The 202220-nt window shown below is 62.0% G+C and carries 169 protein-coding genes, 3 tRNA genes, 3 pseudogenes and 1 riboswitch (1 of these 176 only partly in view); of the genes and pseudogenes, 110 read left to right on the top strand and 65 right to left on the bottom strand.

Translation table 11 applies throughout. The features are described from left to right. The first annotated feature begins 174 nt into the window (after positions 1–174). Both LB554_RS13170 and LB554_RS13165 read left to right on the top strand, forming a co-directional pair. Positions 175–1305: a phosphotransferase enzyme family protein gene (locus tag LB554_RS13170; protein WP_224584942.1), complete on the top strand. Its 1131-nt coding sequence runs from the start codon at positions 175–177 to the stop codon at positions 1303–1305. A gap of 87 nt (positions 1306–1392) precedes the next feature. Beyond that, the gene (locus LB554_RS13165; protein ID WP_224584941.1) at positions 1393–2721 is read left to right on the top strand and encodes an aspartate aminotransferase family protein; all 1329 of its coding nucleotides are present in this window, start codon (positions 1393–1395) and stop codon (positions 2719–2721) included. A gap of 235 nt (positions 2722–2956) precedes the next feature. On the opposite strand, the gene LB554_RS13160 is transcribed toward LB554_RS13165, so the two are convergent. Then, positions 2957–3433 (bottom strand): Lrp/AsnC family transcriptional regulator, encoded by a 477-nt coding sequence (locus tag LB554_RS13160; protein ID WP_140876909.1) that lies wholly within the window; start codon positions 3431–3433, stop codon positions 2957–2959. A 939-nt stretch (positions 3434–4372) separates the two neighbouring features. Here LB554_RS13160 and LB554_RS13155 point away from each other — a divergent pair. The 11 genes and pseudogenes from LB554_RS13155 to LB554_RS13105 form a co-directional block, all read left to right on the top strand. Beyond that, positions 4373–5773: an aspartate aminotransferase family protein gene (locus tag LB554_RS13155; protein ID WP_224584938.1), complete on the top strand. Its 1401-nt coding sequence runs from the start codon at positions 4373–4375 to the stop codon at positions 5771–5773. 1 nt (position 5774) lies between these two features. Continuing rightward, complete coding sequence (locus LB554_RS13150) at positions 5775–6575, top strand: amino acid ABC transporter ATP-binding protein (RefSeq protein ID WP_224584936.1); 801 nt, start codon at positions 5775–5777, stop codon at positions 6573–6575. 42 nt (positions 6576–6617) lie between these two features. Further along, positions 6618–7436, top strand: coding sequence for a transporter substrate-binding domain-containing protein (locus LB554_RS13145; RefSeq protein WP_224584935.1), 819 nt, complete (start codon positions 6618–6620; stop codon positions 7434–7436). Between the two features lie 59 nt (positions 7437–7495). Then, a complete protein-coding gene (locus LB554_RS13140) occupies positions 7496–8206 on the top strand; it encodes an ABC transporter permease (protein ID WP_224584932.1) in 711 nt (236 codons plus the stop codon). Between the two features lies 1 nt (position 8207). Further along, positions 8208–8900 (top strand): ABC transporter permease, encoded by a 693-nt coding sequence (locus tag LB554_RS13135; RefSeq protein WP_224584931.1) that lies wholly within the window; start codon positions 8208–8210, stop codon positions 8898–8900. A gap of 11 nt (positions 8901–8911) precedes the next feature. After that, on the top strand, positions 8912–9265 hold the full coding sequence (locus LB554_RS13130; RefSeq protein ID WP_224584929.1) for a cupin domain-containing protein: 354 nt from the start codon (positions 8912–8914) through the stop codon (positions 9263–9265). Positions 9266–9310: 45 nt separating this feature from the next. Then, positions 9311–10630: an NAD(P)/FAD-dependent oxidoreductase gene (locus tag LB554_RS13125; RefSeq protein WP_224584926.1), complete on the top strand. Its 1320-nt coding sequence runs from the start codon at positions 9311–9313 to the stop codon at positions 10628–10630. Between the two features lie 193 nt (positions 10631–10823). Beyond that, positions 10824–12296 (top strand): NAD-dependent succinate-semialdehyde dehydrogenase, encoded by a 1473-nt coding sequence (locus tag LB554_RS13120; RefSeq protein WP_224584925.1) that lies wholly within the window; start codon positions 10824–10826, stop codon positions 12294–12296. 143 nt (positions 12297–12439) lie between these two features. Beyond that, entirely contained in the window at positions 12440–13414 is a 975-nt protein-coding gene (eutB, locus tag LB554_RS13115; RefSeq protein WP_224584923.1) for a hydroxyectoine utilization dehydratase EutB, read from the top strand. Beyond that, a complete protein-coding gene (gene eutC, locus LB554_RS13110; protein ID WP_224584921.1) occupies positions 13411–14409 on the top strand; it encodes an ectoine utilization protein EutC in 999 nt (332 codons plus the stop codon). Before eutB ends, eutC begins: the two co-directional genes overlap by 4 nt. A 211-nt stretch (positions 14410–14620) precedes the next feature. Continuing rightward, positions 14621–14796: pseudogene (locus LB554_RS13105) on the top strand (SOS response-associated peptidase); the annotation flags it as partial. A gap of 285 nt (positions 14797–15081) precedes the next feature. Here the strand turns inward: LB554_RS13105 and LB554_RS13100 are convergent. The 3 genes from LB554_RS13100 to map form a co-directional block, all read right to left on the bottom strand. Then, entirely contained in the window at positions 15082–16323 is a 1242-nt protein-coding gene (locus tag LB554_RS13100; protein ID WP_224584919.1) for a tyrosine-type recombinase/integrase, read from the bottom strand. Positions 16324–16456: 133 nt separating this feature from the next. Continuing rightward, the gene (locus LB554_RS13095) at positions 16457–17116 is read right to left on the bottom strand and encodes a RadC family protein (RefSeq protein ID WP_224584917.1); all 660 of its coding nucleotides are present in this window, start codon (positions 17114–17116) and stop codon (positions 16457–16459) included. A 594-nt stretch (positions 17117–17710) separates the two neighbouring features. Further along, positions 17711–18538: a type I methionyl aminopeptidase gene (gene map, locus LB554_RS13090; RefSeq protein WP_015317558.1), complete on the bottom strand. Its 828-nt coding sequence runs from the start codon at positions 18536–18538 to the stop codon at positions 17711–17713. A gap of 325 nt (positions 18539–18863) precedes the next feature. Between map and LB554_RS13085 the strand changes: the two genes are divergently transcribed. The 6 genes from LB554_RS13085 to LB554_RS13060 all read left to right on the top strand — a co-directional run bounded on the left by LB554_RS13085 (position 18864) and on the right by LB554_RS13060 (position 22003). Next, on the top strand, positions 18864–19160 hold the full coding sequence (locus tag LB554_RS13085; RefSeq protein ID WP_015317559.1) for a DUF982 domain-containing protein: 297 nt from the start codon (positions 18864–18866) through the stop codon (positions 19158–19160). 157 nt (positions 19161–19317) lie between these two features. Next, a complete protein-coding gene (locus LB554_RS13080) occupies positions 19318–19581 on the top strand; it encodes a DUF6074 family protein (protein ID WP_140661130.1) in 264 nt (87 codons plus the stop codon). Between the two features lie 113 nt (positions 19582–19694). Next, positions 19695–20936: a pilus assembly protein TadG-related protein gene (locus LB554_RS13075; protein WP_181166292.1), complete on the top strand. Its 1242-nt coding sequence runs from the start codon at positions 19695–19697 to the stop codon at positions 20934–20936. Between the two features lie 6 nt (positions 20937–20942). Further along, positions 20943–21383 carry a TadE/TadG family type IV pilus assembly protein gene (locus tag LB554_RS13070; RefSeq protein ID WP_041163437.1) on the top strand — a complete coding sequence of 147 codons (441 nt, stop codon included), beginning with the start codon at positions 20943–20945 and terminating at the stop codon, positions 21381–21383. Then, on the top strand, positions 21373–21777 hold the full coding sequence (locus tag LB554_RS13065) for a TadE/TadG family type IV pilus assembly protein (protein ID WP_140661131.1): 405 nt from the start codon (positions 21373–21375) through the stop codon (positions 21775–21777). Before LB554_RS13070 ends, LB554_RS13065 begins: the two co-directional genes overlap by 11 nt. Positions 21778–21927: 150 nt before the next feature. Beyond that, positions 21928–22003 (top strand) — tRNA-Cys (locus LB554_RS13060). A 100-nt stretch (positions 22004–22103) separates the two neighbouring features. On the opposite strand, the gene LB554_RS13055 is transcribed toward LB554_RS13060, so the two are convergent. Together LB554_RS13055 and LB554_RS13050 are read right to left on the bottom strand one after the other, a co-directional pair. Next, on the bottom strand, positions 22104–23243 hold the full coding sequence (locus LB554_RS13055) for a hypothetical protein (RefSeq protein WP_140616111.1): 1140 nt from the start codon (positions 23241–23243) through the stop codon (positions 22104–22106). 202 nt (positions 23244–23445) lie between these two features. Beyond that, positions 23446–23532 (bottom strand) — tRNA-Glu (locus LB554_RS13050). Positions 23533–23662: 130 nt separating this feature from the next. Between LB554_RS13050 and LB554_RS13045 the strand changes: the two genes are divergently transcribed. The 5 genes from LB554_RS13045 to LB554_RS13025 all read left to right on the top strand — a co-directional run bounded on the left by LB554_RS13045 (position 23663) and on the right by LB554_RS13025 (position 27876). Beyond that, a complete protein-coding gene (locus tag LB554_RS13045; protein WP_224584915.1) occupies positions 23663–25015 on the top strand; it encodes a site-specific integrase in 1353 nt (450 codons plus the stop codon). Positions 25016–25276: 261 nt separating this feature from the next. Further along, positions 25277–25537 (top strand): helix-turn-helix domain-containing protein, encoded by a 261-nt coding sequence (locus LB554_RS13040; RefSeq protein ID WP_224584913.1) that lies wholly within the window; start codon positions 25277–25279, stop codon positions 25535–25537. 70 nt (positions 25538–25607) lie between these two features. Next, positions 25608–26174 (top strand): hypothetical protein, encoded by a 567-nt coding sequence (locus LB554_RS13035; protein ID WP_224584910.1) that lies wholly within the window; start codon positions 25608–25610, stop codon positions 26172–26174. Then, on the top strand, positions 26164–26904 hold the full coding sequence (locus tag LB554_RS13030) for a helix-turn-helix domain-containing protein (protein ID WP_224584909.1): 741 nt from the start codon (positions 26164–26166) through the stop codon (positions 26902–26904). The genes LB554_RS13035 and LB554_RS13030 overlap by 11 nt, the downstream gene beginning before the upstream one ends. Positions 26905–27444: 540 nt before the next feature. Next, positions 27445–27876, top strand: coding sequence for a terminase small subunit (locus tag LB554_RS13025; RefSeq protein WP_224584907.1), 432 nt, complete (start codon positions 27445–27447; stop codon positions 27874–27876). 20 nt (positions 27877–27896) lie between these two features. On the opposite strand, the gene LB554_RS13020 is transcribed toward LB554_RS13025, so the two are convergent. Beyond that, entirely contained in the window at positions 27897–28223 is a 327-nt protein-coding gene (locus LB554_RS13020) for an HNH endonuclease (protein ID WP_224584906.1), read from the bottom strand. Between the two features lie 11 nt (positions 28224–28234). Further along, complete coding sequence (locus LB554_RS13015; RefSeq protein WP_224584904.1) at positions 28235–28705, bottom strand: hypothetical protein; 471 nt, start codon at positions 28703–28705, stop codon at positions 28235–28237. Positions 28706–28859: 154 nt separating this feature from the next. Between LB554_RS13015 and LB554_RS13010 the strand changes: the two genes are divergently transcribed. The 3 genes from LB554_RS13010 to LB554_RS13000 all read left to right on the top strand — a co-directional run bounded on the left by LB554_RS13010 (position 28860) and on the right by LB554_RS13000 (position 33064). After that, positions 28860–29669, top strand: a complete 810-nt coding sequence (locus LB554_RS13010; protein WP_224584903.1) for a recombinase family protein — start codon at positions 28860–28862, stop codon at positions 29667–29669. 11 nt (positions 29670–29680) lie between these two features. Next, a complete protein-coding gene (locus LB554_RS13005; protein WP_224584901.1) occupies positions 29681–30040 on the top strand; it encodes a hypothetical protein in 360 nt (119 codons plus the stop codon). Positions 30041–30838: 798 nt separating this feature from the next. Further along, entirely contained in the window at positions 30839–33064 is a 2226-nt protein-coding gene (locus LB554_RS13000; RefSeq protein ID WP_224584899.1) for a ComEC/Rec2 family competence protein, read from the top strand. Between the two features lie 409 nt (positions 33065–33473). Here the strand turns inward: LB554_RS13000 and LB554_RS12995 are convergent, their stop codons facing one another. Next, complete coding sequence (locus tag LB554_RS12995; RefSeq protein WP_224584897.1) at positions 33474–37616, bottom strand: hypothetical protein; 4143 nt, start codon at positions 37614–37616, stop codon at positions 33474–33476. 562 nt (positions 37617–38178) lie between these two features. Between LB554_RS12995 and LB554_RS12990 the strand changes: the two genes are divergently transcribed. The 10 genes from LB554_RS12990 (at position 38179) to LB554_RS12945 (ending at position 55979) form a co-directional block, all read left to right on the top strand. After that, positions 38179–38469: a hypothetical protein gene (locus LB554_RS12990; RefSeq protein ID WP_224584895.1), complete on the top strand. Its 291-nt coding sequence runs from the start codon at positions 38179–38181 to the stop codon at positions 38467–38469. Continuing rightward, positions 38460–39716: a DGQHR domain-containing protein gene (locus tag LB554_RS12985; protein ID WP_224584893.1), complete on the top strand. Its 1257-nt coding sequence runs from the start codon at positions 38460–38462 to the stop codon at positions 39714–39716. The genes LB554_RS12990 and LB554_RS12985 overlap by 10 nt, the downstream gene beginning before the upstream one ends. Positions 39717–39847: 131 nt before the next feature. Continuing rightward, the gene (locus tag LB554_RS12980; protein WP_224584891.1) at positions 39848–40945 is read left to right on the top strand and encodes an HNH endonuclease domain-containing protein; all 1098 of its coding nucleotides are present in this window, start codon (positions 39848–39850) and stop codon (positions 40943–40945) included. 2 nt (positions 40946–40947) lie between these two features. Then, complete coding sequence (locus LB554_RS12975; protein ID WP_224584889.1) at positions 40948–41898, top strand: DUF4007 family protein; 951 nt, start codon at positions 40948–40950, stop codon at positions 41896–41898. Continuing rightward, a complete protein-coding gene (locus LB554_RS12970) occupies positions 41891–45355 on the top strand; it encodes a hypothetical protein (protein WP_224584886.1) in 3465 nt (1154 codons plus the stop codon). Before LB554_RS12975 ends, LB554_RS12970 begins: the two co-directional genes overlap by 8 nt. Next, the gene (locus LB554_RS12965) at positions 45352–46170 is read left to right on the top strand and encodes a phosphoadenosine phosphosulfate reductase family protein (RefSeq protein ID WP_224584884.1); all 819 of its coding nucleotides are present in this window, start codon (positions 45352–45354) and stop codon (positions 46168–46170) included. Before LB554_RS12970 ends, LB554_RS12965 begins: the two co-directional genes overlap by 4 nt. Positions 46171–46256: 86 nt before the next feature. Continuing rightward, positions 46257–48026 carry a hypothetical protein gene (locus LB554_RS12960; protein ID WP_224584882.1) on the top strand — a complete coding sequence of 590 codons (1770 nt, stop codon included), beginning with the start codon at positions 46257–46259 and terminating at the stop codon, positions 48024–48026. After that, positions 48023–49591, top strand: coding sequence for a hypothetical protein (locus tag LB554_RS12955; protein ID WP_224584880.1), 1569 nt, complete (start codon positions 48023–48025; stop codon positions 49589–49591). Before LB554_RS12960 ends, LB554_RS12955 begins: the two co-directional genes overlap by 4 nt. 1 nt (position 49592) lies before the next feature. Next, positions 49593–54836 (top strand): FtsK/SpoIIIE domain-containing protein, encoded by a 5244-nt coding sequence (locus LB554_RS29530; protein WP_224584878.1) that lies wholly within the window; start codon positions 49593–49595, stop codon positions 54834–54836. A 3-nt stretch (positions 54837–54839) separates the two neighbouring features. Beyond that, positions 54840–55979 carry a cysteine desulfurase family protein gene (locus LB554_RS12945; RefSeq protein ID WP_224584876.1) on the top strand — a complete coding sequence of 380 codons (1140 nt, stop codon included), beginning with the start codon at positions 54840–54842 and terminating at the stop codon, positions 55977–55979. A gap of 108 nt (positions 55980–56087) precedes the next feature. Here the strand turns inward: LB554_RS12945 and LB554_RS12940 are convergent, their stop codons facing one another. From LB554_RS12940 to phaC, 6 genes are all read right to left on the bottom strand, one after another. After that, a complete protein-coding gene (locus LB554_RS12940; RefSeq protein WP_224584875.1) occupies positions 56088–56798 on the bottom strand; it encodes a hypothetical protein in 711 nt (236 codons plus the stop codon). Continuing rightward, positions 56795–58216, bottom strand: coding sequence for a dGTP triphosphohydrolase (gene dgt, locus LB554_RS12935; RefSeq protein WP_224584873.1), 1422 nt, complete (start codon positions 58214–58216; stop codon positions 56795–56797). Before dgt ends, LB554_RS12940 begins: the two co-directional genes overlap by 4 nt. A 323-nt stretch (positions 58217–58539) precedes the next feature. Beyond that, on the bottom strand, positions 58540–58896 hold the full coding sequence (locus LB554_RS12930; protein ID WP_224584872.1) for a hypothetical protein: 357 nt from the start codon (positions 58894–58896) through the stop codon (positions 58540–58542). 323 nt (positions 58897–59219) lie between these two features. Further along, positions 59220–59294 (bottom strand) — tRNA-Glu (locus LB554_RS12925). 246 nt (positions 59295–59540) lie between these two features. After that, positions 59541–60788, bottom strand: a complete 1248-nt coding sequence (locus LB554_RS12920) for a YcbK family protein (RefSeq protein WP_224584870.1) — start codon at positions 60786–60788, stop codon at positions 59541–59543. A gap of 215 nt (positions 60789–61003) precedes the next feature. After that, entirely contained in the window at positions 61004–62839 is a 1836-nt protein-coding gene (gene phaC / locus LB554_RS12915) for a class I poly(R)-hydroxyalkanoic acid synthase (RefSeq protein ID WP_015317566.1), read from the bottom strand. A 221-nt stretch (positions 62840–63060) separates the two neighbouring features. Between phaC and LB554_RS12910 the strand changes: the two genes are divergently transcribed. The 7 genes from LB554_RS12910 to recJ all read left to right on the top strand — a co-directional run bounded on the left by LB554_RS12910 (position 63061) and on the right by recJ (position 69852). Then, complete coding sequence (locus LB554_RS12910; RefSeq protein WP_224584868.1) at positions 63061–63330, top strand: hypothetical protein; 270 nt, start codon at positions 63061–63063, stop codon at positions 63328–63330. 44 nt (positions 63331–63374) lie between these two features. Further along, positions 63375–64592: an LL-diaminopimelate aminotransferase gene (locus LB554_RS12905; protein ID WP_224584866.1), complete on the top strand. Its 1218-nt coding sequence runs from the start codon at positions 63375–63377 to the stop codon at positions 64590–64592. A 37-nt stretch (positions 64593–64629) separates the two neighbouring features. Then, on the top strand, positions 64630–65943 hold the full coding sequence (locus tag LB554_RS12900; RefSeq protein WP_015317569.1) for a homoserine dehydrogenase: 1314 nt from the start codon (positions 64630–64632) through the stop codon (positions 65941–65943). Between the two features lie 129 nt (positions 65944–66072). After that, complete coding sequence (locus LB554_RS12895; RefSeq protein WP_224584864.1) at positions 66073–66429, top strand: hypothetical protein; 357 nt, start codon at positions 66073–66075, stop codon at positions 66427–66429. Between the two features lie 69 nt (positions 66430–66498). Beyond that, positions 66499–66666: a Thivi_2564 family membrane protein gene (locus tag LB554_RS12890; RefSeq protein ID WP_015317571.1), complete on the top strand. Its 168-nt coding sequence runs from the start codon at positions 66499–66501 to the stop codon at positions 66664–66666. A gap of 201 nt (positions 66667–66867) precedes the next feature. Further along, positions 66868–67851, top strand: coding sequence for a class II fructose-bisphosphatase (glpX, locus tag LB554_RS12885; protein ID WP_015317572.1), 984 nt, complete (start codon positions 66868–66870; stop codon positions 67849–67851). A gap of 219 nt (positions 67852–68070) precedes the next feature. Then, positions 68071–69852: a single-stranded-DNA-specific exonuclease RecJ gene (gene recJ, locus LB554_RS12880; RefSeq protein WP_015317573.1), complete on the top strand. Its 1782-nt coding sequence runs from the start codon at positions 68071–68073 to the stop codon at positions 69850–69852. 23 nt (positions 69853–69875) lie between these two features. On the opposite strand, the gene LB554_RS12875 is transcribed toward recJ, so the two are convergent. The 4 genes and pseudogenes from LB554_RS12875 to folE form a co-directional block, all read right to left on the bottom strand. Continuing rightward, positions 69876–70433 (bottom strand): dihydrofolate reductase family protein, encoded by a 558-nt coding sequence (locus tag LB554_RS12875; protein WP_140873667.1) that lies wholly within the window; start codon positions 70431–70433, stop codon positions 69876–69878. A 91-nt stretch (positions 70434–70524) separates the two neighbouring features. Continuing rightward, positions 70525–71494, bottom strand: a pseudogene (locus LB554_RS12870) (patatin family protein). A gap of 83 nt (positions 71495–71577) precedes the next feature. Further along, positions 71578–72039 carry a phosphoribosyl-AMP cyclohydrolase gene (gene hisI, locus LB554_RS12865; protein ID WP_015317576.1) on the bottom strand — a complete coding sequence of 154 codons (462 nt, stop codon included), beginning with the start codon at positions 72037–72039 and terminating at the stop codon, positions 71578–71580. A 42-nt stretch (positions 72040–72081) separates the two neighbouring features. Continuing rightward, a complete protein-coding gene (gene folE, locus LB554_RS12860) occupies positions 72082–72717 on the bottom strand; it encodes a GTP cyclohydrolase I FolE (RefSeq protein WP_015317577.1) in 636 nt (211 codons plus the stop codon). Positions 72718–72957: 240 nt separating this feature from the next. Here folE and LB554_RS12855 point away from each other — a divergent pair, with 240 nt between their 5' ends. Next, positions 72958–73404, top strand: a complete 447-nt coding sequence (locus LB554_RS12855) for an iron-sulfur cluster assembly scaffold protein (protein WP_224584862.1) — start codon at positions 72958–72960, stop codon at positions 73402–73404. A 20-nt stretch (positions 73405–73424) separates the two neighbouring features. After that, on the top strand, positions 73425–73892 hold the full coding sequence (locus LB554_RS12850) for a cell envelope integrity protein TolA (RefSeq protein WP_157163658.1): 468 nt from the start codon (positions 73425–73427) through the stop codon (positions 73890–73892). Between the two features lie 22 nt (positions 73893–73914). Here LB554_RS12850 and LB554_RS12845 read toward each other — a convergent pair whose 3' ends face one another. Beyond that, positions 73915–74832, bottom strand: coding sequence for a LysR substrate-binding domain-containing protein (locus LB554_RS12845; RefSeq protein WP_015317579.1), 918 nt, complete (start codon positions 74830–74832; stop codon positions 73915–73917). 322 nt (positions 74833–75154) lie between these two features. On the opposite strand from LB554_RS12845, the gene yidD reads away from it, so the two are divergent. From yidD to LB554_RS12825, 4 genes are all read left to right on the top strand, one after another. After that, positions 75155–75529 carry a membrane protein insertion efficiency factor YidD gene (gene yidD / locus LB554_RS12840; RefSeq protein WP_224584954.1) on the top strand — a complete coding sequence of 125 codons (375 nt, stop codon included), beginning with the start codon at positions 75155–75157 and terminating at the stop codon, positions 75527–75529. 138 nt (positions 75530–75667) lie between these two features. Further along, positions 75668–76486, top strand: a complete 819-nt coding sequence (gene blaOXA, locus LB554_RS12835; RefSeq protein WP_224584860.1) for a class D beta-lactamase — start codon at positions 75668–75670, stop codon at positions 76484–76486. A 144-nt stretch (positions 76487–76630) separates the two neighbouring features. Further along, positions 76631–78607: a threonine--tRNA ligase gene (gene thrS / locus LB554_RS12830; protein ID WP_224584858.1), complete on the top strand. Its 1977-nt coding sequence runs from the start codon at positions 76631–76633 to the stop codon at positions 78605–78607. Between the two features lie 86 nt (positions 78608–78693). Next, positions 78694–79632, top strand: coding sequence for a lysophospholipid acyltransferase family protein (locus LB554_RS12825; RefSeq protein ID WP_224584856.1), 939 nt, complete (start codon positions 78694–78696; stop codon positions 79630–79632). A gap of 3 nt (positions 79633–79635) precedes the next feature. Here LB554_RS12825 and LB554_RS12820 read toward each other — a convergent pair whose 3' ends face one another. Next, entirely contained in the window at positions 79636–80598 is a 963-nt protein-coding gene (locus LB554_RS12820) for a hypothetical protein (RefSeq protein WP_140616135.1), read from the bottom strand. Positions 80599–80753: 155 nt separating this feature from the next. Here LB554_RS12820 and LB554_RS12815 point away from each other — a divergent pair, with 155 nt between their 5' ends. Continuing rightward, positions 80754–81338, top strand: coding sequence for a nitroreductase (locus LB554_RS12815; RefSeq protein ID WP_140821885.1), 585 nt, complete (start codon positions 80754–80756; stop codon positions 81336–81338). Beyond that, positions 81339–81947: a flavin reductase family protein gene (locus LB554_RS12810; protein ID WP_140821883.1), complete on the top strand. Its 609-nt coding sequence runs from the start codon at positions 81339–81341 to the stop codon at positions 81945–81947. Between the two features lie 3 nt (positions 81948–81950). Here LB554_RS12810 and LB554_RS12805 read toward each other — a convergent pair whose 3' ends face one another. Then, on the bottom strand, positions 81951–82832 hold the full coding sequence (locus tag LB554_RS12805) for an HpcH/HpaI aldolase/citrate lyase family protein (RefSeq protein WP_140821881.1): 882 nt from the start codon (positions 82830–82832) through the stop codon (positions 81951–81953). Beyond that, a complete protein-coding gene (locus tag LB554_RS12800; protein WP_140791008.1) occupies positions 82832–83284 on the bottom strand; it encodes a MaoC family dehydratase in 453 nt (150 codons plus the stop codon). The genes LB554_RS12805 and LB554_RS12800 overlap by 1 nt, the downstream gene beginning before the upstream one ends. A 152-nt stretch (positions 83285–83436) precedes the next feature. On the opposite strand from LB554_RS12800, the gene LB554_RS12795 reads away from it, so the two are divergent. Further along, the gene (locus LB554_RS12795) at positions 83437–84561 is read left to right on the top strand and encodes a DUF2336 domain-containing protein (protein WP_140616143.1); all 1125 of its coding nucleotides are present in this window, start codon (positions 83437–83439) and stop codon (positions 84559–84561) included. Here the strand turns inward: LB554_RS12795 and LB554_RS12790 are convergent. Together LB554_RS12790 and parE are read right to left on the bottom strand one after the other, a co-directional pair. Continuing rightward, positions 84558–86627 (bottom strand): FUSC family protein, encoded by a 2070-nt coding sequence (locus tag LB554_RS12790; RefSeq protein WP_224584855.1) that lies wholly within the window; start codon positions 86625–86627, stop codon positions 84558–84560. The two genes, LB554_RS12795 and LB554_RS12790, sit on opposite strands and share 4 nt — an antisense overlap. A gap of 44 nt (positions 86628–86671) precedes the next feature. Continuing rightward, positions 86672–88729 (bottom strand): DNA topoisomerase IV subunit B, encoded by a 2058-nt coding sequence (parE, locus tag LB554_RS12785; protein WP_140616147.1) that lies wholly within the window; start codon positions 88727–88729, stop codon positions 86672–86674. A gap of 238 nt (positions 88730–88967) precedes the next feature. On the opposite strand from parE, the gene cpaB reads away from it, so the two are divergent. The 9 genes from cpaB (at position 88968) to LB554_RS12740 (ending at position 98209) form a co-directional block, all read left to right on the top strand. After that, entirely contained in the window at positions 88968–89894 is a 927-nt protein-coding gene (gene cpaB / locus LB554_RS12780) for a Flp pilus assembly protein CpaB (RefSeq protein WP_318013204.1), read from the top strand. Positions 89895–89924: 30 nt separating this feature from the next. After that, positions 89925–91370, top strand: coding sequence for a type II and III secretion system protein family protein (locus LB554_RS12775; RefSeq protein WP_140723620.1), 1446 nt, complete (start codon positions 89925–89927; stop codon positions 91368–91370). Positions 91371–91373: 3 nt separating this feature from the next. Beyond that, positions 91374–91643, top strand: a complete 270-nt coding sequence (locus LB554_RS12770) for a hypothetical protein (protein ID WP_015317594.1) — start codon at positions 91374–91376, stop codon at positions 91641–91643. Positions 91644–91676: 33 nt separating this feature from the next. Further along, on the top strand, positions 91677–92885 hold the full coding sequence (locus tag LB554_RS12765; protein WP_224584853.1) for a CpaE family protein: 1209 nt from the start codon (positions 91677–91679) through the stop codon (positions 92883–92885). Beyond that, positions 92882–94300: a CpaF family protein gene (locus tag LB554_RS12760; protein ID WP_140661161.1), complete on the top strand. Its 1419-nt coding sequence runs from the start codon at positions 92882–92884 to the stop codon at positions 94298–94300. The genes LB554_RS12765 and LB554_RS12760 overlap by 4 nt, the downstream gene beginning before the upstream one ends. A 5-nt stretch (positions 94301–94305) precedes the next feature. Further along, on the top strand, positions 94306–95271 hold the full coding sequence (locus LB554_RS12755; protein WP_140616157.1) for a type II secretion system F family protein: 966 nt from the start codon (positions 94306–94308) through the stop codon (positions 95269–95271). Position 95272: 1 nt separating this feature from the next. Further along, on the top strand, positions 95273–96235 hold the full coding sequence (locus LB554_RS12750) for a type II secretion system F family protein (RefSeq protein WP_140616159.1): 963 nt from the start codon (positions 95273–95275) through the stop codon (positions 96233–96235). Between the two features lie 151 nt (positions 96236–96386). After that, positions 96387–96860, top strand: coding sequence for a tetratricopeptide repeat protein (locus LB554_RS12745; protein ID WP_140821871.1), 474 nt, complete (start codon positions 96387–96389; stop codon positions 96858–96860). Positions 96861–97033: 173 nt separating this feature from the next. Then, a complete protein-coding gene (locus tag LB554_RS12740; protein WP_140723611.1) occupies positions 97034–98209 on the top strand; it encodes a GGDEF domain-containing protein in 1176 nt (391 codons plus the stop codon). Here LB554_RS12740 and gcvP read toward each other — a convergent pair whose 3' ends face one another. The 3 genes from gcvP to gcvT are packed head-to-tail and all read right to left on the bottom strand — an operon-like array spanning position 98210 to position 102513. Beyond that, positions 98210–101020 carry an aminomethyl-transferring glycine dehydrogenase gene (gene gcvP, locus LB554_RS12735; protein WP_224584851.1) on the bottom strand — a complete coding sequence of 937 codons (2811 nt, stop codon included), beginning with the start codon at positions 101018–101020 and terminating at the stop codon, positions 98210–98212. An 18-nt stretch (positions 101021–101038) separates the two neighbouring features. Further along, positions 101039–101407 carry a glycine cleavage system protein GcvH gene (gcvH, locus tag LB554_RS12730; protein ID WP_015317602.1) on the bottom strand — a complete coding sequence of 123 codons (369 nt, stop codon included), beginning with the start codon at positions 101405–101407 and terminating at the stop codon, positions 101039–101041. A gap of 5 nt (positions 101408–101412) precedes the next feature. Beyond that, positions 101413–102513, bottom strand: coding sequence for a glycine cleavage system aminomethyltransferase GcvT (gene gcvT, locus LB554_RS12725; protein WP_224584850.1), 1101 nt, complete (start codon positions 102511–102513; stop codon positions 101413–101415). 149 nt (positions 102514–102662) lie between these two features. Then, a riboswitch (glycine riboswitch) is annotated at positions 102663–102749 on the bottom strand. 174 nt (positions 102750–102923) lie between these two features. On the opposite strand from gcvT, the gene LB554_RS12720 reads away from it, so the two are divergent. Further along, positions 102924–103925 (top strand): hypothetical protein, encoded by a 1002-nt coding sequence (locus LB554_RS12720; protein ID WP_140661167.1) that lies wholly within the window; start codon positions 102924–102926, stop codon positions 103923–103925. Here the strand turns inward: LB554_RS12720 and LB554_RS12715 are convergent. From LB554_RS12715 to LB554_RS12685, 7 genes are all read right to left on the bottom strand, one after another. Then, a complete protein-coding gene (locus LB554_RS12715) occupies positions 103922–104320 on the bottom strand; it encodes a GNAT family N-acetyltransferase (protein ID WP_015317605.1) in 399 nt (132 codons plus the stop codon). The genes LB554_RS12720 and LB554_RS12715 overlap by 4 nt on opposite strands. Positions 104321–104358: 38 nt before the next feature. After that, positions 104359–105150 carry a molybdopterin-binding protein gene (locus LB554_RS12710; RefSeq protein WP_224584847.1) on the bottom strand — a complete coding sequence of 264 codons (792 nt, stop codon included), beginning with the start codon at positions 105148–105150 and terminating at the stop codon, positions 104359–104361. A gap of 1 nt (position 105151) precedes the next feature. Next, positions 105152–106033 carry a cytochrome b/b6 domain-containing protein gene (locus LB554_RS12705; RefSeq protein ID WP_224584838.1) on the bottom strand — a complete coding sequence of 294 codons (882 nt, stop codon included), beginning with the start codon at positions 106031–106033 and terminating at the stop codon, positions 105152–105154. Between the two features lie 97 nt (positions 106034–106130). Continuing rightward, the gene (locus LB554_RS12700) at positions 106131–106808 is read right to left on the bottom strand and encodes a DUF1345 domain-containing protein (RefSeq protein WP_015317608.1); all 678 of its coding nucleotides are present in this window, start codon (positions 106806–106808) and stop codon (positions 106131–106133) included. Positions 106809–106838: 30 nt separating this feature from the next. After that, positions 106839–107306, bottom strand: a complete 468-nt coding sequence (locus LB554_RS12695; RefSeq protein WP_015317609.1) for a YaiI/YqxD family protein — start codon at positions 107304–107306, stop codon at positions 106839–106841. 64 nt (positions 107307–107370) lie between these two features. Then, positions 107371–107940 (bottom strand): S-(hydroxymethyl)glutathione synthase, encoded by a 570-nt coding sequence (gene gfa / locus LB554_RS12690; protein WP_140616175.1) that lies wholly within the window; start codon positions 107938–107940, stop codon positions 107371–107373. A 68-nt stretch (positions 107941–108008) separates the two neighbouring features. Beyond that, positions 108009–109136, bottom strand: coding sequence for an S-(hydroxymethyl)glutathione dehydrogenase/class III alcohol dehydrogenase (locus LB554_RS12685; protein WP_224584837.1), 1128 nt, complete (start codon positions 109134–109136; stop codon positions 108009–108011). A 249-nt stretch (positions 109137–109385) separates the two neighbouring features. On the opposite strand from LB554_RS12685, the gene LB554_RS12680 reads away from it, so the two are divergent. The 3 genes from LB554_RS12680 to LB554_RS12670 all read left to right on the top strand — a co-directional run bounded on the left by LB554_RS12680 (position 109386) and on the right by LB554_RS12670 (position 115892). Then, on the top strand, positions 109386–111398 hold the full coding sequence (locus tag LB554_RS12680) for an acetyl/propionyl/methylcrotonyl-CoA carboxylase subunit alpha (protein ID WP_224584836.1): 2013 nt from the start codon (positions 109386–109388) through the stop codon (positions 111396–111398). A 107-nt stretch (positions 111399–111505) separates the two neighbouring features. Next, positions 111506–115033 carry a DNA polymerase III subunit alpha gene (gene dnaE, locus LB554_RS12675; protein WP_224584835.1) on the top strand — a complete coding sequence of 1176 codons (3528 nt, stop codon included), beginning with the start codon at positions 111506–111508 and terminating at the stop codon, positions 115031–115033. A 55-nt stretch (positions 115034–115088) separates the two neighbouring features. Beyond that, on the top strand, positions 115089–115892 hold the full coding sequence (locus tag LB554_RS12670; RefSeq protein WP_224584834.1) for a potassium channel family protein: 804 nt from the start codon (positions 115089–115091) through the stop codon (positions 115890–115892). Between the two features lie 9 nt (positions 115893–115901). Here the strand turns inward: LB554_RS12670 and LB554_RS12665 are convergent, their stop codons facing one another. Then, complete coding sequence (locus tag LB554_RS12665) at positions 115902–116783, bottom strand: DMT family transporter (protein WP_224584833.1); 882 nt, start codon at positions 116781–116783, stop codon at positions 115902–115904. Between the two features lie 191 nt (positions 116784–116974). Here LB554_RS12665 and LB554_RS12660 point away from each other — a divergent pair, with 191 nt between their 5' ends. After that, positions 116975–117481 (top strand): hypothetical protein, encoded by a 507-nt coding sequence (locus LB554_RS12660; RefSeq protein WP_224584832.1) that lies wholly within the window; start codon positions 116975–116977, stop codon positions 117479–117481. Between the two features lie 6 nt (positions 117482–117487). On the opposite strand, the gene LB554_RS12655 is transcribed toward LB554_RS12660, so the two are convergent. Further along, positions 117488–118816 (bottom strand): DNA polymerase IV, encoded by a 1329-nt coding sequence (locus LB554_RS12655; RefSeq protein ID WP_224584831.1) that lies wholly within the window; start codon positions 118814–118816, stop codon positions 117488–117490. Positions 118817–118881: 65 nt separating this feature from the next. Here LB554_RS12655 and LB554_RS12650 point away from each other — a divergent pair, with 65 nt between their 5' ends. Then, complete coding sequence (locus LB554_RS12650) at positions 118882–119469, top strand: GNAT family N-acetyltransferase (RefSeq protein WP_015317617.1); 588 nt, start codon at positions 118882–118884, stop codon at positions 119467–119469. A 93-nt stretch (positions 119470–119562) separates the two neighbouring features. Beyond that, entirely contained in the window at positions 119563–121122 is a 1560-nt protein-coding gene (locus LB554_RS12645) for a hypothetical protein (RefSeq protein WP_224584950.1), read from the top strand. 65 nt (positions 121123–121187) lie between these two features. On the opposite strand, the gene LB554_RS12640 is transcribed toward LB554_RS12645, so the two are convergent. Both LB554_RS12640 and LB554_RS12635 read right to left on the bottom strand, forming a co-directional pair. After that, the gene (locus LB554_RS12640; RefSeq protein ID WP_140616187.1) at positions 121188–121841 is read right to left on the bottom strand and encodes a hypothetical protein; all 654 of its coding nucleotides are present in this window, start codon (positions 121839–121841) and stop codon (positions 121188–121190) included. Next, complete coding sequence (locus LB554_RS12635) at positions 121838–122137, bottom strand: DUF3572 domain-containing protein (protein ID WP_140793364.1); 300 nt, start codon at positions 122135–122137, stop codon at positions 121838–121840. Before LB554_RS12635 ends, LB554_RS12640 begins: the two co-directional genes overlap by 4 nt. 262 nt (positions 122138–122399) lie before the next feature. Between LB554_RS12635 and LB554_RS12630 the strand changes: the two genes are divergently transcribed. From LB554_RS12630 to LB554_RS12590, 9 genes are all read left to right on the top strand, one after another. Beyond that, the gene (locus LB554_RS12630) at positions 122400–122756 is read left to right on the top strand and encodes a response regulator (protein WP_280110242.1); all 357 of its coding nucleotides are present in this window, start codon (positions 122400–122402) and stop codon (positions 122754–122756) included. A 33-nt stretch (positions 122757–122789) separates the two neighbouring features. Then, complete coding sequence (locus LB554_RS12625) at positions 122790–124163, top strand: PleD family two-component system response regulator (RefSeq protein ID WP_015317622.1); 1374 nt, start codon at positions 122790–122792, stop codon at positions 124161–124163. A 550-nt stretch (positions 124164–124713) separates the two neighbouring features. Continuing rightward, positions 124714–126267: an FAD-dependent monooxygenase gene (locus LB554_RS12620; protein ID WP_224584830.1), complete on the top strand. Its 1554-nt coding sequence runs from the start codon at positions 124714–124716 to the stop codon at positions 126265–126267. Between the two features lie 67 nt (positions 126268–126334). Beyond that, complete coding sequence (locus LB554_RS12615) at positions 126335–127069, top strand: FadR/GntR family transcriptional regulator (protein ID WP_140661178.1); 735 nt, start codon at positions 126335–126337, stop codon at positions 127067–127069. Continuing rightward, positions 127066–128253, top strand: a complete 1188-nt coding sequence (locus LB554_RS12610) for a PLP-dependent transferase (RefSeq protein ID WP_140716774.1) — start codon at positions 127066–127068, stop codon at positions 128251–128253. Before LB554_RS12615 ends, LB554_RS12610 begins: the two co-directional genes overlap by 4 nt. Before the next feature lie 29 nt (positions 128254–128282). Beyond that, positions 128283–129560: an ABC transporter substrate-binding protein gene (locus tag LB554_RS12605; protein ID WP_015317626.1), complete on the top strand. Its 1278-nt coding sequence runs from the start codon at positions 128283–128285 to the stop codon at positions 129558–129560. 183 nt (positions 129561–129743) lie between these two features. Further along, the gene (locus LB554_RS12600) at positions 129744–130667 is read left to right on the top strand and encodes a carbohydrate ABC transporter permease (protein ID WP_224584828.1); all 924 of its coding nucleotides are present in this window, start codon (positions 129744–129746) and stop codon (positions 130665–130667) included. Continuing rightward, on the top strand, positions 130667–131515 hold the full coding sequence (locus LB554_RS12595) for a carbohydrate ABC transporter permease (protein ID WP_224584826.1): 849 nt from the start codon (positions 130667–130669) through the stop codon (positions 131513–131515). Before LB554_RS12600 ends, LB554_RS12595 begins: the two co-directional genes overlap by 1 nt. Positions 131516–131519: 4 nt before the next feature. Then, entirely contained in the window at positions 131520–132587 is a 1068-nt protein-coding gene (locus LB554_RS12590; RefSeq protein WP_224584825.1) for an ABC transporter ATP-binding protein, read from the top strand. A 207-nt stretch (positions 132588–132794) separates the two neighbouring features. On the opposite strand, the gene rpmG is transcribed toward LB554_RS12590, so the two are convergent. From rpmG to LB554_RS12550, 8 genes are all read right to left on the bottom strand, one after another. Further along, positions 132795–132962: a 50S ribosomal protein L33 gene (gene rpmG, locus LB554_RS12585; RefSeq protein WP_006201775.1), complete on the bottom strand. Its 168-nt coding sequence runs from the start codon at positions 132960–132962 to the stop codon at positions 132795–132797. A 154-nt stretch (positions 132963–133116) separates the two neighbouring features. Further along, positions 133117–133575, bottom strand: coding sequence for a hypothetical protein (locus tag LB554_RS12580; protein WP_140723513.1), 459 nt, complete (start codon positions 133573–133575; stop codon positions 133117–133119). Between the two features lie 113 nt (positions 133576–133688). Continuing rightward, positions 133689–134867, bottom strand: a complete 1179-nt coding sequence (locus LB554_RS12575) for an MFS transporter (protein ID WP_140616205.1) — start codon at positions 134865–134867, stop codon at positions 133689–133691. A gap of 77 nt (positions 134868–134944) precedes the next feature. Beyond that, entirely contained in the window at positions 134945–135685 is a 741-nt protein-coding gene (locus LB554_RS12570) for an NUDIX hydrolase (protein ID WP_140616207.1), read from the bottom strand. Positions 135686–135758: 73 nt separating this feature from the next. Further along, complete coding sequence (locus LB554_RS12565; protein ID WP_015317634.1) at positions 135759–136193, bottom strand: DUF983 domain-containing protein; 435 nt, start codon at positions 136191–136193, stop codon at positions 135759–135761. Beyond that, the gene (gene rnr, locus LB554_RS12560) at positions 136193–138499 is read right to left on the bottom strand and encodes a ribonuclease R (protein ID WP_224584824.1); all 2307 of its coding nucleotides are present in this window, start codon (positions 138497–138499) and stop codon (positions 136193–136195) included. The genes LB554_RS12565 and rnr overlap by 1 nt, the downstream gene beginning before the upstream one ends. 6 nt (positions 138500–138505) lie before the next feature. Next, positions 138506–141127 carry a type I DNA topoisomerase gene (gene topA / locus LB554_RS12555; RefSeq protein ID WP_224584823.1) on the bottom strand — a complete coding sequence of 874 codons (2622 nt, stop codon included), beginning with the start codon at positions 141125–141127 and terminating at the stop codon, positions 138506–138508. Positions 141128–141471: 344 nt separating this feature from the next. Beyond that, the gene (locus tag LB554_RS12550; protein ID WP_224584822.1) at positions 141472–141849 is read right to left on the bottom strand and encodes a hypothetical protein; all 378 of its coding nucleotides are present in this window, start codon (positions 141847–141849) and stop codon (positions 141472–141474) included. 167 nt (positions 141850–142016) lie between these two features. On the opposite strand from LB554_RS12550, the gene LB554_RS12545 reads away from it, so the two are divergent. Next, the gene (locus tag LB554_RS12545) at positions 142017–142763 is read left to right on the top strand and encodes a cytochrome c biogenesis CcdA family protein (protein WP_015317638.1); all 747 of its coding nucleotides are present in this window, start codon (positions 142017–142019) and stop codon (positions 142761–142763) included. A gap of 74 nt (positions 142764–142837) precedes the next feature. On the opposite strand, the gene LB554_RS12540 is transcribed toward LB554_RS12545, so the two are convergent. After that, positions 142838–144172, bottom strand: coding sequence for an ATP-dependent nuclease (locus LB554_RS12540; protein WP_224584821.1), 1335 nt, complete (start codon positions 144170–144172; stop codon positions 142838–142840). A 206-nt stretch (positions 144173–144378) separates the two neighbouring features. Between LB554_RS12540 and glmU the strand changes: the two genes are divergently transcribed. The 3 genes from glmU (at position 144379) to LB554_RS12525 (ending at position 148624) form a co-directional block, all read left to right on the top strand. After that, entirely contained in the window at positions 144379–145755 is a 1377-nt protein-coding gene (glmU, locus tag LB554_RS12535; RefSeq protein WP_224584820.1) for a bifunctional UDP-N-acetylglucosamine diphosphorylase/glucosamine-1-phosphate N-acetyltransferase GlmU, read from the top strand. A 200-nt stretch (positions 145756–145955) separates the two neighbouring features. Then, on the top strand, positions 145956–147779 hold the full coding sequence (gene glmS, locus LB554_RS12530; RefSeq protein ID WP_140664309.1) for a glutamine--fructose-6-phosphate transaminase (isomerizing): 1824 nt from the start codon (positions 145956–145958) through the stop codon (positions 147777–147779). Between the two features lie 92 nt (positions 147780–147871). Next, a complete protein-coding gene (locus LB554_RS12525) occupies positions 147872–148624 on the top strand; it encodes a DUF502 domain-containing protein (RefSeq protein ID WP_031240956.1) in 753 nt (250 codons plus the stop codon). Here the strand turns inward: LB554_RS12525 and recG are convergent. After that, entirely contained in the window at positions 148576–150684 is a 2109-nt protein-coding gene (gene recG / locus LB554_RS12520) for an ATP-dependent DNA helicase RecG (RefSeq protein WP_224584819.1), read from the bottom strand. The genes LB554_RS12525 and recG overlap by 49 nt on opposite strands. 92 nt (positions 150685–150776) lie before the next feature. On the opposite strand from recG, the gene LB554_RS12515 reads away from it, so the two are divergent. The 4 genes from LB554_RS12515 (at position 150777) to LB554_RS12500 (ending at position 156692) form a co-directional block, all read left to right on the top strand. Beyond that, a complete protein-coding gene (locus tag LB554_RS12515; RefSeq protein WP_224584817.1) occupies positions 150777–151064 on the top strand; it encodes a succinate dehydrogenase assembly factor 2 in 288 nt (95 codons plus the stop codon). Between the two features lie 71 nt (positions 151065–151135). Continuing rightward, positions 151136–154633, top strand: a complete 3498-nt coding sequence (gene mfd, locus LB554_RS12510; RefSeq protein WP_224584815.1) for a transcription-repair coupling factor — start codon at positions 151136–151138, stop codon at positions 154631–154633. Positions 154634–154791: 158 nt separating this feature from the next. Further along, entirely contained in the window at positions 154792–156165 is a 1374-nt protein-coding gene (locus LB554_RS12505; protein ID WP_140616228.1) for a class II 3-deoxy-7-phosphoheptulonate synthase, read from the top strand. A gap of 50 nt (positions 156166–156215) precedes the next feature. Then, on the top strand, positions 156216–156692 hold the full coding sequence (locus LB554_RS12500) for a hypothetical protein (protein WP_224584813.1): 477 nt from the start codon (positions 156216–156218) through the stop codon (positions 156690–156692). 66 nt (positions 156693–156758) lie between these two features. Here the strand turns inward: LB554_RS12500 and LB554_RS12495 are convergent, their stop codons facing one another. Then, positions 156759–157829: a GGDEF domain-containing protein gene (locus LB554_RS12495; protein WP_224584811.1), complete on the bottom strand. Its 1071-nt coding sequence runs from the start codon at positions 157827–157829 to the stop codon at positions 156759–156761. A gap of 387 nt (positions 157830–158216) precedes the next feature. Between LB554_RS12495 and LB554_RS12490 the strand changes: the two genes are divergently transcribed. From LB554_RS12490 to LB554_RS12480, 3 genes are all read left to right on the top strand, one after another. After that, positions 158217–158633, top strand: a complete 417-nt coding sequence (locus LB554_RS12490; protein ID WP_015317647.1) for a GFA family protein — start codon at positions 158217–158219, stop codon at positions 158631–158633. Positions 158634–158711: 78 nt separating this feature from the next. Beyond that, positions 158712–159071 carry a diacylglycerol kinase gene (locus LB554_RS12485; RefSeq protein WP_015317648.1) on the top strand — a complete coding sequence of 120 codons (360 nt, stop codon included), beginning with the start codon at positions 158712–158714 and terminating at the stop codon, positions 159069–159071. A 40-nt stretch (positions 159072–159111) separates the two neighbouring features. Further along, complete coding sequence (locus LB554_RS12480) at positions 159112–159699, top strand: hemerythrin domain-containing protein (protein WP_224584804.1); 588 nt, start codon at positions 159112–159114, stop codon at positions 159697–159699. Between the two features lie 3 nt (positions 159700–159702). On the opposite strand, the gene LB554_RS12475 is transcribed toward LB554_RS12480, so the two are convergent. Both LB554_RS12475 and LB554_RS12470 read right to left on the bottom strand, forming a co-directional pair. Next, positions 159703–160290 (bottom strand): DedA family protein, encoded by a 588-nt coding sequence (locus tag LB554_RS12475; protein ID WP_224584803.1) that lies wholly within the window; start codon positions 160288–160290, stop codon positions 159703–159705. Continuing rightward, positions 160287–160847 carry a DUF1003 domain-containing protein gene (locus LB554_RS12470; protein WP_015317651.1) on the bottom strand — a complete coding sequence of 187 codons (561 nt, stop codon included), beginning with the start codon at positions 160845–160847 and terminating at the stop codon, positions 160287–160289. Before LB554_RS12470 ends, LB554_RS12475 begins: the two co-directional genes overlap by 4 nt. A gap of 192 nt (positions 160848–161039) precedes the next feature. On the opposite strand from LB554_RS12470, the gene LB554_RS12465 reads away from it, so the two are divergent. The 6 genes from LB554_RS12465 (at position 161040) to LB554_RS12440 (ending at position 169074) form a co-directional block, all read left to right on the top strand. Beyond that, positions 161040–161756: a DNA-3-methyladenine glycosylase I gene (locus LB554_RS12465; RefSeq protein ID WP_140664293.1), complete on the top strand. Its 717-nt coding sequence runs from the start codon at positions 161040–161042 to the stop codon at positions 161754–161756. A 63-nt stretch (positions 161757–161819) separates the two neighbouring features. Next, positions 161820–163496: an NAD+ synthase gene (locus LB554_RS12460; RefSeq protein ID WP_015317653.1), complete on the top strand. Its 1677-nt coding sequence runs from the start codon at positions 161820–161822 to the stop codon at positions 163494–163496. 56 nt (positions 163497–163552) lie between these two features. After that, the gene (locus LB554_RS12455; protein WP_224584802.1) at positions 163553–163969 is read left to right on the top strand and encodes a GNAT family N-acetyltransferase; all 417 of its coding nucleotides are present in this window, start codon (positions 163553–163555) and stop codon (positions 163967–163969) included. 382 nt (positions 163970–164351) lie between these two features. Next, entirely contained in the window at positions 164352–166157 is a 1806-nt protein-coding gene (locus LB554_RS12450) for an ABC transporter ATP-binding protein (RefSeq protein ID WP_224584801.1), read from the top strand. Positions 166158–166217: 60 nt separating this feature from the next. After that, positions 166218–167531, top strand: a complete 1314-nt coding sequence (locus LB554_RS12445) for a hypothetical protein (protein ID WP_224584800.1) — start codon at positions 166218–166220, stop codon at positions 167529–167531. Positions 167532–167700: 169 nt separating this feature from the next. Continuing rightward, positions 167701–169074, top strand: coding sequence for a glutamate--tRNA ligase (locus LB554_RS12440; RefSeq protein ID WP_015317657.1), 1374 nt, complete (start codon positions 167701–167703; stop codon positions 169072–169074). On the opposite strand, the gene LB554_RS12435 is transcribed toward LB554_RS12440, so the two are convergent. The 4 genes from LB554_RS12435 to LB554_RS12420 form a co-directional block, all read right to left on the bottom strand. Beyond that, the gene (locus LB554_RS12435; RefSeq protein ID WP_224584799.1) at positions 168992–170143 is read right to left on the bottom strand and encodes a DUF2865 domain-containing protein; all 1152 of its coding nucleotides are present in this window, start codon (positions 170141–170143) and stop codon (positions 168992–168994) included. The two genes, LB554_RS12440 and LB554_RS12435, sit on opposite strands and share 83 nt — an antisense overlap. A 143-nt stretch (positions 170144–170286) precedes the next feature. Then, positions 170287–170964, bottom strand: coding sequence for an outer membrane protein (locus tag LB554_RS12430; RefSeq protein ID WP_015317659.1), 678 nt, complete (start codon positions 170962–170964; stop codon positions 170287–170289). Between the two features lie 193 nt (positions 170965–171157). Further along, the gene (locus tag LB554_RS12425) at positions 171158–173482 is read right to left on the bottom strand and encodes an NADP-dependent malic enzyme (protein WP_224584798.1); all 2325 of its coding nucleotides are present in this window, start codon (positions 173480–173482) and stop codon (positions 171158–171160) included. A gap of 175 nt (positions 173483–173657) precedes the next feature. Then, the gene (locus LB554_RS12420) at positions 173658–174437 is read right to left on the bottom strand and encodes an SDR family oxidoreductase (protein ID WP_224584797.1); all 780 of its coding nucleotides are present in this window, start codon (positions 174435–174437) and stop codon (positions 173658–173660) included. 153 nt (positions 174438–174590) lie between these two features. Here LB554_RS12420 and LB554_RS12415 point away from each other — a divergent pair, with 153 nt between their 5' ends. Together LB554_RS12415 and LB554_RS12410 are read left to right on the top strand one after the other, a co-directional pair. Further along, positions 174591–175373 carry a UDP-2,3-diacylglucosamine diphosphatase gene (locus LB554_RS12415; protein ID WP_181171109.1) on the top strand — a complete coding sequence of 261 codons (783 nt, stop codon included), beginning with the start codon at positions 174591–174593 and terminating at the stop codon, positions 175371–175373. 130 nt (positions 175374–175503) lie between these two features. Continuing rightward, positions 175504–176718, top strand: coding sequence for an MFS transporter (locus LB554_RS12410; RefSeq protein ID WP_224584796.1), 1215 nt, complete (start codon positions 175504–175506; stop codon positions 176716–176718). Here LB554_RS12410 and dgcA read toward each other — a convergent pair. Next, positions 176689–177672 carry an N-acetyl-D-Glu racemase DgcA gene (dgcA, locus tag LB554_RS12405; RefSeq protein ID WP_224584794.1) on the bottom strand — a complete coding sequence of 328 codons (984 nt, stop codon included), beginning with the start codon at positions 177670–177672 and terminating at the stop codon, positions 176689–176691. The two genes, LB554_RS12410 and dgcA, sit on opposite strands and share 30 nt — an antisense overlap. A 77-nt stretch (positions 177673–177749) precedes the next feature. On the opposite strand from dgcA, the gene LB554_RS12400 reads away from it, so the two are divergent. The 4 genes from LB554_RS12400 (at position 177750) to LB554_RS12385 (ending at position 181827) form a co-directional block, all read left to right on the top strand. Further along, the gene (locus LB554_RS12400; RefSeq protein ID WP_140664278.1) at positions 177750–178937 is read left to right on the top strand and encodes an ABC transporter permease; all 1188 of its coding nucleotides are present in this window, start codon (positions 177750–177752) and stop codon (positions 178935–178937) included. 4 nt (positions 178938–178941) lie between these two features. Next, positions 178942–179751 (top strand): ABC transporter ATP-binding protein, encoded by an 810-nt coding sequence (locus LB554_RS12395; protein ID WP_224584792.1) that lies wholly within the window; start codon positions 178942–178944, stop codon positions 179749–179751. A gap of 14 nt (positions 179752–179765) precedes the next feature. Continuing rightward, entirely contained in the window at positions 179766–181139 is a 1374-nt protein-coding gene (locus tag LB554_RS12390; RefSeq protein WP_140664276.1) for an MCE family protein, read from the top strand. 79 nt (positions 181140–181218) lie between these two features. Beyond that, entirely contained in the window at positions 181219–181827 is a 609-nt protein-coding gene (locus tag LB554_RS12385; RefSeq protein ID WP_140616262.1) for an ABC-type transport auxiliary lipoprotein family protein, read from the top strand. Between the two features lie 37 nt (positions 181828–181864). Here LB554_RS12385 and LB554_RS12380 read toward each other — a convergent pair. Both LB554_RS12380 and LB554_RS12375 read right to left on the bottom strand, forming a co-directional pair. Then, a pseudogene (locus LB554_RS12380) lies at positions 181865–182469 on the bottom strand (exonuclease). Between the two features lie 124 nt (positions 182470–182593). After that, positions 182594–188947, bottom strand: coding sequence for a kinesin (locus LB554_RS12375; protein WP_224584790.1), 6354 nt, complete (start codon positions 188945–188947; stop codon positions 182594–182596). A gap of 274 nt (positions 188948–189221) precedes the next feature. Here LB554_RS12375 and LB554_RS12370 point away from each other — a divergent pair, with 274 nt between their 5' ends. From LB554_RS12370 to LB554_RS12360, 3 genes are all read left to right on the top strand, one after another. Next, complete coding sequence (locus tag LB554_RS12370; RefSeq protein ID WP_015317671.1) at positions 189222–189590, top strand: Hpt domain-containing protein; 369 nt, start codon at positions 189222–189224, stop codon at positions 189588–189590. Between the two features lie 143 nt (positions 189591–189733). Beyond that, entirely contained in the window at positions 189734–190054 is a 321-nt protein-coding gene (locus tag LB554_RS12365) for a 2Fe-2S iron-sulfur cluster-binding protein (RefSeq protein ID WP_015317672.1), read from the top strand. A gap of 88 nt (positions 190055–190142) precedes the next feature. Then, a complete protein-coding gene (locus tag LB554_RS12360; RefSeq protein ID WP_140616266.1) occupies positions 190143–191174 on the top strand; it encodes an NAD(P)/FAD-dependent oxidoreductase in 1032 nt (343 codons plus the stop codon). On the opposite strand, the gene LB554_RS12355 is transcribed toward LB554_RS12360, so the two are convergent. After that, a complete protein-coding gene (locus LB554_RS12355) occupies positions 191175–192656 on the bottom strand; it encodes an MDR family MFS transporter (protein WP_224584788.1) in 1482 nt (493 codons plus the stop codon). It abuts the gene before it with no gap. Positions 192657–192886: 230 nt separating this feature from the next. Continuing rightward, the gene (locus tag LB554_RS12350; RefSeq protein ID WP_224584786.1) at positions 192887–193507 is read right to left on the bottom strand and encodes a DUF922 domain-containing Zn-dependent protease; all 621 of its coding nucleotides are present in this window, start codon (positions 193505–193507) and stop codon (positions 192887–192889) included. Positions 193508–193621: 114 nt separating this feature from the next. Here LB554_RS12350 and folP point away from each other — a divergent pair, with 114 nt between their 5' ends. The 3 genes from folP to folK are packed head-to-tail and all read left to right on the top strand — an operon-like array spanning position 193622 to position 195329. Next, the gene (gene folP / locus LB554_RS12345; RefSeq protein ID WP_224584784.1) at positions 193622–194470 is read left to right on the top strand and encodes a dihydropteroate synthase; all 849 of its coding nucleotides are present in this window, start codon (positions 193622–193624) and stop codon (positions 194468–194470) included. Positions 194471–194473: 3 nt separating this feature from the next. Then, the gene (gene folB / locus LB554_RS12340; RefSeq protein ID WP_224584782.1) at positions 194474–194833 is read left to right on the top strand and encodes a dihydroneopterin aldolase; all 360 of its coding nucleotides are present in this window, start codon (positions 194474–194476) and stop codon (positions 194831–194833) included. Beyond that, positions 194817–195329 carry a 2-amino-4-hydroxy-6-hydroxymethyldihydropteridine diphosphokinase gene (gene folK, locus LB554_RS12335; protein WP_140664264.1) on the top strand — a complete coding sequence of 171 codons (513 nt, stop codon included), beginning with the start codon at positions 194817–194819 and terminating at the stop codon, positions 195327–195329. Before folB ends, folK begins: the two co-directional genes overlap by 17 nt. Positions 195330–195337: 8 nt before the next feature. Here folK and LB554_RS12330 read toward each other — a convergent pair whose 3' ends face one another. Continuing rightward, complete coding sequence (locus tag LB554_RS12330; protein WP_140664262.1) at positions 195338–195883, bottom strand: DUF924 family protein; 546 nt, start codon at positions 195881–195883, stop codon at positions 195338–195340. 11 nt (positions 195884–195894) lie between these two features. Further along, the gene (locus LB554_RS12325; protein ID WP_015317680.1) at positions 195895–197730 is read right to left on the bottom strand and encodes a monovalent cation:proton antiporter-2 (CPA2) family protein; all 1836 of its coding nucleotides are present in this window, start codon (positions 197728–197730) and stop codon (positions 195895–195897) included. Positions 197731–197889: 159 nt separating this feature from the next. On the opposite strand from LB554_RS12325, the gene LB554_RS12320 reads away from it, so the two are divergent. The 3 genes from LB554_RS12320 (at position 197890) to LB554_RS12310 (ending at position 200594) form a co-directional block, all read left to right on the top strand. Continuing rightward, a complete protein-coding gene (locus LB554_RS12320; protein WP_224584780.1) occupies positions 197890–198879 on the top strand; it encodes an AraC family transcriptional regulator in 990 nt (329 codons plus the stop codon). A 59-nt stretch (positions 198880–198938) separates the two neighbouring features. Continuing rightward, positions 198939–200147, top strand: coding sequence for an MFS transporter (locus tag LB554_RS12315; protein WP_224584770.1), 1209 nt, complete (start codon positions 198939–198941; stop codon positions 200145–200147). Positions 200148–200327: 180 nt separating this feature from the next. Beyond that, complete coding sequence (locus LB554_RS12310) at positions 200328–200594, top strand: hypothetical protein (protein WP_015317683.1); 267 nt, start codon at positions 200328–200330, stop codon at positions 200592–200594. 135 nt (positions 200595–200729) lie between these two features. On the opposite strand, the gene LB554_RS12305 is transcribed toward LB554_RS12310, so the two are convergent. Both LB554_RS12305 and LB554_RS12300 read right to left on the bottom strand, forming a co-directional pair. Further along, complete coding sequence (locus tag LB554_RS12305) at positions 200730–201281, bottom strand: hypothetical protein (protein WP_015317684.1); 552 nt, start codon at positions 201279–201281, stop codon at positions 200730–200732. 123 nt (positions 201282–201404) lie between these two features. After that, on the bottom strand, positions 201405–202220 hold the 3' portion of the coding sequence (locus LB554_RS12300; RefSeq protein ID WP_224584768.1) for a YcjF family protein. It continues 270 nt past the right edge of the window; 816 of the gene's 1086 nt are visible here — the last part of the coding sequence; the start codon falls outside the window, past its right edge — the gene reads right to left on this strand; the stop codon is at positions 201405–201407.

Genomic DNA, 202220 nt, shown 5'->3' with positions numbered 1-202220 from the left:
TTTGCGGGGGGGTTTGGGGGGGGGGTTCGCATGGCGCCGCCCCCTCGCCGGAATTGCCAGCAGAGCTATCTGAACACGGCGACTACAAAAACTTCCTTGCAGGTCCTCATTGCAGGAGCGCTCCATGTCTCAAGCATGAGGAACAACCATTCCCCACGGACGAGGATATTTCAATTGGGTGCTTGTAGTGATGTGGTCCCCAATGAAGCAGTAGGTCAACGCAATGGCTCTATAGCTGCCGGACGCGACCGTCCACCTCACGCGGCAGCTTTCACCGAAGCCTATTTTCGCGCTGCCGGTGCAATTTTGGCTGTGCGGCCGGGCTCTTCCGAACCGGACATGTCGGCGGCACTTCTGAAGCGCCATTATGGATTGACGGGATCGATCGCGACATTGTCCTCCGAGGTCGAGCGCACGGCAGAGGTCAACCTGTCGGACGGCCGCCAATTGATCCTGAAGATGGCTACAAGACCGGAGGCGGTCGACAGCTTTCGTTTCCAATCCGCCGCCATAGCCGGATTGGAAGGGGCAAGAGGCTTCGTTGCACCCCAAGTGATCCGAACGATCAACGGCGCATTGATGTTTGAGCAAGAGGGGGTATGCGGCTATCTGCAAACCCGAATTGAAGGCATGCCACTGCACCAGGCGATGCCAACCTACGACCTGCTTTTTCGAACCGGCAGGGCTCTGGCCCAACTGGACCTAGCTCTTGATCGGGTCAGCGTGCCCGCGGCCCACCGTCCCGTTCTATGGCATGTCGGTTGCTGGTCGAGGTTGAAGGAACTGGAGCGGTATTTGCCATCCGGGACCGTCGCCGGCAGCGTTCGCGTCGCGATGGGTGAGTATGTCGAGTTTGTTGAGCCGGAAATCTCGGACGTGGCGTGGCAGGTAACTCATAATGATCCCAGCCCGTTCAATGTGATGGTGACCAACCAGGGAATGGGTTTTATCGATTTCGGCGATGGCTGCTGGGGCCCCAGGATCCAGGATCTGGCGATCGCGGCAAGCCATGTTGTAGCTGATGCGACCCTTCCTTTGGGTGGGGCCGAACATCTCATTGCCGGCTATGCCTCTGTCACAACCCTTTCGGCGCTGGAAGCAAGACTGCTCGTCGGACTAATGCGGGCGCGACAAAGTGCACTGATCTTGATCAACTACTGGCGATCTCATCTCTTTCCGGCCGATGCCCAGTACATCAAAAAGAATGTCGCGCGCGCCGAGCACGGCCTTTCTATTCTAAGACCTCTTGATCTTGCCTCTGGCGAGGCGGCGGTCCTGGCGGCAATGTCATCCTTCCAAGCGTAACGCCATTTCGGTTCGCTCGACTGGCGCGGTCGCCAAAAAGAAGAACCGCAAAGTGATCAAGCTACTCTTTCAAGCAGGCAGAAGCACATGTCCACAGATCTGATGCCAAATCGCTACAGAGCCGGCGAATCCGACCTTCCCAGGCGGGAGTCCGAGCTGATTGCCCGCCGTGATCAGGTTCTTGGGGCCTCCTATCGGCTCCAGTACCGCCGCCCCGTGCACTTCGTTCGCGGCGAAGGCATGTGGCTCTACGATCCTGACGGCCGGCCCTATCTCGATTTCTACAACAACGTGCCGTCTCTGGGTCATTGTCATCCAGAAGTAAACGCCGCAATGGCTGAGCAAGCGGGACGGATAAGCGCCAACACGCGCTATCTTGAGCCAAAACTCGTCGACTATGCCGAGCGTCTGGTCGATACCTTCCCGGACGTGCTCGACCGCGTGGTTTTTACGTGTACGGGAAGTGAATCCAACGATTTGGCCTTGCGCATCACGCGATTTGCGAGCGGCAACGAGGGCGTGATCGTCTCAACCTATGCGTATCACGGCACGAGTGCCGCCACTGCCGCGGTTTCCCCGAACCTGGGCGACGCGGTCAAGCTCAGCCCGTTTGTGCGCATGGTATCCCTACCCGGGCCAGCGGGTGTGCCGGAATCGCAGGCAGCGGACTTTTTCGAGGCGCAGATCCGTTCGGCCATTGTGGATCTGAACCGTCGCGGCATTGGCGTTGCGGCCCTGCTCATCGACAGTATTTTTTCCAGTGATGGCGTTTGGGTGGATCCTCCTGGCTTCATTGCCAGTGGCGTTGCGGCGGTGCGCGAGGCAGGTGGTCTCGTCATCGCCGACGAGGTTCAACCGGGCTTCGGACGAACCGGAGCTCATATGTGGGGCTTCGAGCGGCATGACATCGTTCCGGATCTGGTTACCCTTGGCAAGCCGATGGGCAATGGATTTCCAATTGGCGCTGTCGTTGGTCGAAGAGCACCGATGGAGCAATTTGGTGGCACATCGCGCTACTCGAACACTTTCGCCGGAAATACAGTTGGCATAGCGACGGCGGACGCCGTGCTGACAATCCTGCAGCGTGATCAGATCCCCCAGAAAGCGCATGCCATGGGTCAGCGCCTTCGAGCCGGGCTGGAGAAAGTCGCGCAGCAGCCTTGCGGGGTTCGCGGAATCCGAAACGCTGGGCTTTTTTTTGGCGTCGACATTGGGCTTGAGGGCGCGCCCTCGGCAGACCGGCGTGCAATGGCTTTGGATGTCGTAAACGCACTGCGCGACGACGGGGTGCTTGTCAGCACGACAGGCGCCAACGAGGATTCACTCAAAGTGCGGCCTCCGCTCGTCTGCGAAGCCGAGCATGTTGACCTTTTCCTTGCATCCATGAAACGCGCGCTGCTTAAGGTCACAGGCTAGAGGCGGGCGAGCCGTTAGGCATTCCCTGTTGTGCCCGCCGTTCAGAAACCGGCCAGCGTGTGCTCGTACACCGTGACGACGGAGCTGCCGAAAACGGGGCAGCTAGCGGGTGTCGATCAGCTTACGCGAGCCAGCCTTGAATACACTAATGAGCGAAGCGTCCCAGGCCGGTTCGGCGTCGTAAGCAAAATCCAGCACAAATTTCCTCAAGCCAAACAGCGCCCTTCATCCAAGATCATGAGAAATCATCGGGGTCGATCGGAACGGAAAAGCCGACTTTGACACGGTCCATGATCACCATTGTTTTAAACCCCTTAATATCTGGGTTCTCATAAAAAAACTTGCGGGTAAAACTCTCATAGTCTTCCATGCTTTTGGCCGTGACGATCAGCACGAAATCCGCATCGCCGGTTATATAATAGCCATTCATGACCTCCGGCGTGTGCCGAATGGACTGCTTAAAACGGTCGACTATATCCACACGCTCACGTTCGAGAGACACCAAAACCAGCATTGCGATCGGACGGCCGACGGCCTTGGGTTTTACGACGGAGATGTCGGCCTCGATCACTCCCTCATCCCGCAAGCGCTTGACGCGCCTTTGCACCGCAGTGGCGGAAAGGCCCACCATATCGCCGAGTTCCTCGCTCGTGTGGCGATTGTGTGTCTGCACCATTCTCAGCAGGCGTGCGTCAAGTTGGTCAAGCCGCATAAACATTCCCGCACATTTGATTTGTTGATCGCAATCACATGACCCCGAGAAAGCTGCAGATTGGTCGCCCCCAGAATGCGAATCGCGTTGCCTTGGATGCGGGGTCGCTCCAGAACGAGGTCGAATAGATCCTTGGCAGTTACCGCCATTTGGAAATCGACAAGCGCGCCGTAGCACTCAAAGTCAGCGAGCTCGGCCTACGCGATCGATGTCCTTCGTTCCTATCAAACTGCCTTGTTGATCAAGGATAGGCCCAACAGCATGGCAGAATGTGCCGCAATGCGTGCTCATTCCGCAGGACCTCGATCTGCCGGTCGCAAAAACCAGCACGAACTGCCGTCTCATTCGCCTCTTGAGCGAACCGGCCGAAGGTCGCTGTCCCTCTGTCTAGCTACAAAACGCCGTCGACATGGGATCTGTTGACGCTGCCAGTTCGAGTGCTCTTTCACGTTCGGGTAAACTCCCAAGCCATGAGATATGTCGCTTGTGATTGGGCCCGTCGACGAAACCCAGCCTGCCCGAAGTCGGCGATTCATGGAGCTCTCCCAGAGACCCCGCAACCATGACAGCGGGCGGACCGCAGACGGTCTTTGACTTGTGAGGGTGATGTCCGCCGCGCTCGCCCCTGGATCCCACGAGTGCTTGAGGCGCCTTAGCACGGCAGTGCCGGAAAGGCGTATCATCTGGCCGAGGCTTCGGTTGTGTGATGGTTGGGCGTCTGCGGGCGCCCATCAAACGGTCAATCCGCGTGACTGTCCTGCTGCGTGATTTCTGCGTCCTGCGCAAAACAAGGCAGGAATCCTGCGTCATTGCTCCGGTTTCATCGCAAATTCAGCGCACTCGTTCCATTAGCCTTCACTCAGCGACACAGTCGGGGTCGATATGTCGGAAGACGTGCGGCACGGCAGGCGCGGCGTGGCTGCGTAGGGACAATGGCGAATGGTAAACGTTGCTGAAATCGCGGAGATGGATCGTAGGACGGTGCTTCATCCCTTCACCTATCTGAAGGACTATGCATCCGGCAACGTCGATCCGACGATCGTCGAGACGGGAAAGGGCGTCAGGATCCGGGACGCCACCGGCCGGGAATATATCGACGGCTTTGCCGGCCTTTACTGCGTCAACATCGGCTATGGCCGTACCGAGGTCGCCGAGGCGATCGCGCGACAAGCCTACAAGCTCGCCTACTATCATTCTTATGCTGCGCACACGACCGAAGAACTCGCGCGTCTTTCGGACCGGCTGGTCCGGATGGCGCCGGGCAGGATGTCAAAAGTCTTCTATGGCCTGTCAGGGTCGGACGCCAATGAGACCCAAGCGAAGATCGTTTGGTATTACAATAACCTGCGGGGAAAAACGAAGAAGAAGAAGATCATCGCGCGGGAACGCGGATATCATGGATGTTCCGTCGTCTCCGGCTCGATGACGGGAATGAGTTTCTATCACGACCACATGGATCTGCCGGTTTCTGGCATTCTCCGCACTGGCGTCCCGCATTTCTATCGCGGTGCGCATCCGGGAGAAACCGAGGAGGACTTTTCGGCTCGGCGCGCCGATGAGCTGGAGGCGCTTATCCTGAGTGAAGGTCCGGATACCGTGGGCGCGTTTATCGCCGAACCGGTGCTGGGCACCGGCGGCATCACGCCGCCGCCGATCGGGTACTGGCCGAAGATCCAGGCTGTGCTTCGCAAATACGATGTCCTGTTGATCGCCGACGAGGTGATCTGCGGCTTCGGGCGCACCGGCGCCATGTTCGGATCGGACCTCTACGGCATCGAGCCAGATCTGGTAACTGTCGCCAAGGGCCTGACATCGGGTTACGCGCCTCTTTCGGCGTCTATCGTGTCACAGAAAGTCTATGAGGTCATGGAGGAGGCAACGCCGCGCGTCGGCGCCTTCTCCCATGGCTATACCTATTCCGGACATCCCATCAGCGCTGCTGCGGCGAACGCCGTCCTCGACATCGTTGAACGCGAGGATCTTGCCGGTCAGTCGGCTCGGAAAGGCGCTTATCTTCTTGCCCGGTTGAAGGCGGAGTTCGCACAGAATCCTATCGTCGGCGAGGTTCGGGGCATTGGCATGCTGGCAGCCTTGGAGTTCGTCGCCGACCGCGGAACAAAAGCCACTTTCGATCCGGGGCTGAAGGTTGGCGCACGCATCTCGCAGGCAGCCCGCGACCGAGGCCTCATTGCTCGCGCCATGCCGCATGGAGACATCCTAGGCTTTGCGCCGCCGCTGGTCATGACGGAGGCGGAGATCGATGAGATGGTCAGTATTGCCAAGGCGGCTGTGGACAGCGTGCTCATAGACATGGATGCGCAAGGCGCGGTGGCCGGTTAACATGCTGCACCGCAAGATCTCATGTGCGGCCGAAGTCCTCAAGGTCAAAGATCTCGCTAAGGTATTCGGCGCCACGAAGGTGCTGGACGGAGTTAGCTTCACCGTAAGGCAGGGCGAGGTCGTCTCGCTGATCGGGTCGTCGGGGTGTGGAAAAAGCACCGCGCTTCGCTGCACCAATTTTTTGGAGACGCCGACTTCCGGGCAGATCGAATTCCTGGGAGAGGCCATCTCTGTGACCACCGACGCGCGCGGAGAGCCGAAGATTGTCAACGCGGCTGCGGTCAGAGGGCTTCGACGCCACGTGGGAATGGTATTCCAGAACTTCAATCTCTGGCCGCACCGCACCGTTCTCGGCAACGTGACCGAGGCGCTCGTATGCGTACTCAGGCTGTCGCGGAAGGAAGCAGAAGAGATTGCGCTGTGGGCGCTGTCGAAGGTCGGCATGGAAACCTTCCGCGACCGCTACCCCCAGCAGCTTTCGGGTGGCCAGCAGCAACGTGTCGCTTTCGCGCGCGTCCTGGCGATGCGGCCGAAATTGATGTTGTGCGATGAACCGACCTCCGCGCTCGATCCGGAACTGGTCGGAGAGGTCCTGAAGATCATACGCAAGCTCGCGGAGGAGGGGGCAACAATCCTCCTCGTGACGCACGAAATGCGGTTCGCAAGGGAGCTGTCGAACCGAATGTTATTCCTGCAAAGGGGCCGCCTCGAGCAGGATGACACGCCGGAAGAACTGTTTCGAAACCCCGCGAGCGAAGCGGTAAAGCGGTTTCTTTCGAGCGTGATGCCGGCCAATGCCTGAAGGCAGGCACTGGACAATCAAGAACCAACAAGGGGAACTGAGATGAACATCAGCAAACTAATCAAGTCCGCATTCGCATCCGGCCTGCTGGTCGCCGGGGCGGCGACCATGGCCTCGGCCGAGGAAGGTGTTTTGCGAATCGGCACCGAAGGCGACGCGCCAAAGTTCAGCATGGCCGACCCAAGCGGCAACGTCACCGGCTTCGACGCTGACATCGCCAATGGGATCTGCGCCGAAATGAAGGTCCAGTGTAAGTTCGTCGTCCAGACGTTCAGTTCGCTTGTGCCCTCAATGGACAGCGACCGATTTGACGTCATCATCTCAGGTCTTGGCATTACGGCCGAGCGAGAAAAAAAGATCGACTATTCGATCCCTTACGCAACGACACCTCTTTACTTCGTCGTTGCGAAGGATTCGCCGCTGGCCGGCCTGAAAAGCCTTGATGAAATCAAGAAGGCGATCGTCGGCAAAAGTGTCGGTGTCCCCACAGGCACTACTTACGCCAGGTTCATAGAAAAGCGGATGACGGGCGTCGATCTGAAAACGTACGACGCCGTCACCCAGTTGACGGCCGACCTCGCTAGCGGTCGCATCGACGTAGCTTTCGGAGATTCACCGACCTGGGTCGACTTCCTGGCAACACCGGACGGCGCGAACTTCGCGAAAGTCGACGTCAAGATAATTTCCACAGATGATCCGGAAGTCCTCGGTCGAGGCATGGGCGTCGGGATGCGCAAAGGCAACACCGATCTCAAGGCGAAGATCGACGTGGCCCTGTGCAAGATGATCAACGACGGCGCGGTCAAAAAAGCTTCCATGCAGTGGTTCCAGGACGACTACACCATTCCCTGCAAGCAGTGATCCTTCGATAGTAGCGGCCTGCCTTGGCGTCGCCCAAGGCAGGCGGATGGGAGGCGTCTATGCAGGATTTCTGGGTTCTGATGGTGGAGCATGGCTGGGCGCTGGCTCTCCTGCGCGGCAGCGCAGTGACAATTGCGATCGGGTTGCTCGGCATGCTGCTCGGTTTCGTGGTGGCGACGCCGCTGGCCATCCTGCGCTGGCAGAAGGTGGTGGTCGTCTCACAGATGGTGGATGCCTACAGCATCCTGATCCGCGGAATTCCGGGACTGCTGGTGATCTACCTGTTGTTCTACGGCTCCTTGGACTGGGTAAGAACCGTCGCTGGCACGTTCGGCTACGAGCAGGCCGCCGAGAATGCCTATCCGATGATCGTCGGCGTCATAGCGATTGCCGCGATATCCTGTGCCTACTCGATCGAGGTGATCCGCGGCGCTGTCCAAGCCGTGCCCCCCGGCATGCTCGAAGCCGCCCGCTCCTTGGCACTCCCGAGAATGGTGACATTCTTTCGCATTACCTTTCCGCTCGCCTTGCGGCTGGCACTCGGCGGCATCAACAATGTGTGGCAGATGACGATCAAGGATACGTCGCTGATCTCCGTCGTTGGCCTGCAGGAACTGATGCGGACCGCGGCGATCGCCGCCGGCATTACGAGGTCGCCGCTGTTTTTCTACTGCATTGCCGCAGCCTTGTTCTTCGCTATGACGCTCGCCAGCCAAACCGCATTCTCGAGGATCGAACGGGTCCTCAATCGCGGCTTCGGAGGGATGTGACATGGATTTGGGCATCATGGCGTATGCGCTCCCGTTTCTACTTGAGGGCGTCAAGATCACGATTCTCATCGCAGTCTTCGGCATTGTTCTTGGTCTGCCGCTGGGAGTCCTGGTCGGCCTTGCGCGCGGATCGAAAAACCGGGTGCTTCGCGGTTTTTGCGACGCATATTGCGCGATATTTCGCGGCACGCCAATGCTGGTGCAGATCTTCGTGATCTACTACGGCTTGGCCCAGGTAAGTTTCATCCGGCACAACCCGGTTCTGTGGTGGATGATTGGCGACGGGCTCCATGCAGCCATCCTGGCCGTCGTCCTGAATTCGGGCGCTTACACCGCCGAGACCTTCCGCTCAGCCTTCAACTCGCTTCCCAAGGGGCTGATCGAAGCCGCCCAAGCTTGCGGTATGAAACCATGGCACATTTTCATCCGTATCAAGTTCCCGCTGGCGCTACGACAGGCACTTCCCACCTACAGCACCGAGGTGGCCATCATCGTCAAGGAATCGAGCCTAGCTTCCGCGATCACGGTCCTGGAGATCACCGGCTACGCCAAGCGCCTGATGAGCGAAACGTTCGCAGTGATGGATATCTTCGTCATAACCGCCGCCTTCTACCTCGTGATCAGCGTCGTGGCGCTGACGGCGATGAAACTTCTTGAACGCCGTTTAGCCATCCCCGGCCTGAACCAGTCCTGAAAGGAACAACCATGTCCAACCTGACTTTCATCGATCAGAATAATCTGCCCAAACCCCGCGAAGGCAAGCCTGCTCCCGACAGGCTGATCGAAGGCGATCCGCGCTTCCTGAGCTGGGACATCGCACAGACCGCCGACGGCGTGGTTCAGTCCGGCGTGTGGGAGGCGACGCCTGGAGCCTATCGCTCGATAAAGGGCAAGACTTTCGAGGTCTGCGTTATCCTGTCAGGCGTATCCGAACTGACAGAGGACGGGAAGGAGCCGCGTCGCATCATGGCCGGCGACGCCTTTGTCATGCATCCGGGTTTCACCGGCGTCTGGAAGGTCATCGAAACCACACGCAAGCTCTGGGTTAGTCGCGACTAGTCGGCTCCCGAGCTTTCCTTTGCAACCCAGCAGTAGTACCGGTTGATGACACAGACGCTTTCCACAACGATCAAATCGACGCCATACTGGTGGGACGATTGTGCCTTTCCGCCTTTGCCTAGGCGCGAACTCGATCGGATCTGCGACGTGGCGATCGTCGGCGGCGGCTATACGGGTCTCTCCGCCGCAATCGAGTTGGCGCGGGCAGGCAAGCACGTCCAGCTTTTCGATCGCCAGTCGCTCGGCCAGGCGGCTTCCAGCCGTAACGGTGGCATGGCAAGCGGTAGCATCAGGCCTAGCCGCAAGGAACTGATCCGTCGCTTCGGTTTGGATAGGGCGAACGGCATCCTCCTGGAAGGCCCGACCGCGCGGCAGGACCTTTGGCGGTTTCTCACCGCGGAGAGTATTGAGGCCAACTTCAAGCTGTCCGGCTTGTTCGAAGGGGCGATGACCGCCGAAGAGACAGAAGAGCTCCGCCGTCATGCAGGCTTTCTCCACGACAGCCTTGGCATTGAGACCTTCGCCGTCAAAGAATCTGACGTGCGGCAGTATATCGGAACCGACCTCTATGTTGGTGGCATGGTCCGTATGGACATCGGCGGCCTTCAGCCCGCGAAGTTGCTCGCCGGCATGATCCGGGTCGCGCTCGAGACCGATGCCGTTCTTCACGAGAGCACCGCGGTCCTGAGTTCCACCGGCGATGCCGCCGGCGTGCGGGTCACGACCGAGCGCGGCGAAGTCCTAGCGAAGAAACTCCTTGTATGCACCGACGGATACACCGACGGGTTCGATCCATGGCTACGCCGCCGCTTGGTGCCGGTTCGCAGCCGAATCATAGCCACCGAACCGCTAGACAAGCAGGTCATCGACCGGCTGATGCCCGCGCGCATGATGTACAGCGACATGCGCAAGCTGAGCTACTACTACCGGCCGTCGCCCGACGGGTCTCGTATCCTGTTTGGCGGACGCGACGGCACGACCGCAGGCGATCCGCTCACGCCGACTGTCAATCTGCGGACGGAACTCGCCAGACTTTTCCCGGAACTGGACGCTATCGGCATCACGCACAGCTGGTTTGGGAATGTCGCCATGCACCGGGATATGATCCCGCGTATCTTTTCACGCGGCAACACCATTTACGCGACTGGCTATTGCGGTTCCGGCATCGTCTGGGCACGGTGGCTCGGCAAGAAGGCTGCACTCAAGATTCTCGAAGACACGGAGCAGCCGCGCTCGGCTTTCGATTTCGATCAGGCTCCCAAGGCCGTACCGTTTTACCGCGGCCGTCCATGGTTCATTCCGCTTGTGTACTGGATGTATGAGCGCCATGACCGGAAGACGCTGCGCCGTCGCAAGGACGCTTGAGGCGGCATGGCATTCCTGTTGCTCTGTGATGCAGGCCTCGGGGCGGCAAGTACGCAGGCGGAAAGCGCGGCGTTACAACCTGTGCAGAACGTAAAGCGTCTTCGCGTCTGCGCGGATCCAACGGGACTGGTGGATCTCCCGAAACCTTCCGGATCCATTTTTCCCGATCAAAGATAATGAAAGGCTGGCAAACATGAACGTTGCTGCAAAACTATCTACGCCTCTGGACGTCGCTTCGCTGCCCACCGGCCTGTTCATTGACGGACAATGGAGAGCCGGCACGGAGGGGAAGAACATAGACGTCATTGATCCATCGAGCGGAGACGTCATCGTGTCCGTTGCGGACGCGACTGTCGATGACGCGATGGAGGCGGTTGCCGCCGCCGACAGAGCTGCAAAGGGCTGGGCGGCCACCGCTCCCCGCAAGCGTTCAGAGATCTTGCGCCGCTGCTTCGAGCTGATGATCGAAAACAAGGACATGTTGGCCGAGCTCATCAGTCGGGAAAACGGCAAGACCTTGAACGACGCGCAAGGGGAGGTGGTCTACGCTGCGGAGTTCTTTCGTTGGTTCGCGGAGGAGGCCGTTCGTCTCAATGGCGAGATCTCGACGGCGCCGGGCGGGGCAAACAAGATCATCGTTCAGCACCAGCCAATCGGGGTCGCTGTTCTCGTCACTCCTTGGAATTTCCCTGCTGCCATGGCTACCCGCAAGATCGGGCCGGCGCTGGCGGCGGGCTGCACATGCGTCTTGAAGCCTGCAACGGAGACGCCGCTGACCGCGCTCGTACTGGCCAACCTTTACAAGCAAGCCGGAGTGCCTGACGGCGTGGTCAATGTCGTAACCACCTCGCAGTCCGGACCCGTCGTCAGCGCAATGCTGAACGATCCACGCGTGCGCAAGCTCTCCTTTACCGGTTCCACCGAGGTCGGCAGGACACTCCTGCGCGAGGCAGCGGGAACTGTCGTGTCGTGCTCTATGGAACTCGGTGGAAACGCCCCCTTCATCATCTTCGACGATGCCGACCTGGCTGCGGCCATCGAGGGCGCAATGGTGGCGAAGATGCGCAACGGCGGGGAAGCCTGTACGGCGGCGAACCGCTTCTACGTCCAGTCCGGGATCGCCGAAGCATTTTCCGCCGGGCTTGTCGAGCGGATGAACTCGATGAAGGTCGGGGCCGGATACGATCCGAAATCGCAATGCGGTCCGTTGATCAACAGGAAGGCCGTCGAGCGGCTGACCGCCTTGGTAACTGACGCCACGACGAGAGGCGCCAAGGTGCTTGCCGGCGGCGGACCGCTCGACGGTGAAGGATACTTCTTCGCTCCAACGGTGCTGTCCGGCGTCTCGCCGGATTCGAGGATTTCGGCGGAGGAGATTTTCGGTCCGATTGCCGCACTCACAACTTTCGATACCGAGGACGAGGTTATCAAGCTGGCCAATGCCACGGAGTACGGTCTCATATCGTATGTCTATACCCGAGATCTGGCGCGCGGCATGCGCGTCTCGGAACAGATGGACAGCGGGATGGTCGGGCTGAATCGCGGTCTCGTGTCTGATCCCGCAGCGCCATTCGGCGGAGCGAAGCAGAGCGGGCTCGGCCGCGAGGGCGCCCACGTTGGGATTCTCGAGTTCTGCGAGACCAAGTACATCGCGGTTACTTGGTAGGGGGTCGATCTGCGGGTCGGCGCTGGGGCGGCCAGGTAACGCCCCCAGGCAGCCTCAAAAAAATGATCGAGGAGCTTTGGGCTATGGGTCTCTCAAATAGCGCAGGCGACTTCGCTGCATTGATGTCGATCGAGGTACGTTGAATGGTTGATTTAGAAGACATCGAAAAGGCCCGCGATCGGATCAGCGGCAGCATTCGTCCGACCCCGCTCGTATCATCGCCTTCGCTATCGGAATTCTGCGGTGTGCCCGTACGCCTCAAGTTGGAACATCATCAGGCCACGGGAAGCTTCAAACTGCGAGGCGCCTTCAACGCGCTTCTTCAATTGACCGACGACGAGCGCGCGCGAGGCGTGGTTGCTGCTTCTACAGGTAATCATGGAAGAGCGTTGTCATTCGCAGCGCAGGCGCGTGGCGTGAAGGCGACGATATGTATGTCGAGCCTGGTGCCGGACAACAAGGTCGTCGAGATTCGCCGCCTTGGCGCCGATGTCCACATTGTAGGACGGTCACAGGACGAAGCGCAGGAAGAGGCCGAACGGCTGGTCTTGAGCCGGGGATTGTATCCGATTCCGCCCTTCGATCATCCAGCGATCATCGCCGGCCAAGGAACGTTGGGGTTGGAAATCATTGATGCCCTGCCGGATGTCGCGACCCTACTCATTCAGCTTTCCGGTGGTGGCCTCGCCTCGGGTGTCGCACGCGCGATCAAATCCAAGCGGCCCAAAGCGCGCGTTATTGGGGTCACGATGGAGCGTGGCGCGGCGATGAAAGGCAGCCTGGATGCTGGTCACCCGATCCAAGTGGAAGAATTCGAGAGCCTCGCGGATTCCCTGGGTGGCGGCATTGGTCTTCACAACAGGCTGACCTTTGCCATGTGCGGAGATCTCCTGGACGATGTCATTCTTTTGAGCGAGGCCGAGATCGCCGCCGGTATCCGACACGCCTACCTTCAAGAGCGCGAGATTGTCGAAGGCGCTGGTGCCGTTGGGATAGCAGCTTTGTTGGCGAACAAGGTCAGCAGCCTCCGAGGTCCCACCGTGACCGTTCTGTCAGGCCGCAATATAGATATGCAACTGCATCGCCGTATCATAACAGACGAAACGAGCCCCAAATGAATTTCGCAAAACCGAAGATCTTGACCGAGCCTCAACTGAAGGGCTTAGTGAAGTTAGATCTCGACATCGTCCGCTGCGTGGAGGAGGCATTTCGCACCTTGGCCACTGGAAAGGTTGTCATGCCGCCCATCCTGCGGCTCGATATTCCCGAGCATCGCGGGGAAGTCGACGTCAAGACGGCCTATGTGCCAGGCCTGGACGGCTTCGCCATCAAGATCAGTCCGGGTTTCTTCGGCAATCCCGACATCGGCTTGGCGAGCACAAATGGCTTGATGATATTGCTCTCTAGCACGACGGGTTTGGTGCAGGCGCTGCTGCTGGACAACGGTTATCTGACCGATCTGCGCACGGCCGCTGCCGGCGCGGTCGCCGCCAAGTACCTCGCCCGCGAAGACGCTTCGACTGCCGCCATCTTGGGCGCGGGGCAGCAGGCCCGTCTTCAGTTGCAAGCGCTCATGTTGGTCCGTCGAATCCGTTCGGCCCGCATATGGGCACGCGTGGGCGCCAAGGCTCGCCTCGTCGCACGAGAACTGTCCGATGAACTAGGAATCGAAGTTGCCGCTTGCCCGACCCAGGAAGAGGCTGTTGCAGGGGCGCATGTCATTGTCACGACGACGCCATCTGACCGCCCCATTATTTTGTCGCGGTGGCTTGCACCCGGACAGCACATCACAGCAATGGGCTCAGATGCCGAGCACAAGAATGAGATTGAGCCTCAGGTGATCGCCATTGCCGACATTTATGTGGCCGACAGCTTGGCACAAACGAGACGCCTCGGCGAACTGCATCACGCCATCGAAACGGGTGCAGTTGACGAGAACGCGCGCTTCGCCGAGCTCGGGCAGATCATTGCCGGTGAGGTGGCGGGTCGGACAAGTGCCGACCAGATCACGATCGCGGATCTCACCGGAACAGGTATTCAAGACACCGCTATCGCTAACTTCGCATTCGCACGGTCCCGTCAACTGACAGAAGGAACGACCAACGAGCCCTGATAGCCATCGTTGATTGACATGTTACTACTCGTGGAGACCCTAGCCGACGGCCCGCTGCCCATTCGGGAGCTAAGAACACCCATCGGAAAGTAGCAGAGCATGACGCGTTGTCGCAGCGGCAGCCTTCCTGCCTGGCGAGACCGGTTCTCTTCGCCGGTATGCGGATCGGCGCCGGGACCTGCACCGACAACACGGGTTGGCGCCGGTGCAGTTGCTGACGACCGATCCCGGGCCGGACGTCGCGCCATATCACAATCGGCAGGTTGTGGTCCTTCAGCCGGAGAACTGGGCGGCGTGCATCAATTTGACAAGCCTGAGGCCGGTCTTTTGCGGCCGCTGCCGGCTGGATCACTCTCAGTGAAGACAGTTCGCCCTGAGAGCTCCTAACTTAACTTCGCAAAATCTCCGGCACGCTGAGAGGCCCGAGATCGAGGACCGGCGTGTACTCACCGGTGCGGCGCCAGACGCCCCGCACCTTTCCATTCTCCCGATCACGGGGATCGAACGTCAGTCCTCGAAGTGATCCAGAAAGGCCTCTGCAGATGCGGCGTCGCTGAAGCGAGGGAGTGAGCATTTCGAGCCTGAACAAGCCACCCCTTCGCCAATGGCCTTCTAGCGCCTGAACGGTTCATCATCGGTCGACTGTGTGCAATGGACTGCTGCACAATCGGGTCAGGCGGCTTTGCGGTTCTGCCCCTTGCTAAGCAACGCGGTGATGAACTTGTCCCACTTCTTCATGCCGGCGCGCTTTTCCGGCATGTAGTTCCACCTGTCGTAATTCTTCGAGCTGACATCATGCAGGGCGTGGTTCTGGATGCGGTCGCGGATTTCCTTCGTCACACCGGCTTTGCCAGCGAGTGTCTTCCAGGTGCGCCGCAGATCCCGATTGGTGACAACCGGGATGACGCCACGCTCGCGCTGCCTCCAGATGAAGCTGTATAGGGTGTTGTGGCTAACCGGTACGGACGGGTCGTTCGCTGATGGAAAGAACCATCCATATTTGTTCGGCTTGAGGGAATTGATCAACTCGGCGGCCAGCGCGGGAACGGGTATCGCGTGCGGCCGGCTGTTCTTCGTCTTTGACCAGTCGATGATTTCTTCGGCGGCATCCCACTGATCGACGTGAAGTCGGGCAATCTCCTCGACGCGTTGTCCAGTCAGCATGAGGATGCGGATGGCGCGGGGGTACGGCGGATGCACGGGAGTGTCGGGGCATTCGAGCCAGCGATAGAGCCGCACATATTCGTCCTCATCCAGCCAGCGGGTGCCGACATTCTTTGGCTCGGTTGGGATGCCCGCTGCCGGATTGTAGGCAAGCCGGAAGCGGTGAGGGGAACTGTTCCGATAATCATGCTCGGACTTCATTCCCCAGCTATAGGCGGAACGGACATAGCTTCGGACATGATCCGCCATGACCCGGGCGCCGCGCTCGTAGATGGGGCGGATGACGTTGGCGACTTCATCGGGTTCGATCTCGCGCGCAAGCCGATTGCGCCCGAGGGTGTCGGCAACCTTGTTTAGTCCCTTCTCGGCTTCCTTCCAGGAGGACTTGCCGTTCTCCCTCAGGTTCTCGACATAGGCCTCGAAGAGATCGCCGACGGTCCCGGGCCGGGTATCCGTGGCGATTTTGATGCTGCGGCCCTTCTGGATCAGGTTGGCGAAGTCGCGCTGAAAGAGTTCTCGCGCTCCAGCCAGTGAGATCGATGGATAGGAGCCGATTTTCTTTTTCGTCCGTTTGCCATCGCGCCATTGCTGCGCCATCCACTCGGCTGTCACCCGCGTGGGCATCGCCTTCAGCACCAGCACCAACCGCCCCGTGCCGCGACCTTCGCCATCGGCGAGATCCGCCTGCTTGCCTGACTTCTCGACCTGTTTGATTGCTCGCCGAATGGCTCCGTCAGTGAGGCTGGGCATGGCTGGGACTCGTGCAGATTTGGGGGCGGTATGGGCTCGTTAATTGGTGACGGTAAGGCGATCACTCGCCGAAAATCGCCTCCAATATGCCAAATTCCGCCCCCTGTACGCAAGGCCAAAAAAGATCAATGATTCAATAGGATTGAGCGTGATTGTTCGTGATGTTTGGAGGACAAAATGGGTGATTGTGGACCAGGATGATCGCGGTGGCCGACAGTTCGAGCGCGCGCTTGACCACTTCCCTGGGATAGACGGGCGTGTGGTCGACCGTGCCTGTCTGCTGCACCTCGTCTGATATCAGCGCGTTCTTCTTGTCGAGGAAAAGGATGCGGAACTGCTCGCGCGCCTCGAACGCCATGGCCGAGCGGCAATAGTCGAGGAGCTGCTGCCATGACGAGAGGATTTCGCGGCCCTGAACCTCGCCGCGCGCCATGCGCTGGGCGGTCGCCGCGATGACCTTCAGCTCAAGCGCCACGGTCGGGCCGATGCCCGTGACCTCCTGCAACAGGCCGACGGGCGCGCCGAGCACTTCGGCCAACGTGCCGAAGCGGGCCAGCAGCGCCTTCGCGACCGGCTTGGTGTCGGCGCGCGGGATCAGGCGGAAAAGCAGGAGTTCCAGCAGTTCATAGTCGGGCAAGGCATCCGGGCCGGCCGAGGCAAAGCGCTCGCGCAGACGATCACGGTGGCCGAGATAGTGAGGCTTTTCGGCGGGAGCCTGTCTGGCCTTCGTGGCTTGCCGCACCGGCACCTCGGAGAAGAAACTCCGCTCGTCGTCATCGCCCTGTGTCGCCATGTGCCGCCCATCCAGCCCGAGCAATGATCGCTGATCCCCGCGAAACACTAGGACGGCGGGCGGGGGCGGTCGAGGTCTTTTCGGCGGCAAGGAATAAGTAAGCCACCGACCTCAACGCAATGTCGCGGCAATGGGGGTCGCGCAAGCTCACGGCATCGCCATTGATGGCCCCGCATTGGAGAACCAAGATGCCCAGCCTCGTTCGTATCCTGCTGTCCGTCGGGCTGTTTCTGAGCTTCAGCCCTGCAATGGCTGCCCTGGTGATCGATGCCGTACCCGCCGGTAGCCGCTCTGATCAGAACCTCCCGATCCATTTCATCCAATACGATGATCCTTGCACGGACGGCCGTTACAGCGACGGTAAGCCGCATAACTGCCGGGAGCTCCTGCGCATGCTGGACCGCCGGGAGCGTTATCGGGAACGGCACGACAATTACCGGCGCGAACGCTACGATCCCTGCATCAATGGCAGGGTTAGCGATGGCCGTCCGCGCAGTTGCCGGGAAATAATGCGCTGGCTAAGAGATCAGGACGAGACTGGCGGCCGCGCAAACACTGGAAATAGGCCGCTATTCAAGACCTCGCCACGGTGTCCTAAACCGGCAGGCCGGGGCGGTCGAGCTTTTTGGGCGACAGCGTGAAAATCTCGCAGCCGGTGTCGGTCACGCCGATCGTGTGCTCATACTGCGCCGACAGCGAGCGATCGCGCGTCACCGCCGTCCAGCCGTCCGACAGGACTTTCACATGCGGCCGGCCAAGATTGATCATCGGTTCGATGGTGAAGATCATGCCGGCGCGCATTTCCACGCCTTCATTGGCGCTGCCATAATGCAGGATGTTTGGGGCATCATGGAACAGCTGGCCGACGCCGTGGCCGCAGAAATCGCGCACCACGGAGCAGCGCTCCGCTTCGGCGTAGGTCTGGATGGCGGCGCCGATGGCGCCGGTGCGCGCGCCCGGCCTGACCGCGGCGATGCCGCGCATCAGGCACTCATGGGTGACCTCGAGCAGGCGTTCGGCGGCGCGCTTGATCGTGCCGACCGGATACATGCGCGAGGAATCGCCGTGCCAGCCATCGAGGATGTAGGTCACGTCGATGTTAACGATATCGCCATCCTTCAGCGGCTTGTTGTCGGGAATGCCGTGACAGACGACATGGTTGATCGAGGTGCAGGACGATTTCGTGTAACCGCGATAGTTGAGTGTGGCCGGCAGCGCGCCGTTGTCCATGCCGAACTCGAAGACGAAACGGTCGATCGTGTCCGTGGTGACGCCGGGACCGACCATTGGCACCAGCTCGTCCAGGCAGCGCGCGGTGAGGTCGCATGCTTTGCGCATGCCGGCAAAGCCTTCCTCGCCATAGAGGCGGATCTGGCCGGTGTTTCTGAGCGGTGCAGTGGCGGCGTCGAGATAGGTGACCATTTTGTCCATATAGAAGGTGGCGCGCGGCAGGAGTGAGGCGCGTAAGTGGCACCAGATTTGGCACTTGGGAGCGAAAGGTTCAAGGAAGAACTGCCTGATGCGGTCCCAGCCGCCGGATATTCGCTTGCCGAGGCAATGCTTTCCCGTTTTTCGCGGCGTTGCTTTCACTGCCGGGCCGCCTGGTGCCGGCAGGCTTTGCCTTTGCCCGCTGCAGCAAAGCGGCGGGTTTCCGCAGTGACGACACATTTCCGTGGCACAAAACGAACGAAGCAACTTTTGACGACGAACGGCGTTGCTTGGGCGATGCCGGTTCGGGAGATGTCGAATGGACAGATTGCAATTCGAGGTGCCGGTGCGCATCGCACCAGGCCCCGGCTTGCCCGTCGAGGAAATCTACAGCGTCGAGCAGGCGCTCGATTTTCTGCAGGATTGGCCGGCACGCCGGCAGGGGCCGGTGTATCAGAAAGCCTTCAATGCCTGTTTCGGTGCCACGGTGGATGTGGTCGAGACCGAAGACGCCTGCCGGGCGTTCATGGCGTTCTGCCGTGTCACCGGACTGATGGCCGGCGACATGATGGTGCCGCGCAAGCGCGGCGGCGAGGCGAGAGCACTGCCGGCCTGAGGGCCGCCGGGTGAACCAGTTCGGGTTCGAAAGTACATGACAATTCGCGTGCGCGACGCATCGCCGGTCACCGTTAAGCTTCCGTTTCCACCTTCGCTGTTAGCCATTGCTTGTTCGGCAATGGTTGATTCGTTGCGTCAGTTTCATGGTTCGGAAGATGTACCCAGAAAAAGTCCGTGCGTTCCCGATCGATCGTCAGCTATTCTTGGTCAGGGAAGTTGCCGCCAAGCTCGGCAATCTGCATGGCGAGACCGCCACCTCGTTCTGGAAGGCAAAAGCGACGGAGTTGCTCGATCTCGTTGTCGGGACGGGCAGGGACAGAACGGCAGCCAGCGACGAAGTGCGCAGGTTCTTCCTGGCCGTGCAAAGAGAATTGTTGGCTGAGTCGAACAGTGAGTCCGTGCCAGTTCTTTCCGCCTGAAGCGGCGGACGCCGATCAGACGATGGCACCTCCGATCAAACAATGGCACCCCTGATCGAAAATGAGCCTAAGTTTTAGCCTTTCGTTCATATATGCGTGCTTTCTAATTGACCATGGTGTTCAACTGCTTCACCCGGATACGGCTGACGGCGGCCGGCATAGGCCGCAGCAGAGCCGCGAACGTCGCCACCATCTTTGCCCTCACCCTGCCGATCGTTGTCGGTGCGGCGGGTTTTGGCGTGGAAACCTCCTATTGGTACTATAACAGCTTGAGACTGCAGGCCACGGCGGATGCCGCGGCCTATGCCGGCGCGCTGGAGCAGATCTCGGGTTCCGATACGCCGACGATCGTCGCGGCGGCGACCCAGTCGGCCGCGACGAATGGGCTTGGCGCAGGCACGATCGTCGTCAATACGCCGCCCGCGTCCGGACCGAACACGGCCAAGAAAGCGGTTGAAGTGATCGTCGGCCAAAAGCTCGATCGGATGTTCACCCTGATCTTCACTCAGACCCAGGTTCCAGAACAGGCGAGGGCCGTGGCCCTCATCACCAATGCTTCGAAGGCCTGCATACTCGCGCTCGATCCGACCGCCTCGCAGGCTGCCCTGTTTTCTGGCAACACCAGCGTGAAGTTCACCGGCTGCTCGGTGATGGCCAATTCGATCGCCTCGGATGCCATCAAGCTTCAGGGATCGGCGGGTCTCCAGGTCGATTGCCTGATAACGGCGGGCGGCGTCTCTCTTAGCAATCCCGTCACCACCGTTTGCGCGGCCCCGATCACCCAGGCGCTGCCTGCCGCGGATCCATTTGCCGGCCTTCCGGCCCCGGCGGCCTCGAACCCCTGCAAGAATATCAATGGCAACAAGACGACGCAAACGATCCAGCCGGGGACCTACTGCAGTGGACTCAGCCTCAGCGGCGATGTCACCCTTTCGCCTGGGGTCTACGTCGTCCAGGGGGGCGATTTCAAAGTGAATGCGAACGCCAACGTCTTCGGTGACGGCGTCACCATCTACCTCGCCGGCGCCTCGCGTGTGTCGATGAACGGCAACGCCACGGTCAATCTGAGCGCGCCGACGTCCGGCAGTTACTCGGGCGTGCTGATGTATGGCGACAGAACGGCCACCGGCGGACAGAGTACCTTTAACGGCACGGCAACCTCGTTGCTGACCGGCGCGCTCTACTTCCCCAGGCAGCAGGTAAACTATCTCGGGAATTTCTCCGGCAAAAGCGGGTGCACGCAGGTTGTCGCCGACATGATCCAATGGTCCGGCAACGCGACCATCAATCAGGATTGCACGAGCCTTGGAATGGGCGATATTTTCGCCGCGCAGTCCGTGATGCTGGTCGAGTAACCTTCCGTGGATCGCCGATCGTACTCAATTCTTAAAGATGAGGTAGGCGCTGCGGCCGTTGAGTTCGCGATGGTGCTGCCCTTCCTGTGCCTGGCGCTGCTCGGCATCGTCGACGGCTGGTCATACGTCACGAACTCACTGTCGATGCGCGCCGGCGTCAAGACAGCGGCAAACCTGGTGCTGGCTGGGTCGACTGACGATGCGGCAACGCAGGCCGTTGCCCTTTCGAGCTGGGAGAAGCGGCCGGACGACGGACAGGTCACGCTGAGCCGGATCCACAAATGCGGGACGACGGTGGTCGACGCCTCGACGCTGTGCAGCGGACCGAAGTTGTCGGCGGTCTTTGTTCAGATCCAGGCATCGGCCACCTGGACCCCGCCCTTCACCTTCGGCGTCTTTTCCGCCCCCAGCACGATCGGCCACCAGGAGTTGATCCGTGTTCGGTAATGCGAGGGGCTTCAGGGCCGATCGATCGGGCGGAGCCGCGCTCGAATTCGCGCTGATCGCACCGTTCCTCATCATGCTGCTATTCGGAATCTTCGCCTTCGGCTGGTCGATGAATTCGGCCTCAAGCGTTCGGTACACGCTGGAGGCGTCCGCACGGTCCCTGCAGCTTAACAACACGCTGACTCAGGCCGACATCCAGGCGATCGCGACGCAGAAACTGCTTGCGCTGGGTCTGAAGGATGTCAACGTCACGATCGCCATCGATCCCGTGAGCGGCGGCTTTCGCATGGCGCACCTGACCGCTGCCTATGCGTTCGTCATAGACTTCCCGTACTTCAGTGCCTTTCCGATCAATTATGCGACGACCGTTACCGTGCCGCTGGTCGGCAGCTAGACGTGGGCTGTCCCTGCCATGTCGGCGAAGGACGTTTGGAACGGTTCCATTCCGTCCAGTAACAGGCTCTTTTGCCAGCGCGGGATTGTCGAAATTTTTATCCAAGACATCAAGAATCTTTAAACGTGTGCCCTTTACGAAAGCACGTATGGCCTCGTGGCGGAGCGGCTACGCTAGAGACTGCAAATCTCGGAAGCCTCGGTTCGATTCCGAGGCGAGGCCTCCAAAATCCCGATGCGGCTGGATCGTCGGTCCGGGACGGGATTGGAGCCGTCCCTGGTCCATTACGCATTACGCCGAGCGGTTCCGCTTGGGCGCAAAAAGCTCTAACGGAACAGATATCTCGACACCTCGGGGTTGCCGCGGCGCCACATCACGTTGTCGAGGAAATAGTGGTGTACGTTGATGAAAATCAACACGATGAAGAAGAACAGCGACGACCCAAGGACCTCCCGGTCATAGGGGACAATGGCGGTCAGCGCGGTCGGAATCAGCCAGAAACCCAGACCGCCAAGGAGGAGGCCAGCACTAATGAACTCCAGGAGCCGCACTCTGTAGGCCGGACCAAGAATCGACAGGATTCTGGATTGCGGAATTTTTTCTGCATCGCGCGCATCACGCTCGACATTGCTCTGATAGCGCCAGACCACCGCCAGGTACTGCAAGGAATGGAGCGCCGGCACTACGAGCAGCCAGAGCGGGTTTGTCCTTACGATCAGAATCCAAAGATATAGCGACGCGCTGTAGGCGATGATGCCGTTATATGGCAGGCTGCCGCCATTCCTGGTCCAGCGATTGATCAGCATCACAACCGTGGCAGCCGTGGAGGCGGCCGCGGCCGAGAGTGCAATCGCATTGAGCCATGCAGGGGTGGCAAACGTGTAATATTCCAGCCCCAGGTATTTTCCCTGGCTGACCGCCGTGTTCGTCTGAAGCCACGCGAACAGCCAAACGGCATAGCTGTTGACCAGCAGGATTTTCTTGTCCGGATCGGTGAAGAACCGGCGCTTCAGGACGGCATCCACCATCAACATGCCGTAGCCTTGCTTGACGTAGTGCCAACCCACGAAAAAGAACATCGCGTTGGTTGCATTCCCCAAGAGCCGGGCGTTAGCCGTTATCGAGCCATAAGCGAAAAATGCGCCCATGAGCAGGGGAACGACGATGCCGGCGAAGATGTAGCGGATCTGCAGGTTCCTGTCGTATCCGTCGCCACGCAGCTTCCGCCCAAAATTGCGGTAGAAGAGTTGGTAGGAGTGGGCGAAGTGCGGATAGTTGATCAGATAAGCCAGGAAAAGCATCGTCGCCGCAACGAGCCCTTCGTATCTCAGCGGCACGAAATACAGCACGGGCAAAATCAGGAATGCGCTGCCGCCAAGCATCAGAAAGTCCGCGAGCGGACCAAAGAGATATTTTGGAGGCGTTGCCGCAGGAGCGCGTGTATCCGCCGAAAGGTGAACTGCCATGTGAGCGCTCCCTTACGGTCCATTTAACCACCGGCCCGTTTGCTCGACAAGGTCGAGAATCCGAGCGGTCACCGCAACAGGCTTGAGCATCGGCCGCAACGGACGCCGTGATCCTCAAATTGTCGATGCGGTGCCGCCCTGCCAAATCTGCCGGGCACTCGCTGTGTAGAATCGGGAAGGAGAGACCGAGGCCTGAAAAATCTGGTACGCCCAAGGGGAATCGAACCCCTGTTACCGCCGTGAAAGGGCGGACTTTTCGACTTATGCAGAGTTCTAGTTGTCTACTCGTGTCTATCGGCGTTTAACGTAAGTCGTTGGATTAATTAACGGGTTCATTGCGCTTATCTAGGGTTGTCTTCGCGCGTCCGCGGGTGTATTTCGGGACCGATTTCGGGTCCATTTTAGGAGCAGGCGGGCAGATGGCGCGAACCAGAACAGATGCGGCAATAACGACGCGCAACGCCCGCAAGCAGCTCAGGCCGCGAAAGAAGCCGTACTGCCGGTCGCTCGGGCCAACCGTTGCCGTCGGCTACCAAAGAAGATCGCGGGGAGGGGTGTGGCAGGCAATAGAATCGCTCGGTGACAAACGTTACCGAGTTGAGCAAATTGGCGTCGCGGATGATTTTTTGGACGCGAACGGTGTCAACGTTTTCGACTATGAGCAGGCCAAGGGTATTGCTTTGGCCAAGATTTCCTCGTGGCATGCAAAGGAAATAGCATCCGCACAGGGCCCAGCGCCGACGGTACGTTCGGCCGTGGAGAACTACATTGAGTTGCAGGCGGCGCGGGAACGTGCGGTGGCAGGCAAAGGCAGGTTGCGGGGGGATGCACGGCTGCGGCTTTCCCGACACGTATTATCCGATCCCGTGTCTGATGTTGCGCTTCACGATTTGAAAGAGGCACATTTTGACCAATGGAGGATCCGTCGATCGCCCGATCTTTCGGTGTCGACTGTTCGCCGGGTGGTCAATGATCTCAAGGCAGCCCTCAACGCCGCAGCAGCCAAAAATCGTTCGCGCCTCCCGGCTGATGTGGCAATCATCATCAAGAATGGATTGTCAGCAGGCGAGGCGGCGCCGCCGATTGCTCGCGACCAGGCCGCACTGCCCGACGCTGATGTCCGCCGGATTATCGAAGCGGCGAGGGAAGTTGATATTGACGAGGGCTGGGATGGTGACCTTCTGCGCATGGTATTGGTGTTGTCCGCAACCGGGGCCCGCTTTTCGCAGGTAGCTCGCATGACTGTGGGCGACGTCCAGATGCCACAAAGCCGATTGATGGTGCCGACGAGTCGCAAGGGGAGAGGCACGAAGAACACGACGCACATTGGAATTAGAGTTGGCACGGACGTCATTGATCAGTTGCGCCCCGCGATTGCAGGAAAGCAGCGAGGTGAAGCTTTGCTCCAACGGTGGCGCCATGTTCAAACGAAGGCCACCGGGATCCGGCCACCCCAGTGGGTTCGCCATGCTCGTGGTCCGTGGATTGCAGCGAGCGAACTCGCCCGGTCTTGGCTCGACATCATCACTCGTGCCGGCCTTTCGCGCGAAGTCGTGCCTTACTCTTTGAGGCATTCCTCCATTGTTCGCCAGCTTCGAGCGGGTCTTCCTGTTCGGCTCGTGGCCGCCCTGCATGACACCAGCACCACGATGATTGAACGCCACTATGCGTCGGCCATTGTCGACCTGCTCGACGATCTGGCTGCAAGCGCCGTCATTCCGCTGATGGCTGACCAACCTGGGACAAACGTGGTGCCGCTTCGCGCTGGGTAGGTGTAAGCCAAAGATTAACTGCGTCGAACGACGTGAGGTAACGTGGACGCCTGTGGATATCGGGGAAAGTTTCCTGAAACAAATGGCCCTATTGATATACGCAATTGAACGCAAATGAACGAGCCGAGGATTCGTGGAAGGCGTAAAAGGTGGCTTTTCACCCGGCCTGGGCAGAGAATTATCCAGAATTTTGTCTTGTTTACACCCGTCTAAGCGTGCGCATAAGTGGCTGTTGGCTCAATTTTCATATGAGGCAACGTCATGTCGTTCCAGAACTTCACGAACAACGATTCTGCCATCCGAGCACCAACCCGCCCCCAACTCGCGACCGACGTCAAGGGCGCGGTGATCTACACCGGGCTGTGCCGTGCGCAACTCTACAAGGACATGCGCGCCGGCCTGCTCGTTGCTCGTAAAAAGGGTGCCCGCACGATCCTGCTGTACGAGGATTTGGATCGCTACCTCAAAGCCATGCCCGAGGCGAAGTTCAAGCCCCTGGGCAAGGACTCCTTGAACTCATAGTTCCCCACCCTCAACAAACAATCTTGACCAAGGTCGTGCTGCAGAGCCCGACCTCTGGAAGGACTTTGCCATGGGACGCCGCTCCGACTTCCCGCGCATCGCCAAAGATCTCTACAGCACGCCCGCGATGGCCCTTCCGCCGCTGCTGTTCCATCTTCCTCGCGCTGTTCGCTACCTTGAACCCACAGCTGGCAACGGCGCTCTAATCCGCGGCCTAGCCGAGCATGGTCATACCTGCCAATTGGCAATCGATATCGACCCGGCGGACTCGAGTATCGTTTGCCGTGATGCCCTCTCACTCACCGCGGCCGACGTTGCGTGCGTTGATATGATCATCGCCAACCTTCCGTGGACCTGGTCTTCATTTGAGCCGCTTCTAAAGCATCTGTTGACGCTCGGCCGTCCGATCTGGATCCTGCGGGACACCCAATGGCTATTCAATCTGCGTTCAATGGCGCTGGTTGCTCGCTGCGGCATGGTGCAACCCACGCGCCGATTGCGCTGGATTCCAGGCACCAAAAACACCGCGAAGGACGATAGCGCTTGGCATTTCTTTCCGCCCGGCTTCATCGGCGCTCCGTTTCTCCTACCGCGCATCGATCTCCACGAACCTCGCGGAGAGGGCCGTGAGCAATAAAGGCGGCCTTTCCGGCAAGCACCTGGCATACAAGGTCTTGGCGCATGTTCGCGGGATTAGGGAGAGCCAGCGCGCTATTGCCGCTCAACTGATAGAGCACATGAACTCTAAAACTGGAGCATGCTTTCCCAGCATGCGACTCTTGGCCGACGAGTTGCGCTATTCGCTCCCCACAATACAGATTGGAATTGCAGCTCTCACCGACCCAAATGATCCGGACCGTCTCTTCGACAACCTCAATCCGGGGCAGGGCAACCTGCCGGACTATGAGCCTCGATGGTCGCGTTTTGAGGAACTGAACGCCGAAATCGAGGCGCGCTACCTACTCAGCACTGTTAAACTCAGGGCTAACAGTTCCCACCGGCGAACTGTTAAATCGGCAGTGAACAGTAACTGTATGGCAAGAGCCGCTGTAACTGTTCAACACTCAGCTAACAAAACCAATTTAAGAACCAAAGGCGCGCGGCCGGCCGCCCCTCAGGCGGCTGGGCCGGTCCGCGCGCCTTCGAAGGAAACGGCAGAAAAGAGCGCGCTGCCAATGGGCCCGCCAGTTCCGCTGCCACCAGCTTCTGAAGAGGCTGGGGCTCTTGAGCTTCCGCCGACGGCAACGGTGAGACGCGGGCCCACTGAGGCTTCCAGAGCCCATGTATCAGCCATGCACGAGAAGTTCCTGCGCGAGCACCAGCCAGTAGGCCCGACATGGCCTCGGGGTGGGTCTAAACGCCCTTGAAGGCGGAGCTGCAGCACTGAGAAGCAAACACCTAACCGACGCCCGGCGGATCCGGGCAAACACGGAGGCAGCAATGACGTTAGATAACAGGATTTCTAGAATGCGGAGCTTTATGCGCCAAATGCGAGCCATGCCGCCAGTATGGAGCGAGTCAGCGCATAGCAAGGCCCCAGATGTTCTGCCAAACCTGCCGCAGGAGATTGAGCCATTGCTCCGCGCAATTGACAAATATCGCGCCACAATACAGGTGCTCGGCCAAGAAGAATTGGACGAGCTATGCTCACACTTAGTCGGCCAAACGCTGAACTGGCGCTATGGCGAAGACTGGAGATGCACCGCGATGGCGTTGTACCATTTGGTGAATGCGGAGTCGCTTCGCCGGCTAGATGAAGAAGGCTTTTGCGCGCGGCACGCTGATCATGACACCGGACAGTAAATTCGTGAGCGCTGCCGATCTTGAACGCGTCGAGCCCCTTCATTTGACGGCTAGGTAAAATCGTCTGGTGCAAACTCACACGCGTACGGTATAAGAATACCGCTATGTCAAAGGCCAAACTGAACATGAGGCAGGAGCGTTTCTGCCTTGCCTTATCCGAGGGCCTCCCCCAGTCCCGGGCATACATCGAGGCTGGTTATACGTCGCGCGGCAATGCGGCTGAGGTCGCAGCCGCGCGCCTGTTCAGAAACGTTCAGGTGCAATCACGGATTGCCGAGCTGCAAGCTGGGGCTGCAAGGCGTTCAGAGATAACGGTCGACGACTTGGTTGCTGAACTCGAAAGCATGCGCAAGCTCGCCATGGCATGCAAGAACCCGGCTGCCGGCGTAGCGGCTGTCATGGGCAAAGCGAAGCTACTTGGGCTGATCGTTGACAGAGCCGAAGTCACCACGACGCTGCGCAAGCCTGCACGCCAGGCGACAGACGAAACGCACATGACGCTGGAAGAATGGCAGCGGAGGTTCGCGACCAACTGAACTGGCAGAGTGGAAATTATTCAGCTCAAAGGTTCGATGTCCCCCATTTTCGCTAGAAGTTGACCATTGTAAGTTGGTCCGTCCGCTCCAGCATGAACCCGCCTGTGACAGTTTGGGCAGAGAGAAATCACAAAATGCGGGTCGTCCGGACCGCCGTCGCTCGCTCTCCGAATATGGTGTGGTTCAAGATATGCGCTGCCATCCACCCGCTGAAATGGGGCCGGCAATGTGCAACCCTCGCAAGCACCGCCTGCACGAGCGAGAACGTATGAGCGGACATCGGCAGATCGAGAGTAGATCGTCCTTTCGGACCGTCCACTGGCCGTCGATGGGGCAGCTGCCTGCATCGCACGCTGCCTCAGCACGGCCAAATCGTCGATTGGAGCAGCCGATTGTTCCGCAGTTTCAACAACTCTGTCGAGCGGGTGGAGTTCGAAGATAATCGCCCGTCGGCTGGTCCTTTGCTGTCCTGTGACGTCCCCCAGCGCCAACCGGCACAAACATACTCACCTCGGAAGGTTATCGAACGCTCGGGGTATTCCTTTTCAAACCATAGCAGATCCTTCCCATTGGCAAGGTGGTCCGCAATTGCGCGGTTTCCTCGCACGATGTCCATATCGCCGACCTGGCCCTCGCCGAAATAGTCGATCCTCCCGTCGTCATAGAAGACGTCGTCGTAACCATATTCTTGGCCACGTTTGCCGGTTATGAGGAAAATGACGTTGTGATTTGCAGGTGTGATAATCCCGCCTTGCTGTTGCCCTCCGTATCGCGCGTGGATGTCGCGGCGGCGGTTGTACTTCTCGCCTCGAATGAAGCCCCTGCTCATGTCCCCTCCAAGCTGTTGTGCACGTCAAAAAACCGAGTGTGTCACCTGGAGGGCCGTCGCGATATGGGCGTCAGGAGCAGATAACCGGTTGACGTTCTGGCTGCACGGTTTTATCAAATGCTGAAGCAATTGATAAATAAAATGGTCGTAGGTCATGAGCGGCAAGGCTTTCAAGAAAGTTGTGGCATATCTCCGCACCTCGTCTGCGGCGAATGTCGGTGCTGACAAAGACAGCGAGACGCGGCAGCGCGAGGCAATAGAGGTCTACGCCCGGTCTGCTGGGCTGGAGATTGTCGAAACATACTATGATGCCGCCATCAGCGGTGCAGACCCGATCACCGCTCGACCAGGATTTTCGGCAATGTTAGAGCGTCTGCTGTCGAACGGCGTGCGCGCCATTCTAGTTGAAACGGCCTCGCGGTTTGCACGAGACCTCATCGTTCAAGAGACGGGATACGAGATGCTCAAGGCGCGCGGCATCGATCTGATCGCCGTCGACAGCCCCGAGAGCTTCGTGGCTGATACGCCGACTGCGAACTTGATCAGGCAGGTGCTGGGCGCTGTTGCCGAATTTGAGAAGGCGATGCTCGTGGAGAAGCTGCGAGGGGCTCGCGAACGTAAGCGGAAGGCGACCGGCAGGAAGGTTGGCGGCCGCAAAAACTATGCCGAAATCGACGGTGGACCGGAAATGATCGCGCTCGCAAAAAAGCTGCACCGCTACCCGGTCAATGGGAGGCGGCGGACCCTGGGTGAAATCGCGGAAGCCCTAGAAAACGAAGGCTTAGTGTCGAGCACCGGAACGCGGTACACACCGACCGCAATCTCAAGAATGCTTGCCGCCAAAGGCAGCAAGCTGACGGCTGGACATGGAGTTGATCACGAACCTTCGCCAGCCCACTCTCTGGCCCGTCCAGATACGCCCGACTTGCCTGCAATGCGAACTCCGCTTGGTTCGCGATGGTAACGGGGTAGAAATTGTCTTTCAGCGGGGGTGGCGATTGGCTGGAGGCGTTCAACAAGGATGCGGTAATCGTGGCGGACATCGTCGGCCTGGTCGTGACGCGCACACCAGAGGACGACGCCAATATGGTTGCCGTATCCATCCATGCCCGAGCTGAGAGCTTCGCCGCTCTGTATGCCGCCGGCCCCAAGCCGCACCTGATCGCGCAGCACGAGGAGCTCGACGAGGTCTGGCGACGCACCCACGCGGACTTTAAGGGTGCCGTAGACGGCAGACGGACGTTGATAGTGTTTCGTTGCGACGGGTCGACGCTCGCTCCGCTCGATGATCTCGCGCCCGCCGAGATCGCGCGGCTGTATCCGAGGAAGGAGTAATAAGGCGCCAGGTTCCCGGCACGCCAGGGTTTGCCGATGCGGGGGCCTTGTGGGACCATACAGACCATCCTGCGTTCGATGATGCGGGGCTGAGGATCTCGCAGTGGTCATGGCGCCGAACGGCCCGACCTTCGCGCATAGCCGGAAATCTCGGCAAGGGCCTGCTGCCGGCTGCGGGTCTGTTCCTGACCAGAGGGCTGATAGCCTTCGCAAAGAAAGTTGGACCGTGGTCAATGGCCGCGGCGGACCCTGGCTGATGTAGCGAAAGCGTTTGCGGACGCGAGCCATCTGGCGAGCTCAGGAACGCTATACACACCGACCGCAGTCTCGAGAATGCTGAGGCGACGTAGGTCAACGCCAATTTATCGCCTTCGCGCTTGAGCCATCCCCTGCAGAGTTGCAAAAAAAGGTCACCAAGCCTGCCGAGCGAACGCCGCTAGGCTCGCGCTGGTAAGACCCGGCAACCCGCCCCCGTGGTTGTCGGCGGGCGGGGGCGGGGGGCTAGTTGTGGGGCCCCTATCAGGTGCGCCCGGCCCCCTCGTCACGGATCCGGATCACCATGTCCGCCGACCGCTATCGCCACAAAACCCAAGCCGCGCTGAAAGACCGAGTTGAACCTAATCTTGGCCATCCAATTGGAGTGTTTTAGAAGCTCAGACCACCGTCTGATCGTGACATGCTTTATGGATTCGCTTTTGCCGGTGACACTCGCCAATCGATGACACACAATTGGAACTTTCCTTCCTCAGCAATACGCCGCGAGTTTCTTGAATGACAAAGGCGCCTAACGCGAAGCTTATGGTTGAACTTATCAACGTCGGTCACGGCGACTCGCTGCTGCTACATTGGATACCGGAAGAGGGAAACCCATCGACCATCCTTATCGATGGCGGGCCCCTGGCAGGTGAAGGGCGCATTAGAGAGACGCTCAATCGTGTTGGGGCAACTGGGATCGACTTAGCGGTGCTCAGCCACTGCGATGCCGACCACGTGGACGGGTTGCTCGCCTATGCCAAGCTTGCGGATCGGCTACCAATCCATCGCTATTGGGGCCCATGCCTCCCCGCGTTCCGTCGCCACGGCTGGCTTTTCCCTGCGCGGATCGAGCGCGGCCTCGACCAGACTAAAGTGCTGCAAGAGGCGATTGGCGCAGACTGCGCGATATCTTGGCCAGTCGAAGGTGCAGGTTGGACAAGTCCTGACGGTGGCCTCTCCATTAAGGTCCTGTCACCTGCAGCCCGCCTTATCGAGCGTCTCCTGCTCGGCGAGGATTCGCTGAGCCTTTTCCTCGAGCACCCCACGCCACTCGGATGGCTGCTAGCCGGGGACTCCGAGGATTCTCTTATCGAAGACCCCTTTGCAGAGCTTCGCTTCGCAATATCGACTGGCGAGATCGGGCCTGATCAAATGCCGGCGGACCTTCCGCCGACCCCGCGGCCCTCCACCCCCGAAGAGTTCGCCAGGCAGGCGGCAGAAAAGGGGGTGGAGCCCGAGTTTTTTGGAAACTCAGTACTTAATGACACCTCGATAGTGCTCCTCGTCGAGGTTCGCCTTGGCGTCGTCCGCCGACGCCTCTTGTTCACTGGAGACCTCGAAAACTTCACCTATCTCATGGCGCGCCATCCGGTGGGACTAGGCTGCGAAGTCGTGAAGGCGCCGCATCATGGGTCCTATTCCTTTGTCGATCGAGACAGCGCTTATGATGCGGTCTGGCAATGGTTGCGACCGCGCGCGGTGCTAGTGAGCGCGAATGGAAAACATGGATTGCCCCGCAGCGACTTCCGTGACGCGGCGTTACGCTATGGTGCAACCCTGTTCTGCACTTCGCGGCGCAGCCGCGAGATCGTTAGCGGACCGACCCTCGAACCTTGCTGCAACGTCCAATATGCGTGCAGAAACAACGCTCAGGCACCGGTCTCTCTTTCAATTACGAGCGCCGGCATCGTCAGTGACGGAATTGCGTGCTCGCGGGGCAATCTATCCAGCGCCATGCCGGTGATCGAGATTCGACAGCATGTCGTCGAACCAAGCCCGATCCTCACAACCCTTGCTGAGAATGAAATGCGGAAGCACATCGAATGGGCGGTCAAGTGGCTGCGCATGACACTAGGTGATCGCCGCGCCCGACCAACTCGATCCGACTTCGCCCCGATCCCCCTCGACGTCATGCGACAGGCAGCAGTCGCAGCAAATCGGCTGGCGGCCGCAAGTGAGATGGAAGGGATACTCGAACGCGCTTCTCGTGAGGGAAAGGTCTGGCTTTCCCGAAGTAGCCGTTTCCGGCATGATGATCGTCAGACTTGGATTATGCCCGATTCCAACGATCGAACTGACCTCAGGGCCTGGATCGACGAGTACCTCGTCGTCCAGCTTGCTGTGGAAGATGCAAGTTCTGGTTCAGCCGTCGAGGAATTGCTCTACGCAGCGAATACGAGTTGGCTGGCTGACCGCCTGGCGAAAAGCCTCCTTTTTCCTCGGGCAATGTTCAAAGACATTCTCTGGCCGATGATAGTTGACCATCTTATGCGTACCCGCACGATAGCCGTCCGAACGTTCGCAGATGCAGATACTGAGAACACATACGGCGCCACGACGATTCTGGCCCTGTTCCATGGCGACAGCCTCGACGAGATGACGGGGACGTTAGCCAAGAGCATTGAAGCCCTTGGCAATAACGAAAAATTGCATTCCTATTTGGAGTGGTCAGCGCGAGCGCTTCGTGTGTACCACCATAAACCATCTCTCGAATGGCCTGAGGTACTTAATAGACTTGTGACGCCTCTGTGGCTTGGAAAAGTATTGCCGCCAAGTGGCCTGATGATGAGGAGGGGGCATTCCACAGAGCTGCACGTTGACGATTTGAAGGAACTCGAACGTGCAGCCATCGAAGAGTGGATAAGCGATGTTGGTTCATCCTGGACCCACAAAGAACTTCCTATAGAGCTAGCGCCGGCGGCACTCGCTGCAACGGTGTTAGGAGGCGGGCTTGACATCATCAGAAAAGCGAGAACACGCCGTTTGTGATGTTAGCTATCTGAACCTTGGTGATTCGTCGCGCAAGGTGCCCTGTTTTGGCGGCTAAACCGAACGGCAACGTTCGGCCTATCTCGGTCATCGGGGGCAGCCAGCTGATAGAGCTTTGATCTACAGAGTGCCTGAGTGCCTGAGTGTGCGTTCCTCGTCGTCCGGACGCCCGGTCTCCGGCATGCCCCGGGGCGCTTGTGGGCCCCATCTCAACGCGCGCAAGGGACGCCGAGAGGGCTGTTGCAAGGCACGCAAGTCGCCACCGCAGGACTGAGTAACCTAAATCACGTTGCCACGAGCTGTTCGCCTCGGTGAGGCACTGCAAGACACAATACACCGGTCTTTTTTTCGGTGGGCAAAGGACTTCGCAGCTCTCTAAACTAGATCGTCGCCCAGCCGCAGGATCGAACTACTTCGATGGCAGCCAAGCCTTGCGATGATCGTCTGTGAAAAACAGGTGGACTTCAAATGGCGCCACGTCCAGCTTCAGTGTTGCGACGAGACCGGCCAGCCGATAGGGTTCAGCAGTATCGTTGGGAAAAGTCCGAACAGCTCCTTTTGCACCGCGGAGAGCGTCAGTGACGGCCTGGCGCGAGAGCTGATCTCCAAGTAAGTCGTGGTGAAAGCTACACAGCGCGAGTAGGTTCGCGGCGCCTGGGGCGCCCTCATTCTGTAAGTGTTGGACATGGTGTGCCTCGATCAGGCTCCGTCGGTATTTGGGTAGCGAGACGTAGGTGTCGGGCGGTGTAGCCTGGTTAACTTCACGGTCGCCGAGGCAGGCCTGGCAATGCCAGGCATAATGATCCTCTTTCAGCCGTAGGATTTGCTCCAATTCCTCAACTGAACCGCGGAGATGATCGGTTGATGCCGGAGCACGAGGTTGTGAGTTCCGGTGCTGGGAGAAGGACCTCTTTGGTGTGTTCGTGGCCTGTGAAAGCGGCCGGAATGACGCCGGATGAGGCACAGCGGCGCGCTTGTCTGCTTCACCGATTCCATGTCCTCGTTCGGCGCGGCCGATGGTCTCGTTAGACGATGGTTCAGACAAGTCGCTTGGCGGCGCATCGGCCTCAACGTCGCCGGCATCATCTGGGGCACGCGCCGCCGCCTCGAAAGGCATCTCCACAGCCAGCATCAATGCGTACGAAGAAAGTGGGTCTGCATCATCGCCCAACAGATAATTCCCGAGAGCTTCATAGATTTGGACACCGACCGGTCGACTGCCGTCGAGCCAAACCAGTCCGGTTCTAGGGTCGACGCCGGCCGCGAACGCGACGGTATAGGATCGCCCGCTGAGCTCAAATGTCGCGCGAAGATCTTGCGCGATCCGGATGCCCGTCAGGTGGCGCAGTAGTGATCGCCAACTGCCGCGGAGGTGTTCCTGGGCAACGCCGTGCCGCTCGAGCCGCTTAGGCAGCTCCAGTATCATCCGTTCCGACTGCAATCGGTGAAGCACAGACTGGAGAGCGGGTCCGCCAGAAGAAGCATCGCCTGCTGCGGTGAAGGTAGTAGGACGACCGAGGGCACGACGCAGGGAGCGGACGCCTGCGCTTCTGAGTGCGCTGAATAGCGTTCCGCTGACGCCCTCTACGTCGGTTATGGCAAGGCGCTTCGAGCGGTCACTTGCCAGCAGGACGTCGTGCAGTGGGGGGAAGTCCGGAAGATAGATTGAACTGCGGACGCTCGTAGCGCGCGCATGGCTCACGAACTCTATCTGACCATCGGGTCCGCGCACTGGCAGGCAAGGCAGGGACGAACGACCCTCCCACCATTTGAGAGGGCCGTGTTGACGGTCGCGTAAATGGCGAACTGCTTGGGCAAGGTGGCGGGCCTGCGTCTTGTTATTCTGACGAGACAACCAAGTGAAAAAGCCAAGCGACAGAACCTCGGTTAGGAAACGTGCGAAACCACAGTCGACCAGGAGACTGACTCGCTCCGGAGAAAGGCCCGGAGGAAACCATGCCCGCTTCCACTCGCCCCACAGATCGAGATTCTGAGGATGGGATAGGTAAAGATTAGTCGGACACAGCATTTGGCCGCCCAACGGAACAATTGCTCTGCCTGCCAGTAAATTTGGGTTCGTGTGCGATGAAAAGGCATTTAGCCGACGGAACAAAGTTTCTCCAGGCGCGGGTCGTCGTTCAAGCGCTTCAAGGATAGCGTCGGGGTCTGGCGAGATTTTCACTCCGAGTTTCATATAGAGATTGCGAAAGGCACCCCCCGTGAGGCGCCGCGGGTCAAGGTCACACACACGCACTGCCAACGCGTCGCGATCATGCAGACTTCGGACGTCGGCAAGGCCCCCGCTGCCATCGACCGTACGATGGGCCTCTGCGATAATCGCAACGAAACTACTCAGCTGAGCTTCGCCGAGGAGATACTGCAAGTCGAGTTCCAGTTGTTTAATAGCGGCCGCCATGTGGAGGCGCGCACTAGGGTCGGCTCGATTCAGCTTTTCGATTGCCTTCGCTTGCTGGTTGTACCAATTCTGCAGCTCGCCCTCACAGGGCCATACGCGCAGATAGAGCACACCTCGTTTGCTACGCCTCATACCCGGAAAGGTCCGGAGGTCGCCCCGGGGGCTCGGCACAACCGTCTTGAGAAGGGCGGCCAGCCGGAGAGATTTCGGCGCCAGAAGTTCCTCCAGCGCAAAGAATTCACCACTTTCGGAAGGCCAGATCGCCTGTTTCGCGAGGCGCGTCAGTGTCTGCGGTAGTAACGCCGAATGATTCTTCGCTAGCCAAACGAAGAAGCGTTCCTTCGACGATGCTGGTAGATCCGCCACGCGCGCGTGTTCCAGATAGGTATCGATCTTGAACCGTTGCAGTTTTGTCGGGCCTTCGCGAAGGAGCGGCAGTGACGCCAATCCAGGATGGATTGTGGGCGGTGTGAGGAGACCCGGAATGGTTGGCGCTGGTTGCCGCGTGAAGTAGGCCTGGGGCCACGGCATCCAACCGTGTGAGGCCGTTGGGAGGAGCGCATTTGTCCGAAGTGTTTCGACTAAGTTGTCGGGCAGGGTGCCACGATCTAGCGCGCGTTGCGCGATCGCCAGGCGCTTTCCAGTGGAACGGACGTGAGCAGACGACACGCCTCCTGCTTGGAGTGTTTCGCGGGCGGCAACACTTGGCGGTATGAGTTCACGAACTGCATCAAGGTCAGTCCACACTGAAATGCCGCCGCCCGCGAGTTGCCGCAGAGTCTCGACGACATGGGTTGGCGTTCCCGCCGCCAGCAGCTGGCTACCCACAGGCGCAAGACCAAAGAGCTGTGGGACGATCTCATTTGGCTGGTCGGCGTAGAATGCGGCCACCAAAGGGTCACGGCCGCGCGGAAAGCGCTGCCTACCGATCTCGCCGCGGTCCGAGTTCGGGCGCACGAGAAGTGCCTTGACTGTCAGGATGGTCCTGCAGAGCGCGGCTTCTGCGGCAGGATCGGGCCTGCTGGTCTGCCGAACCAGCCCGAGAACAGCGGGTCCGTATCTTGGAATTAGTTGCCCTTTGAACAAATGCGCCGCAGCGTTTCGGGCGGCAGTGAGAAGACGGTCGTTGCGCTGGTTTGATGAGGCGAGGCCATGACGAGTTGTGTCGGAAATGAACGGGGCCGAGATATGAAAACCATGGCCTGAATACGCGTCTGAAGCCCCAGTTGGATAGCTGATAGGATAGCGAAGCTTGCCATCGCAGCCGTATGGGCGCCCGGTTGGGTCGATCGCTAACGAGATCTCGCCGACGATGCCCTCGGCGCGACGGAAAAAGCGGGGGACTTTTGCGCGATCGTCGCGAGCAAGCCTAATTGGGAACTCTGCAACGGCTTCACGGATCAAAAATTCCCCGTTGCCTTCCATGTCGATGTGTTCACACGTTCGGCGGAGCAGGCCGGGCCATCCGCGGAGTTTGGCCGGCTTGCATTCAAAGACAAACCGGTGGGCCTCCGACCCTTGCCAAACCAACTCGAGTTCGTATCGGCTCCCCGCTAAAACTGTCGCAATAAGACGAGACGGAACATCACGGACAGCTTCGTCGAACATTGTGCGCAGCAGTTCAGGGCTCGGTGGTGCTAAGTCGAATTCTTCGCCACTTGGCACATGTATGCTCCGGGTCCGGTAGGGGATGGTGATCCGGGTTCCCTTCGACGGGCTGGATAGGTCGGGAATACGCGGCCAGACCCCTGGATCCAACTCTCGTGATTTAGGAAATTGGAAGAGCACAAGATCCACACGCTCCCCACTCGAGCGGACCTGAATCTCGTCCCCCAGCCGGAAGCCGGTCCTGAGGCCGTGGTTCTTAGCACCTATACCATCATGCTTAGCGCGAGTCTTACCGCCGGCACCGAGAACGAGCTCTAGTCGCTCCCAACCCTCACCGTCGATGCTGGCTCCATCACCCTCACAGATGAGCGCGGTATCGGAGAAGCTAATGATCGTCTTGGATGAGGCAGCGTCAACTTCGTTCTGCACGAGTTCGACAATTAGATCTTCAAGCTTAGCATTGCCCAGAAACTGACCGAGGATTCCGGGGAGATCGACCTTTTGTTGAAATGTTCTCGCTTGATTCATGTGATGGTCTTAATGGATCCGCTTCAAATATAGGCTTGCATCGACGAGGGGGCGTTCGATCTTTTCCAGCTCGAGTTGCACATAAACTTCATCTTTCGTCGGGCTGAGGCCGTCAGGCGGGTCTCACAGGTCGCTATCGTGCCTCAGAACCGGCCCATCAGCTTCCGCCCTTAGAAACTCGGTATCGTACGAAGCTGCCGCTACTTAAATGTTCTCGCAAGGTCTGAAACGATCTTTGCACAAGTTGCCACCTGAGCGATACTTGCGTTTGTGTAGAAACTTCTATCACCACTCATTGGCAAGGGACGTCTCATGTGTAATGCCAGATGCGGCTATGAGAATCACCCGAGACGTGTTGCCAGGGAGTGAATAGTTGGAAGCATTCTTGGAGAGAGTCGCAGCCGATGAAATGCGGATCATCCGATGCGCTCCTTATCCAAGCCGATGGGAGCAGTTCTCGCAGGACCATAGACTTAGCTGGCAGGTAGTCCCATTCCGCAGAGGTGGTGCCACAGCGGTTCCGGAAAAGTCAGGGTTGTACTGTTTCATCGTGGGGCACAGTTTGAGCGGTCTGCCGCAAGTCCAGTTTCCGCTCTACGCTGGAGAGACGGAAAACCTGCGAAGCCGCTACAGGCAATATTTGATTGAGATGAAGAATGAACGAGGCCGCAAGCAGATCCGAAAATTTTTGAATGTTTTCTGGGGCGAGGCCGAGTTCTGCTTCGCGCAATATGACGCAGACAAGGCGCGGTTGCGGGAGATCGAACGCGCGCTAAACGACAGTCTGATGCCTCCCTATTCGGTCCGCGATTTCAGCGCTGAAGTGAGAGCAAGCCGAAATGCATGGCAATGAATAAAAGTCTCTACTTGCCAGCCATTCAGGGTCATTTCGGCAGTTGGGTCTATTATGCCGCGCTGACGAAGCTGGCTGACCTCCAGGAGCGGGTGCGTTATGCTCGCGAAATTCACGAAAATCCCAAGCTAAGTGAAATGATCCAGCGCAGTCTAGACGATAAGACGCGCGCCCAGGACATTTCGGATTATCTGATCAAGACTCAGGATCGCTTCTTCAATTCACTTGTGGTGGGCGTCCACGGCGGCCATCCCCAATGGCACCCCTTCGATGTGGCTGTGCGCAACAACGCTCACAGCCTATCGGATATCGACGACGCAGATCGCGATGCGCTCGGCTATCTCGAGTTCAACGGTAGCGAGCACTTGTTCGCGCTCGATGGCCAACATCGGCTGGCAGGTATACGACGCGCACTCGAGAAGAACCCCGAGATCGGCGATGATCGCGTCTCGGTCTTGTTCGTAGCGCACAGGACAGACGCCAAGGGACTGCGACGATCCCGCAGCCTCTTTGTTGCCATCAACAAAAAAGCTGTCCCGGTAGCGAAGCGAGACATAATAGCGCTTGATGAGGTGGACTTGGCCGCGATCCTCACGCGGCGTTTCGTGGATGAGCAGTCACTATTTAATCGCGGGCAAATAGATATCGATCGCTTCACCCCGAGCATTCCCGCCCAGGCTCCCGCGCTGAGCTCGATCGGCCATTTCTACGATCTCATCAAACTTGTGCTGAACGATATCGGTGCAAGACAAGGGGGAGACGAATTGAAACGGGCCGCGCGCGTCCGTCTCCCCGACCGCATTATCAACCGTTATGCCAGCGACGTACTGGAGTATCTCGAGCGGCTCATTGCACTCGACACTGAGCTCGACACGGCCGTTCGCAGCAAGACATTCGGTGAATTGATACCGATTGGCCGCGCGGCACCAAAACATCGGCTGCTGTTCCGTCCCGTTGGACTGACAATAATGATGCGGCTGATCGCCTCGATGCACAAGGAGCATACGCTCGCCGCCGCCTTCAGGCTTGTCAAGAAAGTCCCGCTGGAACTGACTAAGCCACCATTTAAGGGGGTAATCTGGGACGATCGGCGCAACCGGATGATTACCGCCAATGCCACTCTCACCGTTGCCCTTCTGCAATACATGCTTGGTGAGCGAAAGGCCGATGCGAAGCTGCGCGAGCGGCTGGCCGTAGCGCAAGGTGTGACAATTGACAGCGTTCGCCTTCCTTCACGGTTCAGTTGATGCCGGAGACGAGCCCGCGCCCTGCAATCATGACAATCTCTCCACCCAGTCAGCGCCCAATACCTATTTTGCGGACCACAGAACTCGGGATCGTATTTCGCGACACAACGTCTTCCTACAAATACTTCTGGTTGCTGGCGATCATCCACGTATTGCCGGAATTTGAAGCGCCGTTGCCAACGGAAAGGCTGGTGCGAGAGATGATTGTTCGCGCTTGGGCGGCCGTGGCGCTTTTCCGACTGTCGCTTGGTAAGGTGGATCGGCTCCAGGATTGTGTCCGCTCTCTTCAGGAAAGCTCAGGTCTGCCACCGCGATCTTCGGCGCGGCGATTAAGGAGTGCGCTGGATGCATGGGCAGCGTTCCCGAAGTGGGCCGACGAACTCGCGCGTTTCGTACCAGGCCGCTTCCTGGCAAGCTGGTTTCCCCAGGCTGGTCGCGAAACTCCGTATGATCGTCGAGGCTCGCGCGACCTCATGGCGGTGTCGGATCGAGCCTTTGGCAAAGCCGACAGCGGTCCTTATCGGCTAATCGAAATGCGTGACCGTCTGTTGGTGGAGCTGGCGCCTGGCTGGCGCGATTGGCTCACGGCAAACCAAGCGCTCGTGCTCGGCTTTGCGGAGCAACAGCTGGCCCGATACCTGCAAGCCCGCAACCCAAATGTTCCTGGCGTCGTCAAGAAGCTTGAGCTGCCGCGCCGCCGCTCGCTTGCCCTGGCTCGCATCCGATGGGCACAAATTATCGACAGGGCTGGCGCTGAGGGATTGGTGGACATCTTCAGCGATGAGGCGCTCCAAGAGCGCTTCGAAGTTGACCATTTCCTGCCGTGGTCATTTGTGGTCCATGACGAATTCTGGAACCTGGCCCCCGTCAATCCAGCAACAAATCGCAGCAAGTCCGATCATCTGCCGGCACTCGACCTGTACCTCCCGCGGCTTGCCGGCCTGCACGCCGGGGTTCTTCGCCAGCCGCGTCTGCCATCTGGCTTGGCCGAAGCCTATGCCGGCTTTTTCGGCGTGAGCCCTTCGCAGCTCAGCGGCCTTACCCGAAAGTGGATTGAAGAGCGCTACAGCCAACTCGTTCGGCCTATGGCGCAGATCGCAGCAAATCAAGGGTTTCCGGCGCATTGGCACAATGTTGCAGATACGGGTGATGCACAGGATTTTGCCCGCGAGGGTGGTGGCGAGGCGAACGGCCTGATAGCGTCACGGCATTACAAGGATTATGGATAAACGTGACCAATATTGCAGCTGATTCGTTGACTTACCGGTTTGGTGGGCACCAAAGCTTCGCGCTCAGGACCGCTTGGCTGCCCAAGGCCGCGCAAGCCATTCAGGACGATGACGACGTCTTCAGTGATCCGCTTCGCGGAGTGGTGCGGCTTGGCCTCGGCAAGAACATGGTCGAATCACTGCGTGCCTGGGTAGAGGCCTACGGCATAGCCACCCGGCAGTACGGCAAATGGAGGCTCACGCCGCTGGGCGAAGCGCTGCTGGGGGCTGGCGGCTACGACCGGTTCCTTGAGGATGAGCAAACGCTTTGGCTGCTTCACTGGAACATCGCTACGCTACGCCAAAGTCCCTTCTTTGCCTGGGAATTGCTGATCAACCGTTGGAGCGAGCGGTTCTTCACCGCTTCTGAGGTCATGACCGCCTTCGGGCGTGAAGCAGAGCGCGCTCTGCGCCCGCTTTCCAGTGTCAGTGCCCGACAGCATTTCGATGTCTGGCTTCACACCTATCTGCGCGGGCGCAATGGCCGAGGCGAGGAGGGTATTGATAGTCCCTTGTCGTCGCTCGCACTGGTGGCGCGAGCTGGCGATCGCGAGACGCTGCAGGGTCGCCGCGAACCAGTCTTCGCATTCGATCTCGATCCCAAACCAACGATCAGTGACGCATTGTTTTCTTACTGTCTCCACGATTGGTGGAACAAATCCTTCGAGTTCGAGGAGACCGTTTCGCTTTCCTCGATCGCTTTTGGCCACAACGCGCCGGGTCGTGTTTTCCGCATGCCTGAAGATGAGGTGTTGGCGCGCGTGATGCGACTTGCCTCTAGCCGCGGCGCCAGGGTCGAGCTCATCGAGAGCTTCAATCAGTTCATGTTGCACCGCCCTGCATCCCCGCCTGCAACCGAGCTGCTTCGCGATCTGTTTCGCCAACAGCCTGCTGTGGAGTTGATCGATGCTTGATGCCGAGACACACACGCGGGATCATCGCTTCGCAGCCATGCTCCAGGTGCGCCCACACCATTTGCGTTCGGTGCAGATAGAGCGCGACTTCGCCGATCCCCACGCCAGCCTTTACTATGTGGTGACACCATTCATTCGCGACATCGCCAAACGAGTGGCCGATGGTTTTCGCAGCGGATCAACTGCGCGTGCCTGGCGCTTGACCGGCGACTATGGCTCAGGCAAGTCAAGCTTCGCACTGGCGCTTGCCCGGCTCGGGCTCGCGGACGAGAAGCTCTTGCCGCAAGAGCTGCGGGGATTTTGTGCGCCCCAGCGCCTCGAACCCGTGCTGGTTGTGGGCGAGCGTGAGCCGGTGGGCGAGAGCGTCTTGCGCGCGCTGCGCGCTTGTGCCGAAAGATGCTTTGCTCGCCTGCCTCGCGCGCTCGGCAGTGCGCTCAATGTAGCACCCGAGCCGCAACGCGTGGTCATGGCGCTGGACGCGTTGCGTTCGGCGCTCATAGCGCACGGCAAGGCCGCCGGTATCCTCGTGATCCTCGATGAACTCGGCAAGAATCTCGAATTTGCGGCCGCTCAGAATGAAGCCGACGACATCTATCTGCTGCAGCATCTGGCAGAGTACGCCGCGCGCAGCGGCGATCAGCCGGTGATGCTGATGGCCATCGTCCACCAGGCGATCGCCGGCTATGCCAGCAGACTGACGAGCGCGCATCGACGCGAATGGGAGAAAGTGGCCGGCCGCTACGAGGAGGTGGTGTTTTCGCCGCCCCTTGAGCAGGCCGCGACGCTGATAGCCGCTGCGCTCGACGTGGATATCAACGCCTGTCCCGGTCCGTTGGTGCGCGCAGCCGAGCGTGTGATGGCCAACGCGCTCGAGCAGAATTGGTATGGCAATGCCGTCAGCCGCTCAGCGATGGTTGAACTCGCGCCGGCGTTGCTTCCTTTGGATGCTACGGTGCTTCCTGTAATCAGTCGTGCAATGCGCCGCTTCGGACAGAACGAGCGGTCGCTGTTCAGTTTCCTATCTTCCACTGAACCCTGCGGGTTGATGGCGCATGCCCAGCATGCGATCGAAGGATTCAAGCCCTACCGGCTACAGGATTTCTTCGACTATCTGGTTGCAAATTTTGCCAGTCTGCTCGGCTCGGGCGCGCATGCCACGCGCTGGAACCAGATACGAGAGATTTTGCGGTCAGCCGACACCCGTGGAGCTGACGAGGAAGCCGTTCTCAAGACGGTGGCACTCCTCAACTTTATCGACGATCCTTCACTCCCTTCAACGCGCGAGGCCGTGCTGCTTGCCGTGGCAGGGGTGGATAAGCGCGCCAACGAGCGGGCAAAGGCGGCGATCAGCCGGCTCTCGCATGAAGCACGCATACTCTATGATCGCGGCGCTGTCGGGGCGTTGTGTCTGTGGCCGCATACCAGCGTCGATCTCGACGTGGCCTTTGCTGCAGCGCAGCGTGCGATCGGTCCGATCAACAAAACGTTCGACCATTTGAAGAGGTTGATACGCACGGACCCGATCGTGGCGCGACGCCACTATGTCGAACGCGGCGCTCTTCGGCATTTTGAACTCATCTGCGTCGACAGCGCAGTATTCGAGGCGGAGGTGCAGGCCAAGATCGAAGCTAACCCGCATGCTCCGGACGGTCGAGTGGTGTTGCTTCTTTCCTCGTCCGAGCAAGAACGTGACGATGCCTGGAGCCGTCTCGCGCATTGTAAGCTTCCCAGGACAACCCTTGTAGGTCTGCCAGGCCACACTTCGGGTCTCGACCCTCTGCTTCGTGATGTGCTTGCCTGGCGCTGGGTGCGGGATCACACGCCCGCCTTGGCTGGCGACCGTATCGCTCGCACCGAGGTTTCGCGGCAGCTGGCGCTCGCCGAGGAGCGTCTCGCCCGCACTCTTGGTGGCTTGCTCGATGTGCGTGGCAATGCCGCGTCTGCCATGCGCTGGCGCGACCACAACGGTGAGCGGCAATTCGCGTCGTCCCGCAGCTTCGTCTCGCATCTGTCCGACCTGTGCGATGCTGCCTTTGCCAAATGCCCTTGGGTCGGAAACGAGCTGATCAACAGACGGACCTTGAGCACGGCAGCTGCGCGCGCGCGCTCGCTTCTTATAGAGGCGCTCGCCACCAATGCCGATCAGCCGGGCCTCGGCCTTCCATCTGAGAACACGCCGCCCGAGCGAGCAATCTATCTGTCCGTGCTGCAAAAGGGTGGCATCCACGTCCAGCATAAGGGCCGATGGGAAATCCGGATCCCTGATGGGCATGATGATCCCCTGAATTTCGGGCCGGCGCTCAATGAAATCGCCAAAACCCTCAAGGCCGTCGACAAGCCTGTTGGGTACGAGGTTTTGGCAAATGTCCTGCGCGGCGAAGATTTCGGTATGCGCGATGGGCTCATCCCTCTGGTGATCGCGATCTATCTACGTGCGCGCTGGCATGAGACTGCGGTCTACGAAGATGGGACCTATCTTGAGCAGGTGGGCGGTCCCGAATTTACGCGCATTACCAAGGAGCCGGAGCATTTCGAATTCCAACATTGTGCAGTCGAAGGAGTACGGGCCGAGCTTTATGTTCAGCTCGGCGCAGCGCTTGAGGCTCGACTGAGCGAACGCCCGGCGCTGCTTGACATCGTTCGGCCCCTGATGACGTTTGTGGGCAAGCAGCTCCCTGACTACTCGCGCCGAACCCGCCGCCTGGCTCCTGCGACGCTTTCTGCGCGTTCAGCGCTTCTGAGCGGTCGCGACCCCAGTGCGCTTCTTTTCACCGACCTGCCCAAGGCCTTCGATCTGGAGACGATCGGTCCGCAAACGCTCCCCGGCAGCGAAACAGTGGTCCGCTACGTCAAGTCAATGGCAGGGGCGATACGCGAACTGCGCGATGCATATCCGCGTCTGCTCAATCGTCTCGCCGCGGCCCTCGGAGCAGCACTTGAGACCGACGAGGACCTTGAAAAGCTGCGCGCGCCAGTCCTTCTGCGCGGCCGCGCCCTCGTTCGCGCGCTGGTAGAGCCTGAATTGCGGGCATTTGTGCTGCGCCTCGCCGACGAGAAGCTGGACGACACTGCATGGCTTGAATCGATAGCCAGCTTCGTGGCGCGCAAACCGGCCGAACGCTGGACCGACAGTGATGAAGAGGAGTTTCACCAGCGGCTGGCCATCTTCACCCGGCGATTCCGTCAAGTGGAGACGATCCATTTCCCGGGTCAGGGCGATGACGACAGTGCCTATCGGATCGCGGTGACCTGCGCTGACGGGCGCCTTGTGGAGCGGGTATTTCGCACCACTGCCGAGCAGGAAGCGGCCATCAAGCTCGCCGAGGCCGAATTGGCGCCTCTGCTTGAGCGGACCGGGCGAATTGGGCGTATCGCAGCCGCGCGGTTGCTGCTTGCCGCAACCAGCGACGAAGATGCCGACAACGAGACTTCACAACAAGCAGGACAGACAACGTGATTGACTGGGAAGGCCCCTCAGTTCGCCATATTTTGAGCCTGTCGGGCGGTAAGGACAGCACCGCACTGGCAATCCATCTGCGAGACCGCGTCCCGAACATGGAATACATTTTCCATGATACGGACAAGGAATTGCCGGACACCGTAGCCTATATCGAGCGCCTTGAATCCTATCTCGGGCAGCGCGTCATACGCACCACGACGCGTCAGGGGTTCGATGACATCTTGCGGACAAAGGGCGGCGTGCTGCCTTCGGCGCGCCGGCGCTGGTGTACCGACTACCTGAAGCTCAAGCCTTTCGAGGCCTACATAGGTGACGAGCCTTGCATCAACTATGTTGGCATTCGTGCCGATGAGGATCGCGTGGGCTATATCAGCCACAAGCCTAATATTCGTGCTGTTTTTCCATTCCGGGACGACGGCATCGACTATGCCGGCGTAGTGCGCATCCTGACCGAATCCGGTCTGGGAATGCCGCCTTACACCGAGTGGGGCCGGACCCGCTCGGGCTGCTTCTTCTGCTTTTATCAGCAAAAGATTGAGTGGGTGCGCCTCAAGCAGCATTATCCGCAGCTGTTTGAAGAAGCCAAGGCATACGAAAAGCCCAACCGCGTCAATGGCCAAGTCTTTTATTGGACCGACGAGCCGCTGGACCAACTCGAGCGGCCCGAGCGCATGGCCGCAATAGAAGAAAACTGGCAACGTAGTCAGGAGCGCAAGCGTGCGCGACGCGGCCAGCGACCGCTCGTGGACGTGCTTGGCGGCCTGGAGACGGAACCCACTCCGCGCGAAGGCTGTATGATTTGCCAACTGTGAGCAGTATCCCACAGGGCCATGCCTCATTGGGTGAGTGTTGGATTTCGTTCCTGCGCAGCTATGGACCGGCCAACAAGACTGAGGGCATGTACGCCGAAACTGTGTCACAGCAGGCACTGGCCTACGGCGTGGCACCCCTTGCCTTCGAACATCCCGAGGCGGAGGCGCTCGCCGAGGCGATCGCGCCGGAACAAGGCGCACTCACCAACGTGGTCCTGACCGGCACTGCGGGCGATGGCAAAACGAGCCTATGCAGCGAGTTGTGGTATCGGTTGACGGGCGACAAAAGCCGAAAGGCAGGAAAGGATCGCTCCAACTACGGCAAGGTGGTGGTTGCGACCCCGCAAGGTGATCGCACGCTCCACTTCATCTTTGAGTTCAGCGGTTTCACGCCCGAACAGCACCAGCCTTGGAAGGCCGAACAGATTGATTTGCTGAACCGCTTCGCACGGTCCGTTTTCGATCCAGAACCGAGCGAGTATTTCGTGGTGGCCGGAAATGACGGCAAACTCGTCCAGGCCTTTGATTCGCTGCCGGATGGTGCCGACACACGAATGAAGCCGCTTATCGAAACATTGCTTACCCGCGACCAACGCAGCCAGGCCGGCGCGGCTTTGCTGTTCCTCAACTTAAGCCGCATGTCGACCAGGCAACTTTTGGAACGCGCGCTCGATTGCCTGCTCGCGCGCCAGGAATGGGCGTGTTTCGAGGCTGAAGCGAACGATCCGGCCTTTAGCCCTTCTTCGCCTCTCACCAGAAACTTTCGATTGCTTCATGAGCCGCGCATTCGCGAAAGGCTGCAGGCGCTTGGAGAGTTGTGTGACAGCAATGGCTTCCATGTCTCGATCCGCGAAATCCTGCTGCTCCTCGTTAATGCGTTGCTTGGCTACAAAGGAGGCGATGGGTTGGCACGCGCCGACGCGCTTCGAGAACTGGTGCGCGACGGCCGGCATCATGATGCGTGCCTCTACGACAATCTGCTCGGCGCCAATCTGACCGAGGCGCGGCGCGAACGATACGCGGTTTTTCGGTTCCTCACCGGGTTTCGTATCGGGCTTGAGACCAGCAATGCGCTGGATGCGCTTCTGGTGTTTGGCCAGAATGACACAGATCTCCAGGCCCATTACCAGCGATTGCTGGGTGACGACCTGCAATATGGGGTCAACCCCGGCTTCGAGCGACTGCGGGAAGCCTATCTTGAGGCCGAGGAGGATCGCGGCGCTGCGGATGAATTCCATGCAGGGTTGCTTGCAGAGCGCCGGCGGCTGTTTTTTCGCCTGACCGAGGCGGATCCAAGATTCGACCCTTGGCAGTTGAGTGTCTTCATGTCAGCTGGGGGGTATCGCAGCCAAATGCTCGCTCCTTTGCGCGCCGGTGGCGCGGTCGATCCGGCGCTGCTTGCGCGTCTCGTTCAAGGGCTGAACCGTGTCTGGACGGGTATGCTGGCTGGCTCGCTGGACAAGCTCTATCTGACCACCGGGCTTGATTTCACCACCGCGCGGGTCAGCGATCTCTATCTTAATGCAGTCCCTCTCGAGCCCGACTTCAACGGCTCGGGGCTAAGCTTCAGTTTCGATCGCGATCGCCATGTTCCCGTGCTGCACGTCCATCTGCGCCAAGATCACGACGCGGCACTTCCACTCACGCTTATGCGCTTCGAATTTCTAATGCGCGTAGCACAGGGCGCGCTGCCCTCAAGTTTCTCGAAAGAATGCTATGAGGACATTATCTCCTTCAAGACTCGCGTGCTTTCCGACTTTTACCGGATCAATGAGGGGCGTTCTGTACCGCTGTCGATTCTCAGTGCAAGCACAGACGGAGCTCTTGTCACACGGCAGCTTGGGATTCGGCTATGAATTTCTTGGCGCAAGGCAATAGAGCCGATGTATCGAACGCGTCAGGCGCGCCAGGACAAAGCACAGTCTGGGTGGAGGAAGCGCTATTTGGCCATCGTTTGTGGCCCCGCCAGACGCCATGGCTGCTGTTTCTGGAGTTTCTGAACGTTGCAGAAGCGTTTCATCGCATGGACGCACAAACGGCCTTTACGCCGCGCGCCCCCGATAGGCTACACCCTTACAAGATGCGCTTCCGCTTGGCTTTGCGAGCCATACTCTTCAGCAATGATGACATGGAACGGATTGCAGCAGCGTCCGATGACAGCGAAAGCCAGTGGGCCGAATGGCTCGCAACAATGCAGGGTTTGAGCGCGGGCACCGACTTCGAATACCTGCGCGACCGCTTCAGCAGCTTTCGGGACTTCGCCGAGCTCGTGGGTCTGGTGCGGCAGACCAAGCTTGAGAACGAACACAACCGCCGCAGTACCTCGCGCTTTATCTTCCCTTTTGGGGTTGACGCGCTCTTTAGCGACGCCATTCACAACGACAAAACAGGCGCGATTACTGCCGACTTCAACAATTTTGGGCGCACCGGCGAAATCCTTTACATGATGGCAAGTCGAGCCAAGCGAGGCTCCGAATTGCGCGCGTCGTTCGCGACCCTGTTCGATCCCAACCAACCCAAGAACCGGTTGATCGCGCGGCTTTCGGCGCCCAGCGATGATGAGACGAACCGTGACCAGAAAGGTGAGACTTATCTCCCCTATCTGCAACACCCCGCGTTTGACCGGCTGGCGGAGGACTGGATAGCGATCTTCGCGATAGGTCTTCCAGCGCAAGACGCTTTCGCGCATCTGGTACCGATCGGCACCCTCCATGTCGTCCTCTATCAGCTTGAAACTGCGGCGGCCCTCGCCGGTCGTCCGGTGCGCCCCGCCCTCGTATGCGAGCTTATTGCGCCAAAGCGCGAGTTCGTGCGCCAGCGTTCGATCATATCCTACCAGGACAATGACAGCCTGACCCTGCGCGCGCTCGATGCTGCAATCAACAGATTCGAAGAGGAATTGGAGTGGTTGGCGTTGCTCAGCGAGGAAGTCTCCGATCAAGAACGGGCGGATCGCGCTGCCGATTTGATCGAGGCGCGCTTTCATTATCGCGAAACGGCCGGCCGCAGCACTGCGCCACACGACCTTGTCGCCAACCTGCGCCGCGAAGTGGAAGAAAAACACGAAGTGGGCGCTGGCCGGGTCCACAGCAGCTACACCAGACAGATCGGCCTTTCTTCCTCGCGCGGAACCAATCGCATGCGCTACGCGCCCAACGACGCGTTGCTTAAGACGCTCGTTGTAACGCGCGTCGCTCAGCGCGTTGAATTCAAGCGCTTTCTCTCGGACCTCTATCAGCACTACGGTCTCGTCTTTGGTGAGGCCGAGGCACGCGCCGCGCTCGACCCGGCGGAGTTCGACGCTGCTGCTTTTGAGCGCAACCGTGCGCGGTTGGAGGCCAGGCTGGCCAGCATGGGGTTGCTACAGCGTCTCTCGGATGGCTGTGCTTATGTCGTAAACCCCTTCTCAGTGGAGCAGTGAAGTGTCCGATGGTCTGACGCTGATCGGCCGCGTGGGGCGCGACATCATCCGTTCAGGAATTAATCGCGCGCATCAGGATTTCGGCACGGCGCGCTACGTTCTGTATGGCCTTGAGCTAGCTGAAATGGCTGCCATCGTCCTTGCGATACAAGAGGACAAAGGGTTGTGCCAGCGCCTCGACATCTGCCTTCCGGCCTACGGGTTTGCCGACATCGAAGGCATAGCGCCCGAGCATCTAACGGTGATCAACACCACCGATCTGCGTCATGCAGAATGCGGCAAGGAAGCGCGGCTCCTGGCCCTACTCGACGAATCGCAGGCGCAGTCTCTTGCCCAGGTGGAACCAATTGATGCTGCGGCCCTGCTATCATCGGATCATCTCGACCTTTGGTTTGGCCATAGTGGCGCTGCTGCAGAGATTCCGGACAGCGATCGCGCGATTCAATGGCGTGCGGCAATCAGAGCATTGACGGAGCTCGACCGCGTGTCGATGCGCCAGTTTGCCGACTATCTCGTGGCGGTAGCGGCCAACCTTCGCGGCGGCAGCCCCTTGCCAGCCGCCTTGGGCGCCGCGCTGCCAAAATTGCATCTTCCTCGCTTTGACCAACTCTTCGACGATATTTCGCCGGCGCGCCGTGGCCATTATTCACAGTGGCGGACGCGGTTCCTCGCGCACTGGAAGCGCGATTGCTACATCTACAAGCGCGACCAAAGCCAGACGCCTTTTTCGACGACGAGGCTGCGCGAGAAACTCGACAGCATGTCTTCGATCTTGCCGGGCGACGTTTATGCCGTGCTCGCGGCATACGTGGATGCTCCGCCCGGGATCGGTCCTGCATCCTTTGCTCCATTCGAGCTTGACTGGCCTGACATACGACAGTTCTTCGAGGAAGCGCAGCGTGCAGATTCCAAGTCGATCGGAACCGAAACCCGCATCTTCTACAAGCTCTCGCGCGATGACCGGCTGACTCAAGCCGAGTGGCGCTATCTTGATGATCTGGCCGACGAACGCGGTCGCAATCCCAGCAAGGATGAGCGCGACGAGGAGTTTTACAGCGACCACATTGTTGAGATTCGCCAGGAACCAAGGCTTGCCGCTTTGTGGGACCGCTTCATCTTCGGCCCTGAAGTTCCATGTACGAGTCTTGTTGAGGGGCTGCTTCAATGCGTTCGCCGGCTCTACCGTCCCGGCGCCTCGGGACGACAGACCCTGATTGTCGAAGCAGTAGAGGATGAGAAGCGCGCCTTTCTTTCGCTCAATGAGGATATCTGCGCGATGTTCGCCGCGCGCTACCGCGGGCTAGAGGCAGCGCTCGAAGGTTTGGTAAGCTTCAAACGCGTCCTCGCATTTCGCCATGACAGTTTTGTCGAAGAAATTGCCAGCCGCCGACGCGGCGCACAGAGCACTGCGCGCAAGGCCAGGCAGCTTCGCTTCAAGGTACGTGTCGAGCAAGAGGGGACCAGCGGCGCATCCGTCAGATTGGTATGGGAGGGATCGCTCGACGCGGTAGGGATTGGTCTTGCGAACGATCTCGAGCGCCTGCGTGACAACAAGGCGCGCACCACGCTTGTGCGCTGTTCCGCAGGCTTTCGCCCGCGTTCCCGCGCCGCTCAGGCCGGTATCAATTTGCGCGACCTGTCCGAACTTGACCCGGCGGCGCAACGCAATCGTGGTTCGTTCGTGCCGGCGAGCTCGCGCTGTGAATCGCTTGCGTTGGATTGGGGCCGCGCGCTTGCCGACGCCCGCAAGGCCGGAGTGCTGGCGTTGGACATCGGTGACCGCCTTGCCGATGCTTTTGACACTTTTGAACGGTCCTATGAAGGCGCACTAGCGGACTGGGCTTCACTGGGTCTGCGGTCGCAATCGCTTGCGGATCAAGCACAGGCTTATGGTGCGCTGATCGATGCCGTGTGCACCCCTCTTTCCAACCATCCGATGGTGGTGGAAGCCCTTCTTCGTCCTTTGTTCGAGATAGGTGTGGCGCCGATCGAGGGCGCCACCAGCGCTCGCGCGTCAGTCATCGTCTGTCCGTGGCATCCGCTACGGCTTGAGGCGCTTAACGCTCAGCTGGCGAAATTTCGGCGCGCGCTCGAGGCACTGCTTGCCCCGCAAGCTCCAGAATTCGCTGACGGCGGTACGATGTTTTTCGAGGAGCTCTCGCGCAATCTTCGCAATCCTGCGCGCCCTGATGTCACAATGACATGGCCGAGCGCGCAGGCGATCCTCATCAGCGAGGTCGATTCGCTGCACGGCTACTCGTTGCTTGAACGACCCGTCACTCGAGCTGGTGCGGATGCGCCGAGCAACGAGAATGTGCTACCCACGGCCAGGCAGATTGCCGATCTCGCGCAGGTCTATCTCCATCTGCAGCCGCACGAACGCGACAACTTATCGATCGTGCTTTTCAACTGCGATGCTGCGGCTTTGCCTCAAGCGGTGGTGGATGCGGTCCGCAAAGACGCGGAGCGAGAAGGCGAGGAGGCGATGTGCCAGGTCATTTTGCGGCACACCGACGGCAAGCAGCTCCGCGCGCTCTACCAGCAACTCGTCCATCGCGAACTCCAACAGGACGGGCTCCATGCGAGTGAAGCGGCGCGCGATTTCATGTCGCGGCTGCGGATCTCGATCCTGGTCAACGAGCAACGGCCGTCACAGAGCAGCGATGGGCCACCGTTCGATATCGTCTTTTGCCACGATGTGATCTCGCGCCAGGCCGAGCTTGGCTGGTCTGATTTACCGCGCATTGAACGCGCTGCCGTCGACATCGACCCGGCACAGTGGTCTCGGCGCAAGGCGATCGGGCGTTTCGACCGAGACGCGATATTGCATCTCACCTGTCCCGCCCAAACCGCGGCCGGCTGGAGCTATCTTGATGCCGTAGCGGTGCTCGCCGATGCGGGGCTGGCGATCGCCGCCCGCGATCGCGGCCTTTGCCGCGTGCCCGATCGGCGCACTGTGCTGCAGTCCGATGAAACGCGCCAGGTGCTCGACGAGACCCATCGACTCGGCGCGTGGGTGGTGAATTTCGACGACCTTCTCGACCGGCGCCAGCTTCTCAACAGCGGTATCTCCGTCATTCGCTACAAGCATGCCGCGGGAAGCAATCGCTCGCTCATCATCTCTTCGAAGGCATCCGACACGCTGCTGCGCGCCACGTTGTGCAGCCGCCTGCGCGGGGTCGATGCGAATTATGATCCAGATGCTGCCGCCGCACTTGCCGGCCGGCTCATCAATGACGCGAATTCGGTATCTGGCGATATCGTCCTGCGCGCGGCGCGGCGCGGGACCAGTGCAGGTGAGTTAATCGGCGTCGTTCTCAGCAAATACCTCGTGGACAAGGAACTTGGTGATCGTGCGCGAGCATGGCTGTTCTTGGACGATTACGCGAGCTGGCTCGGACAGGTAGAGGGCCGAATGGCCGATTTGCTCTGTCTCGCCCCATTGGTGGATGCTGACGGCAACCGGTTCCTGGATGTCATCGTGACCGAGGCAAAGTTTGTCTCCACCACCAACTTGCGCGACAAGGCCGATCATAGCCAAATCCAACTGAAGGCCAGCCTACGGCGGTTCGAAAAAGCGTTGTCAGCCGAAGGCGAACCGGCCGACGCCACCATCTGGCGCGCTCGGCTGGCCGAGATGTTGCAAGATGCGCAACGCGACGGCTCCAGCCTTGATCCCAACTGGCGCACGGCCATCCGCGACGGCAAATGCACAATCCGGGTGGCAGGTTACAGCCACGTCTTCAGCCACGGGTTCGGCGACTCCGAAATCGGTTCGGCCGACCACATGGTGGGGGTGGAGGGCACGCAATCCGGCTACCAGGAGCGATTTGCGCCGGCGACGGTCCGCGAGATCGTGCGGACCTATGCCGACAACCGCGACCCCACGCCGCTTCGGCTGGAGCTTGGAGCAACCCTGCTTGCCCAGACATTGGAGCATCAGCCGCGGCGCACGCAGCCTTCATCCGACGCTCAAGTGGCTGCCCCGCAGAGTTCCACCGAACCGATGGCAAAAGTCGAAGATGGACGCACCGTGGGGGCATCCGTGGATATCCCCGTTTCAGATCCCGATCCGCGACCGGACGCAAGCGAAGGGTCCCATACTTTGCTTGGCTTCAGGGCATTGCTCGAGCATTGGGCGCAGGAGCGGCCTTCGCAAGAAACCGACACGCTATGGCTCGACGACACGGCCCAGCGATGCCGTGCGGCGCTGCTGCGTTATGGCATGTCGGCACGTCTGGAACAACAGGTTCTGACCCCCAATGCCGCACTTTTAAGGTTCCGAGGCTCGGACGATCTCACTGTTGCCAAGGTAGAGAACAAGCGCGAGGAACTCGAATCGACGCACGGCCTCGAATTGATCGGCGTGCGCGCCGAACCGGGCTTCGTGGTGGTCTCGATCAAGCGGCCGCATCGGATGACGCTTGGTGTGCCGGAGGTCTGGGCTGGTTGGAAGACCAATACGGACACCGCAAATGCAAAGCTTTTGATCGCCGTGAAGGAAGACGACGGCCTCCCGTTGTTCCTCGAGCCGGAGCCTGCGCCACACACCCTCGTGGCCGGAAGCACCGGCAGCGGCAAATCCATTCTGATCCAGAACATCATTCTGGGTATCGCTGCTACCAACCGTCCCGATCAATCGCGCATCATCCTGATCGATCCGAAGGGTGGCGTTGATTACTTCGCCTTTGAATCACTTCCCCACCTCGACGGGCCAATCATCGACCAGGAAGACGGAGCACTCACCCGCCTTGAGGCGTTGGTGATGGAGATGCAACGTCGCTATGCTCTGTTCAAGGAGGCTCGCGTCTCCAACATATCCGCCTACAACAAGACGGCGAGCGAACCCCTTCCGCTGCTGTGGCTCATTCACGACGAGTTTGCGGACTGGATGCAGCTGGACAGCTACCGCGCCGGCGTTGAAGCGGTGGTCAATCGGTTGGGCATCAAGGCACGTGCCGCGGGCATCTACTTGATCTTTGCCGCCCAGCGTCCGGACGCTAGCGTCTTCCCGATGCAGCTGCGCAGCAATCTGGGCAACCGCCTCATTTTGCGAGTGGACAGCGCCGGCACCTCGGATCTTTCCCTGGGTGTCAAGGGTGGTGGCGCCGAGCGGTTGCTGGGCAAGGGCCACATGGCTGCGATCATCGGTGGCGGGACTACCCCGATCTATGCCCAAGTACCCTTCATCGATACTGATCGTCTCGAGCAGTTGGTGGCCGCGCTGGTGCGCGGGCTAGGCTAGCGCATGGAGATCACCGCCTATCTCGACAACAATGCGACCACGCGTCCCCACCCTGAGGTGATGGAGGCACTTCGCTACTACCAGGAAACTCTTTTCTTGAATGCCTCCTCCACGGCAGGTGAGCTTCTGGGTGCGGCGCGGCCTCTCAAGGATGCCCGGATCGCGGTGCTCGACCTGCTTGGTGGCTCGGAAGATGCCGATAAAATCGTTCTCACCTCAGGTGCCAGCGAGGCAAACAGCTGGGTCATGTTCGGGGCGCTTACGCCTGGATCGCATGCGGTTGTCTCGGCGACGGAACACTCTTCCATTTTGAGTGCTGCGCGATCGGCACAAGGGCGCGGACATCATGTCGATGTATTGCAGGTCAATCAGCAGGGACTGGTCGAAAGCCAGAGCCTTGCCGCTGCCCTTCGTCCCGATACGCGGCTCGTTTCGATACATCTTGCCAATAATGAAACCGGTGTGATCCAGCCGCTTGCTACCCTTGCCGCGCTGGTTCGCAGATTGTCGCCGGCTGCGTTGCTCCACACCGACGCCACCCAAGCCGTGGGGCGCGTCCCAATCGATCTTTCCGGTGCCCTTGCCGAGGTGGATCTGTTGTCGTTTTCGGCGCACAAATTTCACGGCCCCAAGGGAATTGGCGGGCTCTTCATCCGCGGCGGTGTGTCGATGAATGCTCTGATTTCGGGAGAGCAGGAGAACGGCCTTCGTGGTGGGACCTCGAACGTGCCCGGCGCCGCGGGTCTGGCGGCCTCGGCGCGACTGGCAATTGCGGGTTTGGATCAGATGGCAGCGGTGGCCCAGTTGCGCGATGAACTGGAAGCGCGGCTTGTTGCTCTACGACCCGATGCGACGGTCCATTCCCGCAAGACGCCGCGCCTGCCTAACACGACTTCCATTTCCTTCCCTCGGCTTCTTGCTGAAGACGTTATCGAACAGCTTGCCTTGCACGGCATTTGCATCGCTACCGGATCGGCGTGCTCCGCTGGTGCTACCGCGCCCTCTCACGTTCTGACAGCCATGGGTGTCTCGCCGGACGATGCTCGCGCGACGCTTCGTTTTAGTCTGTCTGTCAAAACCACCCAGGACGAGATCGATCGCACGATAGTGGCGCTTGAGCCGTTGCTGACCTCGCCGGCATAGGACTGCCGCTTCGCCCACCCCGAGTCCGTTACAGGTTGCCGCCTGCTGCAGTTCGTTTACGAAGGTCCTACGAGCCGGGGGCGCGAGCTTATGGCGAGCCAATTTCGGCTAAGAGCCTTGGCCCGCCAGAAAACGAAGCGCGCAATCAAATCCGGTTTCCGATGCCGAAGCACGGTTGTTGCGCGTGGCATAGTCCAGGATTTGGGTGCGGCTGCGTGCAACGCCTCTTGCCAAATAGCTGGAAAGCCTTGGCGTCAGCTGCAGCTTCTTGTCGAAACGCATGCGCAATATGCGCACGAGCGTGCCAATACGATTGGGGTTGGGTTCTAGATTGATATCCACGATGCCTTGTCCGATGCTCGTCCAAAACCGATCCGATCGACTGATCGCCAGGGTGTGGCAATCGAACAGAACCGCATCGCAATCAAAGAATGTCGTCTCGGTGAGATCCGGTAGTGACCGGAGTTTGACATGACCCGCTCTGGCCGCCCAGGTCATTTGAAGGGGCCAAACGTCGAAGTCGAAGCGTCCATGCTTCAGGCGGTATCCGCCAAACTGGTTGCGTCGGCCCTGCATGTTAGAAAGCAGCAAGTCCAACGCTTTTGGGTCGCCGTGTACCACAACGTCGACATCCGATTTGAAGGCATCGCGGCCGTCGAGTGCAAAGTCCCGGGCAAGACCGCCGAAGATTGCGCAATTCCCCACCGTGCTGAGGCGGTCGATCATGTCACCGATCTCGTCCCCCTCGGGCCCTCGAATAAAATCGGCTATGTCCGCGCTCAGTCGACGGCTCAGCACCTGCTCCGAGCCGATCATCATGCGCCTCGCGTCCGCAGCTCTTCAAGCATCGAAATCGCGAAGTTATCTGTCATCCCCGATACCATATCGGTTATCAGCTGCAGTTCGCGGTAGCGGATTGGCATTCGGTTGTTCGGATGCTCAGCCACGCGGCGGTAGTTTTCCGAAATCCGGGAATACACGTAGCTGTACAGCGGCGATGTACGCTTCGAAGAGAGGACCGCCGGATCCTTGCGGTTGATGATGGCGGCCCAGAACACATCCATCAGCCCGTGAATGGTTTGATGGCCTTTCAATTCCACCTCGAGGACCTCGCGACGCGGGTAGATGTGCGTCTTGGCAAAATCCTTAAGCAGGCGCCACAGATGCGCGGATTTGGATGCCGCCATCAATTCGTCACCGAACGTCCCGGCCGTGATGGCGCTCAGATTAGCGACGAAAGCGTCCGTTGCCTCGACGATCATGACGCCGATCGCATTGACCCGAAGCATCTGCATGGTGATGTCATCCAGTTCGGCGGCCGACAAGGATTGCCCGCGGAACTCGTCATGCTGATCCTTGGCCTTTGCGATGATCTTCAGCACGATCTCGTCCCCTTTGGCCTCGTGCTGCAGGTGGCCGATCAGACTATCGAAATTGATAAGCCCCTTTTTTGCGGCATCTTCCACGTCCACAACGGAATAGGCGATGTCGTCACAGGCTTCCATGATGAAGGTAAGCGGGTGGCGGACGCCTTCTGAAAGCCCCGTTTCCTGCCAAACCTCCCTGACGATCTCGGCTTCCGATTGGAAGAAATTGAACTTCTTGCGCGCCAGGACAGCCTTGTTCACCTTGTCCGAAGGGCTAGGGTACTTCAAGAGAGCGCCGAGGAACGCGTAGGTCATGTTCAGACCGAAATCGTCGTTGAGGATCTGCAAGCGGGTCAGCAATCGGAACGCCTGGGCGTTGCCTTCAAATTGAAGGAAATCCTCGCGCAACGCCGCTTGCTCAAGCCCCTCAAATAACTCCGGGCCCTTGGATTTTATCCAGGACTGGATCGCATCCTCACCCTGGTGACCGAACGGTGGGTTGCCAAGATCGTGGGCCAGGCCGATAGCTTCAAGCAGGGCAGGGATGTTCCGCTCGGCGTTGAGCTCTTTAGGCAAGCTAAATTGCTCTGGATATGCGTGGACAAGCGCCGTGCCGAAGCTGCGGCACATGTTGGCCACTTCATGGCTATGTGTAAGGCGCGTTCGCACGCTGTCATTCGGGTCGAGCGGGAAGACCTGCGTCTTGTCCTGCATGCGCCGCACAGGTGTAGAAAACAGGATGCGATCATGATCGCGCTCTAGCTGAGTCCGGTGCTCAACTGTTTTGGCCGAGCGCTCCTCGGTATGACCCTTGGCCTTATCCTTCCGGCGTTGGGTGTTAAGCAATTTTTCCCAATCCAGGTAAGGCAATGTCTATCGTCCCCGTCTTCGCTCAGCATCAGCTCGGTGTCATGATTCGTCAATTGCAGGAACGATCAATGAAACCTAACGACAAGCTTGCTCCGCGTATATAACCGCCACACCGTATGTTCGCTCTTTGTTCTATAGCGGAATCTCCGCGAGGTCAACATTGTCGGCTGCATTTAAGTCCGCTAACAGCAATGCGTAGGCCTAGCATTGCTTCCAGCGATTGAACTAGGTCGCTCCTGATCGAGCAAGCAGGGCGCCTCAGCGTGGTGACAGAGGTTGCCCATCGGTCGCCTATTCTTCTGCGGGGTCGGTTGTTTGCAAGGTTACGCTCTGAACCCAGCGCTTTCGGCCCCTCTTGTGTTCATGGATCGCCAGGAACAGTGATCGTCGTCGCTCAGCAGCGCGAGCGCGTTGGTCGCGAAGCGGGGAGAGACGCGAAGCCACACCGTCCAGCGTGGCTCGCCTCGGATCTTGTCGATAAGTCCCATGCCGTGGGGCGGGGTGTAAATCGGGATCTGCCTACCGTGGTATTGACGATATTTGCGCGAGCCGTGCTCATCGCGTTCCTGCACGCCTTTGAGCGTCGCATGAATGTCGCCAGAGCCCAAGTTATTGCCATAGAGTGTGACCTCATAGGTATCTCCCGCCCGTTCCTCCGGGTAGATCGATATCCCCACCAACGGTCAGTCGCGTAGTGAATCGATAGAGCGGGTCATCATCATCTGAATTCCAAGCTGATTGCGTCGCAGCGCTCCAGTCTGATGGCGAGATGCGTGTGTTCTTCCTCGGCCGTCTTCCGGCCCTTTGCTCTGCGGGACATTGGATCATCCGCCTGGCTGATCGGTTCATTTCATCGGCATAACGGCCGCTCAAGGCAAGAATCCAGTCGAACGACCCCATGCGGCCAATAAAACGTCGGTTGATTCGGACAACGGTGGCAGCTGCTTTTCGGGTCCGTTATCGGGACCAGAGTTTGGTGAAAAGGCTAACTGGTTGAAATTACTGGTACGCCCAAGGGGAATCGAACCCCTGTTACCGCCGTGAAAGGGCGGTGTCCTAACCGCTAGACGATGGGCGCGCTCAGACGAAGCGGCTTATACTGGCGTTGCGCGCAACCGGCAACCCGTTAGGTGCCGCCTTGGACAACTTTTTTCCGACCTGCCAAATCAGCGTTTTCGCGGGGGCGGAAGAGCTTGCAATTTGCGGTGACGTCAGGCGCCCCGGCATCCTCGGGTGTTCGCGACGGAGCTTCGCTCCTGCTCTGCCCGTGGATGACGAAGTCGCGGCCTTCGCCGCTGACAGGCTCCGGCCCGACAAATCGCCGCTAGCCGTCGTCACCGCCGCTGCGCCGGCGGCAGCGCCAGTTCCAGTCGCGCTCGGGGCCGACGTCGACATGAACCGATTCGGTGTGGCAGTAGGTGCCGACGCCACCGCGGCCGGGCATGGTCCTGATGTAATTCGCAAGCTCCCACTTGGAGACGCCGGGCACCTGGATGTCGGCGGCGGCGCAATACATGTGCAGCGAATTCTTGGCGCCGTTGGCGCGACGGTTGCGGGCCGGATCGCGATAGCCCGAGGTCACCATCATCTTGCGGCCGTAATGGCCTTCGATCGTCTTCAGCACGCGCACAAGGGACGGCTTCAGGCAAGCCACGTCGACGCTCTCATTCTGCTTCAAGAGACCGTTGGGCGCGAGGCGAGCCATGCCGGCGGCGGAGGCGACCTGATAGGAGCCGCCCGAGCCTTCGTCCTCGTTGAGGTCGACGTCGCTTTCATCGTCGAGGCCGGATTTGCGCTTGATCTCGAACAGGGCCGTCTGGCGCACGCCGGGCAAGGCGTCACTGCCGGTGATGTGACCGGCATCGCCGCCGAGTGAAGCCAGTTGCATTGGCTTCTGCGTGGAATCAGCAGAGGCAAATGTGATGATCGGTTTTGGCGCGGCCGGGGCAGGCTTGGGCTGCACGGCAGGCTGTTCGCCCGATCGGGTGTTGACCAGCGGAGCAGGCGTCGCCGAAGCCGGGGTGGCGCCAAACATCGAGGCCAAGAAGCCTTTTTTCTTCGGCGCGTCGGCTTGCGGCGCCTCGCCGGCGGTCACGTACACCGGATTGTTCATCACCGGTGCCGCGGCTGGCATCGGCGCCGTCGCGGCGGCATCGGCGGCGGCGATCTTCTGGGCGACCGCGTCTGTCTGCTGCGCCGTCTGTACCGGCTGCTGCAAGGACTGCGGTGTCTGTCCCGCGATCGTTTCCGCGCCGGCCGGTATGGTGAGCGGGAAAGTGGCCCCAGGTTTGGCAATCGGTACGTAAGCAACCTTTTCGGGGAGTGCCGTGTCGCTTTCGCTCATCACGGTCGTCTGCTCTGTCGCCACTTGCGACGACGAATCAGCGGCGAGAGGCTTGCCCGCAGAGGCGGCGTGGAGGTCCGATGCGGAAGCATTATAGCCGGGCATTCCAACCGACATTGTCGGATCGCCAGCCGATGTGCAGGAGGCCAGAAGCATGGAGCAGAGCGCTGCCACAATGGCGCGGCGTTCTCCCTTTGCGAGGCTCCATCCTGCTGATTTCAAAGTCAAATTCCCCCTCGGTGTCCGATCGGTATATACCTGGCGCCGACTGGTATGTCCGCGTCAGGTGGACCTTTGTCTCCGATCCGGAAACGAGACCTGTGTCAAATCAGCAAGCCTGTAAGTATTTTTGCAGCGATTGCCGAATTGCGGCCGCTTGATGGTTGACGACACCATTTCGCCCGCTTTTGCGGGGGCGTCAACTCACCAGACATTACAGTCCGTTACACACGCACCTTGACATAGGTCCCGGGAGCATCGCCCAAGGTTTTCATATGCTTGCCGGGTTTGCGGGCAGGCACACGGGTGTTGTCCTTGGCCTCTATCCAGCCTTGCCAGTGCGGCCACCAGGATCCCGGATGGCCGGTGGCGGAGGCTATCCACTGGTCGAAGTCGCCCTTCGGCGGACCGCCGGTCCAGTACTGATATTTGTTGGATGCGGGCGGATTGACGACGCCAGCTATATGGCCCGATCCCGCCATCACGTACTCGACCGGGCCGCCGAAATATTTCGAGCCGAGGAAGACGGACAGAGCCGGCGCGATGTGATCTTCCCGGGAGGCGAGATTGTAGACCGGAATGGTGACATCGCCGAGCGAGATCGTGTGGCCCGCCAGTTGCATCGTGCCGCGCGAGAGGTTGTTCTCGAGATAGCAGTTGCGCAGGTAGAAGGAGTGGTTGGCCGCCGCCATGCGGGTCGAATCGGCGTTCCAGTAGAGCAGGTCGAAGGGCAGGGGGTCCTTGCCGCGCATGTAGTTGTTGACGACATAGGGCCAGATCAGGTCACCCGAGCGCAGCATGTTGAAGGCGGTCGCCATCTTGGTGCCGTCGAGATAGCCCTTTTCGTTCATCGACTTTTCCACCGCCGCGACCTGTTCCTCGTCGACGAACACTTTCAGATCGCCGGCATGGGTGAAGTCGACCTGTGTGGTGAAGAAGGTCGCCGACTTGATGCGGTCGTCGCCTTCCCCAGCCATCAGCGCCAAGGCCGCCGCCAGCAACGTGCCACCGACGCAGTAGCCTATAGCATTGACGTCGCGCTCGCCGGTCGCTTTCTCGATCGTGTCGAGGCCGTATTGCAGGCCTTCCCTGATATAGGCTTCCCAGTTCTTGGCGCCGTGGCGTTCATCCGGATTGATCCAGGAGATGACGAAAACGGTGTGGCCTTGCTCGATCGCCCAGCGGATGAAGGATTTCTGCGGGTTGAGGTCGAGTATGTAGAACTTGTTGATCCAAGGCGGGCAGATCAGCAGCGGGCGCTTCAGCACCGTCTCGGTCGCCGCATCATACTGGATGATCTCGGCGACATCGCTGCGGCCGACCACCTTGCCGGGCGTGGTGGCGATGTTCCTGCCGATCTCGAAGGGTGAATAGTCGGCCTGACGCAGTTTGAGGTCGCCTTTGCCGGCGGCGATGTCCTCAGCCAGCATCTTCATGCCGCGCACCAGGTTTTCGCCGTTGGAGGCGACGGTTTCGCGAAACAGTTCGGGATTGGTCAGGATGAAATTGGACGGCGAGATGGCGTTGGATACTTGCTTGACGTAGAAGCTCGCCTTGTGGCGGGTATGCTCGTCCAGGCCTTCGGCATGGTCGACCAGTTCGGACGCCCAGCGCGAGGTGACCAGATAGGCCTGTTTCAAGAAGTCGAAGAAGGCGTTGCGGCCCCATTCCGGGTCCTGGAACCGCTTGTCGCCGCGCTCCGGCTTGACGGCATCGTCGGCGCCCTCGGCATTGGGGCTGACGCGCTGGATGGCGTTCGCCCAAACCGTCATGTAGCCAGCGAACAGCCGCGTCTGCGCTTCGAGCGCCCGCTGCGGATCGGCGAGCCAGTATTCGCTGAGCTTGGAGAAGGTCTTGACCATGTCGACCACCGGCTCGGCGACCTGGTCGCGCACCTCACCTTTTTCGCGCGGTTCGGCCCACGCGGAAGCCGCCTTGCCAGCCTGCTCGATCATCCGCGCCATGTTCAGCGCGAAGCGTTCCGGGTCCTTCACCAGATATTGCTCGACCGTCGAAGGTCCGCCATCTTCCGCTTTGCCCGAATCGGGTGTTTTGGACATGGTTCGCGGGGTTCCTCCGGAAGCGTTTTCTTGACATATTAACATGGGACATCCGACAGGGTCCAATCTCGCTCTACCCCGGCTGCCAAGGAAACAATATGACGATTAAGTTTGGCGAGACTGTTTTTTTCGGTGCCGGCCACTTTTGTCGCATCAGCGCGGCCCTCATGCTCCTGGCCGCTGCCGGATGCTCGAGCACGAATACCGGCGGTCCGGTGCCGATGGCCACCGACGCGGGCCCGAAGGACACCGGCACCTTTCCGAACCTCAACATCCCGCCGCAGGTGGCGGCGAAACAATTCACCGAGGCCGAGAAGAAAGCCAAGCTCGCCCAGTTGAAGGCCGACGAGAACGGGCAGGGCGCCAAGGGCGGCGGCGCGGCCGTCACCAACCAGGCGGCGCTGACCGATCTCGCCAAGAAACATGGTCCGCAGACCCTGAAGCAGATCGAAGGCAAATGCGACCCCGCCCTCGACCCTACCTGCAAATGAGTATATAGCGCGCGCCCAACGCTCCCTTGCTGTCTGGAACTGCCATGGAAGAATTTCACAAGGTCCGCCGGCTTCCGCCTTACGTGTTCGAGCAGGTCAACCGGCTCAAGGCGAGCGCCCGTTCGCGGGGCGCCGACATCGTCGACCTCGGCATGGGCAACCCGGACCTGCCGACGCCCAAGGCCATCGTCGACAAATTGTGCGAGGTCGTGCGCGATCCGCGCACGCACCGCTATTCCTCGTCGCGCGGGATTCCCGGTTTGCGCCGCGCCCAGGCAAACTACTATGACCGCCGCTTCGGCGTGAAGCTCAACCCCGACACCCAGGTGGTGGCCACGCTCGGTTCGAAGGAAGGCTTCGCCAACATGGCGCAGGCGATCACCGCGCCCGGCGACGTGATTCTGTGCCCCAACCCGACCTATCCGATCCATGCCTTCGGCTTCATCATGTCGGGCGGGGTCATCCGCTCGCTGCAAGTCGAGCCCGATGACGGCTTCATTCCGGCGCTCGAGCGCGGCGTCCGCCATTCGATCCCGAAGCCGCTGGCGCTGATCCTCAACTATCCATCGAATCCGACGGCACTGGTCGCCTCGCTCGATTTCTACAAGGACGTGGTGGCCTTCGCCAAGAAGAACGACATCATCATCCTGTCCGACCTCGCCTATTCGGAAATCTACTTCGACGGCAATCCGCCGCCTTCCGTGCTGCAGGTGCCGGGCGCCATCGACGTGTGCGTCGAGTTCACCTCGATGTCGAAGACCTTCTCCATGCCCGGCTGGCGCATGGGCTTCGCCGTCGGAAACGAACGGCTGATCTCGGCGCTGACCCGGGTCAAATCCTATCTCGACTACGGTGCCTTCACGCCGATCCAGGTGGCGGCGGCGCACGCGCTCAATGGCGACGGCGCCGATATCGCCGAGGTGCGCGACATCTATCACAAACGCCGCGACGTGATGGTCGATGCGTTCGGCCGCGCGGGATGGACCATTCCGGCCCCCGCGGCCTCGATGTTTGCCTGGGCGCCGATCCCTGAGCCGTTCCGTCATCTGGGCTCGCTCGAATTCTCCAAGCTGCTCATCGAGCACGCCGATGTGGCGGTGGCGCCCGGTGTCGGCTTCGGCGAACATGGCGACGATTTCGTGCGCGTAGCACTGGTCGAGAACGAACACCGGATTCGCCAGGCGGCACGCAACATCAAGCGCTTCCTGTCGGCCAGCGCCAAGCAGCCCAACAATGTGGTGCCGCTGTCCGCCCACCGGTAAATACAAATTCGATCTTATTTGAGGGGCGTCGCCTTCCATGGCTGAAGCACTGCGTGTTGGAATTGCTGGACTTGGCACGGTCGGTGCATCGGTGGCGCGCGTGTTGCGCGACAAGGCGGCGGAACTGACCCGCCAATGCGGGCGCGACATCATCGTGTCGGCGATTTCCGCACGCGACCGGAAACGCGAGCGTGGCATCGATCTGAGCTCCGCGAATTGGTTCGACGATCCGGTCAAGATGGCGCAGACCGCCGAGATCGACGTGTTCGTCGAGCTGATCGGCGGCGATGAGGGGTCGGCGCGCGCCTCTGTGAAGGCCGCGCTCGAAGCCGGCCGCCATGTCGTCACCGCCAACAAGGCGCTGCTTGCCAAGCATGGCGTGGCGCTTGCCGAAATCGCTGAAAAGAAGGGCGTGCTGCTCAATTACGAGGCCGCGGTGGCAGGCGGCATCCCGGTCATCAAGACGATGCGCGAGGCGATGGCCGGCAATTCCGTCACTCGTGTCTTCGGCATCCTCAACGGCACCTGCAACTATATCCTGACCCGCATGGAGGCCGAGGGCGTCTCCTTCGACGTCGTGCTGAAGGACGCGCAGCGGCTGGGTTATGCCGAAGCCGACCCGACCTTCGACATCGAGGGCCATGACACCGCGCACAAGCTGTCGATCCTGACCAGCCTTGCCTTCGGCACCAAAATCGCCGCCAACGACATCTACATGGAAGGCATTTCTAACATTACCCAGGCCGACATCCGTGCCGCCGGCGATCTCGGCTACCGGATCAAGCTGCTCGGTGTCGCCCAGCGCACCGAAAGCGGCATCGAGCAGCGTGTGCACCCAACCATGGTGCCGACTGCTTCGGTCATCGCGCAGGTGCATGGTGTCACCAACGCGGTGGCGATCGAGACCGATATCCTGGGCGAGTTGCTGCTCTCGGGCCCTGGCGCCGGCGGCAATGCCACCGCCTCGGCGGTCATCGGCGACATCGCCGACATCGCCAAGAGCCGGCCCGGCTTCCAGCATGGTCCCGTCTTCGGCCGGCCGGCGAAGGAGCTGAGACCGTATAAGAAGGCGCAGATGCGCAGCCATGCCGGCGGCTACTTCATCCGGCTGACCGTGCACGACCGCATCGGCGTGTTCGCGGCGATCGCCAAGCGCATGGCCGACAACGATATTTCGCTGGAATCGATTGTCCAGCATGCGGTCAGCGGCGAGGCGGCGGCGCAGAAGACGGTGATCCTCGTTACCCACGAGACCACCGAGGCCGCCGTGCGCAAGGCTGTCGACGGCATCACCAAGGACGGCCATCTGACCGACAAGCCACAGGTCATCCGCATCGAGCGGGCAGGGTAGCAGGCAGCCTCGTTGCCGTGGGCATAACCATCGGCGGTGTATCTCGGTTCGGTGAGGACATCCCGCTGCCGCCCGGAACGAATTGGCGTCGGTACCGTTCTCTTGGTCAGCAACCAAGGGAGCCGCTTCATGGCCGATACCAACAAATCCGACGCCCCTGACATTGGCGACATCCAGAAGACGCTGGAAAAGCAGATCGCCGACCTGCGCAAGGAGATCACCAAGATCAACAAGAGCATTTCGCAGCGCAGCGCGGAAATGCTCGATGATGCCAGTGAGCAAGCATCGGATTTCTACGATACTGCCGCTTCCCGCGCCTCGCGGACAGCGCAGCAGTTGCGCGGCCAGGCCCAGTCCGTTTCGGAAGTCGCGCGTGAAAATCCGGGCACGACGACCGCCGTGGTTGGCGTGATCGGCCTGCTCGGCTTTCTGGCCGGGATTGCCGTCGGCCAGTCGATGAACGACACGTCGCGCCGCTGGTATTGACCGCGCCGATATTGAGCCGGCAATGCCGGCTCATTTCTCCGTTTCAGCAAGTCATTTAAGGAGGGCATTATGGCTTCGTCCGTGTTAATCGGCATCCTGATTACATTTCTGGTCATCATTCTCGTTCTCTACCTGGTGCAGCGGCTGCCGCTCGACGCCAGGATGAGGCAGATCGTCCAGGTCATCGTCATCATCATCGGCATTATTTCGCTGCTCAAATACCTCGCGGTTTTCTAGGACCACGAAGACGGCAATTTCTGTTTCGTGCCGGCCCGGTTGATCCCAAACCGGGCCGGCATTGTTTTCAAAAATTCGGTTCAATCGATTGATATTGCTATCCTTTCGATAAACCATCCGGCAGGTCTTGCCGTTGTCATGGTCGTTTGACAAAACAAGCACGCCTCTGGCGGGAGGCGGCATCAAACGAGGATTTGCCGAATGAATGTGGCCCAGAACATCGTCGCCGGCCTTGACCGGATACTCACCATGGAACTGGTGCGCGTCACCGAACGGGCCGCGGTCGCGGCCGCCAGGCTGCGCGGCCGCGGCGACGAAAAGGCTGCCGACCAGGTCGCCGTCGATGCCATGCGTGAGGAGCTCAACCGCCTCGCGATCAAGGGCACGGTGGTGATCGGCGAGGGCGAGCGGGACGAGGCGCCGATGCTCTATATCGGCGAGGAGGTCGGGACCGGCAAAGGGCCCGCGGTCGATATCGCGCTTGATCCGCTCGAAGGCACGACGATCTGCGCCAAGAACCTGCCGAACGCGCTCGCCGTGATCGCGATCGCCGAGAAGGGCAGCCTGCTGTTCGCGCCCGACGTCTACATGGACAAGATCGCGGTCGGTCCCGGTTACGCCGACGGAGTCATCGATATCGACGCCTCGCCGGCCGAAAACGTCGCCAGCCTTGCGCGAGCGAAGGGCGTTGCTGTGTCCGACATCACGGCCTGCATTCTCGACCGTCCGCGCCACGCCAAGCTGATCGATGCCGTGCGCGCCACGGGCGCCGCGATCCGGCTGATCGGCGACGGCGACGTCGCCGGCGTCATCCACACCACGGACGCGGAAGAAACCGGCATCGATATCTATCTCGGCACCGGGGGCGCGCCGGAAGGCGTGCTGGCCGCTGCGGCGTTGCGCTGCACCGGCGGCCAGATGCAAGGCAGGCTGATCCTTGATACGCCGGAAAAGGTCGCACGTGCCGCAAAGATGGGCATTTCCAATCCGAAGCGGATCTATCAAGCGGAAGACATGGCGCGCGGCGACGTGCTGTTTGCGGCCACCGGTGTCACCGATGGCAACATGCTGGCTGGCGTCAAGTTCGGCCGCACATACATCACCACCCACACGATCGTGCTGCGATCGTCATCGCGGACCGTGCGCGAGATCAAGGCCAGGCACCAGGATATGGATAAGTTCTAGACCCGCTTGCGAAGCCGGGCCGCAGTTGTTAGCCATCTGGCTGCCTCCGATGGCGGCAAGGGTTTAACGATGACACCGCCCGATCGGCATGCGGCCTCTGATGTCTCGGGCGGCCAGCGAACGGTGGGTGCACGGCTGAAAGGCGGAAAGCGTAGTTTTTCTTGAAGTCTCCCGCGGCCTTTGGCTTATCCTGCCGCCAACCATGAGTTGGCAAAGCGCATGATGGGCGAAAGGCGCCTCTTCCTCGATGTCAGGCAGTCGGCAACCGGTCTCTCCTGGGAGCACCGGCTGACCGAACGGCAGGACATGATCGCGCTCGCCATCGCACAGGGTCATGGCGTGCCCGACATCGTCGCGCGCGTTCTTGCCGGACGCGGCGTGGCCGCCGATGAGACCGAGCGGTTTCTGGACCCGACGATCCGCGACCTGTTGCCGAACCCGGCCTCGCTGACCGATATGGACAAGGCCGCTATCCGCATCGCCGCCGCCGTCATGGCGCGGGAGAAAATTGCGATCTTCGGCGATTACGACGTAGATGGCGCGGCCTCGTCGGCCTTGCTGAAGCGGTTTCTCACGCATTTCTCGGTGCCGTCCGAAATCTATATCCCGGATCGTATTTTCGAGGGCTACGGTCCCAATCCCGATGCCATGCGCGAACTGGTATCGCGCGGCGCGACGCTGATCGTCACAGTCGATTGCGGCACCAACAGCGCCGTTTCGATCGACGCGGCCAATGCCGCCGGCGCCGATGTCGTGGTGCTCGACCACCACCAGGTCGGCGGCGTCTTGCCTGCGGCAATTGCCGTCGTCAATCCAAACCGCGACGACGACCTTTCCGGACAGGGCCATCTCTGTGCCGCCGGTGTCGTGTTCCTCGCCTTGGTCCAGACCGCAAAGGTGCTGCGTGGCCTGAGCGATGTCACGCCGCCCGACCTGCTTTCCCTGCTCGATCTCGTGGCGCTTGCCACCGTCTGCGACGTGGTGCCGCTCACGGGCGTCAATCGCGCCTTCGTCGTCAAGGGTTTGCAAGTGGCGCGACAGCAGAAGAATGAAGGCATGGCCGCGCTGGCACGAGTGTCGCGCGTTGGCGAGCCGATCAGCACCTTCCATCTAGCCTATCTGATCGGTCCGCGCATCAATGCGGGCGGGCGCATTGGCGATGCGGCACTCGGCAGCCGGCTGCTTGCAACGGACGATCCCGTCGAGGCGCAGACCATCGCAGAGACGCTAGACCGGCTGAACCAGGAGCGGCAGCTGATGGAGCAGGAGATGCTCGCCGCCGCGCGCGCCGAAGCCGATGCCGAGCTCGCGGGCGGCAGCGGCCCGGCGATCGTCGTCACCGCCAGCAACAGCTGGCACCCCGGCATCGTAGGCCTGCTTGCCTCACGACTGAAGGATCACGCACGGCGGCCGGCCTTTGCCATCGCCTTCAACGCCAACGGCACCGGCACGGGCTCGGGCCGTTCGGTGTCGGGTTTCGACCTTGGCCGGCTGGTGCGCGAAGCCGCCAATGCCGGGCTCATCGTCAAGGGCGGCGGCCATGGCATGGCTGCCGGCATCACCGTCGAGCGGGCAAGACTGGGTGAGCTCAGGGCCTTCTTCGAGGAGCGGGCAGCCGCCGACGTTTTCAGGTTGCAGGATGAGGAAAGCCTGGCGATAGACGGCGCGCTTGCCGCCGAAGGCGCGACGCTCGGCCTGCTCGATGCGTTGGAAAAGGCGGGGCCCTTCGGTGCCGGGCATGTCGCGCCTGTTTTCGTGCTGCCGCGCCATCGGCTGGCCGACATCAGGCCGGTCGGCACCAACCATATTCGCGCCGATTTACAGTCGGAGAGCGGCGGCCGCATCCAGGCGATCGCCTTTCGCGCCGTCGATACGGTGCTTGGCGAGTTCCTGTCCAAGAACCGCGGCAAGACGGTGCATGTCGCCGGCTCGCTGTCGGGCAATTACTGGAACGGCAACCGTACGGTGCAGTTTCGCATCATCGACGCCGCGCGGGCGTAGGGCGCGCCGGAAACCCGCGCAATTCAGCCGGCCGGCGCATAACGCAGCAACGTCACGCCCTGGGGGAGACTTTGCGTGCCGAGCGGGGTCAACGCCAGCGACAGGCCGGATTCAAAATATGGCTTGCCGCCACCCAGCACCACGGGATGCATATAGAGCCGGTATTCGTCGATGAGGCCGGCTCGTGCCAGAGAGGCGGCAAGGTCGGCGCCGCCAAGGATGACGAGGCCATCGGCCTGCGCCTTGAGAGATCGTACCGCATCCTCCGCATCGCCATCCACCAGCCGGGCATTGAGCCCGACTTGCCGAAGCGTGGTCGAGAAGACGATCTTCGGCGTTTCGCGCCATGCATGGGCAAAATCCCGCTCGACCTCGGTGGCGCCGGTTTCGCGTTCAGGGCTGTCCCAGAAGCGCATGGTTTCGTACATGCGCCGTCCGGCGAGCACGGCGGAAGCCTGCCTCATCATGTCGTTGAAGTGCTGGTGCAGTTCCGCCTCGGGCACTGGCAAGCCGATGTCCTCGTTCGATCGGGCGATATAGCCGTCCAACGACGTCAGCATGGAATAGACAATCCTGGCCATCGGCACCTCCGCCTCGATCGACGCAGATCACCATAACCAATTGCGTTTTGCAATCAGTTTGTCCCGAGGCCAATACAACTTGAGGAACGGTCTAGGCGAGAACCGTCTGCAGCCGCGTCAGTTCGCCGATCTGCGCCATCGTCGCCTGGTAGCCGAGCTGGATCGCCTCGTCGGCCCGGTGGAATTCGGTAAGGCCGATATGGCTGAGCTTGGGTTGCAGCGACATGTCAGGCGGATCGCCGGCAAGTCTCGCCCGCGAAATACGGTCCTGGATGATGTTGAAGGCTTCGACCATCACGCCGGTGATGCCCAAACGCGTGGTGCGATTGGTGTTGGGCGTCGACCTGGCCGGGCCTTGGCGCATCCTTTTCGATAACCAGCTCGCCGGCGCTGTGCTTGATCACGGCGGCGCGGCCGAACAGGTCGTAGTGGAGGTTGACCGCCACGACGAGCGGCTGCTCGTAGGCGCGGCAGACCGAAACAGGCACCGGGTTGACCAGCGCTCCGTCGACCAGCACGCGGCCGTTGCAATCGACCGGTTCAAACACGCCAGGCAGCGCGTAGGACGCGCGCATGGCTGTGATCAGCGAACCGCTAGACAGCCAGATCTCGTGGCCGGTACGGATTTCCGACGCGACGCAGACAAATGGCTTGGGCAGATCGTCGAAGCGGATGCCGGCCACGTGCTCGCGCAGGCGCGCGTCCAGCTTCATGCCGCCGAAGAGGCCGCTGCCGCGCAGGTTGAGATCGAGCAGGCCGAAGATACGTCGTCTGGTGAGGCTGCGGGCGAACTCTTCCAGCTCATCCAGTTTGCCGGCGAGATAACAGCCTCCGACGAGGGCGCCGATCGAGGTGCCAGCGATCATCGAGACTTCGATGCCGGCTTCATCGAGCGCGCGCAGCACGCCGATATGAGCCCAGCCTCTGGCGCAACCGCCACCGAGCGCGAGCGATATACCTGTTTTCTTGGGGGAGGTTGTTTCGGATGCGCCGCCTGCCGAGGACAGGCCATTGGCCTCCCTGACATCTGGTCTGTTACGCAATGACGCCCATTCGAGCATCATGATCTCCCTTGTCCCAGGCTAGTATACGGACGGGCCGTATCGAAATGATGAATCTATGTGGTCGGTGTCAGGCAGAAGGTTCAAGCTGATGGCTTCCGATACGTGTTTTCCGCATCGAACAGCGGCTTGCTGCCGTCGTCGGCAAGCGTCCCCTTGCCGTCGATCAGCCCCACCGTCCGATAAAAGCATGAACGCCGGCCGGTGTGACAGGTTGCGTCGTGGCCCAACACTTTCACGCGAAGCCACACCGCATCCTGGTCACAATCCGTGAGCATCTCGACAACATGCTGAAAATTGCCCGAGGTTTCGCCCTTCTTCCAGAGCGTGTTGCGCGAGCGCGACCAGTAATGGGCAATGCCTGTTTCCAGCGTCAGAGCCAGCGCCCGTGCATTCATATGCGCGACCATCAGCAGCATGCCGTCGGCGGCATCGGTGACGACGACGGTGACAAGACCGGCGGCATCGAAGCGCGGCGAAAACACCGCGCCTTCCTCCAAGGCTTTCTTGTCCGAGGGAGCTTCCGGAAATTCCAGTGCCGACATTGCCGGTCTATCTTCCTGTTGACCGCGACGTCGGCAAAGGGCTTACGCCCTGCCGCCGCGCACCATGGTGACAAAACGAACCTGCTCTTCGGGCGTATCCTTGAAGACGCCTGTGAAGGTGGAGGTCAGCGTGGTGGAACCTTGCTTGCGGATGCCGCGCATGGCCATGCACATGTGCTCCGCCTCGATCATGACGGCAACGCCGCGCGGGTTGAGCACGTCCTGGATGACGCCGGCAATCTGGGCGGTCAGGGCTTCCTGTGTCTGCAGCCGATGGGCAAAGATATCGACGACGCGCGCGATCTTCGACAGGCCGACGACCTTGCCGTCGGGCAGATAGCCGACATGCGCCTTGCCGATGATCGGCACCATGTGATGTTCGCAATGTGAATGGAACTGGATGTCCTTGACGATGACCAGGTCATCGTAGCCGGCGACCTCCTCGAAAGTACGGCCAAGCTCCTCGGCCGGGCACATGTCGTAGCCGCCGAACATTTCGCGATAGGCCTTGGTCACGCGCTTGGGCGTGTCGATCAAACCCTCGCGATCCGGATTGTCGCCGGTCCAGCGCAGCAAGGTGCGTACGGCGGCCTCGACTTCGGCCTCGCTCGGGCGGTCGGTGACCGGCTTTTCCATATAGGCGGACTGTGGCATTAGTTTCTTGATGACGGCATCCATAAAAGGCGTCTCCCGTAGTTCCTCTCTAAGGAGGAACGAGTTGAACGGACCACGACCTTTCGGTGTCGGAAACTCGCCCCGTTTCCAGCCCCGTAAGCGGCGTGAACTTCCCGGCAAGGACAGTGGCGTTCGCCGCCTTGTCGATACCGGACTGCCAGCATTATATATGGTCGTGCCGAGCGAATGAAAGACGCAACAACGGCAATCGCTGTTCGCTTGGCGGCGACGGATTGGAAAATAATGATCAACGACGTCTACAACGCGAAAATTCTCGGTTTTGCCGGAAATATTGCCCGCATCGGCCGGCTCGATCATCCCGACGCGACCGCGAAGGCGCATTCCAAGCTGTGCGGGTCGACCGTTACCGTCGACCTCAGGATGGAGGACGGCGTGGTCACCGACTTCGCCCACGACGTGAAGGCCTGTGCGCTCGGACAGGCATCGTCCTCGATCATGGCGCAACATGTCGTCGGCGCCAGCGCTGAGGAATTGCGCGCGGTGCGCGAGACCATGCTGAAGATGCTGAAGGAGAACGGCGCGCCGCCGGAAGGCCGCTTCGCCGACCTCGGCTATCTGGAGCCGGTGCGCGACTACAAGGCGCGTCATGCGTCGACCATGCTGACTTTCGACGCCGTGGTCGACGCCATCGGCCAGATCGAGAAGAAGCGCGCCGACGAAGCGGCCTGAGAGTGGTCTTCGAGCTTACGGTGAGCGGATCCCGCCAGAGCGGTCGTTCATGCCATGGCTTTGTGTTCGCCGGTACTCTTGCCGCTTCACTTGTGTCGGCCGGTGGCTCAAGCGGGGCGGAACCAGCAGTCCAGCGCGATATCGGCGACTATCTCATGAGGGCCGTCCAGCCCTGTTGGAACGTGCCCGCAAATGCCACAAATACTGCACGCGTCCGGATCAGCCTGAACAAGGACGGATCGCTCGCCGGGCCGCCAAAAATCGTCGGCCCCGTGACATCGGCAAGGCATAAGGTTGCCGAAGCCGCCATTCGCGCGATCACGCGTTGCGCGCCGTTTCCCGGGCTGGCGTCCTACGGCGCCGACTATGATTTGTGGCGCGACATCGTCGTCACATTCTACCCAGCAGTCGACCCGGCGGCGGGACATCCGTCCATGGACATCAACGACCTCGATAAACTTCTCGGAAAATACAAGAAGGTAAAGTAGCCGGCTCCGGCCAGCGCACGGCTCAGGCCGGAGCTTTCAGCGCTCGCCTGCTTTCGATGAATTCGCTTCTTAGCCAGTCGGCGAAGGCCGCGGCCGGTTCGGAGAGACTATGCAAACTCCTGGCCACCAGCCAATAGGCCCCGGATGCGACATCGATGTCGAACGGTTTGACCAGTGCCCCGGTCTCCAATTCTTCTCCAATCTGCAGGAGATCGCCCAGCGCCACGCCGTGGCCGAGCAGCGCGGCCTGCTTGGAGAGTGAGGCGTCCGCAAGCATCGGCCCGCGCGTGGGCATGGCGTTGGCGGGTACGCCCGCCGCCTCGAACCAGCGCGTCCAACCCTGGCGGTTTTCCTCGTGCAAAAGCGTGAAGCGAGCAAGATCGGCCGGCTTCTCGAGGGCTGGGCCTGATGAAAGCAGCGCCGGCGACAGAACTGGCGAATCGACTGTCGAGGCCAGCCGCTCGGCTTCGCTGCGGGGCCATGACGTCGCGTTCGAGCTGAAACGCAAGGCAAGTTCGGGCTGGTCGCTGCGGAACTCGATCAGCCTTGGGTCCACTTCGAGGGAGACGTCGATATCGGGCCGCAACTGGCGAAACCGGTTGAGCCGGGGTACCAGCCAGACGGATGCAATCGACGGCTCGACGCTGACACGAACCACGGCCTGCGCGGGAACCGCGACCAGTTCCGAGAGTAGTTTGTCGATGTCGTCGAAACTTCTGACCAGTTGAGCAAGCAGCCGACGGCCTGCATCCGTCAGTTCGACGCGGCGATGGTGCCGTTCGAAAAGCGGTTGGCGCAGGAAGGTTTCGAGTTCGCGGATCTGCCGGCTGATCGCCGCCTGTGAGACGAAAAGCTCCTCGGCGGCGTTGCTGAAGCTCAAATGCCGCCCCGCCGCCTCGAAGCTCCTCAACGCCGTCAGGGGCAAGCGTCCACGCTTCATTTCGCATAACCCAGGATTATCCGAAGCGGAAATTATACTCGTTTGAAGGCGAAGGCCAGCGGCGGTCTAATCGTCTTCAAGGAGATGCCGCCATGATGCAGTTGCTTGAGATCCTTGGCGACGTCATACGGATCGCGACGTTCCAATGGCGCCACGAAAGACGCGCTACAAGGCATCACGAAAAATAGCCTCATCCTGGCCGGTGGGCGCCGCCAGCCGACCGACGGCCATTTCGCCGTTCCCGCCCGTGACCGCACGGCGATCGGGATTGCGTTCTCCGGTGCAAGCGCACATCTATCAGGTGGAAAACGCGGAGATCGCAGTGGGCGACCAGCACAGGCATGCGCATACTGCCGGAGCGTCGAGGCGCGGCCGCAACTGGCCCGGCCCCTGGCGCAAGACGCCGGGCCGCTTGCTCGGCACCTCGCTCGTGCGGTTTTACCAGCTGACGCTGTCCGGCTTTGTCGGCAATTCCTGCCGCCATCTGCCGACCTGTTCGGAATACGCGCATGAGGCGATCGCCCGCCATGGACTTTGGGCCGGCGGCTGGATGGGGTTGTTCCGCGTGCTGCGCTGCGGTCCGTTCGGCACGCACGGCGTCGATCTCGTGCCGCAGGCGCTGGCGGACCGTAACGTCTGGTTCATGCCCTGGCGTTATTGGCGGGTCGGCCGCAAGCGCGGCGAAGCGCAGGGCTAGGGTGGCTGGTCGCGCCGCGCTGTTTACGCTCCGGTAGGGTTAACGCAAGCCTGCACAACAACTGCGCATTTGAGACAAAATCGAGACAAGAGACCCCGCTAAGCCCGCTCGCGAACCCCCTTCTGGAGCGAGCAGAAAATGCGCAATGTCGATCGTCTTCCCTTTATCATGGCTGGTGTCCTGTTCCTGCTCGCCTGGCTGCTGGGATTTCCGATGCGCGCGCAATCGGCGCCGCTCGCGGACGTGCAGTGCACGCTGATCGCCGATGTCCAGAGCGGCAAGACGCTTTACCAGGACGGTACCTGCGACCAGCGCTTCAGCCCAGCCTCCACGTTCAAGGTGCCGCTTTCGCTGATCGGCTACGACGCGGGCATCCTTGCCGATGAACATACCCCGGCATGGGACTACAAGCCCGAGTTCAACGCGGTGAAACGCGACCAGAAAACCGTCGATCCGACGATCTGGGAACGTGATTCCATCATCTGGTTCTCGCGCGAGATCACCCGCAGGCTCGGACCTCAGAAATTTGCCGGCTATGTATCGAAGTTCAACTATGGCAATGGTGACGTTTCCGGCAATCCTGGCAGGGATGACGGGCTCACCGATTCCTGGGTTAACTCCTCGCTTAAGATCACGCCAGTCGAACAGGTTGCCTTCCTGCGGCAACTGCTCGCCGGCACAATGCCGGTGTCGGCCAAGGCGCATGAAATGACACGCGCCATCATGCCGAACTTCAAGGCTGGGGACTGGGCCGTTCAGGGCAAGACCGGCACGACCAGGCTGGGCGCGGGCGGCAAGGACAAGCGCTCGCTCGGATGGTTTGTCGGCTGGGCTGGGAAAGACGGCCGCCAGATCGTGTTCGCCCGGCTCGTCGTCGATACGAAACGCACCGACATGCCGAAGGGGTTGGCGACACGGGCCGCGTTCCTGAAGGACCTGCCACAGCTGATTAAGTGAGCCGGGCTTTACGGCGGCGGCATCTGCTCATAAAAGACTGCCGCCGCCGGACGCATCCGGCACCCTGGCAGGTCGCAGCCCCGAACCGCTGATGATCTGCATTTACCACCCGCGCTCGTTTGCGGGACTGGATAGGAGATACATATGCTGAAGTCCGTTTCCCTGACATTTCCCGATGGCTCCGTCCGCGACTACGATGCGGCGATGACCGGTGCGGGTCTCGCCGAATCGATCTCGAAGTCGCTGGCCAAGAAGGCCGTCGCCTACGCCATTGACGGCACCGTGCGCGACCTCAGCGACCCGCTCGGCAAGTCCGGCAAGGTCGAGGTCATCACCCGCGACGATGCGCGCGCTCTTGAGCTTATCCGCCACGACACCGCGCACGTGCTGGCGGAGGCCGTGCAGGAGCTGTGGCCGGGAACGCAGGTGACCATCGGACCAGTGATCGAGAACGGATTCTATTACGACTTTGCCCGCAACGAGCCGTTCACCCCAGACGATTTCCCGGTGATCGAGAAGAAAATGCGCGAGATCATCGCGCGCAACAAGCCGTTCACCAAGGAGGTCTGGTCGCGCGACAAGGCAAAAAAGGTCTTTGCCGACAAGGGCGAGCGCTACAAGCTCGAACTGATCGATGCCATTCCCGAGGACCAGGATCTCAAGATCTATGCGCAGGGCGACTGGTTCGATCTCTGCCGCGGTCCGCACATGGCCTCGACCGGCCAGATCGGCAACGCCTTCAAGCTGATGAAGGTGGCCGGCGCCTATTGGCGCGGCGATTCCAACAATCCGATGCTGACGCGCATCTACGGCACGGCCTGGGCCGACCAGGCGCAGCTCGAAGCCTACCAAACGATGCTGGAAGAGGCCGAGAAGCGCGACCACCGCAAGCTCGGCCGCGAAATGGACCTTTTCCATTTCCAGGAAGAGGGGCCGGGCGTGGTCTTCTGGCACGCCAAGGGCTGGAAGATGTTCCAGAACCTGGTCAACTACATGCGGCGCCGGCTTGACGAGCAGGGCTACCAGGAGGTCAACGCCCCGCAGGTGCTCGACAAGAGCCTGTGGGAGACGTCAGGCCACTGGGGCTGGTACCGCGACGCCATGTTCAAGGTGACGGTCGCCGGCGATGAAACCGACGATGACCGCATCTTTGCGCTGAAGCCGATGAACTGCCCGGGCCACGTGCAGATTTTCAAGCATGGGCTGAAATCCTATCGCGATCTGCCGGTGAAGCTGGCGGAGTTCGGCAATGTGCATCGCTACGAGCCGTCGGGCGCGCTGCACGGGCTGATGCGCGTGCGCGGCTTCACGCAAGACGATGCGCATATCTTCTGCACCGAGGAACAGCTGGCGGCCGAGTGCCTGCGCATCAATGACCTGATCCTGTCGACCTATGCCGATTTCGGTTTCGACGAAATCAGCGTCAAACTGTCGACGCGGCCCGAAAAGCGCGTCGGCACGGACGAGGCCTGGGATCATGCCGAGGCGATCATGGGCGGCGTGCTGGAGACGATCAGGACAAGGTCCGGCAATCGGATCAAGACCTCGATCAATCCGGGCGAGGGCGCCTTCTACGGGCCGAAGTTCGAATATGTGTTGAAGGATGCCATCGGCCGCGAATGGCAATGCGGGACGACGCAGGTCGACTTCAACCTGCCGGAGCGTTTTGGCGCCTTCTACATCGGCTCGGATTCGGAAAAGAAGCAGCCGGTCATGGTGCACCGCGCCATATGCGGTTCGATGGAGCGTTTCCTCGGCATCCTGATCGAGAACTATTCCGGCCACTTCCCGCTATGGTTCGCGCCGCTGCAGGTGGTGGTGGCGACGATCACGTCAGACGCCGACAGCTATGCGACCGAGGTCGTGGCAAAGCTGAAGGCCGCCGGGCTGTTGGCGGAAGCCGATCTGCGCAACGAGAAGATCAACTACAAGGTCCGTGAGCACAGCCTGGCCAAGGTGCCGGTCATCCTCGTCTGCGGCAAGCGCGAGGCGGAGGAGCAGACGGTCAACATCCGCCGGCTCGGCTCGCGCGATCAGGAATCGCTTGGTCTTGCCGAAGCAATCGAACGGCTGACCGAAGAAGCGATCACGCCTGATCGCCGACGCAAGCGCGCTGCTTGAATCGGAGTGTTTTTCGATCGAATGGCGGTGGAGCGATCCACCGCCATTTTCATATCCCTGTCACGGCAACGTTGTAACGAGCCCCTATGCTCAAGCTGAAATCGCGCGAACGACCGTTCCCAGAGCTTTCCTACGCCAATCCGCACCAGCCGGCGCTGGCGCGCTGGTTCATCCATTCGGTCGAAGGCCTGTCGGGCCGCGATCGCTTTGCCGCGCTTTATGATTTCTGGCGCCGCCAGGTGGTGCCGACGGGCGAGCGTGTGTTCAGCCGCATGCTGGACCTCATCGACGTGGGCGTGCGAATTCCCGACCAATGGCCGCCCGCGCAATTGCCCGACACGCCACTGGTGATCGTCGCCAACCATCCCTTCGGCATCGGCGACGGCATTGCCGTGCTATCGCTGGCAGAGCAACTCGGCCGGCCTTTCCGGGTGATGATCCACAAGGACCTGCTCAGGATCCGCGAGATGGAGCCCTATTCGCTGCCGATCGACTTTTCCGAGACCAAGGACGCGGTGAAGAACAACATGGCGGTGCGCCATGAGGCGGTCCGGCTGCTCAGGGAAGGTGTCACCATTGTGGTGTTTCCGGCCGGCGGTGTCGCCACTGCGCCCAAGGGTTTTGGCCGCGCGCGCGACCTGCCGTGGAAGATGTTTCCGGCCCGTCTCGTCCAAGAGGCCAAGGCATCGGTCATCCCCATGCATTTCTCCGGCCAGAACGGCAGGCTTTTCCATCTGGTCAGCGGGCCGATGAACATGGCCGAGCGCGAGGGGCGGGTGGCCAAATTCGTCGGCAAGGCCTCGCTGACCTTGCGCACCTCGCTGCTCATTCGTGAATTCGCGCGGCTGTCCGGCAGGGCGATCGACGTGCGCGTCGGCAACGTGCTGAGCTGGAGCGAACTGGAGCCGCTGCGCGATCGCAAAACGTTGCTCGACCGTCTCTATCGCGGTGTATTCGATCTGGCGCCGAGCCTGCCGCGCCGTCGCATTCCGTTCCTCCCGGCGCGAACCAAGCTCGCCGCCTGAAGGCTAATCGGCGCCTTCCTCGGGATCCATCGCCGCTGCTTCGGTGGCGAGAACCTCGATTTCCTGGTTCTGCCCGCCAACGACCGTGAAATCCTTCTGGTAGATGCGGTCGCGGTTCTTGGCGATGATGGTGTAGTCGCCTTCGGCCAGCACCATCGAGGCGAAGGCGCCGACGGTTTCCTTGATCGGATCGCCGGATTCGTTGAGCAGCGACCACGAGGTGTCGGCAATCGCTTCGCCGCCCGTCTCGCGTACCAGCTTCATGGTGATTTCAGCGGCGTGATGCTCGACGGTGGCTTCCGTCAGCTTGCCCGCCTCGACGCGGATGTCGGATCGGATGACGGCGTTGACCGCGCCGTAAGTCGAGACGACATGATAGATGCCGGCATTGAGCCGCACGACGCTGTTGGGTTCGACATCGGGAATGATCAGCGCGCGGTCGCCATTGGCCTCGGCGGTGCCCTCATAGATCGAAAAGCGCAGTTTCTTCGGCGGTATGCGCACGCCGCCGGACAGAACCGCGTCCAGCTTCAGGCCGCCGGCATCGAGCACGAGGCTTTCTCGCTTGGCTTCCTTGCCGACGGTGATGCGCTTGGTGGCGCCGGCGCGGCCATAGGAAGCGTGGACCAGGTAACTGCCGGGCTCGAGCTGGAAGACGGCGCTGCCGCCATGGGAGGAGGCGACCATCGGCAATTTGCCGTTCACCGCTTCGGGCTTGAAGACACGCCAGACGAGTCCACGGGTGATGTCGGTGCCCTTGTCGGTCAACTGGGCCGAGAGCGTGATGGCGCCACCGCCGCCAAGCGCCAGCGGGGTCTCGCTCTTCGGCGTTGCATAGCTCGAAATTCCGGGAAGTTTCAGGTCGCCGACGCCGTCCTTTTCCTGCGCGACAGCCATGGAGACCGGCAGCAGGAACAGCGCGGCGCAGAGCCGAACCAGGAAAAGACGCAGTCGCCCCTCAAACATGCCTTGCGTTGAAGCCCATGGCGGTGGCAATTTCAAGGCTTAAGAGTCCGATCCGGGACTCTTCAGCCCGGCGTTTGCGCGCCTTTGCCCGAGCCGCCCGAATTCCCGATGGTGCGCTTCAGCTCAAAACAGAGTGTTTCAGGAGACTTGCGCCCATGGCGTCGCCGATCATCGACTTTCTATTGACCCGAAATTCAGCGCCGATACCCGACCTCAGGGAACCGGCGCCCAGCGACGCCGATATCGCCACGATGATCACCGCCGCCACACGCGTGCCCGACCATGGACGGCTCGAACCCTGGCGCTTCATCCTTTATCGCGGCGAAGCCCGCATCGAGATCGGCAAAAAACTAGCGGCCTTGGCCGAACAGCGCGAGGGGCCGTTGCCGGAAGGCCGTCGCAACCAGGAACTGGCGCGGTTCTCGCGCGCGCCGCTGGTGATCGGTGTCGTATCCATTCCGAGGGAGAACCCAAAAATCCCGCAATGGGAGATGTTCCTGTCCGGAGGCATGGCGGCGATGAACCTGATGATCGCGGCCACTGCGCTGGGCTACGGCACGAACATGATCAGCAACTGGTATTCCGACGTGCCGGAGGGCAGGGCGATTCTCGGACTGGCGCCGCAGGAGCGCGTCGTCGGTTTCGTCCATATCGGCTCCTACGCCGGTCCGGCGCCGGAGCGGCCACGGCCCGATCCGGCCAAGCTCTACACCGATTACGCCGGACCTTGGGCGGGCTGAATGTTCTACGAGCCGTCCAAGGGGCATGGCCTGCCGCACGATCCTTCGAAGGCGATCGTCGCGCCGCGCCCGATCGGCTGGATATCGACGCTGAACCAGGCCGGCGAGTTCAATCTGGCGCCATACTCCTTCTTCAACGCCTTTTCGACGCGACCTTTCATTGTCTGGTTTTCCTCGGAGGGTGAGAAGGACAGCGCCTCGTTTGCCCAGGAAACCGGCGAGTTCGTCGCCAATCTGGTCAGCCGCGATCTTGCGGACAAGATGAACTACACATCCGTCGACGCACCGCGTGGCGTCAACGAGTTCATCTATGCCGATCTCGCCATGGCGCCCTCGCGTCTCGTCAAGCCGCCGCGCGTGGCGGCTGCACCAGCGGCGCTCGAATGCCGGGTGACGGAAGTGTTTCGCCCGAAGGCGCTGGACGGATCACCGACGAGTGCCTTTGTCGTCGCCGGTGAGGTGATCGGCGTTCACATCGACGATGCTTTCCTGAAAGACGGCCTGTTCGACATCACCAAGGCCGGCAATGTCGCGCGTCTCGGTTACATGGATTACGCCAGCGTCGACGAGGTCTTTTCGATGCGGCGGCCACGCTGGGGCAAGGAGTAGCCGTCAGGCGGATATCCCGGCCGCTTTCGCGCGGGCCAGAAGGCGTTCGGCCAGCCGCAGATGCGGACGGTCGAACATCTTGCCGTCGATGCCGACGACGCCCGGATTTCCGGCCGCATCGAAGGCCGCCACGATAGCCGCCGATTGTCTCACCGCCTCGGCAGAGGGCGTGAAGGCGGTGTTGATGACGGGCACCTGATCGGGGTGGATCGCCATTTTGCCGGTGAAACCGTCACGCTCGGCGTCGGCACATTCCGCGGCGAAGGCCGCCATGTCGCGAAAGCCGGGAAATACGGTGTCGATCGCGGCGACTTCCGCGGCTCCGGCCGCGAGAATGGTCGTCAGGCGGGCGTGACGGAAGAGATCGGTGTAGCGGCCGTGCTCGTCGCGGGCAGAGCGTGCGCCGATCGCCGCCGACAGATCTTCCGCACCCCAGGTGAGACCGGCGAGCCGTGCGCTTGTCCCTGCATAGGTGGCGGCTGCGAGCACGCCCGCCGGAGTTTCGGTGATGATCGGCAGGATTTTTATCGACCCGTCGGGCAGGCCGTTTTCGGCTTCCCAAACCCTGAGCTTGGCCGCGAGCTGCTGCACATCCTGGCCGCTGTTCGATTTAGGCAGCATGATGCCGTCCGGCCTTGCCGGAACGAGCTTGGCAAGATCATCGTCCGTCATTCCGGTCGAGAGGTCGTTGACCCTGATATAAAGCGCCGAGTTGGTTTGCCCCCTGCGTTCGAGGATAAAGCGCGCCGCGATCTCGCGCGCCCGCGCCTTGTTCTGCGGCGCCACGGAGTCCTCGAGATCGACGATGACCACGTCGGCGCCGGCGCCAAATCCCTTCTCCAGCTTCCGTTCGGAATCGCCTGGAACGAACAGCAGCGAGCGCATCAGTCTGCCTTCTTCAGCATCATCGCTTGCCTGATGCATTTCGCGACCAGATCGCCATGCTGGTTGTAGGCGCGGTGCTCGAATTCGACAATGCCGCGATCGGGCTTCGACCTGGATTCGCGCACCGAGACGACAGATGTTTCGACGCGGATGGTGTCGCCGTGGAAGACCGGGTGAGGAAACACGGTTTCCTTCATGCCCAGATTGGCGACCGTCGTGCCGACGGTGATGTCGTTGACCGAAATGCCGATCATCAGGCCGAGCGTGAACAGCGAGTTGACCAGCGGCTTGCCCCATTCGCTCCTGGCGGCGAAGTCGAAGTCGATATGCAGCGGCTGCGGGTTCAGCGTCATCACCGAAAACAGCATGTTGTCGCTCTCGGTCACAGTCTTGCGCAGCGTGTGCTGGAAGACATGGCCGACGACAAACTCCTCCAGATATAGCCCAGCCATCTTCCGCCTCCTGCGCTGTCTGACGGTTGATAGGCGCTGCTTCAGGCGCTCGCAAGCCAGTTAATGAACATGGTGAACCGTTCGTAAACCATTTCTGCCTACCCTTCTCACGGGGCCGGAAACCTTCCGGCATGGGGCGTAAGCAGACGGGCATGGTGGTTGTTTCGCATTTCCTGAAATGGATCTACACGGCCAGGGTTTCGGAGCGCGCCGCCGCCGCTCATGCGCTGGCCCGAGCCTATGTCAATTGCGAATTGCCGTTCGAGGATCGCTGCGCCGCCGAGGCCGCGCTGACGCTGCTGCTCGACGACGCCTCGTCGAAAGTGCGGCTGGCGATGGCGGAAGCGTTCTCGATGAGCCATCACGCACCGTTGCAGATCATCAGTGCGCTTGCCGCCGACCAGCCGGAGGTCGCCGGGGTCGTGCTGGCGCGCTCGCCGCTGCTCACCGACGCCGACCTGATCAACCGCGTGGCGGCGAGCCAGAAGGCAACGCAGAAGCTGATCGCCGACCGGCCTTCCGTCTCGATGGCGCTTTCGGCGGCCATCGCCGAGGTCGGCGAGGCGGAGGCCTGCGCCGTGCTTTTGGCCAATAGCGGCGCCGACATCGCGTCACTCAGCTTCAGGCGCATGGCGCAACGCCACGGGCATCTGCCTCTGGTGCGCGAGGCGCTGATATCGGATATCAGGCTGCCTGCCGATTGCCGGCATATGCTGCTCGTCAAGCTCGGCGAGACATTGAAGACATCGCCGCTGGTCATGGCATTGATGGGAGCCGCGCGTGCCGACCGGGTCATGCGCGATGCTTGCGTCAAGGCCTCGGTGACGCTGATCGAGGGCACGCGCCAAGAAGAGCACGCGGCGCTGATCGAGCATCTCAGGCTGCGCGGCGATCTGACCGCGAGCTTCCTGATCCGCACCATCGCGCACGGCAAGGTCGATTTCTTCGGCTCGGCGCTGGTGGCGCTTAGCCAGCAGTCCGAACCACGGGTGAGGGCGCTGCTGGCCGGCGGGCACGACGTGGCCCTGCAGGCGCTGTTCCGTAGTGCCGGCATGGCTGCCGCCACGCATGCCGTCATCCTGCGCGCCCTGAAGATCTGGCGCGAGGTCGCCAACGGCAAGCGCGTCGCCGGCGTGCAGGAAGTCAGTTGGCTGATGCTCAAGGAATTGGGCGGGCAATCCGCCGAAGGCGATCTTGCCGCATTGATCAAATCGATCCACCTAGACGCCCTGCGTGAGAACGCACGCGGCCATGCACTGGCGATCGCCGCTGCCTAGGTTTTCTCCCTTGCGAAGAAATCCGGGAAATCTTCCATCGCCGCGGCGATGATGCGCAGGGACGCCGCGATCTGCAGCATGTCGCCGGTGGCGTTTCGCTGGGCGATGCCTGCCGCATACTGCCGGGCGACGGCAATGGTCGCTGTTTGCGGATCCCCAGGGGCTCGGAAAAGCAGCTCGCGCGCCAGTCCCCTCAGGAAGGTGGCGATTGAAAGCGTCGTTTCCGATGGGAGGGAATGGTTTTGGCTGGCCGTGCGCAGCCGCAGGATTTCCAGGCCGACCGTGACGGAAGCGACGCCGCCGCCCAGCACCGCCTCGCCCTTCCTGCCGGAATTCTGCACCAGCGGCATCAACTGATTGACCCGGTCGTAAGCGAGGCTCTCGAAGGCTGAGCGCCTCGGCACGCGCTCATGCAGGCAAAGCCGCGCCAGATCCTCCCGCATGGCCCGCACGATGCGGTCGGCCGCGAGCCATGGATCGGCCGGCAATACGACGATGAAGACGCCGATGGCCAAGAGGATGCCGACCAGGATCGATGCCGAGCCGGCGAAGAAGGGGCCGGGATCATAGGTCATCGCCTGATGTGGGCTGAGGAAGGCCAGGAAGTTGATGGCGAAGGCCGTCGCCACGCCGACATGGCGCGGATTGGCCATGGCGAGTGCCGCCGGCACCATGATGGGCACGACGAACAGCATGAACCAGCCGAAGCCGGGCAGAGCAGGGAGCGCAACCTGCCCGACGAGAAAGGCAAAAGGCAAAGCGAGCAGCGTTCCCTTGAAGAATCCCCAGGATACTTGCACGGGGTCGGGGCGAGCGGCAAACAGGCTCGACACGACGGCAACGAGGATGACGGTGCCGGCCGCCTCCGACCACTTCGTCGTCAGCCAGAAAGCCGCCACCAGCAGCGTGGCAACGGCCGCGCGGATGGCGTTGCGCGCAGCACCGGGATAGTCGCGATGCACCACCAGGGCCGGCTGCTGGCTGCCGGGACCTGGACGGCGCGTGACCGGCGCGCGCAAGGCATCGAGGCCACGCAGCACCTGTTTCAGCGCCTCGGCGAAATCGGCCGCTATGGTAAGGCGGGTAATGGTGCCGACCCTGTCCTCACCCGGCTCGATCGAGGCGTCGGGCATTTGCCTGGCCCTGATCGAGATCGCGTCGAGCCGCGCCACCCAGGATGAGGTATCGTCCAGCGCTCCCGGCTTGGCTGCCAGTTCGCTGACAAGGGCCTGCAGTTCCGAGCGCACCGGGATGAGGGCGGCGTTTTTGGGAGCGGCATGCGAATAGAGCGCGCGCGCCGCCGAAAGTGCCGAAAGCAGTTGTCCGATGGTGCGCCGCACCGGATGCGCGCGCGGCGCGAAGCTCGGCGCTTCGAGCCTGGCATAGGCGCGCATCTCGCCAAGCGTCTGGGTATCGGCGACAAGCTTCCGGTGCAGGCCGATCAGCGTTGCCCGGTCGCCGCCTGAAAACGCACCGCCGGCATAGGTGGCGAGGTCGAGAATGCAGCGTTTCAGCCGCGAGACGATGGCGTCGCTGGCCAGTTTTGGCAGGATCAGTCGGCTGGTCAGGCCGGCGCAGACGATGCCGAGCACGATCTCGGCACAACGCGCGACCGCGAGGTCTACGACCAGATGCGGTTGTCCGAAAGCGGGCAGGCCGATGATCATTGCGGTGTAGCCTGCAAGAGCCGCGCCGTAGGCTTCGGGATTGCGCAGCAGCGACGAGACGAAGGTGCAAATGCCAATCCAGACAGCAAGCACCGTCACCAGAATCCAGGGGCCGGTGCCGAATGCCGTGGTGATGCCAATTGCCGCGACACCGCCGGCCAGCGTGCCGAGCAGGCGGTAGAAGCCTTTCGCCAGGACCATACCGGCAACCGGCTGGGCGACGATGAACACCGTCATCATCGCCCATTGCGGATGGTCGAGCTTCAGCGCGTAAGCGGCCAGCAATGCGATCATGCCGGCCAAAACGGTGCGCAGCGCGAAAATCCAGTCCGAGCGTGTCGGTTGCGTCAGCCCGGCCAGGCTCGTCTCGAAATAGGTTTTCAGCCGCGCCCAGGTCACATGCTGGTCTCCATGTCAGGAACGCAAGCTAAACGCGCCAGCGGCTAGATATCCAGCACTTCCGTCTCGGCGAATTCGGCGCGTTCCTGGATGAAGCGGAAGCGGGCTTCGGGTTTGGTGCCCATCAGCTCGTCGACCCTGTCCTTGGTGGCGGAATCGACTTCGTTCACATCGACCCTGAGCAAGGTGCGCTTCCTTGGATCCATGGTGGTTTCCTTGAGCTGCGCGGCCATCATTTCGCCCAGGCCCTTGAAGCGGCCAAGCTCGACCTTGCCGCGCCCCGTGAATTCGGTGCGCAGAAGCTCGTCCTTGTGGGCGTCGTCGCGGGCATAGGCGACCTTGCCGCCTTGCCTGATCGAGTAAAGCGGCGGCACCGCCAGATAGAGATGGCCGCCGCGCACCAGCGCCGGCATCTCCTGGTAGAAGAAGGTGATCAGCAGCGAAGCGATGTGTGCGCCGTCGACGTCGGCGTCGGTCATGATGATGACGCGGTCGTAGCGCAAATCCTCGTCACGGTATTTTGACCGCGTGCCGCAGCCGAGCGCCTGGATCAAGTCCGATATCTGCTGGTTGGCGGCCAGCTTGTCATTGCCGGCGCTGGCGACGTTGAGGATTTTTCCGCGCAGCGGCAAGACGGCCTGGCTGGCACGATCGCGCGCCTGCTTGGCCGAGCCGCCGGCGGAATCGCCTTCGACGATGAAGAGTTCGGCACCCGCCGCCGCGTTCTGCGTGCAGTCGGCGAGCTTGCCCGGCAAGCGCAGCTTGCGCACCGCGCTCTTGCGCGACACTTCCTTTTCCTGGCGGCGGCGCACCCGTTCGTCGGCGCGCGCGATCACCCAGTCGAGCAGCTTCGAGGCTTCCTGCGGATTATCGGCCAGCCAATGGTCGAACGGGTCGCGGATCGCGGTCTCGACGATGCGTATCGCTTCGATCGTCGCCAGCCTGTCCTTGGTCTGGCCGACGAATTCCGGCTCGCGGATGAACACCGACAGCATGCCGGCGGCCGAGATCATGACGTCTTCCGAGGTGACGATCGAGGCGCGCTTGTTGCCGACGAGGTCGGCATAGGCGCGCAGGCCGCGCGTCAGCACGTTTCGGAAGCCGGCTTCGTGGGTGCCGCCTTCACCGGTCGGGATGGTGTTGCAGTAGGAATTGATGAAGCCGTCGCCACCGAACCAGGTCACCGCCCATTCGAGCGAGCCATGGCCGCCTTGCTTGTCGCTCTTGCCGGCGAAGATTTCGCGCGTCACCTGGAATTCATCGCCGAGCGACGCCTTCAGATAATCCTTGAGGCCGCCTGGGAAATGGAATTCCGCCTTGGCCGGTGTCTGATCCTTTTCCTTGATGAGGGAGGGATCGCAGGTCCAGCGGATCTCGACGCCGCCAAACAGGTAAGCCTTCGAACGCGTCATGCGGTAGAGACGCGCCGGCTCGAAGGCGGCGCCCTTGCCGAAAATCTGCTCGTCGGGGTGGAAGCGGATTTTTGTGCCGCGCCGGTTGTGGACTTCGCCGAGCTGCTCCAGTCCGGTCACCGGGACGCCGCGCGAAAAGCGCTGGCGATAAAGCTGGCGCCCACGTGCCACCTCGACCTCGAGATGATCCGACAGGGCGTTGACGACGGAGACGCCAACGCCGTGCAGGCCGCCGGATGTTTCGTAGACCTTGGAGTCGAACTTGCCGCCCGAATGCAGCGTCGTCATGATGACTTCGAGCGCCGGCTTCTTGAATTTTGGGTGCATGTCGACCGGAATGCCGCGGCCATTGTCGGTAACCGTGAGATGGCCGTCGGCGGAGAGTTCGACATCGATGAAGGTGGCGTGGCCGGCAACCGCTTCGTCCATCGAATTGTCGATGACCTCGGCGAACAGATGGTGCATCGCCTTGTCGTCGGTGCCGCCAATATACATGCCTGGCCGGCGGCGCACCGGCTCAAGGCCCTCAAGCACCTCGATGTCGGCGGCGCTGTAGCCCTCGCTGCCATCCTTGGTTGCGGCTGGACGCCTGGCGGCCGCCTGTACCAGCGGATCCGCCGGGCGCGCCGGCGTGCGAACCGGCTGCGGCTGTTTTTCCAGATTGCCGAAAAGATCGTTGTTGTCGTCCATGCCTGCCATAGAGTCCAAGCTGCGAATCACCCCGTCGATACTGCCACGCTTTTCAGCGCCAAGCGACGGAGGTTCCTGTTACGTTCGGGGATTTAACTGCTCTTACCCTAAAACCATTCGATAACCAAGCGGGCGGAAATAGGTCAAATGCCGCCGTGCAATATTCCTGATTCTTTAACAATGCCGCCTAGCGTGAGCCCAACATAACAAGAAACGACGGGCATCAGGGGTTTTCGGCGTGAGGGGCAAGGCCATAACGATGATCGGCATCGCCGCCGTTTTCGGCGCGATCTCGATCTTTGCCGCGGATTTCTGGGTCAAGAGCCAAGCGAAGGCCGATGCCCAGGAGAAAACGGCCTCGATCGCCGCTCCGGCCGCGCCCAGGATCGAGTTCAAGACCATCGTGGTGGCGAACGCGCCGTTGCGCTACGGCATGGAGCTCGACCGCGCCAAGCTCAGCGAAATCCCGTGGCCGCAGGATTCCCTTCCGCAGGGCGCCTTTGCCACCATCGATGGATTGCTCGGCGAAGGCGGTCGGGTCGCGCTGTCGCCGATCGAGATCAACGAGCCGGTGCTGCTCACCAAGCTGTCGGGACCGAACGGCCGCGCAACGCTGTCCAACATGCTGACGCCCGGAATGCGGGCGGTCACCATCCGCACCGACGAGATCGCCGGCGTCGGTGGCTTCGTGACGCCGGGCGACCGGGTCGATGTCGTGCTGACGCGCGATGCCGGCGAAATCCAGGAAGTCGCCAAGAACGCGCAAGGGGCTGCCGGTTCGACCATCACCTCGGAGATCGTCGTTGCCGACGCCAAGGTGCTCAGCGTCGGGCAGGGCGCCGACGAGCGCCAGACGACGCCGCAGGTGGCCAATTCCGTGACCCTCGAGGTGACGAGCGACGGCGCGCAGAAAGTGGCGCTTGCCCGCACCGTCGGAACGCTGTCGCTGTCGCTTCGCTCCGCCAGCGAAGGCGGCGATGGCAAGAACGGCGTCACCACCATCTCTTCCTTCGGCGGATCCGTCGCTTCCAAGACGCAGGCCGTGGCCGGCTCCTTGTTCGATGCCATAGCGAAGGAGCCGGAGAAGCCGAAATTCAAGACGATCATCGTGACGCGCGGCACGCAGGCCGAGGAATATCAGGTTCCAACGCGGGACCAGAAGTAAAGACCGGTGGGGACCGGGCGGGACGGGACAATGTTGATGCGTACCCTATATCGAATGACGGCTCGGTCGCGCTTGGTGCGCGCCCTGGCGATGGCGTTTACCCTGGCTGCGAGCGGCGTGCTTGCCTTGCCCGGAGCGGCGAAGGCGGACAACGACATCGTTTATGTCTCGTCGACCAAGAATGCGTCGATCAAGGTTGCCAAGGGCAAGCCCAAGACGATCATGACGAGCGCGGCCTTCTACCAGATCGTCATCGGTGATCCGGAGATCGCCAACGTCAACCCGCTGACCGACAAATCCTTCTATGTGCTGGGCAACAATCTCGGCACCACCGGCATTGCGCTGTTCGACCAGAACAAGCAGCTCGTCGGCACCGTGGACATCGAGGTGACGCTCGACACCGACCAATTGGCGAACACTATCCGTGCCAGTGTGCCGGACGCCAAGATCAAGGTCGGCTCGGCCAACGGCCGTGTCGTGCTGTCGGGTGAGGCGGATGACGCGGTTGCAGCGGATAAGGCAAGCAAGATCGCCAGCCGCTTTTCCGGCAATGAGGAAGTGATCAACTCGGTCAATATCTCTTCGTCGCAGCAGGTTCAGCTCAATGTCCGGTTCGTCGAGATCAACCGCCAGGCAGGGCAGGACCTGGGCGCGAAATACAGCGCCAATTTCGCCTACGGCTTCGGCGGTCGCGACATTTCACTGGATCCGGGCACGGTCCCAGCGGCGGGGACCGGCGAGATCATCGGCCGACTGCTGTCGAACGGCGTCTCGATCGACATTGCCATTAAGGCGCTGGAAGAGCGCGGCCTTGCCCGTCGGCTGGCTGAGCCGAACCTGATCGCGCGTTCAGGGGAGACAGCGAGCTTCCTGGCCGGCGGCGAATTTCCGATCCCGGTTTCGGAGGACAACGGCAAGATTTCGGTCAGCTACAAGAAATATGGCGTTAGCCTGGATTTCAAGCCGACCGTACTCAAGGACGGGTTGGTCAGCCTCGACATCGCGCCGGAAGTCTCCTCGATCGATGCGTCGGCGTCCTACAATATCGGCAACATTTCCGTGCCCGGCTTCATCGTGCGCCGCGCCAAGACCTCGGTCGACCTGAAGAACGGCCAGAGCTTCATGATCGCCGGGCTTTTGCAGTCCCAGAACGACATTACCACGTCTCGCATTCCCGGCCTTGGCAAGATGCCGGTGCTTGGAGCGCTGTTTTCGTCGAAATCCTATCAGCGGCGCGAGACCGACCTGGTCATCATCGTCACGCCCTATCTGGTCAAGCCGGTCGATCCGTCGAAGAAAATGGCTGAGCCGACCGATGGCACGCAGCCAGCCAGCAATGTCGACTATTTCCTCAACAACACCGAGGAGGTGAAGGCGCCGGATACGGGCCGCGCGCTGGCGCTGGCCGACGGCAGTGCCGCACGGGCCGCTCCTGCCACCAAAGTCGGTCATTTCCTCGACCTGCCGAAGGACTGAGCCATGCGTCTGATCCTGAGATCGTGCATCGGCCTGCTTCTTGCCGGCCTGGCAAGCGGCTGCACCAGCGACGACTACGTGCGCAGCGAAGGGGTGACGTCCGGCGCCGGCGAGGCGCAGGCCGCCAACACCGTCATGCAGATGGTCGACCCGTGGAAGTACGGCGTCCAGAACACGAGACTTCTCGTGCCTGCCAAGCGTGGCAGTGCCGGACCCGTCACGCCCGATCAGGCGGCCGGTGCCAAGGCAGCGCAAACGACCACCGACAACTGATCCAGACGGCGATCGATCTCACAGGCGGCGAGAATGGCAAACAGCACCAAGAAAATCCTGCTCGTCTCGACAGACCGGGCCTTCGCGCAGGACACGAAGACGGCCTTTGCCGCCTCCGAGATCATCCAGCTCATGACGGTGGAGAAGAACGTTACCGAGCTGCGCGGCGAGGTCCAGGAGGCCGAGTTCGGCGTCGTCATCGTTGACATGGATGCAGCGAAACTCGAGGAGATCGAGTCCCTGCAGCGCGTCATGCGCCGGCTCGAGGGCAAGGCACCGGTGGTCGTGGTCACCCAGGAGTTCAACGCCGCGGCCGTGCGCATCCTGGTGCAGCTCAAGGTCGCCGATTTCCTGGTCAAGCCAATCACCACGGCCGATCTGGTGCGTTCGGTCGTGCGGGCTCTGCAGGGGCCCGGGCGCGAGGAAAACACCGAGTCGCAGATCTATACCTTCATGCCCGCCGCCGGCGGCGTCGGCACCACGACACTGGCACTGCAGACCGCGTTCCAGCTGCATCATTCGGTGACGCGCGGCGCCTCGACCTGCGTGGTCGACCTCAATTTCCAGCAAGGTGCCTGCGCCGAATATCTCGATCTCGAGCCGCGTTTCGACATCACCGAAATCGAGAACCAGCCTGAGCGCCTCGACCGGCAACTGCTCGATGTGATGCTGTCCAAGCACGCCAGCGGACTGTGTGTGCTGGCGGCGCCGACGCATCCGGCCGAAATGCGCTCATTCAAGACCGATGTCGTGGTGCGCATGCTGGACCTCGTTTCGGCCTATTTCGACAATGTCGTCATCGACATGCCGCGCACCTGGTTTCCGTGGACGGAAACGGTACTGCTCGGTTCCAACAAGCTTTACATCGTTGCCGAAATGACGGTGCCGTGCCTGCGCCATACGCAGCGGCTGATCCAGGCCGTCTACGAGACCGCCGGCAAGGAAGTGAAGCCGAACGTGATCGTCAACCGTTTCGAGCAGAAGATGTTCGACAACGGCATCAAGCAGGCGGACGTCCAGGAAATCCTTGGCGAGCATTTTGTCGGCGGGATCGCCAACAACTACCGGCTGGTGCGCGAGGCGGTCGACCGCGGCGTGCCGCTGCACGAGATCGATCCCAATGCCAATGTCGTCAACGACCTGAAGAAGATCATCCTTCCGGAAGAGGCGGTGGCAACCGCGGGCAAGTCGAAGTCGCTGTTCGGCTTCGGCAGGGGCCTCTTGAAAAGGAAAGCTGGATGACCAGCCGTTTTTCCACCCTGCAGAATCGTGACGCGCGTCCGCGCCCGGCTGAATCGACGCCGGTCGCGCATCATGCAGTCGTCATCCCGACCAGCCGGAAGGCTTTGCCGGCGAAGGCGGAGGCGGCGCCGGCAAAGAATGCCAACAAGGTGCTCGATGCCCGCGTGCGCATCCACCGGATGCTGCTCGAGGAGATCAATCTCGTCGCGCTGGAGCGCTTGCCCAAGGAGGAGATGCGCCGGCAAGTGCATGATTTCGTATCGGAAAAGACCCGCCAGGAGCGGATGGCGATCAACACCGCCGAACTCGACGCGCTGGTTGACGACATCGTCGACGAGATGGTCGGCCTCGGCCCGCTCGAGCCGCTGCTCAAGGATCCCGATATCAACGATATCCTGATCAACGGCCATCAGAACTGCTTCGTCGAAAAGAAGGGCAAGCTGCAGCAGGTCCATATCCCGTTCAAGGACGAGGCGCATCTGCTCAGAATCGTCAACAAGATCGTGGCCGCCGTCGGCCGCCGCGTCGATGAATCGCAACCGATGGTCGACGCTCGCATGCTGGACGGCTCGCGGTTCAACGCAGCCATCCGCCCGGTGGCCGTCGACGGCCCGCTGGTGTCGATCCGCAAGTTCTCCAAGAACAAGCTTGGCCTGCACAGGCTCGTCGAATTCGGCGCCATCACACAGAACATGGCCGAAGTGCTGGCCGCGGCCGTCCACGCCCGCAAGACGACGATCATTTCGGGCGGCACCGGCACAGGCAAGACGACGATGCTCAACGCGCTGTCGGCGTTCATTCCCGAAGACGAGCGACTGATCACCATCGAGGACGCGGCGGAACTTCAATTGCAGCAGCCGCATGTCGCACGCATGGAGACGCGTCCCGCCAACATCGAAGGCCATGGCGAGCTCAAACAGCGCGACCTAGTCAAGAACGCGCTGCGCATGCGTCCCGACCGCGTCATCCTCGGCGAGTGCCGCGGCGAGGAAGCCTTCGACATGCTGCAGGCCATGAACACCGGCCACGAAGGCTCGATGGCGACCATCCACGCCAATACGCCGCGCGACTGCATTTCGCGCCTCGAGCAGATGCTGGGTATGACCGGCATGCCGATGACGGTGCAGTCGATCCGCAGCCAGATCGCCAGCGCCATCGACATCATCGTCCAGCTGACCCGACTTTCCGACGGCAAGCGCAAGGTGACGAGCGTCGCCGAGGTGACCGGCATGGAAGGCGATGTCATCCAGATGCAGGAGATCTTCCGCTTCGTGCGCACCGGCATGGAGGCCGATGGCAAGATCCTTGGCTACTACGAGGCGACCGGCATTCGGCCGCGTTTCCTGGAAGACCTGCGCGCCATGGGCATCGACTTTCCCGGACGTTATTTCGAACCCGGCCGGCCGCAGGAGTAGCCGGCGTGTTCGACGGGTTCAGCGCGATATACGTCGTCTATGCCGGAGCCGCACTGACCGGCATCATGGTGGCCGAGGCGATCTACCTGCTCTATGCCGGACGCAGCGACAAGCGCACCGCAATCAACCGGCGCATGAAACTGCAGGAAAACAAGATCAGCCAGGAGCAGGTGCTGATCCAGCTGCGCAAGGAGCGCGGTCTCGACGCGGGAACGTCGCTGTTTTCTCCCGACCGGTTCCGTGCCCTGCGCACGCAGTCGGGCATGGTGATGCCGCTTTCGAAATTCCTGACGATCACCTGCGGTGTGGCGACGGCCGTTGCCCTGGCCGCGATCTGGCGCGGGCTGCCGCTGCTGATGGGGCTCATCCTGTTCGTCGTGCTGGTGCCGTTGCTGCCGGTCATGGCGATGCGCTCCATGCGCAAGCGCCGGCTGAAGCGTTTCGGCATGCAACTGCCGGAAGCGCTGGAGCTGATCACGCGCGGCCTCAAGGCCGGTCATCCGGTGCCGGTGGCCATCGCCATGGTGTCGCGCGAGATGCCCGATCCGATCGGCACGGAATTCGGCGTCATTGCCGACGAAGTCACTTATGGTTCCGACCTGGTCACGGCGCTGAATGCACTGTTCGACCGGGTCGGCCACGAGGATCTGCCGCTGTTCATCACCGCCGTGTCGATCCAGACCAGTTCGGGCGGCAATCTGCGCGAGATCCTTGATGGGTTGTCGACGACGATCCGCGAACGCGGCAAGCTGCGACGCAAGGTGCGCGCCATTTCGACGGAAGGCCGCCTCTCGGCCTACATTTTGACGGCCGTACCGGCGCTGCTGTTCACCGCCATCATGGCCATGATGCCGGGATATTACAGCGACGTCTGGGGCGTGCCGAAGACATGGTACATGATCGGCGGCTCGGTCAGCTGGCTGATGCTGGGCAATCTGATCATGTTCAAAATGTCGAATTTCAAGTTCTGACATGCAAAGCGTCATTGAATTCCTCGCTTCCCTCGCGCCGACCTCGCTGATGCCGGTGGCCGTCCTCCTGCTTGCCGCGGGAGCGGCCGCTGTCGCCTGGCCGATGCTGGTGGCGAAGGGCGACCGCAACGACGTCAAGCGCCGGCTCAAGGTCGACCAGGGTCCCGTGGCCGCCAGGCCCGAACCTGTGCAGAAGAAGAATAGCGGCGTCGTGCGCGAGCAAGCGGTGAAGAGGGCGCAGGAATTCTATGCCAAGAGCGACCCGGAAAATGTCGCTCGGCTGCGCCTGAAGCTCATCCAGGCGGGCTACATGGAGCCGCGCGCCGTCGGCATGTTCTTCCTCATCCGGTTCACGGCAATGATCGGCACGACGTTCGCGGTCTTCGTGCTCAACCGGTGGATGGCCAGTCCCGACGCGACCATGACCAGCCGGTGGACCTTCATCATCCTGTCGGGGGCCGCAGGCTATTTTTTGCCGGGCCTGGTGCTGACCCAGAAGGTGCGCGAGAAGATGCGCGAATACCGCAACGGCTTCCCCGATTTCATGGATCTGATGATCGTCTGTTCGGACGCCGGCATGAGCATGGAAGCCGGCGTCGAGCGCGTTTCGAAAGAACTCGCCAAGAGCTATCCGTCGCTCAGCCAGAACCTGCAGCTCGTGTGCTTGGAACTTCGGGCGGGACGCAGCCTTGACGACGCGCTGAAGGCGCTCGCCGATCGCCTCAGCCTGGACGAGGTACGCTCCTTCGCCACGCTCCTGCAGCAGTCGAAGGAACTCGGCACCAGCCTGTCGGGCGCGCTCAGGGTGTTTTCAGACGAAATGCGCCACAAGCGCATGTCGCTGGCCGAGGAGAAGGCCCATGCCTTGCCGGCCAAGATGTCCGTGCCGGTCGTGGTCTGCATCTTGCCGGTGGTGCTGATGATCGCGGTCATTCCTATCATCGTCAAAATGACGGCCCATTAGCTCTACTTTGGAGTGAGATGGCACGCCCGGTGGTTAATGATTGCTATTCCGGAAACTGAAAGTTAGCTGCATTTCGGCACCGAAGCTTAATCGCTCTTCTGTAGTCTCTTTCCCGAAGAACGACCCGGCAAATCGGGCGACGGGGCAGGGCATGCGTCAGATAAAATTTGCGGCGATGGCCATGATGGCAGCCGTCCTAATGATCAGCGGGTGTACGACGAACAATAACGTCGACACGACCAAGACCACTGCGATCAAGCCTGCAGGGAAGGATGTCGCCACATCCGACCTGGCGGAAGGCAAGGCACAGTTTCGCGATGCCAATTATGGTCTTGCCGAAGCGCATTTCCGCAAGGCCGTCGAGCTGAAGGCCGACAATGCCGAGGCCTGGATGGGGCTTGCGGCTTCCTATGACGAACTTGGCCGCTTCGACTTCGCCGACCGCGCCTACGGCCAGCTCCTGAAGGTTGCCGGCCGCAAGCCGCAGATCGTCAACAATATGGGTTATTCGCAGTTGTTGCGCGGCAACAAGAAGAAGGCCCGGGCGCTGCTGCTCGAGGCGAAGGCCGGCATGAACGATCCCACCGTTGTCGACGCCAACCTCGCCTTGCTGAACAAGGGCTGATGCCGGTTGATGGTCGCCCCGTCAAGGGGTGCGATTTTGGTACAGGTGGCATCGACGCTTTGTAAACCCTATCCGCAGCTTGGGTCGAGAGATCGCCCGAAAACCATGTCCGAGGGCTGCCGCTGACCTAGAATGCGGCGCAACCGCCGACGCTCGAGAGGCCTCCGCCTGATATGCTGGATTTCAGTTCGCTCCTGCTCGCAGCCGCGCTGTCGGGTACCTGTCTAGCCGCTACCATGGTTGCGATCTGGCTCACGGCGCCGCGGGCGGGCTTCGTGCTGACAGTGGCGTGCGGCATTATCGTGCTCGTCGCGCATGTGATCCTGTTCTGGCGCTATACCAGGGAGCCCGATCCGCTGCTTTGCCAGATCGCGCTGGCGCTACTCAGCCTGGGTTTTCTCATCATCTGCATTTCGGCCATGCAGTATCTCGGCGTGCGCGAGCACAGGCGTGCAATCGCGCCGACATTTGCCGCCATGGCTGTCTGCGCGGCCGTGACTTTCATGGGCCTTGACGGGGTCGGCTTCGTGATCACCTACGCGACGGTTACCGCGCTGCTCTCGACGATCGGGGCCATGTTCTGGATCAATGGCAGTCACGATCGCCGTATTCTCCTGGTGGTATCGGTCCTGAGCGGCACCTGTGCGCTGTCGTTTGCCCTTTGCGGCGTGGTTCTGATGGCCAAAGGCCAGTGGACGCTCGGCGTCGCGCCCGACAATTGGGCCGAACGCCTTAACTCGGTCGTGGCGGTGGCCTGTATGACCGGCCTTGGCGCGCTGACGCTTTCGCTCCACCATCTGCAGGCGCAGATCGAGCTCAAGGCCGAGACCATGACCGATCCGTTGACCGGACTGATGAACCGTCGGGGTCTGGCGTCGCTTTATGGCGAGCGCACCTTCGGCCCGTTCATGGCGATCGTCATGTTCGATCTCGATCATTTCAAGCGGACGAACGACATCTATGGACACCCGGTCGGGGACCAGGTCCTGTGCCGCTTCGCCGCCGTCATCAGGAGATATGCCAGAACCGGAGTCGACGCCTTTCGCCTGGGCGGCGAGGAGTTCGCAATCGTCATGTCGCGCGTGACGGAAGAGCGGGCCTATGACCTCGCCAGCAAGATCGGCGTCGCTTTCGGCACGGAAGTCGTGCCCACCGCGCTCGGGCCCTTGCGCAGCACGGTCAGCGGCGGGATTGGCTTCGGCGAGGCCGACGGCAGCACCCTCGACGAGGTGCTGGCCAGGGCCGACGCCATGCTCTATGCCGCCAAGCGTGCGGGGCGAAATTGCGTCATCGGCCGCAAAAGGACGGGCAAGGCCGACGCGGCCGAGCCGGCCTTGCGTTCCGCGTAGCTATTCGGCCGCGCCGAGGTAATCCGACAGCGGCGGGCAGGAGCAGACCAGATTACGGTCGCCGGCGACATTGTCGATGCGCGACACTGGCGGCCAGTACTTCGTCGCCGTGTCGGCATCGCCGGCGGGATAGGCCGCCTCTAGACGCGAATACGGATGGGTCCATTGACCGGCCAGCGCCTCGGCCGATGTGTGCGGTGCGTTGACCAGCGGATTGTCGGCCAAGGGCCATTCGCCTTTGGCCACTTTCGCCGCTTCGCCGGCAATAGCGATCATGGCCTCGCAGAAGCGATCCAACTCGCGCTTGGGTTCGGACTCGGTCGGCTCCACCATCAGCGTGCCGGCGACCGGAAACGACATCGTCGGCGCGTGGAAACCATAATCGATCAGGCGCTTGGCGATGTCCTCGACACTGATGCCGGCGCTCTCCTTGAGCACGCGGGTGTCGAGGATGCATTCGTGGGCGACGCGATCGCTCCTGCCCTTGTAAAGCAGCGGGAAATGCGGGGCGAGCCGCGTCGCCACATAGTTGGCCGAAACGATCGCTGTCTCGGTCGCCTGCTTCAGGCCGGAAGCGCCCATCATGCGGATGTACATCCAGGTGATCGGCAGGATGGAAGCGCTGCCGAAGGGAGCGGCGGCCACGGCATGAGCCGAGCCTTCGCTGACATGGCCGGGCAGATAGGGCTTCAGATGCGCCCTGACACCGATCGGACCGACACCCGGGCCACCGCCGCCATGCGGGATGCAGAAGGTCTTGTGCAGGTTCATGTGACAGACGTCGGCGCCGATGTCGCCTGGCCGAGCAAGGCCGACCAGCGCGTTGAGGTTGGCGCCATCGAAATAGACCTGGCCGCCATGCTCGTGGATGAGGGCGCAGAGGTGGCGGGCGCCTTCCTCGTAGACGCCATGGGTGGAGGGATAGGTGAACATCAGCGCCGCGAGATTCTTGGAATGCTCGTTGGCCTTGGCGCGCATATCGTCCATGTCGATGTTGCCGTCTTCCAGGCAGCGCACGACGACGACGCTCATGCCGGCCATCGCGGCACTCGCCGGATTGGTGCCATGCGCGGAAGACGGGATCAGGCAGACGGTACGATGGCCCTCGCCGCGCGAACGGTGATAGGCGCGAATGGCGAGCAGCCCGGCATATTCGCCCTGGCTGCCGGCATTGGGCTGCAAGGTCACGGCGTCGAAGCCGGTGATCTCCGACAGCCAGCCTTCCAGTTCGCCGATCATGGCGCGGTAGCCGGCCGAATGGCTTGCCGGCGCGAAGGGATGCAAATTGGCGATGCTTGGCCAACTCACCGGCATCATTTCCGCCGCGGCGTTGAGCTTCATGGTGCAGGAGCCCAGCGGGATCATGGCGCGGTCGAGCGCCAGGTCCTTGTCGGCCAGCCGGCGCAGAAAGCGCATCATCTCGGTTTCCGACTTGTTCTCGTGAAAGACCGGCTGGGTCAAAAACTCCTTGCCACGTGGCTTGCCGGGCACCGTGCTGCCGGCGGAAGCGACAGCCTTGGCATCGAACAAGGCCGCGATCGCGTCGAGATCGGCGTCGGTCGAGGTCTCGTCAAAACTGATGCCGACATGGTCGGCATCGAGCACACGCAGCAGCCGGCCGGTCTTTTCGGCGGCCACCGCGATCTGGGCCGCCTTGCCGTTGGTCTCCACCGTCACCGTGTCGAAGCGGCTGGAGCCGAGCACCGATACGCCCGCCGCCTCGAGGCCGCTTGCCAGGCGGTTGGCCAGCGCGTGTATGCGCCCGGCGATCGCCTGCAGGCCCACCGGGCCGTGCCAGATGGCGTAGGCGGTGGCCATATTGGCAAGCAGGGCCTGTGCGGTGCAGATGTTGGAAGTCGCCTTGTCGCGGCGGATATGCTGCTCGCGCGTCTGCAAGGCGAGGCGGTAGCCGGGACGGCCCTTGCTGTCGGTCGACTGACCGACCAGGCGGCCGGGCATCAGCCGCGTCAGCTTGTCGGAGACCGCGCAATAGGCCGCATGCGGGCCGCCAAAGCCCATCGGCACGCCAAAGCGCTGCATCGGGCCGACCGCGATGTCGGCGCCGAGTTTCGCCGGCGCGTCGGTCAGCGCCAGACCAAGCGGGTCGGCGATGAAGACGACAATGGCGCCGGTGGCGCGCGCTTTTTCGATCGCCGCCTTGTGGTCGCCATAGACGCCAAAGGTGTCAGGCCAGGAGACGAGCAGGGCGGCGGTGTTGTCGTCGATCGTCGCGCCGTCGATCTCGATGCCGAGCGGCTCGGCGCGAGTGCGCACGACGTCCAGCGTCTGCGGGTGCGGCGTGCCCGCAAGCGCCACCTTGGTGCGCTTGTCGCGGTGGTGGCGCAGCGCAATGCCGACCGCTTCGGCGACGGCGGTCGCCTCGTCGAGCAGTGAAGCCGATGCCACCGGCAGGCCGGTCAGTTCGGTGACCAGCGTCTGGAAGTTGAACAGCATTTCGAGCCGGCCCTGGCTGATCTCGGCCTGATAGGGCGTGTAGGCGGTGTACCAGGCCGGATTCTCGAACAGATTGCGCTGGATGACCGGCGGCACGTGGACGCCGTGGTAACCGGCGCCGATAAAGCTTTTCAGCACCGTATTCCTCGCCATGGTCACCGACAATTCGGCGAGAGCTTCGGCTTCGCTGGCCGGCGCGGGGAGGTCCAGCGGCTGGTCGAGGCGGATCGATCTCGGCACGGCCTGGCTGATCAGTGTCTCGACCGAGGGAACACCGATGACGGCGAGCATGGCTCTGACGTCGGCAAGGCCGGGTCCAATGTGGCGGGCCGAGAAGGGGTAGGGAGCAGCGGTCATGTCGATAAGTTCCCGATGTCAGGCGATATGGGCTTTGTAGGCGGCCTCATCCATGAGGCTGGCGAGCTGACTTTCGTCGGCGAGCTTCATCTTCCACAGCCATCCGGCCCCGGTTGCCGCCGAGTTGACCAGCGAGGGGTCGGACGACAGCGTGCCATTGGCTTCGGTGATTTCGCCATCGACCGGCGCATAAACGTCCGAGGCTGCCTTGACGGACTCGACCACGACGGCGGTGTCGCCCTTGGCGAGCTTCTTTCCCGTTTCCGGCAGTTCCACGAAGACGAGGTCGCCGAGCTGCTCCTGCGCGTAATCGGTGATGCCGACGGTGGCGATGCCGCCCTCAACGCTGAGCCACTCGTGATCCGATGTGAAATAGGTTGTTGCCATGGAATTCATCCTTTGCGGTAGCGATGAGGGGTGAAGGGCAGAGAACTGACATCGACTGGGATCTTCGTGCCGCGCACGTCGGCGAAAATCCGCGTTCCGGGCTTTGCCAGCGGCGTGGAGACATAACCCATGGCGACCGGATGGCCGGCGGAAGGGCCGAAGCCGCCCGATGTGACATGGCCGGCAGGATTGCCGTCGGCTTCGAACAGCGCGGCACCGGCGCGCACCGGCTGGCGACCCTCCGGTTTCAGCCCGACGCGCTTCTGCGCCGGACCACGTTCCACGGCGGCGCGCAAGGCGTCGGCGCCAATGAAGGTGCCGGAGGCACGGATTTCTTTCGGGATCGCCCACATCAGCGCCGCCGCGGCCGGGTCGGTCTCGGGCGTGATGTCCTGGCCGTGCAGGCAGAGGCCGGCCTCCAGCCGCAGGCTGTCGCGCGCGGCAAGGCCGATCCAAAGCACGCGTTCATCCTCCAGCAGCTTGGTGACAAGGTCACGCGCATCGGCTTCCGGCAGGCCGATCTCGAAACCGTCCTCGCCGGTGTAGCCGGACCGGCTCATGAACCAGTTTTTTCGCGGCTCGACCCCATGCATGAACAGCAGCGAGCCGGTCTCGATGCCGGCGCGGGAGAGTGCAGCCCAGGCTTCGGGGCCCTGGATCGCCAGGAAGACGCGGTCGAGCGGCTCGACCTTTGCCTCGAAATCGGTCGCCAGGGCGCGCAAATGCTTTTCGTCGGCGACGGCATTGCCGGCATTGGCGACCACCATGAACCTGGTGTCGCCGAGCCGGGTGACGATCAGGTCGTCGAGAATGCCGCCTGCTTCGTTCAGGAAAAAGGATAGCTTTGACTGCGAGATTTCGAGCGCGCCGGCGTCCAGCGGGCAGGCGCGGTTCAACAGCGCAACCGCTTCCGGGCCACTGACCTCGAACAGTTTCATATGCGAGATGTCGAACAACCCCGCATGCTCGCGGGTGTGAAGATGCTCTTTCATGACGCCGGCCGGATAGGTCAGCGGCATCGACCAGCCGGCAAAGGCGCCGAAGCGCGCTCCGGCAGCCGCATGAATATCTTCGAGGGGAAGGTGTTTGTCGTCGTCGCCCGTCATGTCGCCTCCAGAGTCGCACGCAATCGGCCGCTGATGGCGACCAGTCCGTGCCCCTCTGTCTGAAGCCTGAGAGACTCGCGCAGCCGGAACTCTGTCAGCGGCGCTTACACCTTCGGCGCGGGGGCAAGCCCCGACTTTCCAGAGTGTCTTTCCCGTCCACGGTTCTTTTGCCTGAGAGATTTCGGGCGATTTCCCCTTCGGCGGCAGCTCTCGCTGCTCTCTCCCGCAAACAGGTAGGACTCAGAACCCTGAGCCCTCGACGCGCCATCCATAGCCCGTCGACGACACCTTGTCACCTCCCAGCGACATTGTTCTGACAAGTCTTCGCTAACCACGCCGTTTGCCGGTTTTTCAAGACACTCCTGATAAAGCTGACCGATGTGACGCGTTGGGGCGGACGGGGACGACAGATGGGCGAGTTGATCATGAGTGCTCCGGTGGCGGGGCTGACTTCGAAGAACCGCATTGCTTCAGAGGATGTCGTGATGCTGCGCCGCGACGTGTTCGCCGACGGCGTGGTGAGCCGGGGCGAAGCCGAGGCCTTGTTCGCGCTCAACCAGACGGCGCGGGACAAATGCGCGGAATGGGCGCCGTTCTTCGTCGAGGCGGTCACCGACTACATCGTTCATCAGGAAAAGCCCTTGGGCTACATTTCGGGGGAGAATGCCGACTGGCTGGTCCGCACGATTTCGCGCGACGGCATGGTCGACAGCCGGACCGAACTCGAATTGCTGGTCCATGTGCTGGAAGAGGCGAAATCCTCGCCGAGCCGGCTTTGCGTCTACGCGCTGGAGCAGGTCGCCCACGCCGTCGTCGACGGTAAGGGACCGCTGATGCTCGGCGGCGCGCTGGTGCCCGGACTGATCGCCGGGGCCGAAGTCGAGCTTTTGCGCCGCATCCTCCATGCCCATGGTGGCGACGGCAACATCGCCATCACCCAGGCCGAGGCCGAGGTGCTGTTCAGGATCAACGAGCGGACCGCCCAGGCCAATAACGATCCGTCGTGGAACGACCTGTTCGTCAAGGCGATCGCCAATTTCGTCATGTGCTCGGCCGGTTATGAGGCGCCCACCCGCGAGGTGGCGCTGCGCCAGGAAACTTTCCTCGATCATACCGATCCGGAAATCGGCGGCTTCTTCAGCCGCATGGTCTCCGGCGGTCTTGCCGGTGTCATCGAGGCCTACCGCTCTCCTGACGACATAGAGACCGAATGGGAGGCCAAGAACAGGGCCGCCGAGGCGCTGGCCCGCCGTGCCGAGACGATCGATGCCTGTGAGGCAAAGTGGCTGGTCGGACATATCGGGGTGAACCGGCCTCTTTACGAGAATGAGCGTGCGCTGCTGACCCTGATCAAGCATGCCTCGCCGGAAATTCATCCGGCGCTGAAGCCGTTGCTCGACAAGGTTGCCTAAGCCCCGCCGTCCGCTGCTATCGTTTTGCAAAGAATGATATTGGAATGGCCTTCGGGCCATCCCGAGAATTCGGCCATACGCTCGAAGCCAGCCTTTTCATAGAGATCTGGTGCCTGGAAGTCGTGGCTGGAGACCCAGATTTTCCTGACACCGCGATCGGCGGCCTCCGCGACAAAGGCGTCGAGCAACTGCCTTGCGTAGCCGCGACCTCGGTGAGCCTCGTCTATCCACATCAAGGTCAGTTCGGACGTGCCCGCCCAGGAATAGCCGGCGGCTACTCCGACCGCGTGTCCCGCGCCATCGCGGATGACAAAGGTCAGCCCTCGGTCATCGTCGCGGTCGATCATACGTCGGTTATCGCGGTTGAGACGATCCTCGAGCGAACTCAATTCCATGGGGGACAAGTCGTGCTCGGCCCGTATGCGAGGGACCGTCAAATCCCGCCATACCAGTCATAGCCGTTGTCTTCCCAATAGCCGCCCCGGCCGCCGCCGATAGTGGCGAAGCCATCGACCAGTTCGATCTTGTAGAGATATTTCGGCATTTTGTAGCCGAGCTGGCGCTCGACGCGGACACGCAGCGGCGCGCCGTTCTCGACCGGCAGCGGCTTGCCGTTCAGGCCGTAGGCAAGGATCGTTTGCGGATGGCGGGCATCGATGAGGTCGATCGTGCCGTAATATTTGATGTCGCCTGACAGGCTGCGGTCGATCGTGTCGAGGCAATGGAACATGACATAGCGGGCCTGTGGCTTGACCACCGCCTGGTCGAGCAGCAGCGCCAGCGGCGTGCCGGTCCATTTGGCGATGCAGCTCCAGCCTTCGACGCAGTCGTGGCGGGTGATCTGGGTGCGGCTCGGCATGTTCATGAGCTGCTCGCGGGTGAGTGACAGCGGCTTTTCCACGAGGCCTGACACCTCCAGGCGCCAATCGGCGAAGTTGTTGGCGAGTAGGGTCTTGTAAGCGTCGTCGTCCGGCGCGGTCACGCCGTTCGGCCGCATTGGCTGACGGATATCAGCCTCGGTGAATTCGGGCGCCAGCGAATTGCCGCCGCCGAGCAACCGTTGTGCCTTGTGGGTCAGGCCATTGGCGTTTTCGAGGAAGCTGCGCAGGCCGCTGCCGATGCTGAGCTGGCTGTCGAAGGCGTCGCAGCCCGACAGCATGATGCCGGACGCGCCGAGGCCGGCGGCGGTGAGGAACTTTCGGCGGCTTATCTCAAATTTCGCCATCTCAGGCACTCCTCTCGGACGTTTTGTCGTCATGCACGGGAGGATCAGTGCGGTACCAGCCGGTAATGATCGAGCGCAGTTCGTTGATCGGGCCGGCGGCGAGGATCATCAGGATGTGAATGACGAAGAAGGCGACCAGCAGCACCATGACGGTGAAATGGATGGTGCGTGCCGTCTGCCGGCCACCGGTCAATTCATTGAGGAAGGGCAGCACCGAATTCATGCTCGGCGACATTGCAAGGCCGGTGATGATCATCAGTGGCAAGAGCACGAACAGCACGCCGCCATAGGCCATCTTCTGCAGCGTGTTGTATTCGCGCGTGTGGTGGAATTTCAGCCTGGCGTGGTTGGCGATGTCCCGGGGCAAGCGTTTGAGGTCATCCAAGCGAGGCGCCAGATCGCGGCGGATGTGGCCGTTGATCAGGCTGGCGACGAGCCAGAGGATCAAGGTCGTCGTCAATATCCAGGCGAAGAAGAAATGGATCACGCGGGCGGTGCCGAGGTCATAGTAGGACGGGATCGTCGCCCAGGATGGGAAACCGCGCGCCGTCTCGTTACCGGTCGGGCCCGACCAGCCAAGGACGCCTGTCGTGTCAAAGCGGTGCCCGAAGATTTCGGTGTAGCCGCGCGGCCCGGCATTGGTGTTTTCGGCGCCTATGGCGAAAATGGTGTTGTTGTAGTCGAAGCCGGATTGCTTGCCGATGTAGAGCTGCGGCCGGGCATTGAAGATCTGCAGGCCGGACAGCAGCATGAAAAACAACGAGATGGCCCAGAGCCAGTGTGTCAGCCGCGTCCAGCGCGACTGCCGGTAGATCAATGTTTTCTCTTTTGACGCGGGGGCGCCCGGTCCAATTTCGGATTGGCTTCTGGCAACCGATTCCATGTTGTCTGGTCTCCCGGCCTTGCGGCTTGTCCTAAGCGTTCATTGTCCTCTTGATACGTCGCGATCCAAACCGATGTTTCATGCGATCACGGATTTATTACGGACCGCCCAGGCTGACGGCGAGATTGACGGCGGCGGCGACGATGACCGTGTTGAAGAAGAACGACAGGACCGAGTGGACAAGCACGACACATCGCATGTGCGTCGTCGAGATGTTGGTGTCGGCGGTCTGCGCCGTCATGCCGATGACGGTCGAGAAATAGAGGAAATCCCAGCCCTCGGGGCGTTTGTCGCCCGGGAACAGCAGGCCGCCGACCGGAATCTTCTTATTGGTGCCGGCGTCGACCGCGTCGCCGTCCATCCAGTAGACATGGGCATAGTGGAGCGCAGCCATGGCATGGATGGTGAACCAGCCGAGCGGGATCGACAGCAGTGCGAAGCCGAGTTCGATCGGGTGATCCCCATCCTTGCGATTGATCAGCAGGAACAGGGAGACAAGAGCAACGCCGACGACAACGAGCGTGACCGCGAAGATCACCAGCACCGGCTGATCGGTGGCGCGTGCATTCTTGCTCAGGTACTTGCCGGTGAATTTGGGCATCTGGCTGACGACAAGAAGGACGTAAGCGGCAAAAAATATGTTGGCGCCGATTGAATAGGCGAGTGGGGCGTGCAGCAGCAGCGCCACAAGCAGCGCAAACGCACCGATACAGGCCGACACCGCGAACAGCATGTGGCGCTGCATCGGTTTCTTGATCGGGGTTTCGGCGGCCATGGCGGTCTCCACCTGGATGGCGCTTTGTTGCTAGCCCGGTGTGGCGGATTTCAGCGCGCGCCGCAAGATGCGGTCAAGTTCACCCAGGAACCGGGAACGATCCTGCGGCGCGAAGCTGGCATTGTAGCCCTTGCTCTCGCCGGTTTCGCGCAAATGCTGCTTGAGGTCCCGCATCGCCACCGCCATGCCGATCGTCTCGGGCGTGAACGGCCGCCCGGTCGGTCCCAGCACATGCGCGCCGAGCGCCACCGTGCGGGCGGCGAGCGGAATGTCCGCCGTCACCACGATGTCGTTGGGCTTGGTGTTCTCGACGATCCAGTCGTCGGCGGCATCGGCACTCTTGGAGACCACGACATTGCGGATCATCGGGTCGCGGGAGGGGCGCAGACCACCATTGGAAACATAGGTGACGACGACGCCATGGCGCTCGGCGACCTTTTCTACCTCCGCCTTGACCGGGCAGGCGTCGGCGTCGACGTAGATGGCGGGTGCGGGCATTGTCTCTCCGGAAACGAGCAGGGGCCGGAAACATATCCGGCCCCTGCCTGAAATCTCTCGGTCGTCAGGCCGGCAGGGCGCCGGATTTCTTCGCCGTCCAGGTGGCGATATAGTCCATCAGGCCCGGATTGAGGCAGTCATAGGGTTCCAGCCCGATCGTCCTCAGCCTGCCGCGAATGCCGTCCATGCGGCTTGGGTCGACACCCGATTCGATGATCGAGGAGACGAAGGCGGTGAAGCCCGGAGGCGACCAGCCGTCTTCCTCGAAGCGCTCGGGATGGATGAAGGACAGGCCCTTGAACGGATGGTCGCGCTCGACCGGCCCGTGCATGTGGACGCCGCATTGGGTGCAGGCATGACGCTGGATCAGCGCCGAGGGGTCGACCACCTTGAGCTTGTCGCCGTTCTCTGTGACGGTGACATCGCCGGTGCCGGCGACCGCAACCACCGAGAATACAGCACCGTCGGGTTTCCAGCATTTGGTGCAGCCGCAGGCGTGGTTGTGGGCGATCTGGCCCTTGACCTTCACCTTGACCGGCTTGCTGGTGCAGGCGCAGACCAGCGTGCCGCCGGCAAAGCTGGCGCTCTCCCTGGGCAGCCCATTGTCGATCTTTGGGTGCAGTTTCTCCGCCATTGTTTCTCTCCTCCCATGTTTCACCACAGGGGTCGCTGGCCGGATGGCCGGCGGCGTGTGGCTGTCTTTTAGTAAACCACGACACTTCTGATCGACTTGCCCTCATGCATGAGGTCGAATCCCTTGTTGATGTCCTCGAGCTTCAGCGTGTGGGTGATCATCGGGTCGATCTGGATCTTGCCGTCCATGTACCAGTCGACGATCCTGGGCACGTCGGTGCGGCCGCGCGCGCCGCCGAAGGCGGTGCCCATCCAGCTGCGGCCGGTGACCAGCTGGAACGGCCGGGTCGAAATCTCCTGGCCAGCACCGGCGACGCCGATGACGACCGACTTGCCCCAGCCGCGATGTGAGGCCTCGAGTGCCTGGCGCATGACCTTGGTGTTGCCGGTGCAGTCGAATGTGTAGTCGGCGCCGCCGATCTGGTCGGCTCCGCGCTTGGTCATGTTGACGAGATAAGGCACGATGTCGCCGTCGATCTCCTTCGGATTGACGAAATGCGTCATGCCGAATCGCTCGCCCCATTCCTTCTTGTCGTTGTTCAGGTCGACACCGATGATCATGTCGGCGCCGGCAAGCTTCAGGCCCTGGATGACGTTGAGGCCGATGCCGCCGAGGCCGAAGACGACGGCGGTGGCGCCTTGCTCGACCTTGGCGGTGTTGATGACCGCACCAATGCCGGTGGTGACGCCGCAGCCGATGTAGCAGATCTTGTCGAAGGGGGCGTCGGGGTTGACCTTGGCCACCGCGATCTCCGGCAGCACGGTGAAGTTGGAGAAGGTCGAGCAGCCCATGTAGTGGAAGATCTTGTCCTTGCCGATCGAGAAGCGCGACGAGCCGTCCGGCATCAACCCTTGCCCCTGGGTGGCACGGATGGCGGTGCACAGATTGGTCTTCCTCGACAAACACGACGGGCACTGACGGCATTCGGGCGTATAGAGCGGGATGACATGGTCGCCCTTCCTGACCGAGGTGACGCCCTTCCCGACATCGACGACGATGCCGGCGCCCTCATGGCCGAGGATGGCGGGAAACAGGCCTTCGGGATCGGCGCCCGACAGCGTGAATTCGTCGGTGTGGCAGATGCCGGTCGCCTTGATCTCGACCAGCACCTCGCCATCGCGCGGTCCATCAAGGTCGACCTCCATGATCTCCAGCGGCTTTCCGGCGGCGACAGCGACAGCGGCGCGGGTTTTCATCGGGCAATTCCTCCAAAGGCGATTTTGAGCCAAGGTTTCAGGTTTTGAGCTGCTCATCAACTCTCAGATGAGACGAAATCTTGGCTTTCTTGACGCAGATAGCACACCGTCGACAACCAGCCCGGCTCGGCAGGGGAGTGCGACGGAAGCATTGGGAGGGACGCCCGTCATGTCGTCCGCTGCGGCACTTGAGACCTGGCGACATAGTCCATAGAACTGAACCATCTGCCGGAGGGGAATTCTGCCCGCATGTTCACCAAGATCCTGATCGCCAATCGTGGCGAGATCGCCTGCCGCGTCATCAGGACGGCGCGCAAGATGGGCATTGCCACGGTCGCCGTCTATTCCGACGCCGATCGCGATGCCGTGCATGTCGAAATGGCCGACGAGGCGGTGCATATCGGGCCGTCGCCTGCCGCGCAGAGCTACCTCGTTCCTGAAAAGATCATCGCGGCCTGCAAGGCGACGGGCGCTCAGGCCGTGCACCCCGGCTATGGCTTCCTGTCCGAGCGAGCCGCGTTCTGCGAAGCCCTGGAAGCGGAAGGCATCGTCTTCATCGGGCCGAAGCCCAAGGCCATCAAGGCGATGGGCGACAAGATCGAGTCGAAGAAATTCGCCAACGCCGCCGAGGTTTCGACGGTTCCGGGTTGGCTCGGCGTCATCGAGAATGCCGATCACGCCGAAAAGATCGCCGGCGAGATCGGCTATCCCGTGATGATCAAGGCCTCGGCCGGTGGCGGTGGCAAAGGCATGCGCATCGCCTGGGACCAGTCGGAAGTACGCGACGGATTTGACCGGGCGCGCTCGGAAGCCAAGAGTTCGTTCGGCGACGACCGTGTCTTCATCGAAAAGTTCGTGGTCGACCCGCGTCACGTCGAAATCCAGGTGCTGGCCGACGGGCATGGCAACGCGCTCTATCTTGGCGAACGCGAATGCTCGATCCAGCGCCGCAACCAGAAGGTGGCGGAAGAGGCGCCATCGCCCTTCCTCGATGCCAGGACGCGCAAGGCGATGGGCGAGCAGTCGGTGGCGTTGGCCAGGGCTGTCGACTACCAGAGCGCCGGCACCGTCGAGTTCATCGTCGACAAGGACAAGAACTTCTATTTCCTTGAAATGAATACACGATTGCAGGTCGAGCATCCGGTGACCGAACTCGTCACCGGCATCGATCTGGTCGAGCAGATGATCCGCGTCGCCGCCGGCGAAAAGCTCGCCTTGAAGCAGAGCGACATCAAGCTGAACGGCTGGGCGGTGGAAAGCCGGCTCTACGCCGAGGACCCCTATCGCAATTTCCTGCCGTCGATCGGCCGGCTGACACGCTACCGGCCACCCGAGGAAGGCCGCTTCGGCGATGTCGTCATCCGCAACGACACCGGTGTCACCGAAGGCTCGGAAATCTCCATGTTCTACGATCCGATGCTGGCCAAGCTGTGCACCTGGGCTCCGACGCGGCTCGAGGCCATCGACGCCATGTCGGAAGCGCTGGACAGCTTTGTCGTCGACGGCATCGAGCACAACATACCGTTCCTGGCGGCGCTGATGCAGCATCCACGCTGGCGGGAAGGGGCGATATCGACCGGCTTCATCGCGGAGGAATATCCCGACGGTTTTGCCCCCGTCGTGCCGAACAGCGAGGAAAAAGCCGTTCTGGCATCGATCGCGACCGCGGTGGAACTGCTGCGCCGCGATCGTCTCGACCGGCTGGGCGGGCGGCTGGCGCCGCATTCGGGAGCGCTCAAGCGCGACTGGGTGGTGAAGATCGGCGAAGAGTATTTGTCGGCGTCGATCCTCGAAGGCATGATTTCCATCCCGATGGAAATGGACCTGTCCATCGATGGCGGGAAGGCGCTGACAGTTTCGTCCGATTGGCGGCCCGGCGATCTCATCTGGCGCGGCACGGTCGGCAAGCGCAGGGTTGCCGCCCAGATCCGTCCTGTCGCCAATGGCCTCCGCATCGCCTGGAAAGGCATGTCGGTGACCGCGCGCGCCATGCTGCCGCGCACCGCCGAATTGGAACGGCTGATGCCGGAGAAAATAGCGCCGGACACGTCGAAACTGCTGCTCTGCCCGATGCCGGGCCTCGTCGTGTCGATCGCCGTTGTCGAAGGCCAGGAGGTCAAGGCGGGCGAGACGCTGGCCGTGGTCGAGGCGATGAAGATGGAAAACGTTCTGCGCGCCGAGCGCGACCTCGTCGTGGCGAAACTCAATGCCAAGCCGGGCGACAGCCTTGCCGTCGACGCGGTGATCATGGAATTCGCCTGAACGGCTGGAAGCCTGTGGGTCGGTAGTCGTTTGTGCTGGACTGGTATCGCCCGGTCCCGGACAATACATCTCCATCGACTCAAGTCTTACGGACAGCGCGAGAAACCATGGCGGATGAGAGACTTCCACGCGATCCCCTGAAGCGCGAGGCCGCGATCGCGGGCCCGCGGCCGGAGGTGCCGGCGCGGCCGTTCGTCCATCTTCGCGTGCACTCGGCCTATTCGCTGCTGGAAGGCGCGCTTCAGCTTGGCAAGATCGTTGGCCACGCGGTGAAAGACGAGGCGCCAGCGATCGCGGTGACCGACACCAACAATTTGTTCGGCGCCTTGGAGTTCGCCCAGAAGGCGGTGAAGGACGGCATCCAGCCGATCATCGGCTGCCAGATCGCGCTCGCCTTTTCCGGCGAAAACAGCGACGGCCAGCGTGACCGCCGCCGGCAAGGTCCCGATATGCGGCCGGTCGTGCTGATCGCGGCGACCGAAACCGGCTATTCCAATCTGGTCCGGCTGGTCAGCCGCGTTTATCTCGAAACACCGCCCGGCGAAGCGGTGCACCTGACCACCGAAATGATGGACGGCCAATGTGACGGCCTGATTTGTCTCAGTGGCGGGCCGCGCGGCCCGATCGGCATGGCCCTGAAGGAAGATCGCCGCGATCTTGCCGAAGCGCGGCTGGTAACGCTCAAGGCGATGTTCGGCGACCGGCTCTATGTCGAGCTGGACCGGGTTTCGGGCTACGACCGGATGATCGAGAAATCCTCGATCGATCTCGCTTATGCCCATGAATTGCCGCTGGTTGCCACCAACGAGGCCTTTTTCTCGTCGCGCGACGAGTATGAGGCGCATGATGCGTTGATCGCCATCGCCGAGGGGTCGGTTGTCGCCGTCGACACCCGCCGCCGGCTGTCGCCGGACAATTTCCTGCGCAGTCAGGCCGATATGGCGAAATTGTTCGCCGACCTGCCTGAAGCCATCGACAACACTGTCGAGATCGCGCTGCGCTGCTCCTACTATCCAAAAACCCGCAGTCCGATCCTGCCGCGTTTCACGGGCGGAGATGCCTCCGACAAGGACGCCGCCGAAAAGGCCGAGGCCGAGGAACTGGCCCGTCAGGCGCGCGAGGGGCTCGATGCACGGCTCGCCTTGCACGGACCGACACCGGGCTACACGGTCGAGCAGTATCGAGAGCGGCTCGAATTCGAGCTTGGCATCATCGAGAAGATGAAATTCCCCGGCTACTTCCTGATCGTTGCCGACTTCATCAAATGGGCCAAGGCGCAAGGCATTCCGGTCGGGCCGGGGCGTGGTTCGGGCGCTGGTTCGCTGGTTGCCTATTCGACCACCATCACCGACATCGATCCGCTGCGTTTCTCGCTGCTGTTCGAACGCTTCCTCAATCCGGACCGCGTTTCGATGCCCGATTTCGACATCGATTTCTGCCAGGATCGCCGCGAAGAGGTGATCCGGTACGTCCAGCAGAAATACGGCCGCGACCAGGTCGGCCAGATCATCACTTTCGGTACGCTGCAGGCGCGCGCCGTGCTGCGCGACGTCGGCCGCGTGCTGCAGATGCCGTACGGCCAGGTCGACAAGCTGTCGAAAATGGTGCCGCAGAACCCGGCCAATCCGGTCAAGCTCGCCGACGCCATCGCCAACGAGCCGCGCTTTGCGGAGGAGGCCGAGAAAGAGCCGATCGTGCAGACGCTGCTCGACATGGCGCAGAAGCTGGAGGGCCTCTACCGCCACGCCTCGACGCACGCCGCCGGCATCGTCATTGGCGACCGACCGTTGTCGGAACTGGTGCCGATGTACCGCGATCCGCGCTCGGACATGCCTGTCACCCAGTTCAACATGAAATATGTCGAGCAGGCGGGGTTGGTGAAGTTCGACTTCCTCGGCCTGAAGACGCTGACGGTGCTGGAGACGGCCGTCAAGTTGATCCGCCGGCGCGGCATCGATATCGACCTGGCGACCATCCCGCTCGACGATCCCGAGACCTATGCGATGCTGTCGCGCGGCGAGGTGGTCGGCGTGTTCCAGGTGGAAAGTGCCGGCATGCGCAAGGCGCTGATCGGTATGCGGCCCGACTGCATCGAGGACATCATCGCGCTGGTTGCCCTCTACCGGCCGGGACCGATGGAGAACATCCCGACCTACAACGCCAGAAAGCATGGCGAGGAGGAGATGGCCTCGATCCATCCCAAGATCGACCATCTGGTGAAGGAGACGCAAGGCGTCATCGTCTACCAGGAACAGGTGATGCAGATCGCGCAGGAGCTGTCCGGCTATTCGCTCGGCGAAGCCGACCTTCTGCGGCGCGCCATGGGCAAGAAAATCCGGGCCGAGATGGACAAGCAGCGCGAACGCTTTGTCTCCGGCGCGGTCGAGCGCGGCGTCGCAAAGCCGCAAGCCGACTTCATTTTCGACCTGCTGGCAAAGTTCGCCGACTACGGTTTCAACAAGTCTCACGCGGCCGCCTACGCTGTCGTCTCCTACCAGACCGCCTATCTCAAGGCGCATTATCCGGTCGAGTTCCTGGCAGCGTCGATGACGCTCGACATGGGCAACACCGACAAGCTCGCCGACTTCCGCCAGGATGCGCTGCGCCTCGGCATCGAAGTCCTGGCGCCCTCGGTGATGACGAGTTTCCGTGCCTTCGAGGTCGGGGAGAACCGGATCTATTATTCGATGGCCGCGCTCAAGGGCGTCGGCGATGCCGCGGTGGAGCACATCGTCGCCGTTCGCGGCGAAAAGCCGTTCAAGAGCCTGGCCGATTTCTGCGAGAGGGTCGACCCGAAGATCGTCGGCAAACGGGTTTTCGAAAGCCTGATCATGGCCGGCGCGCTCGACTGCTTCGGCCACGACCGCGCCCAGATGTTGGCCGGCGTCGAGCGGATGATGGGGCTGGCGTCGCTCGCCCAGCAGAACGCCGTTTCGGGTCAGGCCGACATCTTCGGCGCCTCGCTCGGCGCACAGTCGCAGGCGCTCAATCTGCCGGCGACCGATCCGTGGCTCGCTGCCGACCGCCTGCACCGCGAGTTCCAGGTCGTCGGCTTCTATCTCTCGGCGCATCCGCTCGACGAGTACAAGGCGGCGCTGCAGAAGATGCGGGTGCAGAACTGGGCGGAGTTCTCCGCCGCGGTCAAGCGCGGTGCTTCCGCCGGCCGGCTTGCCGGCACCGTTACCAGCAAGCAGGAGCGCAAGACGCGCACCGGCAACAAGATGGGCGTGGTGGCCTTTTCGGACACCTCCGGCCAATACGAGGCCGTATTGTTTTCAGAAGGTTTGGCGCAGTACCGTGACCTCCTCGAGGCCGGCCGTTCGGTTGTCATCACGGTCGCGGCGGAGGACAGGCCCGAGGGCGTCAACCTGCGCATCAACTCCGTGCAATCGCTGGAGGACGAAGCAAGCCGCATCCAGAAGGCCCTGCGCATTTTCGTCAGGAACGATGGACCTGCCTCGATGATCCAATCCCAGCTCACGCAACGCGGTGAGAGCCAGGTGAGCATTATCGTGATCAAGGAAGAGGCGCAGGGCGAGGTCGAGATCGCTCTGCAAGGCGGCTACCGCGTCTCGCCGCAGATCGCCTCGGCAATGCGCGCCGTGCCGGGCGTGATTGAAGTGGAACTGGTGTGATCTGCGCGCCTGCCAGGCGGCACTCCGCGGGCCGGCACCGGCTGCTCATGCAAGCATGAAGGCCAAGGAGAGACGCCCATCGCAGAACCTTTCCGCGACGGCGCGATTACGCGACAGGCTGCGCACGCTCTATCACGGACGCTCGCCGGCCGCGTTCCGGTTCCAACTGGTGGCTGTCATCATCGACCTCGCCATCATCGCTTTTTTCATCGCCACCCCGGTCATCCAGCAGTCGGCCTCGTTTCTGTGGCTGGACTATGCCGTGGCGGCTCTCGTCGCCGCCGATCTGATTGCCAGGCTGCTCGCCTCCAACGACATGCTGCGCCTGACGAAGCAGCCGACCTTCTGGGTGGATGCCTTCATCCTTCTGACGCTGCTGATGCCGACAGCTCTCGCGAGCCTCGGCTTTCTGCGCATCCTGCGGCTATGGTCGCTGTCGCGCAGCGGTTCGATCTGGCGGCATTTCGAGATGCGTGGCCTGCGGCCCTGGCGCGAGGCAAGCCACGCGGTGATCAACCTTTTGACCTTTCTCTTTGTCATCACGGGCTTCGTCTACACGTTCTTTTTTCGCAACGGAGCCGGACTGGAAAACTACATCGACGCGCTTTACTTCACCGTCGCGACCGTGACGACGACAGGCTTCGGCGACATCGTGCTGCCGGGCATCGCCGGCAAGCTGACGGCGATCGTAACCATGATCATCGGCATATCGCTGTTCGTCAGGCTGGCGCAGGCGATCTTTCGGCCGGCCAAGGTGTTCTTTCCCTGTCCGCAATGCGGGTTGCAGCGTCACGAGCCGGACGCCGTACACTGCAAGGCGTGCGGACACGTGCTCAACATTCCAGACGAAGGGAACTGACCGGCAACGCTATGACGCCGCGACTTCTGCCGGCTTGACTGCCTTGCGCTGCAAGTTGAGCAGATTGCCCATCAGGATCAGCAATGCACCGCCAGCGGTGAAGGCGTCGATCTGCTCGCTGTAAAGCAGCCAGCCGATGAGCGCCGACAACGGTACACGCAGGAAATCCATCGGCGAAATGACGGTGGCGTCGGCATAGCCAAGCGCACGGGCCATGCAAAAATGCGACGACATGCCGGTGAAGGCGATCAGCACGATCCATGGCCACAGTTCCAGCGGCGGGTTGCGCCACTCGTAAAGGGCTGGAACGAGGCCGACCACCGACTGGATGATCAGCATCCAGAAGATAATGCGCACGACGCTGTCCGTCCGCGTCAGCGACTTGACCAGGACCACCGAGATGCCGAAGCAAACCGCGGCGCCGAGCACGATGACATGGCCAGGATCGATCGAGCCCACACCGGGGCGAACGATGATTACCACCCCGATCAGGCCCAGCACGATCGCGGCAAGCTTTGGCCGGGACAGCCTTTCGCCAAGAAAGGTCACCGCCAGGATAGCCGTCCAGATCGGTGTGGTGAATTCGATCGAAATCAGCACGGCCAACGGAATCAAGGTCAATGCGTAGAGCCATGCCGCCTGCCCGGTATAGTGGATGACGTTTCTGGCGATATGAGCGACGGGACGCTGCGTGCGCATCGCCGCGAAGCCGCCGCTCATCATCACCAGCGGCAGCAGAATGAAGAACCCGATGACCGAGCGCAGTTCCAGCACCTGGAAGACGTTGAGCTCGGCGGTCGTGGCGCGGCCGGCGACCGACATCGCCAGGAACGAGGCGATCGACAGCGCCATCCAGAAAGCGGCCTTGGGGATCGAGGGGGTAGGTGCCATGTCAGTTATCTCGCAAGCCGGGGTTTTTGCCGCAACCACTAGCCGCCGCATTTGACTGGGCCAGAGATATTGGCGCGACGTTGCAAAACAGCCCTGTCGCGGGCGGAACCTGACATGGCAAGCCGCGTTGAGTCGCGATGTCCGCCTGAGCATCACCGATCGCCGTTACACCCGTCACAAGGAGACCTTCGATGACATTACTCACGCGGTTTGTGCTTGCCGGGTGCCTGGCTGTCGCGGCCACTGCCGCGCATGCGGACGAGAGCAAATTTCTCCAATCCTTCAAGGGCAATTTCGCCGGCAAGGGAACCGTTCAGGTGACGACGCAGGCGCCAACGGTCAGCGTTTCCTGCACGTTCAAATCGAATGCGACATCGTCCTCGCTGTCCCTCGACGGCAACTGCCGCGGCCTGATCCTGGTGACACGCGCCATCAGTGCTCGCCTGAAGACCAGCGGCGCCAAATACAGCGGTGTCTATGTGGGATCGCGCACCGGACCGGCGCAGTTGAACGGAAGCCGTTCCGGCAATGCGATAAACCTCGCCATCCGCTGGGCCAAGGAGGTCAATGGCGACCGCGCCGCGCAGCTTACCGTGCAGAAAAACGGTGCGGACGGCATTGTCTTGACCGTGGTCGACCGCGATCCCAAGACCGGCAAGAGCGTGGTGACCAGCCGCATCAATCTTCGACGCAGCTGATCGGGTTCAATCTTCCAGCGGTTCCGGCGGATGGGCGTCGCGGCCCTTGCCGAAGGTGTAGCCGGTTTGCACCGCCTTGCGGCCGAACTTGTCGCGTAGCGCATCGATGGCGCCTTCGGCCATGGCGCGCTTGCGCGACTGCACATCGACCAAATCCGGCGGATCGGCCTTATCATCGTCGGAGAGGTCGCTGACGCCGATGCCGAGCAATCGGAATTTCGTTCCGTCGGTCTCCTTGCGAAGAAGTTCCACGCCGGTCGAAAAGATGCGGTCGGCGAGGCGGGTCGGGTCGCCGAGCTGACGGTTGCGCGTGCGGAGCCTGAAGTCCTGAGTCTTCAGCTTCAGCACCACGGTGCGCCCCGCAATGCCTGATTTCTTCAGCCTCGCCGAGACTTTTTCCGAAAGGCCCCTCAGCACCGAGACAAGCTCGTCCAGTGAGGCGATATCGGTGTCGAAAGTGGTTTCGGCCGATACGCTCTTGGCGTCCTGGTCTGGGTCGACGCGGCGGACATCCTCACCGCGCGAAAGCCGGTAGAGCCGTTCGCCCATCACCCCATAGCGGTGCATCAGGTCGCCACGCTCCATCTTCTGGAGCTGGCCGATCGTGCGGATGCCATCCTGTTCCAGCGTGGCGTTGAACGCCTTGCCGACGCCCCAGATCATGGTCACCGGCTGCGTGGCCAGAAAGCCGACCGCCTCCGCCTCGCCGATGACGGAAAAGCCGCGCGGTTTGCGGAAATCGGACGCTATCTTGGCGAGGAATTTGCAATAGGACAGGCCTGATGAAACGGTGATGCCGATCTCCTTCTCCACCGCCAGCGAAAAGCGCGCCAGCACCACGGCCGGTGGCAGTCCGTGCAGGCGCTCGGTGCCGGCGAGGTCGAGGAAGGCCTCATCGATCGACAACGGCTCGACCAGCGGTGTCAAAGCCTGCATCATGGCGCGCACCTCGCGGCCGACGGCCACGTACTTTTCCATGTTGGGCGCGATCACGACCGCCTCCGGGCAGGCCTCGAGCGCCTTGAACATCGGCATGGCGGAGCGCACGCCGCGGATGCGAGCGATGTAGCAGGCGGTGGAGACGACACCGCGCTTGCCGCCGCCGATGATCAGCGGCTTGTCCTTGAGCGCAGGGTTGTCGCGCTTCTCGATGGCCGCGTAGAAGGCGTCGCAATCGATATGGGCGAGGTGCAGCCGGTAAAGCTCGGGATGGCGGGCAAGGCGAGGGCTGCCGCAGCGTTCGCAACGGCGCGTTTCACTGCGCTGAAAGGTCAGGCAGTCACGACAAAAACCGTGGTCGGGATTGTTGACAGGGGTCGCCATCGCTGCGAACATAAAGAGAACAAAACCAATGGTACGACAGCGCAAGGCCAGCGACAAGCCTGGCCTGGGGAGAACGCATGAGCACGACCGTAGTGCCGCTGGCGCCAGAGCTCTGGCCTGAATTCGAGGACCTTTTCGGCAAGCAGGGCGCCTGCTACGGCTGCTGGTGTACGCATTTCCGGCTGGCGCCGGCGGCGCGGCGCGAGAGCAGCCGTGAACGCAACAAGGATCACATCAAGGCGCGCATCGAGGCCGGCCCGCCGCCCGGCCTGCTGGCTTTCGAGGACGGCAAGGCGGTCGGCTGGATGCAGATCGGGCCACGCGCCGACGTGCCCGAATGGAACAACAAGGGCAGGGGCTCGGCGCCGATCGATCCCGCCGACGCGTCCGATCCGGCCGTTTGGGCGATCTCGTGCTTTTTCATCCGCGCCAAGGCGCGCGGCAGGGGCATCACCCACCGCCTCGTCGAAGGCGGCATCGAGTTCGCCCGCAGGAACGGGGCGCGGCTCGTAGAGGCCTGCCCGATCGACCTTTCGCGCGATTCGCGTTCGATCGGCCTGTTTGTCGGGTCATCGGGGGTGTTCGAGAAAGCCGGGTTCGAAAGGCTTGTGGAGCGCAAGGCCGGTCGGCCGCTGATGCGGCTGGTGTTGAAGCCGATTGCCTGACTGTCATCGTCTTGCGGTCGCGATGGTATTTCCCTACCAGAGATACGAAACCATTTTTGCCTTTTTGACGAACGGAGAATTCCCGTGAACCGTATGCTGCCTATTGCCTTTACCGCGTTCCTGCTGAGCGCGCCTGCTTTCGGCCAGACCGTCGACAGTCAGGGCGCCAAGCAGTTGTCCGATGATCTGTCGCGCTATGTCGGCAAACAGGCGCTCGACAAGGGCATCCTGAAGGTTTCGGCCGAAGGCGCCGCCTACAAGATCGTGGTCGATTTCAAGGCGCTGGCCAGCAGCTTTCCCGACGAGAAGCTGGTGAAATTCGACTTTGCGCCCTATGCCCTGCTGGTCAAGCCGCGCGGCGACGGGTCCTGGGATGTCTCGATGGATTTTTCGCAGAGCGCCTCCTTTGAATTCAACGGCCCTCAGGGAAAGCAGAGCACGCAGTTCTCGATCAAGGATGGCAAGGGCAACGGCGTCTACGACCCCAAGCTGGCGGCCTTCACCAGCGCCACGAGCTCGATGGCCGGGATGACGATGTCGTCGCAGGACGCCAAGCAAAGGATGGATGTGACCGCCGGTGCCGGTACCGTGACGCTTTCCGCGACCAAGGCGACCAATGGCGGCGTTGATTTCACGACGTCGCAAAAGATTTCGAACTTCGTCGAAGCGATAAAATTCGACGATGCCGAGAGCGGGCTGAATTTTCCCGTCACCGTGAAGTCGCCGGAATTTTCCGTGGAGGCCAGCGGTAAGGGCGTGCAGACCAAGCCTCTGCTCGATCTCCTGGCGTTTGCCGTGGCCAATGAGGACGAGAAGACGCTGAAGGCAAACCAGGCGCAGCTCAAGTCGCTTCTGCTTGCAGCGCTTCCGGTGTGGGAGCGTATCGACGGAACCTATGGCTTCAAGGACTTCGCGGTCGACAGCCCGATCGGCCCGTTCGGAGCAACCCAGTTCGGCATAGCGTTCGGTTCCGACGGCGTCGCCCAGAACGGAAAGGTCAGCTATGGTATCAAGGCTTCGGGGCTGACCGTGCCGCAACAGCTTTTGCCGAGCTGGAGCGTGGCGCTGCTGCCCACCGATATCGACCTGAATTTCGGCGGCGCCAACATCGATCTCGACAGCATGGCAAAGAAGGCCATCGAAGCCTTTGATCTCAACCAGGATCCGCCGCTGCCGGCCGAGTTCGGCGACCAGCTCAAAGCCGAATTCCTGGCCAAGACGCCGAAGGTCGTCATCGGCCACAGTACCGTAAAGAACAAGGACATGGAGATCGCGCTGGAAGGTGAGATGACAAGCTTCGGCCAGAAACCCGACGCAAATCTCACTGTCGACGTCGCTGGCTTCGACAAGATCATGGAGCATCTGCAGGAAGCGGCGAAGGCGGAGCCGGAAGTCGGGCAGTACGTGCCTGTCGCTCTCATGGCGAAGGGTTTTGCCAAGACGCTGCCGGACGGCAAGCTGGAATGGGCTATCAACACCAAGGCCGACGGCTCGGTCACCGTCAACGGCGTCATGCTGAAGCCCGCCGACCCGGCGGTGGACGATAGCGTCGACGACGGTGACGGTTCGGACGATGAGAGCGGCGGCGACAATGGCGGTAGCGATAATGGCGGCGGCGCTAACGGCGGGGCAGGGGCGAAGCTCAATCCTTGAGTGTTCTGCCCTCGAGCAATTCCGGAACCGTTTTTTCGGTCCGGGATCGCACCAGAACGCCTGGATTAGAACCCCAGCGCGCCAGCGATCTTAGGCGCGGCTTCGTGCCAATCCTGGACGACGATGACATCGTCCGGGACCGATGGCAGGAACCTACGCAGCGAATTGTCGGCCATCAGATGGAAAAGATTTGCGTCGGCGACCGAGTCACGCACCGACGCCAGATTGGCTGGCTGATCGTCGACGAAGACCACCGGCCGCCCGCTCCTGCCGCGCAGTTTGGCTACCGCCGGCCCCTTGGCCATTTCGGTGGTCAGCAGCGGATAGGCTAGCCCCAGTGCATCGAGATGGGCGCGTCGCACGGCGCGATGCCGGTGCGGCATGGCTGTCAGCAATATGATTTCGGCACGGTCTCCAAGTCCGGTCAGGGCTTCCGCGGCGCCATCGGTGATGCTTTGCCAATCGGCTTGCGCGTCGAAGAAATCGCCCAGGAGTGCGGTGACTTCGGGTTGTTCGATCAGGCGGCCGCTGGCTGTCTCGGCAATGTTGCCGGTCAGCCGGAAGGACGCCAGCGTCAGGCCATAGCCGCGCGCCTTGAGGAAATGCGGGAAGGGCCGGATGAATTCGAGCACCACGTCGTCGACATCGAGCACCAGCAGCGGTCGGTCATCAGCCGCCAGTTCCTCGATCTGGCGCGCGGTTTCGGGATCATCGCTCATGTGGAGTGCTCGTGATTGTCATCGCCAAGCGGCAAGGCGCGCAACGCCTTGCCGACAGCCGCTGGTGGCGTGCCGGTTTCCTCGGCGAAGCGCATCAAGGTCGGCTCGTGGGCAAGAATGAACTGCAGGACGCCGGCCAGGAAACCCGGCTCGCCGGCCGCCCGGCGGATCGAATGCGCCTCTATTCCCGTGATTGCCAGAAAGCGCGGTAAAAGCTCCGGATCGGTGGCAACGAAGCCCAGTGCCTTGACGGCAATGGTTTCCGCCTCTTCGCGCATTGACGCTGCGTTTGCCATCACTACCTTCGGTGCGTGGAATGAGTCTCTCCCGCAGTAATGGCAAGAACTGCTTGCGGCAAGCCACTAGCGTGTGGCGCGCCTTTTGGACGCGCAGGGAGGCGAGGCGGAATTCGTGCTGCTTTGCAGGCTTCGGGTTTCCGTTTCGTCAATCATATTGCCGTATAGTGAAGCAGGGTTTGGTGCGTTCAAGGAAAGAGCGCATGACGGCCACCTCCGGGTGGAGGACGGCCGGGACGGGATGCCGATGCCTAAGAAGGTCATGATCGTCGAGGACAATGAGCTCAATATGAAGCTCTTTCGGGACCTCATCGAAGCAAGCGGTTACGAGACGGTGCGCACCCGCAACGGTCTGGAGGCGCTCGACCTGGCGCGCCAGCACCGGCCGGACCTCATCCTGATGGACATCCAGCTGCCCGAAGTGTCGGGACTGGAAGTGACCAAATGGCTGAAAGAGGACGACGATCTGCACGTCATCCCGGTGATTGCGGTGACTGCCTTTGCGATGAAAGGCGACGAGGAACGCATCCGCCAAGGCGGCTGCGAGGCGTATATTTCGAAGCCGATCTCGGTGCCGCGTTTCATCGAAACCATCAAATCTTATCTGGGCGATGCCTGATGTACCCTTCCAGCCGAGCCGGAGCGTTGTGAAATGACTGCGCGGATCCTCGTCGTCGACGACATCCCTGCCAATGTGAGGCTGCTGGAAGTCCGGCTGCTGGCCGAGTATTTCGAGGTTCTGACCGCCACCAATGGGGCCGATGCGATCGAGACCTGCGAGAACGGCAAGGTCGATGTCGTGCTGCTCGACGTAATGATGCCCGACATGGACGGGTTCGAGGTCTGCCGGCGATTGAAGAGCGATCCGGCGACGTCGCACATTCCGGTGGTGATGATCACCGCGCTCGATCAGGTCACCGACCGCGTGCGCGGGCTCGAGGCTGGTGCCGACGATTTCCTGACCAAGCCGGTCAACGACTTGCAGCTGATGACGCGCGTCAAGAGCCTAGTCCGCCTGAAGTCGTTGACCGACGAGCTTCGGCTGCGCGCCTCGACCACGCGCAACATCGGCATCGAAGAACTTTTGAGCCGCAATTTCGCGTCCGAGGACACGACGCCGAAGGTGCTTTTGATTGACGAGCGCAAATCGTCGGTCGAGCGCATCCAGAAGATGCTGCGCGATCGTGCCGACCTCGACGTCACCGGCGATCCGCATGCCGGGTTCTTCCAGGCCGCGGAGACGCCCTATGAATGCGTGATGATCTCGACGGCCTTCGCCGATTTCGATCCGCTCAGGCTCTGCTCGCAACTGCGCTCGCTCGACCGCACCCGTTTCGTGCCGATCATCCTGCTGGCGGAGGAGGGCGAGGAGGAGCGCATCATCCGAGGGCTCGAACTCGGCATCAACGACTATCTGATGCGGCCGATCGACCAGCAGGAACTGACGGCGCGGCTGCGTACCCAGGTGCGCCGCAAGCGCTACAATGACCAATTGCGCGCCAGTGTCACCCAGACCATCGAAATGGCCGTGACCGACGGCCTCACGGGGCTGCACAATCGCCGCTATCTAGACAGCCATCTGCAGACGCTGTTCGATCGCGCCGTGGCGCGGCGCCGGCCGCTGTCGGTGATGATCACCGATCTCGACCGCTTCAAGTCCATCAATGATGCGCATGGGCATGACGGCGGCGACGAGGTGCTGCGCGAATTCGCGCGGCGGCTGCGCAAGAACGTCCGGGGTATCGACCTTGCCTGCCGGTTCGGCGGCGAGGAGTTCGTGGTGGTAATGCCCGATACCGACGGCGCAGTGGCCGAGAAGGTGGCCGAGCGCATTCGTGCCGAAATCGCCCAGATGCCGTTCGCCATCGGCGCCGAGGGCAAGACGATCGAGGTCACCGTCAGTGTTGGCGTGTCATCGGTGCTGAAGGGCGTGGACACGGTGGCGGCACTGATGAAACGCGCCGATCTCGCGCTCTACGAAGCCAAGAGCGGCGGCCGCAACCGCGTCGTTGCCAAGGCAGCCTGACGCTCCGGGCCCGATTATCCGGTCAACCCCAACAGGGTTACCCATTTACCTTAATCCAAGCGATTCGCGAGCCTTGGTTAAGAAACTGTTGATTTCCATAAGCTCTTGCGCAAATGTGAAGGCCAAGACGAAGCCGGCACGAGGTAGACAGCCGGCTCGATCCTCGAATACCCCATGATGCTCAGGTCCGCCGCATCTCCTGGGTCCGTGGGGTCGGCCGGCCGGCGCTGGCACATAGTGGCCTCCTCGTACCGCTGCCAAACGCCGACCGGCCCCCTTTGCCCGATATGATATCAGGAATCTGCGTCAAGCCCCGGAAGAACCGGGGCTTTTTTGCGGCAGGTCCCGCTTTTCTGGACTGTAACGGCTTCGGTTGCACCCTCGCGTGCTATTGCTTGGCAACACCGCGACTTTTCGCCGCCATATGCATAAGGGGAAGAAGAGGAGCCAGCCCCTCCATTTCATACATATGGCGTGCAAGGGGCTTGCGGCAAGACCCGGCTGTTCCCGTAGAACCACGACCCAGGTTAACGGAAACGGGAGTGGCGAAATGCCGGAATTGTTGCCAGGAGACCGAGTGCGTCGGGATCATGCCGTGGTGATCGCCGGAGGTGGTCCGACCGGGTTGATGCTGGCTGGCGAACTCGCATTGGCGGGCGTCGATGTGGCCGTTGTCGAGCGGCGGCCAAACCAGGAACTCGTCGGTTTGCGCGCGGGCGGCCTGCACGCACGCACCATCGAGGTGCTCGACCAGCGCGGAATTGCCGACCGGTTCCTCTCGCAGGGACAGACATCGCCGTCGGTGGGCTTCCACATGATCCGATTGGACATCAGCGACTTTCCCACGCGGCACAACTATCTGCTGGCACTGCGGCAAAACCACATCGAGCGGATATTGGCCGACTGGATCAGCGAGTTCGGCGTGCCGATCTATCGCCGGCAGGACGTCACGGGCTTCGCACAGGATAATGGTGGCGTCGACATCGATCTGTCTGGCGGCCAGCGGTTGCGGACGCAGTATCTCGTCGGCTGCGACGGAGGGCGCAGCATGATCCGCAAGGCCGCGGGGATCGCGTTCGATGGATGGGATCCGACGATGAGCTGGATAATCGCCGAGGTCGAGACGGCGGAGGAACCAGCATTGGGCTTTCGCAGTGACGCCCATGGTATCCATGCGATCGGCAAGATTGAGGAAGACGGCCGGGTGGGTATCGTGCTGACCGAGCGACAACTGACCATTGGTGGCGAACCGACACTGCGCGATCTCAGCGAGGCGCTTGTCGGTGTCTACGGCACCGATTACGGGGTCCACAGTCCGACCTGGATTTCCCGGTTCACCGACATGACGCGGCAGGCTGCCGCTTACCGCGACAGACGTGTTCTGCTGGCCGGTGACGCCGCGCATATCCATCCCCCAATGGGCGGACAGGGCCTCAATATCGGCGTGCAGGACGCGGTGAACCTGGGGTGGAAGCTGGCCCAGGTGGTCAAGCGGATGTCACTGGAAGGCCTCCTCGACAGCTACCATGCCGAACGCCATCCGGTCGCCGCCCGCGTGCTGCGCAACGCGATGGCGCAGGTCGCGCTTCGCCGGATGGATGCTCGCACCAAGGCCTTGAGCGACACATTCGCCGAACTGCTCGCCATGGATGGGCCACGCAAACGGATCGCCGCGGAGATGTCTGGCCTGGGTGTCCACTACGATCTCGGGGAGGGGCACGCGCTGCTTGGGCGACGAATACCCGACCTCGATCTCTCCACCGCTGATGGGCCGTTGCGACTGTTCACGTTGCTCCACGACGCGCGGCCGCTGCTCCTCAATTTCGGTGAGCCAGGCAGGCTGGACATTGCGCCTTGGGCCGACCGGATCCGGCAGATCGACGCATCGTATGCCGGTGCCTGGGAGCTTCCCGTACTCGGAACGGTCGCCGCACCCGATGCGGTCTTGATCCGGCCCGATGGATACGTGGCCTGGGTTGGCGTTGAGGATGGACAGGGATTGGCCGATGCGCTGACCAGATGGTTCGGACCGGATGCCGGAGCCGGGCGCCCCTCCGAACGCAGCGCGTCACCTTCCACAGGCCGATGGCCAGCTGTCTCCTGACAAGCAATTGACAGGAGGCTCCATCCGTGCAGAAATTGGTTGGACCATTGGACCACTTGGAGGAAATGTGGACCAGAACAGCCTGCCACCAATTCAGACGACGGCGCGTGACGACGCCGTGCTGAAGGCATTGGTGGGCTTCGTCCGCGCCGAGGCCTTGCGGCCTGGCGAGCGACTGCCGACCGAGCGCATTCTAGCCGAACGGCTCAAGGTCAGCCGCAACACGGTGCGCGAGGCGCTGACGCGGTGGGAAGGATTGGGCCTGGTCGAACGCCGGCAAGGCAGCGGCACGTTTCTCAAGGCGGCCGTCTCGCCCGACATGCTGCATTTGCCGCTGACGCTGGCGGGCGGCAATGACTTCACCAGCCTGATGCAGACGCTGGAAATACGCCGCGCGCTGGAGGCGGAAGCAGCGGCACTGTGCGCCGAGCGGGCAAGCCCGGCCGACATTGCCGAGATCGAGGGCAAGCTCGATATCATGGAGCAGGCGTTTCGCACCCTTGATGGCATGTCGTCGGAAGAGGACTGGGAATTCCACCAGGCGATCTACCGGGTCTCCGGCAATCCACTGTTCGAACAGATCATCGCGGCCATGCACGAACTGTTCCATCGCTTCTGGGAGCATCCGCTCGGTGTGCGCGATTTCGGCCATGCCAGCTTTCCCTATCACCGCACCATCTACGAACGTATCGCCGCGCGGGATCCGCAGGGCGCCCGCGACGAGGCGCTCAAGCTCATCGCCACCGTCGAGGACGACCTCAAGCGCGGTGCGGCCAAACTCAAACTTTCGGACCTGAAATGAACGGGCATCCAGACGGTTTCGACCACGATTATCTCGCCGAGGCGGCGACGCTTTTGGCGCATGACGAACCGTTTCCCGGCGGCGCCGTCGTGCCGCCGATCTACCAGACCTCGTTGTTCACTTTCGCCAATTATGCGGAAATGGCCGATACCTTTGCCGGCAAACGAAAGCAGCCGATCTATTCCCGCGGCGACAATCCGACGGTCATGGAGTTCGAGGCTCGTGTCGCCGCGCTCGAGGGTGCAGAGGCCGCACGCGGCTTCTCCAGCGGCATGGCGGCGATCAGCGCCACCGTGCTTGCCTTCGTCGGGGCGGGCGAGCGCATCGTTGCTGTACGCAACTGCTATGGCGATGCCTACCGGCTGTTCGAGCGGCTCCTGCCGCGGCTCAACATCAAGGTGGACTATGTCGACGGTTCCGACCCGGACGCGGTCGCGGCGGCGCTTCCCGGCGCCAAGCTGCTCTATCTGGAAAGCCCGACCTCGATGGTGTTCGAGCTCCAGGACCTGCCGCATCTGACCCGGCTGGCAAAAGAGCAGGGCATCGTCACCACCATCGACAATTCCTGGGCGACGCCGGTGTTCCAGAAGCCGATCTCGCACGGCGTCGACCTCGTGCTGCACTCGGCCTCGAAATATCTCGGCGGCCACAGCGACACGGTCGCCGGCGTGGTGGCTGGCTCGGCAGCGCATATCAAGCAGATCAACGAGCAGACCTATTCCTATCTCGGCGGCAAGCTGTCGCCGTTCGAGGCCTGGCTTTTGCTGCGCGGCCTGCGCACGCTGCCGCTGCGCCTGCCGCACCATATGAAGAGCGGGCTTGCCATCGCCGAGCGGCTGAAGGCGCATGGCGATGTCGAGCGGGTGAACCATCCGGCCTATTCGAACCATCCGGGCAAGGCGACGCTTGCCGGCTATGGCGGGTTGTTCTCGTTCGAGGTTACCGAGGACATCGACATTCCCGTCTTCGTCGACGCGCTGAAATATTTCCGCATCGGCGTCAGCTGGGGTGGGCATGAGAGCCTGGTCGTACCGGCCAAGGCGTCGCTGGAGCAGACGCCAGGACTGAATTCGATGGCGCGCTTCGGCGTCAGCCCCCGAACCATCCGCTTCAATGTCGGATTGGAAAGTGTCGAGGATCTCTGGGCGGATGTCGCCCAGGCCCTCGAAAAAGCCAGAAAATAACAAGCGGGTTCAAAATGGGAGTCTTGAACATGAAAAAACTGACCGTCATGCTTGCCACCGTCGCGGGGCTGGCGATTTCCGCCGGTGGCGCGCTCGCCGATTCAACCCTGAAAATGGTCGAGGTGATCACCAGCCCGCCACGCACCGAATTCCTCAAGAAGCAGATCGCCGAGTTCGAGGCGGCCAATCCAGGCGTCAAGGTCGAACTGGTCTCGCTGCCCTGGGGCCAGGCTTTCGAGAAATTCCTGACCATGGTGCAGGCCGGTGACACGCCCGATGTGGTCGAGATGCCGGAACGCTGGATGGGGCTTTACGCCAACAATGCCCAGCTCGAGGATCTCGGCCCCTATATGGCCAAGTGGGACGACGCCAAGACGCTCGGCGACCGCGCCAAACAGTTCGGCTCGACGGTCAACAACACCCAGTTCATGATCCCCTATGGCTACTATGTGAACGCGCTGTTCTGGAACAAGAAGCTGTTCAAGGAGGCTGGTCTTGACGGCCCGCCAGCGACGCTCGACGAGTTTGTCGCCGATTCCAAGAAGATCTCGGCCATTCCCGGAAAATACGGCTACTGCCTGCGCGGCGGGCCGGGCGCCTTCAACGGCATGCACATGTTCATGAACATCGCTCAGGGCAAGGGCGGCTATTTCAACGAGGACGGCACCTCGACCATCAATGAAGAAGGCTCGGTCAAGGGCCTGCAGATGCTGGCCGACATGTACAAGAATGGTCTAGCGCCGAAGGATGCCGTAAGCTGGGGCTTCAACGAAACCGTCACCGGCTTCTACTCCGGCACTTGCGCCATGCTCAATCAGGATCCGGACGCGCTGCTCGGCATCGCCGACAAGATGAGCGCCGACGACTTCGCCGTGGCGCCGCTGCCGGTCGGACCAAGCGGAAAGTCCTATCCGACCCTCGGCTATGCCGGCTGGGCGATGTTCGCCAACTCGCAGCACAAGGATGATGCCTGGAAGCTGATGGCGACGCTTCTGTCGCCGAAGGACAATCTGGAATGGGCCAAGGAAGTCGGCGTCGTGCCGATCCACAACGGTGCCGACCAGGATCCCCATTTCAAGACCGAGCAGTTCAAGGGCTGGTTCACGGAACTCAGCGACAGCTCCAAATATGAAATGGTGACGCCGCCGACGCATCTGGAAAACCTCGGCAATTTCGTCGACCAGGTCGCGATCAAGAACTTCCAGGAAGTGCTGCTCGGCCAGAAGACGGCCAAGGAGGTCGCCGACCAGTGGGCTGCCTTCCTGACCAAGGAACAGCAGGACTGGCTGGCGAAGAACAAGAAGTAGCTTTTCTTCCCTTCTCCCCGTTCACGGGGAGAAGGTGGCCCGATAGGGCCGGATGAGGGGCTGCGCCAAGTTCTGAAAAGCTGGCGCCGCCCCTCATCTGCCTGCCGGCATCTTCTCCCCGTAAACGGGGAGAAGGACGCTCATTGTCCATCCAGCCGCTCCAGGGAGCCATTTCTCAGCCAAATGACCTATGCCGTATCCGAAATTCGGTCCGCAGCGGCGCCGCGAAAAAAGCGGCTCTCCTACGCGACGATCGAGCCTTGGCTCTACCTCAGCCCGGCGATCATCCTGCTGGTCGTGGTGCTGCTCGTGCCGCTGGTCATCGGCATCAGCTATTCCTTCCGCAAATTTTCGGCCTTCAAGTCCGAGTATGTCGGGTTCGGCCAGTATCAGGCGATGCTGTCGGACCAGGTGCTGGGCCAGGCGCTGATCAACACGTTGTGGTGGACGGCGGCCAGCCTGTTCTTCCAGTTCTTCCTCGGCCTTGGCCTGGCGCTGCTGCTCGACAAGCCTTTCCCAGGCCGCAAGGCGGTGCAGGCACTGGTCTTCCTGCCCTGGGCGGTGCCGTCTTTCCTGTCGGGCCTGACCTGGGCCTGGCTGTTCAACCCGATCGTCGGTCCGCTGCCGCACTGGCTCTTCGCCTTGGGGCTGAAGGCCGAACCGACCAACGTCCTGTCCGATCCCTCCACCGCCATGTGGGGGCCGATCATCGCCAATGTCTGGTTCGGCATTCCGTTTTTCGCCATAACGCTGCTGGCGGCGCTGAAGTCTATACCCTCGGAACTGCATGAAGCGGCGGCGATCGACGGCGCTTCGCCGTGGCAACGTTTCACCAAGGTGACGCTGCCTTTCCTGGCCCCGACCATCGCCATCACGGTGATGTTGCGCACCATCTGGATCGCCACTTTCGCCGACCTGATCTTCGTCATGACCGAGGGCGGACCGGCCGGCTCGACCAACACGGTGCCGGTCTACATCTATGTCAGCGCCTTCAAGTCGCTGGACAAGGGCTATGCCTCGGCCGTGGCCGTGCTGCTGCTGGTCCTGCTCATCGCCTACGCGATCGTGCTCATCGCCATCCGCCGCTCGCTTGTGAGGCACGTCTGATGATTGCCGGACGCTCAGCATCACAGCGCTTCTTCGGTGGCATCGGCCTCTACGCCGCGATCGCCGCCTACGTCGTCTTCGCTCTGTTCCCGATTTACTGGACGCTGAAGATCTCGGTCACGCCGGAGCGGCTGCTCTATTCCGAAGGCATCACCTTCTGGCCGTCGCACATGACGTTGCAGAATTTCGTGACCGTGCTCGAAGCCACCGATTTCCCGCGCTATTTCCTCAACAGCGTCATCGTCTCGGTGTCGACGTCGGCACTGGTCACGGTCATCGCCACGCTCGCCGGCTACGCCATGTCCCGCTTCACCTTTCGCGGCAAGGCTGCACTGGCTCTCATGTTGCTGCTGACCCAGACCTTTCCGCTGGTGATGGTCATTCCGCCTATCTACCGCGTGATGGGGCAGATCGGCCTGATCAACAGCCTGACCGGGCTGATCATCATCTACACCGCCTTCAACACCGCCTTTGCCACCTTCCTGATGCAGTCCTTCTTCGACGGCATCCCCAAGGACCTGGAGGAGGCGGCGATGATCGACGGCTGCACGCGCGCGCAGGCGATGCGCAAGGTGATCGTGCCGCTGACGCTGCCCGGCATGGGCGCGACGCTGGGCTTCGTCTTTACCGCCGCCTGGAGCGAGCTGCTGTTCGCGCTGATGCTGATTTCCAGCGACGACCAGAAAACCTTCGCCGTCGGCCTGCTCACCTTCATCGGCAAGTTCGCCGTCGACTGGGGACAGATGATGGCGGCGTCGATCCTGGCGCTGATCCCGGTCTGCATCTTCTTCGCTTTCCTGCAACGCTATCTCGTCACCGGCCTGACCGCCGGCGCCGTCAAAGGATAGACCGATGGCCTCTGTCACGCTCGAAAAGGTCCGCAAGGATTATGGCGCCGTGCGCGTCCTGCACGCGGTCGATCTCGAAATCGCCGATGGCGAGTTCGTCGTGCTGGTCGGTCCGTCCGGCTGCGGCAAGTCCACGCTGTTGCGCATGATCGCCGGGCTCGAGGAAGCCTCGGGCGGCGAGATCCGCATCGGCGAACGGCTGGTCAACGATGTTGCACCCAAGGACCGCGATATCGCCATGGTGTTCCAGTCCTATGCGCTCTATCCGCATATGGACGTCTCGAAGAACATGGGCTTCAGCCTGATGCTGCGAAAGGCCGAGAAGCCGGCGATCGACGCGCGCGTCGATGGTGCCGCCAAGCGGCTGGGGCTCGATGCGTTCCTGCAACGCCTGCCCAGGCAATTGTCCGGCGGCCAGCGCCAGCGTGTTGCCATGGGCCGTGCCATCGTGCGCGATCCCAAGGTCTTTCTTTTCGACGAGCCGCTGTCGAACCTCGATGCCAAGCTGCGCGTTCATATGCGCGCCGAGATCAAGGCGCTGCACCAGCAGTTGAAGACCACTTCGGTCTACGTCACCCACGACCAGATCGAGGCGATGACCATGGCCGACCGCATCGTCGTCATGCATGACGGGCTGATCCAGCAGGTGGGGGCGCCGCTCGATCTCTATGACCGGCCGGCCAATATGTTCGTCGCCGGCTTCATTGGCTCGCCTGGAATGAATTTCCTGCCGGCCACGGTGGAGAAGTGCGGCAAGGTGGACGCCGTGTTGTCCGATGGCCAGAAGCTTCGGCTGCCGGACGGCCTGCCGCTCAGGGACGGTGACGTCATCACCGTCGGCCTGCGGCCCGAGCATATCCGGCTGGCTGACGACGGCACGCTGCAAGGCGAAGTGGGAGTGGTGGAGCCGCTCGGCCTGTCGACGCAGTTCTACGTCAAGCTGGCCGGCCAGCAGCTTTGCGTCTTTGCGATGGGGCGCGCGGCCGTGAAGCCCGGCGACATGGTGCGCATGTCGGCCGATCCGGCATTGCTGCATTTGTTCGACGAGAAGAGCGGCGACCGCATCGGCTAGAGCATGATGCCGAAAAGTGTGAAGCGGTTTTCGGACGACATCATACTCTATCTCTTTGATTTAGAGACGGATTTAGATTTCAGGTCGACTCGACCTGAAATCATCCGGCTCTAAGGCGCTCAGCCGGGCTGACGGACTTCGCCCGCCCGGCCAAACGAAAAACGCCGCCCGATGGGCGGCGTTTGGCATTCCAGAGGAAAAACCAGATTACTTGATCTTGGTTTCCTTGAATTCGACGTGCTTCTTGGCGACCGGGTCGTACTTGCGGAACGACAGCTTGTCGGTCTTGGTACGGCTGTTCTTGCTGGTGACGTAGAAGAAACCGGTGTCGGCGGTCGACAGAAGCTTGATCTTGATGTTTGCGGCTTTGGCCATGATCTCAGTCCGTTATGTTCGTGGGGTTTTGGCCGCTGGAGCACGGGAAAACACCCGGACGCGGGAAACTTGGCGCGACACATAAAGAACGTGCCTGGAAAGTCAAGCCCGGCTGGCCTGATGTGGCCCGCCCAAGCTGCCCAGAACGCATAAATCAGGCGGTTTCCGCCTCGGATACCGCAACCTTCTTCCAGTCTCCGGTCGTGTTCCACCAGCGATTCGGATTGGCACGGTCGTCCAGCCCCTTGGAGCGGCTGGCAAGGATCGGCTGGATGCGGATCACCGGTTCCTGATAGGAATGTGCCTGGAAGATCGCTTCGACGACGCGGGCCGCCAGCGTCTGGTCGTCGGGCAGTTCGAACGAAACCTCGACCGTGCCCGGGCGGCGGCGCAATTCGGTCTCGGCGCCGGCCGCGGCCCCTTCAAGCGGCCTGTAGCGCTCGATGCCGTGTGCCGACTGATACGCGTTGCGGTCATATTTGCCCATGGCGAGCGGTGCGATCGCGACAACCGCGTCCATGATGCGGTCAACATCGGCAGCTGGAGCCTGGAAGGTTACAAGCAGCAGAAGCGTCATTCGCAGTGATGTGGTCTCAAAGCCGCTGTCGATCATGGCAGTGTCCTCAACTTCGGGTATCAGGGACACTCTTTTAACCGGACGCTCCTGACACGGTTCTGTCAGCATCCGCCGCGGCGCGGCGGATAAGGGCACTCGACGGCACAGCGTTACAGCAGGAGCTTGCGCACGAGCCTGAAGCAGACCAGGGCGATGTAGGCGCCGAAGAACAGGCCGAGTGACCAGCCGAATCCGGAAGGCCCGAAACTGTCCATTCCGATGCCGATCGCCTGCGGGCCAAGAACCATGCCGACGCCGTAGCAGAGCACGAAGGCGGCGTTGGCGGAGGCCAGTTCGTGGCCGGAGAGCTGCGAGCCGAGATGGGCGAGGCCGATCGTGTACATGGCGGCGACGACACCGCCCCAGACGAAGAGTAGCGCGGCCATCAAATGCCAGTTCGCGGCAAAGAACGGCATGAATATCGTGCCGACGAGGCCGACCGTGGCGCAGGCGAGCAAGAGATAACGCCGGTCGGAGACGCGGTCGCTGATCATGCCGATCGGAATCTGCAACAGCACATTGCCGAGGCCGATCATGGTCAGCAGCAGCGCCGCGTCGGCCTCGGAATAACCGATGCGGTTGCCGTAGACCGGGAACAGCGCGAAGCCGCCTGTCTCAACCGCGCCGAACACGAGCACGGCGAAAGTCGCGGTCGGCACCAGCCAGATATAACGCAGGAAGTGGCTGGTTTCGCTGTCGGCCACGATGGTCGGGCTTTCGTTGCGCGCAGCGAGCACCGGTATGGCAGCCAGCGTCACCAGGGCAATGATGACGCCGAACGGCCTGAAGCCGGAGCTGCCGAGATGGGCGAACAGCCACGGCCCGGCGGCAAAGCCGAGCGACAGGACGGTGGCATAGATGCCAAGCACAAGGCCGCGCCGGTGTGGCGGCGCCGACGTGCTGATCCAGAATTCCGACAGGATGAACAGCACGGTCAGCGCGATGTGCAGAACGACGCGCAGCGGAAACCACATCCAGAAATCGGGCGCGAAATGGAAACCGACAAAGGCGAGCGCGCCGGTGGCAATCATGGCGATCATGGTCCAGGCCACGCCGAAGCGCATGGCGAGCGGCGTGGCCAGCGGCGCCCCGGCGATCGAGGCCAGGCCGGCGACAGCCGTGTTCAGGCCGATCATCGAGGCCGAATGACCGCGTGTTTCCAGGATGACGCTGAGCAAGGGCATGCCGAGGCCAATGGCGATGCCGACGACGCTGATCGACGAAATCGCCGCCACCATCGGCAGCCAGTGTACGCGTTCGTCGCCCTGTGGTTGGGTATCGACCGTCATGGGATGCTGAATACTCTGTCTTTTTGATCTTGCGCAATTCCCGTGGGAAAACCGCGGCACAGTGTTCCTGGAATTGCTTAGAGAAGTTCACGGGTGAAGTGGTTGCGGACAAGCCGGTAGAAAGGGACAGGTCCGCCCGGACGCAGCAGCGGATCGTCGGCGAGCCGCTTTTCCAGCTCGTCCAGGATCATTCGAGTGATGTCGGGTATGTCGGCCTGCTTGGCCTTGGCGAGCGGCAGCCAGACCAGTTCCTCCAATTCATTGGTCGGGCCGCCATCGGGCAGTTCGACGGCGACATCGCCACGCCAGGCGCTGAAGAAGCGGGTATCGAAGCGGCGTACCCGGTTCGGCGGCGTGATGGCGCGCGCGACGAAGCGCAATGCTTCCAGCGACGGTGCCACGCCATGTTCGACGAAACCCTGCCAATCGCGCCTGGTCGTGGCAAAGGCGCCTTTGCGGCCGATCAGCAGGCCGGCTTCCTCGTAGGTCTCGCGGACCGCCGACAAGGCAATGGCGCGGGCGCGGGCGCGGCTGGTGCGGCCGGGGCCGGCCGTCAGCTTGGCTTCTTCGTGCTGGTCAAGTGCCGTCGCTGTCGGTATGCGGCTGTCGGCAGGGTCGGTTCGGCCGCCGGGGAACACGAACTTGCCTGGCATGAAAGCGTGTGCGGCGTGGCGGCGCCCCATCAACACCAGGACGTCGTCGCCCTTGCGGTCGAGCAGGATGAGCGTCGCGGCGTCACGCGGACGCAGGCGCCCGCCGCCATGCGTGGCAAGACCCTTGTCGAGCTTGTCGGCATCCGCCTTGGTCAATGCTTCCATGCGCAGGGACCTAGCGGAAACTTCTTGCATGCGAAAGTGGCCTTACCGATTGGCGTGTTGCGCCAGCGGCGCCTTAGGCGCCGTGGTGGGACTCCGTCCCATCCTTTTGGCCACCGAACCCGTGCATATAGAACGCCCATTGCAGTCCGATGACGGCACCCTTGACCGGTTGCAGCAGCGCGATGGAGAGCAGGATGGTCAAGGGCACCCATATTGCAATGTGCTGCCAGGTGGAGAGCGTCGAGGTCGCTTCCACGCCCATGAAGGCACCGAGAACGATATGGCCGACGATGACGATGACCAGGTAGGCCGGCAGATCGTCGGCGCGATGGTGATGGATCTCCTCGCCGCAGACGCTGCAGGTTTCGACAGTCTTGGTGAAGCCGCGGAACAGCTTGCCTTCGCCACAGTTCGGGCAGCGGCCCAAGAAGCCCCGCTTCATCGCCGTCCACAAGGGGCGGGCAACCCGGCCAGAGTGATGTTCGCCACCAAAAACCTGTTGTTCCATCATCGTCTCCTGCCGCGCGACCCCGGTCGCGATTGCGACGCACGGGCGCGGCCCTTAGCCTTGTGAAACGACCTGCTGGAGCCTGGCAGGGGCTTTGGGTCGGTCAACATCTCGAAGCGCATCGCGCCGGCCATTGGCGCCACCTCGACGAGCCGGACCTCGACGCGGTCCGCGAGCTGGTAGCCTTTGCCCGAGCGTTCTCCGAACAGGGAGCGGGCCGTTTCATCGTATATATAGTAATCGCCGCCCAAAGTTGACACCGGGATGAAACCATCGGCGCCATATTGCGGCAATTGGACAAAAAGTCCTGATTTGGTGACGCCGGAGATGCGGGCGTCGAAGCGGTCGTCGATGCGCTCGGCGAGGTAGGCCGAGATCAGCCGGTCGACCGTGTCGCGCTCGGCAGCCATCGCGCGCCGCTCGGTGCCGGAGATCAGCACCGCAACATCTTCGAGGCGGGCCTCCTCATCCTGCGTCAGCCCGCCGGGGCCGAGACCGAGCGCGGCAATAAGTCCGCGATGCACGATCAGGTCGGCGTAGCGGCGGATCGGCGAGGTGAAATGAGCGTAACGGCTGAGGTTGAGCCCGAAATGGCCGATGTTCTTGGGTGAATATTCGGCCTGGCTCTGCGAGCGCAGCACCACTTCGTTGACCAGCGCCTCATTGTCGGCGCCGCGCACACGCTCAAGAATGCCGTTGAACTGGCTGGGCCGCATCTGGGCGCCGCGCGCCAATGACAGGCTAAGCGTCTGCAGGAATTCGCGCAGCGATTCCTGCTTGGCCAGCGACGGCGCGTCATGGACACGATAGACCAGCGCCTGCTTCTTGCCTTCCAGCGTTTCGGCCGCGGCGACATTGGCCTGGATCATGAACTCTTCGATCAGCTTGTGGGCGTCGAGCCGCTCCGGCACGATGACGCGGTCGACCGTGCCATCCGGCTTGAGCAGGATCTTGCGCTCCGGCAGGTCGAGTTCCAGCGGCTGGCGGCCGTCGCGGCCGCGCTTGAGGATCGCATAGGCCTCCCACAGCGGCCTCAGCACAGTGTCGAGGATCGGGCCGGTCTTGTCGTCTGGTACACCGTCGATCGCGGCCTGGGCCTGGCTATAGGCCAGCTTGGCCGCCGACTTCATCATGACACGGTGGAAGGAGTGCCTGATCTTTCTGCCCTCGGCGGAGAAGGTCATGCGCACCGCGAGTGCCGGGCGATCCTGACCCTCGCGCAGCGAACAGAGATCGTTGGAGATGCGCTCGGGCAGCATCGGCACGACGCGATCTGGGAAATAAACCGAATTGCCGCGCTTCAGCGCTTCGCGGTCGAGCGCCGTGCCATGGCGGACATAGGCCGCGACATCCGCGATGGCGACCGTCGCGATGACGCCGCCGGGGTTCTTCTCGTCGAGATCAGGGGTGGCGAAGACCGCGTCGTCATGGTCCTTGGCGTCGGCCGGATCGATGGTAACCAGCGGCAGGTCGCGCCAGTCCTCGCGATGGTCAAGCGTCGCGGGCTTCACCGCCTCGGATTCGGCAATGACGTCGGCCGGGAAAATGTGGGGAATGTCGTGCGCGTGGATGGCGATCATCGAAACCGCCTTTTCGCTGGTCAGCGAACCCAGCACATTCAGCACCTTGGCGCGGGGCAACCCAAAGCGGGAGGCTCGCGCTGGCTCGACTTCGACAAGATCGCCGTTTTTGGCGCCGTTCTGGAATTCCTTGTCGACGATCAGCTCGGGCTGGCGCCGTTCCACCGGCTCGATGCGGAAGCTGCCGTCCTGAAGCACGCGAAAGACGCCGAGGACAGCGTCCGTGCGCTTCTCGAAGATCTTGATCACCCGGCCGGTATAGGCAGGCCCTGACGGATCGTCGGTCGGGAAGGTTTTGGCCAGCACGCGGTCGCCGATGCCTGGCGCGGGACCGTTGCCGCTGCGCGAAACGCGGATCGAGACCACGGGAGGCTCGCCCGGACCGAATGCCTCGGCCGGGTGCGCCAGCAAGATGCCATCGCCGTCGCGGCCAAAGATGTCAAGCACGGCGACATGGGGTAGGGCGCCGACCCGGGCTAACCGCTTGCGCTCCTTGGTCAGAACGCCTTCGTCCTGCAGGTCGCGCAGGAGATCCTTCAGCCAGATGCGGTCGTCGCCGCGCAGCGCGAACGCCTTGGCGATGTCGCGCTTTCCGGCGCGATCTGGGTTTTCGGCGATATAGCGCAGGATTTCGTCGCGCGAGGGCCGATAATGGTCCTTGACCTTGGCCCGGGTGTCGGCGGTGCGGGGATCGCCGTGACTTCTTCCGGTGATCCTGCGCGCCACGCCGTTCTAACCTTTTTTCTTCGCGGCCGGCTTCTTGGCCGCTGTTTTCTTGGCGGCGGGGGCTTTGGTTGCCGCCGCCTTGCGGAACGGCTTCTTGCCACCGCCGCCCTTAGCTTCCTTTTCGGCGATCAGCGCCAGCGCATCCTCGATCGTCACCGATTGCGGATCCTTGCCCTTGGGCAGCGTGGCGTTGACCTTGCCGAAATTGACGTAGGGGCCGTACTTGCCGTCGCGCACGACGATCTTGCCGCCGCCATCCGGATGGTCGCCAAGCTCCTTCAGAGCCGCAGCCGTGCCACCATTGCGGCCACCCTTGCCCTTGGACTGCTTCTCGGCAATCACCGTGACGGCACGGTTGAGGCCAATGGAAAACACATCCTCGATGCTGTCGAGATTGGCGTAGGTGCCATCGTGCAGCACGAACGGCCCGTAACGGCCGAGGCCGGCCGAGATCATCTTGCCGGATTCGGGATGTTTGCCCACGTCGCGCGGCAGCCCCAGCAAGGCGAGCGCCTTCTCATGGTCGATGGAATCAGGCGTCCAGCCCTTGGGCAGGCTCGAACGCTTTGCCTCCTTGCCGTCGCCGCGCTGGATGTAGGGGCCGAAGCGGCCCGAGCGCAGCGTGATTTCCTCGGCCGTATAAGGATCCTTGCCCAGCACCTTGGTGCCGTCCTCGCCGCCGCCATTCTCGCCATTGGGATTGGCGGCGTCGCCGAGCTGGCGGGTGAAGGAGCATTCGGGATAATTCGAGCAGCCGACGAAAGCGCCGAACTTGCCGAGCTTCAGCGACAGATTACCGGTGCCGCATTTCGGGCAGATGCGCGGGTTGGAACCGTCCTCGCGGGCGGGAAAAACCAGCGGCGCCAGTTCCTCGTTCAGCGCATCGAGCACATCGGTGACGCGCAGCTCCTTGATGTCGGCGACGGCGCCCGAAAAATCCTTCCAGAAATCACGCAGCACGTCCTTCCAGGCGAGCTTTCCGTCGGAGATCTCGTCGAGCTTTTCTTCCAGCGATGCCGTGAAGTCATACTCTACATAGCGCTCGAAGAAGCTTTCCAGGAAGGCCGACAGCAGGCGGCCCTTGGCCTGCGGCACCAGCCGGCGCTTGTCGATGGTGACGTAGTCTCGGTCCTCGAGCGTCTTCAGGATCGCGGTGTAGGTCGAGGGGCGGCCGATGCCGAGTTCTTCCAGCTTCTTGATCAGCGACGCCTCGGAGTAGCGCGGCGGCGGCTCGGTCGTGTGCTGGGTGGCATTGATCGCGCGGCGGGCAAGCTGCTCGCCGGAGCGGATCTCCGGCAGACGGCGGTTTTCCTCGTCTTCGGCGTCGTCGTCCTTCTGATCGGTGTAGGCGGCGATAAAGCCGTCGAAGCGAACGACCGAACCGACAGCGCGAAGTTCAGCGGTGCGGGCGCCATTCAGCGCCTCGATCTCGATAGTGGTGCGCTCGATCTCGGCCGACTGCATCTGGCTGGCGATGGCGCGCTTCCAGATCAGTTCGTAAAGCCGCATCTGGTCGGAATCGAGATATTGCCTGACCGATGCGGGGGTGCGCATGAAATCCGTCGGCCGGATGGCCTCGTGCGCTTCCTGCGCGTTCTTGGCCTTGGCGGTGTATTGGCGCGGCTTCTCCGGCAGGTACTTCGGGCCGAATTCCTTGGCGATGGCATCGCGCGCGGCGTCGATCGCCTCGGGGGCCATCTGCACGCCGTCGGTTCGCATATAGGTGATCAGGCCGGTGGTTTCGCCGCCGATCTCCATGCCCTCATAGAGCCGCTGGGCCACCTGCATGGTGCGCGTGGCCGAGAAGCCGAGGCCCGATGAGGCGGCCTGCTGCAATGTCGAGGTGGTGAAGGGCGGACCGGGGTTGCGCTTGGTTGGCTTGGCTTCGACGGACAGCGCCTTGAAGGTGGCGCCTTCGAGCATCGCCTTGATGTCGTCGGCCTGTGCCTTGTTGGCAATGTCGAGCTTTTGCAGCTTCTTGCGCTCGAAGGCGGTGAGGCGGGCTTCGAAGGTCTCGTTGCGCGGTGTGCCGAGGAGAGCTGATATCTGCCAATATTCCTCGCGGATGAAGCGCTCGATCTCGGATTCGCGGTCGCAGACCAGGCGCAGCGCCACCGACTGGACGCGGCCGGCGGAGCGGGCGCCCGGCAATTTGCGCCACAGGACAGGCGACAGGGTGAAGCCGACGAGATAGTCGAGCGCGCGGCGGGCCAGATAAGCGTCGACCAGCGGCGCATCGATCTGGCGCGGATTGGCCATCGCCTCCAGCACCGACGATTTGGTGATGGCGTTGAAGACGACGCGGCTGACCGGCTTGTCCTTCAGCGCGCGCTTCTGCTTGAGCACTTCCAGAACGTGCCAGGAGATGGCTTCACCTTCGCGATCCGGGTCGGTGGCGAGGATCAGGCCGTCGGCGTCCTTGACTGCCTTGGCGATGTCGGCGAGCCGCTTGCCGGAGGCGGTGTCGACCGCCCAGGACATGGCAAAATCTTCATCCGGGCGCACCGAGCCATCCTTGGCCGGCAAATCGCGGACATGGCCGAACGAGGCCAGAACCTTGTAGTTCCTGCCCAGATATTTGTTGATTGTTTTTGCCTTGGCCGGCGATTCGACGACGACGACGTCCATGAGGTCTCATATCAGCTGTGATGCGGCAGAAGAATTCCGCTGCGCGCGACGAAATCTCGGTTCTGTTCGTCGCTCACATGGCCGCGCTTTTGCATCCGGTCAAGGGCAAGCGCCCAAATTGCGGGGCCGCTGACAGCAATACACTCTTAGAGTGTATGGAGAACATCACATATTTTAGAATGAGTGGGCGCAAGCCTCGGAAGATTGGGAGAGGTTCAATTTGTTGCTGGTCCAATCGGCCTGGAATGGGTCAAGTCGAGTCCGTGACGGCCCGGTCGCCGGACTTGGAGGGATGCCCGGCGGCCGGTGAGAAGTCCCGTTTGGCGGAACTCCCGATGGGGAAATCAGTCCGCCTTGACAACGTGCCAGACGCCGGCGACGCCATCACCGGTCACGTCGCCGGCCTTCTTGTCCTTGATGAAGGTGTAAACCGGCTTGCCGTCATAGGCCCACATCTTGGTGCCGTCGGTACGGTCGACGACGCTCCATTCATCGTCCGCCTTGGCGCCGGCCTTGGCCTTCAGCGGCGGCCAGTTGGTGGCGCACTTGTCGTAGCAGTTGGTCTTGCCCTTCTCGTCCTTGTCATAGGTGTAGAGCGTCATGCCATTGGCGTCGGTGTAGATCTTGGTGCCATTGACCTCGGCTTCCTTCCACGCTTCGGCGGCAAAGGATGCGGCGGTGCTGAGCAGGAGCGCGGCCAGCGCCGCAGTTATCGCTTTCATGGAAATCTCCGTGGCTGATATTCGAAGGCGCGCGGGAAATCGCGGCCTCGTCGTGTCAACGCCCTGCGCGGATGCTTTCTTCCCCGCCCGCGATGACTTGCCACGATGGTGATTGGCGGACGAACCGGCGTGCCGCTATATCGGACGCCAAAGGTTGGAGTTTTGGAATGGCATTGGATATCGGCTATGTCAGCGCGGTCGGGGCGGGGGCCATCTCGTTCCTTTCGCCATGCGTGCTGCCGCTGGTGCCGCCTTATCTCTGTTACATGGCCGGCGTCTCCGTCGACGATTTCCGCGGCAATGCAGGTGCGACGGCACGCGAGGGCGCGCGCGGCGCGCTGCTCTATTCCTCGATCGCCTTCGTGCTCGGTTTTTCCACCGTGTTCGTCGCGCTAGGCGCCGGCGCGTCGACCATCGGCCGGCTGCTGCGCGTCTGGCAGGAGCCGCTGGCGATGGGCGCCGGCGTGCTGATCATCCTGATGGGCCTGAACTTTTTGGGCATCCTGCGCATCCCGCTTCTGTCACGCGAGGCGCGCTTCCAGTCGCAGGGCAAGCCGGCCAGCGCCGTCGCCGCCTATGTCATGGGCCTTGCCTTCGCCTTCGGCTGGACGCCCTGCATCGGCCCGGTGCTGGGGCCGATCCTGACGCTGGCCGGTGGCCGCGAGACGGTCGGCGAGGGGGCTCTTCTGCTCGCCGCCTATTCGCTCGGCCTCGGTATCCCGTTCCTGATTGCCGCGCTGTTCTCCGGCGCTTTCATGCGCTTCCTCGGCAAATTCCGCGTCCATCTCGGCCGCGTCGAAAAGGCGATCGGCGCGCTGCTGGTGGTCGCTGGCGTGTTTTTCCTCACCGGTGGCGTGCAGACGGTGTCGTACTGGCTGCTGGAGAATTTTCCGGTGCTGGGGCGGCTGGGATAGGGTTTAGAATTTGATCCTAAAGTCAGGCTGGCGGATATCGACGAATACCTAGTTCGTTTGCTCACCTTTGCAGCTCAGTGGTCCGGGACAATAGCGTTTCTAAGCGGACCTAGTAGCTTGATCTGAACTTCCCTAGGAAACTCTGTGCTTGAGGTGATGTGAGCAGACAAGGCCTGCGCAAGTTCCATTTTGGTCTTGGTAACACCGTGAGCCGACACGCGATCTCCCACGATGATCAGTTCGCTCGTACTGTGAACCGTCGCTCCAAAGATCGAGCCTAGAAGCGCCGGTGGGTACACGTACTCAATTCCGTTGCCGTCCCACTTCACCACGTTCTGCACAGGAATGCCAAGCCTCTCCACCAATCGCTGCAGCCCCGACTGCATGACCGCGTCTGCAACAACGAAAGTGCGACGGCGGTATGGCCCCGTCTGCAGATCACCCAACGCACTAGACCAAGAATTCAACCTAGCTGCGATATCTCCGCCGCTACTTTCTACCACTATCTTGTGATTTGGAAGCAACATACAAAGTACTCTTTGTATATAAATTTTATCTGTCTCACCTTCTACGAATATTATTGCATCTGGCAAATAGAGATTTCCTAGGTCGTTACCTAGCATTCTAAAGTGAATGTCTATTAGTTCTTGTTTGTCTAGGCACTGCCTAGCTTGAATATTGTTGCCATTTCTACTGACAATGAAGTTGTTTGATGGCGTTCCCTTATCAAGAAAACTATGTGAATGCGTCGTTATCAAGAATCGGGGATTATGGGGGAACAGCTCGTCGTCGCGTTCGCGTGCAACGATCAGAGGGGCGAGTTTTGTTTGCAATACGGGTGATAGCCCCAGCTCGGGCTCATCTAAAGCGACGGTTTGGAAGCGTTCGTCCATCAAGGCTGCGAGCACGCCGAGGAAAAGGCGTGTGCCGCTTGAGGTAACGCTAAGGCTATCGCCATCGATGTTGACGTAGCGATTGCTGAACTCGTTGTTCTCAAACTCTGATCTAACGGAAATTTCAACCCCGAACAGCTCTTGGAAAACTTCAAATAGCTTTTGGCGACGCTCGTTCGTTAAGCGTGTCAATGCTCGGTTTGTGTCATAGAAGCTGCTCTCGAAATTAGAGTACTGGGATTGTCGCTGATTGAACATATTTTGACGAAAATTGCTTAATTCGTTCTCGTCATGGTTAAAAAGAGACATGAAATGAAATGAGTAAAACCGATTCGGGCCTAGATAAAGGACTCGCTCGTTCTCGGCCATTTTCTTTAGGTAGGCCGATTTTCCGGAATTGTTGTAGCCTGTGAGTACTGTAACTTTTCGTTCCTTCTGAATCTCCAATAGTTGCTCTAGGGATGGATTGAACTGCAAGTCGTCAAAAAATCGTGACACTGACCCCCCCTTTGCCATGGCTGCGTCCGCGACCACGCCTGCAAGCCCTACACGAAACCTGTCCTCGATTTTGTGGAGACACATTTCTCGGAGGTCAAAGTCAAGCCATCTTATCAGCAATCATCAGCTCTCCGCCATCTCACCGGAATTTAACCGCATTGGTGCAGCATCGCGCCAGATGCTATTTGTCTACGATTCCTCTTCCCTTTCATACGGTTGATGCCATGAGCCATAGATCCTGTCTGTCCGTCATCCTCGCCGCCGGCGAAGGCACGCGCATGAAGAGCGCGCAGCCGAAGGTGCTGCATCAGATCGCCGGGTTGCCGATGGTGGCCCATGTGGTCAAGGCGGCCGAAGCCGCGGGTGCGAGCGGGCTGGCGCTGGTGATTGGCCATGGCGCCGACGAGATGCGCAAGGCGGCGGCGAAGTTTGCACCGAAGGCGGAAACCTTCGAGCAGGAAAAGCGCTTGGGTACGGCGCATGCCGTTATCGCTGCCCGCGCAGCAATATCGAAGGGTTATGACGACGTCCTCGTGATGTTTGGCGACACGCCACTGATCGATGCGGATGCGCTCACGGTGGCGCGGCGGAGATTGGCGGAAGGTGCTGCCGTCGTGGTGATCGGATTCCGCCCACCCAATCCGGCCGGCTATGGCCGGTTGATCGAAGAGGATGGCAAGCTCACAGCTATCCGCGAAGAAAAAGACTGCTCCGAAGAGGAGAAGAAAATCGGCTTCTGCAATGCCGGCATGATGGCGGTGGCCGGCGCGCACGCGCTGAAACTGCTCGACGCGGTCGGCAACGAGAATGCCAAGGGCGAGTATTATCTGACCGATATCGTCGAGATCGCCAGTGCACAAAATCTCGATGTCGTTGCCACCGAAGCCAGCTTCGAAAGCGCGCTCGGCATCAACAATCGTGCCGAACTGGCGCAAGCCGAAGCCATCTGGCAACAGCGCCGGCGCCATGACGCGATGCTGTCGGGCGTGACTCTGATCGCCCCGGAAACCGTGTTTTTCTCGCACGACACCGAAATCGGCGCCGACACCATCGTCGAACCCAACGTCTGGTTTGGTCCGGGCGTGAGGATCGCCAGCGGCGCCAAAATCCATGCCTTCAGCCACATCGAGGGCGCCACCATCGCTTCCAATTGCGATGTCGGGCCGTTCGCCCGGCTGCGGCCAGGCGCCGATCTCAGGAACAAGGCCAAGGTCGGCAATTTCTGCGAGGTCAAGCAAGCCGTTATCGAGGACGGCGCCAAGGTCAACCATTTGACCTATATTGGCGACGCGCGTGTCGGCGCGGGCGCCAATATCGGAGCGGGCACCATCACCTGCAACTACGACGGCTACTCAAAGTTCTTCACGGACATCGGCGAGGGTGCCTTCATCGGCTCCAATTCCTCGCTCGTGGCCCCGGTCACCATCGGCAATGGCGGCTATATCGCCTCGGGCAGCGTCATCACCGAAAGCGTGCCCGACGATGCGCTGGCCTTTGGCCGGGCCCGCCAGAAGACGATCCCCGGCAAGGGCAAGGAATTGCGCGAACGCTTTGCTTCCGCGGCGGCCGCGAAGAAGAAAGCGGCTGGCGCCGACCACTAGCGATTGGTCGACGGTCTGCTTTCTCGCCGAAGCAATCGAAAAACCGAACGATTGCCGTAACCGGATTGCAAGAGCGGGCTGTCATGGTGCATGCCTGCTGAAGCGTCCGTTACAGCGGACGAAATGCAATGTGACTTTCGCGGCAGGCCGGCCACGCCTAAATATCGCTGGTTTTCCGTGGGCAATCGGGGACTGTCTGCATGTGCGGTATCGTTGGAATCGTCGGCCACTCGCAGGTTGCGCCGCTCATCGTCGACGCACTGAAGCGGCTCGAATATCGCGGCTATGACTCCGCCGGCGTCGCCACCATTGAGAAGGGCGAGCTGGGCCGCCGCCGTGCCGAGGGCAAGCTGGTCAACCTCGAACGCCGGCTCAAGGATGAGCCGCTCGACGGCAGGATCGGTATCGGCCATACGCGCTGGGCAACCCACGGCGTGCCCAACGAGACCAATGCGCACCCGCATTTTTCGGACGGCGTCGCCATCGTCCACAACGGCATCATCGAGAATTTCGCCGAACTGCGCGAGGAGCTGATCCGCGACGGCTATTCCTTCTCGTCGCAGACCGACACCGAGGTCGTGGCACACCTGGTGGCGCGCGAACTCGCCAGGGGGCTCAAGCCGGTCGAGGCCGCGCATCAGGCGCTGAAGCGGCTGGAAGGCGCCTTTGCGCTAGCCATCATGTTCAAGGGTGACGAGGACCTGATCGTCGGCGCGCGCAATGGCCCGCCTTTGGCCGTTGGCCATGGCGACGGCGAGATGTTTTTGGGGTCCGACGCCATCGCGCTCGCTCCGTTCACCAATTCGATCACCTATCTCGAGGACGGCGACTGGGCGGTGGTGCGCCGCGACGGCGTCGCCATCTTCGACATCGACGGCAAAAAGGTCGACCGCAAGCGCCAGCAGTCGCTCTCGACCAGCTTCATGGTGGACAAGGGCAACCGCCGCCATTTCATGGAGAAGGAGATCCATGAGCAGCCCGAGGTGATCTCGCACACGCTGGCTCATTATGTGGATTTCGTCTCCGGCGTCTCCAAGCCGCTTGATCTGCCATTCGACTTCGCCAAGATCGGCCGGCTGGCGATCTCCGCCTGTGGCACCGCCTATCTCGCCGGCCTGATCGGCAAATACTGGTTCGAGCGCTATGCGCGGCTCCCGGTCGATATCGATGTCGCGTCGGAATTCCGTTACCGCGAGATGCCGTTGTCGGCCAACGACGCCGCCTTCTTCATCTCGCAATCGGGCGAGACCGCCGATACACTGGCCTCGTTGCGCTATTGCCGCAAGGCCGGGATGAAGATCGGCGCCGTCGTCAACGTGCGGGAATCGACCATGGCGCGCGAATCCGACGTCGTGCTGCCGACGCTGGCCGGGCCAGAGATTGGCGTCGCTTCGACCAAGGCTTTCACATGCCAGTTGTCCGTGCTCGCGTCGCTTGCCGTGCGCGCAGGCGTGGCGCGCGGAGCGATCTCGAAGGAGCAAGAGAAAACGCTGGTGCGAGCGCTTTCGGAAGCGCCGCGCTACGCCAACCAGGTGCTGAAGCTCGAAGAGCAGATTGAACGTATCGCGCGGGAACTGTCGCGTTACAAGGACGTGCTCTATCTCGGACGGGACACCAATTTCCCGCTCGCCATGGAAGGCGCACTGAAGCTCAAGGAGATTTCCTACATCCACGCCGAAGGCTATGCCGCCGGAGAGCTGAAGCATGGGCCGATCGCGCTGATCGACGAGAACATGCCGGTGATCGTGATCGCGCCGCACGACCGCATCTTCGAAAAGACCGTGTCCAACATGCAGGAAGTGGCGGCGCGTGGCGGCAAGATCATCCTGATCACCGACGCCAAGGGCGCGGCACAGGTGAGCCTGAAGACGATGGAGACGATCGTGCTTCCGGATGTGCCGGAAATCATTTCGCCGATCATCTATGCGCTGCCGATCCAGATGCTCGCCTACTTCGCCGCCGTGTTCATGGGCACCGACGTCGACCAGCCGCGCAATCTGGCGAAGTCGGTGACGGTGGAATAGGCGCTCGTAAACAGGCGCCTTTAAAAACTTCGCAGTTCCAAAGCGCCTTCCGGTTCACTAATGTCGCGTCGCAATAGCGCCTCCGGTGAACCATGTCAGACGCTCCCAAGACTTCCGGCATGACACGGCTGAGGAACTATTTCCTCACGGGCTTCATCGTCTGCGCGCCGCTGGCGATCACCGCCTATATCGCCTGGTCGTTCATCGGCTGGGTCGATTCCTGGGTGAAACCGTATATTCCGGCGCGCTACAGCCCCGACACCTATCTGCCTTTCCCGGTTCCGGGGTTCGGGCTCATCGTTGCGCTCATCCTGATCACACTGATCGGTTTTCTCACCGCCAACATTGTCGGCCGCGCCATAGTCGGCTTTGGCGAGCGCTTGCTTGGCCGCATGCCGCTGGTGCGCGGCATATACGGCTCGCTGAAGCAGATTTTCGAGACCGTGCTGTCGAACAAGGGCGACATGTTCCGCCAGGTTGGGCTGGTCGAATATCCACGCAAGGGCGTGTGGTCGCTGGTGTTCGTCGCCAGCGAAAAGGAAACCGAGATCAACCAGAAGCTCGACCAGGAAGGTGATCCGCTGATTGCCGTGTTCATGCCGTGCACGCCGAACCCGACGACCGGTTTCCTGATGTATGTGCTGAAGTCGGACATCGTGCCGCTCGACATGACGATCGAGGACGGCGCCAAGCTGATCGTATCAGCCGGGTTGGTGGCTCCCGAGGTGAAGACGAAACTGGTGACGCTGAACGGCGAGCCGATCAATGGAACCCTGGCCAATCCGCCGCTAGGGCCTCATCCGGCGCGCAGGAGCCGCACGGCCTCGTCGCGGCCGAACAAGTAGAGCAGGAGCCGCAGCGCCTCGCCGCGGTCCGATTGCAGTTCTGGGTCGCGCGACAGGATCAGCCTGGCGTCGTCACGGGCGGCCTCCAGTAGGTCGGCATGCACCTCGATGCGCGCCACCTGGAAACCCGGCGTGCCGGACTGGCGGGTGCCCAGCAGTTCGCCTTCGCCGCGCAATTTCAGGTCCTCCTCGGCGATCAGGAAACCGTCCTCGGTCTCGCGCATCACCGACAGCCGGCTTTTTGCGGTCTCGCCAAGCGGATCCTTGTACAGCAGCACGCAGGACGAGGGCTTGTCGCCGCGTCCGACCCGGCCGCGCAGCTGGTGCAACTGAGCGAGGCCGAAGCGTTCGGCATGCTCGATGACCATGATCGTGGCGTCAGGAACGTCGACGCCGACCTCGATCACCGTGGTGGCGATCAGGATGCGCGTCTCGCCTTGCTTGAAGGCGCGCATCGCCTCGTCCTTCTCGACACCCTTCATGCGGCCGTGGACAAGGCCGATGCGATCGCCGAACAGCGGCTTCAGCGAGGCAAAGCGATCCTCGGCCGACATCAGTTTTATTTCTTCGGATTCCTCGACCAGCGGGCAAATCCAGTAGATCTTCTGGCCATCCGCGACGGCATCGAGCATGCGGCCGACCAGCTCGTCGAGCCGCTCCAGCGGCAGCGTGACGGTGCGGATCGGCTGGCGGCCGGCGGGCTTTTCCGTCAGCTTCGACACGTCCATGTCGCCGAAGGCGGTCAGCACCAGCGTGCGCGGGATGGGGGTCGCGGTCATGACCAGCATGTCGGGGGCGTCGCCCTTGGCGGTGATGGCAAGCCGCTGGTGGACGCCGAAGCGATGCTGCTCATCGATAACGGCCAGGACCAAGTCGTGGAAGCTGACCGTTTCCTGAAACAGCGCATGGGTGCCGACGACGATGTCGATCTCGCCGCTGGCAAGACCCGCCAGCGTTTCGGCTCGCTCGCGACCCTTTTCACGGCCGGTCAGGATGGCGATGCGCAAGCCGACCTTGGCGGCAAGCGGGGTGATCGTCGCCAGATGCTGGCGCGCGAGGATTTCGGTCGGCGCCATCAGCGCCGCCTGGCCGCCGGCCTCGACAGCGCGTGCCATGGCAAGCAGCGCCACCACCGTCTTGCCCGAGCCGACATCACCTTGCAGCAGCCGCAGCATGCGCTCCGGATCGGCGAGATCAGCGTTGATTTCGGCGAGCGCGAATTCCTGCGAGGGCGTAAGCGAATAGGGAAGGGCTGTACGCAGCTTCTCGACGATGCGCCCATCGCCGACGAGAGGGCGGCCTGACAGGCGCCGCACCTTTGCCCGCACCAGGGCCAGCGAGACCTGGCCGGCGAGCAATTCATCATAGGCGAGGCGGCGCCATGCAGCCCCTTCGACCGCGACATCGATCGGATCAGCGGGATAATGGATGCGGGTCAGCGCGTCGCCGAAGGACGCAAAGCTCTGGCGGCGCATGAAGGCATCATCCTGCCATTCCGGCAGCTCCGGCAGGCGGCCGAGCGCCTGGCCGATCGCCCGGCGCAGCACCTTGCCCGAGAGGCCGGCGGTCAGCGGATAGACCGGTTCGACCAGCGGCAGGTTTTCCGCTTCGCTGGCGAGCGCGATATGGTCGGGGTGGACCATGGTTGGGCGGCCGTTGAACCATTCCATCCGGCCTGACACCACGACATGCTCGCCCACAGGCATTGCCTTTTCGAGATAGGCGGCATGGGCATGGAAGAAGGTCAGGCCGATTTCGCCCGTGTCGTCATGGGCGTATACCCGGTAGGGCACCGACCTGTTGCCGCGCGGTGGCGGCTGGTGACGGTCTATGCGCAGCTCAAGCGTGACGATGGCGCCTTCGGCCGCGAGTGCGATGCCCGGCCGGTTTCGGCGGTCGATGACGGTGTGCGGCAGCACGAACAGGAGGTCGCCGGCGCGTGCGGCGCGGTCGCCGAGATCGGCGGCAACGACCTTCTCGATCAGCGCGCCAACCTTCGGCCCGACGCCGGCAAGCGAGGTGATCGGGACAAACAGGGGATCGAGGATGGAAGGACGCATGATGTCAGCTTATGTCGCGACGGCCGCAGCGCAAGGCTGACAGCGCCCACTATCCACGCTATATGCGCCGCTTGAAGCGAGGATGCGGCACAATGACCGGACCGAAACGATCAAGCGAGGGTCTGGACGCCCATCGCCGCAAGCTGTTGTTCCGTTCCTGGCATCGCGGCATGCGCGAGATGGATCTCATTCTCGGCACCTTCGCCGATGCCGAGATCGGCACCTTGACCGCCGAGGAAATCGACCAATATGAGAGGCTCCTCGATATTGTCGACACGGAATTCCTGCCGCTGGTCACGGGCGAACGCCCGGTGCCGGCGGAGATCGACTGTGCCGTCCTGCAAAAAATCCTGGCGTCCCGCCGGACCATGACTTTCTGAACACAAGCAATTCCAGGAAAAGTGCGCAGCGGTTTTCCCATGGGAATTGCGACAAACAAGACCGTGATTTGATGGCTCTCATTCCCACCATTGGCTTGCCGAAGGGCCGCGCCGGCCAGTTCATCGTCGACGGTGTCGCCGACGGCTACGAGGCTTTCGCACTGGTGCAGACGGCGCTCGAGATCGCGCCCGACAAGCCGGTGCTGTTCGTGGCCCGCGACGGCCAGCGCCTGCCTTCGATCATCGAGGCGCTGTCCTTCGTCGCGCCGGGCCTGCCTGTGCTGGAACTGCCTGCCTGGGACTGCCTGCCATACGACCGTGTCTCGCCCGGTTCGGATGCCGCCGCCAAGCGCCTCGATGCGCTGACCGCCATGATCGCACTGGCGAAGAAGCCGCACCGTGCCGTCATTCTCACCACCGCAAATGCGCTGCTGCAGCGCATTCCGCCCGCGGAGCTTGTCGAAGCCCAAACCTTCCACGCCAGGCCCGGCAACCAGATCGACATGAATGCGCTGATCGCCCGGCTGGAGACGTCGGGATTCGAGCGGGTGCCGACCGTGCGCGGCATCGGTGAATTCGCGGTGCGCGGCGGCATTCTCGACCTCTTTGCGCCCGGCTGGAGCGAGGCGCTGAGGCTTGATTTCTTCGGCGACACGCTGGAATCGATCCGCGTCTTCGATGCCGCCACGCAGCGCACCATCGGCCAGCGCAAGTCTATGGCGCTTCAGGCGATGAGCGAGGTGGCGCTGACGCCCGAAACCATCAGCCGCTTCCGCCGCTCCTATATCGAGGCTTTCGGCGCGCCCCAGCGTGACGACGGCCTCTATGCGGCGGTCAGCGAGGGCCGGCGCTTCGCGGGCATGGAGCATTGGCTGCCGTTCTTCTACGAGCGGCTGGAGACGGTGTTCGACTATCTGCCCGACGCACCCGTGGTTTTCGACCATCTGGCACATGAGGCGCTGGCCGAGCGCCATACGCTGATCCTCGATCACTACGAGGCGCGCAAAAAGCAGGCTGACGCGGCGCTCAAGGATGCGGTCCCCTACAAGCCGGTGGCGCCGGATCTGCTCTATCTCTCGCCGGAGAATCTGAAGGCTTCGCTTGGCGAGCGCGAAGACATCGACTTTACCGTGTTCGACGCGCCGGACCTGGGGAGCAAGAAAGTCTTCCACGCCGGCTCGCGCCATGGCCGCAGCTTCGTCGAGGAGCGAGCCGATCCGAACGTCAATGTCTTCGATGTGGTCGTCCGGCACATAGCCGACGAGCGCGCGGCGCGCCGCCGGGTCGTCATCGCTGGCTGGACCGAGGGCTCGCTCGACCGCCTTGGCCAGATCCTGGCCGAGCACCATCTCGGCAATCTCAAGCAGGTCGAGACGTTGGCGGAGGCCGAACAGCTCGAGCCGGGACAGGCCGCATTGGCGGTTTTGCCGCTGGAATCCGGTTTTGAGACTGAAAAGCTGGTCGTCGTCGCGGAACAGGACATTCTGGGCGACCGGCTGATCCGCCGTTCGAAGCGCAAGAAGCGCGCGTCCGACTTCATCGCCGAAGCCTCGGCCTTGTCGGCCGGCGATATTGTCGTCCATGCCGACCATGGCATTGGCCGTTTCATCGGTCTGCGCACCATCGAAGCGGTTGGCGCGCCGCATGACTGCCTGGAAATCCACTATGCCGGCGACGACCGGCTGTTCCTGCCGGTGGAAAACATCGAGCTGCTGTCGCGCTACGGCTCCGACACGGCCGAAGCGACGCTGGACAAGCTGGGCGGCGGCGCCTGGCAGTCGCGCAAGGCGAAGCTGAAGCGGCGCCTGCTCGACATGGCCGGACAACTGATCCGCATCGCCGCCGAGCGGCAGATGCGGGCCGCACCGGCCCTGGTGCCGGCCGAAGGCCTCTATGACGAGTTCGCCGCCCGGTTCCCTTACGAGGAAACCGACGACCAGCAGACGGCCATCGACTCGGTACGTGACGATCTCGGCGCGGGCAGGCCGATGGACCGGCTGATCTGCGGCGATGTCGGCTTCGGCAAGACCGAAGTGGCGCTGCGCGCCGCCTTTATCGCGGCGATGGAAGGGTTTCAGGTCGCGGTGGTGGTGCCGACGACACTGTTGTCGCGCCAGCATTTCAAGACATTCTCGCAGCGCTTTTCCGGACTGCCGATCCGTGTCGCACAGGCGTCGCGGCTGGTGGGCTCAAAGGAATTAGCCGAGACCAAGAAGGGCATTGCCGAAGGGCAGGTCGATATCGTTATCGGCACCCATGCGCTGCTGGGCTCCGCGATTTCGTTCAAGAATCTCGGCCTGCTGATCATCGACGAGGAGCAGCATTTTGGCGTCAAGCATAAGGAACGGCTGAAGGACCTGAAGACCGACGTCCATGTTCTGACCCTGTCGGCGACGCCGATCCCGCGCACGCTGCAACTGGCGCTGACGGGCGTGCGCGAACTGTCGCTGATCGCCACGCCACCGGTCGACCGCATGGCGGTGCGCACCTTCATCTCGCCCTTCGACCCGCTGGTCATTCGCGAGACGTTGTTGCGCGAGCGCTACCGAGGCGGCCATTCCTTCTATGTCGTTCCGCGTATCAGCGATCTGGCGGAAATCCATGATTTCCTGAAGGAATCTGTTCCTGAGCTGAAGGTAGCGGTGGCGCATGGGCAGATGCCACCGGGCGAACTCGACGACATCATGAACGCGTTCTACGACGGCCAGTACGATGTGCTTTTGTCGACGACCATCGTCGAATCCGGACTCGACATCCCGACCGCAAACACGCTGATCATCCACCGCGCCGACATGTTCGGCCTGTCGCAGCTCTATCAGTTGCGCGGCCGCGTCGGGCGCTCGAAGGTGCGCGCCTATGCGCTGTTCACCCTGCCGGCCAACCGCAAGCTCACCGACACTGCCGAGCGCCGTCTGAAGGTACTGCAGTCGCTCGACACGCTCGGCGCCGGTTTCCAGCTCGCCAGCCATGACCTGGATATCAGGGGCGCCGGCAACCTGCTGGGGGAGGAACAGTCCGGGCACATCAAGGAGGTCGGTTTCGAGCTCTACCAGCAGATGCTGGAGGAAGCGGTCGCCGAGGTGAAGGATTCCGGCGAGGTGCAGGATGGCGGCTGGTCGCCGCAGATCGCCGTCGGCACGGCAGTGATGATCCCGGAAGGCTACGTGCCGGACCTGCAGCTCAGGCTGGCGCTTTACCGCCGCCTTGGCGATCTCGAAAACACCGAGGAGATCGACGCCTTCGGCGCCGAACTGATCGACCGTTTCGGCCCGTTGCCGGAGGAAGTGAAACATCTCCTCAAGATCGTCTTCATAAAGGCGCTGTGCCGCAAGGCCAATGTCGAGAAGCTCGATGCCGGGCCGAAGGGTATCGTCATCCATTTCCGCAAGCGCGAGTTCTCGAACCCGGTCGGGCTGGTCAAGTATATTGGCGAGCAGGGTTCGCTGGCCAAGATCAGGGCCGACCATAGCGTGGTCTTCATCCGCGACTGGCCGACGGCGGAGAAGCGTCTGGCGGGCTCGGCTGTGGTCATGACGCAACTGGCGCGACTGGTGGAGAAGGCAGCCTGATCTCGCCTTTCTGACCGTCCTGGGCGCGTCAGCCATTCGCCAGCACCGAAATTCCGGTCTAGAATAGGAAATCGGCTTCGTGTATGGAGCCGCCACCCCAGTTTGGGGCGGGAAATGGCGGGCGAGGGTGTCCGCCGGAAAGAGCGTTGGGTGCAGCGATGACGAAATGGTCGCCGAATTCGTGGAGAGCAAAGCCGATCAAGCAAGTTCCCGCCTATCCGGACCTTGCCGCGCTGAAGAATACGGAAGCCCAACTCGCCACCTTCCCGCCGCTGGTCTTTGCCGGCGAAGCGCGCAAGCTGAAGAAGCAGTTGGCGGCGGTTGCCGCCGGCGAAGCCTTCCTGCTCCAGGGTGGTGATTGCGCGGAGAGTTTTGCCGAGCATGGCGCCGACAACATCCGCGACTTCTTCCGCGTCTTCCTGCAGATGTCCGTGGTGCTGACCTTCGCCGGTGCGCAGCCGGTGGTGAAGGTTGGCCGTGTCGCCGGCCAGTTCGCCAAGCCGCGCTCGTCCGACAACGAGACCAAGGGCGAAGTGACGCTGCCGAGCTATCGCGGCGACATCATCAACGGCATCGAGTTCGACCAGAAGTCGCGCATTCCCGATCCCGCCCGCCAGGAAATGGCCTACCGCCAGTCGGCGGCCACGCTCAACCTCCTGCGTGCCTTCGCGCAGGGCGGTTATGCCAGCCTGGAGAATGTGCATCGCTGGATGCTCGGCTTCGTCTCCGACAGCCCGCAGGGCGAGAAATACGAGTCGCTTGCCAACCGCATCACCGAGACGATGGATTTCATGCGCGCGGTCGGCATCACGTCCGAAACCAATTTCGCGCTGCGCGAAACCGACTTCTACACCAGCCACGAGGCTCTGCTGCTCGGCTACGAGGAGGCGCTGACCCGTGTTGATTCCACCTCGGGCGACTGGTACGCCACGTCGGGTCACATGATCTGGATCGGCGACCGCACGCGTCAACCCGACCACGCCCATGTCGAATATTGCCGCGGCATCAAGAACCCGCTCGGCCTGAAATGCGGTCCGTCGCTGACGCCGGACGGTCTGCTGGAACTGATCGACCTGCTGAACCCCGAGAACGAGCCGGGCCGGCTGACGCTGATCGCCCGCTTCGGTTCGGACAAGGTTGCCGACCATCTGCCGAAGCTGGTGCGCGCTGTGCAGAAGGAGGGCCGCAGCGTGGTCTGGTCGTCGGATCCGATGCATGGCAACACGATCGAGGCGGCCGGCTACAAGACACGGCCCTTCGACCGCATCCTGAAGGAGGTGCAGACCTTCTTCGAGGTGCACCGCGCCGAAGGCACGCATCCGGGCGGCATCCATGTTGAGATGACCGGCAAGAACGTCACCGAATGCACCGGTGGCGCCCGTGCCATCACCGCCGAGGAGTTGCAGGACCGCTACCACACCCATTGCGATCCGCGCCTCAATGCCGACCAGGCGATTGAACTGGCCTTCCTGGTCTCGGACCTGTTGAAGAAGAGCCATCCGGTGCAGCACAAGCAAGCGGTCAACGGCTGATCCGCCACGGCCTTGCCAAATTGAAGAGCAGCCGCGCAGCCGGGGGCGCCATGGACCTAGCGACCGTCTTTCAGGTCTATTCCTATGGCCTGCCGGCCCGGCCGGACGATATAGAGCGGCTGTGCCAGATCTATCCGGACATTCCCGCCGGCTATTTTGAGATGGTCAAGGAAATGACCAACTTGGTCCTGCTGTGGAACCGCCACGGCGAATTGCGCCTCTGGGGTCCCGAGCAAGTCGTGGTGATGGACCAGGCCTATGGCGTGTCGGCGGCAATCCCCGGGGCGATGCCCTATGGCGACAATGGCGGCGGCGAATTGCTGGTTCATGGCGTGGGACCCGCGGGGCTGGCCACCTATCTGGTCGACACCGGATCCTTGTTTCTCGACGAAGACGCGCCGCTGGTCGCGCCCGACCTGCAACAATTGCTGCACACCGCACAAGGCGCGGAGCTGATCTTCAAATCGGACCAAATGTCCGAAAAAGACATTGGGCCGCCGCGTTTCGAAGAGGGCCAGTATCGCTGATGACGGGAGCCCGCCGAGAGGTCGGGCTATCAGGAAAGCGCGCCTGAAACCCCATCCCGTCGGTTGTCAGTCTTTCTTGTAGAGCAGCCAGCTTTTGCCGGCGCGCCCTGCCATGGCTGAATGCCTGCTGACGCGGTTGCGCCCGCTGACCTTGGAGCGGTAGAGCGCCCGATCCGCCTTGGTGTAGAGGTCTTCGGGGCCTTCAGCCTCTGATGCCATGCAGATGCCCATCGATACCGTCACGGTCCCGTAATTCATGCCGGTCTGGCTGCTGGTGAACGGCGTCTGCTCGATCAGGGCGCGAATGCGTTCCGCGATCTCGTAGGTTGCGTCCTCGCTGGCGCCCTCGATGATCAGCGCGAACTCCTCGCCGCCGGTTCGGGCGACGAACATGTCGCCGCGGATGCTGGTCTGGAAAATCTCGGCGATGATCTGGATGATCTTGTCGCCGACAGGATGGCCATAGCGGTCATTAATGTCCTTGAACCGGTCGATGTCGACAAGGACAAGGGCATTGAACAGAATACCCTTGTTGCTGTTGTAGATCCTGGTGATTTCCTTGTCGAAAGCGCGACGATTCCAGATCTGGGTCAACGGATCCGTATCGGCCAGCCGCTTGTATTCCTCGAGCTTCGACTTGACGCTCTCAAGCTCCGCCGTCTTGTCGCTGAGCGTCGAGGCGACCTGCCGGCCGTGGTCGATCGTCGAATTGGTTGCGATCGTCATTGCGTTGGCGATCTTTTGCAGAAGATCCTGGGAGAGAAGGCTGCGGTTGCTCAGGCCACTGGATGTCTCGTCGAGGATCCTGCCGTATTTTTCGATATGGCTGCGCTCGCTGCGCAGAAGCGACGCGACCTCCTCAAGCTCCTTGGCGATGACGTCCCGGGCATGCTCGATGATGCCGGGGCCATGATTATGGGCAAAGAAAGCGCGCCCGATCTGATCCAGCTCATCCTGCGTCGGCCGGCTGCTCAGCGACAAGACGGCAAGACCGAGCTCGCGGTTGGTGCCGCTCAGGGCCTCATAGAAGATCTCGTAGTTGCGCGGCAGGCCGAGCACGCCAAGCTGGCGCATGGTGGCCACGACTGTGCTTGCGATCTCAGTGTTTCGTTCGGTCTGGGTGGCCGCCGGCTGCATGGTTGTTCGCTCTTCCCTTGGGAACGCGCCTGAACTTGGCGCATATCCATCATCGCTGACGCGGGGACGCCACCCATTCGAAGCCGACACACGAAAAGGCGCGTCCCCACACGCGACCTTCGATGGAGATCACCATAGATGCAGTAGCGCTAAAGTTTCCTTAATCGACAGAACTCACGCCTTTTCGCTACATCAGGCTGCATGCGTCCAACCAGACTATCAACCTCCAGGCAGCGCTGATTGGCGGCGTTGCATGCAAATTCGCGGCTGAGCGAAACTGAACTTCGGATTTTCCACAACAACAGATGTCGCAATTGCTTACGCATGACGGCCGCAAAGCTGGAATGCTGGTGCCTTCGTCAGACTACAGTTTAGGGGAGAAACCCAGTGCGGGAGAGTCACCAGGGATCATGCCTGTGCGGAGCGGTCCGCTTCCGGACAAGTGGGGCACTGCGTGGCGTCGTCTACTGCCATTGTTCGCAATGCCGCAAACAGAGCGGGCATTTCTATGCCGCGACCAATGTTGCCGATACCGACATCGTGATCGAAGGCACGGAAAGCATCACCTGGTATGAAGCGTCCGGCTTCGCCAGGCGCGGCTTTTGCAAGACATGCGGGTCGCTGCTGTTCTGGAAGGCAATGGACCAAGACCATATCTCGGTCATGGCGGGATCGTTCGACAAGCCGACAGCGCTCGAGGGCGAATGTCATATCTTCGTCGGCGACAAGGGCGACTATTATTCGATCGACGATGGGCTGCCGCAGTTTGAAAAGTCGACACCGGCCATACCGGTAGCCGAATGAAATTTGGACGATCCGCCTTATTCCATTGATCGGGGCATTGCTTTATCCCGGGCCGGTGATTCCGAGAGGGGCCTTGGCATGCAGCGGCTGATCGATGCTTTTATCAATTCGGTGCGGGCATTTCGCAAGCTTGCGGTTAGCGAGAAGGCTTTCCAGCAGGAACTGATGCTGCTGGTGCTGGCCTTGCCCGCTGGCTGGTTCGTTTCGGTGTCTTGGCGCGGTTACGCGCTGCTGATCGGCGCGGTGCTCCTCTTGATCATGGTCGAAGTGCTGAACACGGGCATCGAGGCGGCGTGCGACGCAATTTCTCGTGAATTCCATATCGATATCCAGCTCGCCAAGGATTGCGGCTCGCTGGCGGTGCTGATTTCTGTGGTGATTGCCGGCGGCGTCTGGGGCATCGCTCTCATCGAGCGCATAACGGGGGTGCCGATCTGAAGCTTTGATGCCTATATGACGGTCACCAAAGGAGACCGTCATGGCAGAGGTCACGAATTCATCGCTTCTCGAACGCCTGGGCCTGCCGGACGACCTGCGCTGGCTGGCCGACAAATATCCCCGCGAAAACTGGCAGGCTCACGCCAACATTCACGGCATGGCCAATATGTGGCTGCAGCGGCACGACATGTTCCGCGAACTCGGCGGCATGCTCACCGGCGGCATTGGCAACTATCGCGAAGGCAGACTGACGGCCCCCGATTTCGCGCGCTGGTTCGCGCCGCGCCTCAACCATTTTCTCGGGCATCTCGACGGCCACCACAATGTCGAGGACTACCAGTATTTCCCGGCCTTCACCAAGGCGGAGCCCCGTCTGAAGCGCGGGTTCGAGATTCTCGATGCCGACCACCACACCATCCATGAAGGATTGGAGCGCAACGCCGAGGCGGCGAACGCCTTCATCCGCACACTTCAGGAGAGTGAGGACAAGCAGCGCTTCGCCGCCGATGCCTATGCCGACGAAAACAACCGTCTGATCGCGATGCTGAACCGGCATCTGGCCGATGAGGAGGACCTGATCATCCCGCTCATCCTCGATCGGGGGGACCAGGCGCTCGGCATCGACTAACGGTCAAAACTCCTTGTCGCGCTCCCGCTTGGCGACATGGCGGGCGACAAACCAGGCAAGCACGGCCACGGCAAGGCCGATGCCGAGCCCGACGAACAGCCGCTCGTGCCGCATCAGCGCCTGGCCAATCAACTGTTCGGCTCCCAATCCGAAGACATAGCCGATCGTGCTGAACAGGACCGCCCAGATGACCGAGGAAATGGCGTTGAGGATGACGAAGCGCGGCGCCGCTATGGTCGAAAGGCCGGCCGCGATGCCGCCGACCAGGCGCATGCCGTAGACATAGCGGTTCGACAGCACGAAGATGTTGGGATGGGTGTTGAGCAGGCGGTAGGCGCGGCGAAAGCCGGGCCGCCGGCGCAGCCTGACGACATGGCGATTATCGGCGAAACTTCTGCCGAGGATGAAGAAAAAGGTGTCGCCAGCGAAGGCGCCCAGCGCTGCCGCGACGAAGGCATGCCACAGCACGAAAACATGCTGGTGGGCGAAAAAACCTCCCAGGATAGCGGCACTTTCGCCTTCGGCCACGCAGCCGAGAAAAACCGCCAGCAACCCGTATTGCTCGATGAAATGGTGGATCGCTTCGGTCATGAGGCCGACTGCTGTGACAGTCTTTCGTCGATCCGCTTGACCAGTTCGGCCAGCCGCACGATTTCGTCGCGCATGCCGATGATCTGGCTGTGGCGCAGTTCGTCCAGCTTCTCATGCAGCGCCATGATCTCGATCTCGGCCTTCAGATTGACCTCGTAATCATGGGCGGCATCGATGCGGTCGCGTTCGGTCTGGCGGTTCTGCGCCATCATGATCACCGGCGCCTGCAATGCGGCGACCATCGACAGGACGAGGTTGAGGAAGATGAAGGGGTAGGGGTCGAATGCATCGCGCGACAACAGCCAGACATTGGCTGATGTCCACACGATCAGGAAGGCGATGAAGGTCAGGATGAACGACCAGGAGCCGCCGATGCGGGCGATCGTATCGGCAAGGCGGTCGCCAAAAGTCTGGTGGAAAGCGACGGCCTTGTTGGTGTCCCTGGTGATGGTGGTACGCTCGATGGTGCTTTGCAGCACCCGGTTTTCCAACTGGCTCAGCCCATCCGGCTTCCGCTTCAGCCAACGGTTCGCCAGGTCGTCGATGGTCTTGTTCATGGCCGTCTCCAAGCGCTTTGCTGCGCTAAAGCGCGTCGCGTCGAAGCGGATTGAGGCGACGCGCTTTAGGTTTTTGCTTTTATGCATGTCGTCTTCCCAAAACCGAGGTCACTTTTGGGCGACATGCATTAGAGGTAGAGGCTGCCGGCCCGGGCGGGAAGTGCTAGAATTTGAGGCGAACCGAGGGGACCGATGGCCGACTTCAAGAAAATTCGCGCTCGCGCGGCAAATCGCAAGGGCGGTGAGGCGGAACTGACCTCGCTGTTGGGTCCGATACCCGACAATGCCGCCGTCGCCGATATTGCCGACGCCCGCATCCTTTCGACCATGGCCGAGCGCGTCTTTGCCGCCGGTTTCGTCTGGCGCGTCATCGAGCAGAAATGGCCCGGTTTCGAGGAAGCGTTCCTGCGCTTCGAGCCGAAGCGGCTTTTGTTCCAGCCCGACGATTTCTGGCACGACCTGGCCTCGGACCAGCGCATCGTGCGCAATCCGCAGAAGATCAGGTCCGTTCGCGACAACGCCGCCTTCGTCGAGCGCGTGTCCCGGGAACATGGCGGCTTCGGCAATTTTCTCGCCGAATGGCCCGCCGATGACCAGGTCGGGCTGATGGCCTATCTCGGCAAGCATGGCAGCCGGCTCGGCGGCAACACCGGCCAGTATTTTTTGCGCTGGCTGGGCTGGGATGCTTTCGTCATTTCGGCCGACATGGCGGCAGCCCTTCGCGACGCGGGCCTCGACATCGCGGACAACCCGACATCGAAGAAGGACCTCGACAAGATCCAGGTCCAGATCAACCGATGGGCCGACGAGACAGGGCTGCCGCGCCGGCATCTCTCGCGCATCCTGGCCATGTCGATCGGCGAAAACCACTCTCCGCAATCGCTGCGCGAGTATATGGGCGACGATTGACGGGCTGAATTGGTCCAAACGAACGCCATTGCGAGGTGAATTCCGCCGCGCTAAGTCAGCAGCATGACCAAGAAGCTCGACATACTGCGTATCGCCATCGCCCAGCTCAACCCGACTGTCGGCGACGTCGCCGGCAACCTCGCCAAGGCGCGCGAGGCGAGGGCGGATGCCGCCCGCCAGGGCGCCGATCTCGTGCTCTATACCGAGCTTTTCCTCGCCGGCTATCCGCCGGAGGATCTGGTGCTCAAGCCGGCTTTCCTCAAGGCATGCGAGCGGGCAGCACAGGATTTTGCCGCGGACACCGCCGATGGCGGTCCCGGCGTCATCATCGGCACGCCGCTGAAGCGCAAGAGCGGCACGCATAATTCCATCGTCTTCGCCGATGGGGGCAAGATCATCGCCGAACGCTACAAGCTCGACCTGCCCAATTACGGCGAATTCGACGAGAAGCGCGTCTTCCAGGCCGGGCCCGAGATCCAGGGACCGGTCAACTTCCGCGGCGTGCGCATCGGCATACCGATCTGCGAGGACATCTGGGGCGACGTCGCGGTCTGCGAGACGCTGGCCGAAAGCGGCGCGGAAATCCTGCTGGTGCCGAACGGGTCGCCCTATTATCGCGCCAAGATCGACGTTCGCCACCAGGTCGTGATCAAGCAAGTCATCGAATGCGGCCTGCCGATGATCTATGCCAACCAGCTCGGCGGCCAGGACGAGCTGATCTTCGACGGCGCCTCCTTCGCCATCGGGGCGGACAAGACGCTCGCCTTCCAGATGAGTCAGTTCGAGGATGCGGTCGACGTCACCACCTGGAAACGTACCGATGATGGCTGGGTCTGTTCGGAAGGACCGATGTCGAAAATCCCGGACAAGGAGGAGGCCGACTACCGCGCCTGCATGCTCGGCCTGCGCGATTACGTCAACAAGAACGGCTTCAAGAATGTGGTGCTTGGCCTTTCCGGCGGCATCGATTCCGCGATCTGTGCCGCATTGGCCGTCGATGCGCTGGGCGAGGAACGGCTGCGTGCCGTCATGATGCCTTATCGCTACACTTCGAAGGATTCCCTCAAGGACGCCGAGGACTGCGCCCGCGCCCTCGGCTGCCGCTATGACATCGTGCCGATCTTCGAGCCCGTCGAAGGCTTTTTGCATGCGCTGACGCAATTGTTCGAAGGCACCAAGGAAGGCATCACCGAGGAGAATTTGCAGAGCCGCGCGCGCGGCACCATCCTGATGGCGATCTCCAACAAATTCGGCTCGATGGTCGTCACCACGGGCAACAAGAGCGAGATGTCGGTCGGCTACGCCACGCTCTACGGCGACATGAATGGCGGCTTCAATCCGATCAAGGACCTTTACAAGATGCAGGTCTACGCGCTCTCGCGCTGGCGCAACAGCCATGTGCCGCCGGGTGCGCTCGGGCCTTCGGGCGAGGTGATCCCGAAGAACATCATCGACAAGGCGCCATCGGCCGAATTGCGCGAGAACCAGACCGACCAGGATTCGCTGCCGCCCTATCCGGTGCTGGACGACATCCTCGAATGCCTGGTCGAGAACGAGATGGGCGTCGACGACATCGTCTCGCGCGGCCATGACCGGGCGACGGTGGCGCGCATCGAACATCTGCTCTACATCGCCGAGTACAAGCGCAGGCAGGCGGCACCGGGTGTGAAGATCACCAGGAAGAATTTTGGCCGCGACCGCCGCTATCCCATCACCAATCGTTTCAGGGATCGTGGCTGAAGCGCAGTTCGTCTGCTGGGCGAAAATACGCGGCATGGCGGGATAGGGATACCAGCATGCCTGACTGTGAAATCAGCTTCGACCTCTCACGGATCGACTTTCGTGCGACCTCCGACCTGTTGATGGAAAGCTACTGGGGAGCTGGACGCAGCGACGAGTTCCATCGCCGGGCCTTTGCCAACTCGTTCTGCGCCGCCGCCTACATCGCCGGCAAACAGGTCGGTTTCGGCAGGGCGATCACCGACCGCACGGTATTCGCCTATCTCGCGGATATCATCGTCTGGCCCGAGCATCGCGGGCAGGGCGTCGGCTTGCGGCTGGTGCGGACACTCATCGACCATCCTGAACTCAGCACCGTCTCGCATTGGAGCCTGTCGACCAGCGACGCGCATGGGGTCTATGAAAAGCTGGGTTTCAAGGCATCGATGGATGGGCGATACATGCGCCTCGATCGTGCGCCGCATGCCGGGTGAACGACGTGCGACGGCGATAGGCAGGGATAGCGACTGTTGCAAAATCGCCTCATCGGCTGGGCCAGAGATGCTTTTGGCCATGGCTTGCCTTGGCGCGCAATCGAAGCACCCCTATAAGAGCCTTTCCGCGATTCCCTTCAGGGAGGACCGAATGCCAGGATTTGACATCGTTATGCGAGGCCGCGAGGCCTAGGTCTGCGCCGGTGTTCCGAAGTATCGGAACCATACCGGGCGTAGAAAAGGCATTTGCCGCTGCCGGTCGCCGCCCATGGGCAGGCGACCAACGCCGAACCTCCGCATTCATGGGCAATTCGCCCCGGCGCGGTTTTTCAACCTTCGACCTTTATTTGGGATCGGGCTCGTTTTGCGCCCGAATGACATCATGGCTCGTTTCAAGATCGATTTGCGCGCGAGCGCCTTTCGCAGCGTTCTTGGCTTCACACTTACCCATTGGCGGCGTCAGCCTTGGCGGCTCTCGCTCATCATTGGCGGTTTCCTGCTGTCGACGCTGGCCGACGTGCTGACGCCGCTCTACTCCGGTCGGCTGGTCGATGCTGTCGCCAGCAGCGCCGGAGCGGATGCCATTGCCTGGAACGCCGCGATGACGGCATTTTTCTTCTTGATGGCGCTGGCGCTGACTGGCGTCGTGTTGCGCAATCTTGCCTTCATGGGCATCGTGGAGCTGACACTCAAGATGATGGCCGACATCGCGGCCGACGCCTTCCATCGCGTTCAGCGCTTTTCGACCGACTGGCATGCCAACTCGTTTGCCGGCTCGACGGTGCGCAAGGTGACGCGCGGCATGTGGGCGCTCGACCTGCTCAACGACACGATCCTGATCGCGCTGCTGCCGTCGGTGGTCATGCTCGCCGGCTCGACGCTGCTGCTCGGCTGGTTCTGGCCGCTGATGGGCGTGGTCGTCGCGGCCGGCTCCCTGCTGTTCATCACGGTGACGGCCATGTTGTCGCTTGGCTATGTCGCCCCCGCGGCAAGGCTTGCGAACACCTGGGACACGCGCCTCGGCGGCTCGCTGGCCGACGCGGTCAGCTGCAACGCCGTGGTCAAGGGCTTTGGCGCCGAGACGCGCGAAGAGCGCCGCCTCGCCAGGGTGGTCGCCAAATGGCGCGAGCGCACGCGGCGCACCTGGGTGCGCGGCACCATCAACGGCACCACCCAAGGGGCGCTGCTGCTGGTCATGCGGGCCGCCGTGATCGGCCTGGCGCTGATGCTGTGGTCGTGGGGGCAGGCGAGCGCCGGCGATGTCGCTTTCGTGCTGACCTCATTCTTCGTGCTGCAAGGCTATTTGCGCGATATCGGCACGCATATCCGCAATTTGCAGCGTTCGATCAACGACATGGAGGAACTGGTCGATTTCCAGTCCGAACCGCTCGGCATCGAAGACAGGCCCGGCGCCGAACCGATTGCCATCACGCAGGGCCACATCGCCTTCGACAACGTCACCTTTCACTACGGCAATCACCGGTCGCCGCTCTACCGTGACTTTTCGGTGGATATCGCGCCGGGCGAACGTGTCGGGCTCGTCGGTCACTCGGGTTCGGGCAAGACCACATTCGTCAAGCTCATCCAGCGGCTCTATGACGTGAATGCGGGAAAGATCGTGATCGATGGCCAGGATATCTCACAGGTCGCCCAGGCGTCGCTGCGCGCCCAGATCGCCATCGTTCAGCAGGAGCCGATCCTGTTCCACCGGTCGCTGGCCGAAAATATCGCCTATGCCAGGCCAAGCGCGACGCAGGGGGAGATCGAGCATGCCGCCAGGCTGGCGAGCGCGCATGACTTCATCACCAGCCTGCCGAAGGGCTATGGGACGCTGGTCGGCGAACGTGGCGTGAAACTGTCGGGCGGCGAGCGCCAACGCGTGGCGATCGCCCGCGCTTTCCTGGCCGATGCGCGCATCCTGATCCTGGACGAGGCGACGTCGAGCCTCGATTCGGAATCGGAGGTGCTCATCCAGCAGGCGATGGAACGGCTGATGGTCGGCCGCACGACACTGGTCATCGCGCATCGGCTTTCGACGGTGCGGGCGCTCGACAGACTGCTGGTCTTCGATCGCGGCAAGATCGTCGAGGAAGGCTCGCATGACGAGTTGATCCGGCTGAAGGGCGGCATCTACCGCCGCCTGTTCGAGCGCCAGGCGCTGGAACTTACCAAGGGCCTCGTGATGTGATCCGAGGTGGCCTCCGGCTGCCGGGGGCCACCTCTATCGGTTGCCATAAGCCGGCGAGCCATGTGGCGCTCGCAATCGCAGCGCGAAGCCAAAGTCCCAAGTGCGGGACGTCTGTTTACGTTACCGGCCGAGATTCGTTGTTTCCACTTTTGGTTGCTGTACTCTGTAAAAGCAACCTACTCGGTGTTTACGATGCATCTCGTTTCCGCAAATGCCGGCGCGCAAAAGGTGACGGCCCCGTCGGTGCTGGACTCCCAGCACGGCTCGGTTCGGCCACTCGCCGCCGAAGATCTCGAGCGCGTCGCGGCACTCTTCCTGACGAAGTTTCGCCGCCGCCGCCGTCACCTCCTCGATCGCGCTATCGAGGAGACGGCCGAATACATGAGAAAGATCTATCTTGACCCCGCCGGCCTGTCCGGTGCGAGCAGCGCTCTTGTCCAGATCAACCGGCAGGGCGATCTCGGCGGGTTCCTCGGCGTCCTGAAAGCCCGTTACGAGTTCAACGGCGCTGGATTGAATGCGGCGATCATCGGTCCGTTCATGGCCGACACCGGCGCCGACGATGGCTCGGCAGGACCGCAATTGCTGCGCGCCTTGCACCAAGGCGAATTCGATCTGCAACTGACGGATTCGGCCAACCGGGTCTCCCTGGCCTTCGCGCGACCGATGAAATACCAGCTCCTGCCGGTCCACTGCCTGGGATGGACCTGCATCTTGCGGCCAGCCGCGATGGCCGCCGCCGCGCTGCACCGTAAATGGCCCGGCCTGCCTCGCTTGGCACTCGATCCCTGCGCGAGAGCATTCGACGCTGTCGCGAAGCGAAGGTTCGGATCGCCTTTCCAGCCTTCATCGTCGCATCGGGTCCATGCCGAGCCGATCAATGCCGCGCAGTTTGCCGAGCGGCTGCCGACCTTTCTCTCCGATTACGCTCTTCGGCCGAGTTGGAAGGACGGCGAACTGCCGCGGCTGCTCGCGCTGGCGGCCGAGAAGCGGGCCGACGGACCACTTCATTTCGGCGGGACTTACGATGAGACAGGCAAAATGCTCGGTTGCTATGCCTTTTACGGCCGAGTCGGAGACATGGCGGTCCTGCTGCAAATCCAGGCTTCCGGACACCACTGGGGCGCGACGCTGGACGGCCTCGTCGCGGCAGCGCGGGATATGGGCTGCGCAGGCATCACCGGGCAGACACAGGGCAAGTTCATGCCTCACCTCTTCGGCTACAGGAATGTCTTCTTCCGCTATGCCGGCGGGACGATGGTTCGCTCGCGAATCGCCGAGGTCACGCAAGCGGTCCGTTCCGGCGACATCGCTATCGGCGGCTTGATGGGCGACCGCTGGACCCGCTTGAGTTCAGACGACTTCGGCCGCTGATCGTCGTCAACCACCTATTCGTCGGCTCCGCCGGCTGCTTGCCCTCTCACGGCGGGCCTTGCGCCGCCTGCCGGCCCGGTCTTTTCATTCCAGCCGCCATGTTCTATGTCTGCGGCACGGCGCGGGGGCGCATCTTGTCAATCATAAAGGCATCCGGTACGCCCCGCTCATGACAGTTACCGTTCGTTTCGCCCCGTCACCGACCGGCCGCATCCACATCGGCAATGCGCGCACCGCTCTGTTCAACTGGCTGTTTGCCCTCAACAACAAGGGCCGCTTCATCCAGCGCTTCGACGACACCGACATCGCTCGCTCGAAGCAGGAATTCGCCGACGCCATCCTTTACGACCTGCACTGGCTGGGCATTTTCCCGGATGCCACCGAGTATCAGTCGCGGCGCTTCGAAATCTATGACGCGGCGGTGGAGCGGCTGAAGGCGGCGGGCGTTCTTTACGCCTGCTACGAAACGCCGGAAGAACTCGATCTCAGGCGCAAGGTGCGCCGCACGCGGGGCCTGCCGCCGGTCTATGGCCGCGAGGCATTGGCGCTGACGACAGAGCAGGTGGCCGAATATCAGGCCGATGGACGCCGGCCCCACTGGCGTTTCCTGCTGCCCAATTTCTCCGGCGATCCGCTGCAGCCGGAGCGCACCGAGATCCGCTGGGACGATTTGGTGCGTGGCGAGGAGATGGTGGATCTGGCCTCGCTGTCCGATCCGGTGCTGGTGCGTGAGGACGGCACCTATCTCTACACGCTGCCCTCCGTCGTCGACGACATGGAGATGGGTGTCAGCCATGTCATCCGCGGCGACGATCATGTCACGAACACCGGCGTGCAAATCGCCCTGTTCAAGGCGCTGGGTGCCGAGCCGCCCGTCTTCGGCCACCACAATCTCCTGACCACCGTCTCGGGCGAGGGGCTGTCGAAGCGCACCGGCGCACTTTCCATCGAGAGCCTGCGTGAAGACGGCATCGAGCCGATGGCCGTCGCTTCGCTGGCCGTACTGGTCGGCACGTCGGAGAATGTCGCGGCCGCGCATGACCTGACCGAACTCGCCGGCCATTTCGACCCGGCCGCGACCTCGAAATCGTCCTCCAAGTTCGATCCGGCCGAATTGTTCGTGCTCAACCGGGTGCTGCTGCATCACATGCCGTTCGACGAGGCGCGGGACCGGCTGATGGTGCTGGGCATTTCCGGCGAACAGGCCGAACCATTCTGGCTGGCGGTGCGCGGCAATCTCGACCGACTGGCCGATGCGGTTGCCTGGTGGCGCGTCCTGCGCGAAGGGCCGCGGGAGAAGCCCGACTTTTCCGACGACGACCGCGATTTTCTGCACCAGGCGCTCGATCTCCTGCCTGAGGAGCCGTGGAACGGGACGGTCTGGAAGGATTGGACCGGCAAGATCAGGGAAGCGACCGGCCGCAAGGGCAAGGCGCTGTTCATGCCGCTCAGGCTTGCCCTTACTGGACTGCCTTCGGGGCCGGAGCTTGCAGATCTATTGCCCCTGATGGGTCGGGAAGGAACGTTGGCCCGACGACCCTGACCTTGCGCTGGTCCGGAGGCACGGCAGAAACCGGCGATGTCACAGGCTTGGCCGAGAGGCGCTTGATGGTCTCACGGTCGAGCCCGCCGTCCCTGTTGGCCAGGGTCTCCGGGTCGGCACCCGGATCGGGCTTTAAGGCCGGCACCGGAACGAGCGGTGCCGCTTCCGGTTCGGGCTGTGACTGTTGGGGGCTTGGCGAGTTGCCGCCAATGATCTGGAAATTCTGCGCGGCGTTGCAGCCGCACGCGGGCGGCCGCGACATGTCGGGCTGCTTGTAGAGATAGGCGGTCGGCAATTCGCCGTAGGGCCTGCCGGTGACCGATGACATCATCGATGCCGAATCATCGTCCATGCCGCGCGAATAGAAGACCTGCATCTCGGTGCCGGGGCAGGCCGATTCGCAATTCTTCTGGTCGCGCTCGAAATCGCCGGCCGAGGCGGCATTCGACATGGGGAAGAAATAGCCGTCGCAAGTGCGCACGCAACTGGTGTGGAATTCGCCGCCGCTGCTCGCAACGTCCGGACTGCCGGGCTGGTCCAATGTATCGATCTGGCGGTCGTCGCCGCCGAAAAGCTGGTCGAAGAGATTGGCATTGCCTCCATCTTCACGATTCGCTTCCTGCGGAGGCGCGCGGCGGGGGGACACCGCATCGTCACGACAGTCATTGGCATCGAGCGCCGCCAGGATATGGCCCCGGTCGCGGCGTGAACGGCCGCCGGCGAGTTGGGCGCGCTTGGCTTGCAGACTGTCGAGATTGGCGCTCATGCGCTCGATGGTGGCGTTGAGCCCGGCGCACCGGTTGATGTTGCGGGAAAATAGTGAAAACCCGCAACCGGCATTGTCCGCCTGGCTGCGGGCCTTGGAGATCTGTTCGCGCTGCCGGTAGATGGCCGCATCGTATTTGCGGATCATTGCCGGACCGCCGCCGCCACGCGAAGCCGCGGCGAGCTCGGCCTCCAGTTGACGGCAGACCCGCGAAGCGGCCTGCGGCTCGCTGACCACGGCGCCGGACAGCAGAAGGCCAAGCAGCACGGCAGCATGCGCCTGCTTCAAACCTCCGCTCGCCATCCGCCTCGATCCCGCTTGCCTGTGGTCGCCAAGGCTACCCCGTTCGCGGTTAAGCGTCTATTTCGGAAGTTGCTTAGTTGCCGGCTGAAAAAAGCCGCGCGCATTCGGTGTGCCCATCAGTCCGGCAATGGCCGGGTGGGCCATCAGAACTTGTAGTTCATCCCGATCCTGACGGTACTGAACGTGTTGTCGAAAGTCGTATTGGAGTTGGGCGCGTAGTTGATCGTCTGATCCCGCAGGTCGACATATCGGTATTCGGCATTTGCCGACCAATGATCGGTGATTGCCTGCTCCAGCCCGGCGCCAATCGTCCAGCCAATTTTGGTGTTCTTTTCGGAATAGCTGTCGGCCGGACCATCGAGATACTGGTTCTCGACACCTCCGATAGCGAGGCCGCCGGTCCCGTAGACAAGGGTGCTGCCGAACGCATAGCCTGCCCTGGCGCTGATCGATCCGAACCAATCCACCCTGGTGTCGTAGACATCGCCTCCGCCGACATTGACCTCGTCGGAATGCCCCTTGATATCGGCGCCCGAAATATCGGCCTCGATCCCCAGAACCGCGGAATTGACCTGGTAATTGTAGCCGATCTGGACACCGCCCAGAAAGCCGTCGATGTCGTAGTCCTGCGTGCCCCGGATCGCTGGCGTATTTGGCAGGTTGTAGGTCGCGTCGGTTTTGCCGAAACCATAGCCGAGATGCCCGCCGACATAGACGCCGGACCAGTCATGCGCGGCCGGGCCCAGCCCGATGGCGTCGGCGGCGAACGCCTGTCCGCCAATCACAGTCAGCATTGCCGAAGCCAGCAACAGGGCTCTCATGACATTTTCACCGCCCAATCAGACGGCGTGACCATATCAAATTGACCTGGTCCGAGAAATCCGCATTCGTCCGATGCCGGATTTCTCGGTTAAGAGTTGTCGGCTCGCAACACTCGATTCCGACAATGCGTTCCGTGACGCGTCGCCGCCACACCTCAATCGGGGCCGGATCAATCGGATCGCGACCGCCGGTTCAGTCCAGATTGGCGATCGCCTGGGCCTTGTGCGCGGCTTCGACCACCGCCAGCGCCGTCATGTTGACGACGCCGCGCGAGGTCACCGAGGGTGTCAATATGTGCGCCGGCTTGTCGGTGCCGAGAAGGATGGGGCCGACATGCAAGGCATCCATCATGGCCCGCAGCGCCGTCAGCGTGATGTTGGCCGAATCGAGGTTCGGGAACACCAGGAGATTGGCTTCGCCCTTCAGGCGCGAATGCGGATAGACGCGCTGGCGCAGATGCTCCGACAAAGCGGAATCGGCGTGCATTTCGCCGTCGCACTGCAGCTCCGGCGCGATGCGCGCCAGAATCGCCGCGGCCTGACGCATCTTCAGCGCGCTCGGCGAATCGCGCGAGCCGAAATCCGAATGCGACAAGAGTGCCGCCTTCGGCTCGATGCCGAAACGCTGGATTTCTTCCGCCGCCAGCACGGTCATCTCGGCGATCTCGTCGGCCGTCGGGTCGACGGAGACGTGGGTGTCGGTAAGGAAGATGATGCCGCGTTGCGAGATCAGCATGGATAGCGTGGACAGGTCCCGGTCCTTGATGCCGGTGCGCGGCCCTATGATCAGCGTCACATTGCGCAGATGCCGCTCGAAACGGCCTTCGAGGCCGCAGACCATGGCGTCGGCATCGCCGCGCTTCAGCGCAAGTGCGGCGATCACCGTGTTGTCGGTGCGCACCATGGTACGCGCGGCCTCCGTCGTCACGCCGCGGCGGCCGGCGAGTTCGATCAGGAGGTCGACATAGTGGCGGTAGCGCGGATCGTCCTCCGGGTTGATCAGGCCGAAATCGACCCCGGGCTTGATACGCAGGCCATAGCGCTTCAGCCTGACCTCGATGACGTGCGGGCGGCCGATCAGGATCGGCTCGGCGATGCCTTCCTCAAGCACAACCTGGGCGGCACGCAGTACGCGCTCGTCCTCGCCGTCGGCGTAGATGACGCGCTTGGCGCTGGAGGCCTTGGCGGAAGAGAACACCGGCTTCATCACCAGGCCGGAGCGGAAGACGAAGCGGTTGAGCTTGTCGATATAGGCGGCGAAGTCGGTGATCGGCCGTGTCGCCACACCGGTGTCGCAGGCTGCCTTGGCCACCGCCGGCGCAATGCGCAGGATGAGGCGCGGATCGAAGGGCGAGGGGATCAGGAATTCGGGTCCGAAGACCGGCGTCTCGCTGGAATAGGCGCGCGCGGCGACATCGGAAGGCTCTTCGCGGGCAAGGGCGGCGATGGCCCGCACCGCCGCCATCTTCATCTCCTCGTTGATGGCGCTGGCGCCGCAGTCGAGCGCACCCCTGAAGATGTAGGGGAAGCAAAGCACGTTGTTGACCTGATTGGGAAAATCGGACCGTCCGGTGCAGATCATGGCGTCTGGACGGGCCGCGCGCGCCACTTCCGGCATGATCTCCGGATTGGGATTGGCCAGCGCCAGGATCAGCGGCTTCGGTGCCATGTGTTGCAGCAGTTCCGGCTTCAGCACGCCGGCGGCGGAGAGACCGAGGAAAACATCGGCGCCCGTTATGACGTCGGCCAGGGTGCGCGCGTCGGTGTCCTTCACATAAGGGTCTTTCCAACGGTCCATCTCGTCGACACGGCCCTTGTAAGCGACGCCGAACCGGTCGGTGACCCAGATGTTTTCGACGCGCACGCCGAGGGAAACGAGAAGATTGAGACAGGCTAGTGCGGCAGCACCCGCGCCGGAGGTGACGACCTTGATGTCCGAAATGGTCTTGCCGGCGAATTCCAGCCCGTTGAGCACGGCAGCGGCAACGATGATGCCGGTCCCGTGCTGATCGTCATGGAACACCGGTATGCTCATGCGAGCCTTCAGGCGTTCCTCGACCTCGAAACACTCCGGCGCCTTGATGTCCTCGAGGTTGATGCCGCCGAAGGTCGGCTCCAGAGCGGCGACGGTTTCGACCATGCGCTCGATTTCCGGCGCGTCGATCTCGATATCGAAGACGTCGATGCCGGCGAACTTCTTGAACAGGACCGCCTTGCCCTCCATCACCGGCTTGGAGGCGAGCGGCCCGATATTGCCGAGGCCGAGCACGGCCGAGCCGTTTGATACGACACCGACCAGGTTGGCGCGCGCCGTGTAGTCGGCGGCAGTCGCCGGATTGTCGCGGATTTCGAGGCAAGGGGCGGCGACGCCGGGCGAATAAGCGAGCGCCAGATCGCGCTGGTTGCCGAGCGGCTTGGTCGCCTGGATCTCGAGCTTTCCCGGCGTCGGGTGCTTGTGGAAATAGAGCGCGGCTTCGTCGAGGTCCGAACGTGCCGTTTTCTTGTTCTCGCCTTCCATGCGGCCGCTCCTCGAAACCTGCTTCGGGAGTCCTTTTAGCATGAGGCCAAGGTTTTTCGCGACGCTAATTGACGCGCCGGCATCTTTAAGCGCCAGCGCATCGAAAATCTCTAGATGTCAGACACTTACGGCTGTTACATGCCGGATGTTTCCCGCCGCTTTGCCGACATTTCGGTCAGAAAGCGCTGACGTAGAGACCGCCATCGACGGGTATATTCTGCCCGGTCAGGTAGCCGGCATGGACCGAGCAGAGGAAGGCGCAGATCTGGCCGAATTCCTCCGGCGTGCCGAGCCGTTTGGCCGGCACGTCGGCACTGATGCGGGTCTTGCGCGCCGCGGCCGCCTTGGGATTCTCTGGCGTGCCAGCCTCATGCGGGCCGCGCAGTCGGTCAGTGTCGAGCTTGCCGGGCAAGAGACTGTTGATGGTCACGTTGCGCTCGATCACCGTGCGCGCCACGCCGGCGAGAAACGAGGTCAGGCCGGCGCGCGCGCCCGATGACAGGTCGAGGCCGGGTATGGGGACGTAGACCGATAGCGAGGTGATGTTGACGATGCGCCCGAAGCCGCGCGCAGCCATGCCGTCAATGACCGCCTGAACCAGTTCGATCGGCGTCACCATGTTCTGGGTCACGCCTTCGAGGATTTTTCCGCGATCGAGTTCGCGGAAATCGCGCAATGGCGGTCCGCCATTGTTGTTGACGAGGATGTCGGGTTCCGGACAGGCGGCGAGCAGCGCTTTCTGTATCTCCGGCTTAGAAACGTCGCCGACCACTTCCGTCACCGTCACGCCATGGCGCTGGCGCAGTTCCGCGGCGGTTTTCGCGACCAGCTCCGCATTGCGCCCATTGACGACGATGTCGCAGCCCGCCTCGGCCAGCGCCATGGCGCAGCCACGGCCAAGCCCCTTGCTCGAAGCGCAGACGATGGCCTTCTTTCCGCGGATACCGAGATCCATGACGATTTTCTCCTTTGATTTGCCCGGCAGGCTAGCGCCAGCGCTGGACCAATCGCAACCGTCATACGGTTGTTGCATGAATCGGGGCATAGGCTGCTCGAAAGCAAGGGTGAATCCGCGATGTCAGGCCAAGAGCCCCGCACTTTCCGCAGCATGTTCATTTCCGATGTCCATCTGGGCTCGAAGGCGGCGAAGGCCGATTTCCTGATCGACTTCCTGCGCTACCACGATGCCGACATCATCTATCTGGTCGGCGATATCGTCGACGGCTGGCGCCTGAGGCGCAGCTGGCATTGGCCGCAAAGCCACAATGATGTCGTGCAGAAACTGCTGCGCAAGGCGCGCAAAGGCGCCTCGATCACCTATATCGCCGGCAATCACGACGAATTCGCCCGCCAGTTCCAGGGCGTGCATTTCGGCGGCATCGTCGTTGCCGACCGCGCCATCCATGAAACCGCCGATGGCCGGCGGCTGCTGGTCATCCATGGCGACCAGTTCGACACCGTAGTCCACAACCAGCGTTGGCTCGCTTATCTCGGCGACCATGCCTATGACGCCGCCATGCAAGTCAATCGGGTGATCACGCGGTTGCGCCAGCTGCTCGGCCTGCCTTACTGGTCGTTTTCGTCCTGGGCCAAGGTCAAGGTCAAGAAGGCGGTGAACTTCATCGGCTCGTTCCAGACAGTGCTCAGCGAGGAAGCGCGACGCTCGCATGTCGACGGCGTCATCTGCGGGCATATCCACCATGCCGCCATCGAAAGCTATGGGGACGTACAATATATCAACACCGGCGACTGGGTGGAGAGCTGCACCGCCGTGGTCGAGCATTTCGACGGCCGCATGGAAATCCTGACCTGGGCGCATGTGTTGCCTGAAGCGCTTGACGAGCCCTTCATCCCGCTGCTGATCGAGGACAGGGTGGTGCAGGCGGCCTGAGGCGGAAGCCGGCCCTGCAATTTCTGGTGTTAATCGACTGGTCCAGCCGGTTTCGTCCGGTTTTTCCTCATGTTAAGGATCGGCTTGCGCTGCTCGCCGGTCGTTGAGCGCAGCGTCATTGGATCGATTCATGCCGCTGCCACCGCTTTCGCCCGAACAACTCGTGAAGCCGAGCCGTTTTGAACTGCGCATGAGCCTGATCTTCGGCACGTTGTTCATATCGCTTGGCACCCATTTGCCCTATTTCCCGCTTTGGTTGCAGGCCAAGGGGTTTCATGCCGAGCAGATCGCCGTCATCCTGGCGGCGCCGATGTTCCTGCGCGTCGTAACGACGCCGCTGCTGACCACACTTGCCGATCGAGCCAGGGACCGCGCCGATGTCTATGTCGTGCTCGTCGCCGCATCGCTGCTGCTGTCCGCGGGATACTTCCTGACCCCGACATACGCGACGGTGCTGGCGGTGTCGCTGGTGCTGACCATTGTCTGGACGCCACATTCGCCGATCGCCGATTCGCTGGCGCTTTCGGGTGTGCGCCGCTTCGGGGCCAATTATGCGAGCATGCGCAAATGGGGGTCGATCTGTTATCTCCTGGCCAATGTCGCCGGCGGTTTCATCCTGGCGGCCAGTGGCCCTGGAGCCGTCCCGGTGATCATATTCCTTGCCCTTGGCGCGGCACTCATCGCAGGCCTGCTGGCACCGCGCATGGGACGGCCGCGAAAGGCCTCGCCGCTGTCGGCAGTGGAAATCCAGCATGCGGCGCCAAGCCTGTTCAACGCTTATTTCCTCTCCTTCACCCTTGGCGTCGGCATCATTACAGCCAGCCACGCCTTCCTCTACGGTTTCGTTTCCATCTATTGGAAATCGATCGGCATCAGCGATTCCGTTGTCGGCCTGCTGTGGGCGTGGGGCGTGGTGTCCGAAGTCTGCATGTTTTTATTTTTCAACCGTATTTTCGCCTCCGTATCTGTCGTCAAGGTGATGGTGATTGCCGGCATTGGATCCGTTGTGCGCTGGATCATCTTTCCACTGATATGGCCGCTCGGCCTCGGCACCGCCGGCTTCTTTGCCGTGCAGTCGCTGCATTCGGTGTCTGTCGCAATGGTGCTGATCGGCCTGCAGAAAATGATCGGCGAGACCGTCTCCGAAGAGCGCACGGGTGCCGCGCAAGGCATCGCCTATTTCTTCAACGGCTTCTTCATGGCCGCCGTTACGCTTGTTTCCGGCCCGCTCTATGACCGTCTCGGTGTCGATGGATTCCTGGCGATGATCCCGATCGCGATCGTCGGCCTTATGCTGATCGGGTTTGCCGCGCGCTCAGCCCCACAGAGCCCGGTCCGGGGGTGAGACGAGCGATCCCTGGTAAACGAGACCCGGCACACGATCCCGGGCAAGCAGCAGCGGACCGTCGAGGTCGACGAAATCCGCTCCTTGCGCGAGCAGCACCGCCGGCGCCATTGCCAGCGACGTGCCGACCATGCAGCCGACCATGAGGCCAAAACCCAGCTCACGGGCGCGGTCGCGCAAGGTGAGCGCCGCCGTCAGCCCGCCGGACTTGTCGAGCTTGATGTTGACAGCGTCGTAGAGGCCGACAAGCGCCTCGAGGTTTCCTGCTTCATGGACGCTCTCGTCAGCGCAGATCGGCACCGGATGGGCTATGTGGCGCAGGATGCCGTCACGGCCCGCCGGCAGCGGCTGCTCGATCAAGGCGATATCTTGCTTCGCGGCAAAAGCGAGATTCGCGACGATGTTGTCGTCGGTCCAGCCTTCATTCGCATCGAGGATCAATCGGCTCCCGGGCGCCGCCTGCCTCACCGCCTGGATGCGGGCGGCGTCGTTGTCGCCGCCGATCTTGACCTTCAGCAGCGGCCTGCCGGCATTGGCGCGGGCCTGCGCAGCCATCGCCTCCGGTTCGCCGAGCGACAGCGTGTAGGCGGTTTCGAGCTGATGCAAAGGGGCCGGCCAGATTGCGTTCGCCACCGGATTGCCGCTGATCTTGGCTTCAAGGTCCCACAGGGCACAGTCTACAGCGTTACGCGCCGCTCCGGCAGGCATTGCGTCGAGCAGGGCGGCACGGTCCATCCCGCCGGCGATCCGGTCGCGCATCGCCGCGATCGCGCCGCTCACGCCGTCCATGGTCTCGCCATAGCGCTTGTAGGGAACGCATTCGCCGCGACCGACATGGCCGTTGTCGCTGATCGTGCAGGTGATGACCTCGGCCTCTGTCTTGGAGCCGCGCGAAATGGTGAAGGTCCCGGCGATCGGAAAACGCTCGGCCTCGACCGAAATGACACGCGCCATATTTTTCTGCTCCGGCTATGCGAGAAGGGTTGTCGGCAAATCGACAAGGTCGGACCCATCAGGCTAAACAGGACGCCATGTTGACCATCGGCAAACGCGACGCAAGCGGCACGACCGCCTCGGGGACTGACCACGACCCGCGCGTCGCGGTCGGCGAGGAGGATGGGGTCCTCGGCTGTGCGTTCTCCGGCATCTGGACGACGCGGACGGTGGCGCTGATCGACGCCGAGATGCGCAAGATCGAGAAACGAAGCGGTTTCAAGATGTTGGCGCTCGATCTTTCGAAAATCGAGAAGATCGACACCGCCGGCGCCTGGCTGATCGATCGCTTGGTCAGCGTCTTCGAGAAGAAGAATGTCGAGGTAAGGCTGCAAGGCCAAAGTGACGTCGCTTCCATCCTGCTCGAAGCAGTGAGCGAGGCCGTCCGGCGCGAACCCGAAGCCGGACCGGCGGGACCACCCAACATTGTCATTCGGGCACTGGAGGCGGTGGGCCGGCGCGTCTACGAGATGCGCGACGATTTCCTCGCCTCGATGAACATATTGGGCGCCACCATCCGCGGCGCGCAGATGAAGCTCGGCCGTGGCCATGCCGTGAATCCGGCGGCGATCTTCAACCAGATCGATCGCATGGGCGTCGGCGCTATCCCCGTGGTGGTGCTGATGTCGGCGATCGTCGGCGCCATCGTCGCCCAGCAGGGTGCGTATCAGCTGAGCTATTTCGGCGCCGACATCTTCGTCGTCGACCTGGTCGGCGTGCTGATCCTGCGCGAACTCGGCGTGCTGATGACGGCAATCATGATCGCCGGCCGCTCCGGCAGCGCGATCACCGCCGAAATCGGCTCGATGAAGATGCGCGAGGAGGTCGACGCGCTGAAGGTCATCGGCCTCAATCCGATCGGCGTCCTGGTTTTTCCACGTCTGGTTGCCCTGGTGATCGCCTTGCCCTGCCTGACGATCATCGCCAATTTCGCCGCGCTCGGCGGCGGCATTGTCGCGGCCTGGCTCTACTCCGATATCCCCCCCGCTGCCTTCATCGACCGGTTGCGTGTCGCAATCGATCTCAGCACGATTTTCGCCGGGCTGATCAAGGCGCCGTTCATGGCCATGATCATCGGCACGATCGCTTCAGTCGAGGGCATGAAGGTCGGCGGCAGTGCCGAATCGCTCGGGCAGCACGTGACCGCTTCGGTGGTGAAGTCGATCTTCGTCGTCATCATTCTCGACGGACTTTTCGCTATGTTCTACGCAGCGATCCAGTTCTAGTAACATGGCAAAGGGAAACGGAATCACGACTGAGGCGCCGGACGAGAGCGAAATCGTGCTTTCGGTGCACGACGTCACCGTTGCCATCGACGACAAGCTGATCCTCGACAAACTGTCGCTCGACATCAAGCGCGGCGAGATACTGGGGTTCGTCGGTGCCTCGGGCGCCGGCAAGTCCGTGCTGTTGCGAACCATTCTCGGACTGATGCCCAAGCAGTCGGGAACAATCAAACTGTTTGGCGTCGACGTCGACAAGGCAAGCGACCTCGGGCGGCTGCGCATCGACATGCGTCTTGGCGTTCTGTTCCAGCATGGGGCGCTGTTTTCGGCGCTGACCGTGATGGAGAACGTGCAGGTGCCGATGCGCGAATATCTCGATCTGCCAAGAAAGCTGATGGACGAACTGGCGCTGCTGAAAATCGAGCTGGTCGGACTGCCGCCGGATGCGGCGCAGAAGTTTCCCTCCGAACTCTCCGGCGGCATGATCAAGCGCGCGGCACTTGCCCGCGCCCTGGCGCTCGACCCCGACATCGTTTTTCTCGACGAGCCGACGTCCGGCCTCGATCCGATCAGCGCGGCCGAGTTCGACGAACTGGTGGTCAAGCTGCGCGACACCATGGACCTGACCGTCTACATGGTGACCCACGACCTCGACACGCTGTTTACCGCCTGCGACCACGTGGCGGTGCTCGGCAAGAAAAAGGTGCTGGTCGAAGGCACGATCGACGACATGCTGAAGAGCGAGGAGCCGTGGGTAAAATCCTATTTCCGCGGAAAACGCGCACGGCAACTTGATCTTGCCGCACGTGCATAGCCATAAGTGAAGCAATGGAAACCAGAGCCAACTACGTCATTGTCGGCATTTTCACGCTGGTTGCGATCCTGGCGGCGTTCGGCTTCGTCTATTGGACGGCGGCGATCGGCGACAGGGGCGAGACGACGCTGCTGCGGGTGCGCATTCCGGGCTCGGCCTCAGGTCTCGGCCGCGGCAGCTTCGTGCTGTTCAACGGCGTCAAGGTCGGCGACGTCAAGCGCGTCTACATCGACGTCGACAATCCGACTGTCGCCATCGCCGACACCGAGATCGACCGGATGACGCCGATCACCAAGTCGACGCAGGCCGACATCGGCCTCGCCGGCCTCACCGGGCAGGCCAATATCGAGCTCAAGGGCGCCGACCCCAAGGAAGTCAAGCTGCTCGACCAGGCCGAGAAGGAAGGCAAGGTCGCCGAGATCGTCGCCAATCCTTCTGCCGTGACCAATCTGCTGCAGACGGCGCAAAACATCTTCACCCGTGCCGACAAGGTGCTGACGGAGCTGGAAGGCTTCACCAAGGATGTGCGGGGGCCGCTGACGCAGACTGTGCAGAACGTGCAGACGTTTTCCGATGCATTGGCCAGGAATTCCGACGGCATCGACAAATTCCTGTCCGCCGTCAGCGCGCTGTCCGATGAGCTGAAAGGCGTTTCAGGCAAGCTCGACGGCACGTTGAAGGCAGCGGAAGGCCTGCTCAATGCCGTCGACAAGGACAAGATCAAGAGCATCGTTGCCAATGTCGATGCGGTGACGGGGAACCTCAAGGAAACCTCGCAGCAGCTGGACGGTGTGATCAGGAATGTCGATACGGCGGTGGGATCGGTCAACGATTTCGCCAAGCAGACGCAAGGCACGCTGGCCAAGGTCGACGGCGTGCTCGACGGCATCGATCCGGCGCAGGTGCGCCAAGCGCTCGCCAACATCCAGAAGGCCAGCGACAGCGCCAACAAGGCGGCTGCCGATATCGCGGAGGTGACCGGCAAGATCGCCAATCGGGCTGACGACATCGACCAGACGATCAAGGACGCGAGGCAGCTGGCGCAACGGCTCAACGACGCCTCGGTGCGGGTCGACGGCATTCTCGCCAAGGTCGACAAGCTGCTCGGCTCGGGCCAGGCCGACGGCGTGATGGCCGACGCCAGGGATACGCTGAAATCGTTCAAGCAGGTCGCCGATACGCTGAATGCCCGGCTTGGGGTTATCACCGACAATCTGGCGCGCTTCTCGGGCCAGGGGCTGCAGAATGTCGAGGCGCTGGTGCAGGATAGCCGCCGCTCGATCAACCGCATCGAGGAGGCGGTGACCGATCTCAGCCGCAATCCGCAGCGCATCCTTTCGGGCGGCGACGGCGAGGTTCGGCAGTTCGACGGCAGGGCGCGGCGTTGACTTCGGCATCGGCCCGCCGCAAGAACAGTGCTCGTGAATGCGGGTTGATCTTGCGATCAGGGGATAACGGGGATCACGCGTGAGATTGAGTAGGCTTGGAACGGGCGGGTTGAAATCGGCTGCGGTGCTGCTTGTCCTGGCGGTTGCCGGCTGCGCGGCGCTCGGCGGCAAGCCGGCACCGCTCGACACGTTCGAACTGTCGGCGCCGTCGGTCGACGCGCATGGCCACAGCCGCAAGCAAATCCTGATCGCCCAGCCTTCGGCGCTGAAGGCACTGGACAGCCAGAACATCGTCATCAAACCCTCCGACGGCTCGATCCAGTATCTGAAGGGCGCGCAATGGGCCGACCGCCTGCCGCTGATCGTGCAGGCGCGGCTGGCCGAGACATTCCAGCGCTCGGGCAGCTTTGCCGGCGTTGGCAAGCCGGGCGAGGGGCTGGCGATCGACTATCAGGTCATCGTCGAGGTTCGGTCCTTCGAAGTGCGCGTCAATGGCGGCGAACATGCCGAGGTCAACCTGTTCGTGCGCTTGCTCAACGACCGCAACGGGGAAGTGAAGGCTTCCAAGAGCTTCACCGCATCGGCACCCGTTTCGGGGAGCGGCAACCCGGCCTATGTCGGCGCGCTCGACGCCGCCTTCGGCGATGCGGCCAAGCAGGTCGTTCGCTGGACCGATTCGGTGATCTGAGCGCCAGGCGCGCCGGGATTCCACCAACGCTTCCGGGTTACGGACGGTCGAAGGTGTCCGGCCGCAGCTTTCCAGTCTTCATCAGGTGCTGCAGGGTGTAGGTTACGGACAGCGCATCGTCGAGCGCGTCATGCCCCTGCAGTGGCGGATGTTCGATAATCCGCAAGCTTGTTGCTCGGCGTCCTTGCCAGGTCCTCGATCGGCATGCCGGCCGCGACCAGCAGCTTGACCGCATTGTCGAACCGGGTGGCCGGGATAGGCGGCCTGATGCCCGCGACATAGCAACTGATGGCGATCATGTTCAGTTTGTCCTTGCCCCAGGACCAGAACCGGGCCCCATCGGAGAAACGATCGACGCCCGCAAGAGCATCTTCCAGCACGACGCCCTCGGCCTCGATGATTTCTTCGGTGATGCCGGTCAGTCCAGTGAAGAACGGATCGAGCGTGTACCGCTCGCCAAACCGGTCGACCGGTCTGATATAGGCCTTGTGCGTGCCCAGCACGGGGAATCACCTTCGAGGCCGAGCCTGCCGCGCCGATCTGCGCGATGATCGGATCGGGATCATGGGCCGCGCACCAGAATCGGCGTTGTGATCCCTCAAGGCAGAGAAATTCGCAGTCGAAGATGATTGCCGTCTTCACAACTCAGGATCCGGTTCCGGAAAGCGAGATCAAACCCGGATGCGTCTCCGGGTGGCGAGTCAGTTCCTTCAAGAAAAAGGCGGGAGACAATCCCCCGCCTCTTTCGGTTTGGCTTGTCGACCGCCTAATGCAGGCGGCCGCTGGCATGGGCCAGCATGGTGTAGACCTTGCCGGTGTCCGACGTGAGATAGGTCTGCGCCATGATGTTGTCGCGGTCGTTGCGCGAGACATCCTTGAGCAGCTTCTCGAAATCGTCGCAATAGCGGTCGACGGCGGTGCGGAATTCGGCCTCCGCCTGGTACTTGCGGCGGATTTCGTCGAACGTCTGCTGGCCCTTGAGCGTGTAGAGCCTGCGCGTGAACACGTCACGCTCGCCACGCCGGTAGCGGTTCCACAGCTCGATCGAGGCATCGTGGTCGATGGCCCGCGCGATATCGACGGACAGCGAGTTCAGCGATTCCACGACATGTGCCGGCGAACGCTGGGCAGGGGCCGCGCGCGGGGCTTCCGCTGGCGCCTGGGAAGCCGCCGGCCTGAGCTCGGCATCGTTCGACGCGGCGGTCAAGAGATCGCGCACCCAGCCGCCTTGCGGCGCGCGGGCAGTGGCGTCGGTGGCACGCTGGCGCGGTGCTGCCTCAGCCGGGCGATCCAGATCGAGCGTGCCGCGCAGTCCCGCGCCGCCCAGTGGCGCCTGTGGCGGGCGCAGGTCCGCCTGCGGTGCCGGGGCGCGACGGGGTGGCTCGGCGGCGCGTGCCGCCGGTGCCTGCGGCGCAGGGCGCAAGGGCCGCGGTTCTGAAGTGTCGCCGCCACGACCGGACTTCGCCACGATGTCCGAAAGCTCCTTCAAGGCGTTGATCTGCTCGGAAACCGCGCGGCGGATGGCCGATGTCGACTCCTTTGCCTCTTCCGGCATCTCGATGACGCCCTTCTTGAGCTCGGCGCGGGTGAGGTCGAGCTCGCTCTTGATCGAGCCCGCGGTGCGCCGCATCTCCTCGGTCGCATCGGCGAAGCGCTTGGTTGCCGAATCGACGACGTCGGTGATGGCGTTGCGGATCTTGTCGGCGGACTCCATTGTCTTGCCCTCGGCGTTCTGCAGGGTCTGGCCGACGAGATTTTCGAACGAGCGCATGACCCTTTCGAGATCTTCCGACTTCTTGACCAGGCCGACGGCGAGGTCCTCAAGTGAGGACTGCCTTTCCAGCGTGTGTTCGAGGTTGCTCTGGGCCGAGCTCAACAGGTCCGAGGCGCTGGCCAGCAAGCGGCTGTGTTCATCGAACTTGGTGGCGATCGAGGCGACTTCGCGCAAGGTCGACGACGACAGTTCCGTCAGCCTCGTCGTGTTCGAATCGACCAGACGCGCCGAGCTGGCAAAGGTCTGCGCCGCCTTTTCGGTGGTCGCCGCGAAGCTTTGCGTGCTGCCGGTCAGACGTTCGTCGACCTCGCCGAGGTTGACCGCGGCCTGCTCGATCAGCTGACCGAGCTGCGAGCTGGACTCGGTCATGCGGCCGATCAGATCGGCGACGCTGTCGGATAGCGACGAGCGGGCGCCTTCGACCGCCGACAAGGTTTCGGCGGTGCGGCTGGCCAGTGCGTTGACCAGGGCTGCATTCTCGCTGCGCAGCTTCTCGGTCGCGCGTTCCGTGACCTCTTCCATGCTCTTCTGCAGTTCCGAGCCGCCCTGGGCGAAGCGCTCGACCAAAGGCCGCGCGGTTTCGTCGAGGATCTTCGACATCTCGGCCGACCGCGCCGCGAGCATGGTGTTGAGCTCGCGGGTGTTGGCGCCGATCGTCTTGGCCGCGTCATTGGTGCTCTGGCCGATATGTTGTCCGACCGCGGTAAAGGTTTCCGCGATCACATTGGCACGCGATACGAGTTGTGCCTCGGCACTCGACACCTGCTCGTTGAGCTTCTGGCCCATCGTCTCGGTGGTGTAGGCGAGCCGGTTTTCGACCCCAGCGATCTGTTCTTCGACACGGGCGGCCGCTGCCGCCGCGCTCGATGCAAGACGCTCGTCGGCGCCGGCAAGTGCCTGCTCGATTTCGCGGGCGTGCACGGCCAGCTCCTGACCGGTCTGGCGGGCGCGATCGGCGACCCGCTGCTCGGTGCTTGCAAAGGCGCCGACAATGGTCTGCGCATGCTCGCCGATCGTCGAGGTGCTGTCGGCGATGCGCGAAACCAGGCGCTGGTCGGCGTCGTCGAAGATGCGGGCGATTTCGGATGCCCGGCTGGACAGCGCGTCCGAACCCTCGGCGATGCGCGAGACCAAATGCTGGTCGGCGGCATCGAAGATACGACCGAGGTCCGACGCGCGGGCGGCGAGCGCCTCGGCGGATTCGCCGATGCGCATGCCGAGCCGCTGGTCGGCGCTTTCGAAGTTCCGCAGGATGTCGCCGGCGCGGGCGGCCAGCGACTGCGCCGTTTCCACGGCACGGGCGACCAGCTTCTGGTCGGCCGCGTCGAACGTGCCGGCAATCTCGCTTGCGCGGGCGGCCAGCTGATCGGCGGTTTCCTGGGCGCGGGCGGCAAGCTTCTGGTCGGCCATGTCGAAGGTGCCGGCGATCTCGCCGGCGCGGGCAGCGAGTTGATCGGCGGTTTCGTGGGCACGGGCCAGCAGCGAGCTGGAGGTGTCATCGGCGCGGGCGAGCAGGGCGTTCGACGTATCCTCCGCACGGGCGTGGAGGCGACGATCGGCCTCCTCGAAGGTGCGGGCGATGTCTTCGGCCCGGGCCAGCAGGGCGGCGGACGTCTGCTCGGCGCGCTCGGCGATCTTGCGATCGGCGTCGCTGAAAGCCGCACCGGCCTGTTCGTGCAGCGTGCTGGTGACTTCCAGCACCTTTTCGCGCAATGCGCCGGCGACGAAGACAGCGCTCTTCTCGAGCACGTTGCGGACGTTGTCGACACCAGTCGAGAGCGCGCGCTCCATGGTGCCGGCGCGTTCCTCGATGATGCCGGTCTGGCGGCTGAACGCCTGCTCGATCTTGTCGACATCGGCGGCGATCGCGGCGGAAATGTCCGTGCTCCTGGCCGCGATCTGGTCGATGTGGCCGGACAGCGAACGATCGACCTCCTTGCGGCTCTCGGCGAGCTTGCCGAGATCATCTTCCAGCGCGCGGCTGAGCATGTTGCGGCCTTCGGACAACTTGCCGACATGTCCGGCGATGATATCGTCGATATCGCCGCGGCTTTCGGTCAGCTTCTGCAGGTCGGCTTCGAGAGCACGCTTGAGAATGTCGCGGCCTTCGGCGAGCTTCTCGACCTGGCCGGCGACCAGACCGTCGATGCTGGAGCGGCTTTCGGCCAGCTTGGCAAGGTCTGCCTCCAGCGCACGCTTGAGGACATCGCGGCCTTCGGCAAGCTTCTCGACCTGGCCGGCGACCAGACCGTCGATGCTGGAGCGGCTTTCGGCCAGCTTGGCAAGATCGTCCTCGAGAGCCTTCGACAAGGTCGAACGCTCCTGCACAAGCCGTTCCGCGTGATTGTTGACGTGGATGCCGACAGTCTCAAGGTCGGCCTCAAGTGCCTTCGACAAGGTCGAACGCTCCTGCACAAGCCGTTCCGCGTGACTGCTGACGTGGCTGCCGACAGCCTCGAGATCGGCCTCAAGCGCCTTTGACAGTGTGGATCGCTCTTGGGCAAGTCGGTCCGAGTGGCTGTTGACAAGGCTGTTGACGGTTTCGAGATCGGCCTCCAGCGCGCGGGCGAACTGGGCGCGGTCGTCGACCAGTTTCTGGGACTGATCGGCAACGGTGTTTCTGACCGTGCTGAGGTCGGCTTCCAATGCGCGGCGCAGGATGTCGCGGCCCTCGGCGAGCTTCTCGACCTGGCCGGCGACCAGACCGTCGATGCCGGAGCGGCTTTCGGCCAGCTTGGCGAGATCGTCCTCAAGCGCCTTCGACAAGGTCGAGCGATCCTGAACCAGCCTGTTCATGTGGTCGGCGATGACGCTGTTCACATTCTGCAGATCGGCTTCCAGAACACGTGAGAGCTGCCCGCGATCCTCGGCCAGCCTGTCCGACTGGCTTGATATGACGTTCTTGATCGTATTGAGGTCGGATTCCAGCGCACGCTTCAGGATGTCGCGGCCCTCGGCGAGCTTCTCGACCTGGCCGGCGACCAGACCGTCGATGCTGGAGCGGCTTTCGGCCAGCTTGGCAAGGTCGGCTTCGAGCGTCTGCGACAGCAGGCCGCGGTCTTCCGCCAGGCGTCCCGAATGGCTGTCGATCAGCCCGCGTATCCCCGACAGGTCGCTTTCGAGCGAACGGCCAAGCTGCGTGCGGTCCTCGGCCAGTTTCGCCGAATGCGCCTCGATGAGGTTCTTGATACCGGCAATGTCGTTTTCCAGCGCCTTGGCGAGCACCGCGCGGCCCTCGGCGATTTTCTCGACCTGGCCGGCGACAAGGCCGTCAATGTCGGCGCGGCTCTCGGACAATTTGCCGAGATCGGCCTCCAAGGCGCGCGACAAAATGTTGCGGCCTTCGGCCAGTTTTCCAACATGCCCGGCCACCATTTCATCAATGATGGTACGAGCTTGCACCAATTTTCCGGAGTCTTCGTTGAGAGCCAGTGAGAGCCGGTTGCGGCCCTCTTCCAGCCTTTCGAGGTGGCTGCCGAGCGACGCATCGATGGCGGCACGCGATTCGTTGACCTTGCGCAGGTCTTCTTCGAGCGCACGCGCTATCAGGCTGCGGCCTTCAGCCAGCCTCTGCACCTGGTTGGTCACCGCCGCATCGATGCCGGCGCGGCCTTCGTCGAATTTCTCCAGGTCCGCCTGCATGGCTGCCGCCATGCGCTCGCGGCTCTCGGAGAGCTTGCGGCTATGGTTTTCGACGGCTTCTTCGATACCGACGCGCGCGTCGGCAAGCCGCTGGATGTCGGCATCGAAGGAGCGCGACACGACGTGGCGGGCTGCCTCCATGCGGCCGGCGAAATCGCTGGCGCGCGCCTCGAGCATGGAAGAGGTCGAGGTGACAATGTCGGCCATGTCGGCGCCGATCTGGGTCTTGCCCTGATCGATCATGGCCGACAGCGTGTCCTTGCTCTCGGCGAAGGTGTGGGCGATTTCGCGCGCGCGCTCGACCAGCGTTTCGTTGATCTGGCGGGCGCGGGCTTCCAGCGCGGCATTGAGCTTCTGGGTGCCGGTGTCCAGCGCTTCGGCGCGGGTCTGAAATTCGCTGATCAGCGCCTGGCCGCGTTCGGCCAAGGTGCGTTCGATGCCGTTGAGGCTGGCCTCGAACTCGGAATTGAGGGTGCGCGCGGCGCCGCCGAGCAGCGACACCATGCCGGTGGTGCGATCGTCGAGCAGGTCCGTCAACGAACGGGTCAAACCGTCCGTGGTGTCCGTCAGCTTGGCGATACGGGTGTCGAGCAGGCTGGCGAAAGCCTCGCCGGAGGTCGAAAGCCGGTCGGTGATGTTGTCGAGGCGGCCTTCCACCGAATCGAAGATCGACATCGAGCTTTCGTTGATGCGGTCGATCAGCGTGTCGCCGGAATTGGTGATCGTCATCGACAGTTTGGTCGACGCGTTGAGGATGCTGTCACGAATGATGTCGCTTGCCGCGCCGATTTCATCGCGCAGCGTCTCGTGCGCGCCGGAGATCGAGGCGCGGACGCGTTCGGCATGGGTGACCACTGCTTCGCGTTCGCTGCCCAATCCGTCGACCAGCGACCTGATGCGGGTTTCGTTTTCCGAATAGGAGCGCTCGATCTGGTTGACCTCGCTGTGGACCAGCGTCTCCAGTTCGACGGCACGGGCAAGGGTGCGTTCGATGCCTTCGCCCATGGCAGCCACCTCGCGGCGGACGGCCTGGCCGATCATCATGACGCGATCCTGGGCCATGTTTTCCGGCTCGGTCAGGCGGAAGGCCACTTCCGTCATCGATTGCGCGGCGATGCGCATGTCCTGAGCGCGGCGAATCATCGTCGCGAAGGCCCAGAACAGGATGACAGGCACGATAGCCGCGACGGCAAGGCCGATCAGTTCGGGGCGGGCAAAGAACTGGTCCAGCGTGCGGATCCGCCAGATGCCCGGTCCAAAAAGCAGGTTCGCCAGTCCGCCGGCGCCCGCGATCCAGGCAAGCGAGACAAAGGCGATGACCCAGTAAATGGTGTTGGAGGCGCGCCTGTTCAGGCTGTGCAGAAGGGTCTTGTAATCTTTCTGACGATCGTCGTTGGCTGGCGCGAAGCCGGCGGGCTGGCCACCATTGCGCGTCTCGACCGGGCGAAGTTCGGCCGGCTTGGCGTTTGGCGCGGGCTTCGCGGCCTGGGGCTGATTGACGACGGGCGCAGGCTGCTGATTGCGTCCCTCGCGTGCCAGTTCGTCGGCGGCCTGTGATATCTGCGCTTCCAGATCTTCCATCGAGGCCGCGATATCGAGGTCGCCGCTATCGGTATCGCCGCTCAGGTCGAGATCGAGCGCTTTTTCGAGTTCCCTGGCTACGTCGCTGTCGAGAGTTCTGGTCGTTGTTGGTTTCTTCGCCATGCCTTCGCTACCCTGTACTAGCTGCCGCGGGGGCTTATAATTGTGCTTGTCTTACCCCCGCGCAGGAGGCTGAAAATGGACCCTCGTATCGTAATGACACAGGGGGGTAAAGAAAACATGCATTCCGCGGGATACGTAAAACTTTAAATATAAGGTTAACGGAAGCGTGATTTGGGCGCCGCTTTCGCAACATTTTTCCGGGCCATCCATTAACCCGTTGTCCACTGGATTCGCCTAGGTTTTCAGGCGACCGAAGAAAATGGAGTTCGAGTTCATGCGTGGCGAAAGCGGCATTGCCTTCTCAATGCCGGGGGGCGACGTATCGGGAACGAGGCAGTCCCGACCGGTCGATTTGGCACACCTTGCCCGGCAAACGATGGGCGACCGCGCCCTCGAGCAAGAGGTGCTGGCGCTGTTTGTACAGCAGGCACTGTCGGTACGCGACAAAATAGTCGATGCCGACATCAAGGACCGGCTCCTGCTGGCTCATGGTTTGAAAGGGTCGGCCCGTGGCGTGGGTGCCTTCGCCATCGCCGATTGCGTCACCGATATCGAGCATCGCCCGGAGGACGCCCAGACGCTCAAGCGGCTCGGCAGGCTGATCGACGAAGTGCGCGACTTCATCGCCGCCATCAATCGCTGATCCAGGTTTGCGACAAAAACGTCACGGAGCGCCGCTTTCGCACGGCAGTTGACTTGTTTGCCGGAGTGATTATCTCGGGCGAAACTCGCTTTCCCCTCGGGCGAACTCCCTTCGTCCGGGGCGAAACTCCCTTCAGGTGACAAATGACCAAATTGACCTTCATCGCCCATGACGGCACACATTTCGACGTGGACGCCGAAAACGGCTCGACGGTCATGGAGAACGCCATCCGCAACGCTGTCCCGGGCATCGAGGCGGAGTGCGGCGGCGCCTGCGCCTGCGCGACCTGCCATGTCTATGTCGATGAGGCATGGACGGCCGAAGTCGGCGAGCCCGAGGCGATGGAGGAAGACATGCTGGACTTCGCCTACGATGTCCAGCCGAACTCGCGCCTGTCCTGCCAGATCAAGGTACGCGACGCGCTCGACGGCCTGATCGTCCGGGTGCCCGAGCGTCAGGGCTGAAGCCAGCACGGGCGATTTTTGCCGCTGACGCTTGGCAGCGGGCCGCTGGTCATGCAGTCTCGCCCGGACTTTCGCAGCGAGGCGCATCATGACCGGCATCATCAGCACAGACGTCCTCATTGTCGGGGCGGGGCCGGTCGGCCTGTTCGCCGTGTTCGAGCTCGGCCTGCTGGACCTGAAATGCCACCTGATCGACATCCTCGACAAGCCCGGCGGCCAATGCGCGGAACTCTATCCGGAAAAGCCGATCTACGACATTCCCGGCTGGCCCTCGATCTCGGCGCAAGGGCTCGTCGACAAGCTGCTTGAGCAGGTCGCGCCGTTCCAGCCTGAATTCACCTATAACCGCATGGTCTCCAGCCTTGAGAAGCTGGAAGACGGCGGCTTTCGCGTCACCACGGACGAGAACGAGGTATTCGAGGCCAAGGTGGTGGTCATCGCCGCCGGCGGCGGCTCATTCCAGCCGAAGCGCCCGCCGATCCCGGGCATCGAACCCTATGAGGGCAAGAGCGTCTTCTATTCGGTGCGCCGGATGGAGGATTTCCGGGGCCATGACCTTGTCATCGTCGGCGGCGGCGACTCGGCGCTCGACTGGACGCTGAACCTGCAGTCGATGGCAAAGAGCGTGACACTGGTTCACCGGCGGGCCGAGTTTCGCGCGGCGCCCGACAGCGTCAACAAGATGTACGCCATGCAGGAGATGAAGCAGCTGGAATTCAGGGTCGGTCAGGTGACCGGGCTCACCGGAGCCGATGGCCAGCTGTCATCGGCCACCATCAAGGGTGGCCCGGATGGCGACATCGAGGTACCTTGCACCCGCATGCTGCCGTTCTTCGGACTGACCATGAAGCTCGGCCCGATCGCGGAATGGGGGCTCAATCTCCATGAGAACCTGATCCCGGTCGATACCGAGAAGTTCCAGACCTCGGTGCCCGGCATTTTCGCGGTGGGCGACATCAACTGGTACCCGGGCAAGCTGAAGCTGATCCTGTCGGGCTTTCACGAGGTGGCGCTGATGGCGCAGGCCGCCAAGCGCATCGTCAGCCCCGGCGAGCGCATCGTGTTCCAGTACACGACCTCGTCCACCAGCCTGCAAAAGAAGCTCGGCGTCTCCGGCTAGTTATTCCGCCAGGATCGGCGCCGGATCATCGACGTGGCCCCGAAGTTCTTTCTCGGGCATCAGCGTCAGCGTGACGAGGCCCAGCCCCAGAGTGCCGGCCGCGACGAGAAAGATCATCACGAAGGGTTGGGCCGATACGACATGTCCAGCCACCTGAACGCCTTCGCCGGCCAGCGGCAACCCAAAGCCAAGGGCGACCGCGCCGAGCATCGCCACCCCCAATGCACTGCCCAGCGAACGCAGAAAGGTAAGCACCCCCGTCGCCACGCCAAGATGCATGCGGTCGACGGCGTTCTGCACGGACACGGTGGTTACCGGAAATGTCGTGCCGGTTCCCAGCCCGATACAGATGGTGAGGACTTCGACGACAAGCAGCGATGCATGGCCGGCGACAAAGGCCAGCAGGCCCATGCACAGGATGGCGAAGACGACGCCGACCATGGCGATGCGCTTGTAGTGGGTGAAGCGTGGTATCAGGCGGCCGCTGGAAGCGGCGCCGCCCACGGTTCCAAGCAGAAGACCAAGCATTGCAATACCCGACTCGCTGGCCGTGAGGCCAAGTATCGACTGCAGATAGACCGGCAGATACACGGCAAGGCCGACACTGGAGGCCTGGAGCAGGAACATCGACAGGGTACCGGCCAGGACGATCGGGTTGCCCAGCACCTCGAGCGAGATGAGCGGTTCGGCCGCCCGCATCAGCCGCAAGGCAAAGGCGCCCCAGAACAGCGCGGAGCACGCCAGGACGCCGATGACTTCCGGCGATAACCAGGGGTAGGCACTGCCGCCCCAGTTCAGTGCCAGCAGCAACAGCGCCGTTGCCACGATCAGCAGCAATGCGCCAAGGCCATCGATGCTGTGGTTCTTGGCAGCGATGGGCAGCTTCTTGAGCGGCTTGTTGATGATCGCCATGGCAAGAAAGCCCAGCGGGATATTGATCCAGAAAATGAGAGACCAGTGCAGATGCTCAGCGAAGGTGCCGCCCAGCAGCGGCCCGGCGACGCTGGCAACGGCCCAGGTGCCGGAAAACCACGCCGCATAGCGCGCCCGCTCGCGCGGCGGGACGAGGTCTCCGACCACGGTCTGCGTCAGCGCGAAAAGACCACCGCCGCCGGCCCCCTGGATCGCGCGACCCAGGATGAGGACGAACATGTTGGGGGCCAGTGCGCTGACCAGCGATCCAGCAAGGAAGATGAGGATTGCCGCGTAGACGGTTGGCCGACGCCCATAGACGTCGGAAATCTTGCCGTAGAGCGGTGCCACGGCGGTTGCGGTCAAGAGGTAGCCGGTGACGATCCATGGCAGGTATTCGGCACGGCCGAGCAAGCACCCGATGGTCGGCATGGCGGGCGCGACGATGGTCTGGTCGAGGGCTGCCAGCAGCATCGACAGGAGAACGCCGCCAATAATGGCGTTCTTTTCGCTTTCGCTCAGCGGCGCGCTCACGGCCGCCACGGCCTGCTTGTCGACAGCCTGGTCCATAAATCTTCTCGTCCATGCGCTTTGCGCTGCCGCATCACCATTGGGCTTGTCTGGTGCATCCGCGGCGTGATCGATCGTGATGCCCGTGCTTCTGGATTGTGCCCTTGGCAACCCTGGATATGTCGTTCCGTATAGGCCGATTTCGACGGTTGCTCGAAAAAAATTCCAAGCTGGCACTACGCTTCCGCCCGGCTGGCTTGCATCCAGGCGAACGGAGGCGGCGAGGAGATTCAGGCCGGCGGCCGCAACTGGCCGCTCTCGATGCGCTCCATCCGGTAACGCAGCAGCCGCAGGATGCGGCTTTCGAAATTGGCGCCTTCGACACGGTCGAACCGCACCTGGTCCCTGTCGTGTTTGGCAAGCTCGGCCGCCGTGATCGCGGCGGCCTTGGCCTTTGCGGCGTCGCAATCCTTCTGCGGATAAGCTGCCTTCAGGGCGTCTTCCAGCGCGCGGCCGTGGTTCTGGGCGATCTCGACATGGCGGTCTTCATGGCGCTTGATGTCGGCGGACAAGGTATCCCAGAACAGCCGCACATCGGCGTCGGCTTTGCGCGGGCGGCGCCATTCGGGAAGGATCACCTTGACCTTGACGGTGACGACCGCGTCGGCGATCCGGCAGGAGCCCGGCTGGCTGGCGTAGCTGATGCGTGTCGTGAAAGCCATCTGGGTGGCGCCTGGGTGGCGCGACCCCGTGCTTTTGACCTGGGGCCCGTGTTTGGCAAGTTGCTGCTCGATATCCTCCAGCGTTCTGCCGCCAATGGGGAAATAGCTGTATGTCTTCACCAGATTGGCCGCATTCGCCGGAACGGCGGCGGTAAGCAGCAGTGCGCTGAGCAGGGATCGTATCATCATGTTGCCTCTTCAATCACCTTGCTTTACGGCCTTCGCCGGCGCAACGGAATTGATCCAATGCGGATCACACATCGTTGACGACATCTTGGTTGATGAGCCCATGGTTGAAGCGCAATGACGGCGGGGCGATGGCAACTGGCGCATGGGCGCCATCTTGAGCTTGGCGGCAAGGCCGTGGTCGTCGGCATCCTCAATGTCACACCCGACAGCTTCTCCGATGGCGGCTTGTTTGATGCTCCTGAACCCGCGCTCGCCCAGGCGCGCCGCATGATCGGGGAAGGAGCTGCCGTCATCGATGTCGGCGGAGAATCGACCCGCCCGGGCGCGGCCGCGATATCAGCCAGCGAGGAGCAGGCCCGTATCCTGCCCGTGATCGAGGCGTTGGCGCAGGTCGGCGACGTGCTGATTTCGGTCGACACCTATCGTGCCGACACCGCGCGGCTCGCCGTCAAGGCCGGTGCGCATATCGTCAACGACGTCTGGGGTCTGCAGCGCGAGCCCGATATTGCGCGGGTGGCGGCCGAAACCGGCGCCGGGCTCGTCATCATGCATACTGGACGGGATCGCGACAAGCTGACCGATGTGATTGCCGACCAGCTGGCGTTCCTGGGAAAATCGCTTGAGATCGGGCGCGGGCAAGGTGTCGCCGACGGCCATATCGTGCTCGATCCCGGCTTCGGCTTCGCCAAGGAGACGGCGGAGGAAAACCTCGATCTGATGGCACGGTTTGCCGAGCTTGGCGAGCTAGGCTTCCCGCTGATGGCCGGTACGTCACGAAAGCGTTTCATCGGCACCGTCACCGGCCGCGACGCCGCCGACCGGGCGGCCGGCACGGCGGCGACCAGCGTCATTCTCCGGCTCAAGGGCGCGCACCTGTTTCGCGTCCATGATGTCGCAATCAACGTGGACGCGCTGGCGGTGGCGGATGCTATGCTGGCGCGGGAAACCGGATCGGAACGCTGAGCCATGTATGTCATCCGCATGAAGAATTGCGCCTTCTTTGCCCGGCATGGCGTGCTGGACGAGGAAGAAGCGCTGGGGCAGCGCTTCTATGTCGATGCCTCGCTCACCGTCGAGCCGGGACGCGCGCTCGTCGATGACGCCATCGGGGAAACGGTGAATTACGGCGTCGCCTTCACCGTCATCGAGGAGATCATCACCGGACACCGGTGCTTCCTGATCGAGGCGCTGGCCCTGGAAGTCGCGAAGGCTCTCACCGGGCGCTTTCCCCAGATCCGGAAAGCCGAGGTCACCGTTCGCAAGCCCAATGCGCCGGTGCCTGGCGTGCTCGATTACGTCGAGGTGACCGTTGTCTGGCCCGAATAACACCGTCTATCTGAGCCTCGGCGGCAATCTGGGCGATCCGGCGGCGTCGATGGGAGCCGCGTTGCGCCTGCTCGACGCCGATCCCGATACCGACATGGCCGCCGTCTCCTCGCTCTACCGGACGCCGCCCTGGGGCAAGCTCGACCAGCCGGATTTCCTCAACGCGGCCGCCGAATTATCGACGCGGCTGTCGCCGCGGGCATTGCTCGACCTCTGCCTCGATGCCGAGCGAAAGCTCAAACGCGTGCGTGAGGAGAGGTGGGGGCCGCGCCTCATCGACATCGACATCCTGGTGTTCGGCGACCGCATCATCCATGAAACGGGCCTGGAAGTGCCGCACCCGCGCATGCTGGAGCGCGCCTTCGTGCTGGCGCCGCTGGCCGAAATCGCGCCGGATCTTGCCATAGGCGGCAAACGCGTGGCCGATCGCCTGAGCGCGGTCGATGCGGCCGGCATCGAGCGGCTGCCATCAGGCCGCGACTGGTGGCGGCGCTAAATCGAGGATCAGCCGGAGAAACCACCGTCATCGAGGAATGCTTTTTCCTCAGCCGTGGTCTCGCGGCCAAGCATCCGGTTGCGGTGCGGAAAGCGGCCGAAGCGCTGGATGATGTCGCGGTGCTCCAGCGCGTATTTCAGATTGAACTCGGCCCTGGCGGTATGAAGTTCGACCGACCGCTCCTGGTCCGCAAGATTTTCCGAATGTTCGAACGGCAAATAGAGGAACACACGCACTTCCGGTTCCAATGCCAGATCGTGGCCGGCATCGACCGCTTTTTGCGCAAAATGCTTTGCCAGTGGGTCGGTTGCAAACATGTGGCCGGTGCCGCGAAAGCAATTGCGCGGGAACTGGTCGAGCAGGATCATCAGCGCCAGCGAGCCCTCGGCATGGCTTGACCAGACATCGCATTCACGGCGCGCTGCGGCGTAGTGGAGATCGAGGAAGCGGTCGCGGAAATCGGCATCGAAAGCGTCGTTCTTCTCGAACCAAGCATCCTCGCCGGCGTCGCGCCAGAACTTGGTGATCGACAGGGCTCTTCTGTCCAATTCCATGCCTAACTCCCTCAATCCGCCGATTCGGATTTATGCAGGACGCCGGCCGTTTCCTCGTTGAGCGCCTGGCCAGGACGGCGGGGCGTGGAGAGTGGGGTCGGGATCGGCGTACCGATATTGCCTTTCAGGAAACGCTGTCCCGAGCGGATGCCTTCGGCGAGCTGGGTCTCGAACCGGGCCGTGTCGCGGCGCCTGACGTCCTCGATCGTTTCGGCGACGTCCTCGGGATCGACGCCCAGCGCCTCGAGGGTCGAGCCACCAAAGACGAGCGCCGATTCGAAGGTTTCGCGCAGCTGATAATCGACGCCGGCGCGGATGAGCTGCAGCGCCGTGCCGCGGTCGAACGCACGGGCCAGCACCGTAAGCAGGGGGAACTCAGCCTTGACGAGTTCGGCGATGCGGATGGCGGCGTCGGGCTTGTCGACACAAATGAGCACGGCCCGCGCCCGGCCGGCCCCGGCCGCGTGTAGGATGTCCAGCCGCGTGCCGTCGCCATAATAGACCTTGAAGCCGAAATCGGCGGCCGCCTGGATCATCTCGACATCGTTGTCGATGATCGAGACGTCGATGCCGCGCAAGAGCAGGGGTTGGCTGGCGATCTGGCCGAAGCGGCCAAAGCCGATGATCAGCACGCTGCCGGACAGGCCGTCGGCGACTTCGACGCCGTCCAGCGACTGCTCGTCCCGTGGCGTGAAATAGCGCAAGGCGATGATCGCCAGCGGCGTCAGCACCATGGAGATGATGACTATCGCGGTCAGCGTTGCGTTTGCCTGGCCGTCGATGATGCCGACGGCGGCGGCCGCGGAATAGAGCACAAAGGCGAATTCACCGCCTTGCGCCATGAAGACCGCGCGCTCCAGTGCCTCGCGGTGGCCTGATTTCAGGATGCGGGCAACAATGTAGATGCCGAAAGCCTTCATCACCATGTAGGCCACGACGTAGACGGCGATCAGCTTCCAGTTCGCGGCCACCACATGCAGATCGAGCGACATGCCGACCGCCAGGAAGAACAGGCCGAGCAGGATGCCGCGGAACGGCTCGATGTCGGCTTCAAGCTGATGGCGGAAGGTCGATTCCGAGAGCAGCACGCCGGCCAGGAACGCGCCCATCGCCATTGACAGGCCGCTGAGCTGCATGGCAAGCGCCGATCCGAGCACGACCAGCAGAGCCGCGGCCGTCATCACTTCGCGCGCACGGGCATCCGCCAGGATGCGGAAGAAGGGGTTGAGGAGGTAGCGTCCCGCTACCACCAGGCCGATGATCGCGGCGAGGCCGATGCCGACCTCGGTCAGCCGCTCCGACAGGCTGGTACCGGCACCGCCCGGCGCCAGGAAGGCAATCAAGGCGAGCAGCGGCACGATGGCCAGGTCCTCCAGCAGCAGGATGGAGACGATGCGCTGGCCCTTGGGTGCGGCGATTTCGCCGCGCTCCTCCAGAAGCTGCATGACGATGGCCGTCGAGGTCAGCACGAAACCGGCGCCGGCGACGAAGGATTGCGCGATCGGAAACCCTCCGGCCATGCCAACACCAGTCAAGAGCACCGCGCAGACGCCGACTTGAAGGGCGCCCAGCCCAAAGATCTCGCGGCGCAGGCCCCAAAGCCGCGACGGCTGCATTTCCAGGCCGATGATGAACAGGAACATGACCACGCCGAGTTCGGCGACATGGAGGATGGCTCCCGATTCGGAAAAGACGCCGAGGCCGAACGGGCCGATCACCACGCCGGCGGCCAGGTAACCGAGAATCGAACCGAGACCCATGCGCTTGAAGATCGGGACGGCCACCACGCCCGCCGCCAGCAATGCCACCACCTGAATGAGATCGCTGCCCGCTGCCTCTGCCGCCATGATCCGTTCCTTTGTCGTATAGCACTCCTTGCATGCAGTGGGAGCGGGAGGCAAGGGCGGGAAGCCTGCCAGGAAAGGTAGGGTGCTGTCGGTGCGAATCCCCCGGTGGAACAACGGTCTCCGCTTGTCTGCGGGACGTTCGGCATCTATATGAGCTGCATGCTTGACCGTTCGTCCCAGCCGTCTTCGCCGCCCCATATTCCGATGGATGCGCTCAGCGAGGTCCTGCAAGATTTTCGCCTGAGTGGCGTCAACTATGGCCGCTGCGAGCTCCGACATCCATGGAGCATAGAATTTCCGCGACAATCGCTGCTTCGTTTTCACTTTGTCGGCCAGGGTCCGTGCTGGATCCATACCGAAGCGCAGGGCTGGCAAGAGTTGCGCGATGGCGATCTGGTGCTGCTGCCGCAGGGCATCGCCCATCGGCTGGCGAGTGCGCCGGACGTGGTGGGCGACTCGCTCGAGGGCTGCCAGGTGATCAAGTTAGGGGGCAATGTCTGCGAAGTGGTGCGGGAAGGAACGGGCGCGACAAGCACCCTTTTCTGCGGCTCCATGGCCTTGGACTCCTGTGCGCTCAATCCATTGATCACGTTGATGCCGGCTGTCATCAAGGGTTGCGACGTGGCCGGCAATGACCCGGTCGTTGGTCCTTTGCTGGCTGCCATGACGATGGAGGCCGCGCAACCGCAGATGGGCAGCGCCACCATCTTGTCGCGTATGGCGGATTTGCTGACAGCCCGGCTCATCCGCTGTTGGGTCAATTGCAACGGAGCCTCGACCACAGGTTGGCTCGCAGCCATCCGCGATCCCCATATCGGCCGCGCCCTGGCAGCCATGCATCGAGACCCCGGCCACGACTGGACGCTGGGAAGCCTTGCGAGCGTGGCAGGCCAATCGCGATCGATTTTCGCCGCGCGTTTCAGCGCTGTATTGGGCGAGGGTGCCGCGCGCTATCTCGCTCGCCTGCGCATGCAGCTTGCCCGCGAGTTGTTGGGGCAGAGCGGTTTGTCGGTTGCCGAGGTCGCTACTCGTTTGGGCTATGATTCCGAGGCATCCTTCGCTCGCGCGTTCAAGCGCATCACCAATGTCTCGCCGGGAATTGTGCGTCGCACAAATCCCGGACGAATAGACATGAATTTCGGATTTTAAGATACATATCATCCGACAGAACTCGTCTATCAAGATCTCCAAACTTTGGAGATCTTTCCGTGACAGACACAACATTACAGCTTGAAGACGCCGCGATTGGCCTTGATGCCGACACGCCGGCCGCGTGGAGCGCAGCCACCTGGTTTGCGGTCATTTCACTGGCGGCCACCAGCTTTGCCCTGGTGTCAGCCGAATTCCTGCCCGCAGGCCTGCTGACACCAATGGCGCGCGATCTCGGTATCAGTGAGGGAACGGCCGGACAGGTCGTCACCGCCACCGCTTCCGTCGGCGCCGTGACGGCCATGTTGAGCAATGTTCTTATTGGCCGACTGAACCGCAAGACGGTGCTGGTCGGTCTCATGGCCTTGGCGGTGGCTTCCAATATCCTTGCGGCGCTGGCACCCAATTTCTGGCTGTTGTTGTTAGGCCGCGCCGGGCTGGGGATCGCTCTCAGCGCTTTCTGGGCACTTTCGGTTGCCGTCGTGGCGAGGCTGGTTGGCGCCAACGCGACAGGCCGTGGCATGGCTATCGTTACCCTCGGTGTCTCGCTCGCTACCATTGCCGCGCCGTCCATGGGGGCGTTGATCAGCGACTGGCTGGGATGGCGCAGCGCCATGGCCATGACAGCGGGGCTGGCCGTTTTGGCCATGTTGGCGCAGCTGTTCAGCCTGCCGACCTTGCCGGCGACAGCAAGCAACAGTCTTGCAGACGTGTTTCGGCTTACACGGCGGCGCGGCATTCAAATCGGCATGCTGGCCATTGTCTTGCTGATGACGGGGCATTTTGCTGGTTCTGTCTATGTGCGCCCCTTCCTCGAACACGTCACGCTGCTTGCAACCGGTCCAATCGCCCTGGCTCTGCTTGGGTTTGGCATCGCCGCTGTGATCGGCAACATTGCCGGCGGCCGCATGGCCGATGCCAATATTCACATGGCTCTCGTGGTCACCGCGGCGTTAATGGCGGTTGCGGCGCTCGCCTTGGTGCTTTGGGGCGTGCACATTGGCGTTGCCTTCGGGTTCGTCGCGCTTTGGGGCTTCGCCTTCGGCATGGGGCCGGTGGTGCTGCCAACCAATCTCTCGCGTGCGGCACCTGACGCGCTGGAAGCAGCGGGCAGCCTGATGGTCGTCTCTTTCCAGGTTGCCATCACGATCGGCGCGGTTGTCGGTGGCTATGTCGTGGACACCTATGGTGCCACGGCGCCGTTGACCGTTACGGCCGTCCTTGCTGCATCGACAGCTGTGCTCGCTCTGCTGCAGCCTCGCGGCTGAACTTTGCTCCAACTGACATGGAAGGGCTGAACTCGACCCGCCGCAGTGTTGCAGGCTCTTTACACAAGTTTACGCCATGCACGCGTTGCTTGTTGCCGCAATCGAAGGCTAAGCACGCTCGGCTTCGGCCACTGGGGGTGAGCGGCGATCAAGTCGCACCCTTTTGAGGAGATGACTGACATGAAGAAGTTTTTGCTCGTTGCCGCCGGGCTGGCGGTGCTTGCCGGCTCGGCCTGTTCGAAGGCGCCGGAATGCACGACCGAGATCGCGACCAAGAAGGCGCAGGACATGGCCGCGGCGCTGCAGGAGGCGATCACCAAGGATCCGTCCAAGGCGGCTGACCTGACCGCCAAGGTTCAGGCGGTGACGACCAAGTATCAGGGTTCCACGACCCTGGCCGATGCCTGCAAGGCGTATGACGAGCTGACCAAGGCGATCAAGGGCTGACGCCTGGTTCGTCCGTTTCCAAGGAGGCGGTGGCGATGGGCCGCCGCCTCTTTGTTTCGTGGGGTGTATTCGCGCAATCCCAGGAGAAGTGTTTTTCCGTCCGGAATTCGTAAAAGAATAGAGGCGAGGGTGCGCTCAGTTCGGCGCGATTGAGCCGACTTCGACGGCATCGACGCGCTTCAGGCTCATGCCGATGACGGGCACCAGCTGGTCCTGAACGCGCACGGCAACCGTTACGGTCATGGAATTGTCGTCGGGAATGCGGGCCTGCATCACACCGCGCAATTGGTTGCGGTTGATGGTGAAGACCACCTTGTGGGCGTCGACGACGTTGCCGCCGATGATGTCGAGGCCGGCGCCGGCAGCGCCACCCATGAAGGAACCCTTGTAGTCGCGGCCCTTGCGCTCGATCTTGGCCGACATGGGCTGGGTGAACATGCCGACCCGGCAACCGCCGTCCAGTGTCATGCCCATCTTGCCGTCCGGCGTGGAGCCGGTGAAGCTGCAGTTGAATTTCGTGCCCTTGTATTTGCCGGCGACGATTTCGCCCGGGCCAACCCATTTGCCTTCGGCCGACTGGAAAAACTGCTTGTCCGGTTCCGTGGCAGAGGCCGCCGAGGCAATGCCGACGACAGCTGTGATCACCGCCGCCAGGGGCAGGACGCTGGACAGAATTACGCTTTTCATCGACGACACCCGGCAACAACGAGGCTGTTTGAAACCGGTTCGACCATGAAGAAGATTGGTTAATGCTTCGTCACCGCGGGCCCTCGAAACAGCAGTCCGATCATCGTCCCGAAGAGCTGGACGCTATTTGCCGGAGCCGGCTGTTTCGGCGTCTTTCTTGGCTGCGAACGACGTCAATGCGGCGAGGAAATCGCCCAGCCCGGGGCGCCTGGCAGCGCTGAAGGGCAGGGGACGCGCCGTCTCCATCGCGGCGATACCGATGCGCGCCGTCATCATGCCGTTGACGACGCCTTCGCCCAGCTTTGCCGAGAGGCGGGCCGCCAGGCCGTGGCCGACGATCTGCTGGACGAAACTGTCGCCGATGGCGATCGAACCGGTGACCGCCAGATGCGCCAGTACGCTGCGCGCCAGGCGGAAGAAACCCAGCGTTCCGGGCCGTCCGCCATAGAGTTCCGACAGCCGGCGGATGAGGCGCCCGGCCTCGAACACGACATAACCGACATCGACCAGCGCGCGAGGGCTCACGGCCGTCACCAGCGAAACCCGCTTGGCGGCCTCGAGAATCATCACCTTGGCCCTGACATCAAGGGGGCCGAGGATTTCCGCCTCCGCCAGGCGCACCAGATTGGCGCCGTCGATAATCTCGCCGCGCAATTCAGCCAGCGCGCGCCGGCCGGCAGCGGTCTCGGGTTTGGCCGCGACAAAGGCCGACAACTCGTCGACCACCGCGCGTGCCGCCTTCGGATCGTCGCGCGCGATGGCATCGAGCGCGCGCTTCTGCAGCTTTTCGACCTCGGCGAGGCGGGCGATGGCCAGGAACTCGCGAATCAGGATTACCAGCAGCGCCAGCAGCGCAATCGCCGCCATCCCGGCGGCCAGCCAGCCCAGCCATTCGGCGCGGGCAAAGAGATCGCGTATCAACTGGTCGGTCCACAGGCC

The sequence above is a fragment of the Mesorhizobium sp. CO1-1-11 genome (assembly GCF_020164995.1).
Classification (GTDB): domain Bacteria; phylum Pseudomonadota; class Alphaproteobacteria; order Rhizobiales; family Rhizobiaceae; genus Mesorhizobium; species Mesorhizobium australicum.
The sequence above is the reverse complement of the archived record's forward strand: the minus strand, read 5'-3'. Positions and strand labels throughout refer to the sequence as shown.

What these genes read in the sequence shown, in the direction of transcription:
- LB554_RS13165 (WP_224584941.1), top strand. Translation starts at nt 1,393, where the DNA reads ATGTCCACAGATCTGATGCCAAATCGCTACAGAGCCGGCGAATCCGAC.
- LB554_RS13160 (WP_140876909.1), bottom strand. Translation starts at nt 3,433, where the DNA reads ATGCGGCTTGACCAACTTGACGCACGCCTGCTGAGAATGGTGCAGACA.
- LB554_RS13155 (WP_224584938.1), top strand. Translation starts at nt 4,373, where the DNA reads ATGGTAAACGTTGCTGAAATCGCGGAGATGGATCGTAGGACGGTGCTT.
- LB554_RS13150 (WP_224584936.1), top strand. Translation starts at nt 5,775, where the DNA reads ATGCTGCACCGCAAGATCTCATGTGCGGCCGAAGTCCTCAAGGTCAAA.
- LB554_RS13145 (WP_224584935.1), top strand. Translation starts at nt 6,618, where the DNA reads ATGAACATCAGCAAACTAATCAAGTCCGCATTCGCATCCGGCCTGCTG.
- LB554_RS13140 (WP_224584932.1), top strand. Translation starts at nt 7,496, where the DNA reads ATGCAGGATTTCTGGGTTCTGATGGTGGAGCATGGCTGGGCGCTGGCT.
- LB554_RS13135 (WP_224584931.1), top strand. Translation starts at nt 8,208, where the DNA reads ATGGATTTGGGCATCATGGCGTATGCGCTCCCGTTTCTACTTGAGGGC.
- LB554_RS13130 (WP_224584929.1), top strand. Translation starts at nt 8,912, where the DNA reads ATGTCCAACCTGACTTTCATCGATCAGAATAATCTGCCCAAACCCCGC.
- LB554_RS13125 (WP_224584926.1), top strand. Translation starts at nt 9,311, where the DNA reads ATGACACAGACGCTTTCCACAACGATCAAATCGACGCCATACTGGTGG.
- LB554_RS13120 (WP_224584925.1), top strand. Translation starts at nt 10,824, where the DNA reads ATGAACGTTGCTGCAAAACTATCTACGCCTCTGGACGTCGCTTCGCTG.
- eutB (WP_224584923.1), top strand. Translation starts at nt 12,440, where the DNA reads ATGGTTGATTTAGAAGACATCGAAAAGGCCCGCGATCGGATCAGCGGC.
- eutC (WP_224584921.1), top strand. Translation starts at nt 13,411, where the DNA reads ATGAATTTCGCAAAACCGAAGATCTTGACCGAGCCTCAACTGAAGGGC.
- LB554_RS13100 (WP_224584919.1), bottom strand. Translation starts at nt 16,323, where the DNA reads ATGCCCAGCCTCACTGACGGAGCCATTCGGCGAGCAATCAAACAGGTC.
- LB554_RS13095 (WP_224584917.1), bottom strand. Translation starts at nt 17,116, where the DNA reads ATGGCGACACAGGGCGATGACGACGAGCGGAGTTTCTTCTCCGAGGTG.
- map (WP_015317558.1), bottom strand. Translation starts at nt 18,538, where the DNA reads ATGGTCACCTATCTCGACGCCGCCACTGCACCGCTCAGAAACACCGGC.
- LB554_RS13085 (WP_015317559.1), top strand. Translation starts at nt 18,864, where the DNA reads ATGGACAGATTGCAATTCGAGGTGCCGGTGCGCATCGCACCAGGCCCC.
- LB554_RS13080 (WP_140661130.1), top strand. Translation starts at nt 19,318, where the DNA reads ATGTACCCAGAAAAAGTCCGTGCGTTCCCGATCGATCGTCAGCTATTC.
- LB554_RS13075 (WP_181166292.1), top strand. Translation starts at nt 19,695, where the DNA reads ATGGTGTTCAACTGCTTCACCCGGATACGGCTGACGGCGGCCGGCATA.
- LB554_RS13055 (WP_140616111.1), bottom strand. Translation starts at nt 23,243, where the DNA reads ATGGCAGTTCACCTTTCGGCGGATACACGCGCTCCTGCGGCAACGCCT.
- LB554_RS13045 (WP_224584915.1), top strand. Translation starts at nt 23,663, where the DNA reads ATGGCGCGAACCAGAACAGATGCGGCAATAACGACGCGCAACGCCCGC.
- LB554_RS13040 (WP_224584913.1), top strand. Translation starts at nt 25,277, where the DNA reads ATGTCGTTCCAGAACTTCACGAACAACGATTCTGCCATCCGAGCACCA.
- LB554_RS13035 (WP_224584910.1), top strand. Translation starts at nt 25,608, where the DNA reads ATGGGACGCCGCTCCGACTTCCCGCGCATCGCCAAAGATCTCTACAGC.
- LB554_RS13025 (WP_224584907.1), top strand. Translation starts at nt 27,445, where the DNA reads ATGTCAAAGGCCAAACTGAACATGAGGCAGGAGCGTTTCTGCCTTGCC.
- LB554_RS13020 (WP_224584906.1), bottom strand. Translation starts at nt 28,223, where the DNA reads ATGCAGGCAGCTGCCCCATCGACGGCCAGTGGACGGTCCGAAAGGACG.
- LB554_RS13015 (WP_224584904.1), bottom strand. Translation starts at nt 28,705, where the DNA reads ATGAGCAGGGGCTTCATTCGAGGCGAGAAGTACAACCGCCGCCGCGAC.
- LB554_RS13010 (WP_224584903.1), top strand. Translation starts at nt 28,860, where the DNA reads ATGAGCGGCAAGGCTTTCAAGAAAGTTGTGGCATATCTCCGCACCTCG.
- LB554_RS13000 (WP_224584899.1), top strand. Translation starts at nt 30,839, where the DNA reads ATGGTTGAACTTATCAACGTCGGTCACGGCGACTCGCTGCTGCTACAT.
- LB554_RS12995 (WP_224584897.1), bottom strand. Translation starts at nt 37,616, where the DNA reads ATGAATCAAGCGAGAACATTTCAACAAAAGGTCGATCTCCCCGGAATC.
- LB554_RS12985 (WP_224584893.1), top strand. Translation starts at nt 38,460, where the DNA reads ATGGCAATGAATAAAAGTCTCTACTTGCCAGCCATTCAGGGTCATTTC.
- LB554_RS12970 (WP_224584886.1), top strand. Translation starts at nt 41,891, where the DNA reads ATGCTTGATGCCGAGACACACACGCGGGATCATCGCTTCGCAGCCATG.
- LB554_RS12960 (WP_224584882.1), top strand. Translation starts at nt 46,257, where the DNA reads ATGTACGCCGAAACTGTGTCACAGCAGGCACTGGCCTACGGCGTGGCA.
- LB554_RS12955 (WP_224584880.1), top strand. Translation starts at nt 48,023, where the DNA reads ATGAATTTCTTGGCGCAAGGCAATAGAGCCGATGTATCGAACGCGTCA.
- LB554_RS12945 (WP_224584876.1), top strand. Translation starts at nt 54,840, where the DNA reads ATGGAGATCACCGCCTATCTCGACAACAATGCGACCACGCGTCCCCAC.
- LB554_RS12940 (WP_224584875.1), bottom strand. Translation starts at nt 56,798, where the DNA reads ATGATGATCGGCTCGGAGCAGGTGCTGAGCCGTCGACTGAGCGCGGAC.
- phaC (WP_015317566.1), bottom strand. Translation starts at nt 62,839, where the DNA reads ATGTCCAAAACACCCGATTCGGGCAAAGCGGAAGATGGCGGACCTTCG.
- LB554_RS12910 (WP_224584868.1), top strand. Translation starts at nt 63,061, where the DNA reads ATGGCCACCGACGCGGGCCCGAAGGACACCGGCACCTTTCCGAACCTC.
- LB554_RS12905 (WP_224584866.1), top strand. Translation starts at nt 63,375, where the DNA reads ATGGAAGAATTTCACAAGGTCCGCCGGCTTCCGCCTTACGTGTTCGAG.
- LB554_RS12900 (WP_015317569.1), top strand. Translation starts at nt 64,630, where the DNA reads ATGGCTGAAGCACTGCGTGTTGGAATTGCTGGACTTGGCACGGTCGGT.
- LB554_RS12895 (WP_224584864.1), top strand. Translation starts at nt 66,073, where the DNA reads ATGGCCGATACCAACAAATCCGACGCCCCTGACATTGGCGACATCCAG.
- LB554_RS12890 (WP_015317571.1), top strand. Translation starts at nt 66,499, where the DNA reads ATGGCTTCGTCCGTGTTAATCGGCATCCTGATTACATTTCTGGTCATC.
- glpX (WP_015317572.1), top strand. Translation starts at nt 66,868, where the DNA reads ATGAATGTGGCCCAGAACATCGTCGCCGGCCTTGACCGGATACTCACC.
- recJ (WP_015317573.1), top strand. Translation starts at nt 68,071, where the DNA reads ATGATGGGCGAAAGGCGCCTCTTCCTCGATGTCAGGCAGTCGGCAACC.
- LB554_RS12875 (WP_140873667.1), bottom strand. Translation starts at nt 70,433, where the DNA reads ATGGCCAGGATTGTCTATTCCATGCTGACGTCGTTGGACGGCTATATC.
- hisI (WP_015317576.1), bottom strand. Translation starts at nt 72,039, where the DNA reads ATGTCGGCACTGGAATTTCCGGAAGCTCCCTCGGACAAGAAAGCCTTG.
- folE (WP_015317577.1), bottom strand. Translation starts at nt 72,717, where the DNA reads ATGGATGCCGTCATCAAGAAACTAATGCCACAGTCCGCCTATATGGAA.
- LB554_RS12855 (WP_224584862.1), top strand. Translation starts at nt 72,958, where the DNA reads ATGATCAACGACGTCTACAACGCGAAAATTCTCGGTTTTGCCGGAAAT.
- LB554_RS12845 (WP_015317579.1), bottom strand. Translation starts at nt 74,832, where the DNA reads ATGAAGCGTGGACGCTTGCCCCTGACGGCGTTGAGGAGCTTCGAGGCG.
- blaOXA (WP_224584860.1), top strand. Translation starts at nt 75,668, where the DNA reads ATGCGCAATGTCGATCGTCTTCCCTTTATCATGGCTGGTGTCCTGTTC.
- thrS (WP_224584858.1), top strand. Translation starts at nt 76,631, where the DNA reads ATGCTGAAGTCCGTTTCCCTGACATTTCCCGATGGCTCCGTCCGCGAC.
- LB554_RS12825 (WP_224584856.1), top strand. Translation starts at nt 78,694, where the DNA reads ATGCTCAAGCTGAAATCGCGCGAACGACCGTTCCCAGAGCTTTCCTAC.
- LB554_RS12820 (WP_140616135.1), bottom strand. Translation starts at nt 80,598, where the DNA reads ATGTTTGAGGGGCGACTGCGTCTTTTCCTGGTTCGGCTCTGCGCCGCG.
- LB554_RS12815 (WP_140821885.1), top strand. Translation starts at nt 80,754, where the DNA reads ATGGCGTCGCCGATCATCGACTTTCTATTGACCCGAAATTCAGCGCCG.
- LB554_RS12810 (WP_140821883.1), top strand. Translation starts at nt 81,339, where the DNA reads ATGTTCTACGAGCCGTCCAAGGGGCATGGCCTGCCGCACGATCCTTCG.
- LB554_RS12805 (WP_140821881.1), bottom strand. Translation starts at nt 82,832, where the DNA reads ATGCGCTCGCTGCTGTTCGTTCCAGGCGATTCCGAACGGAAGCTGGAG.
- LB554_RS12800 (WP_140791008.1), bottom strand. Translation starts at nt 83,284, where the DNA reads ATGGCTGGGCTATATCTGGAGGAGTTTGTCGTCGGCCATGTCTTCCAG.
- LB554_RS12795 (WP_140616143.1), top strand. Translation starts at nt 83,437, where the DNA reads ATGGTGGTTGTTTCGCATTTCCTGAAATGGATCTACACGGCCAGGGTT.
- parE (WP_140616147.1), bottom strand. Translation starts at nt 88,729, where the DNA reads ATGGACGACAACAACGATCTTTTCGGCAATCTGGAAAAACAGCCGCAG.
- LB554_RS12775 (WP_140723620.1), top strand. Translation starts at nt 89,925, where the DNA reads ATGTTGATGCGTACCCTATATCGAATGACGGCTCGGTCGCGCTTGGTG.
- LB554_RS12770 (WP_015317594.1), top strand. Translation starts at nt 91,374, where the DNA reads ATGCGTCTGATCCTGAGATCGTGCATCGGCCTGCTTCTTGCCGGCCTG.
- LB554_RS12765 (WP_224584853.1), top strand. Translation starts at nt 91,677, where the DNA reads ATGGCAAACAGCACCAAGAAAATCCTGCTCGTCTCGACAGACCGGGCC.
- LB554_RS12760 (WP_140661161.1), top strand. Translation starts at nt 92,882, where the DNA reads ATGACCAGCCGTTTTTCCACCCTGCAGAATCGTGACGCGCGTCCGCGC.
- LB554_RS12750 (WP_140616159.1), top strand. Translation starts at nt 95,273, where the DNA reads ATGCAAAGCGTCATTGAATTCCTCGCTTCCCTCGCGCCGACCTCGCTG.
- LB554_RS12745 (WP_140821871.1), top strand. Translation starts at nt 96,387, where the DNA reads ATGCGTCAGATAAAATTTGCGGCGATGGCCATGATGGCAGCCGTCCTA.
- LB554_RS12740 (WP_140723611.1), top strand. Translation starts at nt 97,034, where the DNA reads ATGCTGGATTTCAGTTCGCTCCTGCTCGCAGCCGCGCTGTCGGGTACC.
- gcvP (WP_224584851.1), bottom strand. Translation starts at nt 101,020, where the DNA reads ATGACCGCTGCTCCCTACCCCTTCTCGGCCCGCCACATTGGACCCGGC.
- gcvH (WP_015317602.1), bottom strand. Translation starts at nt 101,407, where the DNA reads ATGGCAACAACCTATTTCACATCGGATCACGAGTGGCTCAGCGTTGAG.
- gcvT (WP_224584850.1), bottom strand. Translation starts at nt 102,513, where the DNA reads ATGACGGGCGACGACGACAAACACCTTCCCCTCGAAGATATTCATGCG.
- LB554_RS12720 (WP_140661167.1), top strand. Translation starts at nt 102,924, where the DNA reads ATGGGCGAGTTGATCATGAGTGCTCCGGTGGCGGGGCTGACTTCGAAG.
- LB554_RS12715 (WP_015317605.1), bottom strand. Translation starts at nt 104,320, where the DNA reads ATGGAATTGAGTTCGCTCGAGGATCGTCTCAACCGCGATAACCGACGT.
- LB554_RS12710 (WP_224584847.1), bottom strand. Translation starts at nt 105,150, where the DNA reads ATGGCGAAATTTGAGATAAGCCGCCGAAAGTTCCTCACCGCCGCCGGC.
- LB554_RS12705 (WP_224584838.1), bottom strand. Translation starts at nt 106,033, where the DNA reads ATGGAATCGGTTGCCAGAAGCCAATCCGAAATTGGACCGGGCGCCCCC.
- LB554_RS12700 (WP_015317608.1), bottom strand. Translation starts at nt 106,808, where the DNA reads ATGGCCGCCGAAACCCCGATCAAGAAACCGATGCAGCGCCACATGCTG.
- LB554_RS12695 (WP_015317609.1), bottom strand. Translation starts at nt 107,306, where the DNA reads ATGCCCGCACCCGCCATCTACGTCGACGCCGACGCCTGCCCGGTCAAG.
- gfa (WP_140616175.1), bottom strand. Translation starts at nt 107,940, where the DNA reads ATGGCGGAGAAACTGCACCCAAAGATCGACAATGGGCTGCCCAGGGAG.
- LB554_RS12685 (WP_224584837.1), bottom strand. Translation starts at nt 109,136, where the DNA reads ATGAAAACCCGCGCCGCTGTCGCTGTCGCCGCCGGAAAGCCGCTGGAG.
- LB554_RS12680 (WP_224584836.1), top strand. Translation starts at nt 109,386, where the DNA reads ATGTTCACCAAGATCCTGATCGCCAATCGTGGCGAGATCGCCTGCCGC.
- dnaE (WP_224584835.1), top strand. Translation starts at nt 111,506, where the DNA reads ATGGCGGATGAGAGACTTCCACGCGATCCCCTGAAGCGCGAGGCCGCG.
- LB554_RS12670 (WP_224584834.1), top strand. Translation starts at nt 115,089, where the DNA reads ATGAAGGCCAAGGAGAGACGCCCATCGCAGAACCTTTCCGCGACGGCG.
- LB554_RS12665 (WP_224584833.1), bottom strand. Translation starts at nt 116,783, where the DNA reads ATGGCACCTACCCCCTCGATCCCCAAGGCCGCTTTCTGGATGGCGCTG.
- LB554_RS12660 (WP_224584832.1), top strand. Translation starts at nt 116,975, where the DNA reads ATGACATTACTCACGCGGTTTGTGCTTGCCGGGTGCCTGGCTGTCGCG.
- LB554_RS12655 (WP_224584831.1), bottom strand. Translation starts at nt 118,816, where the DNA reads ATGTTCGCAGCGATGGCGACCCCTGTCAACAATCCCGACCACGGTTTT.
- LB554_RS12650 (WP_015317617.1), top strand. Translation starts at nt 118,882, where the DNA reads ATGAGCACGACCGTAGTGCCGCTGGCGCCAGAGCTCTGGCCTGAATTC.
- LB554_RS12645 (WP_224584950.1), top strand. Translation starts at nt 119,563, where the DNA reads ATGCTGCCTATTGCCTTTACCGCGTTCCTGCTGAGCGCGCCTGCTTTC.
- LB554_RS12640 (WP_140616187.1), bottom strand. Translation starts at nt 121,841, where the DNA reads ATGAGCGATGATCCCGAAACCGCGCGCCAGATCGAGGAACTGGCGGCT.
- LB554_RS12635 (WP_140793364.1), bottom strand. Translation starts at nt 122,137, where the DNA reads ATGGCAAACGCAGCGTCAATGCGCGAAGAGGCGGAAACCATTGCCGTC.
- LB554_RS12630 (WP_280110242.1), top strand. Translation starts at nt 122,400, where the DNA reads ATGATCGTCGAGGACAATGAGCTCAATATGAAGCTCTTTCGGGACCTC.
- LB554_RS12625 (WP_015317622.1), top strand. Translation starts at nt 122,790, where the DNA reads ATGACTGCGCGGATCCTCGTCGTCGACGACATCCCTGCCAATGTGAGG.
- LB554_RS12620 (WP_224584830.1), top strand. Translation starts at nt 124,714, where the DNA reads ATGCCGGAATTGTTGCCAGGAGACCGAGTGCGTCGGGATCATGCCGTG.
- LB554_RS12610 (WP_140716774.1), top strand. Translation starts at nt 127,066, where the DNA reads ATGAACGGGCATCCAGACGGTTTCGACCACGATTATCTCGCCGAGGCG.
- LB554_RS12605 (WP_015317626.1), top strand. Translation starts at nt 128,283, where the DNA reads ATGAAAAAACTGACCGTCATGCTTGCCACCGTCGCGGGGCTGGCGATT.
- LB554_RS12600 (WP_224584828.1), top strand. Translation starts at nt 129,744, where the DNA reads ATGACCTATGCCGTATCCGAAATTCGGTCCGCAGCGGCGCCGCGAAAA.
- LB554_RS12595 (WP_224584826.1), top strand. Translation starts at nt 130,667, where the DNA reads ATGATTGCCGGACGCTCAGCATCACAGCGCTTCTTCGGTGGCATCGGC.
- LB554_RS12590 (WP_224584825.1), top strand. Translation starts at nt 131,520, where the DNA reads ATGGCCTCTGTCACGCTCGAAAAGGTCCGCAAGGATTATGGCGCCGTG.
- rpmG (WP_006201775.1), bottom strand. Translation starts at nt 132,962, where the DNA reads ATGGCCAAAGCCGCAAACATCAAGATCAAGCTTCTGTCGACCGCCGAC.
- LB554_RS12580 (WP_140723513.1), bottom strand. Translation starts at nt 133,575, where the DNA reads ATGATCGACAGCGGCTTTGAGACCACATCACTGCGAATGACGCTTCTG.
- LB554_RS12575 (WP_140616205.1), bottom strand. Translation starts at nt 134,867, where the DNA reads ATGACGGTCGATACCCAACCACAGGGCGACGAACGCGTACACTGGCTG.
- LB554_RS12570 (WP_140616207.1), bottom strand. Translation starts at nt 135,685, where the DNA reads ATGGAAGCATTGACCAAGGCGGATGCCGACAAGCTCGACAAGGGTCTT.
- LB554_RS12565 (WP_015317634.1), bottom strand. Translation starts at nt 136,193, where the DNA reads ATGGAACAACAGGTTTTTGGTGGCGAACATCACTCTGGCCGGGTTGCC.
- topA (WP_224584823.1), bottom strand. Translation starts at nt 141,127, where the DNA reads ATGGACGTCGTCGTCGTCGAATCGCCGGCCAAGGCAAAAACAATCAAC.
- LB554_RS12550 (WP_224584822.1), bottom strand. Translation starts at nt 141,849, where the DNA reads ATGAAAGCGATAACTGCGGCGCTGGCCGCGCTCCTGCTCAGCACCGCC.
- LB554_RS12545 (WP_015317638.1), top strand. Translation starts at nt 142,017, where the DNA reads ATGGCATTGGATATCGGCTATGTCAGCGCGGTCGGGGCGGGGGCCATC.
- LB554_RS12540 (WP_224584821.1), bottom strand. Translation starts at nt 144,172, where the DNA reads ATGGCAAAGGGGGGGTCAGTGTCACGATTTTTTGACGACTTGCAGTTC.
- glmU (WP_224584820.1), top strand. Translation starts at nt 144,379, where the DNA reads ATGAGCCATAGATCCTGTCTGTCCGTCATCCTCGCCGCCGGCGAAGGC.
- glmS (WP_140664309.1), top strand. Translation starts at nt 145,956, where the DNA reads ATGTGCGGTATCGTTGGAATCGTCGGCCACTCGCAGGTTGCGCCGCTC.
- LB554_RS12525 (WP_031240956.1), top strand. Translation starts at nt 147,872, where the DNA reads ATGTCAGACGCTCCCAAGACTTCCGGCATGACACGGCTGAGGAACTAT.
- recG (WP_224584819.1), bottom strand. Translation starts at nt 150,684, where the DNA reads ATGCGTCCTTCCATCCTCGATCCCCTGTTTGTCCCGATCACCTCGCTT.
- LB554_RS12515 (WP_224584817.1), top strand. Translation starts at nt 150,777, where the DNA reads ATGACCGGACCGAAACGATCAAGCGAGGGTCTGGACGCCCATCGCCGC.
- mfd (WP_224584815.1), top strand. Translation starts at nt 151,136, where the DNA reads ATGGCTCTCATTCCCACCATTGGCTTGCCGAAGGGCCGCGCCGGCCAG.
- LB554_RS12505 (WP_140616228.1), top strand. Translation starts at nt 154,792, where the DNA reads ATGACGAAATGGTCGCCGAATTCGTGGAGAGCAAAGCCGATCAAGCAA.
- LB554_RS12500 (WP_224584813.1), top strand. Translation starts at nt 156,216, where the DNA reads ATGGACCTAGCGACCGTCTTTCAGGTCTATTCCTATGGCCTGCCGGCC.
- LB554_RS12495 (WP_224584811.1), bottom strand. Translation starts at nt 157,829, where the DNA reads ATGCAGCCGGCGGCCACCCAGACCGAACGAAACACTGAGATCGCAAGC.
- LB554_RS12485 (WP_015317648.1), top strand. Translation starts at nt 158,712, where the DNA reads ATGCAGCGGCTGATCGATGCTTTTATCAATTCGGTGCGGGCATTTCGC.
- LB554_RS12480 (WP_224584804.1), top strand. Translation starts at nt 159,112, where the DNA reads ATGGCAGAGGTCACGAATTCATCGCTTCTCGAACGCCTGGGCCTGCCG.
- LB554_RS12475 (WP_224584803.1), bottom strand. Translation starts at nt 160,290, where the DNA reads ATGACCGAAGCGATCCACCATTTCATCGAGCAATACGGGTTGCTGGCG.
- LB554_RS12470 (WP_015317651.1), bottom strand. Translation starts at nt 160,847, where the DNA reads ATGAACAAGACCATCGACGACCTGGCGAACCGTTGGCTGAAGCGGAAG.
- LB554_RS12465 (WP_140664293.1), top strand. Translation starts at nt 161,040, where the DNA reads ATGGCCGACTTCAAGAAAATTCGCGCTCGCGCGGCAAATCGCAAGGGC.
- LB554_RS12460 (WP_015317653.1), top strand. Translation starts at nt 161,820, where the DNA reads ATGACCAAGAAGCTCGACATACTGCGTATCGCCATCGCCCAGCTCAAC.
- LB554_RS12455 (WP_224584802.1), top strand. Translation starts at nt 163,553, where the DNA reads ATGCCTGACTGTGAAATCAGCTTCGACCTCTCACGGATCGACTTTCGT.
- LB554_RS12450 (WP_224584801.1), top strand. Translation starts at nt 164,352, where the DNA reads ATGGCTCGTTTCAAGATCGATTTGCGCGCGAGCGCCTTTCGCAGCGTT.
- LB554_RS12445 (WP_224584800.1), top strand. Translation starts at nt 166,218, where the DNA reads ATGTGGCGCTCGCAATCGCAGCGCGAAGCCAAAGTCCCAAGTGCGGGA.
- LB554_RS12440 (WP_015317657.1), top strand. Translation starts at nt 167,701, where the DNA reads ATGACAGTTACCGTTCGTTTCGCCCCGTCACCGACCGGCCGCATCCAC.
- LB554_RS12435 (WP_224584799.1), bottom strand. Translation starts at nt 170,143, where the DNA reads ATGGCGAGCGGAGGTTTGAAGCAGGCGCATGCTGCCGTGCTGCTTGGC.
- LB554_RS12430 (WP_015317659.1), bottom strand. Translation starts at nt 170,964, where the DNA reads ATGAGAGCCCTGTTGCTGGCTTCGGCAATGCTGACTGTGATTGGCGGA.
- LB554_RS12425 (WP_224584798.1), bottom strand. Translation starts at nt 173,482, where the DNA reads ATGGAAGGCGAGAACAAGAAAACGGCACGTTCGGACCTCGACGAAGCC.
- LB554_RS12420 (WP_224584797.1), bottom strand. Translation starts at nt 174,437, where the DNA reads ATGGATCTCGGTATCCGCGGAAAGAAGGCCATCGTCTGCGCTTCGAGC.
- LB554_RS12415 (WP_181171109.1), top strand. Translation starts at nt 174,591, where the DNA reads ATGTTCATTTCCGATGTCCATCTGGGCTCGAAGGCGGCGAAGGCCGAT.
- LB554_RS12410 (WP_224584796.1), top strand. Translation starts at nt 175,504, where the DNA reads ATGCCGCTGCCACCGCTTTCGCCCGAACAACTCGTGAAGCCGAGCCGT.
- dgcA (WP_224584794.1), bottom strand. Translation starts at nt 177,672, where the DNA reads ATGGCGCGTGTCATTTCGGTCGAGGCCGAGCGTTTTCCGATCGCCGGG.
- LB554_RS12400 (WP_140664278.1), top strand. Translation starts at nt 177,750, where the DNA reads ATGTTGACCATCGGCAAACGCGACGCAAGCGGCACGACCGCCTCGGGG.
- LB554_RS12395 (WP_224584792.1), top strand. Translation starts at nt 178,942, where the DNA reads ATGGCAAAGGGAAACGGAATCACGACTGAGGCGCCGGACGAGAGCGAA.
- LB554_RS12390 (WP_140664276.1), top strand. Translation starts at nt 179,766, where the DNA reads ATGGAAACCAGAGCCAACTACGTCATTGTCGGCATTTTCACGCTGGTT.
- LB554_RS12375 (WP_224584790.1), bottom strand. Translation starts at nt 188,947, where the DNA reads ATGGCGAAGAAACCAACAACGACCAGAACTCTCGACAGCGACGTAGCC.
- LB554_RS12370 (WP_015317671.1), top strand. Translation starts at nt 189,222, where the DNA reads ATGCGTGGCGAAAGCGGCATTGCCTTCTCAATGCCGGGGGGCGACGTA.
- LB554_RS12365 (WP_015317672.1), top strand. Translation starts at nt 189,734, where the DNA reads ATGACCAAATTGACCTTCATCGCCCATGACGGCACACATTTCGACGTG.
- LB554_RS12360 (WP_140616266.1), top strand. Translation starts at nt 190,143, where the DNA reads ATGACCGGCATCATCAGCACAGACGTCCTCATTGTCGGGGCGGGGCCG.
- LB554_RS12355 (WP_224584788.1), bottom strand. Translation starts at nt 192,656, where the DNA reads ATGGACCAGGCTGTCGACAAGCAGGCCGTGGCGGCCGTGAGCGCGCCG.
- LB554_RS12350 (WP_224584786.1), bottom strand. Translation starts at nt 193,507, where the DNA reads ATGATGATACGATCCCTGCTCAGCGCACTGCTGCTTACCGCCGCCGTT.
- folP (WP_224584784.1), top strand. Translation starts at nt 193,622, where the DNA reads ATGACGGCGGGGCGATGGCAACTGGCGCATGGGCGCCATCTTGAGCTT.
- folB (WP_224584782.1), top strand. Translation starts at nt 194,474, where the DNA reads ATGTATGTCATCCGCATGAAGAATTGCGCCTTCTTTGCCCGGCATGGC.
- LB554_RS12330 (WP_140664262.1), bottom strand. Translation starts at nt 195,883, where the DNA reads ATGGAATTGGACAGAAGAGCCCTGTCGATCACCAAGTTCTGGCGCGAC.
- LB554_RS12325 (WP_015317680.1), bottom strand. Translation starts at nt 197,730, where the DNA reads ATGGCGGCAGAGGCAGCGGGCAGCGATCTCATTCAGGTGGTGGCATTG.
- LB554_RS12320 (WP_224584780.1), top strand. Translation starts at nt 197,890, where the DNA reads ATGCTTGACCGTTCGTCCCAGCCGTCTTCGCCGCCCCATATTCCGATG.
- LB554_RS12310 (WP_015317683.1), top strand. Translation starts at nt 200,328, where the DNA reads ATGAAGAAGTTTTTGCTCGTTGCCGCCGGGCTGGCGGTGCTTGCCGGC.
- LB554_RS12305 (WP_015317684.1), bottom strand. Translation starts at nt 201,281, where the DNA reads ATGAAAAGCGTAATTCTGTCCAGCGTCCTGCCCCTGGCGGCGGTGATC.